Genomic DNA, 164,380 nt, shown 5'->3' with positions numbered 1-164,380 from the left:
ACATCACCTCGAGCACAGAGGGAACGACATATGTGAGCTCTGTGCCGAGCCGGGTGAGCGTGGACGCCGAGGGGCTGTTGACGGTCCCGGCGGGGGCGACATATGGCGTGGCGACAGTCACGGTGAAAAACGGGACGTTCGTGCAGAAGCTGACGGTGACGGTGGCGGAAGACACGAGCAAGGTGCTCAGCGGCATTGACGTGAAGGGTCCGGAGATGTCGTTGGAACGGGGAGCGGCACACCAGATCGAAGTGACGGGGACATACCCGGCGGGCCAACGAGACATCACCTCGAGCACAGAGGGAACGACATATGTGAGCTCTGTGCCGAGCCGGGTGAGCGTGGACGCCGAGGGGCTGTTGACGGTCCCGACAGGAGCGACATATGGGATAGTAACCATTACTGTAAAGAATGGGGTTATGAGTCACAAGATTACGGTGACCGTTTCAGAGAATCCTTACAATGTACTTCAAGAATTACGGGTGACTGATTCTGCAATCTTTCTTAGAAGAGGAGAATCTTATTCTCTATATGTTCAAGGGATATATTTATTCAGAACTGAAGATTTAACTCTAGGATCGACTGGCACCACCTATTTAAGTTCAGTTCCAAGTAGAGTTGTTGTAAGCAGTGACGGTGTTCTATCAGTACCTTTAAGTGCAAGTACTGGACAATCAGTCATTACCGTAAAAAACGGGCAAAAATATGTGAAGAAAACTATCCAAATTATCAACTAAATATGAGAGATAAACTAATTTCATATTGTAAATTAAAAACGGAATCAATCGTTCAAAGATTGATTCCGTTTTTAATGAACGTAAAAAAGCTTAATAAATTTGCGGATAAAAGACTTGGATTAATAAGTTAAGAGTTGTGTATATAATGCCGATACTAATGATGAATATAACAAAGGGGAGTACAATAATGAGCTCTACTATTTCGGAAATTCGCCTTCATTTACCATCTTCGGTATTACCGTATGAACAAACAAAAAACATGTTCACTGAAGGCTCTCAAAAACGCTTAGCTGATGAGGGGATTGTAGTTTTGCCAACTCCCCAGCATGTTACAAAATTAGAAGTAGCTGTTGAGAAAGCCAATCACTCATTAGATTTGCAACGTACAGGACTGAAATTTGTTAAGCACGAAAAGTTAAATGATTACTACATTCAAGTTGTAGATACAAATAACGAAGTAATCAGAGAAATTCCTAGTAAGAAATCACTCGATTTTTTTGCTGCTTTTATGGAATTCAATCGGTTATTCGATGAACGTGTGTAAGGAGGAAAACGTATGACAACACCTATTCGATTTGGTGGACTGGCTAGTGGTATTGATACAGACACTATTATCAAGCAGTTAATGCAAGTTGAACGAGCACCAGTCGATAAGCTTGAACAAAAAAAACAGTCTACGGAATGGAAACGTGACGCATATCGGGAAATCAATCGTTCACTTATGACACTTCGAAATAGTGCAGTGGATCTTATGTTTAGCCGTAATTTTTATGCGAAAACGGCTAGTTCATCTGATGAATCTCGCGTTTCTGTTGTGGCTGGACCGTCAAGTGGAAATACGGCGATTCGTATCGATTCTGTTACCAACTTAGCAACTGCGGCTTCGCAAATTGTTGAACCAAAAGATAAGGACGGAAATGTAGTGACAAAAGTAACAAAAGTTGCTGACATGAATTTACAGTCAGCTACCCAAGTGGTTACTTTATCAACTGCAGCAAAAGAATGGACGTTGTCCCCTAAACCACGTGCAGGTGAAACAGTGGCTCTAAAAGATGCGTCGAACAATCCAATTGATGCATCTTATGATGAGACAACAGGCAAAGTAACGATGAATGATGGATCAGACGTTCCAACAGGTACAACGGCTACTTATACATCCGGTTATCAAATTCAAATTCGTTCTGTAGAAGGTGGAGCGTTTAAAACAATCAAAGTGGCGGAAGAAGCAACCATGGAAAGTTTAGTCACAGCGTTAAATGGAAAAGATTCTGGGATTTCTGCATTCTTTGAACCGATTTCTGGAAAACTCTCACTTACGCAAAAACAGACAGGAAACAATGCGATTATAGAATTAGACGCAATAACTAAAACTGCTTTTGGAATAGATTCTTTAGCTGTGCCTGTAAAAGGTACTAATGCTAATTTTACGGTAAATGGAATATCTATGTCGCAAAGTTCAAATACGGTTATGATTGACAACATGACGGTTACTTTAAAGTCATCCTTTGCGGCTGGAAACCCTGTCACTTTGTCGGCTGCAACGGACACACAAAAAGTTTTTGATAACATCAAAAAATTCGTGGAACAATATAATGAAACAATTGATTTAATGAACAAAAAAGTAAAAGAAGAGAAATATAGATCTTTTAATCCTTTGACGAGCGCTCAAAAAGATGAACTTTCTGAAGATGAAATCAAAAAATGGGAAGATAAAGCAATGAGCGGCTTGCTCAAGAATGATACAATCGTTCGCGGGGCTATGGACACATTAAGAGGAAAGTGGTCCAGTACATCGTCTGCTACAAATGACGCAGAGATGAAGCAGTTGTTTCAGATTGGACTCTCGACAGGAGCAGACTTTACAAATGGTGGGAAAATTGAGTTGAACGAGGAAAAACTCAAGGCCGCTATCGAAAAAGATCCAGAGCAAGTATATCAACTCTTTACAAACCAGGAGAACGGGCTACTTTTGCAGATTCGTGATGCTGCGACAAGCTCACGTACATCTATTACTAGAATTGCGGGAACTGACGGGTCCGGTGCTCCAACCTATTCCATGGGCCGAGAGATGGCTCAAATCGATACCCGGATTCAACGTTTGAACGCATTACTTGTTGATAAAGAAAACGCATATTACCGTCGCTTCGCAGCGATGGAAACGGCGATGAATCAGGCGAACTCGCAAGCCGCCTCACTGCAACAGTTCTTAGGCGGAGGCATGTAAGAGGAGGAATTTAAATGGTAGCCAACCCATATGCAGCATATCAAAACAACGCGGTCACGACCGCGAACCCACAGGAATTGACGCTCATGCTGTATGACGGGGCGCTCAAGTTCATGCGCCTCGCCAAACTCGCCATCGAGCAAGGGAATCCAGACTTAAAGAACACGAACATCCAGAAGACACAAGCAATCTTCCAAGAGATGCGCTTGACGCTCAACAAAAATATCGAAATCTCGGCAAACTTGGACTCTCTCTATGAGTACATGTGGCGCCGCCTCGTAGATGCGAACGTCAAGAACGACACGACCATCATCGATGAAGTACTCGACTTCACGACTGAGCTCCGCGACACGTGGAAGGAAGCGATGAAACTCGCGAAGCAAGCATGAGACCCATCGATGAGATTATCTTCAAAACACAGCGATTAAAAGACCTGTTGGCGAAAGTTCCGGAAGAGCCGACGTACGACACATGGATGGACCAAATCCATGAGTTGCTTGATGACCGCGAGCAATTGCTCGCAGCGCACGGACCGGACTTGAAGGACACCGACCAGACGGTAATTCGTCAGCTCGTCGATGACAGTCAACAAATTGCGCGGTTGATTGAGGCCGAGCATCAACGGCTTGGGATGACCCTCGGGACGGCGCGACAAGAACGGAAGACAGTCAAGTCGTACGTTGACCCCTACGAAGACGTCGATTCGAATTTCTCAGGATTGTTCGATCAACAAACATGAAACAGCTCGAAGGCGTGCCTTCGAGCTGTTTTCGTTCATAAAATTTTAGTTTGCCGTCGTGCCTTTTGTATTAAATAGGACGAGCTAAATAGGATCAGCCCGCTCATATTGAACTTCAAGTAAACTAACAGGGCATCTTGAAGCGACGTCACTGGCAGAAAACCACTGAATATAACGAGCGGCAAAATCGTCACATGCATCGTAATCCAATGAATCAGAATCTGCTTCCGGAACGACCACTGTCGAACTTCATAGATGACACTCGTCAGACCGAGGAAAAACGCCATCCCACCATAGACGAGCATATTATGTACACCTTCCATACTTCCATTCCACCACTGATATGTTGCAAGAAACCCAAATGGCGTGAACCACTTCACGCCATGAACGAATCCTGTTTTCAATAAACTCATCTATCTCGTCCCCTCATTCATGTGTTGTCTTTGTATACGATTTGATTTGGAAAAAGTTTCAATAGGGATGTAAGGATGCAAAGACGTCTGTTTTCGTATAAAATCGGGTAAATACCACTGTAACCGTTGCTTCTTTTCTGGAAAAGGGGAGGGAAACGAGATGAGTGAGAAAAAGGTAAAGCCTAAGTCGTCGAAAGATCGTCGTTACTTCGTCTACGGTCCAGAAGGGGCGTACGATGAGTATGTGGAACGTGACCCGAAACTTGAAGCTTACATCGAAGACGATGCGCCAATCGAAGACGGTCCCGATCCGTATGAAGAAGAAGAGCTCAAATCACGAGGATAAATCAGTTGAAGTCAAGGTCCAATCGCGGACCTTGGCTTTTATTTATTCAGGGTGACGACCCTGTACGTTTTCTTACACCGGTCAGGCTAGACAATCCAGTATGCTCATCTTATCGACCACCACTCACGGGAAAAAAGGAGAGAGTTAAGATGAACATGAAACGATACGGATTGATCCTCGCTTTACCCCTTGCATTGCTTGCAGGCTGCGGAGAAGCCGATGAACTGAAGACGACAGCGACCGAAACGGAGGAAGTCGTAGAGGCAGAGAAGAAGGAAGCACCAGCGGCAGACACAACAGAAGAAGCAGAAGTGCAGGAGAGTGAACTTGGTTCAAACCAAATCTTCATGAAGAACAAGGCGCTCGACATCAAAGAGACGATTGGCTCTGTCAACTTCGCCATCGATAAAGTGCAGACATCCCGACTCATTGTCGACGAAGCGTATCGCGACTCGTTTGACGGGCAAGAAGAAGTGACAGTCGTCGCGATGAATGTCATCGTCGAGAATACGATTGACGACACCATCAGTTTCCACCCCAACCAGGCGACGCTCGTGACGAACACGGGCGAACAAGTCTCAGCCGACTTGTGGTTCTCGGATGACGTCGGAGGCGAGTTCCTCGGGAAAGTGAAGAAGGAAGGGAACGTCCTCTTTTTCGTCAAAGCGATGCCGGAAGAGTTAGAGGACGTGAAAGTTGTCATCGACGGGCCGTCGGACGCGAACTATCAGTCGATTGGGGAATCCCGTTACGAATATACAATCAACGTCGAGAAATAACAAATGGGCGCACCAGTTTCTCTGGGGCGGCCATTTGTTATTCATTTGTTGTGGAGGGACCTTATAATGATCAGTTCCGTAAAATTGCCGAGGAGCGCTATGAATACACGATTGACGTAACCAAATAAGAGAACGCGTATCTTCGCGATGCGCGTTCTCTTATTGTCGTTGATGCGGCAATGGAATCGTCAACACGTTCCAGTTCTCGCCAGCGAATACTTTCGCAAGAAAGACAATCTGTCCGACGTGATAGCTGTAGTGCGACACTTGCTTCTCGATCGCCCAGATGACGGTCTTCTCCTCACCGCGGATGAAGACGGTCTTGCCAAGGTCTTCCGGCGTGAGGCTCGAGAGCACGTCGTCCAACAGTTGCCAGCGCTCGTCCCATGTCGCCATCAGTTCGGTGCGGGACTGTTGTTGGTCCTCGAACTCAGCGTCACGGTTTCGATCCGGCTTCTCGCCGTCCGTCGTCAAAAAATCGGTCCAGCGCGACTTCATGTTGTTTGAGATGTGCTGCACGATGACCGTGAGCGAGAGTGTGTCTTTTGCGAGCACACGATGCATGTCCTCGTCGTTTACTTGGTTCAACGCGTCCTCGGCGAGCTGTTTCTGTTCCTGAAAAATCGAGCGTACCGTTTCGATATAGCGGGCTTCAAACATGGAATGACCTCCTTTGGATTCCTACTAAGCATACCCCAATCTGAACGCGATAAAAATAATGGATAATGAACCATTTAAGACGCCACTCCGCGATCAGTCTTGCGTGCCCTGTTTAGGTTTTGACGTAAGTCATGTCGCGTCTATCTCTTTTCGGTTTAAGGGTTCACCCATGAAGAGAACCGACCGCGTTTGTCCAAGAGTGGAGAGCGCGGTTTTTTGTATGCGAAAAGGGAGAGCCGCGGCCCTCCCTTTTAGGCGTTTTCGATTCTAAAGTCTTCCCAGTGTGATCGGGCCTGGGTCCGGATCCGCTCCGACACTTCCTTGCTGCCGAGCAAGATGCCGTACCAGCGTCGCGCGTCCTCATATAGACCGAGTGCGGCCGACAAGTCGGCGATTCGCAGCATGAGCTGGTCGTACGGGAGACCGGTCCGGACTTGATCCGTGTACGCCTCCTGTACCTCGTTGTATTTGTCGAGCGTCCGTTTCATCCATTCCTTCTCAGACGCCTCATTCCCCGTCAGGCGATACATCCAGACGAGTCGCATACCGAGCATGGCGACGACGGACGGCTTCTGTCCACTCAGTTGAGCTGTCATGACGGCGAACTTGTAGAGGCGGATAACGTGTTCGGCCGAACGATCACCGTTGAGCGCCTCGGCATTGACCCGATCGAAGTAACCCGTCTCGAGCGCCTCACGATGCGTCTTTCTCACTTTATCGAATGAATCGTGGAAGACGAGGTGACAATGACTGCAAACAGTCGGCTCATAAAAGTACGGGTTGGCACCGTCGTACGTCGTGTATCCGTCCTTCGCGACTTCCTGTGGCCGGACGTGGCGCGATAGGACGCGTGGCGTCTCGCTCTGCTTCAAACAATACGGACATTTCACTTTTTTCGAAAAGATATGTTCTGCCATTCTCTCACCTCACACGTATACGTTGACGAGCAGACCGCGAATCTCACCGACTTGGTCGAGGAGCGACAAGCGTGACGCCTCACCCGAGATGACCTGATCCGTCAGCGCGAGCAGTTTCTGGTCGACCTGTTCGACGATCTTATAAATCTTGGCGCGACCGCGGCGGTTGAAGCCGCGTTTGTCCTCGAGGCGGAGCGCCGCATCGACGGCGTCCTTCATAAAGTCTTTGATGAGCTGTTTATATTCGGCGAGCGACTCGACCGTCTGGCTCTCGGCGAGGAGCTCGCCTTTCTCGTGGATGGCCGCGATTTGGCGCTGGAAACGCTCGTGCTCGCGGTCCTCACGCTTTTGGCCGATGACGTTCTGGAACGAGACGCCGGGCTCGGCCTCAGGGCGTTTCGCTTTGCCGGTGCCGTGAAGCGACTGCGTCTCCATGATACGACGAATATCCATAGAATCCGTCCTTCCTTAGGTTAGTTCAATAATTGTAGCACGCCTTGCGGCAATGCGTTCGATTGGGCAATCATCGCCATACCGGACTGATTCAAGATGTTGAGACGGGCGAAATCCATCATCTCGCGCGCCATATCGGCGTCGCGGATGCGTGACTCAGAAGCCGTCAAGTTCTCAGATCCAATCGTGACGACACTCACGTTCGCCTCGAGCCGGTTCTGAATGGCACCGAGCTTCGAACGTTCAAGCGAGACCGCTTTGATGGCATCATCATACTTGGCGATAGCGGCAGTAGCGCCGTTCTGGGTCGTCACGTCAAGGCCATCGATTCCGAGCGCGGCGGCGCGCATGTCGTCGACGTTCAAGACGACGCCCTCGCCGCTACCGGCCCCGAGTTGGAAGAAGAGCGTCTCATTGCCGGCGATAAAGTCACCGTTCATGATCTTCTTCGAGTTGAACTCGGTCGTCTCGGCGATCCGGGTCACTTCATCCGTGAGGGCAGCAATCTCATCTTGAATCGCTTTGGCGTCATCGCCACTCAGCGTCCCGTTCGATGCTTGAACCGACAGCTCGCGCATCCGTTGCAGGAGGGCGTGTGTCTCGCTCATCCCACCTTCGAGCGTCTGTGTGAGCGAGATGCCGTCGAGCGTGTTGCGTTCGGCCATCGACAGCGAGTCGAGACGGATGCGCATCTTCTCGGAGATGGCGAGCCCGGCCGCGTCGTCGGACGCCTTGTTGATGCGGACGCCGCTCGAGAGGCGGTCCATCGTCTTTTTCATCGTCGCCTGGTTGAGCGTGAGCGACGAGTACGCTTTGAGTGCTTGCACGTTATTGGTAATTTTCATAACGGTTTCCTCCTGCAGGTACGGGTTGAAGACGAGCGTTCTCGATCGCCTCGCCCCACGTCTTGTCGAGCTCACTTGCGAGGCCGTGGAGCTCCTCGATTTTGTCCATGTCTTGTTCGATCAACGCCTCGAGGCTCGATTTCGCCATATAAAGATAAAGCTCATCGAGTTGGGCCGAGATGATGCCGCCGCCGTCGTGAAGTCCTTGGTGGAGCTTCGCGAGCAGTTCGCGTGCCTGGCGCAAGTGGCGGTTGCGTTCGGCGATCGTCGCCGTCCCGGCTTGTTCATAGTGGTAGACGAGCGCGTGGAGCATCGCTTGGGTCAGCTCTTGCGGGCTCATTTCGTATAGTCGGTTCGGATTCATGATGGGTCTCCTTTGATGGTGTCGAGTTCTTCGATCAGTAATAGCACTTCGGCCATGACGTCATACAGTTGGGGCGGAATCGCATCCCCGAGGTCAAGTTCGAGCAGGTGGCCAAGGAACGAGTGGTCGTGCTCGATGGCGACGCCGCGCGATCTTGCCTCATCTAAAATTTTATCGGCGACGGCGCCGGTGCCGCGGGCGACGATGACCGGGGCCCGGTCGATCGTCTCGTCATAGCGGACGACGGCGGCCGTCTTTCGTTTCGTCAAATCCATACGTTGATACATAACAGCCTCCTAGATGCGGAAATCATAGCCGGTCGTCTCGAGCGTCGGACGCTCGATCTCCGGTCGGTCCGTCTTCGTCAGTGGACGGAACTGGGTCGTCACGCTCCGGTAACCGATCGCCTCGAGTGTCGTCTCGATCTTGCCGAGAAGCGGCTTGGCGAGCGTCTCGACGACCGGGTCATCGTGTTCGAGCGTGAGCCGCAGATTCCGGTCGATCGCCTCGAGTTTGACGCCGATCTCTCCGAGACGTGGTGTCTCGAGTCGGATATAGAGCACGCTGTTCTCCCAGTCGACGACGTCGCCGGCCTCACGGTTTTGGATATGGACGTGGATACCGGTGTCGATCTCTTGGACTTTCGCCGGCAAGGCGAGGATGAGCTGCTGGAGCTGTCCGCCGTCGAGCCGATTCAACGTCTGTTGGACTTGGAAGAACGAGGCGAGCCGCTGCGCCTCGGGTGTCGCCGCGTCGGCTTTCAATGACAATGTCGACGCCTGGACGCGCTGCGCCGTCTCTTGGATGACGCGGCCCGATAGGTTCGGATCGACCTTGAACGGCGTGACGCGCGGCAGTTCGCCGGCGCGGGTTGCCTGGTGCGGGATGTATTCGAGACGGACGTGGTTCGGCACGTAGCGGAACTCGTTCAAGCTGGTGCGCACTTCTTTGATGAGCGCGGCGCTCTCGGCAGGTTTCGTCGACAGCAGCCCGAGGGCGACGTCGAGTTTCGCCGTCATCGCGACGAGCGCCTTCTCTTGGGTCGCGCTCGTATGTAGCAAGGCGTCCGTCTTTTGGATGAGTTGCGTCAGCCGTGTCGACACCGTCTCGAGCGCGGGGCGCGCCTGATGCGGGTTCGTCTCGACGAGGGCGGCGACTTGACCGAGCTGTTTCGTGACCGTCACTTGCTCGTTTCGGAACGTGTTCGTCACGGTCGCGAGATGTGTCGTCACTTCTTTCACGAGCACTGGTCGGCCGAGAACGGGCGGCAACGCCTCGCGCGGCTCGATTCGCGTCGGGCGCGGCTCCGGCAACTCGTTGATGAGTCGGTCGACCGTCTCCGGTGTCGGTGTCAAACGTTCGCTGACGGGACGCGACAAGTTGACGTGCTCGATGAACCGTTCTTTCTGAGGGTAGGGGGCGTCGGGCGCCGGACGAGTCACCAGTTGTCTCGCTTCATCTAATGACGCGACGGCGATGTCGCGGGCGACGTCACGCGGGAGCGTGGGAGCCTCGATCGTCTTTAGCCAAAGGACCGCATCGCGCAGGTCACCTTTAAAGACGGTTTCGAGCAGTCGCACCGTGTCCTCGTTCATCGATAACCGTCCTGATTGGAGCAAGCGGCTGACGGCGCTCCGCACTTCGGGCGGCAGCGACGCGAGCAACGCCTGAATCTTCGTATCGAGTTTCACCGGTTGGCCGCTCGAAGTGTCCGGCGTCTCCGGCTCAGGCTTGACGACGATCGTCCCGATCAGCTGGCCGTCTTGTTCGGCGAGCGTCAATTGGAACGGATTCGTCTTCGGGAGCCCGCCCTCGAACGTGACCTCGACGTGCTCGCCGTTGATTTTGACGATGCCGGAGTCGGGTCCGGTCTGTTTGACGAGTTCGGCCTTATAGACCCGGTTCGTTTGGATACCGGCCGTGACCGCGACGGCCGCGGTCAAAGGGGCTTGGATTTGCATAGTTGTCACCTCGACCAATATATCGACCTCTTTTTCAAAAAGTGAAGCGAAACCGACAGAAAAAAAACCTCCCGTCGGACGACGGAAGGGTCAGGATTCGAGCAAGGCGTTCTGGTTCAATTGTTGAAACCGAGCGACGAGTTCGCCCGTCGCTTTCAGCTGGTTGCGGAGGACGTACGCGGTCGCGTTCGTTTGAATCCGGTGCCCGTCCTGGGTGACGACCGAGCCGTTCGGCTCTAGCGGGTCACTCGAGATGTCACGGATGTGGGACCAGGCGTACCATTCGCAATCAGGGCGCTTCGGGGACTTCGTCGGGAAGAAGACGAGCCCGGACGTCGGTTCGATGACGACAGGCACTTTGCCTTTGACACCGGCGACGCGCTTGGCAACGAAGATGCGTTCCTCGATCGAACTGCTGTACTGGCGGCACGAGAGCTGCAACAGCTGGTAGGGCCGGAGCGGCGTCATGATCTCAGATCCGTCCTCGAGAATGATCCGCGATTGCATCGTCATGTCTCGACATGGCAAAATCGCCACCGTCCGTTTCGTGATCCGGTATTTCTCCTCGGAATGGTAGGGGCGCATACAGCTGCACCGTCCTTTTCGTATTGGATTTTCAGGCTCGGCCATAACAGATGGAACACAAACCTAAATCATCCCTTCCATGATATATCACAAAATATGTAAATTCAATAAGGTGATATGAAAAGTAGGGAAATACAATTCCAATGTAAGCCAAATGAGCATTCGTTTGCAAAAAATTGAGAAAGTGTTTGTCACGCCTGCAAGAAGGTGGTAAGATTACCGATAGAGGGAAAGCCTCTGTATTCTTCAATGGTGAAAGGAATGGATTTACACATGGTAGGTAAAGTAAAATGGTTTAACTCAGAAAAAGGTTTTGGATTCATCGAAGTAGAAGGCGGCAAAGACGTATTCGTACACTTCTCAGCAATCCAAACTGACGGCTACAAATCACTTGACGAAGGTCAAGAGGTAGAGTTTGAAATCGTTGATGGCGAGCGTGGCCCACAAGCGGCTAACGTTACAAAATTATAATTTCGAACCACGAGTCGGCTCCTAACGGGGCCGACTTTTTTGTTTTTCTCACATAATGTCCTTCCCAATCAAAATCGCGTTTAAGAACGGGTAAAACGGGTAGTTTGTTTCTATACTACCGATTCACGTGGAAGACGGACCTGTCGGAACAAAATTGTCATTATTTTCTGATGATAACGTTTTCAAACGATTCGGATTCGGGGTATACTATATATGAGCCACCTGGTTCCACTTTCTTTTCAGAAATGAAGCAGGAGATTCGGTCCAATCTGACGAATCATTGGGTCAAGCGGTTATTTTAAGGAGGAGTTCAGATGATTTATAACATTCGCGGCGAAAACATTGAAGTCACACCAGCCATCCAAGACTATGTCGAGAAAAAGCTGGACAAATTGACTCGGTATTTCACAACTCCTACGGATGCACAGACGGCTTACGTCAACTTGAAAGTGTACAATGAGAAACAAAAAGTGGAAGTGACGATCCCGATGCCGAACTTGTTGCTCCGTGCTGAGGAGACCAACCTCGACATGTACGCGGCAATCGACCTCGTCGTCGACAAATTGGAACGTCAAATCCGTAAACACAAAACGAAACTCAACCGTAAATCGCGTGCCAAAGATGGCGGTATCGGCGAGTACTTCAAATCACTCGAAGGTCCCGAAGACGTGGTCGTCTATGACGAGGACGAGGCAGAACTCGAACTCGTGCGGACGAAGCGTTTCACGCTCAAACCGATGGACACAGAAGAAGCGATTCTTCAGATGGACATGCTCGGTCACAGCTTCTTCGTCTTCTCAGACGCAGAGACGGGCAACACGAACGTCGTCTACCGTCGTAAAGACGGCAAATACGGCTTGATCGAACCTGAATAATTCAACCTTGAAACCACACGGCCCTCCGACTCGGAGGGCCGTTTCCTTTTGCCTGTCCTTGAAAGCAAGGGTCACTTCGGTTAAACTGTACATTAGGGAAAAAACATGCATTTTTTCAGTGAATGCAGAGGAGATAAAGCGTATGGCGAACTTTTTGAAAGATTTATTTGCTCCACAGAAACGAGTATTGAAAAAAGCAGAAAAAGCGGCCGACCTCGTCGAGTCATTCGCCGAACCGATCAAGGCATTGTCTGACGAAGCACTTCAGGCGAAGTCGATTGAGTTCCGGGAGCGTTTGGACAAGGGCGAGACGCTTGACGATATTTTGCCAGAAGCGTTCGCGGTCTGCCGCGAGGCGTCCGAGCGCGTGCTCGGCATGCGCCACTACCGTGTCCAGCTCATTGGGGGCTACGTGCTCCATAACGGCGACATCGCCGAGATGAAGACCGGGGAAGGGAAGACGCTCGTCGCGACCCTTCCGGTGTACTTGAACGCGCTCACGGGCCGCGGCGTCCACGTCGTGACGGTCAACGAATACTTGGCCCGCCGTGACAAAGAACTCATGGAACCGCTCTACTTCGCGCTCGGTCTCTCGGTCGGCCTCAACGTGTCGAACATGGACCGCGTCGAGAAGCAGGCGGCATACAACTGTGACATCACGTACTCGACGAACAACGAGCTCGGTTTCGATTATTTGCGTGACAACATGGTCCTTTATAAAGAAGACCGTGTCCAACGCGAGCTCTACTTCACGATCGTCGATGAAGTCGACTCGATTCTCGTCGATGAGGCGCGGACCCCGCTCATCATCTCGGGATCGGCTCAAAAATCGACAGAACTCTATACACGGGCCGACGCGTTCGTGCGGACGCTCAAGATCGAGGACGACTACACGGTCGACGTGAAGACGAAATCGGTCCTCTTGACGGACAAAGGGGTCGACCTCGCCGAGAAGTTCTTCGGCATCGACAACTTGTTCGCGATCGAGCACGTCTCGGTCAACCACCACGTCGGGCTCGCCCTTCGTGCCAACGCCGTCATGCATCATGACGTCGACTATATGGTCCGCGACGGCCAAGTCATGATCATCGACCAGTTCACGGGTCGGGTCATGGACGGACGCCGCTACTCGGAAGGGTTGCACCAGGCGATCGAGGCGAAAGAAGGCGTCGAGATTCAACGCGAATCGATGACGCTCGCGACGATCACGTATCAGAACTACTTCCGCATGTATGAGAAGCTGGCCGGGATGACCGGGACGGCGAAGACGGAGGAAGAAGAGTTCCGTAACATCTACAACATGCAGGTCGTGACGATCCCGACGAACAAACCGATCCTTCGGGAAGACCGTTCGGACCTCATCTTCAAATCGATGGAAGGCAAGTTCAAAGCCGTCGTCGACGAAATCATGGCAGCCCACGCGACGGGACAACCGGTCCTCGTCGGGACGGTCGCCGTCGAGACGTCGGAGTATTTGAGCAAGCTCCTCTCGAAGAAGAAGGTCAAACACGAAGTGTTGAACGCGAAGAACCACGCTCGTGAAGCCGAAATCGTCGAGAACGCCGGACAAAAAGGTGCGGTCACGATTGCGACGAACATGGCCGGACGCGGTACCGACATCAAGCTCGGCGAAGGCGTCATCGAGCTCGGCGGATTATACATCGTCGGGACCGAGCGCCACGAATCGCGCCGGATCGACAACCAGCTCCGTGGACGGGCCGGACGACAAGGGGACCCGGGTAAATCCCAGTTCTACTTGTCACTCGAAGACGAGCTTATGCGCCGCTTCGGTACTGACAGCCTCCAGAGCATGATGGAGCGCCTCGGCATGGACGACACGCAACCGATCGAGAGCCGCATGGTCTCGAAGGCGGTCGAGTCGGCTCAAAAACGTGTCGAAGGCAACAACTATGACGCACGGAAGCAGCTCCTCGGCTACGATAACGTCATGGCGGACCAACGGAAAGTCATGTACAAAGACCGGGCCAGCATCCTCGAGAACGAATCGGTCACGGACATCGTCCGTTCGATGATTCAAGAGACGGTCGAGACGGGCGTGGCGCAATATACGCCGCTCGAACTCGTGCCGGAAGAGTGGAACATCGAGGAACTCGCGCACTGGGCTAACCAGACGCTCGCCCTCGAGCAACCGGTCGAAGGCAAGGACTTCTTCGGCAAAGAGCGCGAAGAGATCATCGAGCTGTTGAGCGAACGTACGAACGCGCAGTATGAGGCGAAACGCCAACTCGCGCCGCCGGAACGCTTCAACGAGTTCGAGAAGATCATCGTTCTCCGGGCCGTCGATTCGCACTGGATGGCGCACATCGACCATATGGACCAGCTTCGTCAAGGGATTCACTTGCGCGCTTACGGGCAGAACGACCCGCTCCGTGAGTATCAGGCGGAAGGGATCAACATGTTCGATGCGATGAACGTGGCCATCTCCGAAGAAGTGACCGGCTTCGTGCTCCGTGCCGAAGTCGGCGACAACCTCCGACGCGAGAAAGTCGTCGAGGAGGAAGTGGCGGTGTCTGGCAAGGACGACACGCCGGTGAAGAAAAAGCCGGTCCGTCGCTCTGAAGACCAACGGCTCGGGCGCAACGACCCGTGCTGGTGTGGTTCAGGCAAAAAGTTCAAAAACTGCCACGGCAAACAACAGGCTTAATTTTGAAAGAGGCGAGCCCGCTCGCCTCTTTCCTACGGAAAGGTGACCTACACTATGGAAATTTCAGATATTCGCAACGAACTCGAGACGATGGCGAAACGCCTCGAGAATTATCGCCAATCGCTCAACCTGACAGAGAAGCAGGCCCGCATCGCCGAGCTCGAGAACGAGATGACGTACCCAGACTTCTGGGACAGCCAAGAGAAAGCACAGAAAGTCATCGACGAGTCGAACGCGCTCAAAGCGATGGTCGACAAATACCAAGAGCTCGCCGATGGACATGAAGACGGCGAAGTCACGCTCGAACTCATTAAAGAAGAGCCGGACGCTGAGATGCAAGGCGAGTTAGGGGAGATGGTCACGGCGCTCAAGGCCGATTTCGACGCGTTCGAGCTCGAGATCCTTTTGAACGGACCGTACGATGCCAACAACGCCATCCTCGAGCTTCACCCGGGGGCGGGCGGTACCGAGTCACAAGATTGGGCATCGATGCTCCTCCGTATGTATCAGCGCTTCGCGGACAAGCAAGGCTGGAAAGTCGAGACGGTCGACTATCTGCCAGGCGAAGAGGCCGGCGTCAAATCGGTCACGCTCCGCATCGTCGGACATAACGCCTACGGCTATTTGAAGGCGGAGAAAGGGATTCACCGCTTGGTGCGCATCTCGCCGTTCGATTCGTCGGGCCGCCGTCATACGTCGTTCGTCTCGTGTGACGTCATGCCGGAGTTCGATGACGACATCGAAGTTGACATCAAGACCGAAGACCTCCGAATCGATACGTACCGCGCGTCAGGCGCCGGCGGTCAGCACATCAACACGACCGACTCGGCCGTCCGGATCACACACGTGCCGACGGGCGTCGTCGTCTCGTGTCAGACGGAGCGTTCGCAAATCAAGAACCGTGAGTCGGCGATGAAGATGCTTAAGGCAAAACTGTATCAACGCGAACTCGACGAGCAGCAACGCAAGCTCGATGAGATCCGTGGCGAGAAGACAGACATCGGTTGGGGCAGCCAAATCCGCTCGTACGTCTTCCACCCGTACGCGATGGTCAAAGACCACCGCACGAGTTATGAAGTAGGGAACACGAGCGGCGTCATGGATGGAGACATCATGGGCTTCATCGACGCATACCTCCGCAAGACAAATATGTGATGCAAGTGGCTCAAGGACTCACGTCTTTGGGCCACGTTGTATGTAGAGGAGAAAACCTTTAATGAAGCAAATCGTCAAAGACTATATCTATTTACTGACCGGGTCCGTCTTCGTCGCCTCGGCGTTCAGTTTGTTCCTATTGCCGAACAACCTCGCCTCGGGCGGCGTCAGCGGAATCTCGATCATCACGTACGAGCTGTTCAACATCTCGCCGGGGGCGTTCCAGCTCGTGTCGAACGTGTTGCTCCTCCTCGTCGGATGGATGATTCTCGGGCTCGGCTTCGGCGTCAAGTCGCTCGTCGGGTCGATTTTCTTGCCGGGCGTGATCTTATTTTATGAAGCGATCGATGCGGGTGCCGCCGTCAATGACACGCTGCTCGCGGCCGTGTTCGGCGGGGCCGGTGTCGGCATCGGGCTCGGCCTCATCTTCCGAGGGCGCGCCTCGACCGGGGGGATGGATTTGCTCGCGCAGATTTTACATAAATTCACCCATATCCCGCTCTACCTCTGTATCGCCATCCTCGACGGGGCGGTCGTCCTCGTTGCCGCTGTCACGTTCTCGTTCACGACGGGGCTATATGCACTCATCGCCCTGTTCATCACGATCAAGATGATCGACTTTGTCCAGCTCGGTTTCACGCAGGACAAGATGGCCTACGTCATCTCGGAGCAGCGGGACGTCATCACGCGTGCCGTCTTCGATGAGCTCGACCGCGGCGCGACAGAGATTCAAGCGATCGGGGCGTATTCGCGTCTCGACCGCCCGATGTTGCTCGTCGTCGTCCGTCAGAACGAGGTGAGTCGTTTGAAAGAGATCATTCGCCGTATCGATCCCGACGCGTTCCTCATCTTCAGTGAGGCGCATGAGGTGATGGGCCAAGGGTTCACGTCCGATAAGCGCTATATCAACGTTCCCTAACATGTGGAATCTTTGTGTATTTTTCGTGAGTTAGGTTAGAAAGCGGTTCATAACGGCTATAATGGTAAAAGTAGGTTATTTCTACGACATAGGAGGGGAACCTGATTATGAAGAAATGGATGATGGCGATTGGACTTGGCGCCATGCTCACGCTCGGTGCGTGCGGCGGTGGCGATGAAGAAGAGTCGACGAGCAACGGGGACGGCGCGAACACGGCGTCGGTCGACGCGGAAGCGGTCTACGCACAAAACTGTGCGGCCTGCCACGGTGCAAACCTAGAAGGCATGAGCGGTCCGAAACTTTCGGACGTCGGTTCACGTCTGTCGGCGAGTGAAATCGAAGAAGTCATCAAGAACGGGAAAGGCGCCATGCCTGCGAACGTGATTGAGGACGAAGAAGAGATCACGGCTGTCGCGGCTTGGCTCGCCGAGAAAAAATAATTATGGGGAACCACGAGGCGACTCGTGGTTTTTTTTGTCTTCATTTCCTTTAACTAAATATGAAGCGCCCATGATTCAGTGGAAGCATTCACAGATGCAGGTATCTTTTGAATGTGCGTTTCATCATCTGTGTCCGAGACGTGAAATCATTCTTCAACGCGACAATTTCACACCGAACTCCATCCAACTGAAACATTCCTGTAATGGTTATTTAAAAGTCCGATTGCTATAATTGTAGGCGCTTGAAGAATATCGCCTGTCGCCTTTTTTGGATAGGTGGGCACGAACAGGGTCCCTTGACAGGACGAGTGCTTATCGTGTAGAACAGAGGCTAGGCGAAAATATTCACTTAACGAATCAATTCGATGAAACCAATTCAGAATTCGTCATAGATGCATGGAAAATATATAAAAAGGGTAGGGAATACGTTATGATATCGATGCAAAAAGTCAGCAAAGTATATCCAAACGGCGTCGTCGCAGTCGACGACCTCGATTTGAAGATCGAAGACGGCGAATTTTTATACGTCGTCGGACCATCCGGCGCCGGGAAATCGACGTTCATGAAAATGATTTATCGGGAGGAGAAACCGTCGAGTGGTCAGCTCATGATTGACGGAATCGACGTCGGCAAACTGAAAAACCGCCACGTCCCAAAACTGCGCCGTCAACTCGGCGTCATCTTCCAAGACTACAAGTTGTTGCCGTCTTTGACGGTATATGAGAACGTCGCGTTCGCACTCGAGGTCGTTCAAGCCGACACGGGCACGATGCGCAAACAGGTCATGGACGTGTTGAACCTCGTCGGCCTGAAGCACAAGGCGCGCAACTATCCGGACGAACTGTCGGGTGGGGAGCAGCAACGTGTGTCGATCGCCCGTGCCATCGTCAATAAGCCTAAGCTCATCATCGCCGACGAGCCGACCGGTAACTTAGACCCGGACACGGCTTGGGGCATCATGGAAGTATTTGAAGAGATTCACCGTCGCGGGGCCACGATCGTCATGGCGACGCACAACCGTGATATCGTCGACAAGATCCGTCATCGCGTCATCGCGATCGAGAACGGAAAAGTCGTCCGCGATGAAGAGAAAGGAGCATATGGCTATGATATTTAAAAGTGGAATCCGTCATCTGCGCGAAGGGTTCAAGGGAACACTTCGCAACGGGTGGATGACGTTTGCGGCTGTCAGTGCCGTCACCATCACCTTGTTACTCGTCGGGGTGTTCGCCCTCGTCATGTTCAACGTCAATGAGATCTCGGAGAACGTCGAGAACGACGTCGAGATTCAAGTATTCGTCACCCGGACCGCGGAGGAAGCGAACGTCGAGAAGCTCGGCGAGAATATAGAGCAGATTCCAGGCGTCGCATCGGTCACGTTCAGCTCGAAAGAGGATGAACTGGAGAACTTCCGTAACCAGCTCGGGGAAGACGCCAACGCCTATGGAACGGTCGAGAAAGACAACCCGCTCCATGACCGCTATATCGTCAAGGCATCAGACCCGCTCGAGACGGAGACGGTCGCCGACGCCGTGCAATCACTCGACAACGTCGATAAGGTCACATACGGACAGGACTATATCGACAAGATGTTCGCCTTCTTCAACGGGATTCGCATCGGTGGACTCGTGTTGATCGTCGGTCTCACACTCATGGCGATGTTCCTCATCTCGAACACGATCAAGATGACGATCTTCTCACGCCGTCGCGAGATTGAGATCATGCGCCTCGTCGGGGCGAAAAACAGCTTCATTCGCTGGCCGTTCTTCATCGAAGGACTTCTCCTCGGTGTGCTCGGCGCGCTCATCCCGATCGCCGTCATCTACTTCGGTTATGACGTCGCATATAGTGCTTTACAACCATCGCTAGATCAACTGAATAGTGATATATTTAAATTGATTGATCCATCGATTTTGACGACGCAAGTGTCACTCGTCCTCTTAGCGCTCGGTGCTTTCATCGGGATCTGGGGCTCGACAACATCACTCGGTCGGTTCTTGAAAGTCTAATCTAATTTAAATATGAGGAGGAGTTGGCGGATGAAACGTTCGCTTGCGCTTGGATTAAGTTTGACGCTACTTGCCTCGCCGGTCATGGCGACGGAGAAAGACACGCTGAAAGCACGACAAGATCGTCTATCCAATCAATTGGAGGAGTCCAAGAAAGCGCAAGAAGAGACGGACGCCGAGCTCAACATCACCGAGGCGGAACGCGACGCGGTAGCGACAGAGATTCGCGCCGTCAATGAACGTCTCGAGGGATTAAGTGAACAGATCGCCGTCCAGCAGGAAGAAGCGGACGCGGCGCGCACCGAGCTCGAGGAAACCCGTGATCAACTCGCTGCCCATGGGCAGTACCTCGAAAGCCAGAAGGCGCTCCTTAGTGAGCGTCTTCGTGTGCTTCAAGTACACGAGGACCGGTCCTATCTCCAAGTCGTCTTTGAGTCCCGCTCGTTCGGAGACTTCGTGACGCGGCTGTTGACCGCGCAGACGATCGCGGAGCAGGACCGGGACCTCATACATACCTACATGAATGAAGTCGAGCGGCTCGAAACGCTCGAGGCACGGCAACGGACGCAGCTGTCATTCTTGAAACAAAAAGAACGTGAGCTCGTCGTGACGAAACAAGCGCTCGACGTCGCCGCCGAACAGAAGCGCGACTTGTTGTCGGAGCTGAACGAACAGGTCGAACTGCTCGAACTTGAAAAAATGAGCCGTGCCGAAGAGCAGGCGCTCATGAACGAACAGAGCCGCATCATCGCCGGACAGCTCGAAGCGATCGCCACGGCGGAACGAGAAGCGGCCGAAGCGCAGGCCCGAGCCGAAGCGGAAGCACGGGCGAAGGCGGAAGCCGAGGCGAAAGCACAGGCCGAGGCCAAAGCCGCAGCTGCAGCGGAAGCGAAAGGACAGTCGGACGAGAAAACCACGGCCTCACCAGCACCGACGCCCCCACCGCCTGCGGAAGCCCCGACGAATGTGTCGGGGCCGGCGACCTCGTTCGTCCGTCCGGTGTCCGGTTACGTGTCGAGCCCGTTCGGTCCTCGCCAAAACCCATTGACAGGCGTGGCGGAGTCGCATCGCGGCATCGATCTCGTCAATGCGACCGGGACCCCGATCGTCGCGGCGGCACCAGGCATCGTCATCAAGGCGGCGCCGGCGACCGGATATGGCAATGTCGTCTTCGTCTCTCACATCGTCGGTGGGGCCGTCTGGACGACCGTCTATGCCCATCTCGACTCGATCACGGTCTCGTCTGGGCAAACGGTGTCCGCTGGCCAGACCGTCGGTACGCTCGGCAACACAGGCTGGTCGACGGGACCGCATCTCCACTTCGAATTACATCGCGGACAATGGGCGCCAGGGCAACCGAATGCGGTCGACCCGGGTCCTTATATCGGTTACTGATGAGACGGACGTGTTCCAAATTTGTGGAACGCGTCCGTTTTTCTGAACTTTTTGCTATACTGAATGAAAGACTGACAAAGAGAAAAGAGGGAATCACCCGTGAAAAATACAACCGCAGGATTACTAGCCGGCGCCACATTCGTCGCCGGGGCCGGTGCAGGGCTCGCGACGATGGCGTTTACGGATACGGCGTTGCCGATTCAACCGAAGGCAGAAGGCTGGGACAAGGTCGACCAAGTCCGGCAATTGATCGAGACGCATTCATTGAAGGATATTTCGGAAGAGGATTTATTGACCGGTGCCCTCGACGGGATGACGGCAGCGCTCGACGACCCGTACTCGGACTTCCTCGATGCCGAAGAGACGTCACAGTTCACCGACTCAATCGAGTCGAGCTTTGAAGGAATCGGCGCGACTTTGGAGAAGAAAGGAGAAGACATCTTAATCGTCGCTCCAATCAAAGGAGCACCAGCCGAAGCGGCAGGACTCCGGGCCGGCGACGTCATCACAGCGGTCGACGGGGAATCGATTGAAGGGATGGCCGTCGAAGAGGCGGTTCAACTCATCCGGGGCGAGAAAGGGACGGTCGTCACGCTGACGATTCAGCGCGGCGGCCAAGAGGCCGACTACGAGATTACACGCGATACGATTCCGATTGAGACCGTCTACTCGGAAGTGAAAGAGCAAGATGGAAAGAAAATCGGTTATATCGAGGTGACCCAGTTCTCCGAACCGACGGCCGATGAGTTTTTGGAGCAGCTTGAGACGCTCGAGTCGGAAGGAATCGATAGCCTGATCATCGACGTACGAGGCAACCCGGGTGGATTGCTCCCTGCCGTCATCGAGATGACCGAAGGATTCGTCTCGACGAACAAACCGGTCGTCCAAATCGAGAATGCGGATGGGGACCGTGAGTCGCAGAGCGGCCGTGCCCGGGAAGCGAAGCCATACGACTTGTTCGTCTTGACGGACGAAGGGTCGGCATCGGCGTCTGAAATTCTGGCCGGGGCCCTCAAAGAAGGTGCCGGGGCCACGATCATCGGCAACAAGACGTTCGGGAAAGGCGTCGTCCAGACGGCGTTCGATTTAGAGGACGGTAGCAACTTGAAGCTGACGACGAGCAAATGGCTCACACCGGACGGGAACTGGATCAACGAGAAAGGCATCGAACCGGACGTCGAGGTCGATCAACCGGACTACTTCAATGTCACCCGCATCCTCGCCGACGCGGATACGCTCAAAGTCGGGGACTACGGGGAAGCGGTCTCGAACTTGCATACCGTGTTGACGGGCATCGGCTATGAACCGGGCGGACAGCCGGGCTATTTCGGTGATACGATGGGCCGTGCCGTCAGTGCCTTCCAAGCCGACAACAACTTGCCGGAAGACGGGATCGTCAATGAAGCGACGGCGTCGGCGCTCGAGTCACGCTTGCTCGAGGAGATTCAAGACGAAGCGAACGATGCCCAATTGAATCGCGCGCTCGAAGAAGCTGCAAAATAAGGATTAGGGAAAGGATTGGACAAGTGTGGACGTTCTACGAATGAGTTTTACTGCTTTGTTGACCTTGATCGGTAGTCCGCTACTCTGGGCGACGCTCGTCGCCCTCGCTTACATATCCACGACGCGTATCAAACGGGAGCGGGGCATGTTTCGCTCGCGTCGGCGTTCGCCGAAATCGGACTGGCGCCATTTTCTATGGCCGAGCCTGCTCCTTGCGGTCATCGGTTCGGCGGCGCTGATTCTGCTCGAGACGACCGTCAACTGGGAATGGGTCGTGACGTTCAGCGTGTTGTATGCGCTTATCGTCTTGACGATGCACCCGCGTTTCAGCAGCCCGGCGTTCCCGTTTTTGATCATGCTGACGGCAGTCGCGCTTCGTGACGTCATCGAGTATGGGGGACTGACAGGGTGGATGGATCGATTGGCCGAGGTCGACTGGCCGGTGTATGCGCTCGTGTTCGGTGTCGTGACGCTCGCGGAGGCGATCCTCTTACGGTGGAACGGTCCGGTCGAGACGTCACCGACGCTCATCTTGTCCAAACGGGGCCAGTTCATCGGCGGCCACGTCGTCAAACGGCTCTGGTTCTTCCCGCTTGTCGTCTTCTTACCCCCGTCCTTCGGTCTCGACGGCCCAGTGCCGATCATCTTGCCGATCCCGATCGGGGTCAGCCTGCTGTCGACGGGAGCACTCCCAGGGACGCTCCTCGGCCGCTTGAGCCTGTATCGAGGCCTGCTCGCGCTCATCGCCATCGGTTTGTTCGGGGCTTCCTACGCCATCGACGTCCCGTACGCGGCCTACATCTTGCTCGGTCTGTTCGTCTTGTATGAGTTGGCGCTACAACTCATCAAGCGAGAGAATCGAGGGACGACGCCGGTGTTCATCAACGGCAACCGAGGAGCGGTCATCATCGACACGCTCCCGGGCTCACCGGGCGAGGCGATGCAGCTCATCCCGGGCGAATCGATCTACAAAGTGAACGGGACCGTCATCACGGGCGGGAGCAGCTTCTATGAGGCGCTCCAGTTGCATAAACCGTACATCAAGCTCGAGGTGCTCAACTTAAACGGGGACATCCGTTTCGTGCAACGGGCGATGTACGAGACCGACCCGCACGAGCTCGGCATCTTGTTCGTCGCCGAACCGGCGAGCCCGCGTTTGCGGTTACGGAAACTATAAAAGGGAGCATCCTTGGCGGATGCTCCCTTTCGTGCGTTCAATTAAAGTTCAAGTTTTGATGGTTTGAAGCCCATTGTCGCTTCGACTGCGTGTTGCCAGCCTTTATACAGATTTTCGCGGTGTGCTTCGTCCATCTTCGGTTCGAATTGATGGTCAAGTTTCCACTGTTGTTTGATCTCTGCTTGGTCTTTCCAGAACCCGACGGCGAGACCGGCGAGATAGGCGGCACCGAGAGCCGTCGTCTCGCTCACTTCAGGCCGTTCGACCGGGACGTCCAAGATGTCCGCTTGGAACTGCATGAGGAAGTTGTTGTTGACCGCACCGCCGTCGACGCGGAGCGTCTTCAACTCGATGCCAGAATCTTGTTCCATCGCCGTCAAGACATCGCGTGTCTGATAGGCGAGTGACTCGAGCGTCGCCCGGACGAAATGTTCTTTCTCCGTCCCGCGCGTGAGGCCGAAGATGGCACCACGGACGTCTGAGTTCCAATACGGGGCACCAAGTCCGACGAAGGCAGGGACGACGTAGACGCCGTCTGTCGTCTCGACGCGGTTGGCGTACTGTTCCGTGTCTTTCGCCGACTTGAGCATACGGAGCCCGTCACGGAGCCACTGGATGGCCGAACCGGCGACGAAGATCGAACCTTCGAGCGCGTATTCGACTTTACCATTGTATCCCCATGCAATCGTCGTGAGCAGACCATGGTCCGACTTGACGGCTTCTTCGCCCGTGTTCATGAGCATGAAGCAACCTGTACCGTACGTGTTCTTACCTTCTCCTGACTCGAAGCAGGCCTGACCGAAGAGGGCTGCCTGTTGGTCACCGGCCGCGCCGGCAATCGGAACTTCGAAGCCGAAGAAGTGGTACGGGATCGTGTTGGCGTACACTTCACTCGACGGTTTGACTTCCGGGAGCATCGACTTTGGTACCGTCAAGATCTCGAGCAACTCATCGTCCCACTTCTGCTCATAGATGTTGTACATGAGCGTCCGTGACGCGTTCGAATAGTCCGTGACGTGAGCGTGGCCGCCTGACAGTTTCCAGATGAGCCAAGTGTCGATCGTTCCGAAGAGGAGGTCACCAGCTTCGGCTTTCTCACGGGCGCCTTCGACGTTGTCGAGGATCCATTTGACTTTCGTGCCTGAGAAGTAGGCGTCAATCAAGAGGCCTGTCTTATCGCGGAACAAGTCGGCATGACCGGCTTCCTTCAACTCATCACAAATACCGGCTGTTTGACGCGATTGCCAGACGACGGCGTTATAGACCGGACGTCCTGTCGACTTCTCCCAGACGACGGCTGTTTCCCGTTGGTTCGTGATGCCGATAGCTGCGATCTCTTTTGGATCGATGTCGGCCGAACCGAACGCCTCGGCCATGACGGCGAGGACAGAACCCCAAATCTCATTGGCGTTATGCTCGACCCAGCCTGGCTTAGGGAAGTACTGTTTGAACTCGCGCTGAGCGGTCGTGACGATTTTTCCGTCGTGGTCGAAGATGATCGCCCGTGAGCTTGTCGTTCCTTGGTCAAGTGCTAAGATGTAGCGTTTTTCTTTCTCCATATGAGAGAGCCTCCTTAGAAATTAGAAAGATTATGGTACGAGAATACCGTATAACAATGCGGCGATGACCGCCCCGATGATCGGTCCGACGACCGGGATCCATGAGTAGCCCCAGTCCGACGTGCCTTTGCCTTTGATAGGAAGGATCGCATGCGCAATCCGCGGTCCGAGGTCACGCGCCGGGTTGATGGCATATCCCGTTGTACCACCAAGCGAGAGACCGATCGAGACGATCAAGAAACCGACGATGAGCGGATTCAAACCGTCGGCAAACGTGTTGGCCCCGAATGACAAGAGGGCGAAGACGAGTACGAACGTGCCGATGATTTCCCCGATCAAGTTGAACGGCGTGTTACGAATCCCCGGTGCGGTCGAGAACGTCGCCAATTTGGCGCCCGGGTCGTCGGTCGCATCATAGTGCGGCTTGTAGTGGACATAGACGAGGACGGCCCCGATGAACGCCCCGATGAATTGTGCCAAAATATACGCTGGCACATCGGCCCATGGGAATGAGCCTGCTGTCGCAAGTCCGATGGTGACGGCAGGGTTGATATGCGCCCCTCCATAGATACCGGCCGCGTATACCCCGACCATAACGGCCAAGCCCCAACCGAACGTGATGACGATCCAGCCTGCGTTCTCCGCTTTCGAATGACGGAGGACGACGCCGGCGACGACACCGTTACCGAGCAAGATGAGTAGCATTGTACCAATAATTTCGCTGACGAATGCTGACATGTGATACTCCCTTCCTTCCATATTAAATTTGGCTTACCACTTCATTATATGCCCCAAATGAAAGCGTTTCAAAACCGGATATGCAAAAAAAGCCACTTTTCTCATGAAAAGTGGTTTTGATTGGTAATCCGGCGTCTGAAGTCGAGGATGATCCCGACGAGAAAGACGAGCAGGACCATCAAGCTCACGTAACCGAGCGGGGGAAAGCTCGTGGCGCCGAGGTCGAGGAGAATCGAAGCGATGACGGCGAGGTAGAGCCAAGCGAGGCGCCGCGAAATCTCTTTATCGTCGTAACGGTCCGTGAGGGATGCCCCAATCGGCGCGCCGATGAACGCCCCGAGGACGAGGGCAAGCGGCGTCACATAATCGAGCGATAGCGACGGCAGATAGCCGACGAGTCCGCCGAGCGAGATGAACAGGACGGCAGCGAGGCTCGTCCCGACCCCGCGATGCGTCGTGAAGCCGAGCCAACTGACGAGGAGCGGGACGATGATGAACCCGCCGCCGATGCCGAGGAGGGCGGACAATAGTCCGGCCATCGCTCCGATCATCACACCCGCGAGAACGGTCGATTTTTTCGGCTTCTGCGGTTTCGATGTTTTCTTTAATAGCGTAACGGCAAAATAAGATAGGATAGCCAGATAAAATAAGTTCAGTAACCAATCATACGTCCCCGAGATCGAGAGGACGAGGCGGCTCGACAGCTGTGCCGTGACGGCGCCGGTCAGTCCGACCGTGATGCCGGTCGACCAAGACACGTTGCCGAGCGACGTATGTTTCTTCGCGCCGGACAGGCTCGTCCCGACGACGAACAAGAGCGACGTGGCGACGGCCTCTGCTGCCGAATAACCACTAAAGAGCAGCACTGGGACGATGATGACCCCGCCGCCGATGCCGAAGAATCCGGACAAGGCGCCGACGATGGCACCGAGCGGGATGAAGAGAAGTGACCACATGACGACCAACTCGTTTCTACTTAGATTCACTCTCCATGATAACGAAAAGTGGAACGATTTGGGAAGCGTGTCAGAAGCGAATATTTGTTCGTGTATGTGCTATAATCAAGTCAATATGCAAGGAACAGAAAGCGAGGAATATATATGGATAAGATTAGCGTTCCGTTCGGCTTACAATCAGAATATAAGCCGGCCGGCGACCAACCGGAGGCGATTCGACAGCTCGTCGAGGGCGTCAATCGCGGCGACCGGTACCAGACGTTGCTCGGGGCGACCGGCACCGGGAAGACGTTCACCGTATCGAACGTCATCCAAGAAGTGAAGAAGCCGACGCTCGTCTTGGCCCACAACAAGACGCTCGCCGGGCAGCTCTATTCGGAGTTCAAGGAATTCTTCCCGAACAACGCCGTCGAATATTTCGTCAGCTATTACGACTACTATCAGCCAGAGGCGTACGTCCCATCGACGGACACGTTCATCGAGAAAGACGCCTCGATCAACGATGAGATCGATAAACTTCGTCACTCGGCGACGTCGGCCTTGTTCGAGCGCGATGACGTCATCATCGTCTCCTCCGTGTCGTGCATCTACGGTCTCGGTAACCCGGAAGAATATAACAGCCTCGTCTTAAGTCTCCGCGTCGGTAAAGAGTTGGGCCGTGATCAGATGCTCCGCAAGTTGATCGACATCCAATATGAGCGGAACGATATCGACTTCCAACGCGGACGGTTCCGTGTCCGAGGTGACGTCGTCGAGATCTTCCCGGCGTCACGCGACGAGCAGTGTTTGCGCGTCGAGTTCTTCGGAGACGAGATTGACCGGATCCGCGAGATGGACCCGCTCACCGGCGAGATTATCGCCGATCGCGAGCATGTCTCGATCTTCCCGGCATCCCACTTCGTCACCCGCGACGAGAAGCTGCAAAAAGCGATTGTCAACATCGAGGCCGAGCTCGAACAACAGCTCGCGAAGTTCCGCGAGGAAGGCAAACTGCTTGAAGCCCAGCGTCTCGAACAGCGGACGAACTATGACCTCGAGATGATGCGTGAGATGGGCTACTGTTCAGGCATCGAAAACTATTCGCGTCATTTGAACTTGACCGAGGCAGGGGCGACGCCTTACACGCTCATCGACTACTTCCCGAAAGACTTCCTACTCGTCGCCGATGAGTCGCACGTGACGCTCCCGCAAGTACGCGGCATGTATAACGGTGACCAGGCCCGGAAGCAAGTGCTCGTCGACCACGGGTTCCGCCTGCCTTCAGCTAAAGATAACCGTCCGCTCAAGTTCGACGAGTTCGAGAAGAAGTTGTCGCAAGCGATCTTTATCTCGGCGACACCAGGTCCGTTCGAGCTCGAGCATACCCCGCACATGATCGAACAGATCATCCGGCCGACAGGACTGCTCGACCCGACGATCGAGATTCATCCGATCAAAGGACAAATCGACTACTTGATGGACCAAATTCGCGACCGCATCAAACAGGACGAACGCGTCCTCGTGACGACGCTCACGAAAAAGATGGCCGAGGATTTATCGGACTATCTGCGTGAAGCGGGCATCAAGGTCAACTATATGCACTCTGAAATCAAGACGCTCGAGCGGATTGAGATCATCCGTGACCTGCGTCTCGGAAAATACGACGTCCTCGTCGGAATCAACTTACTGCGGGAAGGACTAGACATCCCGGAAGTGAGTCTCGTCACGATTCTAGACGCCGACAAGGAAGGGTTCCTCCGTTCGGACCGATCGCTCATTCAGACGATTGGGCGGGCGGCGCGGAACTCGAACGGGCACGTCATCTTGTTCGCTGATAAGATGACCGACTCGATGACGCGCGCGATTGAAGAGACCGATCGTCGTCGCTCGATTCAACAAGCCTATAATGAAGAACACGGCATCACGCCGCAGACGATCCGTAAAGAAGTACGCGGCGTCATCCGCGCGACGGTCGACGCCGAGGAGGATGTGCTCGAATCACTCAGCTCGATGAAGCCGGCTGAACGTGAGGAAGCCATCGCCAAGCTAGAAGAAGAAATGAAACAAGCGGCCCGCGACCTCCAGTTCGAACGGGCGGCCGAATTGCGTGACTTAATCTTGGAGTTGAAGGTAGGGAATTAAATGGCTGAAAAGAAAAATGCGATCGTCATCAAAGGGGCGCGCGTCAACAACTTGAAAAACATTGATATCGATATTCCACGGGACCAGCTCGTCGTCTTGACGGGCTTGTCCGGTTCCGGTAAATCGTCACTCGCGTTCGACACCATCTACGCCGAAGGGCAGCGCCGTTACGTCGAGAGTCTATCGGCCTACGCCCGTCAATTCCTCGGACAGATGGACAAACCGGACGTCGATACGATTGAAGGGCTGAGCCCGGCCATCTCGATCGACCAGAAGACGACGAGCCGTAACCCGCGCTCGACCGTCGGAACGGTGACGGAAATCTATGACTACTTACGTCTTTTGTTCGCTCGCATCGGGAAACCGGTCTGTCCGCGTCACGGCATCGAGATCTCAAGCCAGACGATCTCGCAGATGGTCGACCAAGTGATGGAACTTCCAGAGAAGACGCGCCTGCAAATCCTGGCGCCAATCGTCTCGGGCCGTAAAGGGACGCACGTCAAAGTGTTCGACTCGCTCAAAAAGGAAGGGTTCGTCCGCGTTCGTGTCAATGGCGAGACGATCGAACTGACCGATGAGATCGAGCTTGATAAGAATAAGAAACATTCGATCGAAGTCGTCGTCGATCGCCTCGTCGTCCGCGCTGACGTCGAAGGTCGTCTTGCCGACTCGCTCGAGACGGCGCTTCGCCTCGCCGACGGCCGAGCCATCATCGACAAGATGGACGGCACCGAGCTCCTGTTCAGCGAACATCACGCTTGTCCGATTTGTGGCTTCTCCATTGGCGAACTCGAGCCGCGTATGTTCTCGTTCAACTCGCCGTTCGGTGCCTGTCCGACGTGTGACGGGCTCGGTACGAAGCTTGATGTCGACCCGGAACTCGTTATCCCGGACCCGTCGAAGACGCTGAAGGAAGGCGCCGTCGTCGCCTGGCAGCCGACAAGCTCGCAATATTATCCGCAACTGCTCGCCTCGATGTGCAAACACTTTGACATCGATATGGACGTGCCGTTCGAACGTCTGTCGAAGCGTGACCAAGACCTCGTCTTGCACGGGACGGACGAAGAGTCGTTCTTGTTCCGTTACGAGAACGATTTCGGACAAGTCCGGACGAACACGATCTTCTTCGAAGGGGTGCTCCGCAACATCGAGCGCCGCTATAAAGAGACGACGTCCGATTATATCCGTGAACAGATGGAGACGTACATGGCGACACACGCTTGTCCGACATGCAGCGGTTATCGGTTGAAAGAAGAGACGCTCGCCGTCAAAATCACGGGCCACCATATCGGGCAAGTGACCTCACTGTCCGTCGTCAACGCCATCAAGTTGTTCGACTCGATCATGACAGAGTTGAGCGAGAAAGATATCGCCATCGCCCGTCTCATCTTGCAAGAGATTTGTGAGCGGCTCAGCTTCTTGAACAACGTCGGTCTCGACTACTTGACGTTGTCACGGGCGGCGGGGACGCTCTCGGGCGGGGAAGCGCAGCGGATTCGTCTCGCGACCCAAATCGGCTCACGGCTCACGGGCGTCCTATACGTCCTCGATGAACCGTCGATTGGATTGCATCAGCGTGACAACGACCGCTTGATCGCGACGCTCAAACAGATGCGTGACATCGGCAACACGCTCATCGTCGTCGAGCACGATGAGGACACGATGATGGCAGCCGACTACTTGATCGACATCGGACCGGGTGCCGGCGAACACGGCGGAGAAGTCATCGCCGCCGGGACGCCGAAGCAGCTCATGAAGAACCGAAAGTCGCTCACGGGCCAATATTTGTCCGGTAAGAAGTTCATCCCGCTCCCGGCCGAACGGAAAGTGCCGGACGAGCGTTTCTTGAAAATCTTGAAGGCGGAAGAGAACAACTTGAAAGGGGTCGACGTCTCGATTCCGCTCGGTATGTTCATCGCCGTCACCGGCGTCTCCGGTTCCGGGAAATCGACGCTCATCAACGAGATTCTGTATAAATCGCTCGCCCACCACATCAACCGGGCCAAGGCGAAACCAGGGAAGCATAAGAAGATTGAAGGACTCGACCATATCGACAAAGTCATCGATATCGACCAGTCACCGATCGGACGGACGCCGCGGTCGAACCCGGCGACATACACCGGCGTGTTCGATGATATCCGTGACGTGTTCGCGTCGACGAACGAGGCGAAGATGCGCGGCTATAAGAAAGGGCGCTTCAGTTTCAACGTCAAGGGCGGACGCTGTGAGGCGTGCCGCGGGGACGGGATCATCAAGATCGAGATGCACTTCTTGCCGGACGTCTACGTCCCGTGTGAAGTGTGTCATGGGAAACGCTATAACCGTGAGACGCTCGAAGTGAAGTACAAAGGTAAGACGATCGCCGACGTGCTCGATATGACGATTGAGGAAGGGCTCGACTTCTTTGACAAGATTCCGAAAATCAAGCGCAAGATCCAGACGATCTTTGACGTCGGTCTCGGTTATATGAAACTCGGACAACCGGCGACGGAACTGTCCGGCGGGGAAGCGCAGCGCGTCAAGCTCGCTTCTGAGCTCCATAAACGTTCGACCGGGAAGACGATTTACATCTTGGACGAGCCGACGACGGGTCTTCACGTCGACGACATCGCTCGTCTGTTGAAAGTGCTGCAACGCCTCGTCGAGAACGGGGACACGGTGCTCGTCATCGAGCATAACCTCGACGTCATCAAATCGGCCGACTACTTGATCGACCTTGGACCGGAAGGCGGGGACGGCGGCGGTACGATCGTCGCGACCGGGACGCCGGAAGAAGTCGCCGAAGTCGCCGCGTCGTACACCGGCAAGTATTTGAAACCGGTGTTAGAACGGGATGCAGCCCGAGCGAAACCGAAAGCAGGAAAACGTAAGTAAGGTATAGAAATGATGAGAAACGGGAACATGATTGACGTGTGACCAAATCGAAGGGGGAAACGAACAGTGAAACAAGAAATGCGTGAACTGATTCTCCAGCAAGTGAAAGACGGGAAGTTGACGATTGAAGAAGGCATGACCCAGCTCGAACGGCTCGAGAAGTTGGAGCCTGAGCGTGTCCAAGCGCTCGAGGAACGTCAAGAGACGGAGAAAGTCGATGCCTACTCGGTCGAGTCGCTCACGACGAAACTGACGTCGGCGGTCGAAGGGCTCGTGACGAAACTTCGTGACAGCGACTTCACGTTCAGCTCGAACTTCGGGCCGGAAGTGACGTATTCGAAATCGTTCCCGTTCACCGGGAAAGATATCTCGCTCGACTTGTTCAACGCCTCGGCGACGATCGTCTCGTCGGACAACGACGAGTGTGAACTGATTGTCACCGGACGTCCGCTCCGTCAGCAGGACGCGGACAAGGCGCTCGAACAGCTCCAGTCAGCGGTCAAGCATTCGGTCATCGGTGACCGTCTCGTCGTGTCACTCCGCGACAAGCTCGTCCGGGCGCACGTCGAACTGTACGTCCCGCATCATCATTTCGATCACCTACACGTACAGACGCTCAACGGTGAGGTCCGTGCCGACGGCCTAGACGTCGAGAGCGTTCGTATCCAGACAGCGAACGGCCGGGTCGTACTTCATGAAGTACATGCCTCGGAGCTGCTCCTCAACACGGGGAACGGAACGGTCGAAGTCGAAGCGGTCGAATCGGAACTCGTCCACGTCCGGACCGGCAACGGAGCCGTCATCGTGAACGGCAAATACGACAAGGCGTCGCTCAAGACCGGCAACGGGAACATCCGCGCCGAACTCGCGACGGCACGTCCGGCCAAGTTCGAGCTCGCCTCGCTCGCCGGAAACGTCCGTCTCGTCTTGCCGCACGGCGTCGAGGTCGAAGGAGAACTCGAGACGAACTTCGGTGGTCTCCACTGTAATTTAGACGAGCTCGAGATCATCCGCGACCGGAAAGACGTCGCCCAACGCCGACTCGAATTCTTGTCGGGCCGTGGCCAAACACCGCGGATCGAAGTCGAGGCCGGGACGCGTACCGGCACGATCGACCTCGAACACGGTTCGCTCCACACACCGTCGACGTTCCTCGAAGAGGACAAAAACGAACCGACGGAACCAATCGACCCAGTCGACCCGGTCAATCCGGCCGACTTGAACAACCCGTTCCATCAGCAATGACCGACAACCCGAAGGCCTCTCGCCTTCGGGTTTCTTTTAACTTGAGAGACGAGGAGGGACGGGATGAAGCGATTTGTGTCAGCGTACGGATGGATGATGATTGCGGTGCTGGTGCTTGGCGGATGTGCCGACGAACAGCGCATCGTCAATGAGAACGAGCCGGCTGAAGACGAAGCGATTGCTGTCGCCTGGGCGTATGTGACCGCGCGGAACTGGCAGGAGCCCGCAATCGATGCGGAAGCAAGTGCCGAGGTACATCGTGTCACGGTCGATGATGGTTATGAACTGTTGGACGATGCGTATGCCGGGACCGAGGCGCTCGCCGTCTCGTTCGAAGCGGACCCGAACAGTAGCGTCGACGTACCGACGATCTTGGTCGCACGGGAGTCGAACACCATGGTCGGCTATTTGCCGGCTGAATGAATCCAGTGGAAAACCCGAAGGCGGTTGCCTCCGGGTTTTTGTCATGTCATAGATTCATTTGATACTCCATCTGTTCCCAATCCATCATTTGACCGTCATACAGCGTGAATGAGCCGATGATGAACAGGATGAAGAGGACCGGTCCGGCGATGAGTAAGAAAATCCCGAGGTTCCGCATCGTCTTCGACCGTTTCCAATAGAAGATGATGGCGACGATCATCGATAACAGCGACCCGGACAAGAACAGGCCGACGATGTTCAAGATGAACAATAAGAGCACCGTTTCGTTTTTTGTCGCCGCATACTCGCGCCACATATCAAACAGTGATTTGACCAAGTAGACGAGTGCCGCGATCCCGACGATAAAAATAAAGACAATGGCAATCCAAAATAGTGAATTCATGTGATTTCACCTCCCTAATCCTCTATACCCGTTCTACGGAATCGCCACGAATTAGTTTCATCTCTTTTTTTTGACACATTTCGGCTCACTTTCGTTGACGCTTCTCCAGAAGAGCTATGATACAATAATGAGCGTGAAAGGGGCAGATACTCATGCAAAATATCGTACGCACGGCTCAACTCGTTGAGCGCTTCAAACTTCAAGTCATCGCCGGGGAAGAGGGACTCCATCGTCCCGTCGCCACACCGGACCTCAGTCGACCGGGACTCGTCCTTGCCGGCTACTACACGCACTATGCGAAAAATCGGCTGCAAGTGCTCGGGAAGACCGAGCTCACGTTTTATGCGAGCTTGTCGGAAGAGAGCCGCCGCGAGCGGGCGAAGATTTTATGCACGGAATTGACACCGGGCATCCTCATCACGCGCGGCTTCGACATCCCGAAAGAGATTGAACAAGAAGCCGAGGCAGCGAACGTCCCGCTCATGCGCACGAACGCGATGACGACATCGATCGAGTCACAGATCACAAACTTCCTTGAGATGGAACTCGCACCGATGACCGCGATGCACGGCGTGCTCGTCGACATCTACGGCGTCGGCGTGCTCATCAAAGGACAGAGCGGTGTCGGGAAATCTGAGACCGCGCTCGAACTCGTCAAGCGGGGTCACCGCCTCGTCGCCGACGATTCAGTCGAGATTCGCCAGACCGGGGACCAGTTGCTCGTCGGTTCGGCACCGAAGTTGATCCGTCACTTGCTCGAGATTCGCGGGATCGGGATCATCGACGTCATGACGCTGTTCGGAGCCGGTGCCGTCCGTTCACACAAAAAGATCAGCTTAATCATCAACCTTGAAAACTGGGATGCTGGAAAAGTATATGATCGTGTCGGACTCGACCACAACACGATGAAAATCATCGACAGCGAAGTGCCGTTACTCACCATCCCGGTTCGCCCAGGACGTAACTTGGCCGTCATCGTCGAAGTCGCGGCGATGAACTATCGCCTGCAGAACATGGGCATCAACACGGCCGAAGAGTTCGCGGAACGTCTCGCGAACGCCATCCATGACAACGAAGGGGACATGGAATAATGGTAGAGCCAACGTTTGACCGCGTCGCGTTTGAAATCGGGTCGCTCCCGATCTATTGGTACGGCATGATCATCGCCTTCGGTGCGATGCTCGGCCTCGTTCTCGCCTTGTTCGAGGCGAAGCGCCTCAATTATGATTCAGAACGGGTCGTCGATGTCATCATCTGGTCGATTCCGATCAGTATCGTCTTCGCCCGGATTTACTACGTCATCTTCCAATGGGACTACTACAGTGAGAACCTTGGACAGATCATCGACATCCGCCAAGGCGGGATTGCAATCCATGGTGCCATCTTTGGAGCGCTGCTCGTCGTCATCATCTATTGCATGCGCAAGTCGATGTCGTTCTGGAAGATCACCGATATCCTCGCTCCGTCGCTCCTGCTCGGGCAAGCGGTCGGACGTTGGGGGAACTTTATGAACCAAGAGGCGCACGGTGCCGAGACGACGAGCCGTTTCTTGAAAGAGACGCTCTTCCTCCCGGATTGGATTGTCAATCAGATGTATATCGACGGCGCTTATTACTTGCCGACGTTCTTGTTCGAGAGCGTCTGGAACGTCCTCGGCGTCATCTTGCTCGTCGTCTGGCGTATGGTCGGTAACCCGCCGCGCGGCTACATCTTCTTATCGTACCTCGTCTGGTACTCGATCGGACGCTTCTATATCGAAGGGCTCCGCACGGATAGCCTCATGGCCGGAGATCTCCGGACGGCACAACTCGTTTCGATCGCGATGATCGTATTCGGTGTCGTCATGATGATCGTCCGCCGCAAAGCGAAACGATACGACGACCCTTCAGAGAAAGGACTGTTTGATTGATGGATACACTTCTATTCGATTTGGATGGCACGTTGCTCGATACGAACCCGCTCATCATCGCGAGTTTCCGTCACACGCTCGGGTACTACTTCCCGGACGAGACGTATCGCGATGAGGACATCTTCCCGTTCATCGGACCGACGCTCGAGAAGTCGTTCAAGGCGCTCAATGAGCCGGAATGGAAAGAGATGCAGGCGTTCTATCGCAGCTTCAATATCGCGATGCACGACCAGCTCGTCGCCGAATATCCGGGTGTGATCGAGGGGCTGTATCGCCTCCACGCCAAAGGCTACAAGATGGGCGTCGTCACCTCGAAAGGCCGTCCCGTCGTCGAGCAAGGCTTGCGTCTGTTCAAGATCGACCATCTGTTCGATGTGGTCGTCACGGCCGACGATGTGGAATATGAGAAACCGCACGCCGAACCGGTCGAACGGGCGCTCCGTGCGCTCGGATCGACGGCGGACCGCGCTGTCATGGTCGGGGACAACGACACGGACATCTTCAGCGGCAAGAACGCCGGGACGAAGACGGTCGCTGTCGGCTGGGCCATTAAAGGCCGTGCGTTCCTCGAAGCGCTCGAACCGGACGTCATCATCGACTCGATGGAACATTTCGAGGCGTGGCTCGACGAGGTCACGGTCCATGCGTAAGACGGAACGGTTTCGTCTCGACGGGCCGAACCCGCTCTGGCAGATGTATCGGACGATCCGATTCCTGCGCGTCTTTAAAAACACGACCGTCGTCTTGATCGGCCGCTACTTCCCATCCGTCAAAGCGAAACGCTGGTTGTACCGGACGTTCCTCGGCATGGAAATCGGCGAGTATAGCGCGCTCGCCCTCATGGTGACACCGGACGTCATGTTCCCGGAGCGAATCTCGATCGGCCGTAATACGGTCATCGGGTTCAATTCGACGATTCTCTGTCACGAGTACCTCGTGGACGAGTACCGGATCGGGGATGTCCGCATCGGGGACGAGGTGTTGATCGGGGCGAACGTGACGATTTTACCTGGCGTGACGATTGGCGACCGGGCCGTCATCGGTGCCGGGGCCATCGTCCATCGTGACGTCGCGCCCGGAGAGCGCGTCGTTGGGGCAAAGCTCCATACCATCGACACAAAATAGACACAATTTAGCGCGAAATCATTTTGAGGTCAAGACATGTAGGGCCTCATAAAATTACTAGGGCGGTATCACTTTTTTTAAAGGCGATACCGCTTTTTTGTGTCTATGGGCGCTGACATGAAACCTCCATATTTTTGTCGAAAAGCATTTGAACGACCTAGCAAAATATATTCATTATAGAAGGAATATAGTCCCGATTTTTTTTAAGTTTTTCAGTTGCTCTCGTTGTTTGAGTGAGGTATTCTTAACCCTGCAACTAAAAATAGATTTAGAGATGATGTGGAGGATTTAGAATATGGAAGCGAACTATGAAGCAGTAATGACGCTACCCGAACCAGAATCTCCGCTCGCCGCGGAGCTCCACTACTATAGAGGTCGTCGTGCGTTACGTGAAGGTCGCCTAGATGAAGCGACTTTTTTCATGGCTGAAGCCACTGCCGCTGCAGCGCACCGCGTCGACTATCACAAACAGTACGCTGAACTGTTATTTGAAGTAGGGGAGATCTATCACGCCAATGACGTGTGGAAACGGGTGCTAGAACTCGATGAGACGTCAACCGAGGCCTTGTATCACCTTGCGAGCAATTGCGCTTATATCTCTTTATATGAAGAAGCAGCGATGTATGCGAAACGTTACCTCGAAGTCGAGGCACACGGGCGCTATGCGGACTCGGTCCAATCGCTATTAGAACTGATCGAACTCGAGCAAGAACTCGAGGACGAAGATGAAGACGAGTTGATCACGTGGCACACCGAGGCCCAGCAGCATATCGACAAAGGCCGCTTGTTCGCCGCCAAGTCGACGCTCGAACGGTTAATCGACCGCTATCCGCGCTTTTGGCCGGCGTTCAACAACTTGGCCATCGTCAATTTTTATCTCGGCAACGATGAAGCGGCGTTCGAGACGCTCGAGTACGTGCTCGATGAAAACCCGGGCAACTTGCATGCGATTTTGAACACGATTTTGTTGTTGCATGAGGCCGGACAATCGGAAGCGGCGCTCCAATTGTCGGTCCCGCTGACACGGGTCCGTCCGCTCCAGTTCGATTTACGCTACAAACTCGCCACGACGCTCGCGCTCGTCGGTCAATATGACCGCGCGTACGAAGAACTTCGCCTGTTGAAGGAACGCGGATTCCGTGGGGATTCACTGTTCGGGCATTGGCTCAGCGTATCCGCCTACAAGACCGGGCGTCTTGAAGAAGCGGCTACCTATTTGAACAGTGACGAGTTGAAACGATTCGAAGAGAAGAGCCCGTACGACATCCGCGACAATCTCGAGTTCCGTTCGGCGCTCGTTCAAGGATTGCGCCAAGAAGAAGACGCGGCTCGAATCGAGATTATCCGAATCATCTCGAAGCTCGCCGACGACGAGGCGTTCGAAGCGCTCGCATTGACGAGCGGCATCACCGACAACGAGACGGTGATCGCGTTCGCCGAGAAGTGCCGCGCCGAGATTTGCCAGGCCCCGTTCACAGGCGACGTCCGCATCGCTCGGGCGTATGACGCGCTCCTGCTCGCCGAGACGGAAGTGTCGGAAGCGGAACAGATGAGCCTCGACGGCGACTTTTATGAACGGTTCGCGCTCTTGCTGCTCGCCGGTGCATCATTCGAGGACACAACGGCATCGGCCGCTGCCCTCGTCTGGATGTTCTATGCGAAACGGGACGCTCTCGTCCTCGACGACTGTGCCGACGCGTTCGGTATCGATGTCGCGACGCTCACGGAGACGATTCGTTCGTTCAAACAGACACTCGAACAAGCATAAAGATAGACGATACCTCCCTAGGTTTCTTATACTGAAGTCAATCAATTTCATGCAGAGGTGGAATCATTATGACAGAAGAAAAAATCTATGACGTCATTATCATCGGGGCCGGCCCAGCCGGGATGACGGCGGCACTCTACGCGTCGCGTGCCAACTTATCGACACTTATGATCGAACGCGGCATCCCTGGTGGACAGATGGCGAACACGGAAGATATCGAAAACTATCCGGGCTATGACAGCATCCTTGGCCCAGACTTGTCTCAAAAAATGTTCGACCACTCGAAAGCGTTCGGTGCGGAGTACGCCTATGGCGACGTCCAAAGCATCTCGGACGAGACAGAGTATAAAGTCGTCCACGCCCACAACCGCGACTATAAAGCGCGGGCGATCATTCTCGCCTCAGGCGCACAATACAAGAAAATCGGTGTCCCGGGCGAAGAAGAGCTCGGCGGCCGCGGTGTCTCGTACTGTGCGGTCTGTGACGGAGCGTTCTTCAAAGGCAAGAACTTGTTCGTCATCGGTGGCGGTGACTCGGCAGTCGAAGAAGGCGTGTTCTTGACGCGCTTCGCTGACAAAGTCACGATCGTCCACCGTCGCGACGAGCTTCGCGCGCAAAAGATTCTTCAAAAACGGGCGTTCGACAACCCGAAAATCGACTTCATCTGGAACCACACGCTCAAAGAGATCGTGGAAGCGGATGGTAAAGTCGGTGGGGCACGTCTCGTCAGCACGGTCGATGGGACCGAGTCGGACCACGAAATCGACGGTGTGTTCATCTATATTGGTATGAACCCGATCACTGGTTTCGTCAAAGACCTCGGGATCACGAACGAGCAAGGCTATATCGTCACGAACGAAGCGATGGAGACGAAGATCCCAGGGATTTTCGCAGCCGGCGACGTACGCGACAAGACGCTCCGTCAAGTCGTCACCGCGACGAACGACGGATCGATTGCCGCTCAAAACGCGCAACACTATATCGAGGGGCTCCTCGAGGCGTTGCACGAACAAAACGCGTGACATGAGGCAGAAGGGATTGCGGGCGACCGCAATCCCTTCTCTTTTTTTCGGACGTTCGTTATACTAAGGACAGAAGAGAGCTGCACACACGGCTCGGTTGTCAATTTTAAGGGGGCGTCAGTGACATGGAAGACTTTAAAGGATTAGAAGAATTGATCATCATCAGCGGGATGAGCGGGGCCGGGAAATCGGTCGCAATGAATAGTTTTGAGGATCTCGGCTATTTTTGCGTCGATAACTTGCCGCCGGTGCTCTTGCCGCAATTGATTGATGTCATCAGCTCGGTCCGGCCGAAGATCGCCGTCGCGATCGACACACGGACGCGCGACTTCATCGACAGCCTGTTCATCGTCATCGACGACTTGGAACAGAAGAACGTGCACCCGCATTTGTTGTATCTCGACACACGGGACGAAGTGCTCGTGCGCCGCTACAAGGAGACGCGCCGGTCGCATCCGCTCGCCCCGGAAGACGCGCCGCTCGTCGGAATCGGGATGGAGCGCTCGTTGCTCGAAGGGTTCCGTGACCGGGCCCATACGCTCTACGATACGAGCGACTTGAAGCCGCAGATGCTCAAAGACCGCATCTTGCTCCAGTTCAACGAGGAACGGATCCCGTTCACGGTCAACTTCATGTCGTTCGGGTTCAAACACGGCGTCCCGCTCGACATCGACCTGTTGTTCGACGTCCGCTTCATCACGAACCCGTTCTATATCCCGGAACTCCGTCCGCTCACCGGGCAGACGGAAGAAGTCCAGAATTACGTCATGTCGCACCCCGAGGCGCGGGCGTTCTATAAAAAACTGATCGACATGCTCGAATTCCTGTTGCCGCAGTACAAGCGCGAAGGGAAGACGCAAGTCGTCGTCGCCTTCGGCTGTACGGGCGGGAAGCACCGTTCGATCACGTTCGCCGAGAAAGTGTCGGCCCATTTCGCCGAACGCTATAACGTCAAAACCGTCCATCGCGATCTCGCGCATGCGACGAAGGAGAAATAAGATGAGACGCGATAGAAAAGTGGTGGCCATCGGTGGAGGGACGGGCCTCTCGACGCTCGTCCGGGGCTTGAAGCATTATCCGCTCGACATCACGGCCATCGTCACGGTCGGGGACGACGGGGGCAGCTCGGGGCGCCTCCGTGACGAGTTCCATATGTTACCGCCGGGCGACATCCGGAACGTCATCCTCGCCTTGTCCGAGGTCGAGCCACTCATGGACAAGATTTTGCAATATCGGTTCGACAGCGGTTACGGGCTCGAAGGGCACTCGCTCGGCAACCTCATGTTGACGGCGGCGACGCATATCTGCGAAGGCTCGTTCGTCAAGGCGGTCGACGTCTTGTCGCAGCTGTTGAACGCCCAAGGCAAGGTGCTCCCGGTGACGGAGACACTCATGACGCTCGCCGCCGAGTTCGAGGACGGGACGATCGTCAAAGGTGAATCAAAGATCCCGCTCGTCGAGAAACAAATCAAGCGCCTGTTCTTGCTCGAGGAAGGTATCAAGCCGGCGGCTGGTGTCGTCGAGGCGATCGAGGACGCCGATCTGATCGTGCTCGGTCCAGGGAGCTTGTATACAAGCATCATCCCGAACCTCTTGATTCCAGAAGTGCGTGACGCCATCGTCCGCTCCAAGAAACCGGTCGTTTACATCTGCAACGTCATGACGCAGCCCGGTGAGACGAAAGGGTACGACGCGATGAAACATTTGAAATCGATCGAGGCGTATCTCGGCAAGTCGACGGTCGACACGATCGTCGTCAACAACGAGCCAATCGAGGACATCTATTTAGAGCGTTACCTCGAGGACGGCTCGGAAGAAGTCCGCTTCGATCGGAAGAAGCTTCGAAATTACGGCACGAACGTGCTCGCGGGGGACATCGTCGACTATAACCGTGACTATATCCGCCACGACTCGGACGCCATCGCAGGACTCGTCATGCAACGTGTCCTGCGCATCAAGAAACCACGCTCGTTCCAAGAACTTGAGCTGAAATAAGTTGTGATTGAACAGAAAGGAGGGGACCGGCATGAGCTTTGCCTCTGACGTCAAAAAAGAATTGACGCAACTCGTCGTGACCGATGCCGAGGCGAAAGCGGAACTATCCGCGCTCGTCCGGATGAACGGCGTCATCTCGCTCGCTTTAGGGCGAGGGATGACGCTCGACGTCTCGACTGAGAACGCCGCCATCGCACGTCGAATCTATTCCCTCATGAAACGGCTGTACGACCATCATCTCGATTTGTTCGTACGGAAGAAAATGCGGTTGAAGAAGAACAACGTCTATATCGTCCGGGTCGCCCAGCGTGCCGAGACGATGCTTCGAGACCTTGAAATCCTCGGGGAGAACTACGAGATGATCCGCACACTCAACTCGGACATGACACGTGACGAGAACCTCGCCCGTGCCTATTTACGCGGGTCGTTCCTTGCCGGCGGGTCAATCAACCATCCGAAGACGTCGTCGTATCACCTCGAGGTGTACAGCCTGTACGAGAACCATAATCAGGCGCTCCGTGACCTCGCCAACCGCTTCGGCTTGAACGCGAAAACGCTCGAGCGGAAGAAAGGGCACATCCTCTATATCAAAGAGAGTGAAAAGATCTCGGACTTCCTGAAACTCATCGGGGCGACGCGCGGCATGCTCGACTTCGAGGACGCGCGTATCATCAAAGACATGCGCAACTCGGTCAACCGGCTCGTCAACTGTGAGACGGCGAACTTGAACAAGACTGTCGGGGCGGCGCTCCGCCAAGTCGAGAACATCAAGTTCCTCGAGCGCACGGTCGGGCTTGAAATCTTACCGGTCAAACTCCGGGAAATCGCCGAGCTCCGGGTCACCCATCAAGACGTCTCGCTCCAAGAACTCGGCGAGATGCTCGAGACGGGACCGATCTCGAAATCGGGGATCAACCATCGGCTCCGCAAGATCGACCAGATCGCGGACAAGGTGCGAAACGGTGAAGAAATCAGCTCATCGTGACCCCGGTTGCACCAAAACCATTCTTCCTATATAATTAGCAATTGTGTATAGGACTTAGAAATGTAACTTAAAGGAGCTTCATGATTATGTCGAATGCAAAGAAAAGAATCTCGCTCACGATCGACGCTGATTTAGACCAGGTCATCACGGAGCGTGCGAAACAAATCGGGATCCCGAAAAGCGCCCTCGTCACGTTCGCGACAAGCCTCTTCCTCAACCAATTGCGCGCGGAAGAAGTATTGTCAGGTGACACGAACGCCATCTATCAGGTCATCCGCAAAGATTATGAACTGCTCACGAGCGTGGATAACTTAGACAAATAATTGCGAAAGGCTGACTGCGGTCAGCCTTTTTTGGTTGCATCCGGCCTTAAAATTTGGAATAGTGGTTATATTGAATTCGAATGGAGGTCGATCCTATGGGGCAAATCTTGCTCATCCTAGTATTACAACTCGTCTACGTACCGGTGCTGACGCTTCGGACCATCATGCTCGTCAAAGGAAAAACGATGATTGCGGGGCTGTTCGGGACGCTTGAGACGCTAATCTATATCTTCGCGCTCGGGATCGTGTTCCAAGATTTGACGACGCTCGGCATGATCGTCTATGCGGTCGGATTCGGGCTCGGGATTCTCGTCGGCGGTTACGTCGAGCGTAAGCTTGCCATCGGCTACAACATGATCCAAGTCCACACACAAGAGTTCCCGGCCGAGCTCATCCAAAAGATGCGCGACAGCGGTTATGGTGTGACGCACTACCAAGGTCAGGGACGTGACGGCATCCGATATCGTCTCGACGTCTTGGCGGCACGGACACGGATGAAAGATTTGCGGCAAATGGTCGAGGAGTATGAGCCGAAGGCGTTCCTCGTCGCATTCGATCCGATCGACTTTAAAGGCGGCTATATGATGAAAGGGCTCCGACGCCCGAAATGAACGGGACGACTCACGGAAGTGGGTCGTTTTTTCGTGGAACGGGGAATACAAGAACAAAGGAGATGAGCGAGTTGAGACGAAAAGGGTTATGGATCGTCGTGGTTGGGTTGATTCTCGTCGGCGGCGCGCTGTTCGCCACCTCGTTTTGGAAGTCGGAGTCCTCGATCAAACCGCCGCTCCCGACAGTCCGGATCGGATCGGTGACGGCCGAAGTGAAACAGTCGACGTTCTGCTGGTCCAATGGGGGCGAGGCGGTATGTGAAGACCACGGGTTGCCGGAAGCGGACGACCTGCAGCTCGTGCCCGTCGAGCCGGGTGCCGAGATTGATGTCGAGTTCCATGCCGAGCCGTCGAACGTCTCATTCCATCAAATCATCGACGGGGAGCTCGTACGGTCTGAACCCGTCGTGCCCGACGCACCGGGCGTCTATTTGTTCGAGACGGGCGGGGAGTGGCCGCGTGGGGACAGCCGCTATGTGTTCGGGGTCGAGGTCGAGGAATAAAAGAGTTGACCTGTCCGCTACGGGCGGCTTTATGATCAACGAGAAGGGGGGACGCCAATGATTCAAATCGGAAAAGTGGTCCATCTAACGGGGTTGTCCACTAAAGCAATCAAATGGTATGAAGCGAAAGGACTCGTCCGACCGACTCGTTTAGATAATCAGTATCGGTTATACGGGATGGAAGAAATAAGACGCCTGAACGAAATCAAGTTACTACGCCAAATGGGTATCTCGCTCGAACAAATTCAGACGGCAAAAAGTGTGAGCGAGGTACTCGACAGCAGACTTGATGAGGTTCAACGCGAAATCGAGGCGTTGCGACAAGTCGAGCAACAAATCAAATGGATGCAAACAGGGGGAGATTCAATGAAAGTACGTTATGAGATGTGGGACCGACCGAAAATCGTAAACGGTTATGTATCCGAACTCACCACAATCCCATTCGTTTGGGAAAAACTGCAACCAGAGCTGACGACAGACGAATCATATGGCGTCTGTTTGGCGAAAGAAGAAGCTTATCTAGCAGGGATGACTGATCCTGTCATAGGAGAAGAGGGAAGACAGGTTGAACTGTCGGCAGGACGTTACCTTGTCGCCACGGTCGAAGGCGGAATCCCGGCCATCCCCACGACGTATAATCAACTTCTAGCGTTGCCGGATGTAACGTTGCGGGATGCACTCGATTTTGAGCGCTACATTCATGGGCAAGACGGAGCTGACGATTTGATTGAAATTTGGTTACCTGTCCAATAAAAAGAAGCGCCTTTCCCGGATTTGGGAAAGGCGCTTTTGGATTAACGAGTCATGACCTTGTCGATGAGACCGTAGTCTTTCGCTTGTTCAGCTGACATGAAGTAGTCGCGCTCTGTGTCGCGCTCGATGACTTCAAGCGGCTGGCCTGTGTTGTCGGCCATGATTTGGTTCAATTTCTCGCGCATTTTGATGATGCGTTCAGCATGGATCTTGATGTCCGATGCTTGACCTTGCGTACCGCCGAGCGGTTGGTGAATCATGATCTCCGCGTTTGGAAGCGCGAAGCGTTTGCCTTTTTCACCGGCTTGGAGCAAGAAGGCACCCATCGATGCGGCCATTCCGATACAAATCGTCGACACGTTCGGTTTGATGAAGTTCATCGTGTCATAAATCGCCATTCCGGAAGTGATCGAACCACCCGGGCTGTTGATGTAAAGTGAGATGTCCTTATCTGGGTCCTCGGCTGCAAGGAAGAGGAGCTGGGCAACGATCGAGTTGGCGACGTTGTCGTCGATCGCACTTCCGAGCAAGATGATGCGGTCCTTGAGCAAGCGTGAGTAAATATCGTACGCGCGTTCCCCGCGACCTGTTTGTTCGATAACTGTTGGAATTAACATTGAATCTGCCTCCTTTATGTAGGTTGTAAACATATCATACCGCTATAGTCAATGTTGGTCAAACGATAGTCATCGTTTTTGACCTATTCCACGGTTTGACGATTCTAAAACGACAAAAGAGGCCAGGCATCTGCCTGACCTCTTTCTTTGATACACCCGGAGAGATTCGAACTCCCGACACCTGGCACCGGAAACCAGTGCTCTATCCCCTGAGCTACGGGTGCATGTTCTCTGACACGATTTATTATACATTTGTTTTTTTAAAAAAGCAATCCTGTTCGTCTCACTTTTTTTTGAGCGCGTTTTCCCGCCTTTCGCTACAATAGGAAACGAGAGGGGTGTGACCGATGCAACGCCAAGAACAACAGCAACTTCAAAAGCAACAGCAAAAGCAACAGCTGACCCAGGACATGGTCAGGCGTCTGCCGGTTCTCGAAGCAGACCGGACCGCGATCGCTTTTCAGCTTGGCCGTTTGTCAAAGCGGAACCCGAACATCGCCATCGGCAGCGGCGCGGTCGAATGGGTGGAGGACACGGCGAGCGGATTCGAGTCGCGTCTGTTCGAACAGATCGAGGAAGGAAGTGGGAACGAGGCCCAACGTATGCTTCAAAAGCGGCTCGTCCTCGCGCTAGACCATCGTGGCCTCTTGCCTGATAGTGACTTCGTGCTCGCCCATCGATTCGAGGTCGATGTGGCGGACATTGAGGCGGCACGCCAGGCACTCTTGTTTTTAGAACCGACGGGGATCGGGGCGAAGAATGAGCGGGACTGCCAATACCGGCATGCGATTGAACATGACGACCCGCTCGTCTTGGACGTATTCGAGGCGCTCGACGCGAACGTTGATGACATCCCGGGGCGACTCGACATCTCGGTGGCCGAGTTCGACCGGGTGACCCGTATCGTGGCGACGTTACCAAAAACACCAATATTATATGAAGGAACCGAGCATATCATCCCGGAACTCGAAGTCGTCCGGCGTGACGATGAGCTTGTGACGACATGGTTCAGCCCAACGCTCGATGCGACTCGGATCGGGGACGACCGCGAGGCAAAGTGGTGGCACGAGACGCTCGAGATGCGGAACGCGACGCTTCATTCGGTATGGACGGTCATCGCGGAACGTCAGGCGGACTGGCTCGACGGCAAGCTCGTCTTGCATCCGTTGACGCGGAAAGAAGTCGCCGAGCGGATCGGCAAGCACGAGTCGACCGTCGGACGGGCCATCCAAGGAAAGTATGTGGCGACCGAAGGCGGGGTCATGGCGTGGCGCCACTTTTTCGTCAGGTCCACGGAGCACGGGCAATCGCCGTTCATGGTGAAGAAGGCGCTCGCCGAACTGATTCAACAAGAGACGTCACCTTTGAGTGACGCCGCGCTCATGCGAGAGTTGGCCCGGCTCGGTTATACGGTGACACGACGGACCGTGGCGAACTATCGGGAGGCGCTCGGTTTTGGGAACTCGCGGGAGCGGGAACGACAACTATGGAAAGGAGGGGACTGACATGGTCCTGACGTTATACCAGCGTGCCAACTGTTCGCTCTGCGAGGAGGCGCTCGTCATGCTCGAATGGCTCATGGAAGACTATCCGTTCGAACTTGAACAGATCGACATCACGGGCAACGAAGAACTCGAGGCGAAGTACTTGTTTGAAATCCCCGTCGTCTTACACGAGGGGCGCGTCATTAGTCAAGGGCGATACGATGACAGTAAAGTTGAAGATTTTGTTAAGTATACGCTTACATCGAAAAAAAACGTTTGAAGGGGTTGCAAGACGGAAAGGTCATTGATAAGATGAAGTCGTAGCGGTGGGACGCAAATATAAAAGTGGGACAAAAGTTGTCCATGCTTTAGGTCGAGGGGGAATGAGTATGATCCAGCAGCTGATTCAAGTTCAGAAGCAAATCGTTCCCGACATGCTCGATACGCTCCGACATCGTTACGACATCTTACATTACGTCCGGTTGATGCAGCCAATCGGCCGCCGGACACTCGCCACAAGCCTCGGGCTGACGGAACGAATACTAAGACGAGAAGTCGACTTTTTGAAAGACCAAGGTCTATTGATGGTCGCTACTCAAGGTATTTCCCTTACGGAATCGGGCCGAAACGTTCTCCGGGACTTGCACGAGGTCATGGGAGAGATCCTAGGCATCTCGGAAGTCGCACGAGAACTCGAGCGAAAACTAGGCGTTCGCCAAGTCGTCATCGTACCGGGTGATTCCGACGAGACGTTCTGGGTCCAGCGAGATATCGGTCGGGCCGCCGTCACGCAGCTGAAAGCGCGACTGGCACCTGACGACAATATCATCGCGGTTACAGGCGGGACGACGATGGCATCGGTTGCGGCCATGATGTCGCCCGATAAAAAAGAACGGCCGATGCATTTCGTGCCGGCACGCGGCGGACTCGGAGAGACGCTTGAGTTACAGGCGAACACCGTCTGTTCTCGAATGGCCGACCGGGCCCATGCCGACTATCATTTACTCCACATTCCGGACGAGGTTTCGCAAGAGACGTTCGAGCGGATGGTGGAGGAACCTAGCATAAAAAATGTCCTGGAAATGATTAGAGCGGCGCGAATTGTGGTACATGGAATTGGTGAGGCGGAAACGATGGCGAAACGCCGTCACGCGTCACCAGAGCATTTGCGGATGATCGAACGGCATGATGCCGTCGCCGAGGCTTTCGGATATTACTTCAACGCCGAAGGTGAAATCGTTCATCGGGTCAAGACGGTCGGGATCCAATTAGAGGAGCTCGACGACATGGACACCGTCATCGCGGTCGCCGGAGGAAAATCGAAGGCACAAGCGATTGCCGCATATGCGAAACATACGCCGAACATCATCCTCGTCACAGACGAAGGTGCGGCGACAGAATTATTAAATCGTTATTAAAGAGTTGACCCCCGTTGGCTCTTCAATAAATAGCTTCTACCCTAAGGAGGAAATTAACTATGGCAGTAAAAGTTGGTATTAACGGATTTGGACGTATTGGTCGTTTGGCATTCCGCGAGATCATCAAAAACGAAGGAATCGAAGTTGTTGCAATCAACGACTTGACTGACACGAAGATGCTCGCTCACCTTCTCAAGTATGACACGACACAAGGTCGTTTCGACGGAGAAGTAGAAGTACACGACGATCACTTCCTCGTAAACGGCGAGAAAGTCGTTACACTTGCTAACCGCAACCCAGAAGAACTTCCATGGGGCGAGCTCGGTGTTGACATCGTTCTCGAATGTACTGGTTTCTTCACAGCAAAAGAAAAAGCGGAGCTTCACTTGAAAGCTGGCGCGAAAAAAGTTGTGATCTCGGCTCCGGCTACAGGTGACATGAAGACTGTTGTTTACAACACAAACCACGACATCCTTGATGGTACTGAGACAGTAATCTCTGGTGCTTCTTGTACGACAAACTGCTTGGCGCCAATGGCGAAAGTTCTCCAAGACCAGTTCGGAATCGTTGAAGGTCTCATGACAACAATCCACGCTTACACAGGCGACCAAAACACGCTTGACGCTCCACACCCGAAAGGCGACTTCCGTCGTGCACGTGCGGCAGCAGCAAACATCGTACCGAACACAACTGGTGCGGCTAAAGCGATCGGCCTCGTTATCCCAGAACTTCAAGGTAAACTTGACGGTGCGGCACAACGTGTACCAGTTGCTACAGGTTCACTCACAGAGCTCGTAACAGTTCTTGAGAAAACTGTATCTGTTGACGAAATCAACGCAGCAATGAAAAAAGCAGCGAACGAGTCATTCGGTTACACTGAAGACGAAATCGTATCTTCTGACATCGTCGGAATCACTTACGGTTCACTCTTCGATGCGACACAAACTAAAGTAATGACAGTTGGCGACAAGCAACTCGTTAAGACAGTTTCTTGGTACGATAACGAAATGTCTTACACTGCACAATTGGTTCGCACACTCAAGCACTTCGCTGAAATCGCGAAGTAAGTTCGTGAACTAAATAGAATCAAATAGGAGCGGAAACAAGAGATTGTTCTCCGCTCTATTTATGAAATTGACACGCACGACATATGGAGGCGAAGGTTATGAACAAACAGTCTATTCGTGACATCGATGTAAAAGGGAAACGCGTCTTTTGCCGCGTTGACTTCAACGTTCCACTCAAAGATCGCGTCATTCAAGATGAAACGCGGATCCAAGCGGCTCTTCCGACGATCAAACACTTGATTGACGGCGGCGCGAAAGTCATTTTGGCGAGCCACCTCGGCCGTCCAAAAGGCGAAAAGAACCTCGAGTACTCACTCGCACCGGTCGCTAAACGTCTCGCTGAACTTCTCGGCAAAGATGTACCCCTCGTTGAAGAGGCGTACGGTCCAGTCGCAGAAGAAGCCGTTTCAAAACTTGGTGAAGGTGACGTCGTCGTTCTCGAGAACGTCCGTTTCTACCCTGGTGAAACGAAAAACGATCCAGAACTCGCGAAAGGTTTCGCGGCACTCGCTGATATCTTCGTCAACGACGCGTTCGGTGCGGCTCACCGTGCCCACGCTTCAACAGAAGGTATCGCGCAAAACGTGGACCACGCGGTGGCTGGTTTCTTGATGGAGAAAGAACTTGAAGTCCTCGGGAAGGCACTCTCGAATCCAGACCGTCCGTTCACGGCGATTATCGGCGGATCGAAAGTTGCTGACAAGATTGGGGTCATCGACCACCTTCTTGACATCGTTGACACACTCATCATCGGTGGCGGTCTCTCGTACACGTTCTCGAAAGCACTCGGGCACGAAGTCGGAACGTCACTCCTTGAAGAAGACAAGCTCGACCTCGCTCGTCAGTTCATGAAAAAAGCAGAAGACAAAGGCGTGAAGTTCTTGATGCCGGTCGACTGTGTCATTGCGAAAGAATTCGGCGAAGAGACATACGTCGGACCAGTCGATATCGACTCGATCCCTGCGGATCACATGGGTCTTGATATCGGACCGAAGACAGTCGAAATTTACGCGGAAGCGATTCGCGAATCGAAACTTGTCGTTTGGAACGGACCGATGGGCGTATTCGAACTCGATAAGTACGCTAACGGAACGAAAGGTGTCGCTCAAGCACTCGCAGACAGCGACGCATACTCAATCATCGGTGGTGGTGACTCAGCCGCGGCAGCAGCCAAGTTTGGCCTTGCTGACCAAATGAGCCACATCTCGACTGGTGGCGGCGCTTCACTCGAATTCATGGAAGGCAAGAAACTTCCAGGCGTCGAAGCGTTGAACGACAAGTAAAATAGAGGAGGGTTATCGATGCGTAAACCGATTATTGCAGGTAACTGGAAAATGAACAAAACACTCTCGGAAGCTGTCGCTTTCGTAGAGGAAGTTAAAAATAACATCCCGTCAACGGACAAAGTTGACGCGGCGATTGGTGCACCAGCACTTTTCCTCGCACCGATGGTCGAAGCAGCGAAGGGGTCAAACCTTAAGCTCGGTGCTCAAAACATGTACGACAAAGACAGCGGGGCATACACAGGCGAAATCAGCCCGGCCATGGTCGCTGACCTCGGCGTGACATACGTCATCCTTGGACACTCAGAGCGTCGCGAATACTTCGGCGAATCTGATGCGTTCATCAACAGCAAAACGAAAAAAGCGTTCGAACACGGTCTTACGCCAATCGTTTGTGTCGGTGAGACATTAGAAGAGCGCGAAGGCGACAAGTTCGAAGAAGTCATCAAGACGCAAGTCGAAGGTGGCCTCGCGGACCTCTCAGCTGACCAAGTCAAACAACTCGTCATCGCGTACGAGCCAGTTTGGGCGATCGGCACTGGTAAATCAGCGGACGAAGCAGATGCGCAAAGCTCATGCAAATATGTTCGTGACGTGGTAAAAGGTCTTTACGGTGAAGACGTGGCGGCTGCGGTTCGCATCCAATACGGCGGTTCTGTAAAACCTGAGAACATCAAGGAGTATATGGCGCAAGAAGACATCGACGGCGCGCTCGTCGGCGGTGCTTCACTTGAAGCTGCTTCGTTCCTCAAGTTGTTGGAGGCGATTTAAATGGCAAGACCAGTCGCCCTCATCATCTTGGATGGTTTTGGAATGCGGAACGAAACGTTCGGTAATGCGGTCGCTGCGGCGAACAAACCGAACTTCGACCGCTACTGGGAGCAGTATCCACATACGCTCCTCAACGCGAAAGGCGAGTACGTCGGCCTTCCGGAAGGTCAGATGGGGAACTCGGAAGTCGGTCACTTGAACATCGGTGCCGGCCGGGTCGTCTATCAGTCACTTTCACGCGTCAACAACGCCATCAAAGACCGTTCACTCTTCGACCGCCAAGCGATGAATCACTTGGCCGGACATGTGAAAAAGTATGATTCGAGCCTCCACATCATGGGCCTCGTCTCAGACGGTGGGATTCACTCTCACATCAACCACATGTACGCCATCGTCGAGTTCGCAAAACTTCATGGCATCGAAAAAGTATACATTCACGCTTTCACGGACGGCCGTGACTGTGATCCGAAATCAGGCGCTGGCTTCCTCGAACAGACGGAAGCGAAGCTCGCTGAACTCGGACTCGGTCAAGTCGCTAGCGTGTCTGGACGCTACTATGCCATGGACCGCGATAACCGTTGGGAACGCGTCGAGAAAGTATACGACGTGCTCGTCAACGCGAAAGGCGAAGTCGGCACGAGTGCGGTCGACGTGCTTAAACAGTCGTACGCAGACGGCTTGACGGATGAATTCGTCTTACCGACGGTCATCGAGAAAGATGGACAACCGGTCGCGACGATCAAAGATAACGACGCGATCATGTTCTTCAACTTCCGTCCGGACCGGGCCATCGAGCTCGCGAAAGTGTTCAAAGAGAAGACCGGCTTCAAAGGCTTCGAACTTTCGAACACACATCCAGAGAACATCTTGCTCGTCTCGATGACGAAATTCTCGGATGAAATCGACACGGACATCGTCTTCCCACCAGAAGATTTGAAAAACACGCTCGGTGAGACTCTCGCCGCGCAAGGGTACAAACAGCTCCGCGCTGCGGAAACTGAGAAATACCCGCACGTCACGTTCTTCTTGAACGGACAACAAGAAACACCGTTCGAAGGTGAAGATCGTTTCCTCGTACCGTCACCGAAAGTGGCGACGTACGACTTGAAGCCGGAAATGAGCGCATACGAGCTCACGGAAGGTCTTCTCGAACGCATCGAATCGGACACGTATGACGCGTATATCATCAACTACGCGAACCCGGACATGGTCGGCCATTCCGGTATGCTCGAACCGACGAAGAAAGCTGTCGAAGTCGTCGACGAATGCCTCGGTAAAGTAGTGGACGCACTCATTGCTAAAGGCGGCGCGGCGATCATCACGGCGGACCACGGGAACGCTGACCTTGTCACGAACCCGGACGGCTCACCGATGACGGCCCACACGACGGAACCAGTACCATGTATCGTCACGAAAGAAGGGGTGGAACTGAAACCAGTTCTAGAAGGCGCTTTATGCGACCTCGCCCCGACGCTCCTTCACCTGCTTGGTGGAGAGCAACCGGCAGAAATGACCGGCACATCAATCGTCACGAAGTAACTCAAAAAACTTTCCAAAGAAAAGGGAGCGAATCAATATGTCAATGATTACAGAAATTTACGCACGCGAAATTTTGGATTCACGTGGTAACCCATCAGTAGAAGTAGAAGTCTTCACAGAAGACGGTGGTTTCGGCCGTGCCCTCGTCCCATCAGGCGCATCAACTGGTGAGCACGAAGCAGTTGAACTCCGTGATGGCGACAAGTCACGCTACCTTGGTAAAGGTGTACTCAAAGCCGTTGCGAACGTAAACGACACAATCGCACCTGAACTCATCGGCTACGATGTTTTCGACCAAAATGCAATCGACGCTAAAATGATCGAACTTGATGGCACACCAAACAAAGCGAAGCTCGGCGCAAACGCAATCCTTGGTGTCTCAATGGCAGCAGCTCACGCAGCAGCTGATGAGCTCGGTCTTCCACTTTACACGTACCTCGGTGGATTCAACGCGAAGACACTTCCAACACCAATGATGAACATCATCAACGGTGGCTCGCACGCGGACAACAACGTTGACTTCCAAGAGTTTATGATCATGCCTGTTGGTGCGCCAACGTTCCGTGAAGCGCTCCGTATGGGTGCTGAAGTATTCCACGCCCTCAAATCAGTTCTTTCTGGTATGGGTCTTAACACAGCAGTCGGTGACGAAGGTGGTTTCGCACCAAACCTTAAGTCAAACGAAGAAGCGATCACTGTTATCCTTGAAGCGATCGAAAAAGCTGGTTACAAACCAGGTGAAGACGTCTACCTCGCAATGGACGTTGCATCTTCTGAGTTCTATGACAAGTCGACTGGCAAGTACGAACTCGCTGGCGAAGGCAAATCACTTACAACTGCAGAACTCGTAGACTTCTACGCAGAACTCGTTGACAAGTACCCAATCCTCTCAATCGAAGATGGTTGCGATGAAAACGACTGGGATGGCCACAAATTGCTTACTGAGAAAATCGGTAACAAAGTTCAACTCGTTGGGGATGACCTCTTCGTAACGAACACAGCGAAATTGGCTGAAGGAATCGAAAAAGGTATCGCGAACTCGATCCTCATCAAAGTTAACCAAATCGGTACGCTCACAGAAACATTTGACGCGATCGAAATGGCTAAAAAAGCTGGTTACACAGCAGTTGTCTCACACCGTTCTGGTGAAACAGAAGACGCAACAATCGCGGACATCGCGGTTGCAACAAACGCTGGTCAAATCAAAACTGGTTCACTCTCGCGTACAGACCGTATTGCGAAGTACAACCAACTTCTCCGCATCGAAGACATGCTCGGCGATGTAGCGAAATACGACGGGATCAAGTCGTTCTACAACCTCAAAAAATAATTGATTGTTTTCAGGTCCGCCTCGTGCGGGCCTGTTTTTTTGTGGTTTTGATTATCTTCATCAGACGGCAGGACGACTGAGTGATCGTCAACCCGTCTTGGCGGCACCGATGCTTTCTGCAGGCAATCCATGGAGCCTCCTCGCACTTCGTGCTTGCGGGGTCTCCGTTAGATTGCTTTCCTGCAAAAGTCACGGTGCCGCTTTGACGGGAGTGAAGACTCTGTGTCGAGCTTCCTCGTCATCGACACCCCCTGTTGCTGTATACTGAACGTGACTGATGAAGAGTAGGGGGGATTAGATGGACCGATCAAATGAGCAAGAGGAAAGATTGAGCGGCGGGAACGTATCGATCGTCTATAAAAAGGGGAATCACGTCTATCGGACGCAGAAAGAGGGGAGTGCGAATGTCCATCGCTTGTTAAAGCACTTAGAGGCGAAGGGGATATCGGGCGTGCCGCGATTTATCGGGGTGGATGAACAGGGCCGAGAGGTCTTGACGTACCTCGAAGGCGAGACGGCTGATTATCCGTTGAAAGCCTATATGTGGTCCGATGAGGCGATTCAGGATGCCGCTCGGCTGATGCGCCGGCTGCATGACGCGACGGCGGATGTCGCATGGCCATCGGACTGGCAACCGCTCGACGATACGCCAGAACCGTTTGACGTGATTTGCCACAACGACTTTGCCGTCTACAATACGATTTTCCATGATGGCAAAATGGAAGGGGTCATCGACTTTGATTTGGCGGCACCTGGACCACGTGCCTGGGATATCGTCTACGCGCTCTATACGTTCGTTCCGCTCAGCCGGCGTCATCAAGCCGAGTCGGGAGAGGTCGTCCACTATGAGGCGGAGCGCGATGATGTGAGATACAAACGACGAGTCGCGCTCTTCTTAGAAGCGTACGGCTGGGAAGGTTCGACATCGGAGTTGTTGGACATGCTGCTATTGCGGATTGAGGCGCTCTATCGGTTAATCGAACGAAACGCCTCAGAAGGGGACGTCGCTTTCCAAACGATGATGGATGAAGGGCACCACACGCATTATCAAGAAGAATATCGTTTTATCGAGGCGAACGGCAAGAAATGGTTTTGAGAAAGGATGGCAGACGAGGGCTTGCCGACCGTTCATTCCGGGAATAGACTAGTGTAGGTGAAAGGAGGCGTTCGTCATGATGATTAGCGGTTTTCTCCTTCTTCTCATTGCGCTCGGTGTCGGTGGTTACTTCCTGTACAAGTATATGGAAGACCGGAAATGGTCGTGACGTGCGTCACGGCCGTTTTTTTTGAGTGCGTGAACGCTTGAAAATTGGGTATAATCAGATACAGACTACAAAAAGGAGAGACGTCCATGACACGCGTACGGAAAGCCATCATCCCGGCCGCCGGGCTCGGTACCCGCTTCTTGCCGGCAACGAAGGCGATGCCAAAAGAGATGCTCCCGATCGTCAACAAACCGACGATTCAATTCATCGTGGAAGAAGCCGTCGCTTCCGGCATCGAGGACATCATTATCGTGACTGGGAAGAACAAGCGCGCCATCGAGGACCATTTCGACCGAGCCATCGAGCTTGAACAGAACCTCGAGTCAAAAGGCAAGACCGAGCTCCTCGAGTCGGTGCGCCACTCGTCGAACCTCGCCAACATCCACTACATACGGCAACAGGAACCAAAAGGGCTCGGCCACGCGATTTGGTGTGCCCGGAAGTTCATCGGCGACGAACCGTTCGCGGTCCTGCTCGGGGACGATATCATCGAGGCGGACGTGCCGGCGACGAAGCAATTGATCGACCAGTACGAGCAGTATGAGCGCTCGATCATCGGGGTGCAACGCGTCCCGTATGAAATGACGAATCGATATGGTATAATTGACCCGCTTGCCGTCGAAGGAAAGCTCATCCCGGTCCGGACGTTCGTTGAGAAACCGGCCGTCGGTGAAGCCCCATCGAACCTCGCCATCCTCGGCCGTTACATTTTGACGCCGGACGTCTTTGAGGCGTTGTCGGCGCAAGAAGTCGGGACGGGAGGCGAAATCCAATTGACGGACGCCATCGCCCGCTTGAACGAGGTGGAGACCGTCTTCGCCTATGAATTTGACGGGCGTCGCTATGACGTCGGGGAACCGATCGGCTTCATCGAAGCGACGATCGCCCACGCGCTGTGCGACCCAGATTTAAAAGCCAACGTCCGCACGCTCTTGAAGCGCTTCGTGGACGAACTCGAACAACAGTAAGGTGTGTTATTTTTGAAAACAATGTTAATGGTCTGTCAAAACTATTATCCGGAGATCGGCAGTGCCGGTAACCGGATGCAAAATATCACGCATCTCATGAAGGAACGCGGATACGAAGTGGAGGTCATCACGGCCGCCCCATCGTATCCGAACTTCAACTTGTATAAAGACGATCGCTTCTGGAACGACAAGGCGCTCAACAATCAGCCGTTCATCAAGCGGCTCATCACGAAGAAGCGCAAACATACGTCGAACATGGTGAGCCGGCTCGCTTTGTTTTTGGAACAGATGATCAAAGGCGTCGCCGCCGTCCAAAAGCTCGACTCGAAACCGGATGTCGTCTTTGCGACGACCCCGTCTTTTTTTATGGCGTTCGTCGGCGTGTATGCGAAACGCAAGTACGGCGTCCCGTTCATCTTGGACGTCCGTGACCTCTGGCCGGAGTCGGTGAAAGGCGTCGGCGTGTTCAAACACGACTGGATGCTCGCCCCGGCGTTCTGGTTCGAGAAGCGTCTTTACAAATCGGCCGATGAAATCATCATCAACTCGGAAGGGTTCCGCAGCTATCTTCGCCAGCGCGGCGTCGACAACGAGATGATCCACTACATGCCGAACTCGATTCGTGAGAGCGAGCGCAATCTCGAGCGGACCGTCCCCGAGGACGACCGGATGGAGATCCTGTACGCCGGGAACATGGGCCTCGCCCAAGACGTGTCACTCTTGCTCGAGCTCGCGGAGCGATTCCGTGACGAGCCGCGCGTGCATTTCAAGTTGATCGGCTACGGGTACCGGAAGAACGAATTGAAAGACATGATTAAAGCCCGCGGTTTCAAGAACTTCCTCTTCCTCGAGGCGATGCCTCGGACGGAGGCGTTCCAAGCCATCAAGAACGCGGACGTCGCGTTCGTCAGCTTGATCGAGCAAGAAGTGTTCGATACGGTCATCCCGGGCAAACTGATCGATTATATGGCGGTCGGCAAACCGATCGTCGCGGCGGTGTCAGGCCATGCGGCGAATGTCATCGAAGCGGCCGAGGTCGGTTACGTGTCACGGAAGCGTGACATCAACGAGATCGAGCTCATGCTCCGTAAATTGCTCGAACGTCCCGAGTTGCGCGAGAAGTACGGTGTGAACGGGATCCGTTATGTGAAAGAGAATCTGTGCTGGGAAAACAATATACACGTCCTCGAAGACGTGGTAGAAAAAGTAACGATGGAGGAAACACGATGAAGTCAGTATGTATGTTTGTATGGAACCATTTTACGAATGATGCGCGCGTCTTGCGCGAATGCTCGGCGCTCGCCGAAGCGGGCTATGAAGTCGATTTGATTGCGCTTCAAGACCCGAAAAATCCGTCGCTCCCGAAAGAAGAGATGCGTCCGGAAGGGTTCCGCGTCATTCGCGTCAAACGTCAGCCGTCGATTCTCGCCAATGGGATGAAGGCGCTCAAATCGGTCCGCACATGGGTCAGCGCGAAGAAGACACGCCAGCTCGGGGCTGGACTCGTCGGCGCGGGATTGTTCATCCTCGCACCATTGACGATGCTCGGACTCGGTGCGGCAGCAGGTGCGATTTTGTTCCCGCCGGTGCGTAAAAACATCGTCAATGCGAGCGCGATGCTTGAGATGGTGTTCACTTCGACGAAGAAGTCGTACGATTTCTATCACGCCAACGACTTGAACACGCTCCCGCAGGCGTTGATCGCCGGGAAAATCGTCAACAAAGGCAAAATTGTCTACGACTCGCATGAAGTCCAGACGGACCGGACCGGTTACGGCTATATCCAAAGTAACCTTGAAGGCTGGCTCTTGCCGTATGTCGATTCGATGATGGTCGAGAACCACACGCGCGCGGCGCACAACGAGGAGCTCTACGGCTTCTATCCGTACGTGCTCCACAACTATCCGTTCTATCGTCCGCTCGACTTCTCGCTCCGTAAAGACTTGCATGCGCTCCTCGACTTGCCGAAAGATGAGAAAATCCTCTTGTACCAAGGCGGCATTCAAGCCGGCCGCGGACTCGAGCAGCTCATCCTCGCGGTCAAGGACTTCAACGAAGGCACGCTCGTCATGATCGGGGACGGAAAACTCAAACCAGTCATCAAACGGATGATCGAGGACGAAGGCGTCAGCGACCGCGTCAAGATGATTGACAAAGTACCGGTCGAGGCGTTACCGTACTATACGATGAACGCGTATCTCGGTTTCCAAGTGTTGAACAACGTCTGCTTCAACCACTACTCGGCGTCATCGAACAAACTGTTCGAATATTTGATGGCCGAAGTACCGGTCGTCTCATGTGACTTCCCGGAAATCGAACGTGTCGTCGCCGGCAACGACGTCGGTGTCGTCGTCGATTCGCACGACCCACAATCGATCGCCGAAGGCGTCAACCGCCTGCTCGACGATCAAGCACTCTACGCCCGTGTCAAAGAGAACACGAAGACGGCGCGTGAGCAATATAACTGGGATTTGGAAAAAGAGGCACTCTTGAACGTCTACACGAACGTCGTGGACCGCAAGTTGCCGATTATGAAAGACGGTGCGCCAAAGCCAGTTCAACAGTAAGACTTAGACTGCGGCTTTGTGCCGCGGTCTTTTTTATATGGAAGGGGGACAACCAATGAAACGTCAACAACAACATCTATTGCGTCAACAAGTCTGGAAGAAGCTCCAATCGATTTCCTTGAAGGATATCGCCTGGATCGTCGCCGGCTCATTCATTCTCGCGTTCGGGGTGAACTACTTCACCGTCCCGAACGATTTTTCGGAAGGCGGCCTGCTCGGGGTCACCATCATTCTGTACTACTTGTTCGGCTGGGACCTCGGGGTCACGTCGATTATCGGGAACGGGATTTTATTCATCGTCGGTTATAAGCTGCTCGACCGCCGGACGATGGTCTATTCGGTCGTCGCTGTCATCGCGACGTCGTTCTTCCTCAGCTTGACCCATGACTGGGGCAGCCCGGCCGAGGACAAACTGCTCGCGGCGGTGTATGCCGGGATCATGATCGGTGTCGGCATCGGCATGGTGCTCCGCGTCGGCGGGACGACCGGGGGCGGGGTCATCATCGCCCGCCTCATGGAGCGGTATTTGCACATGAGCGTCGCCGTGTCGATGTTCATCATCGATGCCATCGTCGTCGGGGCGTCAGGCTTCATCCTCGGGGAACAAGTCGTGCTCTATACGTTGATTGCCATCATCATCGGCTCGTGGGTCATCGACCTCGTCGCCGAAGGGCTCAACATCCGTAAGGCCGTCACGATTATCAGTGACAAACAAGAAGAGCTCGCCGTCGTGTTGACGGAGACGCTCGGCCGCTCGGCGACGATTATCCACGGTCACGGCTACTATACGAAGCAGGATAAGAACATGCTATATATGATTGTCGACAAGCGCCAAGTCGGCCCGCTCAAGAAAATCGTCGAAGTGACAGACCCACGTGCCTTCGTCGTCATCCACCAAGTGAAAGAAGTCATCGGGGAAGGGTTCAGCTACCCGTCCCGATAATTTGAAAGCTGGTGTTTTGACGCCAACTTCTATATAATAAGAAGCGTGTAAAAAGAAGGAGGAACTGACTACTATGCAAACGATCGCTACAATCAGCCTACTCGTCGTGGCTGTTTTATTGATTGTCGTCGTACTGCTCATGTCAGGTCGGTCGCAAGGTCTTGGGGCGATTGCAGGTGGCGCGGAGCAGTTGTTCGGCCGCCAGAAAGCGCGCGGCTTCGACGCTGTTTTGAACCGAACTGCAGCTGTACTAGGCACATTGTTTTTCATTTTAGGATTACTAGTCGCATCATTATGATGAAAGGCTGATCGTTCTCGATTTTTACGTGAGGCGGTCAGCTTTTGTTTTTTTCAATTATTTTTTGGGAATAATGGATTGTATGAGGAGATGACGTTAGCAATGAAGATTACAGCACCGAAACCGTTCTTCTTCGAAGGCGGACCACGTGCCGTGTTGATGTTACATGGCTTTACCGGATCGAGCGCGGATGTCCGCATGCTCGGTCGTTTCCTGCAAAAAGAAGGCTATACGTGTATGGGTCCCCAGTACCGGGGCCATGCCGTCCCGCCGGAAGAATTGCTTCAATACGGACCGGCGGACTGGTGGGAGGACGTCTTGAACGCCTACCAGTCGTTGAAAGAGAAAGGCTATGAGGAGATTGCTGTCTGTGGCCTCTCGCTCGGCGGCGTCATGTCGCTTCGCCTCGCTTCACAGGAAAACGTCAAAGGCGTCATCCCGATGTGCGCCCCGACAGGAATCGATGCCGAAGATCGGTTATACAAAGGAGTCAAAGCCTACGCTCGAGAATATAAATCTCGAGAAGACAAATCACCTGAACAGATCGAACAGGAGATGGCGGACTTCAAACCGATGCCGACGCTCAAGGACCTCCGTACCTTCGTCCGTGACACGACGACAAAACTCGAAGATATTTTCGTCCCGGCGCTCGTCGTCCAAGGGGCGAAAGATCAAATGGTCGATCCTGAATCTGCACATGAAATTTACGAGGCGATCAACGCGTTCCAAAAAGAACTGCTCATGTACGAGGAGTCGGGACATGTGATCACGCTCGATAAGGAAAAAGAGAAACTGCACCAGGACGTGCTCGATTTTCTCGAAACGTTAGACTGGTCAGTGTGAAAAAGGAGGTGTCACGTTGAATTTACGTGACCAACTACTAGAAATCATCCAAGCCAGTGATAAAGCACTGACGGTGGACCAATTGACCGAGCGTCTTGCGCTCGAGTCGACGGATGCCTTTAAAGAGCTCATCCGCACCTTGAACACCCTCGAAGAAGAGGGCTTAATCGGCCGCACACGGACGAACCGTTACGGGACGCTCGCCGTGCTCGGCCAAGCAGCGGGAATCATCTCGATTCACCAACGCGGCTTCGGCTTCTTATCGGTCGAAGGCGAGACGGAGGACGTGTTCCTTCCGCCCGACCAATTAAAAGACGTCTACCACGGGGACACGATTCTCGTCAAAAAACGTGAGGACAACCGCGGCAAGACCGAGGGCGTGCTCCTCAAAGTCTTGAAGCGTGGCTTGTCGGAGTTCGTCGGGACGTATACGCTCCCGAGTGGACGCCTCGACCAGTTCGCCTTCATCGAGCCGGACGACAAGCGCATCAACTTCTGGCCGGTCGTCAACCCGGACAAATCGCTCGGTGCCGTCGATGGCCATAAAGTCGTCGTCCGCATCACGAAATATCCGGACGGACGTTTCGCCGGAGCGTGTGACGTCGTCCGCATCATCGGACACAAGAACGACCCAGGCGTCGACATCTTGTCGATCGTCTATAAGCACGGCATCCCGACGGAGTTCCCGGAAGATGTCATCGACCAGGCGAACGCTGTACCGGACGAGGCCGACGAGAAAGACTTCATGGGCCGCGTCGACCTTCGTAACGAGACGATCTTCACGATTGATGGCGAAGACGCGAAAGACTTGGACGATGCCGTCCACGTCAAGAAACTCGACAACGGTAACTATGAGCTCGGCGTCCACATCGCCGACGTGTCACATTACGTGACGGAAGGGTCACCGCTCGACGTCGAGGCGTTCGAACGGGGGACGAGTGTGTATCTCGTCGACCGCGTCATCCCGATGTTGCCGCACCGTCTCTCGAACGGAATTTGTTCACTCAACCCGCACGTCAACCGGTTGACGCTCAGCTGCGTCATGGAGATCTCCCCGCAAAACGGGAAGGTCGTCCACCATGAGCTGTTCCCGAGTGTCATCAAGACGACGGAGCGGATGACGTATACGAACGTCCGCGAGATCATCGAACGCGATGACGAAGCGACGCTCGAACGCTACGAGCCGTATATCCCGTTGTTCGACTTGATGGCTGAGCTCGCAGAAGTGCTGCGCAAGCGCCGTAACTCACGCGGTGCCATCAACTTCGATTTCGCCGAGGCGAAAGTCGTCGTCGACGAAGAAGGCAAACCGGCCGATATCGTCTTGCGTCCACGCTCGGTCGCCGAGAAGTTGATCGAAGAGTTCATGCTCGCGGCCAACGAGACGGTCGCCGAACACTTCCACAAGATGGACGTGCCGTTCATCTATCGTGTGCACGATAACCCGAAATCGGACAAGCTCGATTTCTTCTTCGACTTCGTCGCGAACTTCGGCGTGCATATCGAGCGGTTCAAAGGCCAGAAGGTCGAACCGAAGACGCTTCAGAAGATTTTGAAGGCGATCTCGGGTGAACCGGAAGAGCCGGTCATCAGCACGATCATGCTCCGTTCGATGCAACAGGCGAAGTACGACGATGTCTCGCTCGGTCACTTCGGCCTGGCGACCGACTTCTATACGCACTTCACGTCACCGATTCGTCGATACCCGGACTTGATCGTCCATCGTCTCATGCGCACGTATGCTTTCAACGGCGACGTGTCAGAGAAGACGATCGCTAAGTACGAGGACCGTCTCGGTTCGATCGCCGAACAGGCGTCGAAACGCGAGCGTCGTTCGGTCGATGCCGAACGTGAGACGCAAGCCTTGAAGAAAGCCGAGTACATGGAATCACGTCTCGGTGAAGAGTTCGATGGCGTCGTCAGCGGTGTCACGAACTTCGGGATGTTTATCGAGCTTCCGAACACGATCGAAGGACTCGTTCGTCTCCAGTCGATGGATGACTACTACCACTTCGACGAGTCGCAACTCATGTTGCTCGGCGAGCGGACGAAACGTCAGTTCCGCATCGGTGACGCGGTGCGCGTCAAGGTCGACGCCGTCAACTTGGACGAGCGCACGATCGACTTCACCGTCGTCGGCATGCCGAAGCGGGAACAGTCGCGCCGTCGCCAACCGACGACGATTAAAGCGACGGAAGGTCGTCCGAAGAAGGATGACAAAAAAGGCCGCGGCCGTGACGACAAACGTCCGAAGCGCGGCAAGCCGGGCAAACCAGGGAAACCGGGCCAAGCCGGGAAACCGTCGAAACCAGGCGAGAAGCCGAAGACGTCGCAAGGACGGTCGGCGCTCGACTTGAAGAAGAAAGACGGTCAAAAACGTCAAGGCGACGCCAAACGCGGAGCGAAGAAGCGTCGCTGACGGGAGGGGGCGACCCCTCCTCTATATTGAAGTAAAGGACTGAATGTCTATGGCCAAGAAGAAAGATTCGAACGCGCTCGCGCAAAACCGAAAAGCGTCCTTCGATTATGCGATCGAAGATACGATTGAAGCCGGCATGGTGTTGACGGGGACCGAGATTAAATCGGTGCGCCAGTCAAAGATCAACATCGCCGACGCGTATGTCCGCTTTGATGGTGGCGAGGTGACGCTTCATAACTGTCATATCAGCCCGTTCGAGCAAGGGAACCGCTTCAACCACGAGCCGCTTCGTGTCCGAAAGCTATTGTTGCATAAGAAGCAAATTAATCAGCTCATCGGCGCGCAAGGGCGTGACGGATATACGATCATCCCGCTCAAGGTGTATCTGAAGAACGGCTTCGCCAAATGTCTCCTCGGCATCGGGCGCGGGAAGAAGAAGTATGACAAGCGCGACGACTTGAAGAAGAAAGATGCGAAGCGCGATGTCGATCGGGCTCTCCGGGACCGGCAAAAATACTGACAGCGAGACCTGATTGTGGTATAGTTGTTGTAGTACCAATTACCACCTCGGGGACGTTATGGATTCGACGGGGGTAGGTCGGTCGTATGTGGCGTGTCGAGGGGTCGGCCTCGTTAAAACGCAAACGCCTATAACTGGCAAAACTAACACACAACTCGCAGCAGCCTAAGTGCCCTGCGGATCCTGACATCCATCGCTTGTGTGGATGATTATCAGGGTCTCAAACTAAGCAAGCTACGCTTCAACCTCGCCGTCTGAGGGCGCGAAGAAGAGATGAACCAGACTGGATGCGACAACGCCTGTTTATCGGCAGTGTCACATTGAGATTTAATAGATAAACTACACACGTAGAAGCATGCGTTACGATGCCTTCGGACGCGGGTTCGACTCCCGCCGTCTCCATTTTTCAGCAGTCTACAATGACTGTCATCAATGATTTTTAATGAAGACCTTCTAATTTCATTGAGATTAGAAGGTCTTTTGATGTTAGCGGAGCAACTCAATCACAATGAAATGAAAGCAGGTGAATCAAATGGGAAAATATCAGTTAGATACGAAAAGTAAGGTGGCTGCTGCCAAGTATCAAGACGGTAAAAAACCAGCTGTTTCGAACAAAAAAGAGAAAATCAATCAGCTTCGAGAAGCATATTTGCAAAAGCAAAAAGAGAAGAAACAAGCTGGTGAGTGATCAAGAGGCGTTATAGCGAAAAAGGATTATTGAGTGATTGCTCAATAATCCTTTCTTTGTGAACGTACGATTCCATTATTTGGTTTTTTGAATGGTGTCAAAGGATTGAATATTACTTTGTTGAATATAAACTATGAGCTATTTTAAAAATTGTCACGAAAATATATAACCATCATAGGAGGAATCATCATGTCAAAAAAATCTACGGAATTAATTATAAAAGGAGTCAAGAAGTATGGTCCGGCAGTAGGAAAGTTTGCACTTGAACATAAAAAAGAAATTGTTGGAGCAATTGGTGCATTTGGTGTAACGGAACGACTTAAAAATCGTTCGAATAAAGAATCGAATCCTAAAAAACCAAAAGACAAAATCATGCATCCTCGAAAGAAGAGATATCAATATTATTTAACAGAGGTTGTTCCTGCATTAAACACTCAAAATCGAGACGAATTGTTCCAGTACAAGTTAGAAGTGGAGCAATGCATTCAACAAATCAAATTCGAGCAGGCGCAGGACATCGTCATCAAAAAACAGATTCATGAGAGTCGGATAAAAGAGTGGGATGCAATCTTGTCTCAAATCGTGAGCCAGATGACCGTGAGAGATTATATGGAATATCTAAAGCTCTTTAACAATCCTGAATATCAAAGCGAGTACTTTAAAGGCTTTGAAGGAGATGTTGAGAAATTTAAAAAGCTAAATACTGTCGAACAGTATGATACGTTAGTCCATTATATCCATGAAAAAACAAATATCGATATAGAACAAATCAAAAAAGAGTTTTCGGCTCCTGTTTGATTCACCTTGATCCGTTCTTGTTCCTCATTCGTTATAATCGATGATGTAACGAATGAGTGGGGGTGAGGTCATTGGGGTGGGATTTACGTGTTGCTGAGGCAAAAGACGTCTACTTAACAGAAACTGACTTATGGCGCTATACACAACAATTTTTAATGAATGCGACACATACGACGACGTACAAGCATATGCTTATGAAGGCGTTGCTTGAATGCACGACCGAACTAAGTGATTCTGGTGTAGTGACGTTCGAGCAAATTTCAAGACACGTGACGAAGATGTATTGGAATTTGATTGTGAAACACGGATTGCGACAAGTGAATCAACTTGAGAAATTGAGCTCGGTCGAAAAAACGATGCTCACGTTTCAAGCGACACATGAAATTCCGTCCACTTGGAACTTTGATCGTCTGCCGGTTCAGCAGCAACAACAATTGATTCGAAACGTGAATCAGTTCTATAAGAAGTACGTGTACGGATCGTTCTATACCTCGTTCGAGGGGACCGTCTATTCATTCAATCGGAAAGAAGAGTGGGTCAAAATTGTGCCGAGCTACGTCATCTTTTTTGAGAAATATAAACGGGTATTGATGAATGTTACGAATTATCAACTCGCCGTCTTTCTGGAAAAATACAATACACGCGAAGCGATGGAGCGAATCTTGAACAAAATCGAATTCGTCTCGGCTCGTCAATCGCTCGACGAGTTCAAACAGATTTTACTGAGTCACGGTCATTCCGTCTGTTTTTATTGCATGAAGCCGCTCAAACAGATCCATGTCGACCATTTTATCCCGTGGTCTTACATACAGAATGATGTTCTATGGAATTTTGTCCTCGCTTGTCCGACTTGTAATACGAGCAAGAACAATCGGATGGCGAAGGTTGATTATCTTTACTCGCTCGTGGAACGAAACCATGAGTTGCGAGTGGCAGAGCAGATGGAGACATACAAAGAGACGAAATTGATTCACCTGTATGACTATGCGGTGCAAAATGGGTTTGAAGCCAATTGGATGCCGAAGTAATTAAAATGAGTCGAACCTGATGTGTAAGGTTCGATTCATTTTAATTTTTTGATTATTCCTTCTTACATAATTTTTTTCAGAACACGTCCAAAAGGATACAGAGATTGGATGAGTATTTAATCCGATAATTTTCCCATAAATTGTATGATAAACTGAAGGGAAGAAGATTGTGAGGGGAACAATGATGAATATTCATTTTGAAAAGATGGACGAAAGAGAACTTACTTCTTATTTGACGTGGTTGATTGATGATTATGCGAACGACGTCGCCCGCAATTATCAATTACCTGCTGCACTGGCGCAAGAAGAGTCGACGCAATTGATTCGTAGCCTGTTTCCAGACAATCAACCGACTGAGGGACAAACAGTCGTCCATGTGATGGACGGTGCGACGCGAGTCGGGATTTTATGGTACGCCTTTCAGGTAGAATCAAAACGTGTCTTCATTTATCATGTTTGGATGCACGAAGCCTATCGCGGACGCGGATATGCGACGGCAGCATTGCAGCTACTTGAGACGATTACAGCGCACGAACTTGGGGCGACTTCGATTGGGCTGAGTGTATTTGGCTCAAATCCGGATGCTCAGCGATTTTATGCACGCCTCGGATTCCAACAAGCTTCGATTGCGATGAATAAGCGTTTGGGAGAGGTGTCGAGGTGAGGCGCTTTTGGAAATGGACATTGGCCGGAATTGGAGTACTTGTCGTCGGGATAGGAGGACTTGTTTTTGCGTTCAACCAGTCGATGCAGTCCGATCCCGATGAAGAAGCAAAAGCAATCCAACTCGCTGAGCCGTATGTAGCGGAGCGTTTCGACAATGCCGAATTGACGACAGAGGTCACGTTCGACAACATGGGGAATTTCCCGTTCGAATATGCGGCGACTGCAGTTGATTCCGTGACAGGGACCGAGTTTTTCGTCTATGCGGATGAGACGACAGGGGAAGTTGTCGACACGTTTCTCGCATCCAAATGGGAAGATGACGTGACGGATGCCATCGAAGATTCGGTCATGACGGCGTTTGGTCACGACGTCACGTACGACGTTTTTTACGATGAAGTAGCCGTACGACAACTCGACGCTTCGACGGCGAATCCGCTCGCCTATAAAACGGCCGACGTCGTACCGACAATCCTGGTGACGATTCATCGGGATCCAGCGCCAGGGGACGAGGCACTCGTCCGAACTTGGATGGCGGCGCTAAAAGAGAGCGACATATTACGCCGTGCGGAAGTTCACGTCGACTATATCGCTAAAAACGGAGAAATCCTCAATGATGGACCCCCGTTAATTCTATCGTTCTAATGAAAAAACACTTTCTGCGCGCAGAAAGTGTTTTTGCTCGGTTCATCGTCACCACAAGTTAAACAAATCCGCCACAATCGCATCACTTCCGTCTTGGAACATGAACAAACCGAGTGCGATTAACAGACCGCCGATGACGAGGCTTCCGAAGCGTATCAGTCCGCTCGTGTTCTTTTTGAATAGGCCGCGAATCACGAGCGCTCCACCGATCAATAGCATCAAGAAATACCAAAACCCCATAGCCATTCCTCCTCGAATGTAGTTGGCTTTATTTTACATATATTTTCCAGTACATACTGTAGGGCGCGGGACTGATTTAATCTCAGCCCAAGACGGGTACAGTACCTTTATGTGTAAATAAAGGGGAGAGTGACCACTATGCGGAAAACCATCGTCATCGCGGGGGCGAGCGGCTATATCGGCTCGAACGTGATGGACCATTTAAAAGAAGAATATGACATCATCGCTTTGTCCCGCTCGACGAAGAACAAAGAAGACGAGGACCACATCACGTGGCGGTCGTGCGATTTGTTCTCGTATGAACAGACACGCGAGGCGTGCGAGGGAGCGGACTACGCCATGTTCCTCGTCCACTCGATGATTCCGGACGGCGGATTGACGCAGGCGACGTTCGAAGACATGGACGCGCTCATCGCCGATAACTTCGCCCGGGCGACGAAAGCGAACGACATCGAACAAATCGTCTACTTGAGCGGCATCATTCCGAAAGAATCGAAGACGTTGTCACGTCACTTGAAGAGCCGGCTCGAGGTCGAACGGATTCTTGGTGGGCAAGGGGTGCCGGTGACGACGATTCGGGCCGGACTCATCATTGGTCCAGAAGGTTCGTCGTTCCCGATTCTCGCGAAACTCGTCAAACGGTTGCCGGTTATGATCCTCCCGAACTGGACGAAGACGGAGACGCATCCGATCGACTTGCGTGAAGCCGTCCAAGCGCTCATCTCGGTCGTCGGGACCGAGGCGCTGTACGACCATCATATCGATATCGGCGGCCCAGAAGTGATGACGTATCAGAAGATGATTGAAGATACGGCTGAGGTCATGGGCAAACGCCGCGTCATGATCGACTTCCCGTTCCCGACGATCAAGCTATCCCGCCTCTGGGTCATGGCGGTGACGGGTGAGCCGAAAGACACCGTCTATCCGCTCGTCGAAAGCATGGGCCACGCCATGGTCGCGAAAGACACGACCGGCGTCAAGCAAGGGGAAATCCCGTTCAAGGAAGCGGTCGAGCACGCGCTCGAGGAAGAAGAGAAACAGAAGTCAGGTGGCGGCAAGAAGAAAAAAGCGCCGCAACAGTATACCGTCCGCTCGATTCAACGGTTCGGTCTGCCAGAGAACAAATCGGCGCTATGGATGGCCGACACGTACTTCGAGTGGCTCGGCCGGCTCGCGTATCCGCTCATCCAAACGACGAAAGAAGACGATGACTGGGAGATTGCGCTCCTCCGTCCGTCATTCGTCGCGCTCCATCTGTCGCTCGAGGACGAGGCGACGGATGATATGGCATCGTATGAAATCGATGGTGGTCTGTTCACGAAACTGAGTGAGGACGACAAGACGGGACGACTCGAGTTCAGACGGCTTCCGGAGTCGGACGAAGGGCTCGTCGCCATCCACGAGTTTGTGCCGGCGCTACCGTGGTGGTTCTATACGAAGACGCAGGCGAAAGCCCATCTCGTCGTCATGTGGCTGTTCGGCCGTCACGTCCGTCTGCTTGGGGAAGATGCGGACGAGGGCGACCAAGTCGTCGAGGCACCGACCAATTAACGAAGACGCATCCATCGCGTGATGGATGCGTCTTTTAGATTATTTAAATTTTTTCGTACAAGCGCATAGTAGTACTCATTTTATTTTAAGAATTTTCGAACCAACTGTATGACTATCTTTACCGTCTTCGACAATTAAATAAATATGTTTTGCTCTAAATGGGGTCATCTGTATGAAGTTAACCAAGCTTTCGATTGAAAATTCAGGTCTGGTGTTCAATACAGGTGAGAATTGAAAGGTAGTGACACTGAAAAATTAAAGAAATGCCTGTATAGTCTTTCATGGATTTGTTTTTAATATTGCTTTTTGTTCTCTCCATATAGGTTGCCATTCTATCTTCCAAATTCTCATAACTTCTTAAGCGTGAACTCCACACTCCAACCTCATTTAAAGCCTTAGCGATTTCTACCTCTTGCTCTCCGTCTATGTAAGAACTCACTTCGTATTTTTCCTCAACACCGTCAGGCCGTAAAACCACAAAATCGTAATTTTGATTTCCTATAATGATTTTGACTTTTGCATCTGCAGGAAAATAGGGGGAAAGTGAAAACACGTATGCTGGAACAAACTCTTCTTGAAACTCCTTAAACCAACCTTTACGTAACCTTGAAACTGCTAAAGCACGCCGATCACGTTTTAGAAGTTCAATTATTTCTTTGAAGTAACTATCCATTTCACTTGGAGAACGGTACTTTGAAAGGTCTTTTAGAATGTTTAGCTGGTTTTTCATAAGTAAATCCCTTTCTTGATTAATATTATTGCCGATATGTCCAAACAGTTTTTATCATTGTATATCAATTCAGTTCTATACGTTTTGATTATAAGTAAGATTATTATCTCTGTTTGTTTTGTCGATTATGTTAACGTTTTGCCGGAGTCGTTTACAAAGGGCAGGGACAGGCGTACACTGAACTCGTTTTCGACATAATGGAAAGAAGGAATGCAAGAATGGACAACCTCATAACATCACGCCAAGGATGGCAGAAAGACATCTCGGCCGGGATCACCGTCGGGGTCGTCGCCGTGCCGCTCGCGATGGCGTTTGCGATCGCCTCAGGTGTCGGACCGGTGTACGGCCTGTACACGGCCATCATCGCTGGGATCCTCGTCAGCCTGTTCGGGGGCTCGACGTTCCAAATCGCCGGACCGACCGGCGCCTTCATCCCAATCGTCTCGGGCGTCATGCTCGCACACGGCTACGAAGGGTTACTCGTGACGACGTTCCTCGCGGGAATCCTGTTGTTCCTCATGAGCGTACTCCGCGTCGGACGACTGATCCGCTTCATGCCGCGGGCTGTCACGATCGGGTTCACGGCCGGGATCGCCGTCGTCATCTTCGTCGACCAGCTCGATGAACTGTTCGGCATCTCGTTTCAGAAAGCGCCGCACTTCCACGAGAATTTACTGAAGCTCGTGACGTCGTTACATGAAGCGAGCTTATGGCCTGTCTTCATTGCCGCCATCGGTTTCTTGACGCTCTGGCTCGTACCAAAACTGCCTGTAAAATTGCCGCTTCTCTTGATGGCGATGCTCGTGCCGACGTTCGTCAGTCTCGTCGTCCCAGGAGAAGTCGCGACGATCGGCAGTGCCTATGGCGGCATCCCGAGCGGACTGCCTGAGTTCAACTGGCTCGTGATCGACCTCGATTTGATTGCGACGCTGTTGCCATCGGCGTTCGCCATCGCCTTCCTCGGGGCGCTCGAGTCGCTATTGTCGGGTGCGGTCGCGGACGGCATGGCCGGCACGAAGATGAACCCGGACAAGGAACTGTTCGGGCAAGGGCTCGCCAACGTCGTCGTCCCGTTCTTCGGCGGGATCCCGGCGACCGGCGCGATCGCCCGGACGGCGACGAACATTCAAGCAGGCGCCGTCAGCCGCCGCTCCGGCGTCATCCACGGGTTGACGGTGCTCCTCGCCGTGCTCGTGTTGGCACCGCTCGCGAGCTATGTCCCGCTGGCCGCACTCGCGCCGATCTTGATGCGCGTCGCTTGGAACATGTCGGAGCGGCACCACGTCTTCGAGATGCTCAAGCATCGGTCGGCAGAGTCGCTCGTCCTGCTCATCACGCTCGGGCTGACCGTCTTCGTCGATCTCGTTGTCGCCGTCGAGGTCGGGGTCATCTGTGCGCTCGCCTTGTTCGCGAAACGGATGGCCGACACGATCGACGTCCGCGAACAGACGGAACGGTATGTGACGCGGGACGGCCAGGTCGTCTTCAGCGTCGAGGGGCCGCTCTTTTTCGGCGCGATCGAGATGTTTGAGCACGTCCTGCATCATATCCATGACGAGCCTGACGTGTTCATCTTCAACTTCCACCGCTGTCCGGTCATCGACGTGACGGCCGTCGAAGAGATTCGCCGCGTCGTCCGAGAGTTGAAAGCGGCCGACCGTCGTGTCGTCTTCGCGCACTTGTCGGCACCCGTGCGCCAGACGCTCACGCATTATGGCGTGCTCGACCACGTCGACACGTTCGAAACGACGCAGGAAGCGATTGACGCGTCTTAACGGACGGACAGAATCTGACCGAACGGGATGCGACGCACGTCCGTGTCGAACAGCTCGACTTCACGCTCGGCATAATAGATGGCGTGGACGTAGCCGCGCACCGTATGGGTCATGCCGTTGTCGAACAGCGTCAGCTCGACGGCGTCGCCTTCACGGATGGCGCGTTCGAGCTCGGTCTGCCATAAGTAGAGGAGCTGCTCATCCAAGTCAGGCAGCTCGATTTTTTGGACGTGGGCGTAATATTTCTTTAGCAGCGCCACGTGCTCGGGCATGAGGAACGGGATCCATTTCAATTCACCGCGGTCTTTGTATCGGGTCTGGCTCATGACGATTCACCTCCTTGTTTATGTCCGCCGATTAACCGCTGGCGGGTACGGAGCGGACTGTCTTTCAGTAAACTCGACGCCGGGCGGATCGTGCCGCGCCCGAAGCGGACGTTCAAGCGATCGACGAGGTCGAGGAAGTCCAACCGGCGTGCCCGGGCCCACTCGTCCTCGAAGAAGGAGAGCTGGACGTGGTCGCTCCGGGGCTCGAGCTTGCCGAGGGCGACCGAGACGTAACGGACCGCCTCCGTCTCGTCCCAGGCGTCGAGGAAAAGCGTCAACAACACCGGCAAGAACTCGCGCTCGTCCGCTGTGAAGCGGGCGAGCTTTTTTTGTTTGCTGAAGCCGCGCCGCTCGCTCGTCCGAGTGTAGCGGACACCGAGATGGACGCTGCCGCCGACGAGTCCGGCCTGTCGCGTCCGCATCCCGACCTCGACGGCGATGGCTTGTAAGACGAGCCGAATGGCCGCATACGTCGTATAGTCTTTCATGAGCGTGATGCCGTGGCCGATCGTCCGGGGTCGTTGCCGCTTTGCCCCGAACAGGGAACTTGGCGGGAGGATTGTCGGCGACTCGTCGATGCCCCAGGCGTGGTGCCACAACTCGGCGCCGATGACGCCGAACTTCTCATGGAGCGTCTCGAGCGGATAACGGGCGAGGTCGCCGATTGTGTCGATGCCGAGCCGTCGGAGATGGACTTCCATCTTCGCGCCGACGCCCCACATCTTGCCGATCGGGGCCGGATGGATCAATCGTTCGACGTCGTGGAGGAAACAGCTGGCGACACCTGTCTTCTTCCCATGCAGGTCGAGGACGAGCTTGGCGAGGACGTTGTTCGGTCCGATGCCGATCGTGACCGGGATGCCGGTGTAACGGAATACGGTCGAGCGGATGAGGCGGGCGACGTGCGCATCGTTCCCGAATAGGCGCTCCGTCCCGGTCAAGTCGACGAGCGTCTCATCAATCGAGTAGACGCGGATCGCCTCCGGAGGCGCGAACTGATGCAAAATATGAACGATTTGCACGGATACGTTCAAATAATGGCTCATCCGGGCCTCGGCGTAGATGACGTGCCGTCGCTCATGCCACGGCAACCGGTCGATGTGAAAGCGCCGGGACCCGGTCTTGATGCCGAGCTGCTTCATCGGCGGCGTCGCGGCGAGGACGAGGGCGCCGTGGTCCTGTAAGTTCGATAAGACGACGAGCTTTGTCTTGTACGGGTTCAACTTGCGGGCGGCGCACTCGCAACTGGCGTAGAACGAGACGCTGTCGATACAAAAAATCCGACGTCGCATAGCCACCTCTCCTTTTTACGAACAAACGTTCTGTTTTTTTTCATCGTATCATGGTCTCACGCCGTCTCAAATAGAAAAATGAAAAGAAATTTTGAAAAGAGTTAAAAAAAGGATAGATGGTAAATGAAATTCCATCTTTTTGGAATTTACCGAAATAATAAAGCGAGGCGGAAACAAAATCCGTTATAATGAGAGGGTAGCTAGACAAATATGGTTTCGGACGATGGAGGCTATCCTGTGATTGATTTTGTGAAGCAATTGACCAATGATCAGGCACGACGATTGAAAACCTATAAGAAACAAGTCGAACGCATCAACGTGTACGAGGAGACGATGCGCGCCTTAGACGATGAGGCGCTTCGCCAGTATGCGCTCGAACTGAAACAGCGGCTCACGGACGGTGCGGACGTCCGCGCCATCACGGAGGAAGGGTTCGCCCTCGTCCGCGAGGCATCCGTCCGGACGATCGGGCTCCGTCATTATGACGTCCAGCTCATCGGCGGTCTCGCGCTGCTCGAAGGAAATATCGCCGAGATGCCGACCGGGGAAGGGAAGACGCTCGTCGCGGCTCTCCCGGCGTTCGTCAAGGCGCTCGAAGGGAAAGGCGTCCATGTCATCACGGTAAACGACTATTTGGCGATGCGTGACGCCGAACAGATCGGCAAGATCCATACGTTTCTCGGGCTCACGGTCGGACTGAACGTCCCGGAGATGGAGCTTGCTGACAAACAGGCGGCGTATGCGGCCGACATTACATACGGGGTCGGGACCGAGTTCGGGTTCGACTATCTTCGGGACCACTTGGTCGGCTCGCCGGAAGAACGGGTCCAGCGTCCGTTCCATTTCGCGCTGCTCGATGAAGTCGACAGCGTCTTGATCGACGAGGCGAAGACGCCGCTCATCATTGCCCAGAAGGACGAGTCGCACGTCCGCTTGAAACGTCTCGCCCAAACCGTGTTCGGCCAATTGATGGAAGACGACTATACGGTCGACCTCGAGGCGCGCGCCGTCATGTTCTCGGACAAAGGTATCGAGAAAATCGAGGCGTTGTTCTCGGTCGATAACTTGTTTTCCGCCGAGCACCACGTCCTGTATCACTACATGATGCAGGCGCTCCGGGCGAACGTGTTGTTCGAGCGGGACGTCGACTATATCGTCCAAGAAGGCAAAATCGAATTGATTGACTTGTTCACGGGCCGGGTCATGGAAGGACGTAGCCTGTCGGAAGGCCTCCATCAGGCGCTCGAGGCGAAAGAACAGCTCGATATCACCGAAGAGAACAAGACGACGGCGGAGATCACAATTCAACACTACTTCCGGATGTACCCGCTCCTCGGCGGCATGACCGGGACAGCCCAGACGTCACGTGAAGAGTTCATGAAGACGTATCAGATGGACGTCGTCCAAGTGCCGACGAACCGGCCGAAGCAGCGCCAAGACCTACCGGACCGCGTCTTTGATACGATCGCCCATAAATATGCGGCGGTCGGTCAAGAAGTCGCGGCCATCCACGCGACGGGACAACCGATTTTGATCGGGACGACCTCGATCGCCCAGTCGGAGGCCGTCAGTGAACAGCTAAAAAAACAAGGCATCGCGCATGAACTGTTGAACGCGAAGACGGTCGCCCAAGAAGCCGAGATTATCGCCGAGGCGGGACGGCTCGGTCACGTGACGATCGCGACGAACATGGCCGGACGCGGGACCGACATCGTCTTAGACGAGACGGCGCGCGAACGGGGCGGCTTGTATGTCATCGGGACGGAACGGCACGAATCGCTCCGCGTCGACAATCAGCTCCGCGGACGGTCGGGACGTCAAGGCGACCCGGGCATGTCACGTTTCTTCGTCTCGCTCGAGGATGATCTCGTCAAGCGGTACGCCGCCGAGCGGTTGAAACGTGTCGAGCACAAACTGACGCCGGACGAACACGGAGAAGTCCGCCATAAAGAAGCGGGCGACATCATTGAATACGCCCAGACGACGATTGAAGGCGTCGGCGTGTCGGTCCGTGACTACATGTTCAAGCTCGACGACGTCTTGAACGAGCAGCGCCGCATCATCTATACGATTCGCGATGAGGCGGTCGACGCCAATGCGACGGCCATCTTGAACAACGTGCTCGCGATGATGCGCCTCGCGCTCAACGAGACGCTCGACCGTCATATCGACGCCGACCTCGTCCCGGAAGAGTGGGCGACGGACGCGCTCATCGAGGACTATCTCTATTTGACGCAACAGGCGCCGACGTGGGATGACACGGTCGGGGACAAAGAAGAGTTGAAACGAGCGGTCGCCCCATGGATCGACGGCATCGTCGCGACGGCAGAACAGCGGATCGAGGGCTACCCGGAAGTCATCGCCTTCGCGCGGCAACAACTGCTCAGCCACCTTGATATCCGCTGGACGAACCATTTGACGACGATGAACGCCTTGAAGGAAGGCATCGGGCTCCGCAGCTACGGCCAGGAAGACCCGAGCCGTCAGTTCGGCAAGGAAGGGCTCGAGATTTTCCAAGAGACGTATCTCGATATCGCCCGCGACGTGACGATTCAACTGTGCCAGCTAGATTTATACTTTGCGCAACGGGAAGAGGAGGGGCTGTGACATGTTCGGACTATTGAAACGAAAAAAAGTCGAGACGATCATCCGCCAAGACGACGAGCGGGCGCTCCGCCTCGTGTTCGATGAAGGGATGGACATCTCGAAAGAAGATGAGTACGTGTTCCGCTATCATGCGACGACGTTGCCGCCGCTCGCGGACAACCAGTTGTCGATCGAATTGCTCAGTGCGACGAAGAACCCGGGCGGCCTGTCCGTGGTCGCCTTGTTCCGCAACACGGTCGCGACCGAGTTCTCGCTCGACGAGATCCCGGTGCTCTTGTTGAACGAGCGCCGCGAACCGCTCGGCCAGAAGATGCTGAGCCGGATGGATTTGCCGTCGTTCGAGGCGATGACGAGTAAGCCCGTCTATCTCGACTTCTTCGAGGAGGAACTGTTCACCGATGTCGACGCTCTCGACACCGAGTCGCTCCAACTCGCCTTCCAAATGAATCCTACTGCACTGCTCCAAGACATCTCCGACGCCGAACGGGACGCGTTCCCTGACGTGGCGTGGCATCGCCTGAAGCGGATGAACGTCCTCAGCCGTCCGGTCGCCGAAGGGCAGTTTGATCTATTGCTCGTCCATCTCGACGTGACCGACACGGAAATCGGTGCCTCGCTCCTCGTCCGGAACGGGTACCTCGAGCAGGCTCTCCAAATCCCGCGCCTCCCGCTCGAGTTGATGCAGCGGGACGAGGTCGTCGGCCGAGCCGACGCAACGCTCAACGAACCGATTTTACCGAAACATGATTATCCGCTCCACGTCCGCTTCAAGCGGCCGGAAGGAGACAGCGACGGACCGATCTCGATTCGCATCCGTTCATGACGAAATGACCATCCCTGACACGCGTCGGGGATGGTTTTTTAGGTCTAATGGACTGCTTGTGCGAAGTCTAGCCTCTGAACAAGTCCGGCTAAAAAACCGCTTGAAATGAAGTCGTCTGTTCCGGTAAATCATACCGTTTCATACCTTTTCCATGTTCTCGGAAAGTCGTCTAGGACCAGACCTTTCTTTACCAATTTTTTAAGGAAATAGGACATAGGCTTCATTAAAATGGAGGGGCCGCTATGGTATATTTAGTCCGCAATGCACACCACATGAATGGGGAGAAAAATCATGTCTAAATTTACGAAGATGGCCATTGTTACGTCGCTCATCGTCCCAACACTCATCCCGCTCCAACACGCGGCAGCAGAAGACGAGGACGTCGTCAAACTGCGCTTCTTGGAGACGACCGACCTACATACGAACATCACGAACTACGATTACTTCCAAGACAAAATCGATCACACGATCGGGTTGACGAAAGTCGCGACGTTGATTCAGCAACATCGCACGGACGCCGGCAAGCCGAACACGTTCCTGTTCGATAACGGAGATACGCTTCAAGGGACGCCATTCGGGGATTACGTCCGCGAACAGCATCAGAAAGCACCAGGCGCGTTCGAACATCCGATGTATCAAGCGATGTCGGCACTCGAGTTCGATGCGGTCACACTCGGGAATCACGAGTTCAACTTTGGGCTCCAGTTCTTGTATGACGCGATGCAAGGGTCGAAAGGCAAGCTTCGCTTCGTCAACTCGAACGTGAAGGACTTGTCGGGTGAGCCGATCGTCTCGAAATATAACGAGGACGGACAAGAAGTCCAAATCATCGAACGCCAAGTCGTCGACGGGGACGGCGAGACACATACGATTAAAGTCGGTGTGTTCGGGGTCGTGCCGCCGAAAATCATGTCGTGGGATTCAGGGAACCTCCAAGGCAAGGTGACGGCAGATGATATGGTCCCGGCAGCAAAAGCGGCCGTCGCCAAATTGAAAGAGCAAGGCGCAGACGTCGTCGTCGCGCTCGCGCACTCAGGCATCGGGGAAAGTGCGACACTCGCGGATGAACAATCAGACGGGGAAGAGAACGTCGGCTATACGCTCACGAAAATCGAAGGGCTCGACATGGTCATGACCGGTCACCAGCACGGTCGTTTCCCTGACGCGAACGGCATGTTCAAAGATTTCCCGCACGTGAACATGGACAAAGGCACGATCAACGGCAAGCCGGTCGTCATGGCGAACAACCAAGGGAAAGACCTCGGTGTCATCGACCTCGACCTCGAGCTCGTCGACGGCAAGTGGAACGTGCTCGACGCGAACGCGAAACTCGACACGGTCAAGGCAGACACACCGGTCGACCCGACGATTGCCTCGCTCATCGATGCCGACCATAAGGCGACGATTGAATACATCAACCGCCCGGTCGGTGAGATTCAAGACGACATCCAGAGCTACTTCGCGCTCGTTCGTGACGACGCGTCGGTCCAGTTCGTGACGAACGCACAAAAATGGTACCTCGAGAGAGAACTCGCGACGAACCCGGAACTCGCGGCATATAAAGAGCTTCCAATCCTCTCGGCGGGGGCTCCGTTCAAAGCAGGTAACCGTAACTTGACGGACGCGAGCTATTACACGAACATCCCGAAAGGCTCGATTGCATTGAAGAACGTGGCCGACCTATACGTCTTCCCGAACACACTCGAAGTCGTCAAAGTGACGGGTGCGGACGTGATGGACTGGCTCGAGATGTCAGCCGGGGCGTACAAACAAGTCTCGGATACGAACGATGAGTTGCTTAACTTGGAGTTCCGCAGCTACAACTTCGATATCCTCGATGGCCTCACGTATGAAATCGACGTGACCGGTCCTGCCAAGTTCGATGCAGGCGGAACACTGAAAAACGAAGACGCGAACCGCGTCAAGAACGTGAAGTATAACGGCAAACCGATCACGCTCGACCAAGAGTTCCTTGTCGCGACGAACAACTATCGCGCCGGCTCGACATCGTTCCCGGGACTCGGTGGCGGCAAGAACATCGTCTATCGCTCAGCGTATGAGACACGGAACGTGATTTCGGACTATATCGTCTCAGGCAAACTGGAATACAAAGCGGATGACAACTGGAAGATCGTCGCCGACGCGAAACGGACAGCGAAATTCGAGACGGCCGACGCCGGCAAGCAATATGTCGACTTGTATGAAGGTATCGAAGCGACCGAGACGACACGTCCGGACGCAGCGGATCGTCTGTTCCGCACGTACACGATCGAACTCGATCAAGCAGTTGAGGAAGAGGAAGTTGTGCTCACGCTTACAGTGAATACAATCAAACCAGGCGCGAAAGCCGTGACGGGTACGACGACACCGAATGCGAACGTCACATTGAAAGACGGCGCGAAAGAGCTCGCGACAGCGAAAGCTGACAAAGACGGCAAGTACACGCTCGTGACGAAACCGCTCAAGCTCCGTCAATCGCTCACCATCATCTCTGAACTCGATGGCGCGACCGTGACAGAAACGAAAGTCGTCGGTGCCGGCTTCGTCGGCACACCGGCGCTCGCCTCGAAATTGACGTACGCGAACACGAACGTCATCTCAGGGAAAACGACACCAGAGACGAAGTTGACGCTCAAGCGTGACGGCAAGACAATCGCCTACGCGACGTCGGACAAAAACGGATCGTTCGAATTCACGAAACGCGCCGGCTTCATCTACGGGGACTATGAAGTCATCGCTAAAGATGTGACCGGAAAAGTCGTCAAAGCGAAGGCGTTCACGTTCAAGAAAGCGGCCATCGCGACACCGAAGAACACGAAAGGCGTGAAGGTCGGAACGAAAGCGCTCATCGGGAAAACGACACCGGGTGCCGTCGTCGTATTGAAAGACGCGAAAGGCAAACAAGTCGCCAAAGTGAAAGCGAGCTGGGCCGGAACGTATACGTTCACATTCAAAAAAGGTCTTGCTAAAGGAAGCTACGCGGTCATCGCGAGCGACTACACAGGTGCAGGTGCGAAACAAGCGAAGTTCGCATTGAAATAAGCGATTCAACCGAGACGGCGTCCCAGCAGGGCGCCGTTTTTGCGCGCTCGAAAAAGTGTCAAAAAAGTGAACGAAACCTCTTACGAAAACAGGGGAACTGCTGTATAATCAATCACGTAAGCGTTTACATTATATGTGTAAAACAACGGGATTCATTTTTTCGGGGCCGGTGGGGACCGGCTACATACGTTCAAAAGGGGACAGCACACATGATTACATTCTTTATCGCCTTGGCGATTCTATTCGTCGGGTACAAAGTGTACGGCAGCTACGTCGAGAAGACGTTCGGCATCAAGGAAGAGCGGACGACACCTGCCTACGCGTCACAGGACGGCATCGACTACGTGCCGATGGGGAAAAAACGGAACTCGATGATTCAACTGTTGAACATCGCCGGAGTCGGCCCGATTTTTGGTCCAATCATGGGGGCGCTCTACGGACCGGTCGCGTTCCTGTGGATCGTCTTCGGATCGATTTTCGCTGGAGCGGTACACGACTATTTGACGGGCATGATCTCACTTCGGAACAACGGGGCGCACTTGCCGCAGCTCGCCGAGAAGTTCCTCGGCCGCTCGCTCCGCCACGTCGTCAACGGGTTCGCCCTGCTTCTCTTGCTTTTGGTCGGGACGGTGTTCGTCACGTCGCCGAGTAACATGATCAACAACTTGTTCGACGGCAACGCGACGACGCTCACGATCGTCATCTTCGCCGTGTTCGCCTACTACATCTTGGCGACATTGCTCCCGGTCGATAAGATCATCGGGCGCATCTACCCGTTCTTCGGGGCGCTCCTCATGATCAGCGCCATCGGGATCGCCGTCAGCCTGTTCGCGCAAGGCTACCAGATTCCTGAGATGACACTCACGAACATGCATCCGGACGGCTTGCCGATTTGGCCGCTCCTCTTCTTCACGATCTCGTGTGGGGCGCTCTCAGGTTTCCACGCCACGCAGTCGCCGATCATCTCGCGGACGACGATGAAAGAGAGCAACGGCCGTGAAATCTTCTACGGCATGATGATCGTCGAAGCGGTCATCGCCATGATTTGGGCCGCGGCAGCCATGGCCATCTTTGAGCCAGGCGAATTGCTCGGGTTGATTCAAACAGGTACACCGGCACTTGTCGTCCAAGAAGTGGCGACACTCATGCTCGGCAGCATCGGCGGCACGCTCGCCATCCTCGGTGTCATCGTCTTGCCGATCACATCGGGCGACACGGCGTTCCGTAGCGCTCGGATGATCATCGCCGACTATATGAAAGTCGCGCAGAAGAAGTTCTCGTCACGCCTGTGGATCGCGCTCCCGCTCTTCGCGATCTCATACGTGCTCACGAACATGGACTTCCAGATGCTCTGGCAATACTTCAACTGGGCCAACCAGACGACGGCGGTCATCGCCTTGTTCGTCGGGGCGATGTACCTTTACATCAAAGGGCGCAACCATTACATCGCGCTCATCCCGGGGACGTTCATGTTGTACGCCGTCTGGTTCTACATTTTGACGGCACCGATCGGCTTCAAGATGGATGGGGTCATCCCGTACGTCATCGCCACGATCGGGACGATCACGCTGCTCGTCTTGTTCCACATACGCGCCAAAGCGATGCGGGCACAAAATATGGAATGTGACGTTCCAGTGAAGGAAGTCGCATAATCCACAGACATGGGTCGCTTCGGCCCATGTTTTTGTTTGCAACAAAATCGGGAAATAACCATACTAGAGGAATAGATTTGAAAGGTGGGACCTGAATGGATCAAGAGAAGCTAAAAGACATGCTCCATGCCGACACGCTCGGGGAAGAGATTGCGAGCGCCATCACCCATGGCCTCGGGGTTATCTTCAGCATCGTCGCGCTCGTACTGCTTGTCATGACGGCAACGGAGACGGGAAGCACAGGTAACGTCATCGCCGTGAGCGTGTTCGGGGTATCGATGATTTTACTGTACCTGTTCTCGACACTCATGCATGCGATTCCGCATCCCCGGGCGAAACGCGTGCTCCAAGTGTTCGACCATGCGGGGATTTACTTACTCATTGCGGGAAGTTATACGCCGTTCGCGCTCGTGTCGCTCAAAGGGACGCTCGGTTGGACGTTGTTCGGCATCGTCTGGGGCGTCGCCGTGCTTGGTGTCGTCTGGAAACTGTTCTCGACCGGGAAATACATGTGGGTATCGAACGTGACGTATCTCGGCCTCGGCTGGATTTGTCTCATCGCCATCCGTCCGCTGTACGAGTCGCTCGGTCATAACGGGTTCATGTTGCTCCTCGCCGGGGGGATCGCCTATTCGGTCGGGATCGTCTTTTACATGTGGCAGAAACTGCCGTTCAACCACGCGATCTGGCATATGTTCGTCCTCGCTGGAAGTGTGCTCGTTTTCCTCAGTATTTTGCTCTATGTGGCACCAAATACAAGCCTGTAAAATAGACGTCCTCCGGGGCGTCTGTTTTTTTCTAAATCTAAGGAAATGAATCGGTGAAAACGATTACAAAATTACAGACGAATGGACGTTTGTATGTCATAATAATTTCAGACATCGTCATAGAGATAGATGGGTGTAAACGTAAGGGGGAAAATCAGATGGAAAAAGTGTTGCGCGATGGATTTATCTACATGTCTCAAAACAAAACACTCAACAGTTTGGCTAAAAAATACGGGCTTCGATTCGGGGCTTCGCGCTTTGTGGCGGGGGAAGATTTCAAGACGTCGGTGCCGACGATTCGTGAGTTAAACGCGAAAGGATTATCGGTCACGGTCGACCACTTAGGGGAATTCATCACGACGGTCGCAGAAGCGAACGAAAACCGGGATGAAATCATTCGTGCCATCGAAATCATGGCGGAAGAGAAGCTTGACGCGTACATGTCGCTCAAGCTGACGTCGCTCGGATTCGATATCTCGGACGAGTTGATCGAAGACAACATGCGTCAAATCTTGACGACGGCGAAAGAAGTCGGTGTGTTCGTCGCCATCGATATGGAAGACGAGGCACGTTGCGAGAAGACGCTCGACTTGTTCAAGAAATTGAAAGCGGACTTTGAGGGCCTGGGGACGGTCATCCAGTCATACTTGTACCGCTCGGAAGATGACATCAATCATCTCGCGCCGCTCAAGCCGAACCTTCGTATCGTCAAAGGGGCTTATAAGGAACCGGCGACGGTCGCTTTCCCGGAGAAAGAAGACGTCGACCACAACTACTTGAAGCTCGTCAAACTCCATCTGGCGAACGGGAACTACGCCTCTATCGCAACACATGACGACCATATGATCGATGCGGTCATCGAACATGTGAAACTGAACAACATCCCACTCGACCAGTTCGAGTTCCAAATGCTGTACGGCATCCGGGTCGAGCGTCAACTCGAACTCGTCCGTCAAGGCTATAAAGTCCGTGTCTACGTGCCATACGGCCGTGACTGGTACGGCTACTTCATGCGCCGCCTCGCGGAACGTCCGGCGAACGTCGCGTTCGTTTTAAAAGGGATGGTCAAGAAATGAGAATAGCACGAACGTCCATCGAGGGCGTTCGTGCTTTTTTGATGTGTTCGATATTATTTGATGACATCGATTCGCGTGTTTTAGGCGCATTTGTTTAAAGAAACTATGCCACGATTCAGATTTTTACTCTTCTTCATCTTTTTCAACCCAAAAATCCGGACCGATTTGATCAGACGTCCAAAAGAAAAGCTCTTGCTCGTATTCTGGGTTCACATCTTGCAAGGCGTCTGATGTAAACAGGTACTGTTTATTTTGAATGAACGCATCTCGGATAAAGTATTTCATATGATACGGACCATATCCATAGGAAGTATTCACGTCTGGCGAAGGGTTCTCTTCCATGCGAACGTACAGATGTGCTTGCGCTAAAAATGTAAACATTCGCGCAAGGGCGAGATAGCCTTCGACGTTGCCGACGAAATTGACGCCTTGTTCGTTCAATTTGATTTCCATCTTGGCATCATGGTTAAAGTGAGGGTCGAACTCTAAAATGTCTTTGTCGTACTCGTCTTCATCGTCAGGGTAATGCGTCCACCGGCGCCCTGACTCATGCAGGAAAGCAGTCCGACGAAGACCCCCGCAGTGCCGGGAACGGCGCGAGGAGGCTTCGGGACTGCCTGCTGAAAGCATGGGCGCCGAAAGGACGCATTATATGTAAAAGAAAGACCCAGCTGTAAACTGGGCCTGCGACAAGATTATCCGTTTACGACCGTCCCACCGTTGACGTGGATGACTTGCCCGCTGACGTATGTCGAATCGTCACTTGCGAGATACACATAAGCCGGTGCGAGTTCCGCCGGCTGACCCGGACGTTTCATCTCGGCCGAGTCACCGAACGAGGCGACTTTATCTGCCGGGAACGTCGCTGGGATGAGCGGTGTCCAGATTGGACCTGGTGCGACACCGTTGACGCGAATCTTCTTCTCGGCAAGGTTGCTCGCGAGCGCACGCGTGAACGACGTGATTGCACCTTTCGTCGATGAGTAATCGATCAACTGGTCGTTTCCTTGATACGCTGTGATCGACGTCGTGTTGATGATGCTCGCGCCTTCATTCAAGTACGGAAGGGCGGCCTTCGTCAAATAGAACATGCTGAAGATGTTCGTGCGGAACGTCTGCTCGAGTTGCTCATCCGAGATGTCGAGGAGCGACTCCTGCGGATGTTGTTCGGCAGCGTTGTTGACGAGAATATCCAAGTGGCCGAACGTCTCGAGCGTCTGTTTGACGATATCTTGGCAAAAGTCCGAATCACCGATGTCTCCTTGCAACAAGAGGCAAGCCTGACCGAGTTCTTCGATCCGTTCTTTCGTCGCCTCGGCGTCCTCGAGCTCGTTTTGATCTTTATAGACGATGACCGTGTTCGCACCTTCATGGGCGAAGAAGATGGCGACCGATTTCCCGATCCCCGAGTCGCCGCCTGTGATGATGGCGACTTTATCTTTTAGTTTATCGCTTCCTTTATAGCCTTCACGCTCATAGATTGGGAACGGCTCCATCTTCGAGTCGATCCCCGGTTGATGGGCCTGCTCTTGGCCGTCCTTTTTGAACGACTCAAAATCATGTCGGTTCCCCATTGTGTTTAAGCGATTATCACTCATGAATACATTCCCCTTTCTAAAATTGACTCTTTGTGTCTATACCACAGTCACCGAAAAATGAATCGTCCTCGGTGAAATTGGAACGAATTTGAAAAATGAACGCTTGCGAATGAATTGTCATTCATTTATGATAGAAGAGTAAACACGATGGTGATTGCGATTTTTTTTACGCTTGAAATGAATCACTATTCATTCTCATTGAGGGGGGAACAATATGACGAGTCACATCGAACAATCAGCCGACCTCCGTTTGACGAGCAACATTCGTTTTGCGGTCGTCATCGGTTCAGGAGTAATGGGGGCGGGGATTGCGGCTCACTTGGCGAACGCGGGGATTCGTTCGCTCATGCTCGACATCGTACCACGTGAATTGACGGCGAAAGAAGAAGCGAAAGGGCTCACGCTCGAGTCGCCACAAGTACGGAACCGCATCGCTTCTGAGAACCGTCAAAAGCTATTGAAACAAAACCCGGCACCACTCGCGACAGCGGAGCACTTGAACTTCATCGACGTGGGGAACTTAGAAGATGATCTCGAGCGCTTGAAGGAAGCGGACTGGGTCATCGAAGTCGTTGTTGAACGGCTCGATGTGAAGCAGCAACTGTTCGAAAAAATCGCACCTTACATCCGTGAAGACGCGATTCTCAGCTCGAACACGTCGGGTATCTCGATCGAGGCGATGGCGAGCGTATTGCCGGAAGGCTTGAAGGCACGTTTCCTCGGAACACACTTCTTCAACCCACCGCGCTATTTGAAATTGCTCGAACTCATCCCGACGGAGAAGACGGCACGCCCGGTCATCGATTTCATGGCCCGCTTTGCTGAGGACCGTCTCGGGAAAGGCGTCGTCGAAGCGAAAGACACACCGAACTTCATCGGGAACCGCATCGGCACGTACGGACTCCTCGTCACGTTCGAAGAGATGCTCAAGCAGAACGCTTCGATCGGCGAGATGGACTCAATCACCGGACCGCTCATCGGCCGGCCAAAATCGGCGACATTCCGCACGCTCGACGTCGTCGGCATCGACACGTTCGTCCACGTCGCCGGAAACGTCTATGAGACGCTCGACGCCGGTGAAGAGAAGGATACGTTCGACGTCCCTGCTGAAATGAAGACGCTCGTCGAGAAGGGCTGGATCGGTCAAAAGGCCGGACAAGGCTTCTATAAGAAAGACGGAAAAGTCATCCAGGAACTGAATCTCGAGACGTTCGAATACGAACAATTGAAAGCGATTACAGGACCGGAGCTCGACCAAATCAAATCGCTCCCAGGTTCGAAAGCGAAGCTGAAAGGCGCCATCTTGAACAAGGGACGCATCGGACAACTGCTCTGGCCGGTCACGGCGAAGACGCTCGTCTACTCGGCTCGTCTCACAGGCGAAATCAGTGATTCGATCGTCGCCATCGATGACGCGATGAAGTGGGGCTTCGGCTGGAAGTTCGGACCGTTCGAGACGTGGGATGCACTCGGTGTCGAGAAATCGGTCGCCCGCATGAAAGCGGAAGGCTATGACGTCCCGGCGTGGATCGATGAGATGCTCGCTGCCGGACACACAACGTTCTATAAGGGAGACCAGTATTACGACCAAGCGTCACAGACGTACGTTGAGAAGACCGTCAACCCGAAAGAAGTGAAACTCGCCCCGCTCGCCAAGTCGAACGGGATCGTGCTCGAGAACGGTGGGGCCCGCCTCATCGATATCGGAGACGACGTCGTTGCCCTCGAGTTCACGTCACCGAACAACGCGATCGGTGTCGACATCATGCAGATGATCGAACAGTCAATCGACCTCGTCGAGACCGACTTCAAAGGACTCGTCCTCGCCAACGATGGTAAGAACTTCTGTGTCGGTGCCAACCTCGCGATGATGCTCATGGAAGCGGAAGACGAGAACTGGTACGAGCTCGATTGGATCATCAACAAGTTCCAACAAGTCGTCCAGAAGATTCGCTACGCAGGTCGCCCGGTCGTCGTCGCACCTTACGGCATGACGCTCGGTGGCGGGACAGAAATCAGCTTGCCGGCCGCACGCATGCGGGCGGCGCTCGAGACGTATATGGGTCTCGTCGAAGTCGGCGTCGGCCTCATCCCAGGTGGGGGCGGAAACGTCAACACGTATCGTCGCCTCCTCGAGCAGACACCGAAGTCGATGCAAAACATCGAGAAAGCGGCGCAACAGACGTTTGAGAATATCGCCATGGCGAAAGTATCGAAGTCGGCCTATGACGCGAAAGCGCTCGGCTATCACCGTCCGGTCGACGGCATCTCGATGAACCGCGACCACTTGACGTTCGACGCGAAACAGACGGTGCTCGGTCTCGCTGACGGCTACACGGCACCGGTTCGTGAGAAGTTGCCGGTCGTCGGTCAAACGGGGAAAGCGACACTCGAACTTGCGGCATACGAGATGTTCTACGGTGGCTATATCTCTGAACACGATTTGAAGATCGCGAAAAAACTTGCCCACGTCATCAGCGGCGGCGATTTGGCATACGGCACGATGGTCGACGAGCAGTACTTCCTCGACATCGAGCGCGAGGCGTTCCTAAGCCTCATCGGGGAACCGAAATCGCAGCAACGGATGCAACATATGCTCGTCAAAGGCAAGCCACTTCGGAACTGACAAAAGGGGGACTTAACAGATGAGAGAAGCAGTCATCGTGGCCGGCGCACGGACGCCGGTCGGAAAAGCAAAACGCGGTTCGTTCCGAAACGTTCGCTCGGACGAACTCGCGGGTCATGCGATTAAAGCGACGCTCGAGCGGTCTGGCTACACGGGACCAATTGACGACGTCATCATGGGGTGCGCCATGCCGGAAGCGGAACAAGGGATGAACATCGCCCGTTACGCGGCCGTACGAGGTGGCTTGTCGCACGAAGTACCAGCCATCACGATCAACCGATATTGCTCGTCCGGCCTTCAAGCGATCGCCGACGCGGCAGCGAAAATCATGATCGGTCAAGCGACGGCGGTCATCGCCGGCGGTATGGAATCGATGAGCCTTGTCCCAATGGGCGGCCACGTCATCCGTCCGAACCCGACGATCATGGAGACGGCTCCGGAATACTATATGAGCATGGGTCACACGGCAGAACGTGTCGCGGCTGAATATAACATCTCGCGCGAAGACCAAGACCTGTTCGCCATCGATAGCCACCAAAAAGCGGCGGCAGCGATTGCGGGCGGCAAGTTCGAAGAAGAGATCGTCCCGGTCACGGTCGTCGAGCACGTGCTCGGCGAAGACGGGAAAGTCGCGGAACGTGAACTCGTCGTCAAACATGACGAAGGCGTCCGTGCCGACTCGACGCTCGAGGCGCTCGGTAAACTGCGCCCGGCTTTCAAAATCAAAGGCTCGGTGACGGCGGGGAACGCGTCACAAGTGTCCGATGGCGCGGCAGCCGTGCTCGTCATGGAGCGCGAAGAAGCCGAACGTCAAGGCTTGAAACCGATGGCAAAATTCCTTTCGTTCGCGGTCGGCGGTGTCCGTCCGGAAGTGATGGGAATCGGCCCGGTCGTCGCCATCCCGAAAGCACTCGAGATGGCCGGCGTGAAGTTGGAAGAAGTCGGATTGTTCGAACTGAACGAGGCGTTCGCGAGCCAATCGCTCGGCGTCATCCGTGAACTCGGCATCGACCCGTCGAAAGTGAACGTCAACGGCGGCGCGATCGCCCTCGGGCATCCGCTCGGTTGCACGGGCGCGAAACTCGCGGTCTCGATCTTGCATGAGATGAAACGACGCAATGAAAAGTATGGGGTTGTGACGATGTGCATCGGTGGCGGTATGGGTGCTGCTGGCGTCTTCGAATTACTATAAGGGGGAATTGACAATGGAACGTACAGAACATGAATTGATTAAAGGCGGTAGCTTCGTCATCGACGCACTCGACGCGGATCGTTTGTTCACACCGGAAGACTTCTCGGACGAGCACAAGATGATTGGCGACACGACGGCGAGCTTCGTCGACGACCGTGTCATGCCAGTCCTTGGACGCATCGAGAAACATGAGTTCGATCTCTCGGTCGAACTGTTGAAAGAAGCGGGCGAGCTCGGCCTCCTCGGCGCGGACGTGCCAGAAGAGTACGGCGGTTATCAGCTTGATAAGATCTCGTCATCGATCATCACGGAGCGGTTCGCCAAGGCACGTTCATTCGCCCTCAGCTACGGCGCCCACGTTGGGATCGGGACACTCCCAATCGTCTTCTTCGGAACGGAAGAGCAAAAGCATAAGTACTTGCCGAAGCTCGCGACCGGCGAATGGATCGCGGCGTACGCCCTCACAGAGCCAGGCTCAGGCTCGGACGCGCTCGGTGCGAAAGCGACGGCCGTCTTGAACGAGGCCGGCACGCACTACGTGTTGAACGGCGAGAAGCAATGGATCACGAACGCCGGTTTCGCGAACGTGTTCGTCGTCTACGCGAAAATCGATGGCGACAAGTTCAGCGCCTTCATCGTCGAGCGTGACTTCAAAGGGGTCTCGACAGGGGCCGAAGAACAGAAGATGGGCATCAAAGGCTCATCGACACGGACGCTCATCTTAGAAGACGTCGAAGTCCCAGTCGACAACCTCCTCGGAGAAATCGGCAAAGGGCACGTCATTGCCTTCAACATCTTGAACGTCGGTCGTTACAAACTTGCGGTCGGTGCGGTCGGCTCGTCGAAACGTGCGTTCGATCTCTCGGTCCAGTACGCGAACGAACGTAAACAGTTCAAGACGCCGATCAGCCAGTTCCCGCTCATCCAAGAAAAACTCGCGACGATGGCCGCGAACATCTATGCGATGGAGAGCTCGGTTTACCGGACGGGCGGTCTGTTCCAAGACAGCCTCGACGCCCTCGGCGACGACAACATGCGTGACGGTTCAAAAGTCGCCCAAGCGATCGCTGAATATGCGATTGAATGTTCATTGAACAAAGTGTTCGCCTCGGAGACGTTCGACTACGTCGTCGACGAAGCGGTCCAAATCCACGGCGGCTACGGCTTCATGACCGAATATGAAGTTGAGAACTTGTACCGTGACTCACGCATCAACCGCATCTTCGAAGGAACAAACGAGATCAACCGCTTGATCGTGCCGGGCACGCTCCTCAAGAAAGCGATGAAAGGCGACTTGCCACTCCTCGCCGAGGCACAGAAACTCCAAAAAGAACTCATGAGCTACATGCCGCAAGAGCTCGACGGCTCACCGCTCGCACGCGAGAAGATGCTTCTGTCGAACATGAAGAAAATCAACTTGATGATCGCCGGAACGGCTGTCCAGAAATATCAGCAAGACCTTCAGAACGAGCAAGAGATTCTCGCGAAGATCGCCGACATCATCGGCGCCATCTACGCGCTTGAAGCGGCCATCGCGCGGACGGATAAAGCCATCGCCCGCACAGGCGTTGAGAAGAACGGACAGAAAGTCCGCTACACCGAAATCTTCGCCGAGCAAGTGTTCAAGCAAGTCGAACTCATGGCGAAAGAAGTCTTGTACGCGGCCGCATCGGGCGACGAGCAGCGCATGCTCTTGTCGGCGATGAAGAAGTTCAGCCGTTATCAGCCAATCAACGTCATCGGCACGAAACGCGAAGTCGCAGCGAGTCTCATCAAAGCGAACAAGTTTATCGTGTAAGCAAGCGAGAGAAAGGGTGGACCGGACGCGGTCGGCCCTTTCTTTTTGCCTTGTCGACACCGTACAATGGACGGAAGGAGGCGAAGTAGATGAGACGTAAGGCATTGTTAGAACGGATGGATGCGATTGGCCGCTCAGTCGCAGAGCATGATGGGACGCTCATGCTCCTCGCGCTCGGTTCGATCGGGCTCGAGACGGATCGGCTCGACGACTATTCCGACCTCGATTTCTTCTTGATCGTCGAGGATGGGCATAAGGCCCGCTTTATCGACAATTTGGATTGGCTCGCCGTCGAGCCGCTGGCGTACCAGTTCCAAAACACGAAAGACGGCCATAAAATCATGTATGAGGACGGCATTTACGCCGAGTTTGCCGTGTTTGAAGTCGTGGAGATGCCTGGCATCGCCTATACGCCGGGCCGTGTCGTCTGGCAGCGTGACGAAGCGCTCCACGCGATCGCGACGCCGAACGTCGTCACAGACGTCCCTGACGCCGCGTATTGCTATGAAGAGGCGCTGACGAACCTATACGTCGGCTTGCTCCGGGAGCGACGTGGCGAGCGACTTGCGGGCTTTGAACTCATTCAAGTCGCGGCAATCAATAACGTGCTGAAGGCACATGGAGAGATGAGTGATCCGTTCAATCCGACGCGACGCGTCGAGACGAAGCATCCTGACGTGACTAGGCTCCTTGAGCAAGGGGTATTAGGCTATGGGCGTTCCGTCGAGGCGGCAGCTGCGATTCTCGGTTATATCGAGGCGCGTCATCCGGTGAACGCGTCGTTGAAGCGAGAGATTGAGCGTTTGCTTGAAGCGTGAATGGTCGATTCGGAATGTGCTACATTTATAGAAGAGGTGATGAACATGGTGACACTATATGGCTATCCGCCATGCAGTACGTGTAAAAAAGCAGAGAAGTGGTTGAAAGAGAACGACGTCGAGTATACATACGTTCATATCGTCGAGGCGACACCGTCGAAAGATGAACTGGCCGAACTATGGAAACAGTCGGGTCTCCCGCTCAAAAAATTCTTCAATACGAGCGGCCAAGTATATCGAAACGAAGGCATCAAAGATCAACTGCCAAATCTATCAGAAGACGAACAACTCGAGCTTCTCGCGAGCAATGGTATGCTTTTAAAGCGTCCAATCGTGACAGATGGTCAAAAATCAACTGTCGGATTTTCAGAAAAGTCGTTTACAGACGTTTGGGGCGAAGTGCTATAATACTCGTGTGAGTCTAATTCATTTGAGGGGGAAGTTAAGATGAGCAAAGTACCTGCCAATCTACGTTATTCAAAAGAGCACGAATGGGTTGAAGTGAACGGAAGCGTGGCCCGCATCGGGATCACGGATTTCGCACAAAGCGAACTAGGGGATATCGTCTTTGTCGAACTTCCTGAAGTCGGCGGCACGATTTTACTCGATGAGCCGTTCGGTTCGGTCGAGTCGGTCAAAACCGTGTCAGAGTTGTACGCTCCAATCTCTGGAAAAATCACAGCGGTGAACGAATCACTCGCCGATTCACCAGAACTCGTCAACGAGGCACCGTTCGAAGGCGCTTGGATGATCGAAGTCGAGTTGAACGACGCGTCAGACGTCGACAAACTCATGTCAGCCGAAGAATACGAAGCGATGATTCAAGGCTAAACAAAACCCGGTTTCTCTTCACGAGAAGCCGGGCTTTTTTGTTCATTCGAAATCGAGGCGGTAATGATCAGGCTGGATGAGCGACGTCCGGTTGAACAGGCGGTAGAAGATGATTCCAAGCGTTATCGGGATGAGTCCGAACAAGACGATGACGAGCATGACGTTCCAGAGCGCGAACCCTCCCGGCATCAAATGCAAGGCGTTGATTGGCCCGATGAGGCCGGAGACGCCGAAACCGGCACTGATCGGCGTGCCTTCGATCCGAAGGATGCCTGCGAGCGCTCCGAGGATGGCCGCATTGGCGAGTACGGGCAACATCATGATCGGACGACGGACGAAGTTCGCCATTTGAATCTTCGGTGACCCGAGGAAGTGGGCGATCGACGTTCCCGTCGCGTTCATCTGCCAGCCGGCGATGGCGAGACCGAAGCCGGCGGCGACGACCCCTAGGTTGGCGGCCCCGGCCGCGACACCAGACAGGCTGATCGCTGTGGCGATGCCGACCGTCGAGATTGGCGAGACGATGATGAGCGAGAACGCCATCGCAATCAACATGCCCATCACAATCGGCTGTAGTTCCGTCATTGTCATAATGATCGTCCCGACGTATGTTGTGATTTGTGAGATGTAGGTGAGCAGGAACGCCCCGATCCCTCCGGCGACGACGATGACCGTCATCGGTAAGACGAGTACCGTGTATGTCTTCAAGCGTGGCGACAACTGCATGACGAGGAACGTCGCAAGAGCGGCCGTCACACCGGCCGTGATGACGTCACCGATTCCAGCCATGAGGAACACCCCTTCCTCGATGCGGATGGCGCCGCTCCCGACTTGGGTCGCGATGCCGATTGTGCCGGCCTCGAGTGCCGAGCGTCCGAACTGCATGGCGACGGCGACACCGATGATAACCGGTAAGAGACGCATCGCGATTGTCGTCGCATCTAAGATGAACTGCAAGGACGGAACATAAGGTAAGATGGCTTTCGTTAATTCACCGAGCAAAGCGCTCGGGATGAGGGCGATGAGAATGGCAAGACTGAGGCCGTTCAAGACGTTCATCAAAAACTGTTTTCCGGTAAGCTTCTCTTCCGTCATTGGGGATTCACCTGTCCTTTTCTACTGGTATGCTGTTATGTACAAAAGCAATAAAGTTAATGACCATACTATGCCTCTTTCTAGCGAGCGTCAATACAAAATGTTGAAATGTTCAGAATTTTCCATTTGAGCACAACTTTTGAACCGACCGGTCCGGATTCATATACTTAGAGGAGAGGTGAGAATAATGATGACAGACGGATTCTTATATATATACGCCCCGATGTGCGGTACATGCGCCGTGGCCGAGCGGATGCTCTCGGTCGTCGAGGCGGTCGATCCCGAACTCCAGATTGAAAAACGCGATGCCAACTTTATCCCGAACGAGCTCGAGGCGTATCAGGTCATGAGCGTCCCGGCGCTATTGAAGCTGGAGAATGGTCAAGTTCGCGATCGTTTGTACGCGTTTCAAAACGTCCAGCACGTCCTATCTTTCGTCAAATGAGATAGGATGATTAGAATAATCTGAAAATTTTAAATAATCAGTTGACACAGAAAGTTCACGAATGATATATTCATTACAACATCTTACTTGAACACAACATAGGACGAGATTTTCCCGTCAGCAAGACGTTTTCGAACAACCGTTGCATGAGCTTACGCGATTTCAGGTGGACCTTCCCTTCGATTGTCCCCCAAAAAAATCAAGCGTCGGGGCACCGGTCGCGTAATTGCATGGTCCGTTCGAAGATCGAGTGATGGTCGGGTAAAAATCCCCCATATAAGGATGAATGCTCTGATCGGGCAAAAGAGGTTCATCTATGGGTTGTCCTTCAGTGACTCAAGGTGCTACGTTCTGTGTCATCCTCGGATGGCACCTTTTTTAATTTGTCTGAAAAAAATAGTTTGACATGAAAATAATGTGTCGCTATGATAAAGCTAATCAAATACGCAACCACTCTTATCAAGAGAGGCTGAGGGACTGGCCCTATGACGCCCAGCAACCGCGGATCAATCCGAAATGGTGCTAATTCCAGCAAGGTGTAAACCTTGGAAGATGAGAGCAATCGTTGTCCGTACGATAAAGTACGCACGTTTGCTCAAACGTGCGTACTTTTTTTGTTGTCAGGAGGGAAATGGATTGATTCAATTACGCAATGTGGCCAAATGGTTCGACACGAAAAACGGTCGGGTTCAGGCGGTCGATGATGTGTCGCTTACAATCGAAAGCGGCGAAATTTTTGGAATAATCGGATATTCAGGGGCGGGGAAGTCGACGCTCATCCGCTTGCTCAACCGACTCGAGGCACCGTCAAGCGGTGAAATCGTGGTCGCCGGCAGCGAGCTGACGAAACTCACGCCGAAGGAACTGCGCGGGGTGCGTAAAAATGTCTCGATGGTGTTCCAACACTTCAACCTATTATGGTCGCGCACGGTCGCTGAGAATATTAGCTTCCCGCTCGAACTCATCGGGGTACCGGCGAGTGAGCGCAAACGCCGCGTCCAAGAGCTCGTCGAACTCGTCGGCCTCGCCGGACGGGAAGACAGCTATCCGTCACAACTATCGGGCGGCCAAAAGCAGCGAGTCGGGATCGCCCGTGCGCTCGCTACGAATCCAGAAGTGCTCCTCTGCGATGAAGCGACGAGCGCACTCGACCCGAAGACAACGGACTCGATTCTCGAACTGCTCGTCAGTATCAACAAGAAACTCGGTTTGACGATCGTCCTCATCACCCATGAGATGCACGTCATCCAAAAGATTTGTCACCGGGTCGCCGTCATGGAGGCCGGGAAGGTCGTCGAGACCGGACAAGTCGCCGACGTGTTCCAACATCCGGAACAGCCGATCACGAAAGAGTTCGTCAAACAGATCGGCGCGGTCGAGGACATGTCGCTCACGTTCGAACATTTGAAAGCCCGGTATCCGAGCGGACAAATCGTCAAGCTCAAATTCTTGAACGAGACGGCCGAACAACCGATTCTGTCGGAAGTGTTGAAGCAGCATGACATCGGCTTCAACATCATCGGCGGGAAGGTGACGCAGTCACAGGTCGGTGCCCTCGGGACATTATTCATCCAATTGATCGGAGAGCCGGCTGAAGTCGAGCGGGCCATCGCCTCAATCCGGTCGCAGGCAGTGGAAGTGGAGGTAGAAAGCGATGTTTCCTAATGTAGATTGGCAAGTCATGCTCGAGCAGACGTGGGAGACGCTCTATATGACGCTCGTCGCCGGAGCCGCGACGTTCGTCATCGGTCTCGCCCTCGGGATGCTCTTATACGTCACGAACGAACCGCTCATGATGAAAAACCGTCCGATTTACACGGTTATCAGCGCAATCGTCAACGTGTTCCGGTCGATCCCGTTCATCATTTTGATCATCTTGCTCATCCCGTTCACGTTACTCGTCGTCGGGACGATGCTCGGATCGACGGCAGCGTTGCCGGCGCTCATCATCGGTGCGGCTCCGTTCTATGCGCGGATGGTCGAGCTCGCCCTGCGTGAAGTCGACCGCGGCGTCATCGAGGCGGCTGAATCGATGGGTGCGACAAAATGGCAGATCGTCTATAAAGTGTTGTTCCCAGAAGCATTGCCGGCCATCGTGTCAGGCATCACGGTCACGATCGTCGCGATCGTCGGTTATACGGCGATGGCAGGGGTCGTTGGGGGCGGGGGACTCGGGAACTTGGCGTTCCTCGAAGGGTTCCAGCGCTCACAGAGTGACGTCACGTTCGTCGCGACCGTCTTAATCTTGGTTATCGTCTTCGTCATCCAGTTCATCGGCGATCGACTCGTATCAGTAATTGACAAGCGTTCCGCTTGATCTAAATAGAAAATTTGGAGGGGTTTTATAATGAAATCATGGAAAACAGTACTCGGATTGACAGCAGCTTCAGCACTCACTATTCTCGCAGCTTGCGGCGGAGATTCAGAATCAGGTTCGGGCGATGATAAGACGCTCGTCGTCGGTGCGTCAAACGTCCCGCACGCTGAGATTTTAGAGCACATTCAAGACGACTACGAAGAGAAGGGCTATACGCTCGAAATCAAGAAGTTCCAAGACTACGTCCTCCCGAACAAAACGCTCGCGGACGGCGAACTCGACGCGAACTACTTCCAACACGAGCCGTACCTCGAGTCGCAAATGGCTGAGAACAAAGACTACAAATTCGCTTCAGCCGGCGGCGTTCACATCGAGCCGATTGGTGTGTACTCGAAAGATTACGCATCACTCGATGAGCTTCCAGACGGCGCGGAAATCATCATGAGCTCGTCGGTCGCTGACCACGGACGAATCCTCACGATGCTCCAATCAGAAGGCTTGCTCACGCTCGCGGAAGGCAAAACAGTAGACGCGACGGTGTCAGACATCGTCGACAACCCGAAAAACTTGAAATTCAAGACAGACGTCGAAGCGGCACTTCTCCCGCAAGCGTTCAACAACGGTGAAGGGGACGCGGTCCTCATCAACACGAACTACGCGATCGATGCCGGCCTCAACCCGCTCGAAGACGCGATCGCTCTCGAAGGCGAAGATTCACCTTACGTCAACTTGATCGTCACACGTGAAGGCGACGAAGATGACGAGCGCGTCAAGGCACTCCTTGAAGTACTCACGTCAGAAGAGACACAACAGTGGATTTTGGACGAGTACAAAGGTGCAGTCGTACCGGTCAAATAATAATTTCGTCAAGGCCCGGGCTATCCCGGGCCTTTTTTGTTTGGAGTAGTTTTGACGCATCAATAGAAGTACACTACATATATGTAGGAAAAGGGGGGATTCGGATGAACATACGACACATTCATCCGCTGACGCTGGGCGTCTTGTTTGGCACATTTTTTGCCCGGCTGTCGACATTTTTTGTGATGCCGTTTTTTGCGATTTATCTCGCGACGCTCGGTTTCTCGGCGAGCGTGATCGGGACGGTGTTTGCCATCTCGGCGTTATCGGGGTTATTCATGAGCTTTTTCGGGGGGACGCTATCCGACCGCTACGGGCGCAAACAGCTGATGCTGATCGGTATCGCGTTGAACGCGATGACGTTCACTGGTTTCGCGCTCGTGACAGAATTATTTTGGTTTTATATGTTCTCGGTACTTATGGGCGTGTCGCGGTCGTTCCTCGAACCGGCGTCGCGCGCACTCATCAGTGATACGACGCAGCCGGACCAGCGCGTCATCGTCTATAACGTCCGCTACTTTTTAATCAATATCGCGGCGGCAATCGGGCCATTGCTCGCGGTCGTGTTGTCGCTCACCGGGGCGAAGAGCGCCTTCTTCGTCGTCACGGGCGTCTATGTGTTATACGGTCTCGTCATCTCGACGCTGTTCCGGAAATATCCGTTCGAGGAAGGGGACGGCGTCAAAGTCCGGCCGCGCTTGACGGAGACGTTCCGTGTGTTACAACAAGATAAGACGTTCCGCTACGTCATCATCGGGATGATTTTCGCCATCATCGGCTATAGTCAGTTCAATGCGACGTTGCCGCAGTTCATCGCGTTCCATGACGGCTTCAGTGATGGCTCACGTTTGTTCGCCTATCTGTTGACGGTCAATGCGATCACCGTCCTCGTCGTCCAATATCCGATCATGCGCTTCGGGATTCGCGTGTCGCCGATCAAGTCACTCTTTTTCGGCGTCGGGACGCTGTCGACGGGGCTCCTGCTCATCGGTTTTGCGACCGAGACGTGGGTGTTGTTCATCGCGATGGTCATCTTCACAATCGGTGAGGTGCTTATGTTCACGATGACGGACGTATTGACGGACGAATTGGCACCGGCTCACCTGCGCGGGACGTATTTCGGGGCGATGGGGTTGACGGCGCTCGGTCAGACGATCGGCCCCGTCATCGGTGGGGTGTTGCTCGATGGGTTTGATAACGCCGCGTTGCCAGTGTTTGGAAGCTTGGCCGTGTTGACGGCTTGCGGCGCCTTCTTCTTCGCCGGCGCCTTGAAGGAACGGAAAGCAAGTTTGGCCTTAATCGAGGAAAAAGTTGGATAAAGTCTTGATTTCTCGATATTCTCATTCTCAACATTTAAGTTTTATTGAGAATGAATAATAAGGTGAGTCGCTTGAAATAAAAAATTGCCTAGATTAAGATTAGAATATATCTAATCTACGCCAAAAATGGCGAGAAAACGGAAGGGGTATCCGAATGTCTAACGTACCACACATGAAAATTGATGACCTCCGCGTCTCAATCGAAGGAAAAGAGATCGTCAAAGGTCTTAATCTTGAAATTAAAGGTGGCGAAATTCACGCCATCATGGGTCCTAACGGGACGGGTAAATCTACACTCGCATCGGCACTTATGGGTCATCCATTGTATGAAGTTACAGGCGGAAGCGTTGATTTGAACGGCGAAGACGTACTCGACATGGAAGTCGACGAGCGCGCACAAGCCGGAATGTTCCTCGCAATGCAGTATCCTGCTGAAATCAGTGGTGTCACGAATGCCGATTTCTTGCGTTCAGCCATCAACTCGCGCCGTGAAGAAGGTCAAGAAATCTCGCTCATGAAGTTCATCCGTGAACTCGATGCGAAGATGGACGTCCTTGAAATCCCTTCAGAAATGGCACACCGCTATTTGAATGAAGGTTTCTCAGGCGGAGAGAAAAAACGTAACGAAATCCTTCAGATGATGATGATCAAACCGAACATCGCCATCCTCGATGAGATTGACTCAGGTCTTGACATCGATGCGCTCAAAGTCGTCGCCAAAGGCGTCAACGAAATGCGCTCAGAAGAGTTCGGTTGCTTGATTATCACGCACTACCAACGTCTCCTCAACTATATCGAGCCAGACTTTGTTCACATCATGATGGACGGGAAAATCGTCATGTCAGGTGGCAAAGAGCTTGCACAACGACTCGAAGCTGAAGGTTACGACTGGGTGAAGCAAGATCTTGGAATGACAGTAGACACAGAAGCGTAAGGAGGCTGTACGATGACCGTACAATTTGAATTGGATGCACAAGCAGTAGCGGCACGTGCAGAGGCGCTCGGTGGACCAGCATTTATGGTCAACCGTCGCAAAGAAGCAGCAGAACTTGCGCCGACTCTTGCCTTGCCAAAAGTTGAAAAAATCAAGATTGATAAATGGGACTTCGTCTCTGGAGACGTCGAACTCACGAAGCACGACGGCTTGACGCCCGAAATCGAAGCACTTCTTGGAGACCATCGCACAAACGTGCTCGTTGAACGCAACGGTCATGTCGTCTACAACGAACTTGCAACGCCAGAAGGTGTCCTCTTCATGGGCATCAACGAAGCAATGGAACAACATCCGGAGCTCGTCGAGAAGTACTTCATGACAGAAGGTGTCCGCGTGGACGAAGAACGTTTGTCTGCGTTGAACGCTGCTCTCATGAACGGCGGTGCGTTCCTATACGTACCGAAGAACGTTCAATTGAAGGACCCGCTCCAAGCCATCTTCACGATGGAACAAGCGAACGGCGCGCTCTATCATCACACGATCATCGTCGCAGACGAAGGCAGTGAATTGACGTACATCGAGAGTTTCCTCTCGAACACGAACGAGCCGCACACGGTCAATGCCGTGACAGAAGTGTTCGCTGCCGCGAACGCGAAAGTCGTCTTCGGTGGTGTCGATCAGCTTGCTGATTCGGCCCTCTCATTCATGAACCGCCGCGGTGTCGTCTATGAGAACGCACGCCTCGAATGGGCGCTCGGTCACATGAACGATGGCAACTCGGTCGTCGAGACGAAAACGCACCTTGTCGGGGACAACACGTTCTCAGACACGAAAGCCGTCACGATCGGTCGTGGCGCACAGAAGCAAAACTTCAACATCCGGACGGACCATTTCGGGAAGTCTTCAGAAGGGTTCATCTTGATTCACGGTGTCCAAAAAGATTCAGCCACGGCCATCTTCAGTGGAACATCGATGATTCACCATGGCGCTTCGAAATCGAACGGCGTTCAAACGGAACGTGTACTCATGTTGTCTGAAAAGGCACGTGGGGATGCGAACCCGATCCTCCTTATCGATGAGGACGACGTCATGGCAGGTCACGCCGCTTCGGTCGGACGCGTCGACGACGTGCAACTCTACTACTTGATGAGCCGTGGTTTGTCACGTAAAGAAGCCGAACGGTTGATCATTCACGGATTCTTGAACCCGGTCGTCGAGCAACTCGCGATCGAGTCGGTCAAAGACCGTCTCCGTGAAGTCATCGAAGGGAAAGTGCGTTAAGATGATCGATGCCTCGATTCGTAAACAGTTCCCGATTTTAGATCAGGAAATCAACGGTCATCCGCTCGTCTATCTCGACAGCGCGGCGAGCTCCCAAAAACCGCTTGCTGTCATCGAGGCGATCGAGGATTACTATCGCCGCATCCACTCGAACGTGCACCGGGGCGTCCATACGCTCGGGACGCACGCGACGGATGCGTATGAAGGGGCGCGGGAGCGCGTCCGTTCATTCATCAACGCCGCCGTCCCGGAAGAGATCATCTTCACACGCGGGACGACGACGGCGATTAACCTCGTCGCGTCAAGCTACGGGGATGCCAACGTCGGCGCGGGGGACGAGATCGTCCTCACGCCGATGGAGCATCACGCCAACTTGATTCCGTGGCAACAGCTCGCCAAGCGTAAAGGGGCCAAACTCCGTTACGTCGAATTGACGCCGGACGGTCGGGTCACGCTCGACGCGGTCCGTGCCGTCTTGTCGGACCGGACGAAAATCGTTGCCATGAGTCACGTCTCGAACGTGCTCGGCACGATCAACCCGATCGCCGACGTGGCGAAGCTCGCCCACGAGAAAGGCGCGGTCATGGTCGTCGATGCGGCGCAAAGCGCACCGCACCGTAAACTTGACGTGCAAGCACTCGACTGCGACTTCCTCGCCTTCTCAGGCCATAAGATGCTCGGTCCGACCGGGATCGGGGTCTTATACGGGAAGAAACAGTTGCTTAAAAACATGGAGCCGGTCGAATTCGGTGGCGAGATGATCGATTACGTCGACTTGTATGAGTCGACATGGAAAGACATCCCGTACCGGTTCGAAGCAGGGACGCCGATCATCGCCGGCGCTGTCGGTTTGGCAGCGGCCATCGACTTCTTAGAAGACCTCGGTCTCGAGAACGTCGAAGCCCACGAACGGGCGCTTGCGACGTACGCCATCGAACAGATGCGGACGATCGAAGGTATCCAAATCTTCGGGCCAGAGGAACGGGTCGGACTCGTCACGTTCAACTTAGGTGACGTGCACGCCCACGACTTAGCGACCGTCTTGGATATGCAAGGCATCGCGGTCCGGGCCGGCCACCATTGTGCCCAGCCACTCATGCGTCTCCTGAAGCAATCATCGACAGCCCGAGCGAGCTTCTACTTGTACAATACGAAAGAAGAAGTCGACCGCTTCATCGAAGGGCTACGTCAAACGAAGGAGTATTTCAATTATGAGTTTTAACAATCTCGACATGTTGTACCGACAGGTCATCATGGATCATTATAAAAACCCAAGAAACCGTGGCGTCATCGAAGATGGCGTGACGGTCGACTTGAACAACCCGACATGCGGGGATTCACTCCGACTCCAACTCCAAGTCGAGGACGGAATCGTGAAAGATGCCAAGTTCGAAGGGGAAGGCTGTTCCATCAGTCTCGCCTCGGCATCGATGATGACCCAAATCGTGAAGGGCAAGTCTGTTGACGAGGCACTCCAATTGGCCAACATCTTCTCGGAGATGGTCCAAGGAAAAGACTATGATACAGACACGTTCGACCTAGGCGACATCGAAGCGTTGTCTGGCGTCTCAAAGTTCCCGGCTCGCATCAAGTGCGCCACGCTCGCGTGGAAAGCGCTTGAAAAGGGAGTCGACGAGGAAGCGTAAGCAGAAGGAGGAGACCGATATGGCGAAAAACATGCCTGACATTGGCGATTATAAATATGGCTTCCATGACCGAGACATCTCGATTTTCCGCTCAGGCCGCGGCTTGACGAACGAAATCGTAGAGACGATCTCGCACATGAAAGAAGAACCGGCATGGATGCTCGAGTTCCGTTTGAAATCACTCGAACAGTTCCGCAAAATGCCGATGCCGACATGGGGCGGCGATCTCACGGCTCTTGATTTCGATGAGATCACGTACTATGTCAAACCGTCTGAAAAGACAGAGCACTCGTGGGATGAGGTTCCAGAAGAAATCAAACGTACGTTTGATAAGCTCGGAATCCCAGAAGCGGAGCAAAAATACTTGGCAGGCGTTTCGGCTCAGTACGAGTCAGAAGTCGTCTATCACAGCATGCAAGAAGACTTCGAATCAAAAGGTGTCATCTTCAAAGATACAGACACGGCGCTCAAAGAAGATGAAGCCATCTTCCGTGAGTATTTCGGGAAATTGATTCCGCCGACGGACAACAAGTTCGCGGCACTCAACTCGGCTGTATGGTCAGGTGGCTCATTCATCTACGTACCAAAAGGCGTGAAGCTCGAGCAACCGCTCCAAGCTTACTTCCGCATCAACTCAGAGAACATGGGTCAGTTCGAGCGGACGCTCATCATCGTCGACGAGGGCGCTTCTGTCCATTACGTCGAAGGATGTACAGCACCGGTCTACACGACGAACTCACTTCACTCAGCGGTCGTTGAGATTTTCGTCAACAAAGACGCATACTGCCGCTATACGACGATCCAGAACTGGGCGAACAACGTCTACAACTTGGTCACGAAGCGTGCCGTCTGTGAAGCGGGTGGATCGATGGAGTGGATCGATGGTAACATCGGTTCGAAACTCACGATGAAATACCCGGCCGTCATCTTGAAAGGTGAAGGCTCACGCGGTATGACGCTCTCAATCGCCCTCGGCGGTAAAGGGCAGCACCAAGATGCCGGCGCGAAAATGATTCACCTCGCACCGAACACGTCATCTTCAATCGTCTCGAAGTCGATTTCGAAACAAGGCGGAAAAGTCTCGTATCGCGGTATCGTCCACTTCGGCCGTAAAGCGAAAGGCGCACGTTCGAATATCGAATGTGACACGCTCATCATGGACAACGAGTCGACGTCGGACACGATCCCGTACAACGAGATCTTGAACGACCAAGTCTCACTCGAGCACGAAGCGAAAGTCTCTAAAGTGTCAGAAGAGCAACTCTTCTACCTCATGAGCCGCGGAATCTCGGAAGAAGAAGCGACGGAAATGATCGTCATGGGCTTCATCGAGCCGTTCACGAAAGAATTGCCAATGGAATATGCCGTCGAAATGAACCGTCTCATCAAGTTCGAGATGGAAGGATCGATCGGATAATCTTTAATTAGCGAACTCACCGCAAGGGAGTTCGCTTTTTTTGTCGTGAAACGAATGCGAGTCGGGTATGCTAAGAGAGAGACTGCTTTTAGGGAGGAATGATTGAATGGAAACGATTGATCCAAAAGACATCACCCGCATCGCCGTCGTCGGCGCCGGCTGGGTCGGTATCAGTTTCGCCTATCAACTGTCGATGGCGGCGCTCTGTGAAGAGCTCGTCTTGATCGACTCGAACCACGCCAAGGCCGAAGGGGAGGCAATGGACCTCAACCACGGCATCTCGTTCGCGCCGAGCCCGGTCCGCATTTGGGCAGGGGACTACTCGGACTGCCGTGACGCCGATATCGTCGTCATCACGGCCGGTGCCGCTCAAAAGCTCGGTCAGACCCAGATGGACCTGGCCGAACAAAACGCGGTCGTCGTCCGTGACGTCACGAAACAAATCATGGCGAGCGGGTTCGATGGCATCATCGTCGTCGCCACGAACCCGGTCAACGTCATGGCGCACGTCGCCTTTGAGGCGTCAGGTTTGCCAAAGCACCGCGTCATCGGTTCAGGTACGGTGCTTGACACGGCCCGTCTTCGTTATAAAGTCGGTGAGTACTTCGACTTGTCATCACGGAACTGCCACGTCTATTACATGGGCGAGCATGGCGCCGGGGGATTCGTCGCCTGGGACAATGCCCGCATTTACGGGAAGTCGATAAAACAGTTACTTGAGGAGAATGAATCGTACCGCCAAGAAGATTTGGACGCCATCTATCAAGGGGTCCGCGATGCGGCGAATCAAATTATCGAATATAAGAGCGCGGCGTACTACGCGATTGGGCTCGGGCTCCTCCGAATCGTCCGCGCTATCGTCCGGAATGAGAACTCCGTCGTGACGATCGGTGCTCATCTCGACGGAGAATACGGTGCCTCTGGCCTCCATATCGGCGTACCGGCCTTGATCGATCGGACCGGTATCCGCCAAATCGTCGGAATCGAACTGACGGACGAGGAACAACAACAGTTCGACGCCTCGGTCGGACGGATTCGTCAAGCAATCGACAAGATTGAATCGAGTTCATAAAAAAAGGCCCGGCTGCGATTGCAGCCGGGTTTGTCGTTACGACGCCTTCTTCTCGGCGACGTCTTTCTTATAATATTTCTCGGACGTGAAGAACTCGGTCGTCAAGCGCTTCACTTCACCGCTCAACATCAAGACGGCAATCATGTTCGGGATGAGGATCATCGCGAGCATGAAGTCGAGGAAGTTCCAAATCATTTGGGCGCCGCCGATCGCACCGATGACGATTGAGGCGATATAGACGACTTTCATCAAGAATCCGGCCTTCAACCCGAACAAGTACTCGGCTTGGCGCGACCCGTAGAAGATGATGACGATAATCGTCGACAAGACGAAGAAGATGAGCGAGATTGTGACGAGCAGGCTACCCGTGTAACCGAAGTACTGTTGGAACGCGATTGTTGTCAGGGCGGCTGGATCGTTCATCGCATCGGCCCGTGTCCATACACCGGACGACAAGACAACGAACGCCGTCGTGCTACAGATGATGAGCGTATCGATGACGATCCCGATCACGGCCCAAAAACCTTGCCGGACCGGATGATCCGTTTGGGCGGCCGCGTGGGCGATCGGTGCCGTCCCGAGTCCAGCCTCGTTCGAATACAGACCGCGGGCGAAGCCCCAACGAATCGTCTCGGCAATCGCGGCACCGGCGAAACCGCCAAGGGCAGCCATCGGTTGGAATGCGTACGAGAAGATGAGCCCGAGTACTTCCGGGATTTGCGAGAAGTTCATCAAGACGATGATGAACCCGGCACCGACATAGACGAGCGCCATCGCCGGGACGATGACCTCCGTCACTTTGGCGATCCGCTTCACGCCGCCGAAGACGACGAGCGCGACGAGGCCCGCGACGATGAGTCCGGTCACGAGCGTATTGCCGTCGAACGTCTCGCGGACGGCCGAACTGACGGCGTTCCCTTGGACCATGATACTCGGGATGAGTTCAATCATGAGGGCGAAGGCGAACCAAGAAGCGAGCCATTTCAACTTCAAGCCTTTGGCCATATAGTAGACGGGACCGCCGACAAATTCCCCGGCCTCGTTTTTCTCGCGGTAACGGACAGCGAGGACGCTCTCCGAGAACTTGATGGCCATCCCGACGACGGCGATGACCCACATCCAGAAGATGGCACCGGGACCACCGAACATGATGGCAGCCGGTACCCCGATGATATTGGCAGCACCGATCGTCGACGACAAGGCCGACGTGAGTGCTTGGCGAGGACTGATGTCGCCTTCGCCTTTTGGTTTTTTAAAGACACTGCCTAACGTTTGTTGCAATATGTATAGCGGGTATCGGAATTGGAAGAACCCTAAACGAATCGTCAAATAAAGTCCAGACAAGACAAGTAATGAGATGATTGGCACTCCCCATAGCCAATCCGAAAACGTCGTCACCATATTCACAAGTTGTTCCACATCACCACTCCTATCCATTATTTTACTTAAATATTATTTCCTAACTATAGCGTCATTAAACCTGTTATTTCACATACGAGGAGGAATACATGCATGAAACAAGCACAACATCTCATCGTATCGGGTCGTGTCCAAGGGGTCGGTTTCCGCTACTTCGCTCAAGCGACAGCGCTTGAATACGGCATCACGGGTTGGGTTCGGAACTTGAATGACGGGACGGTCGAACTTCAAATCGAAGGAGACGCGGAGAGACTCGAATCTTATAAACGTGCTTTATATGACGGCAATCGTTTTGTCGGGGTCGAACGCATCGAAGCCGAAGAGGCGACGATCGAATCCTTCCGGAAATTCGATATCCGTTATTGACCATTTCTCTCATAAAGAGCAATCCTTCCTCATTTACTCGCCGATAATTTGTAAAATGAGGGAACAGTTCCATATGAAAAATCCACATTTCAAAAAAATAAACATCATTTTTAAGGATAGGGTGGTCAAAAAAATGAAAGTGTGTATAATGAAATAGACCAAGCGCTTTATTGTCAGAAAATTTAGTCATTTGATTCATTGGGTAACACGGAAGGTATTACATGTATGTGGAGGTAGTTGTATGAAAAAATCGACATTATTCCCGTTAGCGTTCACGATTTTCGCATTATTCTTCGGGGCCGGGAACTTGCTGTTCCCACCGATGTTAGGTGCGATGGCAGGACAGAACCTCGTCCCAGCCCTAGTCGGTTTCGTCATTACCGGCGTCGGGCTACCATTACTCGCGCTCTTCGCAGTCGCGCGGGTCGGCGGTGGGTCTGACCAAATCGCTCGGTATATTCCGAAGCGTCTTGCTCTCGTCTTGACGGGATTAATGTACGTGGCAATCGGGCCGTTCTTCGGGATTCCTCGGACGGCAGCCGTCACGTATGAGATGGGAGTCGTACCGTTCCTCGGTGCGCCATCTACGCTCACGCTCGCAATCAGTTCAACTGTCTTCTTCGGATTAACGTTCTTCTTGACGTTACGCGCTCAAAAATTGATTGAAATCATCGGACGCATCATCACACCAATCCTCTTGCTCTTGCTTGCGGCAATCGGAATCACGAACCTCGTGGCTCCACTCGGGAAGCCGGTCGCACCAGCAGAAGGATATGAGACATGGATGGGTGCGCTCGGGGAAGGTTTCAAACAAGGTTACTTGACGATGGACGTCTTCGGCGCACTCGTCTTCGGGGCCATCGTGCTCGTTACGCTCAAAGCGAACGGTATGACAGACCAAAAAGAAGCGTCTTCGCTTCTCCGCTCGTCAGGCTTACTTGCCGTCACATGTTTGATGCTCGTCTATATCTCGCTCGGATCGATCGGAGCGAATATGACGGGTCAAACGGGGACGACAGATGGCGCAAGCTTGCTTCAAGCGTTCGCCGGTTCTTCATTCGGACAAGTCGGAATGCTCGCACTTGGGGCAGCAGTCTTCCTCGCTTGTTTGACGACAGCGGTCGGGCTCATCACTGAGTTCTCACGCTTCATCAGCAACACGCTCGAATCACTCAAGTATTATCAGGTCGTTATCGCGACGACGTTGTTCGGCTATCTCATCTCACTCGTCGGAATCGGTACGTTGATTCAAATCGCGGTACCGCTTCTCACGCTCTTGTATCCGGTCATGATCGCACTCGTTCTCGTGTCGATCACGGAACGGATTCAACGCAACCCTCACGTCGCCATGAAGGCGACAGTGTATACGGCCCTCGTGCTCTCGCTCTTTGAGACGACACACGGTTTGGCGCCGTCTGCTGCAACCGAATGGATCACGAACTTGCCGATGGCCGAGATCGGGCTCGCCTGGGCGGTTCCAACGTTGATCGTGTATGTGATTACGCTTTTCTTACCGAAACAACGTTCCAATCAATTACTCGCTCAATCACGCATCTCATAAGCAAGTGAACGAACACCCATCCTCTGGTCAAGGATGGGTGTTTTGCTGTCTTATCGTTTGCTCATTCCATTCATCAACAAGTAAAATGAAAGGATGAAAAGGAAGTGACATACATTGACGACTAAACAAAAGAAACAATTGGCGATTCTTATGTTGAACATGTTCATCGCTGTAGCAGGATTCGGGATCATCATTCCGATCATTCCTGATTATTTGAAGATGATCGGAGAAGGCGGCACTGCTGCCGGTCTCATGATCTCAGTCTTCGCAGGAGCCCAGTTGCTCATGTCGCCGATTGCCGGGAAATGGGCGGATGTTTACGGGCGCCGTCTGATGATTATTTTAGGTCTGATCGGTTTTACCGTCTCGATGGGCGTCTTTTACTTATCTGACAACCTGAGCGTCCTCTTGATTTCACGGGCGATCGGCGGCGTCGGGGCCGCGCTATTGATTCCGGCGATTTTCGCCTACGTGGCCGACATCACCACGCTCAAGCAACGGGCGAAAGGGAACAGCTATATTTCCGCGGCAATGTCGCTCGGGATCGTTATTGGACCGGGGATCGGTGGCTTCTTCGCTGAGTTCGGTTTGAAGGCGCCGCTTCTCTTGTCAGCGATTGTCTCGTTCGTCGCCGTCATCTCGTCGATCATTCTATTGAAGGAACCGGATCGAGAACCATACGTTCAAACGAGCGAGAGCGAGTCGTTGCCGCGCCAACTCGTGTCGTCGACACGGAAGCCGTATTTCTTCGTGCTCGTCATCAATTTGGTCATGGCGTTCGGTTTGATGGCGTATGAATCTGTCCTCGGCTTGTTCGTCAGTGAGACGTTCAGCGCGACACCGCAACAAATCGCGGTCATGATCACCGGGACAGGCATCGTCAGTGTTATCGTGCAGCTGTTCGCCGTCGACCGTCTCGTTTCATTGCTCGGTGAGATCAAAGTCGTGCTTATCTTCATCATGCTCGCCGCGCTCGGCTTCTTGTTCTCGCTGTTCGCCGGGTCTTACACGATTTTCTTCGCCGTCACGTTGATTATCTTCTTGTCGACGTCGATTTTACGACCGGTGTTGAATACGCTCGTGTCGAAAATGGCCGATAAGGAACAAGGGTTTGCGATGGGGATGAACAACGCCTATATGAGCATCGGCAATATCGTCGGGCCGACGCTCGCCGGGATTGCGTTTGATATCGATATGCGCTATCCGTTCGTGATGGGACTCGTCCTGTTGCTCGTGACGTTCGCCGGAACGTTGAACTGGTCGAAGCGGAAAGCGACGGCCACGTTCGAACAATGATGTAAGGAGGGAACATGATGATTTATGTCGGTGTGACGGGATGGGGCGACCACGATTTGCTCTATACGAACCCGGAAGAACGTAAACATAAACTGTCGACCTACGCGGGGCATTTTCCGACTGTCGAGATCGATTCCTCGTTTTATGCGATTCAACCTGTGAAGAACTATGAGAAGTGGAACCAGGAGACACCGGAAACGTTCCAGTTCGTCGTCAAAGTTTCCAGGGAAATGAGCGGACATGACCGCGAACCGAAATTACCGCTCGCCGAACTATTCGAACGGTACCGGACCTCGGTCGAACCGTTGAAGCAGGCCGGAAAACTCCGGGCCGTGCTCGTCCAGCTGCCGCCGTGGTTTGACGTCTCAAAGCCGCATCTCGATTATTTGCGGACGATTCGCGACGAGTTGAAGGACTATGACATCGCGATCGAGTTCCGAAACCCGACTTGGTTCTCCGAGGCGTTCCGGGAGCGGACGCTCGCTTTCTTGACGGAACTTCGGTTCATCAACACGATCTGTGATGAGCCGCAGACGAAAGAGAGCAGCATCCCGTTCGTGCCGGTCGTGACCAATCCGGAAGTGGCCGTCGTTCGCTTACACGGGCGCAACACGGCTGGCTGGCTTAGAAAACCAGGAATGACGAGCCAAGAGTGGCGTCATGTGCGTTGTCTGTATCGCTACAGTGAAGACGAACTGCAAGAGCTCGCGGCGGCGCTCAAACAAGTCGACGCAACGGCGAAGTCGGTGTACGTCTACTTTAACAACAACTCGGCCGGAGACGCGGTACCGAACGCCAAACGGTTGATCGAGATCCTCGGTGCCGAATATGAGCTCGCCCCGAGCCAAATCAGCCTGTTCTAGGAAGGGGAATCGTCTTGAGAACAATCACGATGTATCATTATAATGACTTACATTCGAAATTTCATAACTGGCCGCGTCTCGTCTCGTTTTTGAACGAGCACCGGACAGAAGAGACGCTCGTCTTCGATCTCGGCGACCATGCCGATCGGACCCATCCGGCGACGGAAGTGACGCGAGGACAAGTGAACGTCCGCCTGCTCAATCGCGTCCAACCGACGGCGGTCACGATTGGGAACAACGAAGGCATCACGTTCCCGCATGACTGGCTCGCCCATCTATACGAAGAAGCGGAGTTCCCGGTGTTGCTCGCGAACGTCTATCAGGCGGATGGCACGAGACCCGATTGGGCGACGGAGACGCTCGTCGTCGAACGAGACGGACTCCGCATCGGGCTGTTCGGCGTGACGGCACCGTATGAAGAACTTTATCCGGAACTCGGTTGGACCATCGAAGCGCCACATGAGGCGACGAAACGTGCGCTTGAAACACTCCGAGACTGTGATATCGTCATCGCCCTCAGCCACCTCGGTTTTTATGCAGATGAGCGGCTCGCCGAAGCATTTCCGGAAATCGATGTCATCCTCGGGGCCCATACCCATCACGTGCTCGATGATGGGGTCGTCACGAACGGTGTCTTGATCGCCCAGGCCGGCAAATACGGGCAATACGTCGGGGAAGTGGAACTCACCCTCGATGGGAACCGAGTCATCGAGAAGCGGGCCAGTTTGCATGACTTGACGGAACGAGAGACAGATGAAGCGACGGTTTCGACCTTACAAGAAGAATACAGCCAAGCCGAGCGGCTGCTCGACGTGACCATCGCTGACACGCCGGGTTATCCGAGCGACTGGTTCGGCCCATCTGCCCTCGGTGAACTGTTGGCAGGCGGGCTGGCGGACTGGTGTGACGCTGAAGTGAGCGTGATCCCGGCAGGCGTCCTATTGGAAGGGTTATTGCCGGGGCACGTCACGCTCAATATGCTTCACCGCATCTGTCCGCATCCGATCAACCCTTGTCTGCTCTCGCTGGACGGAGCCACGCTGATCCGTTTTTTAAACGATGTGCAAGAAGAAGCGTTCACGACGATGCATGTCCGTGGCCTCGGATTTCGCGGAACGGTGCTTGGCGCCCCGATTGTCCACGGTCTCGAGTTGAGGCATGGTCGCTATTACGTCCACGGTCAGGAAGTCGAGCTCGATGAGACGTATCGCGTCGCCACGGTCGACATGTTCACGTTCGGTCCGCTCCTTCCTTACTTGGCCGACCAGACGAAGCGTTACTTCATGCCAGAACTGCTCCGTGATGTGTTGCGGGAAACGATTGTGACGCGCCATAATGCCATCCGAAAAGGATAGGGGCAGGGCCGGTCGGCATGATATGATAGGAGAGTGGAGGTGTGAAACATGATTAGAGTGAATCGCCACGGCTATACCGTCATCGAAGAAAAACGGGACGGTTTTGACGAGGAGGCATTCATTGCACGCTATAGCGACGTGCTCGATAAGTATGATTATATCGTCGGGGACTGGGGTCACGGACAACTTCGGTTGAAAGGATTTTATGAGACAAAATCCAAGTTCGCGACATATGACAATCGGATCGACCATGTGATGGATTACGTGTATGAATACTGTAACTTTGGGTGCCCGTTCTTCGTGCTCAAGAAAAAGACGGAAATCGATGAGGCGGAAGACGGTCCGGTCTTCGGCGGCACGAAACAACCGCTCAAACTGAAACGCAAATTCAATAAGTCGGAAGAAGCTGAACCTTCGACCGGCACATGACGCGCTGATGACATCAGCGCTTTTTTTGTTACATTTATTTTCCAAATGTTTCTTTTAGGTGAAAAGACGGTGTGACAGGTTTAGGGGTGGGAAAATTGTGATAACTTATATTTATAGCAATTGTTTCTGTTCGGGTTTTGGAAGTGAGGTGGAAGTATGCAACACGTACAAACGGCGACCGTCGGTGACCGCGATGACGTCCACAACCGAATTCACAATCTCGGTCTGGGCTTACTTGCGATGTTGTTCTTCGGGTTAGGGAGTATCATGACGTTTTACTTCACGGCCGCAGTCCTTCTCTATGAGGTTGTCCACGTATTGCTGATCCGCCGCTTTGAATATCGTCAGGCGTTTCTGAGAAGCCGTCTATTTAAAATCATTTCGTTGGTGGCAGTGGCCACAGGTGTGCTCTTATTTATTTTATCGATGTCACAGTTTTTCATGGGCAATGTGATGTATTGAGGGGGAGGGAAAAAAACCTTTTCCCTTTTTTCGTGGTTTTTTGAAACTTTTCTGGAGGCGATGACGTACACTTAGGAAAGACCTCACAAAAAGGATGATGAAAAATGACTGCACAGTTAAAACAACATGCCCAAAAAATGTTAACCGGAAAGCGTTGGCTGATGGCCGGGCTATTAATTTTATTCGTCGTCTTGAACGGGATTCCACAATCGTTCGCGCCGCCTGTCCCTGTAGACCCAGAGGCGATACCGACAGCGGCTGACACGGGACTTACGTTCTTGTCGCTTCTTCTCACTTTGTTGATTGCACCGCTCACGATTGGCTGGGCGTGGCTCGTCCTTTCCGTTTCACGCGGCGAGCGGCCAGGCGTCTCAAAGTTGTTCGAGCCATTTAAAACGGGCTACGTCAAGCACGTGCTCGCCCCGTTCTTCATGGGATTGTTCATTTTCTTATGGACGTTGCTCCTCGTGATCCCGGGAATCATCAAAGGGTTCTCGTACTCACTGACGTACTACATTTTACGGGACCAACCGGAACTATCGGCCCTTGAGGCGATCACGGAATCACGCCGCATGATGGATGGGCATAAGATGGACGCGTTCAAACTCGTCCTCTCGTTCATCGGTTGGTTCTTCGTCGGGGTGTTCACGCTCGGAATCGGATTCTTGTACGTCTACCCGTACTTCACGACGACGTACGCGACGTTCTACGACTCGATTCGTCAAGCGGAACGACCACAGACAAACCATGCCGGCACGGATTTCGAACAAGGATTCTAAACGAAAACCTCCGCTCAATCGAGAGCGGAGGTTTTATTATGCGTTGATTTCTTGTTTTTGGAGGTATGGCTTGAGTGACAACGTGTGCTCGGCGACGACTTTACGAATCGTCTTCGTTTTCGAGCGCATGACGAGCGACGTCGTTTCGACGATATCATCCGTCAAGAATTTGACGCCGTCGAGCAATTCGCCTGATGTGACGCCTGTCGCCGCAAAGATGCAGTCATCGCTCTTGACGAGGTCGTCGATTGTGAGCAATTGGAGCGGGTCGTCGATGCCCATCGAGATGACGCGCGCCGTTTCTTCTTCGTTCATCGGGTGAAGGCGTGCCTGCATGTCGCCTCCGAGCGCTTTGACGGCCGCTGCCGTGATGACGCCTTCCGGGGCGCCGCCCGTGCTGATAAAGATGTCAATCGGATTTGATTTGACGGCTGCCGCGATTCCCGCCGAGACGTCTCCGTCTTCGAACAGCTTGACGCGAGCGCCCATGTTCATCGCCGCTTGACGCAAGTGCTCATGGCGATCACGGTCTTGCATGATGACCGTGACTTCTTCGATACGCTTGCCGTTATAGAGGGCTGCCTTCTCGATGATCGATTCGAGCGGTTCGTCGAGCGAGACTTTCCCTTTCAAATTCGGCCCGACGACGAGTTTATCCATATACATATCCGGTGCGTGGAGGAGGGCGCCCTTATCGGCGACCGCGATGACGACCATGGCATCGCCGAGCCCTTTGGCGACGATGGACGTCCCTTCGAGCGGGTCGACCGCGATGTCGACTTCCGGCCCAAACGTCGTGCCGAGACGTTCACCGATATAGAGCATCGGTGCCTCATCGAGCTCGCCTTCACCAATCACGACGGTGGCGTCCATATTGACCGTCCCGAGGACTTCACGCATTGCTGACGTGGCTGCGTCGTCTGCTTCGTTCTTTTGACCACGACCGATCCATTTTGACGAAGCAAGTGCTGCTGCCTCAGTTGCTCGTACGATCTCTAGCGCTAATTCTCGTTCCATAGTGTTGTACCCTCCACGTGATGTCTATTTAATGTGTCATACTATTTATTGTGTTAATCCGTGGATTAGTGTATCACAATCGGATAAATGATGTAAATAGGTGAGATTCTTTTCTCGAACGAGAAAAAGGATTACTATAGGAGGCAGGGGGGATTCCGATGTATTTTGTGAACAGAGAAAAGATTAGCGAGACGTTGGCCCATATGGAGACGATGTTCGGTCGACTTGATCAACTAGAGGGGGACGCCTTCACGGTCGAACTGGCGAAACAGCGGTTGGCCGTCCATTTGATGGAAGGCGTGATTGATGTCGGCAATTCGATGATTGATGGCTTCATCATGCGCGACCCGGGCAGTTATGAGGACATCGTCGATATTTTGCTCGATGAACGCGTGCTCGATGCCGAGACGGCAGTAGCCGCAAAAGCGCTCGTGGCGCTACGGGCTCATTACGTCCGGGAGTTCGTCACGGCAGACTCGGACCGATTCGACGCTTGGGTCGAGCGCTATAGAGCGACGTTCGAGGCATTCCCAGAGCAGGTCCGGCATTATATCGAAGTGGAACTTGGACCTGTATCAGCATTTCTACCAGAAAGCGAGTGATTGGATGGATTCGATTAAAGGATACTTATTTGACTTAGACGGCACGATTTATGCGGGGACAGCCCCGATTCAAGCAGCGGTCGATTTCGTGAATCGACTCGAAGCAACGGGCTTCCCGTACTTGTTCGTCACGAACAACGCGTCGATGACGCCGAAACAAGTGGCAGATAAGCTCGTCTCGATGGGTGTACATGTCACACCAGAGCACGTATTGACGAGCGCGATGGCGACGGCCCGTTACATCGAGAAGATGACGCCGGGCGCGACGGTTTACATGATTGGGGAAGACGGCTTGCGTTTAGCGCTTGAAGAACGCGGCTTCCACGTGACGGAAGAGGCGAAGGCGGACTATGTCGTCATCGGGCTCGACCGCCATATCACTTACGAGAAGTTGGCGAAAGGCGCACTCGCGATTCGTTCCGGTGCCCGCTTCATCTCGACGAACGGCGATATCGCCATCCCGACCGAACGTGGCTTTTTGCCTGGGAACGGGGCGCTCACATCCGTCTTGGCTGTGACGACAGAAAAAGACCCATTCTTCATCGGGAAACCGGAACCGGTCATGGTCGATATCGCCCTTGAGATGATCGGTCTCACAAAAGAAGAGGTCGTCATGGTCGGGGATAACTATCATACCGACATCTTGTTCGGAATCAACGGTGGGCTCCGGACGCTTCATGTCAATTCGGGCGTACACGGTCCGGCCTTTATCCAAGAACAAGAAAAGCTCCCGACCTATATGGTCGAAAGCTTAGATGAATGGACGCATGCATGAAAAAAAGGGATGACTCACGTCTCCCTTTTTTTTTAGAATACTTGTTCGACTTCAACGATGCCAGGTACTTCTTCGATGAGCGCACGCTCAATCCCGGCTTTCAAAGTGATGGTTGAAGATGGGCAGCTGCCGCATGCACCCATCAAACGAAGTTTGACGATGCCTTCTTCCACGTCTACGAGTTCGACGTCACCGCCGTCGCGAAGCAAGAACGGGCGTAATTTATCGAGTACTTCTTGGACTTGATCAAACATTTCCATGGTATCTACCCCTTTCTGGTTCCCTTTCATTCTAGCAAGTTTGAGATTGTTTCTCAATCATTAACGCTGAGCGTTTTGTGACGATGTCACTTCTTGAATTTTGTATAATAGGAGAGAACAGGGGGAATGGACATGAAAATCACGGTATATGGGGCTGAGGTGCAGTGTGCGAGCTGCGTCGGGGCACCTAGCTCGATCGAGACATATGAATGGTTGCAAAGTGCGCTTGCCCGGAAATATCCGGATCAGGCGTTCGAGTTCGAGTACATCGATTTCGAGACGGCGGACGACGACATCGCTGAGGCGATCAAGCAAGACGAGTGGTTTTATCCGCTTGTCCTCTTGAATGGGGAAGTCGTGGACGAAGGGGTCGTCCAGTTACGAAAAGTCTACTCGGCCATCGAGCAGACGACAGCATGAAAAGAGTCGAGCGACGATTGTCGTTCGACTCTTGTTCGTTACAGAAGGCGGAACGATGACGTCGCCGAACCAGCCGTGTAGCCAGTGAGCGTCGCATCAGCCTTCACTTGGTACGTGCCGCGCTGTGACGAAGAACTTGTCGAGAGCGTGAACGTGATGGCGCCTGTCGAACTTGTCTTGCCTGTCCCTGTGAGCGTTGTGCCGTAAGGTTGTGTGACCGTCACACGGACGTCGGCGTTTGCGACCGGTTGGCCGTTCGCGTCCCGCACCGTCGATGAGATCGATACTTGCTCACCCGCGTAATAAGTCGACTTCGATGTCGATACTGTCGTCGCGAGTGCTTGAACAGGCTGTGACGTCCCACCAGACGTTGGAGCTTGGACGAGTCCGTTTCCGAACCAGGCGTCGCGTCCAACTGCGCCAAGGTCGATCGAGTCTTGTGACAGTTTTGAGCGGAGTTGCGCGCTCGACAACGTCGGGAACGCTTGCTTCATGAGAGCGAGGTTACCAGCGACGTACGGAGTCGCCATCGATGTCCCGCTCATTTGGCCGTATCCGCCAGTTGCGAGTGTCGAGTTGATGCTCACGCCTGGTGCCGCGACTTCGACCGTGCTGCCTGTAGCCGAGAATGAGGCGCGATTGTTGTTGATGTCCGTCGCTGCGACAGCGATGGCCGAGCTGTATCGGGCCGGGTAGTTGACGAGGTCGCCCGATCCGTCGGTGCGTCCGTTGTTACCGGCTGCCGCGACGACGAGGATGCCAGCATTATTGGCACGGTCGACGACTTGTTGGAGCGTTGAGGATGGACTCGTCGTCCCGAGACTCAAGTTGATGACGTCCATATCGTTCGTGATCGACCAATCGATCCCGGCGATAATACTCGATAGGCTACCGCTACCGTTCGCCTCGAGTGCCTTGACGGCGTAAATGCTCGCCTCGTGGGCAATCCCGACGGTCCCAATGCTGTTGTTACGGGCCCCGATAATACCAGCGACGTGCGTCCCGTGACCGTTGTCATCCGCGTATGAGCTCGTGACCGTACTGAACGATGCACCACCAGCAATCGTCAAATCAGGGTGTGGCGAGATTCCCGTATCGACGACCGATACTTTCACGCCTTTCCCGGTGTAACCACTCTGCCAAGCGGATGGAGCCTTTAACTTCGGAATGCCCCAGTCTTGCGTCTGGTTTTCGATTTGCACCGTTTGATCGACTTCCACGTGGGCAACGTTCGGATTGTTCTTCAAGCCCTTCAAGGCAGCCTTCGGTACTTCGAGGGCAGCGGCCGGAAGATTTTTGTACTGTTGGCGAACTTCCATGCCTTCAATCGAGAGCGGGATGTTCTTTGCCGACTCTTTGAAGACGACGATGACGCGTTCTTTCTCTTTGTTCGGGGCGGCATCTGCGCCTCCCGGAACGGTTGACAAGACGAGCAATGAGGCGAGGACGGTGCTGCAAACTTTTTTCAACTTGTTTCCTCCTTTGGGGTATGTAGGCGAGGTGACACGAAGTCGTTCGGCCGTGTCCATAGAGTAACAAGTTTTCCCACCGGGTAGAATATGTCAATGGAATTAAAAATCTGAATATTTAGATAAGATTTCAGGGGATTCAGATACAAGACTTTTGGCTCAACACGACGGTGGCTGAACGACAAATGGATTGCTTTACACTAAAAAGGATCGACCGAGATGGCCGACCCAGGCATGTTATTTAATGACTTTATGTTTCCAAAGAATACCGGACTTGAGCAGCCGAGCGACTTTGCCGGTGAGCGACTGCTTGCCCATGAAGACGCCAAATCCGGCCTTCTTCCCAAGCGATCCTAACGTGCCTCGGAGTTTGATATCCGGCAAATCCGGATAACTGACGCCTTTCCATTTACAGAGCAACACTTGGACGATCTGTTCGGCCTGCGCTTCTGCGAGCTGACCCGAAGGTGCATACGGCAGGCTGGCGTTGTCCCCGACGACGAAGATATCGGGCTGTTCCGGGACGTAGTGGTGTGGTGTCAATTTGACACGTCCACCCCCATCGAGTTCCCAACCTTGGTTGCGGACGACGGCGACCGGTTGAATCCCGGCGGTCCACACCGTCAAATCGGAAGCGAAGTGCTGTTCATGGTTCCATAACCCATCGGCGTCGACCCGGACGATGTTCGAGTTATTGATGACTTCGACACCATGTTCCTCGAACCAAGACTGGACATACATCGAGACACGGTTTGATAGGAACGATAGGACGGACGGGCCGCGGTCGAACAAACGGACCGTCAAGTCGGGACGACTCTCGCGCAGCTCGCTGGCGAGCTCGACACCGGACAGGCCGGCACCGACGATCGAGACGACCGATCCCGGAGATAGGCCGTTGATTGCTTGCTGGGTCTTGCGTGATTCTTCTAACGTTTGGATGCTGTACGTGAACTCGGCGGCACCGGGCACGTTGTGATACTTGTCCTCGCAACCGAGGCCGATGACGAGGTCGTCGTACGGCACTTTTTCCCCGCTCGCGAGCAGGACCATTTTGTCCCCCGTATCGATATCGGTGACTTGGCCGTATATGTAGTCGACCTCTTCTGGAAAATCGATGCGGATATCACGATCCGACACGGTCCCCGCCGCAAGTGCATAATACTCTGTTTTTAATCCATGGTAAGGTAGACGGTCGATGAGTGTGATCGATACGTCCTTCAGCTGATGGCCGAGGACACGTTCGATTACACGCATACCCCCGTAACCGCCTCCCAAGACGACTAATTTGCGCATAAAAATCCCCCTTTGTTACACTTCAACTGTATCATGTTATAATACGCCGTAGAAGAACCATTTTCCTGCTTTGAAGGAAAGGGGAAGGGTGAATGACATGATGAATCCGATCATTGAGTTCTGTGCCTCCAATTTAGCGATGGGTTCACAAATCGCCCGCGCCAAATTAGAGTCCGATCCAGACTTAGACGTCGTCGAATATGGCTGTACGGGCTACTGCGGCGTCTGTTCGCTTGACTTGTTTTGTCTCGTCGATGGTGAGGTCGTGACCGGGGATACACCGGAACAACTCGTGACGAATGTATATGAAAAAATTGAAGAAATGGCATGGTGAAAAAGTTTGAAGGACCTTCAAACTTTTTTTATTTTGACCGTTTTGACCCGTTGCATTTTTAAAAAGGGTCTGTTATATTCAAAGAGGTTCGAATGTAGGTTGTCTGACGTTTAACAACAGAAAAAGAAAGCGTTTCAAACGGTAGGACACATCTCGATTCGGGTATATCACATTATCAGGTTTCCCCAATATGAAAGGAGCACAACACCAATGAATATCATGAGCGTGGTTGGTATTTTGGCACTAATTGGAATCGCTTACATCTTCTCGACCAACCGTAAAGCCATCAAATGGCGCACCGTGCTTGCCGCTTTCGCGGTACAGTTTACGTTCGCCTTCCTCGTCCTCTTCACTACAGTAGGACGTAACGCGTTAGAATGGATCTCAGGAGGCGTCCAGAACGTCTTGAACACGGCGAACGCCGGGATTAGTTTCGTCTTCGGTACAGCTGTCGGCGGAGACAACTTCGTCTTCGCGTTCCAAGTGTTGACGATTATCGTCTTCATGTCGTCACTCATCGCACTTCTCTACTATGTAGGTGTCATGCAGTGGGTGATCCGTATCCTCGGTACGGCTCTCGCCAAAGCACTTGGCACATCACGTAAAGAATCGCTCTCAGCGACAGCGAACATCTTCGTCGGTCAGACGGAAGCACCGCTCGTCATCAAACCTTACCTTCCAACGATGACGCAATCGGAACTCTTCGCTGTCATGGTCGGTGGTCTCGCCTCGGTTGCCGGTTCAGTTCTTGCTGGATACGCTGCTCTTGGTGTACCGCTCGAGTACTTGCTCGCAGCGAGCTTCATGGCTGCTCCTGCTGGTCTCATGTTCGCGAAAATCATCGTCCCGGAAACAGACGTACCGGATGACGATGTCGAAATCGCTGAAGATGAAGAGAACAAGGCGGCGAACTTCGTCGATGCAGCCGCTCGCGGTGCCTCTGACGGTCTCTTCCTTGCATTGAACGTCGGTGCGATGCTTCTCGCCTTCGTTTCATTGATCGCGCTCGTTAACTTGATTCTCGGTGGAATCGGTGGCTTGTTCGGTTTCGACGGTCTCACGCTTCAATTGATTCTTGGTTATGTGTTCGCACCGCTCGCATTCGTGATCGGTGTGCCATGGGCAGATGCTGTTCAATTCGGTAGCTTCCTCGGACAAAAACTCGTGTTGAACGAATTCGTCGCTTTCTCTGAATTCGCACCAATCATCGGTTCTGGTGACCTCTCGGCACGTACGGAAGCTATGATCGCGTTCGCACTCTGTGGATTCGCCAACATCTCATCACTCGCCATCCTTCTCGGTGGTCTTGGTGGAATGGCGCCGAACCGTCGGAACGACATCGCGCGCATGGGTGTCCTCGCGATTCTCGCAGGTACGCTTGCCAACTTGATGTCAGCGACACTCGCTGGTCTTCTTCTCTAATCAAACACGGTATACTCAGAGTGATCACTTCGGTGGTCACTCTTTTTCGTTGTGACGTTTATGAATGAACAGCAAAAAACCGACCGTAAGGCGGTCGGTTTCACTAGTGTTTATCATCCCTGACGAGGTATATCCACTTCATGGAGTCTCGGCCAAGTGGCTTGCCAATTCTTTTTATTGATCCGGGCTCGATAAATATGATGGTGTGAAGAGTCGTTCGCAAAGGCCGGGGTCGGTCGTAACTGTAGTTTGACTATGTCGTCGATACCGTAAGGGGCGGCCAGCTTCAAGCGTCCGCTCGCATCAAGGCTGACACCGATGGCCGTGACCGTCTCAGGGAAATGGGCCAAGGCGTCGACCGCAGATTGATACTGTGGCAATTGATTGACCAGATGCATGCGGGCCTGGTTTTTGACCGACCAAGGGACGTTCGGTAACAGGTCGTGCAGTTGTGCCTCATACTGTTTTTCAATCGCCTCGTCGATGTGAGATCGGTCAAAGTAGATGACATCGACGTCCTCGGTCGGCGTCGGTACTTCGTAGCCGTGCGCGTCATCCCATATTTTTGCCCGCACGTATCCGGCACAAATCCACCAATCGGGTAAACCGAGCGAAGCGACGATTGTCAACAGACGCATCAGTTCCACATCAGTCTCTAAAAAATGGGTCACATCTTCAGTCGTGTTCAATCCATCTCCTCCTATTCTCTCATTAGCATAGCGTACCTATACAAAAAGCACCTAGACCGGGGTCTAGGTGCTTGTCAGTTACGCTTGAAGTTGCATGCGCTGACGTTCGATCCACGGCTTCAATTTGAGGAAGAGTGGGACGAACAAGGCGCTGATCAACAAGGCCTTAATGAAGTTGAACGGCAAGATACCGTATAGGACGAGGTCCGTTTTGACAGCCGGTTGTGCCATCTCGGTCATGCCGAAGAAGAACGCGTAGGCTGGTAAGATGAGCAAATAGTTCAAGATTGCCAAGCTGAGTGCCATCGTGATCGTACCGGCCACGAGGCCTGAAGCGAGCGCTTTATTCGTTTTACGTTTATGGTAGAACCATGCGACCGGATACATGAAGGCGACACCTGCAAAGAAGTTCGCGACTTCACCGACCGGAACGCCGCCACCATTGAAGACATAGTAGAGGACGTTTTTTAGAGCGACGACCACGACGCCTGCGAGTGGGGAGAACACGATCCCGGCGACGAGCGCGGGAATGTCACTGAAATCCACTTTTAGGAACGGTGGTAGGAAAGGCAGCGGGAAGTTAAAGAGCATGAGGACAAAAGAAATGGCCCCGAGCATCGATAGCGTCACCAGTGTTGTCAATCGTTTGTTGCGCGTTGTTTTCATCAAAATCTCTCCTTTTGTCGCTCCTTGATGAATGGCACCCGTCGCATAGAAAAACCCGATTGTATCAAACAATCGGGAGAGTTTACGCGCATACGAAATAGATGTTCTCATCGGTGTTTAGACCACGCCGAAGAAAACATCCGGATATCGGTCGGATGCCGCCATCTTCTCCCATCCAGACTTTACTGTCGGCTTTCGAATCTCACGAAATCAGCAAGCAACGCCTTGCTCGCTCACGGGCTGAGAAGAACTTGTCTTCAATACCGCCGGTCGGGAATTTCACCCTGCCCCGAAGATGGAACGATTTAATTTTTTTTGTTACAGTTTAGTTATACAAGATATTTCACAAAATCTCAAGTCAGTTGACTTGAAGTTAAGATAACGAAGGAGGAGTTCAGATGATTCATTTGACAGAATCAGCCGCATTACAAGTCATCGATATGATGAAACAGACCGAACGCCCCGACGACCAGTACTTGCGGATCAAAGTGCAAGGGGGCGGGTGTACCGGCCTGTCTTACGGGATGGGGTTTGATGAGGATAAGACAGACAAGGACGTTCAGTTTGACCACCACGGCGTCCGCGTCATCGTCGCCGAAGCCGATCACGGGGTCGTCGACGGTCTCGAGATTGACTATAAGCAGTCGATGCTAGGAGGCGGCTTCACGATTAAAAATCCGAACGCCATCGCCACGTGCGGTTGTGGCTCGAGTTTCCGGACGGCATCGAACGCCGGGACACCTGGGGATTGCTAAACGAAAGGCCAATCATGTCTCATGATTGGCCTTTTTTGTATTCAGTCTGTCTCTTCAATCAGAATTAATCGAATGAGTTTCGAAGCCGCGTCTAACTCGATTTGATGTTGCCAAGGACGAAACGCTGTGATTTTACACGTGTCGTTCGTGATGCGGAATGAACAGACGCTCTCTTCCTCTTGGTCAAGGACCGAGTAACGGCTGAAGTCCGATAAGCTTTGGTAAATGGCATATTGTGTCGGTAATTCACACGACCATCCTTTTTCTAATGTGATCTGATGCATGCGTTTCGCCTCTTTCTTGTCTATATATATAAGAATAACAAAAATATTCAAGGATGTGGAAGATTAGTCGAGAGGATGCAAGGGAAAATGAAAAGAGATGTCATTTCATGTAGGAGGGGCAGGGACGATGAGAAAAGTATTGATTTTCGGTGGCTCACGCTATTTTGGAAAGCGGTTGGCGCTTCGGTTGGCGGAGGCCGGTGACGATGTGACGATTGTGACGCGTGGACAACTGCAAGTACCCGAGGCGGAGGGCATCCGGTCGATCAAAGGGGACCGACAGTCGGTGGCCACGATGAAAGATTTGTCACGCGACCATTACGACCTCGTCTATGACAATGTTTGCTTTAACCCGTACCAGGCAAAGATCGCCTCGGACGCTTTCATGGACCAAGTCGGTAAATATGTGCTCACGTCGACGATGTCGGTTTATGCGCCAGGCGCCGAGTTGAAAGAAAGTGATTTCAATCCGCTCCATCATGACTATCATCTCGAATCCGAACATGATTACGGGCAAGGGAAGCGAGAGGCTGAATCTTATTTCTTCCATCGCGCCTCGTTCCCGGTCGCGACGGTCCGCTTGCCAATCGTGCTCGGACCCGACGACTATACAGACCGTCTCAAGTTTTATATCGACGCCGTCCGACGGGAAGAGCCGATCGTACTGCATCACCCGGAAGCGAAGATGGGGTTCATCTCAAGCTTTGAGGCGGCCGCCTTTCTAGAATGGGTCGGTCGGGCGAACGTGACCGGACCGTTCAACGCGGCGAGTGAAGGGGTCATCTCGCTCGGGGCACTCATGGAACGGATCGGCCATCACTTAAATAAACCGGTCCAGATCATCAAAGATGGCGAGTCGTCGCCGTACGATACGGACGTCGACTATTATATGTCGATTGCCGAGGCGAAAAAGGCCGGGTTCGTCTTCACCCAACTCGACGACTGGCTCGACCGGGTCATTGTAAAAACAATCCGCAAATGAAAAATGGCCCTCATCATCGCGATGAGGGCCACATCGTTATTTCCCGGCAAATACCGAAGTCGAATGTTGTGGGTGACGCGCTGTCGGGTCGACGAGCTGCTTCACTTGGTTGATGGCGATCGGGGCTTCACCGAAGCCTGTCGCAATCAATTTCACTTTTCCTTCATAAGTCGCGATGTCACCACAGGCGAAGATGCCGGCGACCGTCGTCTCCATGCGTGAGTCGACGCGGATCGTATTCTTCTCGAACTCCATGCCCCAGTTTTTGATTGGGCCGAGCGATGAGACGAAACCGTAGTTACAGATGAGGTCGTCGATTTCGACGAATTTCGATTCGCCGTCTTTGTCCGTCAATTCGACCGACTCGATGTGTGTCTCACCTGAAAGTGACTCAATGTTATATGGCGTCCACACGTTGATCGTCGAGGCCTTCATTTGCTCGACCGTATGCTCGTGGGCACGGAAACGGTCACGGCGGTGAACGATATGGACTTCCTTGGCGATGCCTTCAAGCATGAGCGCCCAGTCGACGGCAGAGTCGCCGCCGCCAGCGATCATGACGCGGCGGTCGCGGAACTTCTCCATGTTGTCGACGAAGTAATGAAGGTTGGCATAGTCTTCACAACCATCGATGCCGAGCGGTCGTGCGGCGAATGCCCCGTTCCCGGCCGTGATGATGATGGCTTTCGTATGGTACTCATCCTTGTTCGTCGTGATCTGGAACGTGCCGTCTTCAAGACGTTCGACCGTCTCGACCGTCTCCCCGAGGCGATAGTCCTGCTCGAACTGATCGGCTTGGGCTTTTAATTGGTCAATCAAATCTTGGGCTTTCACTTTCGGGAAGCCGGCGATGTCGTAAATATATTTTTCTGGATACAGTGTCGATAATTGTCCGCCGAGCTGCGGCAAACTTTCAATCAACGCCGTATCGAGTTGGCGCATACCTGCATAAAATGCGGTGAACAGTCCGACCGGGCCGCCACCGATGATGATCACATCTTTCGTCGATTTCATCGAATTCCTCCTCAAAACGTATACATCCATTATAGTGACAATCGTGAATTAAATCCATTCTGTACAAACATCCTATACATTCAAAAAAAATTCAAGAAGATAAGCTTTTCCATTGAGAAAACGAAATAAACAGCGTACAATGAACGAGAAGCAATTGTGAACATTGGTTGAACAAGGTTTAGGCTTTATTGTGAACATTCATGTGAAAAAACACACAACGTGATTGTTCAAGAAAACAAAACTATCAAAACAAGGTGGAAATGAACATGAAACGACCTAACATTGTTATTCTTGGCGCAGGTTTCGGTGGACTCATCACAGCGGTGAACCTCCAGAAGACGCTCTCAGCTGGCGACGCTAACATCACGCTCATTAACAAGCATGATTACCATTACCAGACGACATGGCTCCATGAACCAGCGGCCGGAACGATGAAACCGGAGCAAGCTCGTATCTACATCAACGACGTTGTGAACCCGTCACGCGTGAAATTTGTCAAAGGGATCGTCGATCGCGTCGATACTACGGCTAAACAAGTACTACTCGCAGACGGCTCGACTGTTGAATATGATTATGTCGTGTTCGCACTCGGCGGCATTCCAGAAACATTCGGAATCCCAGGCCTCAAAGAGAACGCGATGACAATCAGTTCATTGAACAGCGTCCGTAAAATCAAAGAACATATCGAATACTCATTCACACAATACAAGACGAACGGGTCGGCTGACCGCTCGTACGTGACAATCGTCGTCGGCGGCGCAGGTTTCACAGGTATCGAGTTCCTCGGTGAGCTCGTCAACCGTGTCCCTGAGCTTTGCAAGCAGTATGACGTGCCACGTGAAGCGGTTCGCATCGTGAACATCGAGGCGGCTCCGACCGTCCTTCCTGGTTTCGACCCAGAACTTACGACGTATGCACAGAAATGGCTCGAGCGTAACGGTGTCGAGATGAAACTCGGCAACGGCATCAAAGGCGTTGAGCCTGGCGTCGTCACGTTCGGTCCGCTTCAAGGCGACACGACGGAGACGATCGCAGCGAACACGATCCTTTGGACAGGTGGCGTCAGCGGTAGCCCGATCATCGAGAAATCTGGTTTTGAAGCGGTCCGTAACCGTGTCATGGTCGAGGCGGACAACCGTGCCCCTGGTCACGACAACGTCTTCATCATCGGTGACTGCTCGGCTGTCATGGATCCGGTCTCAAACCGTCCATACCCGCCGACTGCTCAAATCGCGACGCAACAAGCGCACAACGTAGCGAAAAACATCGCCGCGCTCATCAACGGAAAATCGACTTCGAAATTCACGTATGAGAGCAAAGGGACAGTCGCTTCACTTGGCCATAACGACGGCATCGGCATCGTCATGGGCAAAAAGATCTTCGGTCGCAACGCTTCATTCATGAAGAAAGTGATCGACAACAAACACTTCCTCGAATTGAAGAAGTACGGTCTCGTCCTCAAAAAAGGTAAATTCTAAGCATATGACCAAGTAGCCCGCTCATCCGAACGGGCTACTTTTTTGATGACGCCTCATGGTTCACCTTTGACCTAAGAGAGGGCGATTCGGTATAATAGACAACGGGAAAAGGGGGCAATCGCATGCATATCATCCAGGCTGTCATTGGGGCGATTCTTTATTTGGTCATCTTCTTCAGCATCGGCTTCATTTTGAACATGCTACTTAAAAAAACATGGACGCTCGTGTTCATCTATCCGATTTTCGTCATTATGATGATTGATAACGTCAAGCTCTCGAGTTACATCACGGAGACATCGACCGCGCTCGCCAACGTTTACGAACGGGTGCTCGGACTTCAGTTTTTGGATGTGTTCATGCTAGGTTTCGGACTGCTCGGTGCGATTTTGGCCGGCGTCACGATCCGCTACTTGCGTAAGAGTGGTTACTCAATGTTTTAAAGACGGCAGAAATGTTCGTCTTTTTTGTTTTCTGCCTACTTTTTTAGAAAGCGAACCGATATACTAGATAAGATAACGATTTAATTAGTAAGGGATGCGATGAGAATGACATTACCGATGTATACGATCAAGAAAGTGTTGAATAATAGCGTTGTCATTTGCCAACATGATCCGGAACCGGAAGTCATTCTACTCGGGAAAGGGATTGGCTTCGGCAAGAAAGCGGGCGATCTCGTCGACCCGGCCAGTGTCCCGGAGAAAGTGTATCAACTGACAGATAAAGAAGAACAATCACAATACCGTGAGCTCGTCAAACACGTCGATGAAGACTTTATTGCCTTCATGCAAGAAATCGTCGGGTTTATCGAGAACAATACGGGCAAAAAAGTCGATCAACATATTCATATCGGTTTGACTGACCACTTGTTCTTCACGATGAAGCGAATCGAACAAGGGATGGAAGTGACAAATCCGTTCTTGCTCGAGACCGAATCGCTCTATCCGAACGAGTACACGCTCGCCGAACGTATCGTCGATATGATTCACGAGCGGCTTGACGTGCTGTTGCCGGACGCGGAGATCGGATTTATCGCGCTCCATATCCATTCGGCGACGACGTTCAAAAACGTCCTCGAGGTCAATCGACACAACCAAATCATCGGGCAAATCGTTCAGACGATTGAGAGTCGTTTGAACGTCAAAATGGACCGGAGTTCACTCGATTATAAGCGCTTACTTCGGCACTTAAGGTACGCCGTTGAGCGGGTTGCGACGGGTGAGATGGTGGAGGCCCCACAAAAAATTGAAAAGGTATTGCGCGAAGAATATCCGCTATGCTATAGTACTGCTTGGGAGCTGATGGGCATCATGGAACGCGAATTAAAGCGTCCTGTCCCGCGAGGTGAAGCGACATATTTGACGATGCATCTCCAGCGCCTAACAAGTAGATAACTGATACCACGTATCTTACGTGTTACTGATTCGATCAGGCATGAGTAAGGAGTGGAACGCAACGATGTCTCCATTAGGAGAGGTCTACGTTCTATACCTTATTCATGCCTGTTTCTGTTTTTATAAACGTTTATTATGAAAACGTTTAGATACGTCGGTTGTCTGACATCTACAGTCGTCTTTCCGCACGAAACAATCACAAAAGGAGGATTTATCATGTTTAAGCAGATCTTTGGTGTTCTTCAAAAAGTCGGTAAAGCACTTATGCTTCCTGTTGCGATTTTGCCGGCAGCCGGTCTTCTTCTTGCATTCGGTAACGCGATGCAAAACCCGGCCCTTACATCACGCGCTGGTTGGTTAACGAACGAAGGCGTTGTGAAATTCGCTCAGCTCATGGAGCAAGCGGGTGGCATTATCTTCTCGAACTTAGCACTCTTATTCGCAGTCGGTGTCGCGATCGGTTTAGCAGGGGACGGCGTTGCCGGACTCGCAGCCATCGTCGGATTCCTCATCATGAACAAAGTAATGGGTGTTTGGCTCGAACTCACACCTGAAATCATCGCACAAGGTGATCCGGCTTACGCATCAGTACTTGGGATTCCAACACTCCAAACAGGGGTATTCGGAGGGATCATCGTCGGTCTGATTGCCGCATGGGCATACAATAAGTACTTCAACATTGAATTGCCGCAATTCCTTGGCTTCTTCGCTGGTAAGCGTTTCGTCCCAATCGTTACTGCAGTATTGGCAGTTGTCGCTGGTTTCGTTATGCTTCTCATCTGGCCACCAGTTCAACACGGCTTGAACACGTTCTCAAACTTCATGTTGACTGAAAACCGCACGTTCGCGGCATTCATCTTCGGTTTGATCGAACGTTCATTGATTCCATTTGGTCTTCACCACATCTTCTACTCACCATTCTGGTTCGAGTTCGGCTCGTACACGGATGCAGCGGGTAACATCGTTCGTGGTGACCAAGCGATCTTCTTCGCACAAATTCGTGATGGCGCTGAGCTCACAGCCGGTACGTTCATGACTGGTAAGTACCCGTTCATGATGTTCGGTCTTCCAGCAGCAGCACTCGCAATGTACCACGAAGCACGTCCTGAACGTAAAGCAGTCGTCGGTGGTCTCTTGGCTTCGGCAGCACTTACATCGTTCTTGACTGGTATCACTGAGCCGATCGAGTTCTCATTCTTGTTCGTTGCTCCACTCTTGTTCGCAGTACACGCAGTCTTCGCTGGCCTTTCGTTCATGGTCATGCACATCTTGAACGTCAAAATCGGGATGACGTTCTCGGGCGGTTTGATCGACTACCTTCTTTTCGGTGTACTTCCTAACCGTACAGACTGGTGGCTCGTCATTCCAGTCGGTCTCGTGTTCGCAGTCGTTTACTACTTCGGATTCCGCTTCGTTATCCGTAAGTTCAACCTTAAAACACCGGGCCGTGAAGATGAAGTCGTTGAGCAATCAACTGCTACAGGTTCGGAACTTGCACAAGATATCCTCGTTGGTTTCGGTGGTTCACAAAACATCAAACACCTTGACGCATGTATCACACGTCTCCGCGTCGAAGTAAAAGATAAGAGCCAAGTCAACAAAGAAGAGTTGAAACGCCTCGGGGCAGCTGGTGTCCTTGAAGTCGGTAACAACGTTCAAGCCATCTTCGGACCACGTTCGGATGCATTGAAATCAGAAATGCAAGCGGTCATCGCTTCAGGTAACGAAAAGAAAGCAAACTGAATGAAGCTATAAGCCAATCCATTATGGATTGGCTTTTTTTGTATGGGTGAAACGGTTTCAGCCTAATGGCAGATGGGGAAAAGTAAGTATTCTGACAAAAGGAGGGAACCATGATGTGGAAGAAAGTGTTTGGTGTTTTGCAACGAATCGGGAAGGCACTTATGCTTCCGGTTGCGATTCTACCGGCAGCCGGTCTATTACTCGCATTTGGTACCGCGTTCCAAAACCCTGATCTCGTTTCGCTCTTGCCTTTCTTGGCAAACGATTCACTCGTCCTCGTCTGGCAAGTTATGACAGATGCCGGGGATATCGTGTTTGCCAATCTAGGTCTATTGTTCGCCGTCGGTGTCGCCATCGGGCTAGCCAACGGGGACGGTGTTGCCGGGTTAGCAGCTATCGTTGGTTATTTGATTATGAACAAGGTTATCAGCACGTGGAACGGTATTACCGCGGAAATCGCCCAGGGAGACCCGGCCTATGCCACGGTACTCGGGATCCCGACGCTCCAAATGGGGGTATTCGGGGGTATTATCGCAGGTCTCATTGCCGCATTCGCGTACAACAAGTACTTCAACATCAAGTTGCCGGATTTCTTAGGGTTCTTTGCAGGGAAACGGTTCGTGCCTATCGCGACCGCTGCATTCAGCTTATTGATCGGGATTGCGCTCGCCTACATTTGGCCGCCGATCGGTTCAGCGATCAACACGTTCTCGAGCACGATCATTGAAGCGAACGTCGCCGTCTCTGCCTTCGTCTTCGGTTTGGTCGAACGTTCTTTGATTCCGTTCGGTCTGCACCACATCTGGTACTCACCGTTTTGGTTCCAGTTCGGGGAATATACGAACCAGGCGGGAGACCTTGTCCAAGGGGACCAACGGATCTTCTTCGCACAATTACGTGACGGAGTCGAATTTACGGCCGGTACGTATATGACCGGGAAGTTCCCGTTCATGATGTTCGGATTGCCTGCCGCTTGTCTCGCCATGTTCCACACGGTCCCGAAAGAGCGTCGTAAAGACGTCGAAGGACTTTACTTCTCAGCAGCCCTCACCTCATTCTTAACGGGAATCACCGAGCCGGTCGAATTCTCGTTCGTCTTCGTTGCACCTCTACTCTTTGGTATTCATGCCGTCTTTGCGGGACTATCCTTTATGACCATGCACTTGCTCAACGTTAAGATCGGGATGACGTTCTCAGGCGGACTCATCGACTATCTATTGTTCGGAGTGTTGCCGAACCGGACAGCCTGGTGGCTCGTCATTCCAGTCGGCCTCGTCTTCGCGGTTATTTATTACTTCGGGTTCCGCTTCGCCATTACGAAGTTCGACTTGAAAGTGCCGGGACGTGAAACCGTCGCCGAAGGCAAAGGCGCCCGTGCCGTCGTCGGAGACGATTTACCGTACGAAGTGCTCGTGGGTCTCGGCGGACCTGAAAACGTCAAACACCTCGACGCCTGTATCACGCGTCTCCGCGTCACAGTGAACGATGTGAAACAAGTCGATAAAGACTTGCTCAAAGATTTGGGAGCGGCCGGAGTACTCGAAGTCGGAGATAATATTCAAGCCATCTTCGGACCGAAATCGGATACGCTCAAATCGCAAATCGCGGCCATCATCGAGGGCGGCGAATACAAACCGAAAGAAAAAGCCGTCATCACACCAGAAGCGGCCGAACATGCCGATCATCGCTTCCTCGCCCCGATGTCGGGTGTCATCTTGTCACTCGATGACGTTCCGGACCAAGTCTTCTCGGGCCGTATGATGGGTGAAGGGTTTGCCATCGAACCGAGTTCGGGACAAGTCGTTGCGCCGGTCACGGGACAAATCACGACGTTCTTCCCGACGAAACATGCGATCGGTCTACTTGCGGACGATGGACGCGAGATTCTTATCCATGTCGGACTCGATACGGTCAATCTGAAAGGCGAAGGTTTCGTCGCCAAAGTGAAAGAAGGCGACCGCGTCGAAGCGGGGGATGTCTTGCTCGACGTTGACCTCAATTTGATTCGTGACAAAGTCCCATCGCTCATCACGCCGATCATTTGGACGAACGGAGACGGTAAAATCGTCGTCGTCCCATTCGGAGAGACGGTCGTCGCCGGTGAAGCGCTCGACTTCAGAACGGATGATAAAGGAGCCGAGTAAACAAAAAAGAAGCTCTCGCAGCTGCGAGAACTTCTTTTTTTGTTACTTCTTAATATCGAATTTTTCACTGAGGAAGTTCACGACTTCTTCAGCTGTATCCATGTTGAGAACATCGTTGACAATCGCTTCTGTTTCTGACTTCGTCAAACGCTTCACGAGGCTACGTGCGCGAAGGACGCTTGAAGCTGACATCGAGAACTCGTCAAGGCCAAGTCCGAGAAGGATTGGAATCGCGAGCTCTTCTCCAGCCATCTCGCCACACATGCCGACCCATTTGCCAGCTTTATGTGCTTCTGTGATGACGTTGTGGAGAAGGTTCAAGATGGCCGGGTTGAACGGTTGGTACAAGTACGAGACTTTCTCGTTCATGCGGTCCGCTGCCATCGTGTATTGAATCAAGTCGTTCGTGCCGACTGAGAAGAAGTCGACTTCTTTCGCGAATTGCTTCGCCATGACGGCAGTCGATGGAATCTCGACCATCATCCCTGTCTCGTAGTTACCGACAGCGATGCCTTCTGCTTTCAACTTCGCTTCTTCTTCGAGAAGGAGCGCTTTCGCCGCGCGGAACTCTTCAAGTGTCGCGATCATTGGGAACATGATGGCGAGGTCACCGTGCGCTGAGGCACGGAGAAGGGCGCGAAGTTGTGTGCGGAACAAGTCCGTCTCTTCGAGGCAAAGGCGAATCGCGCGATAGCCGAGGAACGGGTTCATTTCTTTTGGAAGGTCGAGGTAAGACAATTCTTTATCTCCACCGATATCGAGCGTACGGATGACGACTTGTTTGCCGTCCATACCTTCGAGTACTGCTTTATAGGCTGTATATTGCTCTTCTTCCGTCGGGAACGTTTCTGAGTCCATGTAGAGGAACTCGGTCCGGTAAAGGCCGATGGCGTCAGCGCCGTTTTTCAACACGCCTTCGAGGTCGTTCGGTGTACCGATATTTGCCGCAAGTTTGACTTTATGGCCGTCGGCTGTGACTGACTCTTCGTTGACGAGTTGTTTCAACTCTTCTTTGTAAGCTTCGAATGAAGCACGTTTTTCAACGTATTCATTGACGAGTTCTTCAGACGGGTTGACGAAGACGTCGCCTTCTGTCCCGTCGATGACGACGAGGTCGCCGTTCTTGATTTCTTCGAGCGCTACTTTTGTTCCGACGACAGCAGGAATCTCGAGTGAGCGAGACATGATCGCTGAGTGAGACGTACGTCCACCAATGTTTGTCGCGAAACCTTTGACGTATTTACGGTTGAGTTGCGCCGTGTCAGACGGTGTCAAATCTTCAGCGATGATGATGACTTCTTCAGAAATCGACGCAGGCGTCATGAATGTGACACCGAGGATATGCGCCATGACGCGTTTTGTGACGTCACGAACGTCGGCAGCGCGTTCACGCATGTACTCGTTATCCATCGATTCAAAGATCATGACCATCATTTGAGCGACTTCATCGAGCGCTTTCGCAGCGTTCATGTGTTCGCTTTCAATTTTGTCGTTCACTTGTGAGACGATCTCTGGATCTTCGACGATGAGCAAGTGTGCCGAGAAAATCTCTGCCTTGTCTTCGCCGAGTTCACGAAGTGTGATCTCGCGAATTTCTTCGAGTTCTGTCTTTGACTGAGCGATCGCCGCTTGAAAACGGGCTTTCTCAGCTGCTACGTCCTCGATTTTGTTTGTCGGGATGTCAAATGAAGGTGTCTCCATGACGAATGCTTTCGCAACTGCGATTCCTGCAGATGCGCCAATACCTTTAATGTGTGACATAAGCGTAGTCCCTCTCTTCAAAGAAATAGTGGTTTCCAACGTTATCTCGTTAGTTCTTACCCGAAATGAAAAAGGAACTAACGAAAACCTGGAAGATTAAAGTAGCAACGGTCTACTACTAGGGGAAGCCTCGACCGAACAAAATGGCCTCGCCTCAACAGGGAGGGATGCCTGATTGCGTACTTTCTTATCCTATCATAAAATAAATCATCGTCACAACGAGGAGTTAACGCCTGAATTCGAAGATTTATTGACTCTTGCGCATACTGTTTCATTATTTGGCAGAAGTTCGTTATGCTAACCATATATAAAGAAGGGAAGTGGCAAACATGTATCAAGTGAAAGACTTAGATTGGAACGGTTCATATGACACAATCGTCGTGGGGATCGGCGCTGCCGACACGATTGAGGAAGGACTCGATTCATTGTTTAATGGACGCGTCAAAGCATTGATTCAATCGGCAGATATTTCAACGAAAACAGGTGAAGTCTCCATCGTCCCGACGTTTGAGGGAACGGTTAAACGGATCCTATTCGTCGGTCTCGGACAACGGAACGAAAATACGGTTGAAAATGTGCGCAATTGGTTCGGGAAAGTCGCCAAACACATCAAAGCCCGTGCCTTCACGGACGTCGCGGTCGCCCTCGACACGTTCGGACCGAATACGGCGAAACTGTTTGCTGAAGCGTATGAGATGGCGACGTATGAGCATCCTACATACAAATCAGAGCCGAAACCGGCGAAACCCGACGTAACGATCACGTTGCTCGGAGCTGATGCAGAGGAAGAGGCGCTAGCAGGTGCAGCTTACGGACGTGGGGTGAATGTGGCGCGGTCGCTCACGATGATGCCAGCCAATATTTTGACGTCGGAAACGCTCGCGGACTATGCGGTCGAGTTGGCCGAACGTCACGGCTTTGAACATCGCATCATTGAAAAAGAAGAGATGGAAGGGCTCGGAATGGGCGCGCTTCTCGCCGTCAACCAAGGGTCGACGATCCCGCCGAAGTTGATCGTGCTCGAATATCGCGGAGCTGGAGACGAGGCGCCTGTCGCTGTCGTCGGAAAAGGAATCACGTTTGATACGGGCGGTTACTCGATCAAGCCGAAAGACGGCATCGTCGGTATGAAAGGGGATATGGGCGGCGCCGCGACGGTACTTGGTTTATTCGAGACGCTCGCGACGACGAAACCGAACGTGAACGTCATCGGTGTCATCCCATCGACGGACAACATGATCTCAGGGGACGCATTCAAGCCGGACGATGTCATCACGGCGATGAACGGGAAGACGATTGAAGTGCTTAACACGGATGCGGAAGGTCGTCTCGTCCTCGCCGACGCCGTTACCTTTGCCAAGACGTATGAACCGCAAGCCATCATCGATGTGGCCACGCTCACGGGCGGTGTGCTCGTCGCACTCGGTACGGAAGTGACTGGTTGCCTGACGAACGATGCGTCGCTCTACGGCGCCTTAGAAGCTGCGAGCCGTGACACGAACGAACTCGTCTGGCAGATGCCATACTTCGATGTCTTCATCAACCAAGTGCGTAAGTCGGAAGTCGCCGACTTGAACAACTCACCGGGCCGTTACGGTCATATGATTTTCGGCGGCGCTTTTGTCGGTGAGTTCGTCGGGGACACGCCTTGGCTCCATCTCGACATCGCTGGGACGAGCGAACGTTCGTCGGCGAGCGACCTCGGACCAAAAGGACCGACTGGCGTCATGGTGCGCACACTCGCCTCGATGCTCGAAGGATGGAAACGTTGAAAATTGGATTTGTATTAATCGGTTTGGCCGTCGTCTCCGGTTTCGGATACACGGCTTGGCCAAGCCGTTGGTTGTTAGGAGTGACCGTCTTTTGCGCGGTGCTCGGAGTGCTGTTTTTGATGCAGGAGGGACGCCGTGGTCGGAGTAGGAATTGATGGCGCGCGCGGGGGGTGGGTACGAATCACGTACGACAGCATCTCGCTCTGTTTGACCATCTCAGAGAAGTTAGAAGATTTATTGATCGAAGGGGCCGTGCATTTTGTCGATATGCCGAAAGACTTAGGGTCGATCGACAAGCCGGACCGAACGTGTGACGCGTGGATGCGGTCACAACTAAAAGAGCGGAAGTCATCGATCTTCACACCACCGATTCAAGAAGTGGTAACAGAAGCATCGTATGAGACGGCCAACGCGAGAAGTCGCGAACTAGTCGGAAAAGGAATCAGCAAACAAGCGTGGAACCTTGTGCCTCGGATTCGAGAGTTTCAAACGATCGCTGAAACGGACGTCTATGAGTCACACCCGGAAGTGTGCTTCGCCGTCATGACCGGGAACGAGGCGCGTTTCAGCAAGAAGACCGAGGCGGGAGAACTCGAACGGATCGAGTTGTTGCGCCGCTATTCAAAAAGCTCGCCCTGGAAGTGGAAGATGTCGAACGTACAAGTCGATGATATTATCGACGCCTGTATTTTGGCCGTGGCCGCCTATGAGGCGGGAACGACTGGGATGGTGACGCATCCGGACCAAACTGAAGGAGCGCCGTTCGTAGCGGTACCGAAGACAAAAGAGCGATGACGCGTCATCGCTCTTTTGGTGTCGTCGGCCCGAGGACGAATCTCCACATATAGTGAAACACTTGGGCGTTATAGAGCGCCTTGAGCAGAACGGCCAAGACCGGTCCTAAAATGAAGCCGAGCACCCCGAACAGTTGCAAACCGACAAAAATCGAGATGAGGGCGGCGAGCGGGTCAAGTCCAATGTGAGAACCAACGATTTTCGGTTCAGCCAAGTTACGTTGGACGATGACGACGATATACAAGATGACGAGGCCGATGGCGAGGAACCAGTCGCCGCTCACGGCGGCATAGGCGGCCCATGGCAATAACAGCGTCCCGACGCCTAGGTACGGCAACAAGTCGAAGATGGCCGCTAAAAGAGCGAAAGAGAATGGATTGTCGACCCGCAGGATGAACATGCCGACAAGGACGATCCCGAACGTGATGGAGATAAGCGTCAATTGGGCCCGGACGTAACCGAACAGGGCCGAGCGCAAATTGGTCATGACCAATTCAAATTCCTTAAAGCCTTTTCGCTCATTCAAGCGCGCGATGGACCGCATGTAGACGTTCCAGTCTTTCGTGATGAAGAACCAGGCGAGCACGATAACGATGAACAAGAGCAAGACGAGCGGTAAGGCGCTGAGGATATTTTGCAACAAACCGGCGACCCCTCGTGACAAGACGCCGATCGCGGCTCCGAGCTGGACCCCGATTTCGGTGATCCCGCCTTCGAGCGAGTTCGTCTGTCCCGGATTGAGCCGCTGGACGCTGTCATACGCATCATTGACGAACGGGGCAATTTTTTCGTTGAACATGCGCTGTATGTATTCGGTGAACGTTTCAATCTGATCGGGAAGTTTCTCGGCGGCGATCGTCAAGTAACGGATGAGTTGAGTCACCACGATGGCAATCACACCGCTGACGACACTCATGACGATCAACAAGGAGGCGAGCGCCCCAAGAGCCCGGGGCAATTTGGTCTCGCGCTCGAACCAATTGACGAGCGGGACGGTCAACAAGGATAACAAGAAGGCGAACACGAAAGGATACGTGTACGTAAAGAGGACGCTCAGTCCCCAAATGACGAAGACGAGCCCGATAATGACGAGCAGGAAACGAAGTAACTGCCAAAGCCTGGCTGGCGACACGACACATGGCCCCTTTCCTAACGATTGGATTGAGCATAGTATACCACGCAACCGGTAAATATAGAGGATGGATAGGTGATTAAACATGAAGGAATTACAACGACGAATCGATCGGATGATTATTCATTTAGGCGGCTACTGGCGGCCGCTGTCGGGGTTGGCCCGGCTGTTAGAAGAAGTGGGCGAAGTTGGCGGCGCGCTCTATGCCGACGACCGAGTCGCCCTGCGTGAAGAGCTGATGGACGTCTTCGTTATTTCGACGTGTCTGGCGAATCAATATGCCATCACCCTCACGAATCAAACGACAGACCGTGACGAGACGAAAGAAGAACGTAGCTACTACCGCCTCGTGCGCGAGGCGGGGGAAGTTGGCCGCATATTAAATGCCTACGAAGGCGATAAAAAATTGAAGGCGTCCGCGACGCCGGGATCGTTGCAACGACACATCGAGGCCGTTCAACAGGCGGTCATGGAACTTGCCGACATGAATGGATTTGACCTATTCGCGGAGATCGCCTCGTTGATCGAAGACAAGTCGTCCCGAGACTTCGGACGCTTCGACCATACCCCCGACCCGATTACGGAAGATTCGGTCCGCACGTATCGTTCTTATGTGGAAGGACGGTACTGGGGCGGGGTGAAGGCTAAACCTTTCGAAGAAGTGAGCCGATATAGAGAGCGGGAAGGGCATTTGGCGCGGTTTTTAAAGATCGCCGAAGTCGAGGGACTCGATGGGTTTGTCATTCGACAACCTGAGCCGCCTTTCCAAATCGATCGCTCCATCGAGACTGATTTGCAACTAGCGGCCCCTTTCGCCGTCGAGATCGAGCGACATGGCACTGATACGTTTTGGATTGTGCGAAAACAAGGGTAAAAACATTCACCTTTTTTGGAAAAAGTATTCATCATTTTTTCAAATATTTACTTTTTCAATAAAAGCAATGTGCTACTATGAAGGTGTTGTCAGTCGCGATGTGCGTATGAAGAAAGGAATATTTTGGATGAATATGAAGCTTTTTAAACTTGCCCTCATCATGACCGTTGTCTTGTTTTCAATCCAAATACCCGCGGTGGAAGCCGCTACTTTGGACGGAGAGACGACAGTAAACTTGAACGTTCGCTCTGCACCAAGTACGAGCGGAAAATTGATACAAACGCTAAAAAAGGGAACAAAAGTAAAATATGTAATTTATAACAAATCGTGGAGTAAGATATATTTAAACGATCGAACGTACTATGCTTCCGCCCAGTACATCAAGCGAATCCCGTCCCAATCCACGACGGTCACGAAGCAAGCTGCCACTTCGACGGGTGTGACGACCGTCAACTTGAACATCCGTGTGTCGGCGCATAGCAAGGCGACCGTGTACCGGACGCTTAAAAAAGGCACGACCGTTCAATATGCCGTGCATAACTCGTCTTGGGCGAAAGTGTACTTGAACGGGAAGACGTATTATGCGGCCAAGGCATATATTGCTCCGAAAGCCGTCGCATCGACACCAGCCCGTGAAACAGGCTATACGAACCGTGATTTGAAGTTGTTTGGCGAACGGAATCAGCGTTCGTCGGTGTTGAAGGTATTGCCGGCCAAGTCAGCGGTCGTCTCGAGCAAATATAACTCGAGCTGGTCGGTTGTCTACGTTGGCAGTAGCACATATTATACGCCGACGGCATGGATCACGCCGGGAACGTTGAAACCGAGCGCGGCAAAAGTAAACGGTCATGCCAACCGTGAGTTGAAGTTGTTTGGCGAGCGCAATCAGCGTTCGAAAGTGTTGAAAGTATTGCCGGTCACGACGGAAGTCGTCTCGAGCAAATATAACTCAAGCTGGTCGGTCGTCTATGTCGGAAGCGAAACGTATTATGCGCCGACGGCTTGGATTACGCCTGGGGCACCGACGATGCCTCCGCCGACGACGAAACCGCCAGTCGTAAAAGTCGATGGTCATGCCAACCGCGAGTTGAAACTGTTCGGCGCGCGCAACCAACGTTCGACGGTGTTGAAAGTGTTGCCGGCCAAGTCGGCGGTCGTCTCGAGCAAATATAACTCGAGTTGGTCGATCGTCTACATCGGCAGCAAAACGTATTACACGCCGACGGCATGGATCACACCTGGAGCGCCGCCGGTAACGAAACCGCCGACGACGAAACCGCCGACGACGAAACCGCCGGTCATTCAAAAAGTAACAGGATATGCGAACCGAAATGCCAACCTGTTCAAGAAGACGCTTCAATCATCACCGGTCGCTCGTGTGTTGCCGAAGTATACGCCGGTGACGTACAGCAAACATAACTCGAGCTGGTCGGTCGTCTATATCGGGTCGGACGCGTTCTATACCCCGACAGCTTGGTTGTCGGCCGGGAAGGCCCCGGACGCCCCTGCGGCGACGCCTAAAGGGAAAGTGTACACGAACACACCAGGGGACGTCTTGAACGTCCGGGCGAGCGCCTCGGCGAGCTCGACGATTCTCGGCCGACTCGCTCATAGCACTCAAGTCGACCATTACGGCTCGACGAACGGCTTTTATAAAATCAAGTACAACGGTCGCGACGGCTACATCGCGACGGCTTACGCGATGACGCTCAAGCCGAGCGCGACGAGCAACGCCGTCATCGTCCTCGATGCGGGCCATGGAGGCGGTGACCCGGGAGCGGTGAATGGATCGCTCTATGAGAAGGCGATCGTTCTCGATGTGACGAAACGAGTCGAGGCGTATCTTCGTTCGAAGTATGACTACCAAGTCCGGTTGACGCGCTCGACGGATGTCTACTTGACGCTTGACCAACGCGTTCAGACGGCAAAAACGCTTCGCGGCAACTTGTTCGTCAGCTTGCACACGAATGCTGCGACGACTCAGTATGCTAAAGGTGTCGAGACGTTCTATTCGTCTTATTCAGCCCACAGTTCGAAGAGCCGTGTGCTGGCGACGAACATTCAATCCAATTTGATGGGCAAGATGTCCGGGATGACGAACCGCGGTGTGAAGACGGCGAACTATTATGTGATTCGTTATAATACGATGCCATCGGCCCTCGTCGAACTCGGTTTCATCTCTTCGCCGCAAGACGTCACCCACTTACGGAGCAACGCCTCACGCCAACGGATGGCGGAAGGTGTCGCTGAAGGGATCGCTCAGTACGTACGCGCTTATCATTAAATTTCATCCATTAAAAACGCCCCGACTCACGATGAGTCGGGGCATTTTGTGCTTATAGGTCGTCGAAGCCGTTGGCGTCGGTGACTTTTGCGTACGAGCGTGACTTCTGTTCGAAGAAGTCGGATTTCGTGGCATTCAATGAATCGTCTGAGTACGCACGAATCCACGGCATGACGTCTTCGTTGAACCCTTCATACAGATCGTTCAAGCCGATGACGCGGAGGCGCTTGTTGGCGAGGTATTTGACGTAATCGCGCATCTCGCTGACGTCGAGCCCGTCGAGGTCGCGAAGGACGTATTCGCACCATTCGACCTCGAGGTCGACGGCTTCCGCCATCGTGTCATAGACGAACTGGCTGAAGCTGCCGTCGGCGTCGATCTCCGGGTTTTCCGTCAAGACGGCCCGGAGCAACTGGCTGACGAAATACGAGTGTTGCATCTCGTCACGCTGGATGTAGCTGATCATCGTCGACGTGCCGACCATCTTCTGGTGACGGGCCAAGTTGTAGAAGTAGGCAAAACCGGAATAGAAGTTGATGCCTTCGAGAATAATCGAGGCGACGAGCGACTTGGCGAACGTCTCGGCCGTCTGGTCGGCCCGGAAGTCCTCGTATAAGTCTAAGATGAACTGATTCCGTTTCATGACCATCTCGTCGTCCTTGGCGATATCGAAGATGCGATTTTGCTCGCTGAGCGGGACGAGGCTCGAGAGGACGTAGCTATATGATTGGTTATGGACGACTTCTTGTTGAGCGATGACGGCGAGCACGGCGTGCACTGACGAGTCTGATGAGAACATCGATGACTCGAGGATATAGCGTGTCTGTACCGAGTCGAGGATCGACAACAACCCGATGATCCGTTTGAAGGCGTCTTGTTCACGCTCGCTCAACTGCGGCCATTGCTGCATGTCTTTCGACATCGAGATCTCATCCGGGATCCAGAAGTTTGAGAGCAGTTGTTTATAGATGGTGTAAAACTGCGGATAGGCGATGTCGTTCCAATTGACGATGGAACTCGTCTCGCCCCCGATAATGGCAGTCGCCCGGTTAGGATGTTTGGGCGACAGTAGTTTGATCTTTTGAATGGTCATGGACATATACTCCTTCTTCGGTGTTTCTAGCCAACCGTTCGGCCCAGTGACGGACGTTGTACGGTTGATTGCGCGGTGACTGCTCGATTTTCAATGTCTCACCGGCGAGGGGAATTCCGTATTTCGAAAGGTGGTAGGCCATCTCGTCGACCGCTCGGCAGAAGTGGACGAACATCTTGTCACCTGTCCCAAACACGGCGGCTTGGCGAAGCGGCACATTAAGTTCTTTCAAGACGAGACGGAACGTATCTTTCATCTCGTCCGGCAAGACGCCGTCCGCCCACGTATACGACCCGAAGTAAACGAGGTCGTACGTGGCGAGTGATTGGGCTTCGCGATGGCCAATGCGGTCCGCTTCATATAGGGCGACACGGTCGCCCCGATGGACGTGGGTCGCCTGAATCAGCTCGGCGACCTCTTCTGTATTCCCGCTCATCGAACTATAGACGATTGCGACGTTCATGGTTGGTCCCACCTTTCTGTTACGTGACGTTACGAAGCACACGATTCACATTCGTCGACTTCAACAGTCGTCGAACGCGTGTAGTAAATTGATTTCATTCCGAGTGACCAGGCCTCGAGATGCATCGAGAGGAGCTCGGTCGCTTTCACGTCATTTTTGACGTAAAGGTTGAAGCTGATCGCTTGGTCGATGTGACGCTGGCGGGCCGCGTTTTGACGGATGCTCCAGAGTTGGTCGACTTCGAACGCTGATTTATAGAACCAGTTCGTCTCCGGGTTGAGGTCAGGGACCGTCACCGGGATCTTATAGTTTTTCTTCTCTTCCGAGTAGACCTTCTTATAGACCGGATCGATCGAAGCCGTGCTACCCGCGATGATCGCTGTCGACGAGTTCGGTGCGACCGCCATCATGTAGGCGTTGCGGACACCGTTTTGATGAACCGCTTCCGCGAGGCCGTCCCAATCGAGTTCATCGTGTGAGCGGTAGTTACGGCGTTTGAAGTACTCACCCGTATGCCACTCCGATCCTTTGAAGACGCCGAATGCGCCTTTTTCTTTGGCTAATTCCATTGACGCTTGAATCGTAAGGTAAGCAATCTTCTCATACAGCTTTTCCGCGTACTGGACGGCATCGACCGATTCCCAACGGATGCCTTCGAGGGCGAGCAGGTGATGCCAACCGAACGTTCCGAGTCCGACGGCGCGGTATTTCTGGTTCGTGATCATCGCTTGTGGCACTTCAATCGTGTTCAAGTCGATGACGTTGTCGAGCATCCGCATTTGAATCGGGATGAGTCGCTCGAGGACGTCCGATTTGACGGCTCGGGCGAGGGCGATTGAGCTCAAGTTACAGACGACGAAGTCACCAGGTGTCTTCGTGATGACGATTTTTCCGTCCGCTGTGTACTCTTCATCGATTGTCGTCGGCGACATGTTTTGCGCGATCTCTGAGCAGAGGTTCGAGCTGTAAATCATGCCCGCGTGTTTGTTCGGGTTGGCACGGTTCACGGCGTCGCGGAAAAACATGTAAGGCGTTCCTGTCTCGAGCTGTGAGCGCATGTATCGTTTGACGAGGTCGATGGCCGGTACCGTTACGCGCGAAAGCTCCGGCGTATTGACGCACGCTAAGTATTTCTCGGTGAACGAACCGCCATTTTCCGTCTCATCGTAGAAGTCTTCAAGGCTGAAGCCCATGACCGTACGAATTTCGTGTGGGTCGAACAAGTGCCAGTCGCCACGTGCTTCGACCGTACGCATGAACAAGTCGGGCAAGCAGACGCCTGTGAACAAGTCGTGAGTCCGAAGGCGCTCGTCCCCGTTGTTCAATTTCGCATCGAGGAACTCAAAAATGTCCTTATGCCAAATGTCGAGGTAGACGGCAATCGAGCCTTGGCGCATGCCGAGCTGGTCGACCGAGACGGCCGTGTTGTTCAGTTGCTTCATCCAAGGGAGCGCGCCGCTCGAGACGCCTTTGAAGCCTTTGATGTCGCTGCCGCGTGAGCGGATCTTGCCGAGATAGACGCCGATTCCGCCGCCGCCTTTCGAGAGCGTGGCCACATCTGTGTTCGAGTCGTAGATGCCGCGGAGCGAGTCGTCGACCGTGTCGATGAAACATGAGCTGAGCTGCCCGTACGATTTCCCGGCGTTCGAGAGCGTCGGTGTAGCAACCGTCATATAGAGGTTCGATAATGCCCAATACGCTTCTTCGACGAGTTTCACACGTTGGTCAGCGTTCTCTTTTTGCATGAGCGTCATGGCGATGACCATGAACCGCTCTTGCGGCAACTCGTACAAGTTTTTGACGTGGTCGCGGCCGAGGTAACGGTCTGCTAACGTCCGGAGACCGATGTAGGTGAACATGCGGTCACGTGACGGGTCAATCAACGTCTCCAAGTAGGCGATGTCTTCTTTCGAGTACGTATCGAGTAGTGCCGAGGTGAAGATGCCTTTTGTCGTGAGCGTCTCAATCATTGGATAGAGAGCGCCGTAACGCATCGAGGCGTCATAACCGCGGTTACGGGCCGCTTCTAAATAGAGGCGGTTTAAGTACATTTCTGTGGCGACGAACGTCCAGTCCGGCTCTTCGGCCTTCAACATATCGAGGGCGTGCATCGTCAAGAGTTCATATACTACATCTTGTGTCAGTGTCTTTCCTTCGAGCGCCCGGACGGCTCGTTCTTCGTATCGTTCGACACTAAGCTGTGGGTAGCGTTGTTTTAATGATTGGATCAATGTCGAGACGTCAGTAAGTGTTGGCGCAGCAGCCAACATATTCTCGTGATGGATAGGGGATGTCAAAACGATCACTCCTTCTTCGGATGTAGATATTATAAAGGTATAGCGGAACTTGTCCGATTCGACGTCAATGATGGATGAACGTGATAAATATCCGTTAACTATATATTGACGTTTTATTGTCTTTTTAATCATAAATCACCTATATTTAGTTTTGCAATCTTGACATTCGGCAAACTGTCGACGCCTAGATTACTTTTACTCAAAAACGGCGCTATCATCCGATTTGAGATGAGATATGAGATAGAAAAAAATTAAATTGACGTTTGCGTGAGAACGCGTGCAATTTTATGTAAGCGGTCAATCATGAACCGGATGTCCAAATAAACGATAAATTCATTGGATTTCGTCCTATCTTCTATTCAATTTACGATTTGAGCGATTACTATATATAGTGACGACTGCTTTTTCAAAACGAGGGAAATTCGAACGCTCACTAGCATCGAACTGAAAAGTGAGGTAGATTGAGGGAGTACGATTTGAAATCAAGGTAAAAAGAAGGGTTTAACAAATGAGAGCAGAAGACTTATTATTAGCATGGGACCCACTCGGTTACGGGCTTGGGTCGTATGGACCAGAGTTTGACGATATCGCCTTGGCGCTCATTCACGTCGATTCGATCGATCAATTGGATGACGTGATTCGACAGATCTTAACAGACGCTTTTGGCGACTGTCCAAGTGAACCAGAAACACGGGCCATGGCGGCACGACTACTCGCGTCTTCAGAATCTTGTCAACTATAAGGGGGAACCACGATGTTACGTATCGATCCAACACCGAATCCAAATGCAATGAAAATTACACTTCCTGAGAACGTCTTCGGCGCGAAAAGCCAAAGCGTGAAAGCCGGCGAAGAGACGGACCAACCGCTTCTCGCGAAACTCGTCGCCATCGAAGGCGTCGAGAGCGTATTCGCCTATGGCGATTTCGTCACGGTATCGAAAGAAAACGGCGTCAGCTGGGAAGCCATCTTGCCGCACGTCGAAACTGCTTACCGCGGATGAACCCGCTCGTTTCCATCGTCATCCCGGTCCATTCGCGGGAGACGGAACTGACGGAACTGCTCGAATGTCTGGTCGTCCAGACGTTCGGGGAATTTGAAGTACTTGTGATCAATAATGACGGGCCGCCAAAACAGCATCTTTTGGCGCCTTTTTTGAATCGATTATCGATTCGATATATCGAGCTTGGCGAGAATCATCACGTCAAAGCCCGCAATCGCGGCGTACAGGAAGCGAGCGGCGACTATATCCTGTTGCTCGACGATGATGATTTGCTCATGCCGACCCATATCGAACAAGCGCTCGAGGACATCCGTTCGGCCGACCTCGTCTTCACGGACGCGGAACTGTTCCGCTTTACGTGGGAAGATGGGCGCCGTCGCGTCACCGATTGGGAGGCATTCGCCTATGCCCTCGATTTGGAGCGACTTCGCCAAGACTCGACGTTTATCCCGTCCGGTACGCTCTATCGAAAACAGCTCCACGAGACGATTGGATCGTTCGATGAGGACGTTTATAACTACTGGGATTGGGATTTCATTCTACGTGTCAGTGAGGTCGGGACGATTCGTCATCCGGCCCGCGCGACGGTGCTCTATGCGTTCAATGGCACCGACAACTTGTCGGCCAAACAAGACGAGACACGCCGTCGTTACTTTGATCGGTTCTGTCACAAGCACGGTTTGGTCAATATGGAAATGAAGAACTTCCATATCGTCCAAGCCGAACGACGGGACTATGTGAGACAGACAGAGAGAACGTTCACAGGGGCGTTCCCCGGTAGAACGGAAGGAGAATAACTATGTATACATCGAAAGAACTAGAATTGCTCGAGCTGCTCGAAGAGAAAGGCTACCTCGAGACGAAACTGTTGGCGAACTTGCTCGCGACCGACGAGGAAACCGTTGAGGCGATGCTCGAGAAGTTCAAGGCGGACGGCATCTTGCTCGGCTTCCGGGCGATGGTCAACTGGCAAAAAATCAATCGCCACGATGTCACGGCGTTCATCGACGTCAAAGTCACTCCGAAACGGGGTCGTGGTTTCGATGAGGTCGCGGAACGCATTTATCGCTTCCCGGAAGTGACGGCACTCTATTTGATGTCAGGGGCTTACGACCTGCAAGTCGTCATTCGGGCGAACTCGCTTCAAGACGTCGCGTCGTTCGTTTCGGACAAATTGTCACCGCTTGACTCGGTCGTCTCGACGACGACGCACTTCAAATTGAAGACGTATAAGCATGATGGCATTTTATTCACCCCGCAAGTCGAAGACAAACGGTTGAATATTACGCCATGAAGTCACTATCCAAACAAGTCGTCTCAATGAAGCCGTCCGGCATTCGCCGATTCTTCGATTTGGCGCAAACGATGGAAAACGTCGTCTCTCTCGGGGTGGGAGAGCCGGATTTCATCACGCCGTGGAACGTGCGCGAGGCGAGCTATGCGGCGCTCGAGCAAGGCTACACGGCCTATAGCGCGAACGCCGGTCTCCTCGAGTTACGTCAAGAAATCGCTGGTTACATGGCGGACCGGTTCGGGGCGACATATGACCCGGCCACGGAACTGATCGTCACGACGGGCGCGTCGCAGGCGCTCGATATCGCCTTCCGGGCTCTCCTCAACCCGGGTGACGAGGTCATCGTCGTTGAACCGGCTTTCGTCTCGTACGGGCCGCTCATCGAGCTCGCCGGCGGGACGGTCGTCCCGGTCGCCTGTCGTCCGGAGAACGGGTTCCGTCTGAACCGGGAAGACGTCGAAGCGGCGATCACGGAGCGCACGAAAGCGATGCTCCTCTGCTTCCCATCAAATCCGACCGGAGCGACGATGACGGGTGAAGAACTCACCGAGATCGCGGAACTCGCGACGAAACATGACCTTTGGGTCGTCAGTGATGAAATTTACGCCGAACTGTCATATGACGAGCCGTTCACAAGCTTTGCGACGCTTCATGATATGCGCGAGCGGACGATCGTCGTCAACGGGTTCTCGAAGGCGTTCGCGATGACAGGCTGGCGACTCGGGTTCACATGTGCGCCGGAAGTCGTGACACGGGAGATGCTCAAAGTTCATCAGTACGGCATGATGTGTGCCCCGACGCTCGTTCAGTTCGGCGGTCTCGAGGCACTGAAGAGCCGTGACCAGCATGTACCGAAGATGGTGAAGAGCTATCGGCAGCGCCGTAACTACTTCATCCAGGCCCTCAATGACGCCGGGTTACCGACGCACGTACCGGGCGGGGCGTTCTACGCCTTCCCGTCGATTCGCCACACCGGATTGACGAGCGAAGAGTTCGCCGAGCGTCTCTTGCTCGAGGAACGGGTCGCGGTCGTGCCGGGCAACGCCTTCGGCGCGAGCGGTGAAGGCTTCGTCCGGGCTAGTTACGCGACGTCGGTCGAACAATTACAAGAAGCGATTCGTCGCATCGATCGGTTCATGAAACAGTTCGAAGTGACGACGACAGTGACAGACTCTCAGCGATGAGGGTCTGTTTTACGTTTTAGTGGTATAATAGATGGGAAAAGACGAGCGAGGTGAGGTCATTGGAACGAGTGGATTTTGTAGCAATCGGATGTGGCCCGTACAATCTCGGCTTGATGGCGCTCAGCGAATCGACCAAATTGACGGGTATATGTTTTGAAGAGCGGGCCGACTTCAATTGGCATGAAGGAATGTTGCTCGAAGCGGCGACGATGCAGACGCATTATTTATATGACCTTGTGACGCTCGCCGACCCGACGAGCCGGCACAGCTATTTGAACTACTTGAAGCAGGTTGGCCGGCTGCAGACGTTCATCGTCCAGGAAAGTCCGACGATTCCCCGGACAGAGTTCAATCGCTATTTGCAGGCGATCGCTGCCTCGCTCGACACAATCAAGTTCTCGCACCGGGTCGTCGACGTCCGTCCGGCACAGGACGGCTTCCTCGTCACGGTCGCGACGCCTAAAGGCGAAGAGACGCTATCGACGCGTCACGTCGTCATCGGGACGGGGGCAGAACCGCTCATCCCAGAGGCGTTTCAAGACGTCGTCCATACGAGTTCGTATCGAATGGAGCGGGAACGATTGCTTGAAAAGGCCCGCATCGTCGTCATCGGCAGCGGGCAGAGCGCGGCGGAGGTGTATCTCGATTTATTGAGTCGATCCGATAAAACGCGGCAACAAATCGATTGGGTGACGCGCTCGGACGTGTTCGAGTCGCTCGAGAGCGGCAAACTCGGGGAAGAGATCTTCAGCTTGTCGTATGTCGAGTATTTCAATCGATTACCGTACGCGGAACGTGAGCAACTTGGGAAGTCGTTCGAACGATTCCGCAATGGCGTCAACCCAGAGACGCTCCGTGCCATCTATGGGGCGTTATATCATCGGACGGCGGACGGGACGGACCAAGCGACGAACTTGTGTACCCAAATCGAAATCGAGCGCGTATCGCACTCATCGAGCTATATGGTCGAAGGGACTCAGCAGCATAGCGGTGAATCGTTCACGAACGAATATGATGCGGTCGTGGCGGCGACCGGGTATCGTCCACGGATTCCGGAGTGGGTCGAACGATTTGACATCGAATGGGAAGCGGAACGACTATGGCGCGTCAACAACCGCTATCAAATCGCGACGGAGACACGGTTGACCGGCAGTCTGTTCACCCATACGAACTTGGAACATTCGCACGGGCCGGCGGCAACGAATTTAGGGATGGCCGTATATCGGAACGCGATTATGTTGAATGAAATGGTAGGGGAGACGGTGTTTGAGGTGGCCGCACAGCGACCGTTTACAAGCTTTTGAACAAAAAAAGGGCTAGGCGTTAGCCTAGCGGAATCAGGGGGGAATACTTGAAGTCTTGCTTGATTTGTATTTACCCGACCCGTCGACTTTGAAACACGAAAATAATCCCAAATAATCTTTTTTACTAATTTGTACACTTTATCGAAAAAAGTATGTTATAGTAAGTTGATGAATTTAGCATAGGAGTGTTTGTAATGGCAAAATACGAAAAAGATCAAGTTTTAAAAGGTAAAGTAACAGGAATCCAACCTTTCGGTGCGTTCGTCGCACTCGACGACGAGACTCAAGGTCTTGTCCACATCTCTGAAATCTCACACGACTACGTGAAAGACGTGAACGAGTACGTTCAAGTCGGTCAAGAAGTTGAAGTGAAAATTCTTGATGTTGATGAAGCATCTAAGAAAATCAAGCTTTCAATGAAAGCGACACAAGAAGCTCCAAAACGCGAGAAGTCGGCTAAGCCAGCTCGTCGTGGCGCACCACGCCGCAACGAAGCTTCAAACTTCAAGCAAGAAGAAGCTCCAGGATTCACTGTCCTCAAGGACAAGCTCGAAGACTGGATCAAAAACACGAACTTCAAGAAGTAAGTGATTGAGACGACCTGCCATGTGCAGGTCGTCTTTTTTTGTACAGGAAATGTCCCGCTCGTTCACGAACAGTACAGAAAAGGAGTGAGGACCATGAGGATCGGAATCATCGGTACGGGTGGGATTGCCAAGACTGCCCATATCCCGCAATACATCGCGGCAGGGGCTGACGTCGTCGCCGTCATGAATCGGACCCGTGAGCGCGGGGAAGCGGTGGCTGAACAGTTTGGAATCGAACGGGTGTACGAGACGGTCGAAGAGATGCTCGTCACAGAACAACTCGATGCGGTCAGTGTATGTACGCCGAACGCGCTCCACAAAGCGCAAGTCATCGCCGCACTCGAGGCAGGATGCCACGTCCTCTGTGAGAAGCCGCCGGCCATCTCGGTCCGTGAGGCGAACGAGATGCTAGTAGCGGCCCGGAAGGCAGAGCGGACGCTGCATTACGGATTCCATTACCGGCACCGGTCGGACACACAACTATTGAAACGGATGATCGATGCCGGGGAACTCGGTCACGTCTATGCGGCGACGGCCCTTGCCCTGCGGCGTCGTGGCATCCCGGGATGGGGCGTGTTCACGGATAAGGAACTGCAAGGAGGCGGTGCACTGCTCGATATCGGGGTCCATATGCTCGACCTCGCCTTGTATTTGATGGATTATCCGAAGCCGGTCGATGTCATCGGTCACGTCGGTCAATACCTCGGCACACGGCCTGGTGTCGGGCTGATGGGTGATTGGGACGCAGAGGCGTTCTCGGTCGAAGACACGGCCCGGGCGATGGTCACGTTCGACAACGGAGCATCTTTGTTTTTAGACGCGAGTTTCATGGCCAATGTCGAGGCGGCGGACACGATGCGGGTCGAACTACGGGGCACGATGGGCGGGGCGTCGCTCTTTCCACTCCAACTCCATACGGAAGAGCATGGCGCCTTATTCGATAAATCACCGGTCCATCTGACGCTCCAAGATCCGTACGCCAGTCAGATTCGCACGTTCCTCGAGGCGTGCCGGCACGAGCCATCGTACCTGCAAGCGGAACAGGCGGTGACGCTCCATACGATCATCGACCGCATCTACGCTCAGGCCTGATTGCTTTTCAATCATAAAAAACAGGGTATATAGTGTAGGTGTTACATATTTTCGAAGGAGGATGAAGCATGCACAACTTTGAATACAAGAACCCGACGAAACTTATTTTCGGGACACATCAGATTGAAAAACTCGCGAGCGAGTTGAAGGCGCTTGACGCCAAGAAAGTGATGCTCGTCTATGGAGGCGGGAGCATCAAAAAGAACGGCACGTACGATGAAGTCGTGGCGGAACTGAACAACGCCTCAATCGATTTCGTCGACTTCTCAGGCGTCGAACCGAACCCGCGCATCGAGACGGTACGTCGTGCCGTCAAACAAGCGCGTGAAGAAAACATCGATGCATTGCTCGCGGTCGGCGGCGGTTCGGTCATCGATTGCACGAAACTCATCTCGGCGGCCATCCCGTATGAAGGCGACGCTTGGGACATCGTGCTCCGTGACCACATCCCGACGGAAGCGATCCCGTTCGGTACGGTGCTCACGCTCGCGGCGACCGGTTCTGAGATGAACTCAGGTTCGGTCATCACGAACTGGGAGACACAAGAGAAGTACGGCTGGGGTCACCCGCTCGTCTATCCGACGTTCTCGATCCTCGACCCACGTTACACGGTATCAGTGCCAAAAGACCAAACGATTTACGGCATCGTCGACATGATGAGTCACTGTTTCGAGCAGTACTTCCACCCGAACCATGCGCCGGTTCAAGAGCGGATGACGGAAGGCGTGTTGAAAGCGGTCGTCGAATCGGCACCGAAACTCGTCGACGATTTAGAAAATGTCGACTTGCGCGCCATCATCTTGTTCTCAGGTACGATCGCCTTGAACGGTGTGCTTCAAATGGGTGCCTCGGGCGACTGGGCATCGCACAACATCGAACATGCGGTCTCGGCTGTCCATGACATCCCGCATGCAGGCGGACTCGCGATCCTGTTCCCGCGCTGGATGGAACATGTACTCGATGAAGACAATGCAGCACGTTTCGCACGCTTAGGCACAGAAGTGTTCAACGTCGAACCGGCTGACACGGACTTGGAAACGGCGAAGCGTACGATTGCAGCCGTTCGTGCCTTCTTCGATGAGCTCGGCGCGCCAAACTCGCTCCGTGACTATGACATCGACGAGTCGACGTTCGACGCCATCTTGGATTCGGCGATGAAACGCGGGGCGTTCGGTCGCTTCCGCACACTCGAACGTGAAGACGTGGCAGCGATTCTTGAGTTGAGCAAATAAGGCGATTTGATGCCTATTTTGCAATAATGATTGAACGAATCCGACGTTTCCGTTTATGATGGGTCATGTATGGCTCATCAAGGAGCGATTTAAAGGAGGAAATGATATGTCAACTGTACGTTTCGATTATTCAAACGCCCTGTCTTTCGTCGGGGAACATGAAGTCGATCAATTGCAAGAAACCGTGAAAGCAATGCATTCGGTCATCCATGACCGCAGCGGGGCAGGTAGCGATTTCCTTGGGTGGGTCGATCTCCCAACAAACTACGATACGGATGAGTTTGCCCGCATCAAAGCGGCCGCGGAACGAATCCGTGAGAACTCGGACGTCCTCGTCGTCGTCGGGATCGGTGGATCATACCTCGGCGCACGCGCGGCCATCGAGATGCTCCAACATTCATTCTTCAACGTATTGTCGAAAGAAGAGCGCAACGCGCCACAAGTCTTCTTCGCCGGTCACAACATCTCGTCAACTTATTTGACGGAGTTGCTCCAGGTGCTCGAAGGCAAAGACGTCTCGGTCAACGTCATCTCGAAATCGGGAACGACGACAGAACCGGCGATCGCGTTCCGTGTCTTGAAACAGTTCATGGAAGACAAGTACGGTCAAGACGGTGCTCGTGAGCGCATTTATGCGACGACAGACCGTGCCCGTGGCGCCTTGAAGACGCTTGCGGATGCGGAAGGCTACGAAACGTTCGTCATCCCGGATGACGTCGGCGGCCGCTTCTCGGTCCTTACACCGGTCGGACTCCTTCCGATCGCTGCGGCAGGGATCGATATCGACGCCCTCATGGAAGGTGCACGCGACGCACAAAACGCCTATTCGTCACCAGAACTCTCTGAGAACGAGGCGTACCAATATGCGGTCGTCCGTAACGCCTTGTATGCGAAAGGCAAGTCGATCGAGTTGCTCGTCAACTACGAACCGGCCCTGCACTACGTGTCGGAGTGGTGGAAACAGCTTTACGGCGAATCAGAAGGAAAAGACAACAAAGGGATCTTCCCGGCGGCTGTCGACTTCTCAACCGACCTCCACTCGATGGGACAATACATCCAAGAAGGTCGTCGTGACTTGTTCGAGACGGTCATCCGTGTCACGAACGTCCGTCACGCGATGAACGTGCCAGAAGACGCGCAAGACCTCGACGGCTTGAACTTCCTCGCTGGCGAAACGATCCAATTCGTGAACGACAAAGCGGCTGAAGGAACACTCCTTGCCCACACGGACGGAGAAGTACCGAACCTCGTTGTCGAATTGCCAGAGATGACGCCGTACCACCTCGGTTACTTGTTCTACTTCTTCGAGAAGGCATGCGCGATGAGCGGATACATTCTCGGGGTGAACCCGTTCAACCAACCGGGCGTCGAAGCGTATAAAGCGAACATGTTCGCGTTGCTTGGAAAACCAGGTTACGAAGAACAAAAAGCTGAGCTTGAAAAGCGCTTGAACCAATAATTTTGAGTAGGTCCGCTCCGGCGGGCCTATTTTTTTGTTTGAAACTGGGGGAAGACAAGGTAAAGTGAGAGTAGACAGGGGAAAGAAAGGGATGGACTATGTTGACATTCACGGACTACTATCACAATAAAGTCGAGTTGAGCTTCGCGCACTATCCATTTTCGGATACGCCGCTCCACGTCTGGGTCGTCGCCCGCTATGAGAATCAATGGGTGCTGACGAAGCATAAGCAACGCGGACTCGAGTTTCCGGGTGGAAAAGTTGAGCCCGGCGAACATGAGGATGATGCCGCGATTCGGGAAGTGTATGAAGAAACGGGCGGTGTCGTGAAGACGCTGCACTATCTCGGACAATACCGCGTGCTCGGGCGCGGGGACACGGTCATCAAAAATATTTACTTCGCCGAGATCGAGCGCTTCGATGACCATCCGGCCGTTGACGAGACCGACGGCGCGGTTCTCATGAAGGAACTGCCAACGAATCTGCTCCGGAACAACCGGTACAGTTTCATGATGAAAGACCGGGTGCTCCCGGAAACGATGAAGGTGCTCCATGAAAAACGAATGGTTTGACCGGATCGAGGTCCTCCCTCCATATGCCGGTTATGCGGTCCACCGTGGCTGGTACGCTACGCGCGATGGTGAGGATGTCGTCGCCTATACGATCACGCCGACGCGACCGAACGGGCACGTCCTGTTTTATTTGCGCGGCGGAACAGGACGCATCGGGGACGTGCGCTTGCCTCGGTTGATGCAGTTCGCGGCCAAAGGCTTCCACGTCGTGGCGCCTGTTTACCGTGGTAACCATGGGGGGAGCGGGAAAGAAGACTTCGGCGGGGCCGATTTAGAGGATGTCTTGTCTCTTTATGATCGCGTCCATCGAACGGATACGCTCATTCATGCCCTTGGCTTCTCGCGCGGGGGCATGATGGCGTTGTCGCTCGCCGCGGAGCGGCCGCTCACGTCCGTGACCTCATGGGCGGGTGTCACCAATTTGGAATGGACGTACGAAGAGCAACGCTCGATGCGGAAAATGCTCCGCCGTATGACCGGGGGTGACCCGGAAGCGGCTCGTGAGGCGTACGTGGAGCGTTCACCCCTCTACAAGGACTGGGAGGCCCCGACGTTATTGATTCACGGGACAGACGACGAGCAAGTGCGGCTCCGCCATGCGACAGCCGTGGCCGAACGGATGGGGGAGCGGGCCGAACTTTGGATCGTCCCGTTCGCTCATCAACTCCCGTTTTGGGAAAAGTGGAAGACGACCGATGAGGCGATGGACTGGATGTTAGCCGTCGCACCAAAAAAATGACTAGCGCCTAAACCAGGCGCTAGTCATTTTTTATTAAACGATGATTGGGCCGGCCGCGACGACCGCCTCACTCGCTTTCGTGAATCGTTTGAAGTTGTCTTGGAACTTACGGGCGAGCGCTGCCGCCTCGGCGTCGTAGCGGGCCCCGTCTTTCCATGTGCCCCGTGGGTTGAGCACGTCGTCTGGCACCCCGTCGATGTGGCGTGGAATCTCGACGTTGAAGATGTCATGGCGCGTCGTCTCGACGTCACGGAGTTTCCCGTTGACGGCCGCGTTCACCATCGCCCGTGTATAGGCGAGCTTCATCCGCGATCCTTCGCCGTAAGCTCCGCCGGTCCAACCGGTATTGACGAGATAGACGTCGACGTCATGTTTCTCGATCAACGTGCCGAGCATGTCGGCGTAGCGTTCCGGTGCGAGCGGCAAGAACGGTGACCCGAAACATGTCGAGAAGGTCGCCTGCGGCTCCGTCACGCCGCGCTCCGTGCCGGCTAGCTTCGACGTATAGCCTGACAAGAAGTGATACATCGCCTGTTCCTTCGTCAATTTGCTGATTGGAGGCAGGACGCCGTACGCGTCGGCCGTCAAGAAGACGATCGTGTTCGGATGCCCGGCTCGTGACGGAAGCATCGCGTTATCGATAAATTGAATCGGGTAGGCTGCCCGTGTGTTCTCAGTGAGTGAGATGTTCTTGTAGTCTGGCGCCCGTTCCTCGTCCAAGACGACGTTCTCAATCAACGAGCCAAATCGAATAGCATCGTAGATTTGAGGTTCGTTCTCACGCGACAAGTTGATCGTCTTCGCGTAGCAACCGCCTTCAATGTTGAAGACGCCGTCAGGAGACCAACCATGCTCGTCGTCCCCGATTAAATGACGTTCTGTGTCGGCCGATAGCGTCGTCTTTCCGGTACCTGATAGCCCGAAGAAGAGAGCCGTCTCGCCGGCATCCGATACGTTCGCCGAGCAATGCATCGACAAGACGTGCTGTTCCGGTAACAGGAAGTTCATGACTGAGAAAATCGATTTTTTAATTTCGCCGCCGTATTCTGTTCCCCCGATCAGAATGGTCCGTTTGGCGAATGAGACGAGAATGAACGTTTCGGAGTTCGTCCCGTCGACTTCCGGATCGGCCTTATAGCTCGGTGCATAGATGACCGTGAACGGATCAAAGGCACCTTGTGTCGGCCATTCGCGCAAGAACAACTGTTTCGCGAACAAGTTGTGCCACGCGTATTCTGTGATGGCCCGCACTGGAAGCGTATAATGCTCGTCAGCCCCGGCAGACGCCTCGAGATAATAGAGCTTGTCTTTCGTCTCGAGATGCGTGAGCACTTTATTGAGCAGTGCCGTGAACTTCTCTTCTGCGATCGGTTGGTTGACCGGACCCCAGTCTACTAAATGATTGCTGACTTCATCTTGCACGACGAATTTGTCTTTCGGTGACCGTCCTGTGAATTTACCTGTACTGACCGATAAAGCCCCGTCTTTCGTCAGTACGCCTTCCCCGTTGCGAATGGCTTCTTCCACCAATTCTGGAACCGTTAAGTTCCGCATCATGTCGGCACCTTTAATTAATTCTTCGATTTTCAGGAGCGTTGTCGCCATCCTGAATCCCACCTTTCCCCTAAATAGATGTGGATGAAATCCGCATACTTCCGCGTTTTATTAGTATGACGTTTTTATTATATGTGACATACTAATCAAAAACAAGCCTTTTTACCCTTTAAAGTAAGCGCTTTCTTACACTGTCATTCTAACATATTCTGTACCAGGTCATAGTACAAAATCGAAAACCGACAAAAAAATGTTTGATATTTCACAAACATAACTATTGCGAGTTCGTGAAAAGTTTTACGAATTCAGTCGATACGCTTGACAGAACGGGGTGTCATTTATATGATGGTCTTCGTAACGGATACTCTTATTCTGAGCGGTGGAGGGAACAAGGCCCTACGAAGCCCAGCAACCGTCCGATTTGTCATTGTTATTCGGAAAAGGTGCTATCCTGAAGCGAAGCGCAAGCTTCGAACGATAAGAGGGTAAGGAAGAACGATTCAACCTTTCCCATTGAACATGGCGAAAGGTTTTTTTCATTACCGTCCCAAAGCAACGCGTAAGGGGAACGAGTACCGTCCACACATCACCCTTATTATAGGAGGTTTTTCGAAATGGCAAACTTGAACCGTCGACTTTTCACTTCGGAGTCCGTCACGGAAGGACATCCGGATAAAATTTGTGACCAAATCTCAGATGCGATTTTGGATGCGATTTTATCTGAAGATCCAAACGCCCGCGTTGCGGCTGAGACATCTGTCACGACAGGTCTCGTGCTCGTAGCAGGTGAGATCACAACATCAACTTACGTGGATATCCCGAAAGTTGTTCGTGAAACAGTTCGTGAGATCGGCTACACACGTGCAAAATATGGTTTTGATGCAGAGACTTGTGCTGTCCTCACATCGATTGATGAGCAATCGGTAGACATCGCCCAAGGTGTCGACCAAGCGCTTGAAGCTCGTGAAGGACAAATGACTGAAGAAGAAATCGATGCGATCGGCGCTGGTGACCAAGGTCTCATGTTCGGTTACGCAACAAAAGAGACACCAGAACTCATGCCGCTCCCGATTTCACTCGCGCACAAATTGTCACGTCGTTTGGCAGAAGTTCGTAAGAACGGCACGCTCGCTTACCTTCGTCCTGATGGTAAGACACAAGTGACGGTCGAATACGACGAAGCGAACAACCCAGTTCGCATCGACACAATCGTCATCTCGACGCAACACGCCGAAGACATCACACTCGAACAAATCCAAGCTGATTTGAAAGAGCACGTCATCGACGCGGTCATCCCGTCTGAACTCATCGACGCGGATACAAAATACTTCATCAACCCGACTGGCCGTTTCGTCATCGGTGGACCACAAGGGGATGCAGGCCTTACAGGACGTAAAATCATCGTCGATACGTACGGTGGTTACGCTCGCCACGGCGGCGGCGCGTTCTCAGGTAAAGACCCAACCAAAGTTGACCGTTCAGCGGCGTACGCGGCTCGTTACGTAGCGAAAAACCTCGTTGCAGCGGGACTTGCTGACAAAGCAGAAGTTCAACTTGCTTACGCGATTGGCGTTGCCCACCCGGTATCGATCGCAGTCGACACGTTCGGCACAGGCAAATTGAGCGAGACTGAGCTCGTCGAACTCGTTCGCGAGAACTTCGACCTCCGTCCGGCCGGCATCATCAAGATGCTCGACCTTCGCCGTCCAATCTACAAGCAGACAGCAGCTTACGGCCACTTCGGTCGTACAGACGTTGAACTCCCATGGGAGCAAACGGATAAAGCGGCAGTGCTTGAAGAAGGCGCGAAACGCTTCGCATAAGACAGTAAAAACGACCTTTCTCAGCGAAAGGTCGTTTTTTTTGTTAGGCTTGTGTTTTGTTGTCATTCGATGATTCGTTATTGCTTGATGACGTGTCGGATGAAGTTTCTTGCCCGAGCGCCGTATCTTTCGCATCGACGACTTTCTCGCCGATCGATTGAAGATCTGACTTCGCTTCTTGCGCAGTGCCGACGACTTTGTTCACGTCTTCTTTGACCGTGTCGACTTCACCAGCGACTTTCTCGTATACGTTTTGAACGTCAGTGGCAACTTCTTGGATGATTCCAGAAGCCGATTTCACTTGGTCGATGACTTGTGAGGCCTTTCCGGCTGGGTCTTGTTTGACTGTATCGACGAGACCGCCGACCGACGATTTCGCGCTCGAGAACGATTGTTTCGTGTTCTCACGGTTCGACGTGCTAAGTAAGGCGAGCAGACCGCCGACGAGGGCGCCGAGGAGCATCCCGGTCACGACGGTGATTTTAGGGCCACCTGCATTTGCTTGGTCAAACTGACGATTTGGATTGTTGGCTTGCTCTAGTTTTGGATCATGTTGTAGTTTCGGTTCCATAGTAACACTCCTTTTTGTAAGTTGGCATTGATACTCTTATACCCGAGTCAAAATGGAAAATAACGTCTTCCTTCATTTCGACATCAAAAAGTAATGAGCGGGCAGGATATTTTTTTGCTGATGGGGAATGATACTACTAGATTGGCCAAAAGGGGGATGCCGTTATGAAGATCAGGGAAGCCGTACCAGAAGATGCCGCCACCATCCGCGATATTGCGCTCGCAACGGTCAGTGAACAAGACGAGGTTCGTTCAAAAGTAATGGAACGGGCTTATCAGCAAGAAGAGATCGTCCGCGCCATCAGTTCAAGCGAGGAGGCGAAAGAGCAGTTGTTCATTGTCGGTGAAGCCGAAGGCGACGTCATCGGGTTCTATCATGCGATCGACCGCGGGGATACGTGGGAAGTGCTCCGACTCTATCTTCATCCGACCCATCACCGACAAGGTCTCGGAACGGCCTTATTGTCTCATCTGCGCGAACGTAAAGTTCAACCGATCGAACTGTACGTCGAGAGTTCGAACGAGCAGGCGATCGCCTTTTTGAACCATGAGGCGTTCATCGAATTGAATCGGATTCAAGAGGAAGTGTACGACCAACCGATGGAACTGATTCATTTGCGCTATGACCCGAGCTAAGACCCTAGACGGATTTTCTGACAAACATCAGTCTCGGCTGATGTTTTTTGTTAGTATAAAAACATGGACATAATAAAATGAGGTGACAGTATGACATACGAAGAAGAATCACGAAAAGGGGTCATCGTGATCGTCTATCCGCTCCAGTTCACGTCGCGCTTGAGCGAGGCGTTTTTAGGACGGTTACGTGACGAATATGAAGTTCTCGTCGTGACCGGACAGACGGTCGGTTTGACCGCGGAAGACCATAAGCTGTTAATCAAGAACACGCTACGCGAGGCGAGCCAGTACAAACTGCCGATTCACGTCATCGCCTTCAGTCTCGGGGCATTGTTAACGAACCGATTGCTCCAGGAATACGATGTGCCGCTCGGCAGTTTGACGTATATCTCACCCTTGTTCGATTGGCATCCGTCCCGCCAAATCGGCGGATTGAAACAAGTCGTCGCGAGTGCGGTCGACCGTTTCCGTCCGGATTTGCCGCTCGGCATGATGACGTTCATGGGTGCAGGCGAAGAGTCGTCCCGCTTCGGTGAGATCACGTACGGGCAATACCGGGAAATCGAGGAAGAGATCGTCGAGCATCAAGAAGAGAAGAAACATTTGCCGCGCCTTCCACTCGCTTGCTTCTATGCGCCGGACGACCGCTTCGCCGATGTGAAACTGACGCTCAACGTCTGTCGAAAAATCGGCGGCGATCAAGTGTACATCCGCCGGCTCGAAGGCTTCCCGCATTTCGGCTATGAACGACTGAACACGAAGTTCGCGGAGACGCTCATCACGTTTTATGAATTGATTCGAGAATGACAAAACAGGCGACTCGCTCGAGTCGCCTGTTTTCATGCACGTTTTTCAATCGCCACGATAAACGGGGGATGATTGATTTGATTGATGAAGCCGTAACGGAGGACGCCGGCCCGCTTTTGATCGAGTGCCTCGACGTAGGCGAGCACCTCGTCGCGCTCGATTTTGCCGCTATCATGGCCATGATAGATGACGACGACGATGACACCACCGACGGCCATGACGTCGAGCAGTTGCTCGAGGGCGTCGATGGTCGTATTGCCCGTCGTCGTGACCGACTTGTCGCTTCCCGGTAAATAACCGAGGTTGAACACGGCGGCTGTGATCGGGCGTGTCTCGTCCGCTACAATTTCTCGGACGGTGTCGTGGCTGTCGTGGATGACAGTGACGCGGTCCGTCAATGCTGCTTCCTCGATGCGAATGCGTGTCGCCTCGACCGCCGCTGCTTGGACATCAAACGCGTAGACGTGTCCCGTCGCCTCGACGAGTTCGGCTAAAAACAATGTATCGTGCCCGTTGCCGGCCGTCATATCGATGGCGACGGCACCAGGTGTGACGTGTTCACGGAGTAGGTACTTCGCGAACGGTAAGACTCTCATTAATCCCATGGCTCTCATCCTTCTTTTTTCCTTGGAAGGAATCACGACGCACCAGTTCGGCATCGATGGCGTTCAAGACGGCCATCTTGTGCCGGCTCCACGTCGGACCGATCAACAGATCCGGTGGCCCGTCACCGGTCAACCGATGGATGACGATCTCGGGCGGTAACGTCTCAAGCTGGTCGCAGACGAGGGAGACGTAAGTCGTCTCGTCCATGAGCTCGAGCAATCCTTTTTCGTACTGACGGGCGAGCGGCGTGTGCTTCAAGACGTGGAGCAAATGGATCTTGATTCCTTGTATGTCCATTTTAGCAACTTCTCGCGCCGTGTCGAGCATCATCTCTGTCGTCTCGCCAGGGAGACCGTTAATGATATGGACAACCACGTTTATATTGCGTCGGCGGAGCTTGGCGAGACCTTCGAGGAACGTCTTGTAGTCATGGCCACGATTGATTTTTTTCGCTGTCACATCGTGAATCGTCTGTAGGCCGAGTTCGATCGTGAGGGACGTCCGCTCATTCAACTCGGCGAGATAGTCGACGACGTCGTCCGGCAGACAGTCTGGTCGGGTCGCGATCGATAGACCGACGACACCTTCCTCTTTAAGGGCAGGCTCGAACAATTCCCGGAGCCGGGCGACGGGGGCATACGTGTTGCTGAACGCTTGGAAGTAAGCGATGTAGCGGGCTTCTTTCCACTTCCGATGCAACCGTGCCTTCACTTCGGCAAATTGGACCGGGATCGGATCGCAGGCGTTGCCGGCAAAGTCACCGCTGCCGTCGTCCGAACAGAACGTACAGCCGCCCTTCGAGACGAGCCCGTCCCGGTTCGGACAAGTGAAACCGCCGTCGAGCGGTACCTTGAATACTTTCCCGCCGAACTCACGGCGATATGCTTCATTTAATTTGTGGTATCTGGCATCACCAAATGGATGTTGCATGAATATCCTCTCCTTCTTTGCTCATGCTATCACAAGACCTCCTCGTGTTTACTTCATAATAAGTAATTTTTCTTGACAGTTATGGGGCGTTCCGTTAGCTTGGAGAAGGACTTATTCTTGATTCGGCCGTCGTGCCGAATTTTTATCGTTAAACGGGAATGAAAGGAGTAACTGGTATGAACAATAAAATGCCGATTTCGGTATGGATTTTGGTCATTGCGATGGCGCTCAATACAACGGCGGCGTCTTTTTTATGGCCATTTAACACGCTCTATATAAATGGATATTTAGGCGAATCGATGACGCTCGCAGGGATTGCCCTCCTCGTCAACTCGGCGCTCGCCATCGCTGGGAACTATATCGGGGGCACGCTGTTTGACCGGATCGGCGGGAAACGGACGCTCATCCTCTCGGTCGGGCTGTTGCTCGCGAGCTCGCTCGGCTTCTTGTTGTTTCATGCCACATTCCTCGGTTACTTGGGCTGGCTTGGATTGATTGGGTTTTCGGGTGGCCTCGTCTTCCCGACAGTATACGCTTTTGCTGGCTTGATTTGGCCGGAAGGGGGGCGACGATCGTTCAACGCGATTTATGTCGCCCAAAACGTCGGGGTCGCCCTCGGGACAGCGATGAGCGGGCAAATCGCGCGCATCGACATCGAGTGGATCTTTTACGCGAACTTCTTCTTATCGGTCTTGTTCGTCGTCGTCCTCTTGGTCGGGCTCCGTTATTTGAAAGACCCGGCCCGTCCGGTCGTCCAATCGCAGCTTGAGGCTGCGGCGACGACGTTGTCCGGCGCGACGATGAAATCGATGTGGTTCGTCGCCATCGGTTACGCGGCCCTTTGGTTCGTTTACGTGCAGTGGCAAGGCACGATCGCTGTCCATTCGAAAGACCTCGGCGTGACAATCAGCCAGTATTCGCTCCTTTGGACGGTGAACGGCGCCTTGATCGTGTTCGCTCAACCGCTCCTCAACCGGGCCCTTCGTTACTTTGAAGACGATTTGAAGAAGCAACTCATCGTTGGCGCCGTTATTTTCCTCGCCGCCTTCGCGGTCGTTCCGTTCGCGGGGGGCTTTGCGATGTTCATGGTCGCGATGGTCGTCATGACGATCGGGGAGATGTTCATTTGGCCGGCCGTTCCGACGATTGCCGCGAAACTCGCACCGCCGGGGAAAGCAGGACAGTTCCAAGGGCTCGTCAATATCGCGGCCTCGGTCGGTCGGATGATTGGCCCGACCTTATCGGGCCTCGTCTATGACGTATTCGGCATCGGTGCCGTCTTCACAATGCTATTCTTGCTCACGGCCATCGCGCTCGCGTTCTTCATTTTCATGAAAGACATCCGAGTGCCTGAAAAATCAAGTTGACGCTCTAAAACAGATTGGGCTAAAATGAACGAGTGAGATCATACACATGCGTAGAAGAGGAATAGTATCGTGACGTCTGTATTTGTAGAGAGCCGGTGGGTGGTGTGAACCGGTATATGGACTGCGAGAACTCGCCTTGGAGCAGTTCGCCTGAACGAACAGTAGGGTGAACCGGAGTTACGCCTCGTTACCGGCGTCTCAAGTGGCAGAAATGCAACATGGGTGGTACCGCGGAAAGCTTTCAAGCCTTTCGTCCCATTACCGGGGCGGAAGGCTTTTTATTATGCAGAGGAGGATGAATTTTGGATTATTTTAAACATCAAGACATCGAGCCGAAATGGCAAAAGCGTTGGGACGAGAAAGATGCGTTCCGGACGACAGAAGACCCGGACAAGGAGTGTTTCTACGTCCTTGACATGTTCCCATATCCATCAGGAGCCGGCCTTCACGTCGGTCACCCGGAAGGTTACACGGCGACGGACATCATCGCCCGCATGAAACGGATGCAAGGCTTCAACGTCCTCCATCCAATGGGGTGGGACGCGTTCGGTCTTCCGGCCGAGCAATATGCCCTCGACACAGGGAATGACCCGCGCGAGTTCACAGAGCGCAACATCGGCACATTCCGACGCCAGTTGAAAGAGCTCGGTTTCTC

General features: G+C 53.4%; 160 protein-coding genes, 1 tRNA gene, 1 other RNA gene, 3 pseudogenes, 3 riboswitches and 1 other annotated feature (1 of these 169 running past the window's edge). Of the genes and pseudogenes, 125 read left to right on the top strand and 40 right to left on the bottom strand.

Features of this window, described 5'->3' with window-relative positions; genetic code table 11:
- From KNP74_RS03480 to KNP74_RS03460, 5 genes and pseudogenes are all read left to right on the top strand, one after another.
- Positions 1-737: pseudogene (locus tag KNP74_RS03480) on the top strand (Ig-like domain-containing protein); the annotation flags it as partial.
- A 187-nt stretch (positions 738-924) separates the two neighbouring features.
- Complete coding sequence (locus KNP74_RS03475) at positions 925-1,281, top strand: flagellar protein FlaG (protein ID WP_251130069.1); 357 nt, start codon at positions 925-927, stop codon at positions 1,279-1,281.
- A 12-nt stretch (positions 1,282-1,293) separates the two neighbouring features.
- A complete protein-coding gene (fliD, locus tag KNP74_RS03470; protein WP_214763366.1) occupies positions 1,294-2,961 on the top strand; it encodes a flagellar filament capping protein FliD in 1,668 nt (555 codons plus the stop codon).
- Between the two features lie 14 nt (positions 2,962-2,975).
- On the top strand, positions 2,976-3,350 hold the full coding sequence (fliS, locus tag KNP74_RS03465; RefSeq protein ID WP_214763364.1) for a flagellar export chaperone FliS: 375 nt from the start codon (positions 2,976-2,978) through the stop codon (positions 3,348-3,350).
- A complete protein-coding gene (locus KNP74_RS03460; RefSeq protein WP_214763362.1) occupies positions 3,347-3,700 on the top strand; it encodes a flagellar protein FliT in 354 nt (117 codons plus the stop codon). The genes fliS and KNP74_RS03460 overlap by 4 nt, the downstream gene beginning before the upstream one ends.
- Before the next feature lie 35 nt (positions 3,701-3,735).
- Here KNP74_RS03460 and KNP74_RS03455 read toward each other — a convergent pair whose 3' ends face one another.
- Positions 3,736-4,113 carry a DUF3021 family protein gene (locus KNP74_RS03455; RefSeq protein ID WP_214763360.1) on the bottom strand — a complete coding sequence of 126 codons (378 nt, stop codon included), beginning with the start codon at positions 4,111-4,113 and terminating at the stop codon, positions 3,736-3,738.
- A gap of 160 nt (positions 4,114-4,273) precedes the next feature.
- Between KNP74_RS03455 and KNP74_RS03450 the strand changes: the two genes are divergently transcribed.
- On the top strand, positions 4,274-4,459 hold the full coding sequence (locus KNP74_RS03450; protein ID WP_029595024.1) for a hypothetical protein: 186 nt from the start codon (positions 4,274-4,276) through the stop codon (positions 4,457-4,459).
- A 149-nt stretch (positions 4,460-4,608) separates the two neighbouring features.
- Positions 4,609-5,238 carry a DUF4352 domain-containing protein gene (locus tag KNP74_RS03445; protein ID WP_214763356.1) on the top strand — a complete coding sequence of 210 codons (630 nt, stop codon included), beginning with the start codon at positions 4,609-4,611 and terminating at the stop codon, positions 5,236-5,238.
- A 159-nt stretch (positions 5,239-5,397) separates the two neighbouring features.
- On the opposite strand, the gene KNP74_RS03440 is transcribed toward KNP74_RS03445, so the two are convergent.
- The 8 genes from KNP74_RS03440 to KNP74_RS03405 all read right to left on the bottom strand — a co-directional run bounded on the left by KNP74_RS03440 (position 5,398) and on the right by KNP74_RS03405 (position 11,023).
- The gene (locus tag KNP74_RS03440) at positions 5,398-5,898 is read right to left on the bottom strand and encodes a DUF1572 family protein (protein WP_214763355.1); all 501 of its coding nucleotides are present in this window, start codon (positions 5,896-5,898) and stop codon (positions 5,398-5,400) included.
- A 251-nt stretch (positions 5,899-6,149) separates the two neighbouring features.
- Positions 6,150-6,815, bottom strand: coding sequence for a DUF2225 domain-containing protein (locus tag KNP74_RS03435; RefSeq protein WP_214763352.1), 666 nt, complete (start codon positions 6,813-6,815; stop codon positions 6,150-6,152).
- Positions 6,816-6,824: 9 nt separating this feature from the next.
- Complete coding sequence (locus tag KNP74_RS03430; RefSeq protein ID WP_114166765.1) at positions 6,825-7,268, bottom strand: YaaR family protein; 444 nt, start codon at positions 7,266-7,268, stop codon at positions 6,825-6,827.
- 20 nt (positions 7,269-7,288) lie between these two features.
- On the bottom strand, positions 7,289-8,113 hold the full coding sequence (locus tag KNP74_RS03425) for a flagellin N-terminal helical domain-containing protein (protein WP_214763350.1): 825 nt from the start codon (positions 8,111-8,113) through the stop codon (positions 7,289-7,291).
- On the bottom strand, positions 8,097-8,477 hold the full coding sequence (locus tag KNP74_RS03420; protein WP_214763348.1) for a flagellar protein FliS: 381 nt from the start codon (positions 8,475-8,477) through the stop codon (positions 8,097-8,099). Before KNP74_RS03420 ends, KNP74_RS03425 begins: the two co-directional genes overlap by 17 nt.
- Positions 8,474-8,764 (bottom strand): EscU/YscU/HrcU family type III secretion system export apparatus switch protein, encoded by a 291-nt coding sequence (locus KNP74_RS03415; protein ID WP_214763346.1) that lies wholly within the window; start codon positions 8,762-8,764, stop codon positions 8,474-8,476. Before KNP74_RS03415 ends, KNP74_RS03420 begins: the two co-directional genes overlap by 4 nt.
- Positions 8,765-8,773: 9 nt before the next feature.
- Positions 8,774-10,438 carry a hypothetical protein gene (locus KNP74_RS03410; RefSeq protein ID WP_251130068.1) on the bottom strand — a complete coding sequence of 555 codons (1,665 nt, stop codon included), beginning with the start codon at positions 10,436-10,438 and terminating at the stop codon, positions 8,774-8,776.
- A gap of 90 nt (positions 10,439-10,528) precedes the next feature.
- Complete coding sequence (locus KNP74_RS03405; protein WP_214707226.1) at positions 10,529-11,023, bottom strand: competence protein ComK; 495 nt, start codon at positions 11,021-11,023, stop codon at positions 10,529-10,531.
- Between the two features lie 273 nt (positions 11,024-11,296).
- Between KNP74_RS03405 and cspD the strand changes: the two genes are divergently transcribed.
- The 11 genes from cspD to KNP74_RS03350 all read left to right on the top strand — a co-directional run bounded on the left by cspD (position 11,297) and on the right by KNP74_RS03350 (position 23,632).
- Positions 11,297-11,494: a cold-shock protein CspD gene (gene cspD, locus KNP74_RS03400; protein WP_021065411.1), complete on the top strand. Its 198-nt coding sequence runs from the start codon at positions 11,297-11,299 to the stop codon at positions 11,492-11,494.
- A 314-nt stretch (positions 11,495-11,808) separates the two neighbouring features.
- Positions 11,809-12,369: a ribosome hibernation-promoting factor, HPF/YfiA family gene (gene hpf, locus KNP74_RS03395; protein ID WP_021065412.1), complete on the top strand. Its 561-nt coding sequence runs from the start codon at positions 11,809-11,811 to the stop codon at positions 12,367-12,369.
- 142 nt (positions 12,370-12,511) lie between these two features.
- Entirely contained in the window at positions 12,512-15,034 is a 2,523-nt protein-coding gene (gene secA, locus KNP74_RS03390) for a preprotein translocase subunit SecA (RefSeq protein ID WP_138859058.1), read from the top strand.
- A gap of 54 nt (positions 15,035-15,088) precedes the next feature.
- Positions 15,089-16,189, top strand: coding sequence for a peptide chain release factor 2 (prfB, locus tag KNP74_RS03385; RefSeq protein ID WP_214763342.1), 1,101 nt, complete (start codon positions 15,089-15,091; stop codon positions 16,187-16,189).
- A 61-nt stretch (positions 16,190-16,250) separates the two neighbouring features.
- Entirely contained in the window at positions 16,251-17,108 is an 858-nt protein-coding gene (locus KNP74_RS03380) for a YitT family protein (RefSeq protein WP_214763340.1), read from the top strand.
- Between the two features lie 107 nt (positions 17,109-17,215).
- Positions 17,216-17,548 (top strand): cytochrome c551, encoded by a 333-nt coding sequence (gene cccB / locus KNP74_RS03375; protein ID WP_021065416.1) that lies wholly within the window; start codon positions 17,216-17,218, stop codon positions 17,546-17,548.
- Positions 17,549-17,978: 430 nt separating this feature from the next.
- Positions 17,979-18,665, top strand: a complete 687-nt coding sequence (ftsE, locus tag KNP74_RS03370; RefSeq protein ID WP_214707244.1) for a cell division ATP-binding protein FtsE — start codon at positions 17,979-17,981, stop codon at positions 18,663-18,665.
- Positions 18,655-19,557: a permease-like cell division protein FtsX gene (gene ftsX / locus KNP74_RS03365; protein WP_214763339.1), complete on the top strand. Its 903-nt coding sequence runs from the start codon at positions 18,655-18,657 to the stop codon at positions 19,555-19,557. The genes ftsE and ftsX overlap by 11 nt, the downstream gene beginning before the upstream one ends.
- Positions 19,558-19,587: 30 nt before the next feature.
- A complete protein-coding gene (locus KNP74_RS03360; RefSeq protein WP_214763338.1) occupies positions 19,588-20,952 on the top strand; it encodes a murein hydrolase activator EnvC family protein in 1,365 nt (454 codons plus the stop codon).
- A 99-nt stretch (positions 20,953-21,051) separates the two neighbouring features.
- Positions 21,052-22,455 (top strand): S41 family peptidase, encoded by a 1,404-nt coding sequence (locus tag KNP74_RS03355; protein ID WP_214763336.1) that lies wholly within the window; start codon positions 21,052-21,054, stop codon positions 22,453-22,455.
- Positions 22,456-22,495: 40 nt separating this feature from the next.
- The gene (locus KNP74_RS03350; RefSeq protein ID WP_214752913.1) at positions 22,496-23,632 is read left to right on the top strand and encodes a PDZ domain-containing protein; all 1,137 of its coding nucleotides are present in this window, start codon (positions 22,496-22,498) and stop codon (positions 23,630-23,632) included.
- 41 nt (positions 23,633-23,673) lie between these two features.
- Here KNP74_RS03350 and glpK read toward each other — a convergent pair whose 3' ends face one another.
- From glpK to KNP74_RS03335, 3 genes are all read right to left on the bottom strand, one after another.
- Complete coding sequence (glpK, locus tag KNP74_RS03345) at positions 23,674-25,191, bottom strand: glycerol kinase GlpK (RefSeq protein ID WP_214707253.1); 1,518 nt, start codon at positions 25,189-25,191, stop codon at positions 23,674-23,676.
- 30 nt (positions 25,192-25,221) lie between these two features.
- Entirely contained in the window at positions 25,222-25,929 is a 708-nt protein-coding gene (locus tag KNP74_RS03340) for an MIP/aquaporin family protein (RefSeq protein ID WP_214763335.1), read from the bottom strand.
- Positions 25,930-26,030: 101 nt separating this feature from the next.
- Complete coding sequence (locus KNP74_RS03335) at positions 26,031-26,915, bottom strand: sulfite exporter TauE/SafE family protein (RefSeq protein ID WP_214763334.1); 885 nt, start codon at positions 26,913-26,915, stop codon at positions 26,031-26,033.
- Positions 26,916-27,029: 114 nt separating this feature from the next.
- Here KNP74_RS03335 and uvrB point away from each other — a divergent pair, with 114 nt between their 5' ends.
- The 4 genes from uvrB to KNP74_RS03315 all read left to right on the top strand — a co-directional run bounded on the left by uvrB (position 27,030) and on the right by KNP74_RS03315 (position 33,548).
- Positions 27,030-29,006 (top strand): excinuclease ABC subunit UvrB, encoded by a 1,977-nt coding sequence (uvrB, locus tag KNP74_RS03330; RefSeq protein ID WP_251126373.1) that lies wholly within the window; start codon positions 27,030-27,032, stop codon positions 29,004-29,006.
- Positions 29,007-31,880 carry an excinuclease ABC subunit UvrA gene (uvrA, locus tag KNP74_RS03325; RefSeq protein WP_029595043.1) on the top strand — a complete coding sequence of 958 codons (2,874 nt, stop codon included), beginning with the start codon at positions 29,007-29,009 and terminating at the stop codon, positions 31,878-31,880.
- 66 nt (positions 31,881-31,946) lie between these two features.
- Complete coding sequence (locus KNP74_RS03320) at positions 31,947-33,125, top strand: DUF4097 family beta strand repeat-containing protein (RefSeq protein WP_214763333.1); 1,179 nt, start codon at positions 31,947-31,949, stop codon at positions 33,123-33,125.
- A gap of 63 nt (positions 33,126-33,188) precedes the next feature.
- Positions 33,189-33,548, top strand: coding sequence for a hypothetical protein (locus KNP74_RS03315; protein WP_214763331.1), 360 nt, complete (start codon positions 33,189-33,191; stop codon positions 33,546-33,548).
- A 46-nt stretch (positions 33,549-33,594) separates the two neighbouring features.
- Here the strand turns inward: KNP74_RS03315 and KNP74_RS03310 are convergent, their stop codons facing one another.
- Positions 33,595-33,951 (bottom strand): hypothetical protein, encoded by a 357-nt coding sequence (locus KNP74_RS03310; RefSeq protein ID WP_029595046.1) that lies wholly within the window; start codon positions 33,949-33,951, stop codon positions 33,595-33,597.
- Positions 33,952-34,103: 152 nt separating this feature from the next.
- On the opposite strand from KNP74_RS03310, the gene hprK reads away from it, so the two are divergent.
- From hprK to KNP74_RS03245, 13 genes are all read left to right on the top strand, one after another.
- Positions 34,104-35,042: an HPr(Ser) kinase/phosphatase gene (gene hprK / locus KNP74_RS03305; RefSeq protein ID WP_138859069.1), complete on the top strand. Its 939-nt coding sequence runs from the start codon at positions 34,104-34,106 to the stop codon at positions 35,040-35,042.
- Positions 35,042-35,860: a prolipoprotein diacylglyceryl transferase gene (gene lgt / locus KNP74_RS03300; protein ID WP_214763330.1), complete on the top strand. Its 819-nt coding sequence runs from the start codon at positions 35,042-35,044 to the stop codon at positions 35,858-35,860. Before hprK ends, lgt begins: the two co-directional genes overlap by 1 nt.
- Positions 35,860-36,510 carry a pyrophosphatase PpaX gene (gene ppaX, locus KNP74_RS03295; RefSeq protein ID WP_034778540.1) on the top strand — a complete coding sequence of 217 codons (651 nt, stop codon included), beginning with the start codon at positions 35,860-35,862 and terminating at the stop codon, positions 36,508-36,510. Before lgt ends, ppaX begins: the two co-directional genes overlap by 1 nt.
- Positions 36,503-36,985: an acyltransferase gene (locus KNP74_RS03290; RefSeq protein WP_214763329.1), complete on the top strand. Its 483-nt coding sequence runs from the start codon at positions 36,503-36,505 to the stop codon at positions 36,983-36,985. Before ppaX ends, KNP74_RS03290 begins: the two co-directional genes overlap by 8 nt.
- Positions 36,986-37,280: 295 nt before the next feature.
- Complete coding sequence (locus KNP74_RS03285; protein WP_251130067.1) at positions 37,281-38,753, top strand: tetratricopeptide repeat protein; 1,473 nt, start codon at positions 37,281-37,283, stop codon at positions 38,751-38,753.
- Positions 38,754-38,821: 68 nt separating this feature from the next.
- Positions 38,822-39,775 carry a thioredoxin-disulfide reductase gene (trxB, locus tag KNP74_RS03280; protein ID WP_029595052.1) on the top strand — a complete coding sequence of 318 codons (954 nt, stop codon included), beginning with the start codon at positions 38,822-38,824 and terminating at the stop codon, positions 39,773-39,775.
- Between the two features lie 125 nt (positions 39,776-39,900).
- Positions 39,901-40,773, top strand: coding sequence for an RNase adapter RapZ (gene rapZ, locus KNP74_RS03275; RefSeq protein ID WP_029595053.1), 873 nt, complete (start codon positions 39,901-39,903; stop codon positions 40,771-40,773).
- A gap of 1 nt (position 40,774) precedes the next feature.
- Positions 40,775-41,770 (top strand): gluconeogenesis factor YvcK family protein, encoded by a 996-nt coding sequence (locus KNP74_RS03270; protein ID WP_034778537.1) that lies wholly within the window; start codon positions 40,775-40,777, stop codon positions 41,768-41,770.
- 31 nt (positions 41,771-41,801) lie between these two features.
- Positions 41,802-42,755, top strand: coding sequence for a DNA-binding protein WhiA (gene whiA / locus KNP74_RS03265; protein ID WP_034778536.1), 954 nt, complete (start codon positions 41,802-41,804; stop codon positions 42,753-42,755).
- Between the two features lie 86 nt (positions 42,756-42,841).
- Positions 42,842-43,078, top strand: coding sequence for a hypothetical protein (locus KNP74_RS03260; RefSeq protein WP_021065439.1), 237 nt, complete (start codon positions 42,842-42,844; stop codon positions 43,076-43,078).
- Between the two features lie 95 nt (positions 43,079-43,173).
- On the top strand, positions 43,174-43,689 hold the full coding sequence (locus tag KNP74_RS03255; RefSeq protein ID WP_021065440.1) for a DUF2179 domain-containing protein: 516 nt from the start codon (positions 43,174-43,176) through the stop codon (positions 43,687-43,689).
- Between the two features lie 62 nt (positions 43,690-43,751).
- Positions 43,752-44,192: a hypothetical protein gene (locus KNP74_RS03250; protein WP_214763326.1), complete on the top strand. Its 441-nt coding sequence runs from the start codon at positions 43,752-43,754 to the stop codon at positions 44,190-44,192.
- A gap of 57 nt (positions 44,193-44,249) precedes the next feature.
- Complete coding sequence (locus KNP74_RS03245) at positions 44,250-44,945, top strand: MerR family transcriptional regulator (protein WP_138859071.1); 696 nt, start codon at positions 44,250-44,252, stop codon at positions 44,943-44,945.
- A gap of 41 nt (positions 44,946-44,986) precedes the next feature.
- Here KNP74_RS03245 and clpP read toward each other — a convergent pair whose 3' ends face one another.
- Positions 44,987-45,562: an ATP-dependent Clp endopeptidase proteolytic subunit ClpP gene (gene clpP, locus KNP74_RS03240; protein WP_138859072.1), complete on the bottom strand. Its 576-nt coding sequence runs from the start codon at positions 45,560-45,562 to the stop codon at positions 44,987-44,989.
- A gap of 151 nt (positions 45,563-45,713) precedes the next feature.
- A tRNA-Arg gene (locus KNP74_RS03235) sits at positions 45,714-45,786 on the bottom strand.
- A 123-nt stretch (positions 45,787-45,909) separates the two neighbouring features.
- Here KNP74_RS03235 and KNP74_RS03230 point away from each other — a divergent pair.
- From KNP74_RS03230 to KNP74_RS03120, 23 genes are all read left to right on the top strand, one after another.
- Positions 45,910-47,067, top strand: a complete 1,158-nt coding sequence (locus KNP74_RS03230) for an RNA polymerase factor sigma-54 (protein ID WP_214763325.1) — start codon at positions 45,910-45,912, stop codon at positions 47,065-47,067.
- A gap of 1 nt (position 47,068) precedes the next feature.
- Positions 47,069-47,326 (top strand): glutaredoxin family protein, encoded by a 258-nt coding sequence (locus tag KNP74_RS03225; RefSeq protein WP_214763324.1) that lies wholly within the window; start codon positions 47,069-47,071, stop codon positions 47,324-47,326.
- A gap of 112 nt (positions 47,327-47,438) precedes the next feature.
- Positions 47,439-48,464, top strand: a complete 1,026-nt coding sequence (locus KNP74_RS03220; protein ID WP_034780023.1) for a sugar-binding transcriptional regulator — start codon at positions 47,439-47,441, stop codon at positions 48,462-48,464.
- A gap of 59 nt (positions 48,465-48,523) precedes the next feature.
- Positions 48,524-49,531 carry a type I glyceraldehyde-3-phosphate dehydrogenase gene (gene gap, locus KNP74_RS03215; RefSeq protein WP_138859074.1) on the top strand — a complete coding sequence of 336 codons (1,008 nt, stop codon included), beginning with the start codon at positions 48,524-48,526 and terminating at the stop codon, positions 49,529-49,531.
- 98 nt (positions 49,532-49,629) lie between these two features.
- On the top strand, positions 49,630-50,814 hold the full coding sequence (locus KNP74_RS03210; RefSeq protein WP_034778527.1) for a phosphoglycerate kinase: 1,185 nt from the start codon (positions 49,630-49,632) through the stop codon (positions 50,812-50,814).
- Between the two features lie 18 nt (positions 50,815-50,832).
- Positions 50,833-51,585, top strand: a complete 753-nt coding sequence (gene tpiA / locus KNP74_RS03205) for a triose-phosphate isomerase (RefSeq protein WP_034778525.1) — start codon at positions 50,833-50,835, stop codon at positions 51,583-51,585.
- Complete coding sequence (gene gpmI, locus KNP74_RS03200; protein ID WP_214763323.1) at positions 51,586-53,124, top strand: 2,3-bisphosphoglycerate-independent phosphoglycerate mutase; 1,539 nt, start codon at positions 51,586-51,588, stop codon at positions 53,122-53,124.
- A 37-nt stretch (positions 53,125-53,161) separates the two neighbouring features.
- Positions 53,162-54,454, top strand: a complete 1,293-nt coding sequence (gene eno, locus KNP74_RS03195; RefSeq protein ID WP_114166805.1) for a phosphopyruvate hydratase — start codon at positions 53,162-53,164, stop codon at positions 54,452-54,454.
- 298 nt (positions 54,455-54,752) lie between these two features.
- Positions 54,753-55,550: an aminoglycoside phosphotransferase family protein gene (locus KNP74_RS03190; protein WP_214752931.1), complete on the top strand. Its 798-nt coding sequence runs from the start codon at positions 54,753-54,755 to the stop codon at positions 55,548-55,550.
- 255 nt (positions 55,551-55,805) lie between these two features.
- The gene (galU, locus tag KNP74_RS03185; RefSeq protein ID WP_214752933.1) at positions 55,806-56,687 is read left to right on the top strand and encodes a UTP--glucose-1-phosphate uridylyltransferase GalU; all 882 of its coding nucleotides are present in this window, start codon (positions 55,806-55,808) and stop codon (positions 56,685-56,687) included.
- A 21-nt stretch (positions 56,688-56,708) separates the two neighbouring features.
- The gene (locus tag KNP74_RS03180) at positions 56,709-57,917 is read left to right on the top strand and encodes a glycosyltransferase family 4 protein (protein WP_251130089.1); all 1,209 of its coding nucleotides are present in this window, start codon (positions 56,709-56,711) and stop codon (positions 57,915-57,917) included.
- The gene (locus KNP74_RS03175; protein WP_214763321.1) at positions 57,914-59,254 is read left to right on the top strand and encodes a glycosyltransferase; all 1,341 of its coding nucleotides are present in this window, start codon (positions 57,914-57,916) and stop codon (positions 59,252-59,254) included. The genes KNP74_RS03180 and KNP74_RS03175 overlap by 4 nt, the downstream gene beginning before the upstream one ends.
- 55 nt (positions 59,255-59,309) lie before the next feature.
- On the top strand, positions 59,310-60,197 hold the full coding sequence (locus tag KNP74_RS03170) for a YitT family protein (protein WP_128124240.1): 888 nt from the start codon (positions 59,310-59,312) through the stop codon (positions 60,195-60,197).
- 73 nt (positions 60,198-60,270) lie between these two features.
- On the top strand, positions 60,271-60,495 hold the full coding sequence (secG, locus tag KNP74_RS03165; protein WP_012726902.1) for a preprotein translocase subunit SecG: 225 nt from the start codon (positions 60,271-60,273) through the stop codon (positions 60,493-60,495).
- A 102-nt stretch (positions 60,496-60,597) separates the two neighbouring features.
- Positions 60,598-61,338, top strand: coding sequence for an alpha/beta hydrolase (locus KNP74_RS03160; protein WP_214763319.1), 741 nt, complete (start codon positions 60,598-60,600; stop codon positions 61,336-61,338).
- Between the two features lie 16 nt (positions 61,339-61,354).
- Entirely contained in the window at positions 61,355-63,757 is a 2,403-nt protein-coding gene (gene rnr / locus KNP74_RS03155; protein ID WP_214763318.1) for a ribonuclease R, read from the top strand.
- Between the two features lie 49 nt (positions 63,758-63,806).
- On the top strand, positions 63,807-64,277 hold the full coding sequence (gene smpB / locus KNP74_RS03150; RefSeq protein WP_214763594.1) for an SsrA-binding protein SmpB: 471 nt from the start codon (positions 63,807-63,809) through the stop codon (positions 64,275-64,277).
- A gap of 49 nt (positions 64,278-64,326) precedes the next feature.
- Positions 64,327-64,682: a transfer-messenger RNA gene (ssrA, locus tag KNP74_RS03145) on the top strand.
- Positions 64,683-64,809: 127 nt separating this feature from the next.
- Positions 64,810-64,965 (top strand): alcohol dehydrogenase, encoded by a 156-nt coding sequence (locus KNP74_RS03140; protein WP_138859081.1) that lies wholly within the window; start codon positions 64,810-64,812, stop codon positions 64,963-64,965.
- 189 nt (positions 64,966-65,154) lie between these two features.
- Positions 65,155-65,763 (top strand): hypothetical protein, encoded by a 609-nt coding sequence (locus tag KNP74_RS03135; protein ID WP_138859082.1) that lies wholly within the window; start codon positions 65,155-65,157, stop codon positions 65,761-65,763.
- Positions 65,764-65,834: 71 nt separating this feature from the next.
- A complete protein-coding gene (locus KNP74_RS03130; protein ID WP_214763317.1) occupies positions 65,835-66,791 on the top strand; it encodes an HNH endonuclease signature motif containing protein in 957 nt (318 codons plus the stop codon).
- Positions 66,792-66,975: 184 nt separating this feature from the next.
- Positions 66,976-67,455, top strand: a complete 480-nt coding sequence (locus tag KNP74_RS03125; RefSeq protein WP_214763316.1) for a GNAT family N-acetyltransferase — start codon at positions 66,976-66,978, stop codon at positions 67,453-67,455.
- Positions 67,452-68,099, top strand: coding sequence for a hypothetical protein (locus tag KNP74_RS03120; protein WP_214763315.1), 648 nt, complete (start codon positions 67,452-67,454; stop codon positions 68,097-68,099). The genes KNP74_RS03125 and KNP74_RS03120 overlap by 4 nt, the downstream gene beginning before the upstream one ends.
- Before the next feature lie 48 nt (positions 68,100-68,147).
- Here the strand turns inward: KNP74_RS03120 and KNP74_RS03115 are convergent, their stop codons facing one another.
- A complete protein-coding gene (locus tag KNP74_RS03115) occupies positions 68,148-68,339 on the bottom strand; it encodes a hypothetical protein (protein ID WP_214763314.1) in 192 nt (63 codons plus the stop codon).
- Between the two features lie 138 nt (positions 68,340-68,477).
- On the opposite strand from KNP74_RS03115, the gene KNP74_RS03110 reads away from it, so the two are divergent.
- Positions 68,478-69,890, top strand: coding sequence for an NAD-dependent epimerase/dehydratase family protein (locus KNP74_RS03110; protein WP_214763312.1), 1,413 nt, complete (start codon positions 68,478-68,480; stop codon positions 69,888-69,890).
- 202 nt (positions 69,891-70,092) lie between these two features.
- Here KNP74_RS03110 and KNP74_RS03105 read toward each other — a convergent pair whose 3' ends face one another.
- Positions 70,093-70,620: a hypothetical protein gene (locus KNP74_RS03105; RefSeq protein WP_214763311.1), complete on the bottom strand. Its 528-nt coding sequence runs from the start codon at positions 70,618-70,620 to the stop codon at positions 70,093-70,095.
- Between the two features lie 218 nt (positions 70,621-70,838).
- Here KNP74_RS03105 and KNP74_RS03100 point away from each other — a divergent pair, with 218 nt between their 5' ends.
- Entirely contained in the window at positions 70,839-72,395 is a 1,557-nt protein-coding gene (locus tag KNP74_RS03100; RefSeq protein ID WP_214763310.1) for a SulP family inorganic anion transporter, read from the top strand.
- Here KNP74_RS03100 and KNP74_RS03095 read toward each other — a convergent pair.
- Positions 72,392-72,721 carry a YolD-like family protein gene (locus tag KNP74_RS03095; protein ID WP_131437869.1) on the bottom strand — a complete coding sequence of 110 codons (330 nt, stop codon included), beginning with the start codon at positions 72,719-72,721 and terminating at the stop codon, positions 72,392-72,394. The genes KNP74_RS03100 and KNP74_RS03095 overlap by 4 nt on opposite strands.
- Positions 72,718-74,013 (bottom strand): Y-family DNA polymerase, encoded by a 1,296-nt coding sequence (locus KNP74_RS03090; protein WP_214763309.1) that lies wholly within the window; start codon positions 74,011-74,013, stop codon positions 72,718-72,720. The genes KNP74_RS03095 and KNP74_RS03090 overlap by 4 nt, the downstream gene beginning before the upstream one ends.
- Positions 74,014-74,250: 237 nt before the next feature.
- Here KNP74_RS03090 and secA2 point away from each other — a divergent pair, with 237 nt between their 5' ends.
- The 6 genes from secA2 to KNP74_RS03060 all read left to right on the top strand — a co-directional run bounded on the left by secA2 (position 74,251) and on the right by KNP74_RS03060 (position 83,980).
- Complete coding sequence (gene secA2, locus KNP74_RS03085; RefSeq protein ID WP_214763308.1) at positions 74,251-76,620, top strand: accessory Sec system translocase SecA2; 2,370 nt, start codon at positions 74,251-74,253, stop codon at positions 76,618-76,620.
- A 1-nt stretch (position 76,621) separates the two neighbouring features.
- On the top strand, positions 76,622-77,443 hold the full coding sequence (locus KNP74_RS03080) for an SLAP domain-containing protein (RefSeq protein WP_214763306.1): 822 nt from the start codon (positions 76,622-76,624) through the stop codon (positions 77,441-77,443).
- Between the two features lie 291 nt (positions 77,444-77,734).
- Positions 77,735-80,485, top strand: coding sequence for a bifunctional 2',3'-cyclic-nucleotide 2'-phosphodiesterase/3'-nucleotidase (locus KNP74_RS03075; RefSeq protein WP_214763305.1), 2,751 nt, complete (start codon positions 77,735-77,737; stop codon positions 80,483-80,485).
- Between the two features lie 209 nt (positions 80,486-80,694).
- A complete protein-coding gene (locus KNP74_RS03070; protein ID WP_214763304.1) occupies positions 80,695-82,137 on the top strand; it encodes a carbon starvation CstA family protein in 1,443 nt (480 codons plus the stop codon).
- A 95-nt stretch (positions 82,138-82,232) separates the two neighbouring features.
- The gene (gene trhA, locus KNP74_RS03065) at positions 82,233-82,904 is read left to right on the top strand and encodes a PAQR family membrane homeostasis protein TrhA (RefSeq protein WP_138859095.1); all 672 of its coding nucleotides are present in this window, start codon (positions 82,233-82,235) and stop codon (positions 82,902-82,904) included.
- Between the two features lie 158 nt (positions 82,905-83,062).
- The gene (locus KNP74_RS03060) at positions 83,063-83,980 is read left to right on the top strand and encodes a proline dehydrogenase family protein (RefSeq protein ID WP_138859096.1); all 918 of its coding nucleotides are present in this window, start codon (positions 83,063-83,065) and stop codon (positions 83,978-83,980) included.
- Positions 83,981-84,103: 123 nt separating this feature from the next.
- Here KNP74_RS03060 and KNP74_RS03055 read toward each other — a convergent pair whose 3' ends face one another.
- Positions 84,104-84,610: a hypothetical protein gene (locus tag KNP74_RS03055; RefSeq protein ID WP_251130065.1), complete on the bottom strand. Its 507-nt coding sequence runs from the start codon at positions 84,608-84,610 to the stop codon at positions 84,104-84,106.
- 65 nt (positions 84,611-84,675) lie between these two features.
- Positions 84,676-85,578: an SDR family oxidoreductase gene (locus tag KNP74_RS03050; RefSeq protein WP_371816310.1), complete on the bottom strand. Its 903-nt coding sequence runs from the start codon at positions 85,576-85,578 to the stop codon at positions 84,676-84,678.
- Positions 85,579-85,792: 214 nt separating this feature from the next.
- On the opposite strand from KNP74_RS03050, the gene KNP74_RS03045 reads away from it, so the two are divergent.
- From KNP74_RS03045 to gcvH, 6 genes are all read left to right on the top strand, one after another.
- On the top strand, positions 85,793-88,204 hold the full coding sequence (locus KNP74_RS03045; protein WP_214763302.1) for a 3-hydroxyacyl-CoA dehydrogenase/enoyl-CoA hydratase family protein: 2,412 nt from the start codon (positions 85,793-85,795) through the stop codon (positions 88,202-88,204).
- Between the two features lie 19 nt (positions 88,205-88,223).
- A complete protein-coding gene (locus tag KNP74_RS03040) occupies positions 88,224-89,396 on the top strand; it encodes an acetyl-CoA C-acetyltransferase (protein WP_131485041.1) in 1,173 nt (390 codons plus the stop codon).
- 13 nt (positions 89,397-89,409) lie between these two features.
- Positions 89,410-91,194, top strand: a complete 1,785-nt coding sequence (locus KNP74_RS03035; RefSeq protein WP_214763300.1) for an acyl-CoA dehydrogenase family protein — start codon at positions 89,410-89,412, stop codon at positions 91,192-91,194.
- Positions 91,195-91,283: 89 nt separating this feature from the next.
- Complete coding sequence (locus KNP74_RS03030) at positions 91,284-92,012, top strand: hypothetical protein (protein ID WP_214763298.1); 729 nt, start codon at positions 91,284-91,286, stop codon at positions 92,010-92,012.
- Between the two features lie 45 nt (positions 92,013-92,057).
- The gene (locus tag KNP74_RS03025; protein ID WP_034778464.1) at positions 92,058-92,420 is read left to right on the top strand and encodes an arsenate reductase family protein; all 363 of its coding nucleotides are present in this window, start codon (positions 92,058-92,060) and stop codon (positions 92,418-92,420) included.
- A gap of 39 nt (positions 92,421-92,459) precedes the next feature.
- The gene (gcvH, locus tag KNP74_RS03020) at positions 92,460-92,843 is read left to right on the top strand and encodes a glycine cleavage system protein GcvH (RefSeq protein WP_021065488.1); all 384 of its coding nucleotides are present in this window, start codon (positions 92,460-92,462) and stop codon (positions 92,841-92,843) included.
- A gap of 42 nt (positions 92,844-92,885) precedes the next feature.
- On the opposite strand, the gene KNP74_RS03015 is transcribed toward gcvH, so the two are convergent.
- Positions 92,886-93,938: a PTS sugar transporter subunit IIC gene (locus tag KNP74_RS03015; RefSeq protein WP_034778463.1), complete on the bottom strand. Its 1,053-nt coding sequence runs from the start codon at positions 93,936-93,938 to the stop codon at positions 92,886-92,888.
- A gap of 190 nt (positions 93,939-94,128) precedes the next feature.
- Between KNP74_RS03015 and KNP74_RS03010 the strand changes: the two genes are divergently transcribed.
- The 11 genes from KNP74_RS03010 to KNP74_RS02960 all read left to right on the top strand — a co-directional run bounded on the left by KNP74_RS03010 (position 94,129) and on the right by KNP74_RS02960 (position 105,227).
- Positions 94,129-94,383 (top strand): thioredoxin family protein, encoded by a 255-nt coding sequence (locus KNP74_RS03010; protein WP_232819605.1) that lies wholly within the window; start codon positions 94,129-94,131, stop codon positions 94,381-94,383.
- Between the two features lie 453 nt (positions 94,384-94,836).
- Positions 94,837-94,942, top strand: a riboswitch (SAM riboswitch).
- A 77-nt stretch (positions 94,943-95,019) separates the two neighbouring features.
- A complete protein-coding gene (locus KNP74_RS03005) occupies positions 95,020-96,048 on the top strand; it encodes a methionine ABC transporter ATP-binding protein (protein ID WP_138859104.1) in 1,029 nt (342 codons plus the stop codon).
- Positions 96,038-96,700, top strand: a complete 663-nt coding sequence (locus KNP74_RS03000) for a methionine ABC transporter permease (protein ID WP_034778455.1) — start codon at positions 96,038-96,040, stop codon at positions 96,698-96,700. The genes KNP74_RS03005 and KNP74_RS03000 overlap by 11 nt, the downstream gene beginning before the upstream one ends.
- A 30-nt stretch (positions 96,701-96,730) precedes the next feature.
- Entirely contained in the window at positions 96,731-97,558 is an 828-nt protein-coding gene (locus tag KNP74_RS02995) for a MetQ/NlpA family ABC transporter substrate-binding protein (RefSeq protein WP_214763296.1), read from the top strand.
- A 104-nt stretch (positions 97,559-97,662) separates the two neighbouring features.
- A complete protein-coding gene (locus KNP74_RS02990; RefSeq protein ID WP_214763294.1) occupies positions 97,663-98,877 on the top strand; it encodes an MDR family MFS transporter in 1,215 nt (404 codons plus the stop codon).
- Positions 98,878-99,049: 172 nt separating this feature from the next.
- Positions 99,050-99,811 carry a Fe-S cluster assembly ATPase SufC gene (gene sufC / locus KNP74_RS02985; protein ID WP_114166887.1) on the top strand — a complete coding sequence of 254 codons (762 nt, stop codon included), beginning with the start codon at positions 99,050-99,052 and terminating at the stop codon, positions 99,809-99,811.
- Between the two features lie 12 nt (positions 99,812-99,823).
- A complete protein-coding gene (gene sufD, locus KNP74_RS02980; protein ID WP_138859107.1) occupies positions 99,824-101,092 on the top strand; it encodes a Fe-S cluster assembly protein SufD in 1,269 nt (422 codons plus the stop codon).
- A gap of 1 nt (position 101,093) precedes the next feature.
- A complete protein-coding gene (locus KNP74_RS02975; RefSeq protein WP_214763292.1) occupies positions 101,094-102,314 on the top strand; it encodes a cysteine desulfurase in 1,221 nt (406 codons plus the stop codon).
- Entirely contained in the window at positions 102,304-102,738 is a 435-nt protein-coding gene (gene sufU / locus KNP74_RS02970; RefSeq protein WP_029595098.1) for a Fe-S cluster assembly sulfur transfer protein SufU, read from the top strand. Before KNP74_RS02975 ends, sufU begins: the two co-directional genes overlap by 11 nt.
- Positions 102,739-102,757: 19 nt before the next feature.
- A complete protein-coding gene (sufB, locus tag KNP74_RS02965) occupies positions 102,758-104,155 on the top strand; it encodes a Fe-S cluster assembly protein SufB (protein WP_214763291.1) in 1,398 nt (465 codons plus the stop codon).
- Between the two features lie 106 nt (positions 104,156-104,261).
- Positions 104,262-105,227 carry an L-lactate dehydrogenase gene (locus KNP74_RS02960; RefSeq protein ID WP_214712890.1) on the top strand — a complete coding sequence of 322 codons (966 nt, stop codon included), beginning with the start codon at positions 104,262-104,264 and terminating at the stop codon, positions 105,225-105,227.
- A 36-nt stretch (positions 105,228-105,263) separates the two neighbouring features.
- Here the strand turns inward: KNP74_RS02960 and KNP74_RS02955 are convergent, their stop codons facing one another.
- Positions 105,264-106,664 carry an alanine/glycine:cation symporter family protein gene (locus KNP74_RS02955; RefSeq protein ID WP_251126417.1) on the bottom strand — a complete coding sequence of 467 codons (1,401 nt, stop codon included), beginning with the start codon at positions 106,662-106,664 and terminating at the stop codon, positions 105,264-105,266.
- A 75-nt stretch (positions 106,665-106,739) separates the two neighbouring features.
- Between KNP74_RS02955 and KNP74_RS02950 the strand changes: the two genes are divergently transcribed.
- The 8 genes from KNP74_RS02950 (at position 106,740) to KNP74_RS02915 (ending at position 113,757) form a co-directional block, all read left to right on the top strand.
- Positions 106,740-107,012 carry an acylphosphatase gene (locus tag KNP74_RS02950; RefSeq protein ID WP_034778432.1) on the top strand — a complete coding sequence of 91 codons (273 nt, stop codon included), beginning with the start codon at positions 106,740-106,742 and terminating at the stop codon, positions 107,010-107,012.
- Positions 107,013-107,253: 241 nt separating this feature from the next.
- Entirely contained in the window at positions 107,254-108,573 is a 1,320-nt protein-coding gene (gene brnQ / locus KNP74_RS02945; RefSeq protein ID WP_214763290.1) for a branched-chain amino acid transport system II carrier protein, read from the top strand.
- A 114-nt stretch (positions 108,574-108,687) separates the two neighbouring features.
- Complete coding sequence (locus tag KNP74_RS02940; RefSeq protein WP_214712895.1) at positions 108,688-109,869, top strand: MFS transporter; 1,182 nt, start codon at positions 108,688-108,690, stop codon at positions 109,867-109,869.
- Between the two features lie 17 nt (positions 109,870-109,886).
- Complete coding sequence (locus KNP74_RS02935; RefSeq protein ID WP_138859117.1) at positions 109,887-110,732, top strand: DUF72 domain-containing protein; 846 nt, start codon at positions 109,887-109,889, stop codon at positions 110,730-110,732.
- 29 nt (positions 110,733-110,761) lie between these two features.
- The gene (locus KNP74_RS02930; protein ID WP_138860279.1) at positions 110,762-112,087 is read left to right on the top strand and encodes a bifunctional metallophosphatase/5'-nucleotidase; all 1,326 of its coding nucleotides are present in this window, start codon (positions 110,762-110,764) and stop codon (positions 112,085-112,087) included.
- Positions 112,088-112,135: 48 nt separating this feature from the next.
- Positions 112,136-112,516 carry a YutD family protein gene (locus KNP74_RS02925; protein WP_138859118.1) on the top strand — a complete coding sequence of 127 codons (381 nt, stop codon included), beginning with the start codon at positions 112,136-112,138 and terminating at the stop codon, positions 112,514-112,516.
- Between the two features lie 156 nt (positions 112,517-112,672).
- On the top strand, positions 112,673-112,978 hold the full coding sequence (locus tag KNP74_RS02920; RefSeq protein ID WP_138859119.1) for a hypothetical protein: 306 nt from the start codon (positions 112,673-112,675) through the stop codon (positions 112,976-112,978).
- Between the two features lie 104 nt (positions 112,979-113,082).
- Positions 113,083-113,757 carry a DUF975 family protein gene (locus KNP74_RS02915; RefSeq protein WP_034778418.1) on the top strand — a complete coding sequence of 225 codons (675 nt, stop codon included), beginning with the start codon at positions 113,083-113,085 and terminating at the stop codon, positions 113,755-113,757.
- Between the two features lie 36 nt (positions 113,758-113,793).
- On the opposite strand, the gene glpX is transcribed toward KNP74_RS02915, so the two are convergent.
- Positions 113,794-114,774, bottom strand: a complete 981-nt coding sequence (glpX, locus tag KNP74_RS02910) for a class II fructose-bisphosphatase (protein WP_034778408.1) — start codon at positions 114,772-114,774, stop codon at positions 113,794-113,796.
- Positions 114,775-114,932: 158 nt separating this feature from the next.
- Between glpX and KNP74_RS02905 the strand changes: the two genes are divergently transcribed.
- Together KNP74_RS02905 and KNP74_RS02900 are read left to right on the top strand one after the other, a co-directional pair.
- Positions 114,933-115,376, top strand: a complete 444-nt coding sequence (locus tag KNP74_RS02905) for a DUF86 domain-containing protein (RefSeq protein ID WP_214753002.1) — start codon at positions 114,933-114,935, stop codon at positions 115,374-115,376.
- Positions 115,377-115,380: 4 nt separating this feature from the next.
- Positions 115,381-116,151 carry a TIGR01457 family HAD-type hydrolase gene (locus KNP74_RS02900; RefSeq protein WP_214706604.1) on the top strand — a complete coding sequence of 257 codons (771 nt, stop codon included), beginning with the start codon at positions 115,381-115,383 and terminating at the stop codon, positions 116,149-116,151.
- Between the two features lie 32 nt (positions 116,152-116,183).
- On the opposite strand, the gene KNP74_RS02895 is transcribed toward KNP74_RS02900, so the two are convergent.
- The gene (locus KNP74_RS02895) at positions 116,184-116,441 is read right to left on the bottom strand and encodes a NifU family protein (protein WP_232819607.1); all 258 of its coding nucleotides are present in this window, start codon (positions 116,439-116,441) and stop codon (positions 116,184-116,186) included.
- 96 nt (positions 116,442-116,537) lie between these two features.
- On the opposite strand from KNP74_RS02895, the gene KNP74_RS02890 reads away from it, so the two are divergent.
- Positions 116,538-116,831, top strand: coding sequence for a DUF1462 family protein (locus KNP74_RS02890; protein WP_138859124.1), 294 nt, complete (start codon positions 116,538-116,540; stop codon positions 116,829-116,831).
- A 38-nt stretch (positions 116,832-116,869) separates the two neighbouring features.
- Here the strand turns inward: KNP74_RS02890 and KNP74_RS02885 are convergent, their stop codons facing one another.
- Entirely contained in the window at positions 116,870-118,300 is a 1,431-nt protein-coding gene (locus KNP74_RS02885) for a S8 family serine peptidase (protein WP_214712898.1), read from the bottom strand.
- Positions 118,301-118,537: 237 nt separating this feature from the next.
- The gene (locus tag KNP74_RS02880) at positions 118,538-119,593 is read right to left on the bottom strand and encodes an NAD(P)/FAD-dependent oxidoreductase (protein ID WP_214763289.1); all 1,056 of its coding nucleotides are present in this window, start codon (positions 119,591-119,593) and stop codon (positions 118,538-118,540) included.
- A gap of 97 nt (positions 119,594-119,690) precedes the next feature.
- Here KNP74_RS02880 and KNP74_RS02875 point away from each other — a divergent pair, with 97 nt between their 5' ends.
- Together KNP74_RS02875 and KNP74_RS02870 are read left to right on the top strand one after the other, a co-directional pair.
- Positions 119,691-119,927, top strand: a complete 237-nt coding sequence (locus KNP74_RS02875) for a YuzB family protein (protein ID WP_021065517.1) — start codon at positions 119,691-119,693, stop codon at positions 119,925-119,927.
- Between the two features lie 210 nt (positions 119,928-120,137).
- Positions 120,138-121,349 (top strand): NupC/NupG family nucleoside CNT transporter, encoded by a 1,212-nt coding sequence (locus tag KNP74_RS02870; RefSeq protein ID WP_138859126.1) that lies wholly within the window; start codon positions 120,138-120,140, stop codon positions 121,347-121,349.
- A gap of 113 nt (positions 121,350-121,462) precedes the next feature.
- Here KNP74_RS02870 and KNP74_RS02865 read toward each other — a convergent pair whose 3' ends face one another.
- Both KNP74_RS02865 and KNP74_RS02860 read right to left on the bottom strand, forming a co-directional pair.
- Positions 121,463-121,987 (bottom strand): nucleotidyltransferase family protein, encoded by a 525-nt coding sequence (locus KNP74_RS02865; RefSeq protein ID WP_214763587.1) that lies wholly within the window; start codon positions 121,985-121,987, stop codon positions 121,463-121,465.
- A gap of 129 nt (positions 121,988-122,116) precedes the next feature.
- Positions 122,117-122,704: an ECF transporter S component gene (locus KNP74_RS02860; protein WP_029595118.1), complete on the bottom strand. Its 588-nt coding sequence runs from the start codon at positions 122,702-122,704 to the stop codon at positions 122,117-122,119.
- A gap of 159 nt (positions 122,705-122,863) precedes the next feature.
- A riboswitch (FMN riboswitch) is annotated at positions 122,864-123,005 on the bottom strand.
- Positions 123,006-123,102: 97 nt separating this feature from the next.
- On the opposite strand from KNP74_RS02860, the gene KNP74_RS02855 reads away from it, so the two are divergent.
- Positions 123,103-123,459 carry a HesB/IscA family protein gene (locus KNP74_RS02855; RefSeq protein ID WP_138859128.1) on the top strand — a complete coding sequence of 119 codons (357 nt, stop codon included), beginning with the start codon at positions 123,103-123,105 and terminating at the stop codon, positions 123,457-123,459.
- Between the two features lie 41 nt (positions 123,460-123,500).
- Here KNP74_RS02855 and KNP74_RS02850 read toward each other — a convergent pair whose 3' ends face one another.
- Positions 123,501-123,743 carry a hypothetical protein gene (locus KNP74_RS02850; RefSeq protein ID WP_029595120.1) on the bottom strand — a complete coding sequence of 81 codons (243 nt, stop codon included), beginning with the start codon at positions 123,741-123,743 and terminating at the stop codon, positions 123,501-123,503.
- A 127-nt stretch (positions 123,744-123,870) separates the two neighbouring features.
- Between KNP74_RS02850 and KNP74_RS02845 the strand changes: the two genes are divergently transcribed.
- A complete protein-coding gene (locus KNP74_RS02845) occupies positions 123,871-124,725 on the top strand; it encodes an NAD-dependent epimerase/dehydratase family protein (protein WP_214763288.1) in 855 nt (284 codons plus the stop codon).
- 36 nt (positions 124,726-124,761) lie between these two features.
- Here the strand turns inward: KNP74_RS02845 and KNP74_RS02840 are convergent, their stop codons facing one another.
- Positions 124,762-125,739 (bottom strand): NAD(P)/FAD-dependent oxidoreductase, encoded by a 978-nt coding sequence (locus KNP74_RS02840; protein ID WP_029595122.1) that lies wholly within the window; start codon positions 125,737-125,739, stop codon positions 124,762-124,764.
- Positions 125,740-126,005: 266 nt separating this feature from the next.
- On the opposite strand from KNP74_RS02840, the gene KNP74_RS02835 reads away from it, so the two are divergent.
- From KNP74_RS02835 to ptsG (KNP74_RS02815), 5 genes and pseudogenes are all read left to right on the top strand, one after another.
- Positions 126,006-127,217, top strand: coding sequence for an NAD(P)/FAD-dependent oxidoreductase (locus KNP74_RS02835; RefSeq protein ID WP_214763287.1), 1,212 nt, complete (start codon positions 126,006-126,008; stop codon positions 127,215-127,217).
- Positions 127,218-127,339: 122 nt separating this feature from the next.
- Positions 127,340-127,657: a YuiB family protein gene (locus KNP74_RS02830; RefSeq protein WP_021065526.1), complete on the top strand. Its 318-nt coding sequence runs from the start codon at positions 127,340-127,342 to the stop codon at positions 127,655-127,657.
- A 105-nt stretch (positions 127,658-127,762) separates the two neighbouring features.
- Positions 127,763-128,608, top strand: coding sequence for a glucose PTS transporter transcription antiterminator GlcT (gene glcT / locus KNP74_RS02825; RefSeq protein ID WP_214763286.1), 846 nt, complete (start codon positions 127,763-127,765; stop codon positions 128,606-128,608).
- A 216-nt stretch (positions 128,609-128,824) separates the two neighbouring features.
- Positions 128,825-130,324: pseudogene (gene ptsG / locus KNP74_RS02820) on the top strand (glucose-specific PTS transporter subunit IIBC); the annotation flags it as partial.
- Between the two features lie 140 nt (positions 130,325-130,464).
- A pseudogene (gene ptsG / locus KNP74_RS02815) lies at positions 130,465-132,402 on the top strand (glucose-specific PTS transporter subunit IIBC); the annotation flags it as partial.
- Between the two features lie 135 nt (positions 132,403-132,537).
- Here ptsG (KNP74_RS02815) and ptsP read toward each other — a convergent pair.
- Positions 132,538-134,256 carry a phosphoenolpyruvate--protein phosphotransferase gene (gene ptsP, locus KNP74_RS02810; RefSeq protein WP_138859133.1) on the bottom strand — a complete coding sequence of 573 codons (1,719 nt, stop codon included), beginning with the start codon at positions 134,254-134,256 and terminating at the stop codon, positions 132,538-132,540.
- Positions 134,257-134,585: 329 nt separating this feature from the next.
- Here ptsP and KNP74_RS02805 point away from each other — a divergent pair, with 329 nt between their 5' ends.
- From KNP74_RS02805 to KNP74_RS02795, 3 genes are read left to right on the top strand one after another with little or no spacing between them, the layout of a single operon-like run.
- Positions 134,586-136,028, top strand: coding sequence for a leucyl aminopeptidase (locus KNP74_RS02805; RefSeq protein WP_034778358.1), 1,443 nt, complete (start codon positions 134,586-134,588; stop codon positions 136,026-136,028).
- The gene (locus tag KNP74_RS02800; RefSeq protein ID WP_214763284.1) at positions 136,016-136,183 is read left to right on the top strand and encodes a hypothetical protein; all 168 of its coding nucleotides are present in this window, start codon (positions 136,016-136,018) and stop codon (positions 136,181-136,183) included. The genes KNP74_RS02805 and KNP74_RS02800 overlap by 13 nt, the downstream gene beginning before the upstream one ends.
- Positions 136,164-136,823, top strand: coding sequence for a DUF429 domain-containing protein (locus KNP74_RS02795; RefSeq protein WP_214711847.1), 660 nt, complete (start codon positions 136,164-136,166; stop codon positions 136,821-136,823). Before KNP74_RS02800 ends, KNP74_RS02795 begins: the two co-directional genes overlap by 20 nt.
- A 4-nt stretch (positions 136,824-136,827) precedes the next feature.
- Here KNP74_RS02795 and ytvI read toward each other — a convergent pair whose 3' ends face one another.
- Positions 136,828-137,955, bottom strand: a complete 1,128-nt coding sequence (gene ytvI, locus KNP74_RS02790) for a sporulation integral membrane protein YtvI (protein ID WP_214763283.1) — start codon at positions 137,953-137,955, stop codon at positions 136,828-136,830.
- An 85-nt stretch (positions 137,956-138,040) separates the two neighbouring features.
- Here ytvI and KNP74_RS02785 point away from each other — a divergent pair, with 85 nt between their 5' ends.
- Positions 138,041-138,829 (top strand): MazG nucleotide pyrophosphohydrolase domain-containing protein, encoded by a 789-nt coding sequence (locus KNP74_RS02785; RefSeq protein WP_034778353.1) that lies wholly within the window; start codon positions 138,041-138,043, stop codon positions 138,827-138,829.
- Positions 138,830-138,956: 127 nt separating this feature from the next.
- Positions 138,957-141,113 carry an N-acetylmuramoyl-L-alanine amidase gene (locus KNP74_RS02780; protein WP_214763282.1) on the top strand — a complete coding sequence of 719 codons (2,157 nt, stop codon included), beginning with the start codon at positions 138,957-138,959 and terminating at the stop codon, positions 141,111-141,113.
- Positions 141,114-141,165: 52 nt separating this feature from the next.
- Here the strand turns inward: KNP74_RS02780 and KNP74_RS02775 are convergent, their stop codons facing one another.
- From KNP74_RS02775 to KNP74_RS02765, 3 genes are read right to left on the bottom strand one after another with little or no spacing between them, the layout of a single operon-like run.
- Complete coding sequence (locus tag KNP74_RS02775; protein ID WP_034778351.1) at positions 141,166-142,206, bottom strand: ribonucleotide-diphosphate reductase subunit beta; 1,041 nt, start codon at positions 142,204-142,206, stop codon at positions 141,166-141,168.
- A complete protein-coding gene (locus tag KNP74_RS02770) occupies positions 142,163-142,669 on the bottom strand; it encodes a flavodoxin domain-containing protein (RefSeq protein WP_138859138.1) in 507 nt (168 codons plus the stop codon). Before KNP74_RS02770 ends, KNP74_RS02775 begins: the two co-directional genes overlap by 44 nt.
- Positions 142,670-142,698: 29 nt before the next feature.
- Positions 142,699-144,954, bottom strand: a complete 2,256-nt coding sequence (locus tag KNP74_RS02765) for a ribonucleoside-diphosphate reductase subunit alpha (RefSeq protein ID WP_371816316.1) — start codon at positions 144,952-144,954, stop codon at positions 142,699-142,701.
- Between the two features lie 520 nt (positions 144,955-145,474).
- Between KNP74_RS02765 and KNP74_RS02760 the strand changes: the two genes are divergently transcribed.
- The 12 genes from KNP74_RS02760 (at position 145,475) to KNP74_RS02705 (ending at position 155,432) form a co-directional block, all read left to right on the top strand.
- Entirely contained in the window at positions 145,475-145,708 is a 234-nt protein-coding gene (locus tag KNP74_RS02760; RefSeq protein ID WP_034778345.1) for a DUF1871 family protein, read from the top strand.
- Between the two features lie 12 nt (positions 145,709-145,720).
- Positions 145,721-145,969, top strand: coding sequence for a NifU N-terminal domain-containing protein (locus KNP74_RS02755; RefSeq protein WP_034778343.1), 249 nt, complete (start codon positions 145,721-145,723; stop codon positions 145,967-145,969).
- Positions 145,966-146,766, top strand: coding sequence for a glycosyltransferase family 2 protein (locus KNP74_RS02750; protein ID WP_138859140.1), 801 nt, complete (start codon positions 145,966-145,968; stop codon positions 146,764-146,766). The genes KNP74_RS02755 and KNP74_RS02750 overlap by 4 nt, the downstream gene beginning before the upstream one ends.
- A 2-nt stretch (positions 146,767-146,768) precedes the next feature.
- Complete coding sequence (locus KNP74_RS02745) at positions 146,769-147,263, top strand: Lrp/AsnC family transcriptional regulator (protein ID WP_214711820.1); 495 nt, start codon at positions 146,769-146,771, stop codon at positions 147,261-147,263.
- Positions 147,260-148,447 (top strand): aminotransferase, encoded by a 1,188-nt coding sequence (locus KNP74_RS02740; protein WP_214763280.1) that lies wholly within the window; start codon positions 147,260-147,262, stop codon positions 148,445-148,447. The genes KNP74_RS02745 and KNP74_RS02740 overlap by 4 nt, the downstream gene beginning before the upstream one ends.
- A 68-nt stretch (positions 148,448-148,515) precedes the next feature.
- Positions 148,516-149,751 (top strand): lysine N(6)-hydroxylase/L-ornithine N(5)-oxygenase family protein, encoded by a 1,236-nt coding sequence (locus KNP74_RS02735; protein WP_214763279.1) that lies wholly within the window; start codon positions 148,516-148,518, stop codon positions 149,749-149,751.
- A gap of 194 nt (positions 149,752-149,945) precedes the next feature.
- Complete coding sequence (gene yugI / locus KNP74_RS02730; protein WP_016509788.1) at positions 149,946-150,338, top strand: S1 domain-containing post-transcriptional regulator GSP13; 393 nt, start codon at positions 149,946-149,948, stop codon at positions 150,336-150,338.
- Between the two features lie 93 nt (positions 150,339-150,431).
- The gene (locus tag KNP74_RS02725; protein ID WP_214763278.1) at positions 150,432-151,430 is read left to right on the top strand and encodes a Gfo/Idh/MocA family protein; all 999 of its coding nucleotides are present in this window, start codon (positions 150,432-150,434) and stop codon (positions 151,428-151,430) included.
- 68 nt (positions 151,431-151,498) lie between these two features.
- Positions 151,499-152,662: an iron-containing alcohol dehydrogenase gene (locus KNP74_RS02720; RefSeq protein ID WP_214706507.1), complete on the top strand. Its 1,164-nt coding sequence runs from the start codon at positions 151,499-151,501 to the stop codon at positions 152,660-152,662.
- A gap of 106 nt (positions 152,663-152,768) precedes the next feature.
- Positions 152,769-154,121 (top strand): glucose-6-phosphate isomerase, encoded by a 1,353-nt coding sequence (locus tag KNP74_RS02715; protein ID WP_034778329.1) that lies wholly within the window; start codon positions 152,769-152,771, stop codon positions 154,119-154,121.
- A 98-nt stretch (positions 154,122-154,219) separates the two neighbouring features.
- Positions 154,220-154,693: an RNA deprotection pyrophosphohydrolase gene (gene ytkD, locus KNP74_RS02710; RefSeq protein ID WP_034778327.1), complete on the top strand. Its 474-nt coding sequence runs from the start codon at positions 154,220-154,222 to the stop codon at positions 154,691-154,693.
- Complete coding sequence (locus KNP74_RS02705) at positions 154,674-155,432, top strand: alpha/beta hydrolase family protein (RefSeq protein WP_214763277.1); 759 nt, start codon at positions 154,674-154,676, stop codon at positions 155,430-155,432. Before ytkD ends, KNP74_RS02705 begins: the two co-directional genes overlap by 20 nt.
- Positions 155,433-155,465: 33 nt before the next feature.
- Here KNP74_RS02705 and pckA read toward each other — a convergent pair whose 3' ends face one another.
- The gene (pckA, locus tag KNP74_RS02700; RefSeq protein ID WP_214763276.1) at positions 155,466-157,037 is read right to left on the bottom strand and encodes a phosphoenolpyruvate carboxykinase (ATP); all 1,572 of its coding nucleotides are present in this window, start codon (positions 157,035-157,037) and stop codon (positions 155,466-155,468) included.
- A gap of 313 nt (positions 157,038-157,350) precedes the next feature.
- Positions 157,351-157,470: riboswitch (SAM riboswitch) on the top strand.
- Positions 157,471-157,600: 130 nt separating this feature from the next.
- Here pckA and metK point away from each other — a divergent pair.
- Entirely contained in the window at positions 157,601-158,809 is a 1,209-nt protein-coding gene (gene metK / locus KNP74_RS02695) for a methionine adenosyltransferase (protein ID WP_214763275.1), read from the top strand.
- 43 nt (positions 158,810-158,852) lie between these two features.
- Here metK and KNP74_RS02690 read toward each other — a convergent pair whose 3' ends face one another.
- Positions 158,853-159,380, bottom strand: coding sequence for a hypothetical protein (locus KNP74_RS02690; protein WP_138859149.1), 528 nt, complete (start codon positions 159,378-159,380; stop codon positions 158,853-158,855).
- A gap of 164 nt (positions 159,381-159,544) precedes the next feature.
- Here KNP74_RS02690 and KNP74_RS02685 point away from each other — a divergent pair, with 164 nt between their 5' ends.
- Together KNP74_RS02685 and KNP74_RS02680 are read left to right on the top strand one after the other, a co-directional pair.
- Positions 159,545-160,015 (top strand): GNAT family N-acetyltransferase, encoded by a 471-nt coding sequence (locus tag KNP74_RS02685; protein WP_034778317.1) that lies wholly within the window; start codon positions 159,545-159,547, stop codon positions 160,013-160,015.
- A gap of 90 nt (positions 160,016-160,105) precedes the next feature.
- A complete protein-coding gene (locus KNP74_RS02680; protein ID WP_034778316.1) occupies positions 160,106-160,822 on the top strand; it encodes an alpha/beta fold hydrolase in 717 nt (238 codons plus the stop codon).
- Positions 160,823-160,854: 32 nt separating this feature from the next.
- Here KNP74_RS02680 and mnmM read toward each other — a convergent pair whose 3' ends face one another.
- Both mnmM and mnmL read right to left on the bottom strand, forming a co-directional pair.
- Complete coding sequence (mnmM, locus tag KNP74_RS02675; protein ID WP_034778311.1) at positions 160,855-161,427, bottom strand: tRNA 5-(aminomethyl)-2-thiouridylate-methyltransferase MnmM; 573 nt, start codon at positions 161,425-161,427, stop codon at positions 160,855-160,857.
- Positions 161,381-162,358 carry a tRNA modification radical SAM protein MnmL/YtqA gene (gene mnmL / locus KNP74_RS02670; RefSeq protein WP_138859150.1) on the bottom strand — a complete coding sequence of 326 codons (978 nt, stop codon included), beginning with the start codon at positions 162,356-162,358 and terminating at the stop codon, positions 161,381-161,383. Before mnmL ends, mnmM begins: the two co-directional genes overlap by 47 nt.
- A gap of 176 nt (positions 162,359-162,534) precedes the next feature.
- Here mnmL and KNP74_RS02665 point away from each other — a divergent pair, with 176 nt between their 5' ends.
- Positions 162,535-163,725 carry an MDR family MFS transporter gene (locus tag KNP74_RS02665; protein ID WP_214763274.1) on the top strand — a complete coding sequence of 397 codons (1,191 nt, stop codon included), beginning with the start codon at positions 162,535-162,537 and terminating at the stop codon, positions 163,723-163,725.
- A 42-nt stretch (positions 163,726-163,767) separates the two neighbouring features.
- Positions 163,768-163,986: a binding site (T-box leader), on the top strand.
- A gap of 41 nt (positions 163,987-164,027) precedes the next feature.
- Positions 164,028-164,380 carry the 5' end (the start) of a leucine--tRNA ligase gene (gene leuS, locus KNP74_RS02660; protein ID WP_214763273.1) on the top strand. It continues 2,050 nt past the right edge of the window, so only the first 353 of its 2,403 coding nucleotides appear in the window; its start codon is at positions 164,028-164,030; its stop codon lies beyond the right edge, outside the window.

Origin of the sequence: Exiguobacterium sp. s141 (assembly GCF_018618085.1) — a bacterium.
In the GTDB taxonomy this organism is placed as follows: Bacteria; Bacillota; Bacilli; order Exiguobacteriales; family Exiguobacteriaceae; genus Exiguobacterium; species Exiguobacterium mexicanum_A.
The sequence above is the reverse complement of the archived record's forward strand: the minus strand, read 5'-3'. Positions and strand labels throughout refer to the sequence as shown.

Excerpts from the sequence above, each read along its gene's own strand:
- KNP74_RS02845 (WP_214763288.1), top strand. The coding sequence starts at position 123,871 with ATGAGAAAAGTATTGATTTTCGGTGGCTCACGCTATTTTGGAAAGCGG.
- glpX (WP_034778408.1), bottom strand. The coding sequence starts at position 114,774 with ATGGAACGAGAATTAGCGCTAGAGATCGTACGAGCAACTGAGGCAGCA.
- KNP74_RS03445 (WP_214763356.1), top strand. The coding sequence starts at position 4,609 with ATGAACATGAAACGATACGGATTGATCCTCGCTTTACCCCTTGCATTG.
- KNP74_RS03125 (WP_214763316.1), top strand. The coding sequence starts at position 66,976 with ATGAATATTCATTTTGAAAAGATGGACGAAAGAGAACTTACTTCTTAT.
- KNP74_RS03380 (WP_214763340.1), top strand. The coding sequence starts at position 16,251 with ATGAAGCAAATCGTCAAAGACTATATCTATTTACTGACCGGGTCCGTC.
- secG (WP_012726902.1), top strand. The coding sequence starts at position 60,271 with ATGCAAACGATCGCTACAATCAGCCTACTCGTCGTGGCTGTTTTATTG.
- KNP74_RS03105 (WP_214763311.1), bottom strand. The coding sequence starts at position 70,620 with ATGAAAAACCAGCTAAACATTCTAAAAGACCTTTCAAAGTACCGTTCT.
- KNP74_RS03095 (WP_131437869.1), bottom strand. The coding sequence starts at position 72,721 with ATGAGCCAGACCCGATACAAAGACCGCGGTGAATTGAAATGGATCCCG.
- KNP74_RS02950 (WP_034778432.1), top strand. The coding sequence starts at position 106,740 with ATGAAACAAGCACAACATCTCATCGTATCGGGTCGTGTCCAAGGGGTC.
- KNP74_RS02875 (WP_021065517.1), top strand. The coding sequence starts at position 119,691 with ATGATGAATCCGATCATTGAGTTCTGTGCCTCCAATTTAGCGATGGGT.
- KNP74_RS02915 (WP_034778418.1), top strand. The coding sequence starts at position 113,083 with ATGACTGCACAGTTAAAACAACATGCCCAAAAAATGTTAACCGGAAAG.
- KNP74_RS02720 (WP_214706507.1), top strand. The coding sequence starts at position 151,499 with ATGCACAACTTTGAATACAAGAACCCGACGAAACTTATTTTCGGGACA.
- fliS (WP_214763364.1), top strand. The coding sequence starts at position 2,976 with ATGGTAGCCAACCCATATGCAGCATATCAAAACAACGCGGTCACGACC.
- KNP74_RS03040 (WP_131485041.1), top strand. The coding sequence starts at position 88,224 with ATGAGAGAAGCAGTCATCGTGGCCGGCGCACGGACGCCGGTCGGAAAA.
- KNP74_RS02715 (WP_034778329.1), top strand. The coding sequence starts at position 152,769 with ATGTCAACTGTACGTTTCGATTATTCAAACGCCCTGTCTTTCGTCGGG.
- KNP74_RS03060 (WP_138859096.1), top strand. The coding sequence starts at position 83,063 with ATGGAAAAAGTGTTGCGCGATGGATTTATCTACATGTCTCAAAACAAA.
- KNP74_RS03340 (WP_214763335.1), bottom strand. The coding sequence starts at position 25,929 with ATGTCAGCATTCGTCAGCGAAATTATTGGTACAATGCTACTCATCTTG.
- KNP74_RS03035 (WP_214763300.1), top strand. The coding sequence starts at position 89,410 with ATGGAACGTACAGAACATGAATTGATTAAAGGCGGTAGCTTCGTCATC.
- KNP74_RS03115 (WP_214763314.1), bottom strand. The coding sequence starts at position 68,339 with ATGGGGTTTTGGTATTTCTTGATGCTATTGATCGGTGGAGCGCTCGTG.
- clpP (WP_138859072.1), bottom strand. The coding sequence starts at position 45,562 with ATGTTAATTCCAACAGTTATCGAACAAACAGGTCGCGGGGAACGCGCG.
- gap (WP_138859074.1), top strand. The coding sequence starts at position 48,524 with ATGGCAGTAAAAGTTGGTATTAACGGATTTGGACGTATTGGTCGTTTG.
- KNP74_RS03430 (WP_114166765.1), bottom strand. The coding sequence starts at position 7,268 with ATGGATATTCGTCGTATCATGGAGACGCAGTCGCTTCACGGCACCGGC.
- KNP74_RS03010 (WP_232819605.1), top strand. The coding sequence starts at position 94,129 with ATGACAGACGGATTCTTATATATATACGCCCCGATGTGCGGTACATGC.
- yugI (WP_016509788.1), top strand. The coding sequence starts at position 149,946 with ATGGCAAAATACGAAAAAGATCAAGTTTTAAAAGGTAAAGTAACAGGA.
- KNP74_RS03475 (WP_251130069.1), top strand. The coding sequence starts at position 925 with ATGAGCTCTACTATTTCGGAAATTCGCCTTCATTTACCATCTTCGGTA.
- trxB (WP_029595052.1), top strand. The coding sequence starts at position 38,822 with ATGACAGAAGAAAAAATCTATGACGTCATTATCATCGGGGCCGGCCCA.
- metK (WP_214763275.1), top strand. The coding sequence starts at position 157,601 with ATGGCAAACTTGAACCGTCGACTTTTCACTTCGGAGTCCGTCACGGAA.
- KNP74_RS03285 (WP_251130067.1), top strand. The coding sequence starts at position 37,281 with ATGGAAGCGAACTATGAAGCAGTAATGACGCTACCCGAACCAGAATCT.
- KNP74_RS02750 (WP_138859140.1), top strand. The coding sequence starts at position 145,966 with ATGAACCCGCTCGTTTCCATCGTCATCCCGGTCCATTCGCGGGAGACG.
- glpK (WP_214707253.1), bottom strand. The coding sequence starts at position 25,191 with ATGGAGAAAGAAAAACGCTACATCTTAGCACTTGACCAAGGAACGACA.
- KNP74_RS03420 (WP_214763348.1), bottom strand. The coding sequence starts at position 8,477 with ATGAATCCGAACCGACTATACGAAATGAGCCCGCAAGAGCTGACCCAA.
- KNP74_RS02665 (WP_214763274.1), top strand. The coding sequence starts at position 162,535 with ATGAACAATAAAATGCCGATTTCGGTATGGATTTTGGTCATTGCGATG.
- KNP74_RS03000 (WP_034778455.1), top strand. The coding sequence starts at position 96,038 with ATGTTTCCTAATGTAGATTGGCAAGTCATGCTCGAGCAGACGTGGGAG.
- KNP74_RS03135 (WP_138859082.1), top strand. The coding sequence starts at position 65,155 with ATGTCAAAAAAATCTACGGAATTAATTATAAAAGGAGTCAAGAAGTAT.
- cccB (WP_021065416.1), top strand. The coding sequence starts at position 17,216 with ATGAAGAAATGGATGATGGCGATTGGACTTGGCGCCATGCTCACGCTC.
- KNP74_RS03100 (WP_214763310.1), top strand. The coding sequence starts at position 70,839 with ATGGACAACCTCATAACATCACGCCAAGGATGGCAGAAAGACATCTCG.
- KNP74_RS03225 (WP_214763324.1), top strand. The coding sequence starts at position 47,069 with ATGGTCCTGACGTTATACCAGCGTGCCAACTGTTCGCTCTGCGAGGAG.
- KNP74_RS03245 (WP_138859071.1), top strand. The coding sequence starts at position 44,250 with ATGATTCAAATCGGAAAAGTGGTCCATCTAACGGGGTTGTCCACTAAA.
- KNP74_RS02890 (WP_138859124.1), top strand. The coding sequence starts at position 116,538 with ATGGACATGAAAATCACGGTATATGGGGCTGAGGTGCAGTGTGCGAGC.
- KNP74_RS02785 (WP_034778353.1), top strand. The coding sequence starts at position 138,041 with ATGAAGGAATTACAACGACGAATCGATCGGATGATTATTCATTTAGGC.
- sufC (WP_114166887.1), top strand. The coding sequence starts at position 99,050 with ATGAAAATTGATGACCTCCGCGTCTCAATCGAAGGAAAAGAGATCGTC.
- KNP74_RS02870 (WP_138859126.1), top strand. The coding sequence starts at position 120,138 with ATGAATATCATGAGCGTGGTTGGTATTTTGGCACTAATTGGAATCGCT.
- brnQ (WP_214763290.1), top strand. The coding sequence starts at position 107,254 with ATGAAAAAATCGACATTATTCCCGTTAGCGTTCACGATTTTCGCATTA.
- KNP74_RS02800 (WP_214763284.1), top strand. The coding sequence starts at position 136,016 with ATGGAAACGTTGAAAATTGGATTTGTATTAATCGGTTTGGCCGTCGTC.
- KNP74_RS02880 (WP_214763289.1), bottom strand. The coding sequence starts at position 119,593 with ATGCGCAAATTAGTCGTCTTGGGAGGCGGTTACGGGGGTATGCGTGTA.
- KNP74_RS03310 (WP_029595046.1), bottom strand. The coding sequence starts at position 33,951 with ATGAATTCACTATTTTGGATTGCCATTGTCTTTATTTTTATCGTCGGG.
- KNP74_RS03425 (WP_214763350.1), bottom strand. The coding sequence starts at position 8,113 with ATGAAAATTACCAATAACGTGCAAGCACTCAAAGCGTACTCGTCGCTC.
- KNP74_RS02690 (WP_138859149.1), bottom strand. The coding sequence starts at position 159,380 with ATGGAACCGAAACTACAACATGATCCAAAACTAGAGCAAGCCAACAAT.
- sufB (WP_214763291.1), top strand. The coding sequence starts at position 102,758 with ATGGCGAAAAACATGCCTGACATTGGCGATTATAAATATGGCTTCCAT.
- trhA (WP_138859095.1), top strand. The coding sequence starts at position 82,233 with ATGGATCAAGAGAAGCTAAAAGACATGCTCCATGCCGACACGCTCGGG.
- KNP74_RS02830 (WP_021065526.1), top strand. The coding sequence starts at position 127,340 with ATGCATATCATCCAGGCTGTCATTGGGGCGATTCTTTATTTGGTCATC.
- sufU (WP_029595098.1), top strand. The coding sequence starts at position 102,304 with ATGAGTTTTAACAATCTCGACATGTTGTACCGACAGGTCATCATGGAT.
- KNP74_RS03315 (WP_214763331.1), top strand. The coding sequence starts at position 33,189 with ATGAAGCGATTTGTGTCAGCGTACGGATGGATGATGATTGCGGTGCTG.
- KNP74_RS02775 (WP_034778351.1), bottom strand. The coding sequence starts at position 142,206 with ATGACCATTCAAAAGATCAAACTACTGTCGCCCAAACATCCTAACCGG.
- secA (WP_138859058.1), top strand. The coding sequence starts at position 12,512 with ATGGCGAACTTTTTGAAAGATTTATTTGCTCCACAGAAACGAGTATTG.
- KNP74_RS03450 (WP_029595024.1), top strand. The coding sequence starts at position 4,274 with ATGAGTGAGAAAAAGGTAAAGCCTAAGTCGTCGAAAGATCGTCGTTAC.
- KNP74_RS03050 (WP_371816310.1), bottom strand. The coding sequence starts at position 85,578 with ATGAGTGATAATCGCTTAAACACAATGGGGAACCGACATGATTTTGAG.
- lgt (WP_214763330.1), top strand. The coding sequence starts at position 35,042 with ATGGTAGAGCCAACGTTTGACCGCGTCGCGTTTGAAATCGGGTCGCTC.
- KNP74_RS02895 (WP_232819607.1), bottom strand. The coding sequence starts at position 116,441 with ATGAAAGGGAACCAGAAAGGGGTAGATACCATGGAAATGTTTGATCAA.
- KNP74_RS03190 (WP_214752931.1), top strand. The coding sequence starts at position 54,753 with ATGGACCGATCAAATGAGCAAGAGGAAAGATTGAGCGGCGGGAACGTA.
- KNP74_RS03460 (WP_214763362.1), top strand. The coding sequence starts at position 3,347 with ATGAGACCCATCGATGAGATTATCTTCAAAACACAGCGATTAAAAGAC.
- KNP74_RS02850 (WP_029595120.1), bottom strand. The coding sequence starts at position 123,743 with ATGCATCAGATCACATTAGAAAAAGGATGGTCGTGTGAATTACCGACA.
- KNP74_RS03435 (WP_214763352.1), bottom strand. The coding sequence starts at position 6,815 with ATGGCAGAACATATCTTTTCGAAAAAAGTGAAATGTCCGTATTGTTTG.
- KNP74_RS03030 (WP_214763298.1), top strand. The coding sequence starts at position 91,284 with ATGAGACGTAAGGCATTGTTAGAACGGATGGATGCGATTGGCCGCTCA.
- smpB (WP_214763594.1), top strand. The coding sequence starts at position 63,807 with ATGGCCAAGAAGAAAGATTCGAACGCGCTCGCGCAAAACCGAAAAGCG.
- uvrA (WP_029595043.1), top strand. The coding sequence starts at position 29,007 with ATGGCTGAAAAGAAAAATGCGATCGTCATCAAAGGGGCGCGCGTCAAC.
- KNP74_RS02955 (WP_251126417.1), bottom strand. The coding sequence starts at position 106,664 with ATGGATAGGAGTGGTGATGTGGAACAACTTGTGAATATGGTGACGACG.
- galU (WP_214752933.1), top strand. The coding sequence starts at position 55,806 with ATGACACGCGTACGGAAAGCCATCATCCCGGCCGCCGGGCTCGGTACC.
- KNP74_RS02925 (WP_138859118.1), top strand. The coding sequence starts at position 112,136 with ATGATTAGAGTGAATCGCCACGGCTATACCGTCATCGAAGAAAAACGG.
- KNP74_RS02960 (WP_214712890.1), top strand. The coding sequence starts at position 104,262 with ATGGAAACGATTGATCCAAAAGACATCACCCGCATCGCCGTCGTCGGC.
- KNP74_RS03015 (WP_034778463.1), bottom strand. The coding sequence starts at position 93,938 with ATGACGGAAGAGAAGCTTACCGGAAAACAGTTTTTGATGAACGTCTTG.
- KNP74_RS03170 (WP_128124240.1), top strand. The coding sequence starts at position 59,310 with ATGAAACGTCAACAACAACATCTATTGCGTCAACAAGTCTGGAAGAAG.
- KNP74_RS02920 (WP_138859119.1), top strand. The coding sequence starts at position 112,673 with ATGCAACACGTACAAACGGCGACCGTCGGTGACCGCGATGACGTCCAC.
- KNP74_RS02930 (WP_138860279.1), top strand. The coding sequence starts at position 110,762 with ATGTATCATTATAATGACTTACATTCGAAATTTCATAACTGGCCGCGT.
- KNP74_RS02780 (WP_214763282.1), top strand. The coding sequence starts at position 138,957 with ATGAATATGAAGCTTTTTAAACTTGCCCTCATCATGACCGTTGTCTTG.
- KNP74_RS03160 (WP_214763319.1), top strand. The coding sequence starts at position 60,598 with ATGAAGATTACAGCACCGAAACCGTTCTTCTTCGAAGGCGGACCACGT.
- KNP74_RS02835 (WP_214763287.1), top strand. The coding sequence starts at position 126,006 with ATGAAACGACCTAACATTGTTATTCTTGGCGCAGGTTTCGGTGGACTC.
- glcT (WP_214763286.1), top strand. The coding sequence starts at position 127,763 with ATGACATTACCGATGTATACGATCAAGAAAGTGTTGAATAATAGCGTT.
- KNP74_RS03405 (WP_214707226.1), bottom strand. The coding sequence starts at position 11,023 with ATGCGCCCCTACCATTCCGAGGAGAAATACCGGATCACGAAACGGACG.
- KNP74_RS02905 (WP_214753002.1), top strand. The coding sequence starts at position 114,933 with ATGTATTTTGTGAACAGAGAAAAGATTAGCGAGACGTTGGCCCATATG.
- KNP74_RS03350 (WP_214752913.1), top strand. The coding sequence starts at position 22,496 with ATGAGTTTTACTGCTTTGTTGACCTTGATCGGTAGTCCGCTACTCTGG.
- pckA (WP_214763276.1), bottom strand. The coding sequence starts at position 157,037 with ATGGCGACAACGCTCCTGAAAATCGAAGAATTAATTAAAGGTGCCGAC.
- hpf (WP_021065412.1), top strand. The coding sequence starts at position 11,809 with ATGATTTATAACATTCGCGGCGAAAACATTGAAGTCACACCAGCCATC.
- sufD (WP_138859107.1), top strand. The coding sequence starts at position 99,824 with ATGACCGTACAATTTGAATTGGATGCACAAGCAGTAGCGGCACGTGCA.
- KNP74_RS03260 (WP_021065439.1), top strand. The coding sequence starts at position 42,842 with ATGTCGAATGCAAAGAAAAGAATCTCGCTCACGATCGACGCTGATTTA.
- ftsX (WP_214763339.1), top strand. The coding sequence starts at position 18,655 with ATGATATTTAAAAGTGGAATCCGTCATCTGCGCGAAGGGTTCAAGGGA.
- KNP74_RS02680 (WP_034778316.1), top strand. The coding sequence starts at position 160,106 with ATGACATACGAAGAAGAATCACGAAAAGGGGTCATCGTGATCGTCTAT.
- gpmI (WP_214763323.1), top strand. The coding sequence starts at position 51,586 with ATGGCAAGACCAGTCGCCCTCATCATCTTGGATGGTTTTGGAATGCGG.
- KNP74_RS03250 (WP_214763326.1), top strand. The coding sequence starts at position 43,752 with ATGAGCGAGTTGAGACGAAAAGGGTTATGGATCGTCGTGGTTGGGTTG.
- KNP74_RS03110 (WP_214763312.1), top strand. The coding sequence starts at position 68,478 with ATGCGGAAAACCATCGTCATCGCGGGGGCGAGCGGCTATATCGGCTCG.
- KNP74_RS02855 (WP_138859128.1), top strand. The coding sequence starts at position 123,103 with ATGATTCATTTGACAGAATCAGCCGCATTACAAGTCATCGATATGATG.
- eno (WP_114166805.1), top strand. The coding sequence starts at position 53,162 with ATGTCAATGATTACAGAAATTTACGCACGCGAAATTTTGGATTCACGT.
- KNP74_RS02770 (WP_138859138.1), bottom strand. The coding sequence starts at position 142,669 with ATGAACGTCGCAATCGTCTATAGTTCGATGAGCGGGAATACAGAAGAG.
- KNP74_RS02975 (WP_214763292.1), top strand. The coding sequence starts at position 101,094 with ATGATCGATGCCTCGATTCGTAAACAGTTCCCGATTTTAGATCAGGAA.
- KNP74_RS03070 (WP_214763304.1), top strand. The coding sequence starts at position 80,695 with ATGATTACATTCTTTATCGCCTTGGCGATTCTATTCGTCGGGTACAAA.
- ptsP (WP_138859133.1), bottom strand. The coding sequence starts at position 134,256 with ATGTCACACATTAAAGGTATTGGCGCATCTGCAGGAATCGCAGTTGCG.
- KNP74_RS03175 (WP_214763321.1), top strand. The coding sequence starts at position 57,914 with ATGAAGTCAGTATGTATGTTTGTATGGAACCATTTTACGAATGATGCG.
- KNP74_RS03360 (WP_214763338.1), top strand. The coding sequence starts at position 19,588 with ATGAAACGTTCGCTTGCGCTTGGATTAAGTTTGACGCTACTTGCCTCG.
- KNP74_RS03025 (WP_034778464.1), top strand. The coding sequence starts at position 92,058 with ATGGTGACACTATATGGCTATCCGCCATGCAGTACGTGTAAAAAAGCA.
- KNP74_RS03045 (WP_214763302.1), top strand. The coding sequence starts at position 85,793 with ATGACGAGTCACATCGAACAATCAGCCGACCTCCGTTTGACGAGCAAC.
- prfB (WP_214763342.1), top strand. The coding sequence starts at position 15,089 with ATGGAAATTTCAGATATTCGCAACGAACTCGAGACGATGGCGAAACGC.
- KNP74_RS03455 (WP_214763360.1), bottom strand. The coding sequence starts at position 4,113 with ATGAGTTTATTGAAAACAGGATTCGTTCATGGCGTGAAGTGGTTCACG.
- tpiA (WP_034778525.1), top strand. The coding sequence starts at position 50,833 with ATGCGTAAACCGATTATTGCAGGTAACTGGAAAATGAACAAAACACTC.
- KNP74_RS03075 (WP_214763305.1), top strand. The coding sequence starts at position 77,735 with ATGTCTAAATTTACGAAGATGGCCATTGTTACGTCGCTCATCGTCCCA.
- KNP74_RS03415 (WP_214763346.1), bottom strand. The coding sequence starts at position 8,764 with ATGTATCAACGTATGGATTTGACGAAACGAAAGACGGCCGCCGTCGTC.
- mnmL (WP_138859150.1), bottom strand. The coding sequence starts at position 162,358 with ATGCAACATCCATTTGGTGATGCCAGATACCACAAATTAAATGAAGCA.
- ppaX (WP_034778540.1), top strand. The coding sequence starts at position 35,860 with ATGGATACACTTCTATTCGATTTGGATGGCACGTTGCTCGATACGAAC.
- KNP74_RS03255 (WP_021065440.1), top strand. The coding sequence starts at position 43,174 with ATGGGGCAAATCTTGCTCATCCTAGTATTACAACTCGTCTACGTACCG.
- uvrB (WP_251126373.1), top strand. The coding sequence starts at position 27,030 with ATGGATAAGATTAGCGTTCCGTTCGGCTTACAATCAGAATATAAGCCG.
- whiA (WP_034778536.1), top strand. The coding sequence starts at position 41,802 with ATGAGCTTTGCCTCTGACGTCAAAAAAGAATTGACGCAACTCGTCGTG.
- fliD (WP_214763366.1), top strand. The coding sequence starts at position 1,294 with ATGACAACACCTATTCGATTTGGTGGACTGGCTAGTGGTATTGATACA.
- rapZ (WP_029595053.1), top strand. The coding sequence starts at position 39,901 with ATGGAAGACTTTAAAGGATTAGAAGAATTGATCATCATCAGCGGGATG.
- KNP74_RS03080 (WP_214763306.1), top strand. The coding sequence starts at position 76,622 with ATGTTCGGACTATTGAAACGAAAAAAAGTCGAGACGATCATCCGCCAA.
- gcvH (WP_021065488.1), top strand. The coding sequence starts at position 92,460 with ATGAGCAAAGTACCTGCCAATCTACGTTATTCAAAAGAGCACGAATGG.
- KNP74_RS02745 (WP_214711820.1), top strand. The coding sequence starts at position 146,769 with ATGTATACATCGAAAGAACTAGAATTGCTCGAGCTGCTCGAAGAGAAA.
- KNP74_RS02740 (WP_214763280.1), top strand. The coding sequence starts at position 147,260 with ATGAAGTCACTATCCAAACAAGTCGTCTCAATGAAGCCGTCCGGCATT.
- KNP74_RS02705 (WP_214763277.1), top strand. The coding sequence starts at position 154,674 with ATGAAAAACGAATGGTTTGACCGGATCGAGGTCCTCCCTCCATATGCC.
- KNP74_RS02805 (WP_034778358.1), top strand. The coding sequence starts at position 134,586 with ATGTATCAAGTGAAAGACTTAGATTGGAACGGTTCATATGACACAATC.
- KNP74_RS02725 (WP_214763278.1), top strand. The coding sequence starts at position 150,432 with ATGAGGATCGGAATCATCGGTACGGGTGGGATTGCCAAGACTGCCCAT.
- KNP74_RS02935 (WP_138859117.1), top strand. The coding sequence starts at position 109,887 with ATGATTTATGTCGGTGTGACGGGATGGGGCGACCACGATTTGCTCTAT.
- KNP74_RS02860 (WP_029595118.1), bottom strand. The coding sequence starts at position 122,704 with ATGAAAACAACGCGCAACAAACGATTGACAACACTGGTGACGCTATCG.
- KNP74_RS03230 (WP_214763325.1), top strand. The coding sequence starts at position 45,910 with ATGCAACGCCAAGAACAACAGCAACTTCAAAAGCAACAGCAAAAGCAA.
- KNP74_RS02755 (WP_034778343.1), top strand. The coding sequence starts at position 145,721 with ATGTTACGTATCGATCCAACACCGAATCCAAATGCAATGAAAATTACA.
- KNP74_RS03090 (WP_214763309.1), bottom strand. The coding sequence starts at position 74,013 with ATGCGACGTCGGATTTTTTGTATCGACAGCGTCTCGTTCTACGCCAGT.
- ftsE (WP_214707244.1), top strand. The coding sequence starts at position 17,979 with ATGATATCGATGCAAAAAGTCAGCAAAGTATATCCAAACGGCGTCGTC.
- KNP74_RS02900 (WP_214706604.1), top strand. The coding sequence starts at position 115,381 with ATGGATTCGATTAAAGGATACTTATTTGACTTAGACGGCACGATTTAT.
- KNP74_RS02840 (WP_029595122.1), bottom strand. The coding sequence starts at position 125,739 with ATGAAATCGACGAAAGATGTGATCATCATCGGTGGCGGCCCGGTCGGA.
- KNP74_RS03140 (WP_138859081.1), top strand. The coding sequence starts at position 64,810 with ATGGGAAAATATCAGTTAGATACGAAAAGTAAGGTGGCTGCTGCCAAG.
- KNP74_RS02685 (WP_034778317.1), top strand. The coding sequence starts at position 159,545 with ATGAAGATCAGGGAAGCCGTACCAGAAGATGCCGCCACCATCCGCGAT.
- hprK (WP_138859069.1), top strand. The coding sequence starts at position 34,104 with ATGCAAAATATCGTACGCACGGCTCAACTCGTTGAGCGCTTCAAACTT.
- KNP74_RS02995 (WP_214763296.1), top strand. The coding sequence starts at position 96,731 with ATGAAATCATGGAAAACAGTACTCGGATTGACAGCAGCTTCAGCACTC.
- KNP74_RS03410 (WP_251130068.1), bottom strand. The coding sequence starts at position 10,438 with ATGCAAATCCAAGCCCCTTTGACCGCGGCCGTCGCGGTCACGGCCGGT.
- ytkD (WP_034778327.1), top strand. The coding sequence starts at position 154,220 with ATGTTGACATTCACGGACTACTATCACAATAAAGTCGAGTTGAGCTTC.
- KNP74_RS03270 (WP_034778537.1), top strand. The coding sequence starts at position 40,775 with ATGAGACGCGATAGAAAAGTGGTGGCCATCGGTGGAGGGACGGGCCTC.
- KNP74_RS03210 (WP_034778527.1), top strand. The coding sequence starts at position 49,630 with ATGAACAAACAGTCTATTCGTGACATCGATGTAAAAGGGAAACGCGTC.
- KNP74_RS03440 (WP_214763355.1), bottom strand. The coding sequence starts at position 5,898 with ATGTTTGAAGCCCGCTATATCGAAACGGTACGCTCGATTTTTCAGGAA.
- mnmM (WP_034778311.1), bottom strand. The coding sequence starts at position 161,427 with ATGGGATTAATGAGAGTCTTACCGTTCGCGAAGTACCTACTCCGTGAA.
- KNP74_RS03290 (WP_214763329.1), top strand. The coding sequence starts at position 36,503 with ATGCGTAAGACGGAACGGTTTCGTCTCGACGGGCCGAACCCGCTCTGG.
- cspD (WP_021065411.1), top strand. The coding sequence starts at position 11,297 with ATGGTAGGTAAAGTAAAATGGTTTAACTCAGAAAAAGGTTTTGGATTC.
- KNP74_RS03180 (WP_251130089.1), top strand. The coding sequence starts at position 56,709 with ATGTTAATGGTCTGTCAAAACTATTATCCGGAGATCGGCAGTGCCGGT.
- KNP74_RS02760 (WP_034778345.1), top strand. The coding sequence starts at position 145,475 with ATGAGAGCAGAAGACTTATTATTAGCATGGGACCCACTCGGTTACGGG.
- KNP74_RS02865 (WP_214763587.1), bottom strand. The coding sequence starts at position 121,987 with ATGCGTCTGTTGACAATCGTCGCTTCGCTCGGTTTACCCGATTGGTGG.
- KNP74_RS03055 (WP_251130065.1), bottom strand. The coding sequence starts at position 84,610 with ATGCTTTCAGCAGGCAGTCCCGAAGCCTCCTCGCGCCGTTCCCGGCAC.
- KNP74_RS02990 (WP_214763294.1), top strand. The coding sequence starts at position 97,663 with ATGAACATACGACACATTCATCCGCTGACGCTGGGCGTCTTGTTTGGC.